The sequence below is a fragment of the Pirellulales bacterium genome, from assembly GCA_019694435.1.
Taxonomy (GTDB): Bacteria; Planctomycetota; Planctomycetia; order Pirellulales; family JAEUIK01; genus JAIBBZ01.
The window spans coordinates 288,358-519,043 of the sequence record JAIBBZ010000001.1; the positions used below are offsets into that span (position 1 = coordinate 288,358).

The following is a 230,686-nucleotide window of genomic DNA, read 5'->3' on the forward strand; positions in this document are numbered from 1 at the left end:
GCGCGCCGCACGCCGCCCACCGGCTCGATCACCTACACCAAGCACGTCGCTGCGATCTTCAATCGCCACTGCGTCGAGTGTCACCGCAACGAAGAGCTCGCGCCGTTTTCGCTGGCCTCGTATGCCGACCTGGAAGCCTGGACCCCGACCATCGGCGAAGTGCTGCGCGATGGACGCATGCCTCCCTGGTTTGCCGATCCGCAATACGGCGTGTGGGCCAACGATTGCAGCCTGAGCGCGGCCGATAAGCAGTTGGTGCTCGAATGGATCGACAACGGCGCGCCCGAGGGTGATCCGGCCGACCTGCCGCCGGCGCCCAAATTCACGACCGGCTGGCGGATCGGACACCCCGACGGCACCTACTCGATGAAGGCGCCGTACACGGTGCCGGCCGAGGGCGTGCTCGACTATCAGCATTTCACCGTCGACCCGCAATTCACCGAGGACAAGTGGATCGTGGCGGCCGAGGCGCGCCCGGGGAACCCGGCCGTCGTGCACCACATCGTGCTGTTCGTGGTCCCGCGCAGCGCGCCCGACCTCGAAGGCTCGAGCGACCTGTCCCAAATCGGCGGCGGCGGCGCCGGCGCTCAGCTGTTGGCCATCTACGCCCCCGGTATGCCGCCTTGGCAGTATCCGGCCGGCGGAGCGATGAAGGTTCCCAAGGACTCGAAGTTCGTGCTCCAGATGCACTACACGACCAACGGCACCGAGCAGACCGATTTGAGCTCGGTGGGTCTGAAATTCGCCGATCCCAAAGAGGTCAAACAGGTCGTGCGCAACGGCATGTCGATCAACTTCGGCTTCGAGATTCCGCCTGGCGCGGCGAACTACAAGGTCACCGCCACCTCGAAGTTCCGCAAGGACACGCTCGTGTTGCAGTTGTTCCCGCACATGCACTATCGCGGCAAGTCGTTCCGCATCGAGGCGTTTTATCCTGACGGCGCCCACGAGGTGCTCCTCGATGTGCCGAAGTACGACTTCAACTGGCAATTGCGCTACGACCTGGCCCAACCCAAGCTGATGCCCAAGGGCACGAAAATGGTCAGCACGGCCTACTACGACAACTCGGCCGACAACCCGCGCAATCCCGACCCGACCGAGACGGTGCGCTTCGGGCTGCAATCGTTCGAAGAGATGATGGTTGGCTACTACACGTTCATCCGCCCCGACGAACAGCCCCACGCCGAAGAAGAAGTGGCCGCCACGAGCCCCGCAGGCGGCGATTGATGCGGCGCGCACAACCAGCCTGGCTGCCATCGACACGTGTCTCCGGTAGCGCACCGCAAACACGACGGCGCGTTTGGTTCGCCGCCGCGCAATTGTTGGCGTTCGTCGTCAGCACGGCCGTAGCGGCCGACGGCGCCGATGACCCGTTTCCCTTGGCCGATGACCTGGCTGTCCTGGCGTCCGATGTCGACAGCCCCGCTTATCGCGAGCTCGTCACGCAGAAAATGCTCATCACCGACCTCGCGGCCGAATGGCAACGGGTCGAGACTTCGGACAGTGCCGAGCGCTTTGCGGCCGCGCACGGCGGGCGCGACGCCGTGCTGGCCGATCCGCACTTAAATGCCGCCTACGAGCGCCGTCAGGCGATCGAGGCCCGATTCCTCGACCTGATGCGCGAGGGCTACGCCCGCTACAAGACCAAGCCGCCGTTCGACCGCGGCGCCACGGCCGAGCCCGCCGGTTCGACACAACTCGCCGACGGCGCCGCGGGCCCTGCGCTTTCGATCGTGCCACCGGTGCCCGACTGCACGGCCCAATGGCCGCGCTTCCGCGGTCCCACGGGACAGGGCGAGACCAGCACGCCCCGGGTGCCGCAGCGCTGGAGCGAAAGCGAGTCGATTCGCTGGCGCGCTGCGCTCCCCGGCGTCGGCAACTCGTCGCCCGTCCTCTGGAACGACCACCTGTTCGTCACCACGGCCGCCGCCGACGGCACCCTGCGCCAGTTGCACGCCCTCGACCGTTCGACAGGCGCGATCCGCTGGTCGCAGACCGTGCCCGAGCAGACTCCCGAACAAAACGTCCGCGACAAGAACGGCCACGCCTCGTCGACGCCCGTCACCGACGGCCAGCGCGTGATCGCCCTGTTCGGCACCGCGGGGCTCGTGGCCTATGACTTCGCGGGCACGCTCCTCTGGCAGCATCCGCTGCCCGAGTTCCGCACCACGCACGGCTGCGCGGCGAGCCCCGTGCTGTACGGCGACACGGTCATCCTGATCCACGATCAGAACCAGGCCGAATCACTGTTCTTCGCCCTCGACAAGCGCGACGGCCGCCTGCTCTGGCAACACGCGCGACCCAAGGCGATGGGCTGGTGCACGCCGGTCGTGATCCGCGTCGGCGATCACGACGAGCTGGTTCACGCCAGCAACGGCAAGCTGCAGGGCTTCGACCCGGCCACGGGCGAGCAGCTCTGGTCGGTCGATGGCCCCACGGTCGAAGTCGTGCCGGCCTGCGTGATCGGCGACGACCTGCTGTTTTGCAGCTCGGGTCGCAACGGGCCCACGCTCGCCGTGCGCCCCGGCGGACGCGGCGACGTCACCAAGACGCATCTCGTCTGGCGGGCGGTGCGCGGCGGACCGCATGTCCCGTCGCCGCTGTATCACGCGGGCCGTCTCTACACGGTCAACGACACGGGCATCGTCACCTGCTTCGACGCCCGCACCGGCAAGCCCGTCTATCAAAAGCGCATTCGCGACACCTTCTCCGCGTCGCCGGTGCTGGTCGGCGAATTGATCTATCTCGCGGCCGAAAGCGGCAAGACCTACGTGCTGCCGGCCGGCGACCGCTTCGAAATCGTCGCCGAGAACGAACTCAGCGCGCCGCTGTTGGCCTCGCCGGCCGTCGTGGGCGACGCGCTCTACCTGCGCACGCCCGCCGAAGTGCTCTGCATCGCCCCCTGATCGCCGCCTGCGCGCCGCTTACACGCGCACGCGTTGCCAGCCTCCCTGCAAGAACCGCAGCGCGACCAGCGCGCCGCGGCAGAACAAGTCAGCCGCCATCGCATACCAGGCCCCGACCACGCCCCAATCGAGCCCGGTGGTCAGCCAATAGGTCAACGGGATCCGCACGCCGAGATAGCCGATCAGCGTGAACACCCAGGGCCACCGCGTGTCGCCCGCGCCGCGCAGGGCCCCGGTCAGGATCATCTGCACAGCCAAGGCCGGCATCGCCACGGCCACGATCCGCAGCAGCGGCACCGCAGTCGTGATCACCTGGCTTTCGGCATCACGCACGAAGATCCGCGCCAAAGCTGCCGGGAACAGCGAAAACATCACCGCCCCGGAGACCATCACTGCGCCCCCCGTCGCCAGCGACATCAACACGCCGCGCAGCGCGCCGCGCGGATCGCCCGCGCCCAGCCGCTGCCCGGCGAGCGTCGTGGCCGACACCTGAAACGCGTACCCGGGCAGGTAGGCCAGCGACTCGATGCGAATCGCCACGCCGTGCGCCGCCGCGGCCAGCACTCCCAGTCGATTGATGAGCGACACGAACCACAACTGGCACGCGATCACGCTCATCACATCCAGGCCACCCGGCAATCCGACGCGCAACAGCCTGCGGATCAAGCGCCGGTCAGGCCGCATTTCGTTCAGCCGCAGCCGCAGGCCGCTGCGCCCCCGGACCAGCAGTGCCGCCACGACCAGGCCGCCTACGCCGTGGCCCAGCGCCGTGCCCAGGGCCAGGGCGTCCCAACCCAGCGCCGGCAAAGGGCCCGCGCCGCGCACCAGGCTCCACCCGATCGCGACGTTGATCAGGTTGACGACCAGCATGATCCACAGGCCCGTGGCCGTGTCGCCGGCGCCGCGGAAACAGGCAATCCCGACCGATTCGAACATCATCGCCCCGAGCACCGGCAGCAAGAACCACACGTAGCGCCGCGCGAGGCGTCCCGGCTCGCCATCGAGCTGCATCCAAGCGGCCAGTTGTCCCTCGCCGAGCCACAGCGCCACGGTCAGCACGACCACCATCACGCCGCCCAAGAGCACGGCCTGGTTGGTGGTCTGCGACGCCAGCTCGCGCTCGCCGGCTCCCGTGAGCCGCGCCACCAGCGCGGTCGCTCCGATCGAAACCACGACGAACAAATTCTGCAGCAGCCACAGCATGTAGCTGGCCAGGTTCATCGCGGCCAGCTCCTGTTCGCCCAGGAATTGTCCGGCCAGCACCAGATCGCTGAACGCGACGAGCATGTAGAGAAACTGCTCGCCCAATACGGGCAGAGCCAGCCGCAGCATCGGCCGGAAAGACGATCCACCCTGATCGACCTGCGGCGTCAAGCAACACTCGCTGCGCAGCGGAAACGAGACCGGCACGCGCGAGAATGGCATGCCGCGCACATCTTAACAGCGCCGGCCGCGCCGGTCCTCTCTCTGCGCCGAAGCCTGACCGTGTTTACGCGAACAGCTCTTTGATCACCCGGCCGCCGTTGGCGATCTTCATCGGCCGCCCGTTCAGGCTCGTAAACGTCTTGCTCAACGGGATGCCCAGCGCCTGGCAGATCGAGGCCATCAGGTCCTGCGAGGTGTACGGGTCGCTGGTCACGCGCAGGCCATTCTCGTCGGTCGTGCCGACAGCGATGCCGGGCTTCAGGCCCGCGCCGCCGACGACGGTGCTCCAGGCCGAGGCGAAGTGATCGCGTCCGACGTCGGTGTTGATCCGCGGCGTCCGGCCGAACTCACCCATCCAGATCACGGCCGTGTCTTCGTACAATCCGCGCTCGACCAGGTCTTCGACCAGCGCGCTCATGCCCTGGTCCAATTGCGGCAGGCGATTCTCGAGCGTCGTGAAGATGTCGGCATGATTGTCCCAGCCGCCGAAATCGACCTCGACGAACGTCACGCCCGTCTCGATCAGCCGACGCGCCATCAAGCAGCCGCGGCCGAACGCGCTGTCGCCGTAGCGTTCGCGGACCTTCTCGGGCTCCTGTTCGCAGCGAAACGCCTGCATCTGCTGGCTGCTCATCAGCGAAACGGTTTTAGTGAGGATCTTCTGATGGTCCTCGGCCGCGCCGCCGCGTTTTTGCGAGACGAAGCTCGTCTCTAACTCGCTGAGCATCGCGAGCCGCTCGTGCAGCCGATCTTCCTCGACCCCGCCGCCGAGATTCTGCACCCGGCCGTTGGAATCGACGACGAACGGCGCGTAGGCCATGCCCAGAAAGCCCGGCCCCTCGCTCGGACCGCCGATCGAGATGAACGGCGGAATCTCGAGCTCTGGCACCTGGTCGGCCAGTTCGTGGCTCAGCACGGCGCCGTAGCTGGGGTGCAGCACGTTCGGGTTCGGCACGAAGCCGGTGTGCATGTAATACCGCCCGCGGTTGTGATCGGCCTCGCGGGTGCTCATTGAGCGCACGATCGACAGGTGCTTCATCTGCTTGGCCAAGAGCGGCAGGTGTTCGCAGATCTGCACGTCGCCGGTGGTCGCGATCGGCTTGAATGGACCGCCCGTCTGCGCGCCCGGCTTCATGTCGAACAGGTCGATCGTGCTCGGACCGCCGCCCATCCACAGCAAGATCGCCGCCTTATGGCGCTTCTTCAGGTCGGCCGCATGGGCCCGCAGCGACGCGGTGAGACTCGCGGCGGGCAGGGCCAGCGCCCCACTGGCGGCGAGATGACCCATGAAATGCCGACGCGACATACCGCGCGGCGTGACAAAGCGGTTACCGGCCGGAGTGAACTGGATCACGCGAGGGCTCCCAGATTGATCGCTTCCCGGGGTGAATCGCCCCGGCCGCAAAGTATGGCCTTAATGCACCAGGATAAACTCATTACTGTTCAACAGCACCCACCAAATATCTTCCATGGCCGCGGGCACATTCCCCTTACGGGCCGCCAACAGCTTGCTGGCCAGGGCCACTTCGTTCCCCTTCGGCCTGCGCGACAAGGCCGCCAGGTAGAGCTGTTCGACTTTCTTGTCGTCGTCCAGCTTGCCGGTGGCCGTCTCGTGCAGAAAAGTGCCGGGTTTGCAGGCCGTCGCGTCGCGCATCAGGGCGCCGTTCATCATCATCAAGGCCTGTGGAATCGTGCCGTTGAACGTGTTGGCCTCTTCGTTCTCATCGGTCCCGAATTCGACGGTGAATTGGGCCAACCACTGCTGCTTGACCCGTTGCCGCTCGTCAAAATTGCTGCCCGTGGCCTTGTCGGCCGCCGTCGCCACGAGCAGCGACTCGTAGAGCTGTTCGGCCGTCATCTGGCGGAGATAGAATCGCGAAAACAACGGCGTTTCGCCGCTGGTCGGGTCGTCCACGGCGTTGCCCTTGCCGCCCCGGCTCGACAGTCCATACGGCCGGCTCAGCACGACCCAGCGTGCCAAACGCTTGAGATCGTAGCCGTGCGCCTGGAACTGCACGGCGAGAAATTCGAGCAATTCCGGGTGCGAAGCCGGGTTGTGCGGACCCATGTCGTCAACCGGACGGGTAAACCCGTAGCCCAGATACTGGCTCCAGATGCGATTGACGATCGCCGGGGCCAGGTATTCCGATTCGATGACCAGCCGGCTCAACTCCTGCCGACGGTTGACGTCGGTGACATAGCCGCTGTGGCCGATCTCCGTACCATCGACAAACGTGGGAAACGCCGCGATCAACGTCGCTTCGCGCGTGTCATAGTAGATCGCCGCCTCTTTGACCGCGTCGTGCACCTGGCCATCGGCGCCGATACTGTCGCGGGGCGGACGGTCCTGGCCCGGAAAGTCCTCGTCGACCAACTGTACCGAGAGGATGTCATTTCCTTCCCGGGTGCGCAGCGGGCGCGTCTGCCGGAAAAAGGCATTCATGCCCCAGAACTGATTCTGCTTCCATTCGTTGAACGGATGGTTGTGGCACTGCGTGCATTGCACCTGCAGGCCCAGGAACAGCCGCGAGGTTTTCGCCGTGGCCTGCACGCCGTCGGCGTCGAGATTATCGAGCAGGAAATTGACGGCGCCGTTGAATCCTTCCTCGCCCGGCTTGTTCACGCCCGTGGCGGTGATCAACTCGCGGACCATCACGTCGTAAGGTTTGTTGGCCGCCAGCGAATCGCGCAAATACTTCTGCATTCCGTCGCGGCTGACGAGCGTCCGCGGTTCGGTCCCGCCGGTCCGCCCGATGAGCATTACCGTCCAAACCGAGGCCTGGTGGTATATGTAGTCGTCCGATTCAAGCAGGCGATCGACGAGCTTGGTCCGCCGCTCCTTGGCCTTGTCCGCGGCGAATTGTTGCAGCTCTTCGAGCGACGGAATCCGCCCGACCAGATCCAGATAGACCCGGCGGCACCACTCTGCGTCGGTGGCCATGTCCGACGGCGAAACTTCTGCGTCTTTCCAGGCCGTGGCGATCAGACGATCGATCGTGCCCACCACGTCCGCGTCGCTCTGCGCCGATCCGCTGGCCGGCGCGGGCTGCGTCGCATTCTGCGGGGCGCGCTCCTCGGCCAGCGCCGCGACACCGCCGCGTAAGGCGACGAGCAATGCCAACGTGGCGATCCGCATCCATTGATGGCTGCGCGATTCTTGCATCGTCACCCTCCTCGTCTGCGAACTGGTTGCCGTCCGCCGCGCCATACTAGGCTCACGGCCTGCCCTGTCAACGCACGCAAATCTGTCAACGCACGCGATTCTGCCAACGTCGGAGCACTCGTTACGCCTGCCGGCCGACGGGCTCCCTGCGCCGCCGACATGCGGTGTGGCGCTATCGATCCAACCGCATACCTATTCGGTGGGCAGGCCCCGCGTCATTCCCTCAGGTTGATCGATCGTCCGCGCCGCACCAACCCCTTGTGACAGAAGCCATCCAAGTGCCGCCGATCCAAGAAAGAAATTTTCTTCGCGCAACAAAAAAACCGGCCCGTCTGGCGTGTGGGGGGTGCCAAACGGGCCGGCTGAAGTGTTCAATTCTGCAACACATGTTTAAAAGTGCTACACAACTGACACACGGTTGAGTTGGGGGGCCTCCTCGGCCGAAGGCCCCTAACTCATTGCTCGACGCTGTGACAGGGGGCTCTGGGTCTCCGCAGTAAGCATCTGCCTCTCTCTGTTCGTAGCCCCGCTCTCTGTTCCCGCTAAGCTACGATACATCAGATACTTACTGCGAATCTTTCGCGTCGAGCCTGCTACCGTCTCCTCTCTCTGCTGCCAAAACACCCTGCCCCGGGTTCCTCTCTGCCGGCCCCGACATCGACTCTTCCCTGTTCCGCAGGTGTGGAGTCTTGGTTGCCGCAGCCGCACGCATAGTAGGCAAAGGCCGTGCCAAAATGAGACGCGGCGCCTAGCGCGAAACCCGCGCGCAAAAGCCAGATCGCCTAGGCGATTTTGCGAAACTGCAACTCGTGCAGCCGGGCATAGAGCGGTGAGCGATGCAGTAGCTCTTGATGGGTGCCCGTCACTTCGATGCGCCCGCCGTCCATCACGACGATCCGATCGGCCAACGCCAGCGTCGACAGGCGATGGGTAATGATCAGCGTCGTGCGACCCCGGGTGAATTGCTCGAGCACCTGGTGGATCAATTGCTCGCTTTCCAGGTCGATCTGGCTCGTCGCCTCGTCGAGAATCAACAGCGCCGGGTCGCGCAAAATGGCCCGGGCCAGCGCGATCCGCTGCCGCTGGCCGCCCGAGAGCATGCTGCCGTGGCTGCCGACCATGGTTTCGTAGCCGCGCTCGAGCTTGTCGACGATGAACCGATGGGCATGGGCCTGCTCGGCGGCCGCGATGATCTCCTCGCGGGTCGCCCGGGGGCTGCCGTAGCGGATGTTGTTGTAGACCGTGTCGTCGAAGAGCAGCGTCTCCTGGGTGACCAGGCCGATCTGGCGGCGCAAATCGCGTTGCCGCACGTCGCGCAAGTCGACGCCGTCGAGCCGCACCACGCCGCTTACCGGGTCGAAAAACCGCGGCACCAGGTTGACCAGCGTGCTCTTGCCGCAGCCGTTGGGTCCGACAATGGCCACCGTTTCGCCCGCGGCGATCTGCAAATGGATCTCGCTCAGCACCGGCACGCCCGGCTGGTAGGCAAAGCTGACTGCGTCGAACGTCAGATCGCGATTGTGTCGCGGCAGCGCCACCGGCGTCGACGAATCGCGCACAGACGGTTCGCGATCGAGCATGGCATAGATTCGATCGGCTGCCGCCGAGGCCCGGGTAATCCGTCCGAAGACCTCGGACAGCTTGCGGAACGGGTCGCTCACGCCGGCCAGCAGCGCGTAGAACACCAGCAGCGAGCTCAAACTGAGCGGCCGGCTGCTCATCCGGATGCCCATCAGATGCGTTTCCTGGTTCAGCACCAGATACGCCCCGGCCAACAGCGCCAGGCAGATCGTGGCGATGCCCATCACCTCGGTCAACGGCCGGGTCAGGGCGTCGTACCGAGCAATCTTCATCGACTTGAAGTAGTACTGTTTGCTGTTGGCGAAGAAACGCCGGCGCTCGTAGCGCTCCATCGTGAACGCCTTGACGACCTTGATGCCCTGGAACGTCTCCTCGAGCAGCCCGTAGAGCTGCGACATTTCCTCCATCGCCTTGCGGTTGGCCCGTTTGAGCATTTTGCCCAGCCGGTTGATCAACAGCGCGGCCACTGGCGCGATGACCAGCGACAACAACAGCAACCTCCAACAGATAAACGCAGCGCCGGCCAGACAGGCCAGCATTTTGAGCGGCTCGCGCACGGCCTTGCCCAGCAATTCGCGCATGCCGCCGGCCAGGCTTTCCATGTCGTAGGTAAAGCGGCTCATCAACTCGCTCGAGCCGTCGACGTGGAAACTGGCCAGGTCCATCCGCAGGCTGCGCCGGAAGAATTCCTTGCGCAGCGCATGAATCGCCGATTGCGTCATCCGCGACACGAGCACCGAATGAAGAATGAAGAAGGCGCTTTTGACCAGCGTCCCCACCAGCAAGAACAACGTGATTACCGCCAGCGTGGCGAACGGCGTCGAGGGCAGCCAGGCATCGATCGTCGGCTGCACCAGCTCGTACCAGTGCAAGCTCTCCTGGGCCGCGCGGCGCTCGTAATCGGAGTCGCGGCGCTCGCCGGTCAACCGTGCGCGCGTCGCGTCGTCGGTCGCCGCGGCGATCTCGCCGTCGAGCCGCGCGACGACCGCGGCCGCGGCCGCTTCTTCGCCTCGAACTTTGGCGATCTCCTCGTGCAGCCAATCCTGCAGCGAGCGTCCCTTGAAGGCCACTTCGACGAACGGGTAGACGGCTGCGATGTTGCCGCCCCAAAGCACACCGACCAGCAGTGCGCAAACCAGCGAGGCCACACAGACCCCGCGGTGCGTCAGCGCCAACCGCAAGGCGCGTCCAAAATTACCCATTCGAGAGTTCCGTTCTCGCTGCCTAATACCCGGGCCATGCACGGCCGCCGGCCCGAGCTGCCCAGACGCCTAAGTCGATGCGCCGCAGCCACCTTGCCGCGGGCGAAGCCTTGTACCAGAAACCCGATAGCCCGGCCAAGACCGAGCCGCGCCGCCTGCACCGCGCTGCTAGCACCACGCTGCTAGGCGGCTTGGGCCGCCTGGCGTTCGTCGATCGGCGGCCGCTCGAAGGGCAAGCGGCCCTGCGCGGCAGCCGCCGCGTCTTCCAGCGACATCCCCGCCGGCTCGTCGAGCACTCGCAAGTTGGTGGCCGGGGCCGCCTCGACCGCCATCGAGGCCCGCACGAGCAGCGCCAGCGCCGCCAGCCGGCAGACGCTCGACAAGGCAAACACCGAAAGGTAGGCCGACAGCGATGCACCCACCAGGCCCAGCAGCAGCGCTCCCACCAGCCCGCCGGTGATCGTCGCGACGGCGTGGGCCAGGTTGTACGTCGTCAGCACGCTGGTGCGTTCTTCCGCATGAATCGACTCGAAGAACAACAACAGCGCCGCCAGCTCATAGGCCGCCCAGACCACGCCGCCGGCGACCTGGATGAACAACAGCCACGGAAACGACTGCGACACCAGCCACAGGGCCGATAACGGCACGATGCCCACGCCGCCGATCCAGAGCAGCGTGCGCGCGCCATAGCGGTGCGCCACTTTTCCCAGTGCCGGCAGCGCCAGGGCCTTCGCCACGTAGGCCCCCGCCACGACCGTCACGTAGGTCAGGTAGGAGAACTGCAATTGCTTGAGCATCAGCGGCGTGAAGTACGCGCTGGAAATCTGTACCGAGGCCTGCACGGCCAGCAAATAAACCAGCACGCGACCGCTGCCGTAACGCACGCGCTGGCCCAACTCGGCCAGCGACACGTGACGGTGCCCGGCGTGCGGCGGCTCGGGCTCCGCCTGGGACCAGAGAAACTTGGCCGACAAGAACCGGCACGCCCCCGCCACCGAGAACAGCGCGGCGAATGCCACCAGCGGATCGCCCCAGCGACTCGCGGCCTGCAGCGACAGGCCGCCCAGGAGAAACCCCGCCAGCGTCCCGGCCTGGACCAAGCGCGTGCGCCGCGCGAAGAAATGCGCCCGCATGCGCACCGGCACCAGTGTACCCACCCAGGTATTCCAAGCGGGCCCCGCGGCGAGGCCCGTTCCCCAGTACACGGCGGCGACGCAGAACACGCCCAGCACGGACATATCATGGCGCCACGCGCCCCAGACCAGGGGCAAAAAGCTGATCGCTTGCGCGAGCACGCACAAGACAACCCAGCGGCGGTGCGACCGCAACAGCCGCACTGCATAGGGCGAGGCCAATTGCAGCAGCGCACCGGCCAGCATGGGCAACGTGGCGACCAATCCCGCGGCAATCTCGCCTAACCCCAGCGCCAGGACGAACGCCGGCAAGTAGGTCTCGCCGGTCCCGACCATCACGCTGAACGCCACGCCGTCGCCGACGATCGCGCGCAAGTCGCTGCGCAGCCGTGTCGAGTCCGCCTCACACGCTTCCGGTCGCGTCAGACGCAAACCGGTCCCTGCCCCACGGTGCGCGTCACGGCTGGAGCGTGTCGGCGCAAAAAGCCTCAGTCCCGTGCCCATCCTCCGTTACCGACTCCGCTGGCCTGAAAGCCTGTTGCGTCGCGAAAACACCTCGTCCGACGCAAAGGCGGCGGATCATAGCGATCGCCCTCGACGGCGACCAGACGGGTCCCTGATCGGTACGCGTGCCGCGCAGGCAGCGCCACGGCTAGCTACAATCGCTGCACTTCTGGCCCCGCTATCACGGACCCGCGGTGAGACGAGCGATGTACGCACGACGATGTTGCCCCGCCCTCGGGGGCCTGCTGCCGGTGATGGTCCTGGTTGTCGCCCAGGCGGCAGCGCCCCACGCTGCCTACTGCACCGAGCCCACGGTGCGCGAAATCGGAGATCGGCTCGAGCCGTTCGTCGACCGCTGGTTGATCGACCGGCTCGACGGGGTCGACCACCGGCTGCAACACCCGGTCGCCGCCAGCGTGGCACTGGCGTTCGACCGGCCCTGGGAAGGCGCCTTCAGCGGCTATGTGACCATCTTGCGCGACGGCGAGCGGCTCCGGGCGTATTACCGAGGGCTGCCCGCCTCGGGCCAGGATGGCTCGCCGCAGGAGGTGACCTGCGTCGCCGAATCGGCCGACGGCATCACCTGGACCAAGCCCGAGCTCGATCTGTTTCCGCGTCCCGAGGCGGCGCAGAACAACATCGTGCTGGCCAACGCCGCACCGGCCACGCACAACTTTGCGCCGTTCGTCGACGAGCGGCCCGAGGTTCCCGCCGCCGAGCGCTACAAGGCCCTCGGCGGTACCAGCCCCGACGGTCTCTGGGGATTCGTTTCGGCCGATGGTTTCCGCTGGCGCAGGTTGCAAGACACTCCCGTCTTTACCGACGAGGGCTGGGTCTTCGACTCGCAGAATGTTGCTTTCTGGTCGGCAACCGAAAACTGCTACGTGCTCTACTATCGCAAGAGCGTCGACGGCTTTCGCGCGATCGGTCGAGCCACCTCGCCCGACTTTCTCCACTGGTCTGCACCCGTGCAGATGTCGCAAGGCGATGCGCCGCGCGAGCACCTGTACACGAACCAGACCCACGCCTATTTTCGCGCACCGCACATCTATCTCGGCGTCGCCGCGCGGTTCTTTCCCGGCCGCCAGGTGATCACGCCCGAGGAAGCCGCGGCGATCCATGTCGATCCGAAATACTTCGGCGATATCTCCGACGCGGTGCTGCTCACCAGCCGCGGCGGCGACCGCTACGACCGCACGTTTCTCGAAGCGTTCGTCCGCCCGGGTCCGGGCCTGGAGAATTGGGTCTCGCGCACCAACTACCCGGCCCGGGGCATCGTGCCCAGCGGCGAGCGCGAACTGTCGCTGTACGTGCAAAAGAACTACGGCCAGCCCACCGCGCACCTGCTGCGCTATGTCCTGCGCACCGACGGCTTCGCCGCGCTGCACGGTTCGTACACCGGCGGCGAGGTGGTGACCCGGCCACTGCGGTTTGCCACGCCGGCGACCGGCCCGCGCCGCCTGGTGCTCAACGTCTCGACCTCGGCCGCCGGGTCGGTGCGCGTCGAGCTGCAAGACGCCGACGGCCAGCCCCTGGCCGGCTACGCGCTGGACGATTGCGTCGAACTGATCGGCGATGACCTCGAAAAAACCGTCGCCTGGAAGTCGGGCAGCGACCTGCAGGCCCTCGCCGGTCAACCCGTGCGGCTGCGCTTGCAGATCAAAGACGCCGACGTCTACGCCCTGCGCTTCCGCTAACCGGCCCCGCGCCGAACCGAGAGCACACCGCCGATGTCCCCACCACGCGCGGCCGGGTACAGCACCGACCTGGCCTTCATCCACGACGCCGGGTTCGGGTTCTTTGCCGAGAATGCCGCGCGCGAACTGCTCGCGCGATTGCGCCGCGCCGGGCACACCTCGGGACTCGTCGTCGATCTCGGCTGCGGGAGCGGCATCCTTGCCGCCGAGCTGACCCAGGCCGGCTACGACGTGCTCGGCTACGATATTTCGCCGCCGATGATCGAACTCGCGCGGCGCCGCGCACCCCGCGCTGAGTTTATCACCGGGTCCTTTCTCACCGCGCGGTTTCCGGCCTGCGTGGCGGTCACCTCGATCGGCGAGGTGTTCAGCTATCTGTTCGATCGCCGCAATCACCAGCGCCGCGTGGTGGCGCTGGCGCGCAAGATCCACCGGGCGCTCGTGCCCGGCGGATTGTTGCTGTTCGACGTCGTGACCAAGGGGCGCGTGCCGCCCGGCGGCGCGCGGAGCTTTCAGCTCACCGACGATTGGGCCTGCCTGTACGCCGCCGAGGTCGACGCGGCCGATCGCCACATCACCCGCCGGATCACCTCCTTCCGCCGCGACGGCGAAGTCTATCGCCGCACCGACGAGGTGCACGATGTGCGCGTGGCCGACGCCGCCGAGTTGCGCGCCGGTCTGATCGACGCCGGCTTTCAAGTCCGCACGCTGCGCGGTTACGACGCGTTCCGCTTTCCCCGCGGCATCACGGGCTTTCTGGGTCGCAAACCACAACGCAAGGCGCAGAGCGGCTGATCTGCGTCGTGCCGGGCTGCCCTGCGCTCAGGCCAGCAACGGTTCGACCACGCGCCCATGCACGTCGGTCAGCCGGAAGTCGCGGCCCTGGTAGCGATGGGTCAGCCGCAAGTGATCGATGCCCAGCAAGTGCAGGATCGTCGCGTTGAGATCGTGTACGTGCACCGGGTCCCGCGTGACGTGAAATCCTAGCTCGTCGGTCTCGCCCACCGTAATGCCGGGGCGCACGCCGCCGCCGGCCAGAAACATCGTGCCGGCTTTGGGCCAGTGGTCGCGGCCCGTGAAGCCCGGCTCGGCCGCGCCGGGGCGATCTTCGTTCATCGGCGTGCGGCCGAACTCGCCCCCCCAGACCAACAGCGTCTCGTCGAGCAGCCCGCGCTGTTTGAGATCGCGCACCAAGGCCGCGATGGGGCGGTCGATCTGTTTGCAGAGGAACGGCAACCCGGCCTCGAGCGATGCCCGGCGCGTATCGCCGTGCGAGTCCCAGATCGCGGCCATCGTCTCGCCCTCGTAGCAGATCTGGACGAATCGCACCCCGCGCTCGACCAGCCGCCGCGCCAGCAGGCAACAACGCGCGAAGTTCGTCTTGGACTTGTCGGTGCCATAGGCCGCGTGAACCCAGGCCGGCTCGTCGGCGATATCCATCAGTCCCGGCACGCTGGTCTGCAGGCGATAGGCCAGCTCGTACGAGGCCACGCTCGCGGCCACCTGTTCGCCGGCCTGCTCCGCACCGCGCAGCTGGTTCAGCTCGGCCAGCGTGCGGATCGTGTCGGCGCGCGCTTCGGCGCTCACTCCCGGCGGGTTCTTGACGCTCGGCACCGGGTCGCCCGAAACGCGAAACTCGACCCCCTGGTAGTTGGCCGGCAAGAAGCCGGCACCGAACATCGACTTGCCGCCCGAGTTGCGCATGCCCGGCACGAGCACGACGAACGTCGGCAGATCGTCGTTGGCGCTGCCCAGACCATAGTGAATCCATGAGCCCATGCTCGGCATGCCCATCATGCTGAAGCCGGTCGTGAGCTGAATCTGCGCCGGGCCGTGATTGAACTGGTCGGTCTGCATGCTCTTGATAAAGGTCAGCTCGTCGACCACGCCCGCCAGCTCGGGCAGGTGCTCGCACACCGGCGCCCCGCATTGACCGTATTGCGCAAAGCGATACGGCGTGCCCAGAAATTTCTTGGTGCCCGAGATAAACGCGAACCGCTCGTCCTGCATCAAGCTCGGCGGCACGTCCTGGCCGTGCCGGGCGTTCAGCTCGGGCTTGTGATCGAACAAGTCCAACTGCGAAGGCCCGCCCAGCATCTGCAAATAGATCACGCTTCGCGCCCGCGGCGGGTGGTGCGGCAAACCCGGCAAACCGCCGCTGGCGCGTACGAGCTCGGCCGCGCATCCGGCCGGGCCAGGCAACGCCGCCAGGGCCATGCCCCCCAACGACAGGCCGGTCGACTGGAAGAAGTGACGCCGGCTCAATTCGACCGGCGAGGCAATCTGCGGTCGCGCGTAACGGGCCATCGGGTCACTCGCGGGTCATTGTCTCGTCCAGGTTCAACAACACATTGGCCACCAGCGTCCACGCCGCCAGCTCGGCCGGGGTGATCTCGTCGGGCACCGGCACCGAGCTGCTCGCCAGCAACTTCTCGGCGGCCGCGCCATCGGCCGCGAACGCCGCGCGCCGCCGGGCCAGCAGGTCGACCAGGGCCGCGGCCTCGCCAGCCCGCGCCGGCCGCGCCACGCACAGCGTCATCGCGCGATCGATCCGCTCGCCATCCGTGCCCGGGGCGACGAGCACGCGCCGGGCCAGCCCCACGGCCGCGTCGACGAACACCCGATCGTTCAACAGCGCCAAGGCCTGCAGCGGCGACCGGGTCGCCTCGCGGCGCGGACAGGTCACGTCGCGCGTGGGTGCGTCGAACGTCACAAACGTGTCGTCGAGCGCCTGCCGCTTCCAGAACACGTACAACGAGCGGCGATAGGGATACACCGCGTCGGCCGCGGCGTTCATCTCGGCCGCCTGCACCGCCGGCCCTCCCAGGTCGTCGTGCAGCAAGCCGCCGATGGCCAGCGCGTTGTCGCGCACCAACTCGGCCGGCAGCCGCCACCGCGATGCTCGGGCCAACAGGCGATTCTCGGGATCGCTTTCTTGCTTGGCCGGCGCGCTCGACGCCGCCTGGCGATACGTCGCCGACGTGACGATCAGCCGGTGCAGTTGCTTCAACCGCCAGGGCGATTCGAGCAACTCGACCGCCAGCCAATCGAGCAGCTCGGGATGGCTCGGCGCGGCGCCCTGCGCGCCGAAATCCTCCGGCGTCGCCACCAGGCCCGTGCCGAAATACTGCGCCCAAATCCGGTTCGCCTGCACCCGCGCCGCGAGCGGGTTGTCGCGCGCGGTCAACCACCGGGCCAGGGCCAGCCGGTCGAAGGGTGCGGCCGAGTCGGCCTTGATCAAAAACTGCGGCGGGCCCGCGGCGACTTCGTCGCCCGGCGTCAACGGATTGCCGCGCAGCAGCACATGTGTCGTGCGCGGTTCGGGCTGATCGCGCATCACGAGCGTCTGGACCGACGCCACGGCGTCGCGCGCCCTCTTCAGCCGGGCCTGCTCGCTCTTGTCGTGGGCCGCCGCCAGCCGGGCCTCGAGCGCCGCGCGCCGCGCCGCGGCCGCCGGTGGATCGACGGCCAACCGGGGACTGACGTCGGTCATCTTGCCCGACTCGTCGCGCGTCGTCTCGATCGCACCCTGATTGAAGCACGCCGCGAGACGGTAAAAATCTTCTTGCCGGAACGGGTCGTACTTGTGGTGATGGCATTGCGCACAAGCTAAGGTCGAGCCCAGCCACACCGTGGCTGTGGTCGTCACGCGATCGAACACCGCGGCCAGGCGATATTCCTCGGGGTCGCTCCCCGCCTCGACGTTGATGCGCGTGTTGCGATGAAAGCCCGTGGCGATCAATTGCTCGGCGGAGGGGTTCGGCAGCAAATCGCCGGCCAGTTGTTCGAGCGTGAACTGATCGAACGGCAAGTCCGCATTCAACGCGTCGACGACCCAATCGCGATAGGGCCAGATCGTACGCGCAAAATCGTGCGCGTAGCCGTCCGAATCGGCATACCGCGCCAGGTCGAGCCAGAGTTGCGCCTGACGCACTCCGAACTGCGGCGACGCCAGCAGCCGTTCGACGACACGCTCATAAGCGTCGGCCGAGTCGTCGGACAAAAACGCCTGCAGCTCGTCGGAAGTCGGCGGCAGGCCCACCAGGTCCAGGCTCACGCGCCGCAGCAAGGTCGCCTTGCCCGCCTCGGGCTCGGGAGACATTCCGGCGGCCTCGATCTTCGCCAGTACAAAGCGGTCGATGGCTCCGCGCGGCCAGGCCGTCGCGTGCACCTCGGGCACCGGCGGACGTTCGATGCGACGATACGCCCAGTGCACTTCGTACGCCGCGCCCGCGTCGATCCAACGCCGCAGCAGGTCGATTTCCTCCGGCGCGAGCGCCTCGCCCGCCTCGAGCGGCGGCATCCGCTCGGCCGGCTCGCCGCTGGAGACCCGCGCGACGAGCAGGCTTTCGGCGCTGTTGGCCGGCACGACCGCTGTTCGCCCCGAGTCGCCTGCGCCGGTCGCCGTTTCGAACTCGTCGAGCCGCAGGCCGCCTTCCTGCGCCGCCGGACCGTGACATTTGAAACACCGCGCTGCCAGCAGCGGACGGACCTCGCGATCGTACGAGGGCGACCGCAAGGTCTCCCCGGCCAGGCACGAGGCGCCCTGCGCCGCGAGCAAGGCCAGGACCCAGCCCATGCGCCAATCATTCCACCACGCGGAACTCATCCGATTCACACCTGGCGATTGTGCCCCATGATCCGCCGTCTGGCTGCCGGCCCCCGTTTGAATCCGGCTGCACTCTCCGCGCCCGAGCAGTTATCATAACTGTTTTCGGGGGTCTCAACCGCGGGTGCCCCGAATCCGGGCGGCCCGCGTGTTCCGTGATGCAGCTATGGCAAATCCGCGTTTTTCGATCTGCATTCCGAACTTCAACTACGAGAAGTACCTCGGCCGCACCATTCAGAGCGTGCTCGATCAGACGTTCCAGGACTTCGAAATTCTGGTTTCGGACAACGCCAGCACCGACCGTTCCGTCGAGGTCGTCCGGAGTTTCGCCGAGCCGCGGATCAAGTTGCACGTCAACCAGCGCAACGTCGGTTTCGCGGGCAATCTCGACCGCGCTGCCCGGATGGCCACCGGCCGGTTCATGATCATGCTCTCGTCGGACGACCTGATGCGCCGCGACGCGCTGGAGGTTTACGCCCGCTTTTTCTCCACCCTGGGCGACCAGGCCGACGCGACCGTGATCAGCTCGAACCCCGAGGTGATCGACCCCGACGATCGCGTCACCGGCCGGGTCGGCATCGAACGGGCCATCTGGCAGGACAGCGATCGCGACGCCGAGCTCGAACACGTCTGTGGCGGCACCACGTTCAAGGTCGAGGCGCGCCCCCTGCTCAAGCGCTGCCTGCTGACGCTCAAGAATCCGCTGTTCTTCGCCTGCACCTGCTATCCCCGCGCACTCTACGAACGGGTCGAAGGCTACGGCGGCGGCCGGCTGATCAATCCGGACAAGTGGTTTAACTGGAAGCTGCTCAGCGCGGGCCGCGCGGCGGCGTTTCTCGATCGCCCGCTGTTCGCCTACCGTGTGCACCCCAGCAATCAGAACTCGCTGCAAACCGCCACGGCCGCGCTCAAGTACATGACCGATCAATACGTCTCGACGCTGGAGATCGACAACGCCTGGCTCAAAGAAGTCGGGCTCGAGCGCCCCGACGTCGAGCGGGCGTTCGTCGAATACGACGTCGCCCGGCATGGGCTGGCCACGCTGGCCCGGGGCGAGCGCGCCCGGGCGCGCCGGATGTTGACCTTCGGCCAGGCCGTCTATCCCTGGCATATGCGCGGCAACCGCCGGGCCAGGGCCCTGCGCGTGCTGCTCGCGCTGGGCCCCCTGGGCCAGGCGATCGCGGCCGGGGCCTATCGCCGCTACCGTGCCGGCGCAGGCGAAGAATCCAACGGTCAATAACCGGCGACGGTCTCATGGCCATGCGACCACCGATCGTCATCTTCTATCACCAGTTGGTCGAGCGTCCGCGCCGCGACCATTACTTCCTGACCAACGCGCTCACGCCCGAGCAGTTTCGCCGCAGCATGGAGCAATTGCGCGCCGGCTGGCACGTGTTGTCGATGGACGAGATGTGCCGGATCTGGCAGGGCGACCGGCGCTGGCCGCCGCGCAGCGTCGTGGTCACCTTCGACGACGGCTTCAAGAACAACCTCTGGGCCGCGCAGATTCTGCACGAGCTGGGCCTCAGCGCCACGTTCTTCGTGCTGGCCGGCGTGATCGAGACCGATTTCGTCCCCTGGTATCTCCGCTTTGCCCATGCCCTCTCCACCCGGCGGCGCGATGCCTGCGACGGCCGGCTGGGGGCGGTCGATTTCCGCAACCGGCTCGAGAGCCGTCGCTGGTCCCGGGCCGCGAAGAACACGCTGCTGTCGTTGCCGCCGGCCGAGCGCGACGCGGCGCTCGACGAATTGACCGCGGCGCTCGACTGCCCGCCCTGGGACCGCGCCGATCGCGACTTGCAGTATTTCACCGGGGCCGACCTGCGCGAAATGCGCCGCCTGGGCCAGACGATCGGCTGCCACAGTTGGTCCCACGACAACCTGGCCCGCTGCAATGCCGACGAACGCCAGCACGAAGTCGTGGCCTCGGGCGAGGCGCTGAGCCGGCATCTGGGCGAACCGGTCACCGTGTTCAGCTACCCCGACGGCCGCTACAACGATGCCGTGGTCGAGCTGGCCTCGCGGCATTATCAACTGGCCTTCGCGGCCAACCCGCACGTCTCGGCCGCCGACGCCTGGCGCTATCCGCGCCGCCACGCGGGCAGCGAGCTGGCGCCGATTCTCGCGCCCTGGTTCCCGTTGCGGCGGCGCGCGGTCGGTTGGATCAAGTGGACGCTCGGCGAGAGGTGACCTGTGAAACTCGCCGTGCTGGTCGAACCGCCCCCCTGGCCTGCGCGGACGCGGTACTACCTCAACCGCTTGCACGCCCAACAGCCGCTCGCCGCCATTCTGGTGGTCGCACGGCCTCGGCGCAGCCAGAGCCGCGCACAGTTCTTGCGCCGCAAATTCGGCAGTCTGGGCGCGCTGCCAGCGCTGGCCGCCGCCGCGTGGTTCCGCCGCTATTCGCGCCAGATCGATGCCCTGCAGGATCGGCACTTTGCCGAACGCGCCGGCTCCGAGTCGCCGGTCGTGCCGACGATCCACTTCGACGACCTCAACGGCCCGCAAACGCTGGCCTGGATCGAGCGCGAACGGCCCGACGTGATCGTGCCCATCGCTGGCGGGATCATCAAGCCGCAACTGCTCGCGGCTACTCGCTGGGTGCGCTGGCATCACGGCATCACGCCCGACATTCGCGGCGCGAGCGCCACCTATTGGGCCATCTATCACCATCGCCCGGCCTGGCTGGGCATCACCATTCAAGAACTCGTCGCCAAGATCGACGCCGGCCCCATCCTCGCCCAGCGCGTGCTGACGCCCACCGGCGATGACGACCTGGCCAGTGTCTACGTCAAACTCGACGAGCTGTGCATCGAGCTGCTCTGCGAAACTCTCGCCGGGCTCGCCGCCGGGACGCTGCAGCCACGCCCCTGCGATCCCAAGCAGGGCCAGTATCTCTCGTCGCCCACCCTGACGTCGCTCCTGGGATTCGAGCGCCGGCAACGGGCCTTCTTCCGCCAATTCGCCGCAATTTCGCCCAGGTGATCCGATGCGCCGGCGCAACCGATCCATCGCGCTCGTTACGATCTGCTTGTTCTGCATCGGGCTGCGGGCAGAGCGCGGCTTGGCGCAGCGTGCCGCGCCCGAAGCCTACGACCAACTGGCCCGGGCGGCGTACGAAAAGCTGCACCCGCCAGGCCTTTCGGTGGCCGTCGTGGTGGCCGGCGAACAGGTGTTTGCGTCGGGCTACGGCCTGGCCGACCTCGAGAACGACGTACCCTGCACTGCCCAGACCGTCTACCGCATCGCTTCGATCTCCAAGCCGATCGCGGCGATCGCCGTATTGCAGGTCGTCGAGCAGGGCCGTGCCGCGCTGGACGACTCGATCACGAATTTTGTCCCCGAATTTCCGGCCAAGCCCGAGGGCCCCGTAACGCTGCAGCGTTTGTTGACGCATACCTCGGGTATCCGCCATTACAAGCCGGGCGAGTTCGAGCAGACGCGACATTACGACACCCTGGCCGCGGCCATCGAGATCTTCAAAGACGATCCGTTGCTGTTTGCGCCCGGCACGCGCTTTTCATATACGACCTACGGCTACAACCTGCTCGCGGGCGTCATCGAGCACACCGCCCACCAGTCGTTCGGCGATTATCTTCACGAGCGCGTATTTGCGCCCGCCGGGATGACCAGCTCGCGCCTGGAGCTGCAAGGCGAGCTTGTACCCCGCCGGGCACGGCAATATGTCCGCGGGGCCGATCAGCGCTGGCAGAACGCGCCGTTTGTCGACCTCAGCATCAAATGGGCCGGCGGCGGCGTGATTTCGACCGTCGAGGACCTGTGCCGGCTGCACGTGGCGCTCGAGTCGGGCAAGCTGCTCAAGCCCGAGTCGATCGCGCTGATGCAAACGCCTGCGACCACGCTCGCCGGCCAGCCGCTGGAATACGGCCTGGGCTGGAACATCGCCACCGACAAACAGGGGCGCACCTGGGTCTCGCATTCGGGCGGCACGACCGGGGGTACTTCGTTCCTGCTGCGCTGTCCCGACCAGCGTTGCGCCGTGGCGGTGATCGCCAACGGAGGTAACGTCGAGGGGCTACCCGGGCTGGCCAGGCGCCTGGCATTGACGGCCCTCAGCGCGGGCGGCACTGCCCCCGCGGACGAACCTTGAATTGCCCCCGCCCCGGCGCGCGCAGACAATACACCAGCGTCCGCGACCGTTCCCGTCAGACACACGCGCCCCGTTCACTCGCCCCGGTTTACCCGATGCTCGATTACGCCGCCATCTTTCCGCAGGGTCTCGACTACCGCACGTTTCTCGAACGCCACGGCTCGGTCGAGCACCGCCGACGCTGGGAGCAGGCCTATCAGGCCCTGACTTTGCCGGCCGACGCGCAGCGCCTGCTGGCTGGCTTCAAGCGGCAGATGAACGTGCTCTGCCTGGCCGGGGCCTGGTGCGGGGATTGCATTTACCAGTGCCCGATCTTCGCCCGGATTGCCGAGGCCTGTCCGCGGATCGATTTGCGCTTCTTCGATCGCGACGCCCATCCTCATCTGGCGTCCGAATTGAAGATCTGCGGGGGCAACCGCGTGCCGGTGGTGGTGATGCTCAGTGAAGACCAGCAGGAAGTGGCCCGCTGCGGCGATCGCACGTTGTCGCGCTACCGGCAGCTCGCCGCGCAACTCGAGGGTGCCGCGTGCCCGACCGGACTCGCGCTGCCCGACGCGGCGCAACAGCAGCAGATCGTCGCCGACTGGCTGGCCGAGTTCGAAAGGGCGCAGCTCATCTTGCGCACCAGTCCGCGCCTGCGCGAGCGCCACGGCGACTGAACGGGCCCATGAGCGACGTCGAAACCGCGATCGACCAGGAATCCGCGCCCGGCGTGCCCCCCGTTGCCGCGTCGCCGCCGCGGGTCGTGCGCTGGCTGCCCTGGCTGATGGTCGCGCTGGCGTTGGCCTTCGTCGTTCCGCTGCGGATCAAGTTTCTCGACGTGCCACTCGACCGCGACGAGGGCGAGTTCGCCTATGGCGGCCAGTTGATCCTCGGCGGCGACCTGCCCTATCGCTCGCTCTACGCCATGAAGATGCCCGGCATCTACGTGGTCTATGCGGCCAGCGAGGCGCTCTTCGGCCAGACCTGCGCAGGCGTGCACCTGGGGCACCTGATCGTCAACGCGCTGACCATCCTGATGCTCTTCGCCCTGGCCGCCCGGCTGTTCGATCCCATGGTCGGGGCGACCGCGGCCACGGCCTTTGCCCTGTTCTCGCTCTCGCCGTCGGTGGACCCGCTGGCTGCACAATCCGAGAACTTCGTCGTACTGCCGGTGCTGGCGGGAATCTACGTGTTGCTCCTCGGCCTCCAGCACCCGCGCTGGTACGCCTTCTTCCTCGGCGGAGTGCTGATCGGCCTCGGCCCGGTGATCAAGCAGCACGGGTCGGTCTTTGCGTTGGGCGCCGGCGGATGGCTCGTGCTCGACCAATTGCTCCTGACCCGGCGTGCCTGGGGCTCCTGGCTGGCCCACTGCGGCTGGTTTGCCGTGGGGCTCGCGACGCCGATGGCGATCGTATTCGCCACGATGTACGCGCTGGGCAACTACGACGACTTCGTCTTTTGGACGCTCACCTATGCCCGCGAGTACGTCACCATGCTGCCGCGCGCGGCGATCGAGCGAAACGTACGCGCTTACGTCCCTTACCAGTGGAAGTTCGCGAGCATGGGCCTGCTCTGGCTGCTCGCCGGCGCGGGGCTGCTCGTCGCACCGCTGCTGCCCGACAGCCGTCGGCGGCTGGTGCTGCTGGTGCCTTGGACAATCGCGTCGCTGGTTGGTGTTTCGCTGGGTTTCTATTTTCGCACGCACTATTTCCTTCTGTTGATCCCCGTGGCGGCGGTGCTGATCGGCATCACCTTGCGGTTCGTCGCGCGGCTGCTGACGGACAACACGCACGTCGAATGGCAATTGACCGCGCAATTGGCGTTGGCGGCGTTTGTCTTTCCCGTGGGCCAATTGGGCTATTACTACTGGCCCCAGACCGACGCGCAGTTGAGCCGGCACACGTACTTTCGTAACCCGTTCGTCGAGTCACTGCCGATCGCCGCGAAGATTGCCCGTTACACCTCGCCGCAAGACAAGGTGGCGATCCTCGCGTCCGAGCCGCAGATCTTGTTCTACAGCCAGCGGCGCTCGGCAACGGGTCACATCTACATGTACCCGTTGATGGAGCCGCACCCGTACGCCCTGCAGATGCAAGAGCAGGTGATCGCCGATATCGAGAAAGCCCGGCCGAAGTTCGTCGTGTTCAGCAACCAGAACGTCACCTGGGTACCGGTGGCGGGCTCGCATCAACGCATTTTTCAGTGGTGGGGCGAGTATGCGGAGAACTACGAGATTTTCGGCACCGTCGACATGCAGTATCAGGTGCCGCTGATCCGCTGGGCCGACGAAGGGGCCGTGCTGCGCATGAACATGAATCGCGAGGGGCTGACCATCTATCGACGGCGGCCGAACGCGCCCTGAACGCGAGAGCTCGCGTTGGAGACTACGGCTGCGTCGCGTCGCTGCCGGAATGCGCGACTTGGGCCTGGCGTTGCGTGATGGCCGGCGCCGCGTACCGCGCCACCATCTCGAGCAACGCCTGCCGGTCGATCGGCTTCGTCAGATAGTCGTCGCAGCCGACGTCGAGGCAGCGCTGGCGATCGTGCGACATTGCATGCGCGGTCAGCGCGATGATCGGGCCCGCGTACCCCAGGCGGCGCAGCTCGGCCGTGGCCTGGTAGCCGTCCATGATGGGCATCTGCATATCCATCAGGACAATGTCGTACGCGGCATCCTCGTTCTCGGCCTGGTTTCCCCAACCCTCTTGGCTGGCCATGGCCAGTTCGACGCCTTGCTCACCGTTGCCGGCCAGCTTGACCTCGGCGCCAGCCTTCTTGAGCAGAAACGAGATCAAACGTTGATTGTCCGGACCGTCTTCGACCAGCAGCACGCGCACCGGCAATTCCACCGCCGGCAAGGGCAATTGGCTCACGATCGCCGGCGCGAGGGCCTGGTGCGGATCGACCAGGGCCACGCCCTGCAGCGAGCCGGTGCTGATCGACACCGTGAAGCAACTGCCGACATGGGCCGTGCTCGTGACCTCGATCGAGCCGCCCAGCAATTCGGCCAGCCGGCGGCTGATCGTCAGGCCCAACCCGGTCCCACCGAATCGCCGCGACGTGCTGGCGTCAGCCTGCGTGAACGGTTGGAACAACTGCCCGATCTTCTCGTCGCTGATGCCGATACCGGTATCGATGATGTCGACGCTCAACATCGGGAGCGGCCCGGCGGCGTCGTTCAGCCGGACGACCAGGCTGATACCGCCCACCTCGGTGAACTTCACCGCATTGCCCACCAGGTTGACGAGGATCTGCCGCCACCGCGTGGGATCGGTGACGATCCGCTCCGGAATGGGGCCTTCGTAGCGGATTCCCAGGCTCAGCCCCTTAGCGTCGGTGCGGACGCGCATCAACTTGATGACGTCGTCTAGCACTTCCTGCGGCGAGCAATTGAGCTCTTCGACCTGCATCCGTCCGGCTTCGATCTTGGACAGGTCGAGAATGTCGTTCAGCAGCACGAGCAAGTGTTCGCCGTTGCGGCGAATCGTACGGCAGGCCTCGAGATCTTCTTCCTGATCGAGGTTGCCCAACAACACGTCGGTGAAGCCCAGGATGGCCGTCATCGGCGTGCGCAGCTCGTGGCTCATGTTGGCCAGGAACTCGCTCTTGCTTTGGCTGGCCGCTTCGCACGTGGCCTTGGCCACTTCCAGTTCGACGTTCAAATATGCCAGGTTGGCAGCATGTTCGCGGAGCTCGCTTTCCAACCACTTGCGCTCGGCAATCTCGCCGGCCATGCTTTCGTTGAGCTGCATCAACTGCGGCAAGTACAAGATTTCCGGAAACAGCCGAATCATGGTCCAAGCCAACACGCCGGCCACGACGGCCGTCAACGGCTTGATCAATCCGGCCAGTTGATCCAGCGGCGGCCGAAGCACGAACACCGCCGACGCATGGAGCGCGGTGCAGCAAAGCGCAAACACGGCGAACCGCCAGAATGCCCCCGGAAAAGGGACGTCGCGGCGACGCAGCGCCCAGAACAGCACGACCGCAATCGACAGATAGCTGGCGGCGATGATCATGTCGGCGGTATGGTCGATCGAGCCTAACGCTCGCGACCAGGCTCTCGCCTCACCCGGCAGCCAGGAACCTTCCGCGCCGAACAATGCTGGGAGAAATCTGTACATCCGCCGCCCCTCTGCGCCCTAGTGAGGCATGACAAGCTGGTAACGCAGTCTAGGTCAGCGTCATTTACCACTCGCCACCTGCGTATTTGGTTTTCAGAAATCGCCGCCGCATGCTGGAGAACTCGTGTTTCGTATAGTTGTTTCAGCCGTTACGAGCGAAACATCCCTCCCCTGGGGCGCAGGAGCCGTCGGCCATGTGCGGAAGATTCACGCTGCGGCAACCTCCCCGGCAACTCGCGATCCATTTCGGCATCGATGAGCCGCCTGCCCTGCGGCCGCGCTACAACATCGCGCCCACGCAGGACGTTGCCATCGTGCGGCTCGCCCCCGACGGGCACCGCGAGCTCGTCGAATTGCGCTGGGGTCTGGTCCCCTCGTGGTCGCAAGATCCCACGATCGGCAGCCGCATGATCAATGCCCGCGGCGAGACGCTGGCCGAGAAGCCCTCGTTCCGGGCCGCCTTCAAGGAACGTCGCTGCTTGATCCCTGCCGACGGGTTCTACGAGTGGCTCAAGGTCGACAAGCAGAAGCAGCCGCAGTTCATCCACCTGCCCGACGACGAGCCATTCGCCTTTGCCGGCCTGTGGGAAGCGTGGCGCGGCAGCGATCCGCCGCTGGAGACTTGTACGATCGTCACCACGGAAGCGAATTCGCGCCTGCGCGGATTGCACGAGCGCATGCCGGTGATCCTGGACCCGGCCGACTACGCGGCCTGGCTCGATCCGCAGCTGCGCGATCCCCAGCGGCTGATGCCGCTGCTGGCCGCGCGACCCAACGCCCTGCTCGAGACGCGTCCTGTGAGCCGCCGGGTCAATGCGCCGACCTACGACGACGAAGGCTGCCTCGCCCCGGCGGAAGAGGCCTAAGTCGCGCCCCACACCGGCGTGCCGGCGGCTAGGCCTTCACGGCCAGCGCCGCGCGTACTTTTTCCAACTGCCCAGCCGAGCCGAGCATCTGGTTCTTGTGCCGGATGTAGTCGGCATACGCAGCCATGAACGGTTTGCCCGGCGTCCGCGGATCGAAATCGCCCGGCTTGTCGCGGAACGTCTCGCGATAGACCGCGCACCATACGAGGCGGCCATCGGTGTCGATGTTCACCTTCGTCACGCCGAGTTTTGCGGCGGGCAGATAATCCGACTCTCGCACGCCGCTGGTGTCGGGCAGCTTGCCGCCGGCCTGATTGATGCGATCGACCCACTCCTTGGGCACGCTCGACGAGCCGTGCATGACCAGCGGATAGCCCGGCAGCCGCTGCTTGATCGCTTCGATCCGGTTGAAGTGCAGACCTTGCGAGCCTTTGAATTTGTAGGCGCCGTGCGAGGTGCCGATCGCCACGGCCAGCGAATCGCAGCCGCTGCGCTCGACGAACTCGGCCGCCTGGTCCGGGTCGGTCAGGCAGGCGTTCGATTCGTCGACGGCAATGTCTTCTTCGACGCCGCCCAGCATGCCCAGCTCGGCCTCGACCGAGATGCCCTTGGCGTGGGCCCGATCGACCACGCGCCGCGTGATCTCGATGTTCTTGTCGAACGGGTCGTGCGAGGCGTCGATCATCACCGATGAATAGAACCCGCTATCGATGCAGTCGTAGCACGCCTCTTCGGTTCCGTGATCGAGGTGGACGGCGAAGATCGCTTCGGGAAAGACTTCTTCCGCCGCGCGAATCATCGCTTCGAGAAACCGCTTGTCGGTATAGGTTCGAGCCCCGCGCGAAATCTGGATGATGAACGGCGCGCTGCGGGCCGGGTCGAGCTTTTCCTCGTTCGAGTCCTTGATCCCCAGGTTGCCGCGGAACAGCCCAACCGTCTGCTCGAGATTGTTGATGTTGTATGCGCCGACGGCGTATTTTCCGTAAGCCAGTTCGAACAGTTCTTTAGTGGTCACGATCATGGCAGGTTTCCTTCCACCGCGCCGGCCTCGAAGGCCGCGGCTCGCTGGGGCATGGGGGGTGGTCTTCGCGGACCTAGGCAATCTAGCAAAAATTCCGGCCCCTGGTCAGGGGCGCCCGCGCAAGGGGTGCCAGCACCTCGGCTTACATTGTCGCGCCGGGGGGCCCTCGCTAGAATCCCGCCCTCGCCTTGCGCCGCTTGCGGCGCGCGCCTGTCACGGAAGACGACGCACATGAGCCACGCACGGTCTGCCCCGCGCCAGCGGTTGGGTGCCTTCGAGCAGCTACGCTACGCGCAGGAAATCATCCGCCTCGAGGCCCAGGCCCTCGAACAACTCACCCGCCGACTCGACATGGAGTTCTGCCGTGCCGTCGAGCTGTTGCTCGACTGCCGGGGGTCGGTGATCGTGACCGGCATCGGCAAGGCCGGATTGATCGGTGCGAAGATCGCCGCCACACTCGCGTCGACCGGCAGCCGCAGCCACTTTCTGCATCCCAGCGAGGCCGTCCACGGCGACCTGGGGCGCGTCCACAGCGACGATCTGGTCTTGGCCTTGTCCAACAGCGGCGAGAGCCAAGAGGTGCTGCAGTTGCTGCCCGCCCTGGGCCAGTTGAACGTTTGCCTGGTCGCCGTCACCGGCCGGCCCACCAGCACGCTGGCCCGGGCCGCGACGGTCGTGCTCAATTTGGGGCCGCTGCAAGAGGCCTGCCCCTGGGGCCTGGCCCCCAGCACGAGCACGACGGCCATGCTCGCCCTGGGCGATGCGCTGGCGCTGGTCACCAGCCGCGCTCGCGGCTTTGGACCGAACGACTTCGCGCGGTTTCATCCCGGCGGCAGCCTGGGACGCAAGCTGAGCAAGGTCGACGACTACATGCGGCCCGCGCGCGAGTGCCGCCTGGCCCGCGACACGACCAGCGTGCGCCAGGTGCTGGTCGAGACGAGCTGTACCGGCCGGCGCAGCGGCGCGATCCTCTGCGTCGACGAAGGCGGCCGGCTCAGCGGGCTGTTCACCGATAGCGATCTGGCCCGGCTGTTCGAGGCCCGGCGCGATAGCCTGCTCGACGGGCCGATCGGCGAGGTGATGACCGCCCGTCCGTGCACCGTACCGAGCGGCGCGGCGATGAACGACGCCGTCGAAATCCTCAAAGAGCGCAAGTTCAGCGAGCTGCCGGTCGTAGCACCGGGCGGCGAACCGCTCGGCCTGATCGACGTCACCGACGTCGTCGGGTTACTGCCCGATGCCCCCGGCTGACGATCGCCGGCCCAGCGAATCAGTCTGCGGTCGAGCACGGCCGCGCGAGGAACGCATGAATCTGGATCAACGCTGCCAGTCGATCGAGTTGCTGCTGGCCGACGTCGACGGCGTGCTGACCGATGGCGGCGTCGTGTTCGACAACCAGGGCATCGAGATCAAGCGGTTTCACATCCGCGACGGCCTCGGCATGCGGCTCTGGCAGCGCGCCGGCTACCGGATCGGCCTGATCACCGGCCGCAGTTCGCACATCGTCAAGATTCGCGCCGCCGAGCTGGGCATCGACCTGGTGCGCCAAGGCGCCGAGGACAAGCTGCCCGTCGTGCGCGAGGTGCTGCAATCGTTGGGCCTCGCTCCCGCGCAAGTGGCCTACATCGGCGACGACCTGCCCGATTTACCGGTCGTGCGCCACGTCGGTCTCGGCGTCGCCGTGGCCGATGCCTGCGACGAGCTGCGCGCCGCCGCCCACTATGTCACGACGTTGCGCGGCGGTGCCGGCGCCGTGCGCGAGCTCGTCGAACGGATCCTCAAAGCCCAGAAACGCTGGCCCGAGCTGATCCAGAAGTTCGACACCCCCTGAATTCCAGCCGACCGCCGCGCAGCGCGTTCCCCCGCAGTCACTGCCCCCCGGGCCCCATGCTGAACAAGCTGACCAGATCGCTGTTCACGCTGTTCCTGATGCTGATGGCGTTGGGCACCTATCGGCTGCTGGCCGTACCGTTGATCGAGCCGCCGGCCGAGCGCCGCGCCACCACGCATCACGTGTCCGATCCGAAGTGGCACGAGAAGGTGCGCGCCCGCCAGCGCAAAGGTCTAAGCGCCTTGTTCCCCGAGGGGGCCTGGCAGCTCGAAGCGCCGTTCGTGCTCGAAACCGACCGTGCCAAGCTGATCTTTCGCGAATACGAGAATCTGCCCGACGGGCGGATCAGCATCAACCCCTGCACGATGATCTTCGTGCCCAACGACGCCGAGCTGACCGACGACGAGCGCCGGCAGCGGGCCATGGTGCTCGAGGCCCCGCAAGGCGCCAAGCTGCGGTTCGACAAGCCGCTCGATTTGCGCAAGACGAGCTTCGGCCGGCTGATCGCCTCGGAGCTGGCTGGCCCGCTCACGCTGCGCAGCGCCGGTCGCGAACCTGGACCCGAGGACGATCTGTACATCGAAACCAGCGACTTGATGATCAACGAGGTCGACGGCACCACGCCGCAGCCGATCGTCTTTCGCCAGGGAGGCAACGCCGGCCAGGGTGTCGGCCTGCGGATCGAATTCGTCTCTACCGTACCTTCGGCCACCGCGCACAAGCAGTCGGTCAGCGGCATCAAGAGTCTGAGTATCCTCCGCGATATCACCCTCGAACTGCTCATCGACACCGGCAGCGCGCTGCCGGCCGATCGCGGATCCGCCCCCCAGCCGACCGGCGAGCGCCAGCTCGCGCCGCTGCGCATCCGCTGCGTGGGACCGCTCGAATACGACGCCCTGCGGTATGCCTTGTCGTTTCAGCAGCGCGTCGAAGTGACGCGCGTCAATCCGGTCGGCGCGCCCGACGAGCTGCGCTGCGACCTGCTGCTCTTGGAGTTGATGCTCAAGCCCAATCCCGACGGCAGCATTCCCGTCCCCTCCGGAGGGTTCAAGCTTCCGAAGTTGCAGCCCAAGCGCCTCGAGGCCCGCGGCGACGAGGTCGAGCTGCGGTCGCCCAATTCCGAAGTCGTCGCCTTCGGCCAGAAACTGGAATACGACTTCCTCACCGGCGCCGTCGGCGTCAGCTCGCAAAAGACCGCCTCGATCCAATACCAACGGCACGAGATTCACGCCCCGCAGATCTATTATTGGCCCGAACCCAATCGCCGGATCGGGTCGTTCGTGGCCAACCGCGCCGGCTGGCTGCGCGGCGTGCTGCCGGGCGAACAAGCCCAGCAGGTCGAGGCCCATTGGACCCAGGACCTGCGGCTCCGGCCCGATCAGCAGAACCCCGCCGCTTATGTCCTGTCGGTCCGGGGAGAAGCACATCTGGCGGCCGTCGGTCTCGGTTCGCTCGACGCGGGCGAGATTCATGCCTGGCTGCTCGAAGCGCCTCCCGAGTATTCCCCCGCCGCGCAAGTCGCGGCCACCATGCAAATTGCCGCGGCCACCGGGGCACCGCTGCCGACGCCGCCCGTTTCGCCGAACTCGCCCGCGCTGCGCCTGGTGCCCGACAAGCTGCGGGCCACGAACAACGTGCACGTCGAATCGCCCCGGCTGGTCACACATGCCAATCTCCTAGAGCTCTGGTTCGAAAACCTGCCCGTCACTGCGCCGGCGCTGCCCGAGGGTGGTCCCGCGCTGGGGCCGATTGCCGCGCTACCCACCGGCCCGGTGCAGGGCGCCGGCAACCCGCCGCAAGCCGCTTCCACGGCGCGCGATCAGGCCGCGACGAACCCTGCCACGGACGCTCCTGCGTCGCGCTTACAGGTCCGCGGCGATACCCTGAAAGCCAAGGTCCTGGTGCGCGGCACCCAGACTCAACTCTCCAATCTCGTATTGGCCGGCAATGTGCGCCTCGACGAGATCGACCGGCGCGACACGACTCAGCCTCCCGTGCTGATCGAAGCGAATCATCTGCATGTCGACCAGTCCGACCCGGCCCACGGTCATGTGACGATCACCGGCGAACCGGCCCACGTGAAAGCCCGTGGACTCGTGCTCGACGGCGCGCAGATTCATCTCGAGCAACAGAGCGATCATCTCTGGGTCGACGGCGCCGGCCACATGGTGCTGCCCGTCGATCGCGATCTGCAAGGCCAACCGGCCGCAGTCCAGCAGATGCTCGATCTGCTCTGGGCTGGGCGCATGGACTTCAACGGTCAAGAAGCGCAGTTCGAGCGCGACGTGATCGCGCAACTTTCCGGACAAACCCTGCGCACGGCCAACTTGCGCGTGCATCTCGACGCCCCGCTCGATTTCGAGAACCCCGGCAGCAGTCGGCCCAATCTCGACTGGCTCCAGTGCGCCGGCGGCGTCGAAATGGAGAACCGCACCTTCAACGGCAACCAACCCACGTCGATCGCCAAGCTCTCGCTGGTCGATTTGCACCTCGAGCAACGCACCGGCGAACTTCAAGGCGCCGGCCCCGGCGGCCTGTCCGTCGTGCGGCTCGGCGGTGACGACGCCGCGGCGCGGTTGCCCGGCGCCAATGGCTTGCCCATTCTCGGACCGCCGCCGGGCGCTCCTCCCGGCAGCGCGGGCCTGAGTTACCTCGGCGTGCGCTTCCAGGGCAAAATGACCGGCAACTTGCAGCGCCGCACCACGACCTTTCACGAACAGGTGCGCGTCGCCTACGGACCCGTCGCACGCTGGGACGAATCGCTCGATCCAGACAACCCCGGCCCGCTCCGCCCGCGCGACATTCTGCTCAACTGCCAGCAACTCACCGCCACGCAAGTAGATTCGCCGACCGGCGGTGAGCGCTCGTTCGAGCTCGAGGCCACGGGCAATCCGTTCGTCGAGGGGCAGCAGTTCACCGCCCGCGGCCAACGCCTGGCCTACGTCGAGGCCAAGGACATCCTCGTCCTGGCCGGCTCGGGACGGCAACTGGCCGAATTGAACGTGCAGCGCCAGCCCGGGGCTCCGCCTCAGCACCTGACGGCCGCACAAATCCGCTTTCAGCCGTCGACGAACAAGGTCGACATCGACGGGGCCAGTTTCCTCGACCTGAGCACCCCACCACGACCGCCGCGCTAATCCGGCCCGCGCGCTACACGTCGAAGCTCGGATCAAAATCCAGCCCGAACGTCTCAGCCACCGCGCGATTGGTCACGCGCCCCTGGTACAGATTGATGGCCCGGGCCAGCGGCTTCGAGCGCTGGGCCGCAGCCGTGATGCCCGCAGCGGCAATCCGCAGGGCCCACGGCAGCGTCACGTTGCACAAGGCATAGGTGCTCGTTCGTCCTACCGCGCCGGGCATGTTCGTCACGCAGTAGTGCACAACCTGGTCGACGACGTATGTCGGCTCGCTGTGCGTCGTCGGCCGGCTGGTTTCGACGCAGCCGCCCTGATCGATGGCCACGTCGATGATGACCGCGCCGGGCTTCATCAGCGCGAGATGCTCGCGTTCGACCAGCCGCGGCGCCTTCGCTCCCGGAATCAGCACCGCGCCGATCACCAGATCGGCCAACTGCAACTGTTCGCGGATCGTATGCCGATCGCTGAACAACGTATCGACGTTCGGCGGCATCGTGTCGTCGAGATATCGCAGCCGATCCATGTTGATATCGAGAATTCGTACCGCTGCGCCGAAGCCCGCGGCCACCTTGGCCGCGTTCGCGCCCACCACGCCGCCGCCGAGCACCACGATGTGGGCAGGCGCCACGCCCGGGACGCCGCCGAGCAAAATGCCGCGTCCCATCTGCGGACGCTCGAGGAATTTAGCCCCCTCCTGAATGCTCATGCGTCCCGCCACTTCGCTCATCGGCGTCAGCAGTGGCAACCGGCCGTTCTCGTCGCGCAAGGTCTCGTAGGCCACGGCCGTAGCGCCGGTGCGCAACACCTCCTCGGTCAATTGCCGGTCGGCGGCAAAATGAAAATAAGTGAACACCGTCTGCCCGCGACGCAACAGCGGCCATTCGGCCGCCAGCGGCTCTTTGACCTTCACGATCAGTTCGGCCCGGCCATAAATCTCGTCGGCCGTCGCCACGAGGACGGCGCCTTGCGCTTCGTAGGCCGCGTCGGACAAGCCGGAACCCAGCCCCGCGCCGCACTGGACGAGCACCTCGTGGCCCGCCCGGCACAGCTCTTCGACGCCGACCGGCAACATGCCGACGCGATATTCGTCCCGCTTGATTTCCTTCGGCACGCCGACGATCACGTCACCCACTCCTTGTGTAGACCTAGCGCACGGGACACCTAGGGCAACAACTGCTCAAATCGCCCGTAGGCTTCGTCCCAGGCTGCTGACTGGCGCGGCGAGTATTCTTCCGGAGCGAACGAGCGGCGTACGACGTCGCGGGCCTCGGCGATCGAGCCGACCGCGCCGGCGGCCATGGCCTGGACGAGCACGTTGCCCGTCGCCGTCGCCTCGACCGGCCCGGCCAGGACGCGCCGCCCGCACGCATCGGCCGTGGCCTGGCACAGCTCGCGATTCTGCACGCCGCCGCCGACGATGTGAATCACGGCAAGTTGCGCGCCACTCAGTTGGGTGGCCTGTTCGAGCACTCGGCGCGACTTGAGCGCAATGCTCTCCAACGCGCAGCGGATCATCGCGCCTGGCCCGTCGGGCACCGTTTGTCCCGTGCGCCGGCAATACTCGGCAATCGCCTGCGGCATATCGCGGGGAGCGAGAAAATCGGGCGCGTCGGGATCGACCAGCGACACGCGCGGCGGCGCGGCAGCGGCCATCTTGACCAGTGCGCCCCATTCGTAGCTCGTCCCGGCCTGGGCCCACGCGCGCCGACATTCCTGCACCAGCCACAGTCCCGTGATGTTTTTGAGCAGGCGATTTGTCCCGCCGACGCCGCCTTCGTTCGTGAAGTTCATGGCTGCGCACGCGTCGTTCACCACCGCGCGCGGCGTCTCCACCCCGGCCAAGGCCCAGGTGCCCGAGCTGATATAGGCCCACGTCGGTCGCTCGGCGGTCGGGTCGGCGGCGGGTACGGCCATCACGGCGCTGGCCGTGTCGTGCGTGCCCGGCAAAACCACCTCCACGTTCGGCAGGTCCGTGGCCGCGGCCACGTGCCCGGCAAGCTTGCCCAGCCGCGTACCGGGCTGAACCAACTCGCCGAGTAGCCGCTGGGGCAACTCGAAACGCTCGAACAGCTCGGTCGCCCAGCGCCCCGTGATCGGGTTGTAGAACTGCGTCGTCGTGGCGTTCGTCAACTCGTTGGCCTTGCGACCGGTGAGTAGCCAATGAAACATGTCGGGCATCAACAACAACGACTCGGCCACCTCCAGCAGCGGCGAGTTCTGCTCGGTCATCGCGATCAGTTGGAACAGCGTGTTGAACTGCATGAACTGCAAACCGGTCGCGGCGAAGATCTCGCTGCGCGGTACGCGTCGAAACGCCCGCTCCATCACCCCGTCGGTGCGGCGGTCGCGGTAGTGCACCGGATTGCCCAGGAGCACGTCGCCCCGGCCCAGCAGCGCGAAATCGACACCCCAGGTGTCGACGCCCACCGAGACGATTTGACCGCGGTACTGTGTGGCCGCCTGCCGCAGCCCCGCCTGGATCTCTTGCCATAGTCGGAGCACGTCCCAATGCAGCGTGCCGCCAACTTGGACGGGCCCATTCTCGAACCGGTGGACCTCTTCGAGGCGCAGTCGCTGACCGTCAAAAACACCTGCCAAGACGCGTCCGCTCGACGCCCCCAGATCAACGGCCAAATACACCTGATGAGCCATGTTGTTCACCCTGCCGTGCGGAGCAGTTCGCCAGGGAGTCAATCGTGATGGCTCGACAACCCATCGTCAAGCTATTGCTGGCCAATGACTTACGCTCGATCGACCGCGGTTTGGCCCGAATCGGTGCGGCGTCAAAACAGGTAATGGCTCAATCGGCGAGCCGCGACTGGACGATGAAACTGCTAGTCGACGCTATACTTGACCTAGATGACCAACTTAGTAATATTTCACGGCACGTCGCCTTTCTGGATTGGGAGGGGGCGCGAGCAGCCCCGAGCCTTATGCATCACGCGGCGAGACCTGCATCCATGACACGCGGCACTGCTGGCGAAGAGACCCAGTCCACGGCCTCGAGCATCGACGATCGCGCGGCCGCGATGGGGCTCAGCGTCGTCTATCCCGCGCAGGACGAACCGGCTGTATCCCCGACGGCTGCGTCCCCGACCGCTGGGCCGGCGTCCGCACCGACCGTTCGCGCGGCCACGCCGGAAGAGCTGGCCTTCTTCGCCGAGTCGAGCGCCCGGCTCGAAACCGCCCAGCCCGAAGAAATCATCGCCTGGGCCGTCGAGCACTACTTTCCGAAGCTCGGCATGGCCACGGCCTTCGGGCCCGAAGGCTGCGCGATCATCCACATGCTCGCGAAGATTCAGCCCAAGGTTTACGTGTTCAATCTCGACACGGGCTACCAGTTCCCAGAGACGCTCGAATTGCGCGACCGCATCGCCGAGCGCTATGGCATCGAGGTCGAGCTGCGTCGTCCCGCGACGACCGTCGCCGAATACGAAGCGATCAACGGCGGTCCGGTCTACCCGCACGAACCCGACCGCTGCTGCCAGGAGCGCAAGTTGAGCGTGCTGCGCACGGCGGCGACCGAATTGAACGCCTGGATGAGCGGCATCCGGCGCGATCAAAGCGCCGACCGCGCGCAGGCGAAGATCGTCGGCTGGGACAAGAAGTTCGGCCTGGTCAAAATCAGCCCCTTGGCCAACTGGACCAAGCAAGACGTCTGGAAGCTGATCACCGACGAGAACATTCCCTACAACCCGCTGCACGACCAAGGCTACACGAGCATTGGTTGCTGGCCCTGCACGCGGGCCGTGGCATTTGGCGAAGACGAGCGCGCCGGCCGTTGGAGCGGATTCAAGAAGACCGAATGCGGTCTGCACTCGGCCGACTGATCCGCGCCGCGCACCCCGGACCCATCGCCGATCGCCAGGCACGGCCGACCCGAGGCGGAACCCGACCGTGAGAATCTCCGCCAAGACCGAGTACGCCTGCATCGCCATGCTCGAGTTGGCGGCCGCCTATGGCACCGACCTGCCGGTGCAGATTCGCCGCATCGCCGATCGCCACGCGATCCCCTCGCGGTTCCTCGTGCAGATCCTGCTGCAGCTCAAGGGAGCCGGCTTCGTCACCAGCACGCGCGGCGCCGCCGGTGGCTATCAACTCGCCAAGCCGCCCGACGAAATCTCGCTCGCCGAGGTGATGCAGGTCATCGAAGGCACGGCCGACAGCGAGCCCACCAGCAGCGCTTCGCCCGAGTCGCGCGCCGCCCAGGTGCTGATGGACGTATGGCGCGAGGCGGCCGACGTGCAACAGCAGCTCTTGGCCGGCGTGACGTTCGCCGATCTGCTCGATCGCGCCCGCGCCAAGGGCGAAAACATGTACTACATCTAGCGCATTTCTAGCGCGGGCGCCTCGACAAGCGGCCGCCAGCAGCGCACCCTGGTAGGTGGTTGCTGTGTGCCGACTTCCCCTGCCTGCGGAGCCGCTTCGATGCGCCGATCGATCGCTGTCGTTTTCTCGCTGCTGATTTGCCTGGGCGCGCTGCCGTCCTTCGCCGCGGCCGAATCGCCCGCGCGCAAAGTGCTGTTCATCGGCATCGACGGTTGCCGGTTCGACGCGCTGCAAGCGGCCGACGCGCCGAATCTCGATCGACTGATCGCCGAGGGCGCGGTCGATCCCGACTGCCAGATTCTCGGCGAGCGCTATCAGAAGAACGACACGATCAGCGGTCCCGGCTGGTCGAGCATCCTATGCGGCGTCTGGGCCGACAAGCACGGCGTGCACGACAACAGCTTCAACGGCCGCAACTACGACGCCTTTCCACATTTCTTCACGCGGCTCAAAGAAGTCCGGCCCGAGGCCTTTACCGCCTCGGTGGCCACCTGGGTGCCGATCCAGGACTTCATCGTCCGCGATGCCAATATCGGGCTGAAGTTCACGCCGCCGGAGAACGACTATGTCATCGCCGACAAGGACGCCGCGGCCGCGGCTTGCAAGATCCTCACCGAAAACGATCCGACGGTGCTCTTCTACTACATCGGCCAGGTCGACGAGACCGGGCACAAGAAAGGCTTCCACCCGACGGTCAAGGAATACACCGACGCCATCCACCAGGCCGACATCCACGTCGGCGAGGTGCTGGCCGCCCTGCACGCGCGGCCGAAGTTCGCCGAAGAACAGTGGCTCATCCTGGTCACCAGCGACCATGGTGGCAAAGGGCTCGGCCACGGCGGCGGGCACAACGATCCGGAGATCCGCAACAGCTTTCTGATCATCCACGGCGCCGCGGCCAAGCCCGGCCGGATCGAGGGCGAAACCTACCTGGTCGACGCGCCCGTCACCGCGCTCGGCTATCTGGGCGTCGAAGCCAAACCCGAATGGCAGCTCGACGGCCGCGTCGTGGGGCTGAAATAAAGCAGGCGCTCATGGCAGGCACAGCAGACCGGGTGGGCGTCATCGCGGGGCTGTTCGAAACGCACATCGGCGTGACCGACCTGGCGCGCTCGACGGCCTTCTACTGCGAGCTGCTCGGACTGCAAGTCGGCCTGCGTGACGCGGCCCGCCGGGTCAATTTTCTCTGGGTCGGGCCACCCGGCGAGGCGATGCTCGGCCTGTGGGAACGCCCGGCCGTCGAGGTACATCGCCAGCACTTCGCGTTTCGCGCCGCGCTCGAAACGGTCCGGGACCGGGCCGTACCTTGGCTCCACGAGCGCGGACTTGCCTGTCGCAATTTTCTCCGCGACGGCACCGAGCGGCCCATGGTCTTTGGCTGGATGCCGGCGCTGTCGATCTACTTCGATGACCCCGACGGCCACGAGCTGGAATTGATCGCCATGCTGCCCGACCCGCCGCGCGACGACGTGGGCGTCGTGTCGTGGGACGACTGGCAACGCCTCAACGGGCGCGTCGCCGCGCAGCAATAGGCTCGTCGCTGTTGCTGGCGAATGTCGACAAGTGTCGACAAAAAAAGCCCCCGGCGAAGGGCCGGGGGCTCGATGTTTGTGGGCGCTGGCGATTCGCGGCCGGAAACTAAGCCAGGCCCTTCATCGCTTCGGCCAGAATGCGCGACGTGCTGGGCCGCATGATCCGCGGGTCGACTTCCTTCCCTTCGAGCAGCGTCTTGCGCACGTCCTTGCCCGAGATGAACACCGGCTTCTCGTCCTTGTGGCGCTCCATCAGGTCGACCCGGCCGGCCGAATCGTAGTAGGCCGCGAACCCGACCTTGAGCGGCTTGATCTGCAGGTCGCCGCCCAGCTTGTCGAAGATTTCCTGAGCGTCGAAGTCGCCCCAGATGGCCGTGCCGTCGTGGTACGGGGCGTCGGCGTGCTTGCGGCCGATGACGATGTCGGTGTAGCCGAAGTTCTGGCGATAGATCGCGTGCATCACCGCTTCCTTCGGGCCGCCGTAGAACATCTTGATGTCCAGGCCCAGCAGGATCACCCGGTCGGGCACTTCTTCGCCGCGCGGTCCCCAGAGAGCCCCGTCGCTGTCGCCTTCGCCGATCGCGCGCGATTCGATCAGCGCCTCGTAGGTGTGCATCCGCACGTCGGCGTGCACGTCGTCGCCCTTGGTCTCGCCGATCAACGGGTTCAACACCGCGCCGGCGTTGTGGCCCGCGCGGACCAACTCTTCCAGGCCATAGACCAGGGCATACTCATGCGCCCGGTGCAACGGGTTGCGGGTCTGGAACGCGACCACGCGGTTCCAACCCTTGGTGGCCAGCAAGGCCCGCACTTCGCGCGGCGACAACACGTACTTGCCGAACTTCGGGTGCTTCGGCTGCGGCAGCACGCGAATCTTGCCGCCGATCAGGTGCGAGAACTTTTCGTCGCCCTTGAGCACCATGTCGGCGCCGGGGTGATCGGTCCGCTCGGTCAGATAGACCTGCTTCAGATAGCGCAGCTTGTCCCAGGGGAAGACGTCCGAGATCTCGAGCGTGGCGACGATGTCGCCCTTCGAGTTCACCAGCGCCACCTTCTGGCCCGCCTTGAGCGACGCGGCCTGCTCCGAGGTGACCGGCAGCGAGAGCGGAATGGTCCAGGCGTATTTCTTGCCGTTGTGCTCGATCACCGCTTCGTCGAGCACCCGGTTATAGGTGGCCGAGTCCATCGGTCCGACCAACGGACTCAACGCGCCGTCGCCGAAGCGGTAGACGGTCGACAAATCGGCGTCCGAGACGGGCACCTTCGCGAGCTTCGCGGCCTCGGCCTTGAAGGCGTCGATCTCGCCGGCCGGGACGGTGCAATTCACAGGTTCGCTGAGCCCGCCATGGGGCTTGATCAAATCGGCCATCGCTCGCTGTACCCTCGCTACGGCAGGAGATTGCAAAAGAGCCCTAACCTTCCCCACGCAGGCCCTCGGGCCCGCGGTGGAAACCAGGGAGTATAGAAAAGCCCTGCCGGCAAGGTCAACCGGCGGCGAATTGGGGTAGTGGGCTTGTTTGAGATCTAGCCGCGCCACTCAATCGAACACGATGTTCCACGGCTTCGGGTCGTGGTAATAGAGCTGGTACGACCTTAAGTCGTCCAACAGCTTGAGAACGCGCGGCCAATTGTCTCCAAACAGCTCAACCCCTTGTGCCTCGTTGTCGCGCAAGGTCTCTGCGGAGTAATCGGGGCTACGAAAGAGGCTCGATTTGCCGAAGTCGATCACGTAGGGGGCGTGGTGCATGAAGTCCATCTCGACAACCATCAACGAATCATCAGACCCCCTCATGGCGGGGACGTAGAATTCCCCTATTTTTTCCACAACGCCCCATCGAGCCAGGTGCTCATACGCTCCCTTCTCTTGAAGGTAGACACGTTCGCGTTTACACGCTTTGATGGCCGTGTCGCGATGCGACTCGAAAACTACCCCATCTGTGCCTTCACCTAACTTCCGCCCCAGCCGGGGCGGAGTAACGTGTCTCGCACAATACAATCGAGCTCGCTCGGTCGGCGAAAGATCGTCACTCATGGCCACTTATCACGAAGACGGGGTTTCTGCCACGGTCCGATCGTTCTTGGTCATCGGTCGCCAGAAGTATCGCTTGGCCAAGACGAATGGGGTCACGCTCACCCTCGACGAAGACTGTGTTGCTGCACCCGGGACCATGGCAGAAATGCAGATCATCGTTGATGGAGACGTCCGGACAAAGCTCGTCCTGCTTCCGGACGGAATCGTCCCAGGCCATCGAAAGGCCGCGTATCAGACGGCTGCGCCATTCTAGGTCGAGGGCCCCTTCCAAGTGCGCGCAAGCGGCGCACTAAGGCCACCTAACCCTGCCGCCGGATCTCCAGAATCACGCTTTCTGAGTCGCTGCCCGGGAGCGGATACGCGGCCACGCGGCGCAGTTCCAGTCCCTGGAGCCGCCCCAGGTGTCGGGCCTCGCCGCGCTCGTCGACCCACGAGGGGCCCTTCACGACGAGCATCCGCCGGAAGTGCGGCCACGCCGGCGCGAACCAGCGCAAGATCTTCTCGAGCCGCGCCACCGCGCGAATCACCAGCGTGTCCTGCGGGCGCTCGGCCACCAGCTCCTGCCCGAAGCGGTTAAAGACCCGCACGGGCAGCTTGAGTTCGGCGACGATCGCCTCGACGGCCTTGGCCTTTTTGCCCACCGAGTCGCACAGTGTGACTTTCAGGTCGGGCCGCACGATCGCCAGGACGATGCCCGGCACGCCGCCGCCGGTGCCGACGTCGAGCACGCGCTCGCCGGGGGCCAGGTGCGCGGCCAATTGCAGGCTGTCGACCACGTCGCGGGCCACGAACTTCTCCCAGGTCGTGTGCCGCGTCAGGTTGAGCTGCTCGTTGGTTTTCCAAAGCAGCCGCGCATAGCGTTCCAGGAGCGCGACCTGCGCCGCGGGCAATTCGAGCCGGTGCCGCGCCAGGGCGGCCGCCAGCGTGTCGTCCGGCCAGCTCTCGGCGGGCCCCGCGTCGAGAGAGCCCGGGGCAGACGGCGTTTCGTGTTCTTGCTGCGACTCCTCCATGCCCCCCGTTGTAACAGTTCGCCTTGCCGCGCAGCAGGGACCCAGGCGACAAATTTGCCCTGTGCCGCGGCGCGGTTTAGCATGGCCGCGCGGGCAGCGGTCCGGTTCTCTGTCAGCCCTTTCACCCCAGGCGGTCCTGCGATGTTCGATGCACAAAGTCGCCGTGAATTCTTGCGCCGGGCGCTGGCCGCCGGCACTGCCACGCTGGGCGCTGCGCCGCTCCGTCGGGCGATCGCCGAAGACACGGCGCCGGCGGCGAAGCCCGGCAGCGATCAGTTGCGAATCGCGGTGATCGGCGTGGCCAATCGCGGCATGGACAACATCCGCGAAATCCAGCACGAAGCGATCGTCGCGCTGTGCGACGTCGACCAGCGGAACCTGGCCGCGGCCGCCACGATGTTTCCCAGCGCCAAGAAGTACATCGACTATCGCCGGCTGCTCGACGAAGGCGGCTTCGACGCCGTGCTGGTGGCGACGCCCGACCACTCGCACGCCATTCCCGTGGTCCGCGCGCTGGCGGCCGGTCACGACGTCTACTGCGAAAAACCGCTGGCGCACAGCGTCTGGGAAGTGCGGCAGATGCGCGAGTTGGCGGCCCGGCAAAAGGCCGTCACGCAGATGGGCACCCAGATCCACGCCGGCGACAACTATCGCCGGGCGGTCGAGATTGTGCAGGCCGGCATTCTGGGCGACGTCACGCGCGTGCACGTCTGGCACGGCGGCACCGTGCGCCCCGGGCAGCGCGTCGCACAGGGCAACCCGCCGCCGGAAGTGGATTACGACCTGTGGCTGGGGCCCGCGCCCGAACGCCCGTTCCACCCGTCCCACTTCCATTTCAACTGGCGCTACTGGTGGGACTTTGGCGGCGGGACGCTGGCCGACTTCGGCTGCCACTACATGGATCTGCCGTTCTGGGCCCTGGGCCTGCGCTCTCCGACCACCATCAGCTCGGTCGGCGAAAAGGACTACGCAGGCGACAACGACGTGCCGGGCAGCCAGCAGGTCGAATACCACTTCCCGGCTACCGACAAGCAGCCGGCCGTGCACCTGACCTGGTACCACGGCCAGCGCAAGCCCGAGGGAGCCGAGCAATACGGCCGCGGCTCGGCCGTGCTGTTCGAGGGGACCAAGGGACGGCTCTTGGCCGATTACTCGACCCACAAGCTGTTCATGGACGACGGCGGCGAGCCGATGGCGCCGGCCGAGTCGATCCCCAACTCGATCGGCCATCATGCCGAATGGCTCAAGGCCTGCCGCGAGCGCGGCACGACCACGTGCAACTTCGACTACTCCGGCGCCTTGGCCGAAGCGGTGCTGCTGGGCAACGTGGCCTATCGCGCCGCCCCCGGCGAGACGCTCGCCTGGGACGCCGAGCGGCTGGAATTCGCCGACTGCGCCAACGCGGCACAATTTGTCCGCCGCGAATATCGCAAGGGCTGGAGCCTGGGCGTGTAGAGTGCCCGCGGCTCGAAAGGGCTCGCCAGGCTCAGTCGCCGGGCGCTTCGTTCAAGGGTACTTCGATCCAGCGCTCGATCGCGGCACGGATCTGCGGCAGCGTGGCGGCATACGGGCTTACGGTGCCGGGACGCGTGGCCGCCAGGCGCTCGTGCATCAACGCCGCCCCGTAGATGGCCACCAACGGTAGCGATTCGTCGTCGAGCGCCAACGGCGCGGTCCGCCGTTCGTCGCGCAGCGTCGCAAGCAATCGTCGATGGTAATCGACGAGTTCCGCGGGGCTCGCGCCGCGATGCGTGCGAACGATCAATTCGCCGTCCTGCGGCGGAATCACTCGATTGGCCGTTTCGACAAACGTCGCATCGTCGAGCAGCGAGAACAAACTGGCCACTCGCAAGGGCGCCTTCCACGAGCGGTACCACGCCACCTCGCAGGCGATGTGACCGGCAGGATCGATCAACAATCGGGAAAAATGCTCCAGCTCGCGGCGCACCCGATAATCGCCGCAGACGCGCAACCCCTGCCGTGCGAAGGTGGCCGCTTGCTCGTCGAAGTGGCGCCGCACGGCGGGGGGCAGCTCATCGGCGGCGACCGGGCGATAGAGCGCCGGCTCGTTCAGGCCGCGAAAGATCCGAGCCACCCGAGGCAGCATCCACAGCCACGCGGCCGCACCCACCATGGCCGCTGCGAACGACAGTCCCAGAAAGAGTTCCGGCCTCACTCGAGTGCTCCGATCGTGACGCACCTGCTGCGCGGCGTCCGCCCGGAGGCCCGATTTGCGCAGCATCCCCACCGCTGGAAACTCTAGCTCATGCTGCCGGTGCCGCGATTGCGGGCTGCCGGCCGTTACTTCTTCAGCATGTAGACCAGCATCGCCACGGTCGCGGCGGCGGGTACTGCGAAGGCCAGTCCCAAGAGCATCGCGTTCTTCATCAAGAGAATCTGGCACGCGCCGAACACGGCCATGAAGGTGAAATTGAATGCGACGATCGACAGATTGCGGCGCTGTTTCTTCTGCTCTTCGCGTTCCTCGGGCGTCAATTGCGCCGACGCCTCGCCCTTGGCCGCCGCGGATTTCTCGGCAGCCGAAACGGCGGCCCCTTTGGCCATCTGCGCCGCGGCCGCTTCGCGCGGGAAATGCTGATTGATCACCGCGTTGATCGCCGCCGGCGTGCAGATCACGCTCCTTACCGGCATGCTCACCCGCAGCCGCAACTCCTCCTCGACGTCGGGCGGTAATGGATTCGGCGAGGCCATCAGCAACTGGCCGTCGTCGACCATGATTGGCGCGCACGAATGCTGCCGGGCCAGCACCGCCGGCACCTGCGGCACCAGGTCGACGCGCACGCCCACGTCGGCCACGTCGACGAACGGCAAGCCCAGCGATTCGGCATAGGCCTGCATCACCACGTCCTGCGTGGCCATCTTCTGCTGCACCAGCGCGTCGCGGACCTCGAGATTGAGGGCGTCGGCGTAATCGCGGGCCTTCTTCAACTGTTCCGCGTCGACGATCTTGCGCCCCAGCAGGATCTGCTCGAAGGTGAACCGCCGCTCCTTGCCCGGCTGGGCCCGGCCGATCGACGCGTCGTATTCGCCTTTGCGTTTGCGATCGGTCAGGCAGAGCATGGCCTTGGCCAGCTCGTTCAGCAGCTCTTGCGACTGCTTGGCATATTCGCCCGCCGCATACTTGCGCACGTGCGCGTTGAGCTTGCGGTAGTGGGCCCTCACCTTCGCCGGGTCGTCTTCGAACTGCGGCAGCCGCAGCACCTGGTAGTAATTCAGCGGCCGCGCGGTTTCGGCGATGCCGAGCCAGTCGCGGTAGACGTCGATTTGAGTGGCCATCGCTTCTCGGCGCAGCAGGTGCCGCGTTATTCGACCTTGTATTCCGCGGCCAGTTGTTTGTAGCTGTCGATCTGCTCGTCGGTCAGGCCGCCGCGGCGTTGAATCTCGATCGACGCCTCGCCGCCTCCGGCCACGTCGCGGGCCCGTACCCGCACCCGGCCCGCTCGATCGAAGGAATAGATCACTTCGATCGGCGAACCCTCGGGCAGATCGGCCGGGAGGCCGTAGATCTTGCAGTTGCCCAGCAGCGAACAAGCCGCCGGGTCGGGCGCATCGCCTTCGATCACCTGCACGTTGACCCGTTGCTGGTTGACGACGTTCGTGCGAAACGTCTGCCGGACTTCGACCGGCAGACGCGAGTTGCGCGGGATCATCACGTGGTTGACGATCTTGCCGGTCTTTGGATTGCGGGCGGCGATGCCCAGGCCGTGCGAATTGACGTCGTCCTGCCGCACGGCCGACAGGTACTTGCGCACCGACGCGGCAAACTCGCTCTTTTCGCCGCGCACCTGGGCATCGAGGATGGCCGCGTGGATGGCCGCACCCTGCGCCACCGAGGTGTGCGGCGACAGACCCGCATAGGGCTCGATGCCCATCGTCTCGGCCAGCCGCCGCTTGACGGCCGGCATCAGCGTCGAGCCGCCCACGAGCACGATCGCGTCGAGCTGCTCGGGCGTGAGCTTGGCCTGTTCGAGCACGTGGTCGGTCGTGTCGATCGTGCGCTGCAGCAGGTCGGCCGTCATGTCCTCGAACTGCTCGCGCGTCACGCTGACGCTCAACGCCTTGCCCCCGTGGCGGCAGGTGATCGCCGTCTGCGCCTGTTCGGTCAGCGCAATCTTGGCCAGATCGCAATCGTTGCGCAGCAGTTGGGCCGTCTTGGCGCTGTCGCGCGGGTCGACGCCGTGCCGGGCCTTGAACTCATTGGCTACGTGATCGAACAACCGATCGTTCCAATCGACGCCGCCCAATTGCACGTCGCCGTCGGTGGCCAACACTTGAAAATGCGTCGGCGTATACCGGACCACGGTGACGTCGAACGTCCCGCCCCCCAGGTCGTAGACCAGCACCAGCCGGGGTTTGAACTCGGTGTCTTTCGTCTTGCCCAGCTCGCCGCGGTGCCAGGCATAAGTCAGCGTGGCCGCGGTGGGCTCGTTGATGATGTCGACCACGTTCAGTCCGGCGATCTGCCCGGCGTCCTGCGTCGACTTGCGCCGCGAATCGTTGAAATAGGCCGGCACGGTGATCACCGCGTTGCCGATCGGGCCGATTCGCTGCTCGGCGTCCTGTCGCAGCTTCTTCAAGATCAACGCCGACATGAACTCGGGCGTAATCTCGTGACCGTCGACGGTCCGCTTGAACTCCTGCGTACCCATGAACCGCTTGACCCGTTCGACGACGTGCTCGGGATCGTCGATCGCGGCGCGCGTCCGCGGCGGGCCGACGATCACCGTGCCTGAGTCGCCCAACAGCAGCAGGCTGGGGGTTTCGACTTCTTCGTCGTCGTTGGCCAGCGGCACCGGATTGCCCTGCTGGTCGAGATGGGCAATACACGAAAACGTCGTGCCCAAATCGATGCCGACCGTATGTCCTTCGCGAAATTCCATGAATCGGGCCGCTGACGAATGGCGAGCGAGATCAACAACCGGCCACTTGCATCGTGCGCGGAAAGCAGGCTTCCGCCAAGCCTTCGGCCCGGAATACAGCGTTCGGCGGGTGCGCAGCGCGCACGCGCTTCCGAAGGTGCGGGCGATTCTGCGTGGCGCCCCGGGTGCCGTCAAGCAGCCGCCACGGTGGCTCCCGTTCCCCGGCGGCCGGAGACCTACTCTTGCAGCACTTCTTTGACGAGCTGCACGAAATGCGGCGTTTTCTGCGAGGTGGACAGCTCGGTGGCCTTCTTGTCGGCTTGCTTCCGCTGGCTGTACTCGAACAAGGCCACGCGCTTGAGCGACTGGTTGAAGACCCCCCAGAACGCCTTCAGCCGGACGACCGTTTCTTCCTTCTTGCGGCTCCGGCTTTTGGCGGCCTTCTTCGCCGGCTTGGCTTCCTTCACCTTGTCCTTCTTGGCCGTCGCTTCCGCGGCCTCGGACTCTGCGCGTAATTCCTTGCGATTAAGAACTTTACGAGCCATGGGCAGTCAAACCTGAGGGCGCAACCCTGCAAAAAAATCGGGGAACGAACCGACCCCGGAAAAGTGGCCATCGCCAGGCCCCAGCGCCTGCAAACCCCAGCCACATCGGAGCTTCCATCTTAACCAATCGGCAACCAAACCACCAGCGGGGTAACTCGCGGCGCTCCTAAATCGGCGTCGCGCCCGGTGGGGGTGTGCCGTGGCCGGCGCGGATGTAGGCGGCACGCCCCTGGGCGTGCTCGCTGGCCGTGGGCTCGGCCGGCGGCTCTGGCGTTGCGGCGGCCGACGCTTGCCGAGCCGACTGCCAATAACGCTCGAGCGCCTTACGGCACCAGCCGCAGCCTGTGCCCGCGCCAAAACACTCGCTCAACTGGCTGGCCCGTTGGGGCCGCTGGACGCGGATGAAGTTGAGCACCTTGCGCTTCGACACGTGGAAGCACAGACAAACTTCGTCGTCGAGTTCCACGCCGCGTCTCGCAACGGGAGGCAAAACCAGGGAAACCCCCGCGCCGGCGACGCGGTTGTTGGATCGCGATCCGTGGGCCCCAATCACGGGGCCCCCCGCTCACTGGGCTCCGGTCGCCAAGCGCAAGGCAATTCTACAGGCCTGCTCGAACTCGGGCACAAGCAACTGCTCGGCGACCGTGTGGACATTGGCCTGACCGCAGCCGAGCGTAACGGTCGGCACGCCCCGCTCGGTCATCCAATTGGCGTCGAGGCCGCCGTTGCTCGTGGCGCGCAGCGGCGCCTCGCCGACGGCCCGGACCGCCGCCTCGGCCGCCACGACGCAGGGCTCATCGTCGGCCAGGCGAAAGGCCTCGTAGTCGTGGCGCCGCTCGATCGTGGCCTGGCCACAGGCGCCGGCCACGTTGCGCACCGCGGCAGCCGCGTCACAAAACGCTTGTTCGATCGTCGTGGCGATCTCCAGCCGGAATTTCGGGTCGTGGCTGCGGGCCTCGGCGCGCACGACGACGTGGTCGGTGACGACGTTCGTGGCGCCGCCGCCTTCGATGAACCCGATGTTGCTCGTGCCGCGGCGCTTGCCGTGGCGCACGTCGCCATGCCATCCGCGGCGGTGCAGATCGGCGATCGCCAGGCCGGCAATCGCAATGGCGCTGACGCCATATTCCGGCGCGCCGCCGGCGTGACTGGCCAGGCCGCGAATCGAGATGGTCAATCGAAAGGCACCCGTCGCGCCGACCGTCAATTTTTCGCTCGAACCGCCGTCCCAATTGAAGGCCAATTGCGGCCGCCCCAGCAGACCCAGCGACGCATGTCGCACGCCCTGCAAGCCCAACTCCTCCTGTACCGGCCAGAAGAACGTCAGCGGCGGGTGCGGCAGCTTGCGCTCCAGGATTTCCAGCGCCGCGCACAGCACCACCGCCGCGCCGGCGCGATTGTCGGCGCCGATTCCGGTGCGGGGATCGCCCGACCGCACGATGCCTCCTTCGCGCAGCGGCTTCGAGCCGACGCACAGGGGTACCGTGTCGAGATGCGCCATCAACAAGCGGCGCGGCGCACGGAACGTGCCGGGCAGCTTGAAGACCAGGTTGCCGATCTCGCCGGGCAGCAACGTCTTGGTGTGCGCCTGGTCGGTGGTGATGCACGACGCGTCGGCGCCGGCCGATCGGAGCCGATCGACGACGTATTGGACGATCTGCCCCTCTTGCCGGCTCATGCCGGGAATGGCCATCATTTCGAGCGTCGTGCGCAGGGCCCGGGCCAGGTTCGGCTCGACGGCCTGCGCCGGGGCCCCCTGGTGCCGTGCCGTTGCGCGGTTCGATCGCGCTTGGGCCGTGCGACGCTTGACGACGTTACTCACGCGCGAATACTCCTGCGACGGCCCCGAACATTTGTTGCCCGCTCGGCGTAGCGCCCACCAACACGGACCCGCGGGCAGGCCCGTGATCCTTTTCCGGCAAACCCACTGATGCGAATCTTCCTCGCCGGAATCATGCAAGGCTCACACCGCGCGGCGGTCCTGCACGACCAGGATTATCGCACAAGACTCAAAGGGCTGCTCGCCGAACACCTGCCGGGGGCCGAAATCTACGACCCGCTGGCCGACCATGGCGATTCGCTCAGCTATGGCCCCGACCGGGGACGCGAGGTGTTTTTCCACCACAATCGGCTCTGCCGCGAGGTCGATCTGCTGCTGGCCTTTGTGCCCGAGGCCTCGATGGGGACGGCCATCGAAATGTACGAGGCCTACACCGCCGGCCGCACGGTGGTGGCCATTAGCGGGCTGTCGCACAACTGGGCCGTGAAGTTTCTCAGCCACCTGCGGTACGACGACCTGGCGCAGTTCGAGCAGGCCGTCTCGAGCGGCGAACTGGCCGCCTGGCTCGAGCTGCGTAGGGCCACGGAGTAACCCGGGGGCCGCCGCGAACGATCTCGCAGGGGCGCGCCCGTGCAACGCTTGCCCGTGCGATCCGCTATTGAATCGACTCGGCCACGGCCGCGGCCTGGTCGACCGATAGCGCCTCGGTGGGAGCGACGATCCAGAGAATGCCGGTCGCGCCGTCGTGCCCCGTGAAGGTGCCAAGCGTTTCCGTGAATTCCTTGTCCGAGTCGGCCTTCTTGCCCTTACGGAACGTAAAGGTCGTCGGCTCGCCGCGCACCATCAATTCGCGCGTCTCCGGCTCGCCGACGAACTGGATTTCGTCCGGACTTTTATGGCCCTGCTGCTCCATCTGCTGCTTCAAATCCTTGCGAATCGCCTCGGCATCGACCTGGGCCCCCGGCGGCGGCTTGATTTCGCCAAACGCCAGGAAGCCTTCGCTCGTCTTGTTCTCGAAAATGGCGCCGCGCGTCGAAAGCTGCATCCACTTCATGTCGAGATTGATCGAGAACAGCGGCTGAAAGCCCTCGGGCATTTGAATGCCGCCGACTTCGTCGGCCACTTGCTGAACGACCACCGGATCGGTGCTGAAGGCGTTCGCGAAGGTCACATAAGCGAAATAGCCGACGCCTCCGAGGCCGCCGCAGCAGAGCACGAGGAAGCCGAGGCAGCCGCATCCCAAAAACCACCAGCCGCTGCCCGATCGCGCAGGGGGTTCGGCCGAGAATTGCGCGCCGGGAGGAGGTGGGGGCATGGTCGACATCGACGTTCATTCCTTGGCTAGGCTCAGCGAAAACTCGCGACGGCTCGTGCGGCCCCGGGAACAAGTCGCCCGGATGGTTGTGCGGCATTGTCTGGCCGCGGGAAAACCCTGTCAATTCGATCGGCCGGCCTGCGAAAACCGCGGCGCCGTGCACGGCAGGCGTACTTTCCGCCATGGCCCTGCCACGCATCGCCGATAAGAATGGAACGATCCCACGGTCTTCTCAACTCGCATCGACGACCATGTCCGCACTGCTCGATCCGAATTCACACCTGCTCGAAAACTGGCTGGCCGATCACGGCGAGCCGGGATTTCGCGCGCGGCAGATTCGCCGCTGGTTATTCGAGCGCCGCGCCCAATCTTGGGAAGCAATGACCGATCTGCCCAAGCGGCTGCGCGAAATGCTGACCGCCGAGTTGCCGCTGTGGACCACGCAGATCGTCGCCCGGAGGGAAGCGGGCGACACCACGGAGAAACTGCTGCTGGAATTGCGCGACGGTCACCGCATCGAATGCGTGTTGATTCGCGAGCAGCCGCGCTGCACGATCTGCATCAGCACGCAGGTCGGCTGCGCGATGGGCTGCGCATTTTGCGCCAGCGGCCTCGAGGGCGTCGTGCGCAATCTCGAGGCCGGCGAGATCGTCGAGCAAATGTTGCGGCTGCAGCATTGCCTGGCGCCCGACGAACGGATCAACCACGTCGTCGTGATGGGCATGGGCGAGCCACTGGCCAATTTGCGCAACCTGCTTTCGGCCCTGGCCGTGGCGACCGATCCGGCCGGCCTGGGCATCAGTGCGCGGCGGATCACCATTTCGACCGTCGGCCTGCCGGCCGGCATCGAAGAGCTGGCGCGGCAAGACGTGCCCTATCGGCTGGCCGTGTCGTTGCATGCGCCCGACGACGAGCTGCGTAACCGGCTGGTCAAGGTGAATCGCTCGATCGGCATTCCGGCCATCCTGGCCGCCGCCGACAAATATTTTGCCCGCACCGGGCGGCGGCTGACGTTCGAATATGTGCTCCTGGCCGGCGTGAACGACTCGCCCGAGCAAGCCCGCCGGTTGGCGAAGCTGCTGGCCGGGCGCACGGCGCTGGTCAACGTGATCCCGTTCAACCCGGTCGAGGGCCTCGCGTTTGCCACCCCCTCGTCGGCGGCCTTGGCCGAGTTTCGCTCGACGCTGTCGTCGGCCGGCGTCGAGGTCCGGGTTCGCAAGCGCAAGGGCGACCAGATCGATGCCGCTTGCGGCCAGTTGCGCCGCTCTTACCTGGCACATGCCGGCGATGAGGCCGCCACGGTCAATTGACCTGCTGAGCCTGGTTCCCCGGCAGGCGGCGGTCGGCGGGGGGAAACTTTCAGTCCCCCGCGGGGTTCGATAGTCTGAAGGCAGCCCCGGCGCGCCTTCGACCCGGTTTGCCGCCGGCAGCAGACCGCTTGACCCACCGAGAACGTCCGCTTGGCCATCAGCGAGTCGTCGGCCCAGAGAATCGCGCTGCACGATCCCGACGTGCGGCTCATGCTCGCGGTGCGCGATGGCGACGCGGGCGCATTTGAAGAGCTGGTAAGCCGCTACCAGGCCCGGCTGGTCCGCGTGTTGGAGCACCTCGTCGGCAACCGCGACGGTGCCGAGGATCTGGCTCAGGACGTGTTCCTGCGGATCTATCGGGCCCGGGCGTCGTATGTCCCCGGCGCGAAGTTTTCGACCTGGATGTTCACGATCGCCAACAACGTGGCCCTGAACTCGCTACGTAGCCGCGCCCGGCGGCGCGAGGTGACGCTCGACGCCCGCGACAGCGGCCCGCTGGGGCCACGGCCCATGGACGAGCTGGCGACGGCCGCGAGCGGCTTGATGCCGGCGCGCCAGCTCGATCGCGCCGAGATTCGCGACATCGTGCGCCAGGCCATCGGCTCGCTCAACGAGCGCCAGCGGCTGGCCGTGCTGTTGGCCAAGTTCGAGGACATGAGCTACGAAGACATTGCCCAGGCGATGAACATGTCCGAGCCGGCCATCAAGTCGCTATTGGCCCGGGCCCGGGTCAATCTCAAGGAAGTGCTGGCCCCCTACCTGCAAGATGGGGCACGGCCGACATGAACGCACACGCCCAGGCCTCACCTGCTCCAGACGATCCGTTGGCCGAACGGCTGGTCGCCTATCTCGACGGCGAGCTGCCGCCTGGCGAGGCTCAGCAGCTTGAAGACCGGCTGGCCCACGATCGGGCGGCGCAGCGCGAACTGGCGCAGCTGGACCGCACCTGGCAGTTGCTCGACAGCCTGCCTCCGCCCGAAGTCGACGGGCGGTTTACCCGGACGACGCTGGAAATGGTCGCCGCGACCGCCCAAGTCGAACTGCGGCACACCCAGCGTTGGGCACCGCTGGCCCGTTATGGGCGCTGGGTGCTCGGCGTGCTGCTGCTGGCGGCGTGCGGTAGCCTCGGCTACGCCGGCGTCGCCATCTGGGTACCTTCGAACAACGCCGAGCTGCTCGCCCAACTGCCGATTCTCGAACGCCTGGAAATGTATCGCCAGGTCGTCGAATTGCCGTTTCTCCGCGCCGTGGCAGAGGTGCCGCCCGAGCGATTCGCGCCGGCCGACCACGAGCCGGGCACACCCGCGCCGGGCGACGCGGCGCCGCCTGCCGAGGCTCAAGCAGCAGAGGCCCAGCCCTCGACAGCCCCTGCGCAGCCGCCCTGGCACGAGCCGCTCGAGCAACGCCGCGCGCGGATCGCCCAGATGCCGGCCGAGTCCAAGCAGGAACTGCAGCGAAAGCGCGAATTGCTGTCGACGCTGCCCGAGCGCGAGCAGCTCGCGACCTTGCAGCGCGAACTCGAATCGGCGCCCGACGCAGCCGCGCTGCTCGCGGCTGGCGAGCGCTACTATGCCTGGACGCTCTCGCTCAGCCCGCTCGATCGCGCAAAACTGCGCTCGCTGCCGGCGGACGAACGTCTGCAACAAGTGGAACAACGCCTGACCGAAACCGAGCGGCACCGGCAGCACCTGGCGCGGCTGAATGCCGGCCGCAGCGAAAACGAGCTGGCCTTCCAGGACTGGCTGCGCGAAGACGTCATCCCTGCGCTGCTGGCCTCGGATCAGCTCGACAAACTCTTGGCCGACACGCCGCTGCGGCGCCGTGAGCGGCTCAAGCTGGCTCCGCCCGACGAACAGGCCCGGGTCTTGCGCGAGTATTTGGCATCGCTGATCGTGCGCGAGCGCGTTCAACAGCTCGTGCTCACCGAGGAATTGGTCGCCAAGCTCGAGGCCCGGCTGCGCCCGCCGCTGCGCATGACACTCGAGGAAGCCGCGACGCTCAAGCAGAAGCAGGCGCTGATCACCAGTTGGGTACGCGCGGCCATGAAGGCCCGGATGAAATCGCGCGACGGCGTCGGACCGCCTTCCGTCGAACTGCAGCGGTTCTACAGCAAAGAACTCTCCGCGGAAGAACGAGCCGAGCTCGACAAGCTGCCTCCCGAGCAATTCTGGGGTCGGCTACGCGAGCTGTATCGCGAAGACCGCATGTTGCGCGGCGAGCCGCCGCTGCCCCCGCCGGGACCACGTGCGCATGGCGCTTGGGGCCGTCCGCCGCGACCCGGAGGACCGGATCAAGCACGCTAGTTCGCTGCCGCCTGGCGCTGCTGGGTGGTCTGACGGATGTATTCGACCTCGGCGGGCCGGTACGGCGAACCGTCGCCGCGAAAAATGTCGTGGAACCATTCCTCCGGCTCGGCGCGGTAGGACTTTTGCCACGAATCCCAGGGGTAGATCGTCTGGCTCTTGCCGGCCACGAAGCCCCAGCAGTACGCGGCCACGTGCGCGTCGCGGAAGTTGCCGAGCTGCGGATCGAAGCGGCTGCCGTTGCCCCGCGCCATGTACTCGGTGCACAGCAGCGGCCGGCCAAACCGTCGCAGGCTTGCCAGCCGCTGGGCCGCGACCGGCGGCGGATCGTACGTGTGAAACGAGATCACGTCCGAGGCGCTCGTCATCGCCCGATCGATGGGGCTCATCCGCTCGTCGCTCGACCAGTCGCCACGCCACACGCCCGCTGTCAGCGGCGCCTGAGGATCGGCGCTGCGGGCCCAGGCGAACGTCTTTTCCAACAGCACCTGGGCGCGCTGGGCCTTGTCTTTGAGCTCGATCGCGCCATAGCTGTTGGCATTCGGGTTGTCGGGCTCATTGAACAAGTCCCAAACCTGCACGCGCGGATCCGATTTGTAGCGTGAGACAATGCCCAGCACGTAGGGCTTCAGGGCCTCGATCTGCGCGTCGTCGCGCAACACGTCGGCGCCGGGGCTTTGAACCCAGCCCGAGTTGTGAATGTGCGGCTTGGGCGCCCGTTGTGGCCCCAATTTCGGGTGCGGGTCCCAGACGCCGTCGAACAACACCAGCATCACGCCGATGTCATGCCGGTCTGCGATCTCCAGAAACTGATCGAGACGGCGCGCGAAACCCTCGGCGTCCTGTTCCCAGAGCAGGTGGTGCAGGAACACGCGCACCGAGTTGAAACCGAGCCCCTGGGCCCAGCCGAGTTCCTGGTCGATCACCTCGGGAACAAAAGAATCGGCCTGCCACATTTCGAGCTGATTAATGGCGGTCCGCGGGAGGTAATTGCAGCCGACCAGCCAGCCGGCGCGCTGCTGCCAGGCTTGGGCCTCGTCGGCCGACCAGCGATCCCGCGCCGTGGCGAAACCAATGCCCGCCAGCACCACGAGGCCGGACAACACACCGCACCGCAACAGCGCCATCGCACGAGAGCAGTTCATTTCTGGGATACTCCTGCCTGGGCAGCCGACGACGTATCGACGCATGCCACGGCCTCAGCCCGACAGGCGCCAGTCGTCGGCGATGGTCGTGCCGCGCGGGACGACGACGACCGAGTCACGAATGATGTATTCGGGGTGATCTTCGCTGTCGACGACGCCGCCGGGATTGGTTATGTGCACGCGACGGCCGATGCGACAGTTCTTGTCGATGATGGCGCCTTCGATCACGCTCCCTTCGCCGATTCCCACACACGGTCTTCCCTGCTGGCGATTCTCTTCCAGGGCGGCCGCCGTCTCGTAAAAGTCGGCGCCCATCACGATCGCCTTGCGCAGCGTCACCCCGGGGCCGATCACGCAGCGCACGCCGATCACCGAATCTTCGATCGTGGCGCTTTCGTGGATCTGGCAGCCGTCGGCGATCAGGCTGCGGCGAATCGTGGCCCCGTCGAACCGCGAGGCCGGCAGGAACCGCGCGCTCGAATAGATCGGCGCCGACGCCGAGCCGATATCAAACCGCGGCCGATGCGCGGTCAAATCAAGATTCGCTTGGAAGAACGAGCCGATCGTGCCGATGTCTTCCCAATAGCCGTCGAACACGTGGCACTGGACCCGCCGAGTGCGGATCGAAGCCGGGAAGACTTCTTTGCCGAAATCGCGGTAGTCGGTCTTGTTGAGGACGTCGAGCAGCACGTCGCGATTGAAAATGTAGATGCCCATGCTGGCCAGGCAATCGCGGCCGTGGCTGGGAATCCCCTGCCGGTCGATCCAGGCCGGATCGGTCAGCACCAGCTCGACTTCGGCTTGCGTCTTCGGCTTTTCCAGAAAGCCTCCCACGCGTCCCGTGTCGTCGACGCGCATGATGCCCAGCCCGCTCACCTGGTCGCGCGTCACAGGCAGCGCCGCGATCGTCACATCGGCCTTGGCTTGCACGTGCGTGGCCAGCATGTCGCGATAGTCCATGCGGTACAACTGATCGCCGGAGAGGATCAACACCTGCTCGATGTCGTGCTGTTCGATATAGCGCAGGTTCTGCCGCACGGCGTCGGCGGTGCCCTGGTACCAGTGCGTGTTGTCGAGCGTCTGCTGGGCCGCGAGAATCTCGACGAAACCGCCGTTGAAGTGATCGAAGTTGTAGGCCCGGCGAATGTGGCTGTGCAGGCTCACCGAGTTGAACTGGGTGAGGACGTAAATCCGGTTCAGGCCCGAGTTGATGCAATTCGAAATCGGGATGTCGATCAATCGGTACTTACCGGCCAACGGGACGGCAGGTTTCGAGCGCAGCTTGGTCAGCGGATACAGCCGCGTCCCCTGCCCGCCGCCGAGGACCAACGTGATGATGCGGTTCATGAAACTCTCGCAAGGCCAATGCCAGACACTGGTTCGGATGCTTCAGGCCTGGAGGATTGTAGCGGATGCAAATCGATTGCCCGAGAGCCGCGCCCTTTTCACCCGGCGCTGGGCCAGCCGCCCTGCAGACAGCGCCGCGTGCGGTGTCGCCGCACATCGCGAGGTTGCAACAGAGCCCTAAACCGGCAGGTGAAAGAACAGCAAGCCCAGCATCGCGTAGAGCAACAGCAGCAAGACGCCTTCGAACCAGTTGCTTTGACCGTCCCCGGCGATCTGATGCATCACCGTCGCGGCCATCACGACGGCCATGATCTCCGGCACCGTGAACACCAGGTCCAACGGCATGCCCATGCCATGGCTGACCAGCACCAGCACGGGCGCAATGAACAAGGCAATCTGAATCGACGAGCCGATGGCGATCGACAGGCTCAGGTCCATCCGGTTGCGCAGCGCCATCAGCACGGCCGTGCTGTGCTCGGCCGCATTGCCCACGATCGCCACGACAATCACGCCGACGAACAACTCGGTGAGCCCGATGGCGTGGCTGGCCTCGACCACCGAACCGATCATGAATTCGGCCAGCACGGCCACGAGCGCGGTTGCAACCAACAGCACGCCGATCGCACGGCGCACCGGCCACGGGGCATGCGGCGCCTCGTCGTCCCCGGGCTCCGCGGTCTCGACGTCCGCCGGGCCGGCATACAGGTGTCGGTGCGTCTTGAGCGCGAACACCAGGTTGAGCGCATAGGCGAACAGCAGCAACACCGACAGTTCGAGACTGATGTCGCCCACCTCACTCTTGCCCCGCGGCACGAGATAGGCAAACACGGCGGGAATCAGCAGCGCCGCCGTGGCCAGGTTCAACAGCGTCGCGCTCACCCGGCTGGCCGCGGCATTGAAGTGCTGCACGTTGTAACGGAGCCCCCCGGCCAGCAGCGCCGCCCCCAGCACCAGCAGCACGTTGCCGATGATCGAACCGGTCAGCGAGGCCTTAACCAGATAGTGCATGGCTGCTTGTTTTTCCGGCTCGCGATAGGCCTGAATCAGCGCCATTAAGGCGATGATCAGTTCGGCGGCGTTGCCAAACGTGGCGTTCAGCAGACCGCCGACCCCCTCGCCAAAGCGCTCGGCCAGATGCTCCGTGGCGCGGCCCATCCAGCCCGCCATCGGCACGATCGCCAGCGCCGAGCAGATGAACACGGCCGTCGGGCTGGCCCACGACGCGCCGCGCGCATGGGCCATCTCCAGCACGGCCGCCACCGGAAAAAACACCAGCAGCCAGTTCAACGACGGACGCAACAAGTGAGCGACCGGGCTCGACACGGGAAGCCACCTTCGGGAAAAACGGCCGAACAGCCGACAAGCTCCGCAGCCAAAGCTACGCCAAGCGCCCAAGAATTGTCGAGAGGAGTGCCGCGCGGGTGCGGGCAACCCGCCTTTACCTGCGCGGCAGGAACTCGCGAATCGCCCCGGCCAACGCCGCCAGCGCCGCCTCATCGTTCATCCGGTGGTTCTCGCCCACCACGCGCAAGGCGGTCGCCGGCAAACCGCTGGCGGCGATCAGTTCGCGGCTGTCTGCCAGGGGGATCAACTCGTCGTGCTCCGAGTGCAGCACCACCGAGCGCGGCCCGATTAGCGGATCGACGCCGCACCAACGCCACGCCGGCGCGATCAACACCAGCGGCGTGTGCAGCGACAGGATCTGCGGCTGAGGCCCGGCCGGCGCACGCTTGCCCTGAGCTGCAGCCGGGCCCAGGTCCAATTGCATGGCCACCGCCGCGCCGCGGCTGCTGCCCACCACGACGCTCGGTCGTTGCAGGTCGAATTCCTGCTGCGCGACCGCCACGGCGTCGGCGAAGCTCTCGTCGGGCAGCGCCGGGTTGAGCACCTCGAAGCCCTGGCTCGCCAGAAACTGGGGCTTGAAGCCCCCCGGGCGCGCCTCGAGACCGTGCAAGAACAAGATCGTCGCCATGGCTCGATCTCGCGGCTTTGCGGCGCAGCTGCGCTGCGATGCCGATGATTAGCTGGTCCTGTTCCGGCTATTTCACCGGCATGACGTCGACGTCGGTGTCGAACACGCGCACCTGCGCCCAGGTCTCGCGGTTCTCTTCGATGAACTTCAAATGGTCGGGCGCGGTCTGATAGGCGTCATGCGCGGCCCGATCGGCGAACACGATGTGGATCGCCACCGAGAAATTGCGATCGTTGACCGGCCGGCTCAGATCGCACGGCGTGCCGACGGCGAAATAGGTCACGCCGGGGTGTTTGACCAGGTATTTCTTGCACGCGGCCACGAGCTGGTCGCGGCCCTCGGGCGAATCGTTCTTGAGCGAAAAGAACACGTTGTGGCAAAGCATCATGGGAGTCTCTCGCGGTTCGGCGGCGATGATCGTCGAGCGCTGCACCGCGCCGAGGTTCCACATGCCCGCGGTCAGGACCAGCATTCCCAGCAAGGCCCCTAACACCCAGCCACTGCGGCGGCAGCACATCGATTGAATTCCTCTCGGTAAGTCAGCCGGCGATCCCCCGCGGACCGGCGGCCGCCGCATTGTGCGCGGCCGGCAATCCGTCTGCAACGGGCCGCAGCCCCTGCGGATCAGCGGCCCCACTCCAGATCGGCCTCGACGGCCGAGTGGTCCGAGAGGAATTTGGTCTTCTCATCCGGGAAGGGGTTCACGCGGACGGCCCGGGGGCGGAGCAGTTCGGCGGTCACTGGATTGGCCAGGAAGATGTAGTCGATGCGGTTGCCGATCTCGGTCGATTCCTGCTCGTTGGTGCCGCCCAGCTCGCGGCCGTGCAAGGTCGGCCAGAGGTCGACGAGGCGCAGCTTCGGCGCCGCGCCGCGCATATCGGTCAGTACCTGGTGATAGGCCGAAGTTGCATCGTCCTGGTCGGCCGGGTTGCCGTGCGTGTTGAAATCGCCCATCACGAGCATCGGATGCGCCGGGTCGTGATGCTCGGCAATGAACGCGGCCAACTCCTTGTATTGCGACGGACGCAGCTCGTCGGCGGCCGCCTCGAGGTGCGTGATAAAGACGTCGACGAACTCGTCGCGCCGCTCGGCCGAGCGCGCGATGCGCGCGTGCAGCACCCCCTTGGCGGCAAACCCGTCGGCCCGCAAGCCGTATTCCTTCGGCTGGCTCGATTTCGTGTAGTAGGTCGCATGCCAGGCGAGAATCGGCAGGCGCGTCGCGATGGCCAGACCGCCGTTGAACCGACCGTCGGCCGGCCGGGGATGCACGGCCTCGGCATAGGCGTCGCCCCAGGCCTGCTTCAATCCGGCCAGGAGCAAATTGCGCGGCGCGTCGTCGAACACCTCCTGCAGGCCGACAATGTCGTACACGGCCAGCTTCCGGCCCAACTCGGCCGCGCGGTACTTCGTGTTGCCGCGCTTGTTGGCGATCGAGGCCAGGCTGGGCAGAAACTGCACGTTGTAGCTGATCGCCCGCACCGGCTCGGCCGCGCGCGCGGGCCCCCACGTCAGGCACACCGCCGCTAGCAACAGGGCCATCCGCACCCTACTTGAACAGGCCATAAACCGTTTCCTCGCAATCAACTCCACACCATGAGCAACCTCGGGCACAGTCTAGTTCGCCGGGCGCCCGCCCGCTATCGAAGCAGGAGGAATCCGGTCGCGATTACGCCTACACGAAAACTCCCGACCGGGATACGATTGATGAGTCCCGCCTTGCTTGCCCCCGGGGTACTCGTCGGGGGTATTTTTTTTGCCCGCGGTCCACGTCGGGATCCCCTCCGGGGGCGACTGGCTCGTGGGGCCCGCCTTGTTTTTTCCCGCCGAACGCTATGCGCCGCGACGACATTCGCAATATCGCCATCATCGCCCACGTCGATCACGGCAAGACGACGCTGGTCGACTGCCTGCTGCGCCAAAGCGGCGAGTTTCGCGCGAGCCAACTGGTCGGCGAGCGGATTCTCGACTCGAACGATCTGGAGCGCGAGCGGGGCATCACGATCCTGGCCAAGAACATCTCCCTGCCCTATCGCGGCGTGAAGATCAACATCATCGACACGCCCGGCCACGCCGATTTCGGCGGCGAGGTCGAGCGCGTGCTCCGCATGGCCGACGGCGCCTTAGTGCTGGTCGACGCCGCCGAGGGGCCCATGCCGCAAACGCGGTTCGTGCTCACCAAGGCGCTCGAGTGCCAGCTGCAGCCGATCGTCGTCGTCAACAAAATCGACCGTCCCGACGCCCGGGCGCACGACGTGCTTAGCGAAGTGCTCGAATTGTTCATCGACCTGGGCGCCCACGACGACGTGCTCGACTTCCCGTACATCTATGCCAGCGCCCGCGACGGTTTCGCCTCGGTCGATCTCGAGACGCGCGGCGCATCGATGGCGCCGCTGTTGGACCTGGTGCTGGAGCGCATTCCCGGGCCGGACGTCGATCTCGAGGCCCCCTTGCAGATGCTGGTCACCACGCTCGACTGGTCCGACTATGTCGGCCGCATCGCGATCGGCCGCATCCAGTCGGGCCGGATCACGAAGAACCAGCCGGTCGCCCTGCTGCAAGGCGGCGGCCGCGAGACGAACGCGCGCGTGCAAACGGTCTACGTCTTCGACAAGCTCGGCCGCACCGAGGTCGACGAGGCCTCGGCCGGCGACCTGGTGGCCCTGGTGGGGCTCGACGATGTCGAAATCGGCGACACGGTCAGCGATTTCAACGAGCGGCGCCCCCTGGCCAGGCTCGAGGTCGACCAGCCGACGCTGGAGATGATCTTCGGCCCCAACACTTCGCCCCTGGCCGGGCGCGACGGCAAGTACGTCACCACGCGCCACATCCGCGACCGGTTGTACAAAGAGGTCGAACGCAACGTCGCCCTCCGCGTGCGTCCGCTCGAGGGCACCGAATCGTACGCCGTCTCGGGCCGCGGATTGCTGCACCTGTCGGTCCTGATCGAAACGATGCGCCGCGAGGGCTTTGAGCTGTCGGTCGGCAAGCCGCGGGTGATCATTCGCGAGAGTCACGGCGTTTCCGAGGAGCCCTTCGAAACGCTCGTGGTCGAAGTGCCGCCGGACCGCATGGGCCCGGTCATGGAACTGGTCGGCGCGCGGCGCGGCCAGGCCGTGGAAATGGCGGCCCGCGGCGATTACACGCACTTGAAATTCTCGATCCCGGCCCGGGGACTGATCGGCCTGCGCACAAGGCTGCTCAACGCCACGCAGGGGACGGCCATCATCCATCACCGCTTCGATCGCTACCGGCCGCTCGAAGGCGAGATTCCCGCGCGCCCCAACGGCGTGCTGGTCTCGATGGTCGACGGTAAGGCCGTGGCCTACGGGCTCGATAGCTTGCAGGAACGGGCCGAGCTGTTCGTCTCGCCCGGCGATGCCGTATACGAGGGTATGGTTGTCGGCGAAAACAGCCGCGAAGACGACATGTCGGTCAACCCCACGCGGGAAAAGAAGCTGACGAACATGCGGGCCACGGGCAGCGACCGCAACATTCTGCTCAAACCGCCGCGGCAACTGACGCTGGAGATGGCGCTCGAATACATCGCCGACGACGAGCTGGTCGAAGTCACGCCGAACTGTATCCGCCTGCGCAAAATGCTGCTGACGGAAAACGACCGCCGCCGTGCCGCCCGCCGCGGGGCATGACTCGATCGCCCGCCGGCGCAGCATGTCGGTGTGCGGCGCGAGGAAATCGCTTGCATCTGCCGTCGATTGAGGTGCCCCCGATGGCCGCCAGCCCGAGGTGTCAAAGCTGTGGGATGCCCCTGAAGGTCGATCCCGAGCGGGGTGGATCCGAGCACGACGGCAGCCGGAGCACGGAATATTGCAGCTATTGCTATCAGCACGGGAAGCTCCTGCAACCCGAGATGACGATCGACGAAATGCGCGCCTTGATTATCGAAAAACTTGGTGAAAAAGGTTATCCTCGTTTCATTGCCCGATTGTTTACGATCGGTCTGCATCGCCTGAAACGCTGGCAAACCACCCAGCGCTAATTCCATCGGGCAGAGTTCCGTCGAGCAACCGTACGCGAATCGTTTCACCAGCCAGCGGCGCGTCGTTCGGCGCCGCGTCCCAGGGGTCCAAACCATGTCGCACTTTGCCAACCATTTCTCGCGCTGGCATTTCCGGGTGTTGATCGCGCTGTGGCTGTTGTTCACGGGCCTGACGCTGTACATCGTCAGCGTCGGACTGGACAAGGCGGATCGCAGCCCTGGCAAGATCGTCGCGACCACGGCGGCGACCGTGCTCGGCCCGATGACCGGAGCCATCAGCCGCAACTGCCAAAGCTGCTGCCTGGAATTTTCGCTGGCGCTGCTGCCCTACTGTGGTGCGGCCCTGGCCATGGCCGCGCTGATCCAATTCGCCGGACGGTCCGAGGCTCTCTGGTTGCGCCTAGTGCGGCTCACCATCTGGACCATGGGCCTGGTCGTGTGGTTCGGCGGCGGCATCATTTCGTTTGGCCACGCGCTGAGCTGATCTGCCCGCTCAGCGCGATCGGCTGCTGATGCGCTGCGCATGCCGCTTCGTCGCAACTCGTCGTCACGATCCGTCGGGCGTCGTCGCCGCGAGCGTTTTGGCCACCCCGTTGGCCGTGGCCACCTCGGTCAAGAACGCCACGGCCTCTTCCGGCAGCACGGTGTTGATCGACATGCCGCTGCCCAACTCGAAGCCGGCGGGCGTGCTCAGCCTCGGCAGGATGCGAATGTGCCAGCTGAAATATTCTTCGTCTTCGTCGCCCCGCGGCGCCGAATCGATCGTCAGGTTGTAGGCCGGATTGTCGAGCGCCGTGTGCAGCTTGAGCAACGCCCGCTTCAAGAGCGCCGCCAGATTGTGCATGCGCGGGCCATCGACCGCCAGGAACGTGGCCTCGCGCCGCCGGGGCAGAATCCACGTTTCAAACGGCGTGTGCGACGCATAGGGTAAGAACGCCACGAAGTCGTCGTTCGTCACCAGCACGCGGCGCTCGGCGGCCAATTCCTGCTCGAGCATCACCTCGTACAGCGAACGGCCCATGCGGTCGAAATACTCGGTGGCCTCGAACATCTTCAACCGCAGCAGGCGCGGCACGACCGGCGTCGCGATCAATTGCCAGTGCGGATGAGCCAGCGACGTACCGGCTTGCACGCCGTGGTTCTTGAAGATGACGACTGTTTGAAAACGCCGATCGCGCATCAAGTCGCGATGACGGAATTGCAATGCCCCGAGCACCGCTTCGATCTGCTCGACCGGCTGCTGCGGAAAAGCCAGGTTGTGGTCCGGCGATTCGATCACCACCTCGTGCGCGCCGCAGCCCGGCATGTGGTGGAACAACTCGCCGTCGCGCTGCCGTTCGGGCTGATCCTCGATGCGCAGCGCCGGAAATTTGTTGGGCATCACCCGTACGCGCCAACGCCCGGGATAATTCGCGTCGCCGGGCAGCGTGTAGATCTCCGGCGGGGTCAGCGATTCGTTGCCCGGGCAGAATGGGCAGTTGGCCGGCTCGACGTGCGTGGCCGCTTTGCCCGGCTGATGATCGTGCGGGCGCAACGCTCGCGAGGGGGCATAGACCACCCAATCGGACGTCGTCGGATCAAATCGCAAGAGCGACATCGCAAATCCTCCAGCATCAGTGCATGCATGTCAGGGTTTTCCCACATGCGATTTGCGCGCTTTACACAACTTCCATGTTACGCGCGTACCCCATTCGTGTTATCAGCAAGCCATATGCCGTTTCAATTTGTGTGAGGCTCATCAACATCTGTTGCGAACTCTCGACGCGGCATGGTTTCTGCGGCACATTGAGAGTTGGAGCAAAGGCCAAAGCAGAGCACGCGGTGCCCGTAGGAGTCGGGAGTGCAGGTTTGGGGGCGCTGCGGCCGGGAGAATGAGCCATGACCAACGAAGAACTCACCTGCTTCGAGCAGAAGGTGCGCGAGGAACACTGTGCCTTGGTGACACAATGCCGAGCGATTCGTGCCGGCGTGGAGCGCGCGGCCGCCAGCCATTGGCAGGTGGAAGACACGCGGCAAATCGCCGCAGCTTTGGCCCAACTGAGGTCCGAAGTGCGCGAACACTTCGAAGCCGAGGAATCGGACGGTTGTATGGATGAAGCGCTCGCGCTGGCCCCGCACATGGCGGGCACGGCCCGATGCTTGATGCGCCAGCACGAGGCGCTGCTCGCTTCGCTCACTGAATTGACCGCCAAGGCGCAAAAGGTCAACGCCAAAGCGTGGCCGAAATTGGGCGAGGCCATCAAGTACTGGATCGGTGTGCTCTTGGCACATGAACAAGCCGAAGCGCGCATGCTGCAGGCCGCGTTCAATAGCGACTTCGATCTGGACCTTGATTGAGGTCACTGTTGCCAGGCGACACGCGGAGGGGCGCCTACGGCCGCCGCGCCCTCCGTGCGCGGCCGATTGCTCAAAGGCGCATCGTGCAGTCTAATGTGGTTCCTCCGCACGGGACCCACCTGAAATGACAGAGCCTGCCGACGGAAGTTCTTCCGCCACACGGCCGGTGCCCATCACGATCGCATACGGCGATGGCATCGGCCCGGAAATCATGACCGCCACGCTCGATGTGCTGCGCGCCGCGAAGGCTGCGCTGGCCTTCGAAACGATCGAAGTCGGTCTGGCCACCTACCAGCGCGGCGTGAGCTCGGGCATGGGGCCCGAGGCCTGGGATTCGCTCCGCCGCACGAAGCTGTTTCTCAAGGGGCCCATTACCACGCCCTTGGGCAGCGGCTACAAGAGCCTGAACGTCACGACGCGCACCGCGCTGAACTTGTTTGCCAACGTACGGCCCTGCATGTCGTATGCCCCGTACGTCCGCACGCACCATCCGCTGATGGACCTGGTGATCATCCGCGAGAACGAGGAGGACACCTACGCCGGGATCGAGCATCGCCAGACGACCGAAATGACCCAGTGCCTGAAGCTGATCTCGCAGCCGGGCTGCGAACGGATCGTCCGCTATGCGTTCGAATATGCCCGGCAGCATGGCCGGCGCAAGGTGAGCTGCTTCACCAAGAGCAACATCATGAAGCTCACCGACGGCCTGTTTCAAAGGACCTTCGAACAGCTGATTGCCGAGTATCCCGAGTTTGAGCACGAACACCTGATCATCGATATCGGCACGGCGCTCGTGGCCGATATGCCCGAGCGGTTCGACGTGATCGTGACTCCCAACCTGTACGGCGACATCCTGTCGGACGTTGCCGCGCAAGTGGCCGGCTCGGTGGGCATGTCGGGCTCGGCCAACGTGGGCGCCGATTTTGCCATGTTCGAGGCGATTCACGGTTCGGCCCCGATGATCGCCGGCAAGGACATTGCCAACCCCTCCGGCCTGCTGCATGGGGCCATCATGCTGCTGGTCCACGTCGGCCAGACCGAAACGGCCGCGCGCATTAAGAACGCCTGGCTGCGGACGATCGAAGACGGGCTGCACACGCCCGACATCTTCCGTCCGGAGACCAGCACGCGCCGCGTCGGCACGCAGGAATTCGCCGCGGCGGTGATCGAACGCTTGGGGCAAGAGCCGCTCAAGCTGCCGCCGGCCCGGAGTGTGCCTCGTCCGCCCGCGGCCTCCGCGCCGGCGGTACCGCGCGCCAAGCCGAAGAAGCAGCTCGTCGGCGTCGACGTGTTTCTCGATTGGGACGAAGCCGGCCGTGCTCCGCAGGTGCTCGGCGAGCGCGTCGGCGGTTTTGCCGGAAGCGAACTGCGGTTGAAGATGATCACCAACCGCGGCGTGCTGGTCTATCCCAGCGACCTGCGCGAGTCGTTCTGCACCGACCACTGGCGCTGCCGGTTCATGGCCCACGACGGCCGTTCGCCCGTCACGCCGCTGCAGATTCTCGCGCTGCTCGAGCGCCTGCACGCCGCCGGGTTCGACTTCGTCAAGACCGAGCATCTCTACGATTTCGACGGCCAGCCCGGCTATTCGCTCGGCCAGGGCGAATAGCGCGGAGCGCGCGCCGCAATATGGTTAACGCTCCGGCGAAACCGTCCGCCGCCCGATGCTGTGATAGGTAAAGCCCGCCTCTTGCAGTCGCGGGCCCTGGTAGAGGTTGCGGCCGTCGAAGATCACCGCGCCGCGCATTTCGGCTTTCAGCCGCGCGAAATCGACGTGCTGAAACTGCTTCCATTCGGTGCAAATGCACAAGGCGTCAGCCCCCGGCACCGCGTCGTACGGCGACTCGGCAAAGTCGAGCCGATTGCCGTAGAGGGCCCGCACGTTGGCCAGGGCCTCGGGATCGTGGACGTGCAATTTCGCGCCGGCCGCGAGCAGCCCGTCGATCAGCACCAATGCCGGCGCCTCGCGGATGTCGTCGGTTTGGGGCTTGAAGGCCAGGCCCCAGATGGCGATCTTGCGGCCCGCCAGCTGACCGCCGAAATGCGCCGCGACTTTGTCGAGCAGCACGCGTTTTTGATGCTGGTTCACCTGTTCGACGGCGCGCAGCACGCGCGGCTCGATGCCGTGCTGCGTGGCCATCGCCTGGAGCGCGCGCACGTCCTTCGGAAAGCAGCTGCCGCCGTAGCCCACGCCCGGGAACAAGAAGGCGAAGCCGATCCGCTGATCGTGACCGATGCCGCGGCGGACGTCGTTGACGTCGGCCCCCATCCGTTCGCACAGGTTGGCCATCTCGTTGATGAAGCTGATCTTCGTGGCCAGCATGGCGTTGGCCACGTACTTGGTCATTTCAGCACTCTCGGGCCGCATGTCCAAGAGCGGCTTTTCGGTCCGCAGAAACGGCGCGTAGAGCTCGCGCAGCCGGTCGGCCACCTCAGGGCGGCGCGCGCCGATCACGACGCGGTCGGGCTTCATGCAATCGTCGATCGCCGCGCCTTCCTTCAGGAATTCGGGATTGCTGGCCACGTCGCAATCGCGCCCCGTGAGCTCTCGCAGCCGCGAGTAGACGGCCGCGTTCGTGCCGACGGGGACCGTGCTCTTGATCACCACGATCGCCTCGGGCCGCAGGTGCGGAGCCATCGTGTCGACCACCGCCCAGAGATTGCGCAAGTCGGCCGAACCGTCGTCGGCCGACGGCGTGCCGACGGCCAAGAACAGCAGATCGGCCCCGCGCGTGGCGGCTGCCAGATCGGTGGTGAAGTGCAAACGTCCGAGCTTGGCATTGCGGCCGACCAGCTCGGCGAGTCCCGGCTCGTAGATCGGTACCTGGCCCTGGCGCAGCATCTCGACCTTGGCCTGGTCGATATCGACGCACGTCACGTCGTTGCCGGTTTCGGCAAAGCACGTACCGGTCACCAGCCCCACGTAGCCCGTCCCCACCATGGTGATCTGCATCAACCAGCTCTCCTTCCCCTCGATCGCCGACAGCTACTTTGCCAGCGCTGCCCGCGCGCGGCAGTCTTCCCACGTGTCGGCCACGGTTTGCTCGAGCGAGATCCGCGGAGTCCAACCCGTCGCGGCTTGCAGCCGGTCGATGTTGGCAACGGGATCGTATTTCGCACCCGGCCGCAGTTCCACGATCGGTCGCCGGCGGCCGGCAACTTGTTCGACTAGCGCCAGCACGTCGCCCGTCCGCACGGCACGTCCCGATCCCACATTATAGGTTTCGCCCGGCTGGCCCCGTTCGGCGAGCAGCCGGTAGGCGCGGACCACGTCGCGCACATCGCTCAAATCGATCCAGGTATCACGATTGATTACTTCGACAGCCGCGCCCGAGGGCGCGGCGAGCTGCCAGGCCCATTGCACGAGCATCATTTCGCGCCCCTGCCGCGGCCCGGTGTGCTGGAACGCGCGGATGATCACGGCCGTGAGCCCTTGGCCCTCGATCGCCGCGCGGACCTGGGCCTCGGCCGCGAGCTTGGTCTTGCCATATGCGTTGCGCGGTTCGGTCGGCCAGCTCTCGGTGAACGGACCGTCGGCGGCCGAGTCGCGCGGCCGGTAAACGTGGCTGGTGCTCACAAACAACAACCGCGGCCGCCCGGGCAGCGCGGCCGCCAGCTGCACGACCTGTTGCGTGCCGGCGACGTTCGTGACCCAGGCCGTTTCGGTCGGCTCGGCCTGACCGCACTGGGACGGCACGCTGATCGCCGCCAGATGATAGATCACCTGCGGCGCGAACTCGGCCAGCGCTTGCTGAGCCGCGGCCGTCAGCCCGTCGGCACGCGCCAGATCCCAGGCCAGTAGTCGCGCACGGCTCGTCACCCCGGCCAGAAACTCTGCCGGCCAATCGCCCGAGCGTGAACTACCCCACACTTCGTCGCCACAGGCGAGCAGATGTTCGGCCAGATGGCCTCCGGCAAACCCCGAGATGCCGGTGATAAATGCTCGCATGCGATTCATCGCCTGCCGTGCACGGCTGTGGTCGGGTCTTGACAGCGCCCCTCGCTAGCCGCCCATATGCCAGCCACGCATGTGCCAGCCGCCGCGGCTTGACGGCCTCAGAGCCGCGCCCCGGCCAATTCTTTGCGCACGCGCTCCAGGTCGGCCTCGACCATCATTTTCACGAGCTCTGGAAACGACACCTGCGGCGACCAGCCCAACTGCTCACGGGCCTTCGTGGCGTCACCGCACAACGTGTTCACCTCGGCCGGGCGCAACAGCGCCGGATCGATCTCGACGATCGTGCCCGGGTCCAGATCGACTTCGGCACAGGCCAGCTCGACCAGGTTGCGAACCGTGTGCTTCTGCCCGGTGGCGATCACGTAATCCTCGGGCCGTGCTTGCTGGAGCATCAACCACATGGCCTGCACGTAGTCGCCGGCATAACCCCAGTCGCGCTGCGCGTCGAGATTGCCGAGCTTCAGCTTATGCTGCACGCCGAGCTTGATCCGGGCCACGGCGTCGGTCACCTTGCGCGTGACGAACTCTTTGCCGCGCTGGGGCGACTCGTGGTTGAACAGGATGCCGGAACAGGCGAACAGGCCGTAGCTCTCGCGGTAGTTGACCGTGATCCAATGGCCGTAGACCTTGGCCACGCCGTAGGGGCTGCGCGGCCAGAACGGCGTCTTTTCGGTCTGCGGTTCTTCCTGCACCCGGCCGAACATCTCGCTGCTCGACGCCTGGTAGAACTTGATCTGCGGATTCACGTCGCGAATGGCCTCGAGCATCCGCGTGACGCCCAGCGCGGTCACTTCGCCGGTCAGCAGCGGCTGTTCCCAGCTCGTGGCCACGAAGCTTTGCGCGGCCAGGTTGTACACCTCGTCGGGCTGCGATTGCTCCAGAGCCCGGACCAGCGATTGCTGGTCGATCAGGTCCCCTTGGTGCAGGTGGATCTGTTCGCGAATCGGCGCGATGCGTTCGAAATTTTCGGTGCTTGAGCGTCGCACCATGCCGTGGACTTCGTAGTCCTTTTCAAGCAGGAACGACGCCAGGTATGAACCGTCCTGGCCGGTGATCCCGGTGATTAGCGCACGACGAGCCATGCGGACAGTTGCATCCTCTCAGGGTGCTGCGAATACAGCTCAGCTTTCGGCGACCGGACCGGACTCGCCCTCGTCCGGCGCGCCCCCAGCCGGCGCGCCTTCGTCGTCCGCTGGTCCGGCGTCGATCTCACCGGCATCCGCGTCGCGCTCTTCGGCCGGCACGCGCACGACCGCCGCGAGCGTGTCCCCCTCGTCGAGACTCATGATCCGCACGCCTTGCGTATTGCGGCCGATCACGCTCACGTCGCTGGCCTTGATGCGTTGGATCTTACCGCGGGCCGTGATCATCAACAATTCGTCGTCGTCGCTGACAGCGACGATGCCTACGACGGGCCCGTTGCGCGTGGTGGTCTTGATGTCGCGCAGGCCCTTGCCGCCGCGGCGCTGCGCGCGGTAGCGCTGCCCGCTCGACGCCTCGTCGGCGCCGTCTTCGGCATCGGTCGCCGGCTCGGCAACCGGTTCCGCCGTGGCGGTGTCGCCGGTTTCTTCCTCGGTTTCGCCGCCCGACCACGGCGAATTTGGACCGAACGGGGTGCGCTTGCCGTAGCCCAGGGTGCAGACCGTCAGCAGCGTCGTCTCGGGATCGGCCACGACCATGCCGACCAGCTGATCTCCGCCGGCCAGCGAGATGCCGCGCACGCCGCTAGTGTTGCGGCCCATCGGGCGGGCATCGGCCTCGTTGAAGCGGATGGCCATGCCCGCCGCGGTCGACAGCACGACCTCGTCGCCCGGCCGCGTGACGGCCACGTCGACCAGTTCGTCGTCCTCGCGCAGCTTGATGGCGATGATGCCGCCGCGCATCGGCCGGCCGTAATCCGCCAGCGGAGTCTTTTTCACCTGCCCGGCGCGCGTGGCCATGACCAGGTACGCGCCCGGCTCCTTGAAATCGCGGACCGCGATGCATTCGGTCACGCGCTCACCCTCGGTGAACTGCAGCAGGTTGACCAGGGCCCGACCGCGGCTGTCGCGCGCCAACTGGGGCAGGTCGTAGACCTTTTGCCAATAGACCTTGCCGCGGTTGGTAAAGAACAGCAGATAGTCGTGGGTGCTGGCCACGAACAGGTGCTGGATCGGATCTTCTTCCTCGGCCTTGGCACCCTTCATACCCTTGCCGCCGCGTCGCTGGGCGCGGTAGGTGCTCGACGGGGTGCGCTTGATGTAGCCGCGGTGACTGATCGTCACCACCATGTTCTCTTCGGTGATCAGGTCCTCGAGGTCGATCGACCCGATCTCCTCGCCGCTGATCTCGGTGCGCCGCGCGTCGCCGTACCGCCGGCGAATCTCGAGCAGCTCGTCGCGGATCACGGTCTTGATGTTGGCCTCGTTCGACAAGATCCGCTGGTATTCGGCGATCTCGTCGAGCAGCTTTTGATATTCGTTGGCCAGCTTCTCCTGCTCGAGATTGACCAACTGGCCCAGTGTCATCCGTAGAATCGCGTCGGCCTGCACGGCGGTGAGCGTATAGGTTTCGCGCTCGCCGCGCTCGGCAATGAACACGGCATAGCCGGCTTCGCCCAGCGCTCGCCGCATCAAGGCCCCCGGGCATTCGACGCCCATCAACCGCGCCTTGGCCTCGGCCTGGCTCGACGAGGTCCGGATCAGCCGGATGATCTCGTCGATATTCACATGCGCCAGCAACAGGCCTTCGACGGTGTGCTTGCGCTGCCGGGCCTTGGTGAGCAAGAACTGCGTGCGGCGGCGGATCACCACGACGCGATGCCGCAGGAACTCTTCCAAGAGCCCCTTGATGCTCAGCGTCCGCGGCTTGCCGTCGACCAAGGCCAGCAGAATCAGCGAGAACGTGTCTTGCAGCGGCGAGAATTCGTAGAGCTGGTTGAGCACGATCTCCGGGTCCGCCTCGCGCTTCAGCTCGAGCACCAACCGGACCGGCTCTTTCAGGTCGCTCTCGTTCCGCAGATTCGAGATGCCCTTGATCTTGTCTTCCTGGATCAGCTCGGCGATCCGCTCTTCGACGCGGTCGCGGGCCTGTTGGAACGGGATCTCGCTGACGATAATCCGGTGGCGGTTTTTGCCCCATTCTTCGATCCGCGCACGAGCCCGGAGCACGACCGAGCCGCGGCCCGTGTAATAGCCGCGGCGAATGCCGCTGCGGCCGCAGATGATGCCGCCGGTGGGAAAGTCGGGGCCGGGAATAATCTCCATCAACTCGTCGATCGACACTTCCGGCTGATCGATCACGCGCACCAGCGCATCGACCACCTCGGTCAGGTTATGCGGCGGAATCGACGTCGCCATGCCGACGGCGATACCGTTGGCCCCGTTGACCAGCAGGTTCGGAAACCGCGACGGCAGCACCGTCGGCTCGGTCGTCCGCTCGTCGTAGGTCGGGATATAGTCGACCGTGTCGAGCTTCAGGTCGTCGAGCATCAGCGCGGCGAACTGGCTCATCCGCGCTTCGGTATATCGCATGGCCGCCGGCGGCAGGCCCGCGATCGAGCCGAAGTTCCCCTGTTTGTCGACCAGCACGTAGCGCATGTTCCATTCCTGGGCCATGCGCACCAAGGTCGGGTAAATCACCGCCTCGCCGTGGGGGTGATAGTTGCCGCTCGTGTCGCCCGAGATTTTGGCGCACTTGATCCGCTTGGAGCCGGGCGTGAGACTCAAGTCGTTCATCGCGACCAGAATCCGTCGCTGCGACGGCTTCAGGCCATCGCGCACATCGGGCAGCGCGCGGCTGACGATCACGCTCATCGCGTACGTCAGGTAGCTGTTCTTGAGCTCGTCTTCGATCGACAGGTCTTCGATCCGCCCACCGGGCAACGGCTCGCTCGATGTCCCGTCCGGCGCACCCTCGTCCCCCGGGGTCAGCTCTTCATTCTCGTCGGCCAACGTACTACCTCAATTGAACACCGCGACTTGCCCGATTACCGCCTGATCAAATCGCCGCCGGCGCGAGGCGTTTGCCCGCGGGGACACGGTTGTCCGATCCCCGCAGACGATCCACCGGCCCGCGTGAAGATCGACCGGAAGGCCGCCTGGCGGAAAGAAGCATTGCCCTGCAACGAGCAACCCGCGCCTCCCTGCCGGGCAAGCGCCGGGCATGGCGCAGATCCCGGTTTTTGCCCTTCCACGATCGCCCGTCAATGTACCGTTTTTGGGCGAGATTCACAATCGCCGGCGCCGCGCGCAACCCCCTGCGGCGGCCGCACCTTGGCGGCGATTTTTGCGCCGCGGACGACGCTGGAGCAGACCCCTGGAAGGCGGCCTATTTCTTGCCCGCCCCTTCGATCTTCTTGATCGCTTCTTCGACCGCCGCGCGCACGGCCGGCCCTTCGTAGGTCAGCATCTCGCGCAAGGCCGGCAGCGCGGTTTGCGCCGCCGCGCCGAGGTTGCCCAGCGCCGTGGCCGCTTCGATGCGCGCCTGGTCGAGTTCATGCCGCAGCGCCTTGATCAACTGCGGCACCGCCTGCGCCACCAGCGTCTTGTCTTGCGGGGCGATTTGCAGGCACGCCCAAACGCTGACCAGCCGCAAGTCCGGGTCGTCGCTGTTCAAGTTGCCCTGGATATTGGCCAGCGCACTCTTGGCCACAGGACCCATCTTGCCCAGCACATAGGTCGCGCTGCGCTGCACGCGCGGCTGCTCGCTACGCAACGCTTTGACCAGCACGGGCACCGCCGCAGCGTCGCGGCAGCCCGCCGCGGCCAGGGCCAACAACGTCAACCGCTGCACCTCGGGATCGGTTTCCGCCTGGAACGCGTCGAGCAGCGCGCCGCAGGCCGGCTGGGCCGCTTCGCCCATCCGCGAAAGCAGAAAGGACGCTTCCGGACGTTGCTCGGCATTGGCCAGCTCGTGGGCGAGCGGCTCGACGGCCGCCGCGCCAAACCGCAGCAGCGCCTCGGCCGCCGTCTGCGCCACCGAGCTTTCCTTGTCGGCCAGCGCCTTGATCAGCAGCGGCACGACTTCATCCGCCGGCAATTTTTCGTCACCCAGGCCATGCGCCGCGGCCCGACGCACCATCGCATCGGGCGAAGAAATGCCTTCGCTCAAGGCCGCGAGCGATTGTTTGCGCAGCTCGGCGTTTTCCGGTTCGATTTGCGACAGGGCCCAGGTGGCGAGCATTTTTTGCATCGGATCGTCGGCCGATTGCAGCTCGGCCAGCGCGTCCTTGGCCGCCGGATCGCCCAGCCGTCCCAGGGCATAGGCCACGGCATAACGCACGCCGGCCTGCTCGTCCTTGGCCGTCGCGATGAGCGCCGACGCGGCGCCTTCGGCGTCGGGACCGATCGCGCCCAACGCCAGCGCCGCCTGCAACCGCATCTCCGGCTGTTCGTCGGACAACAGCGCCTCGATCGGCTTGGCCGCGTCTTTCGCCGCGGGGCCGATGTCGTTCAACACCAGCAATGCCCAGTAACGCGACTTCGGATTGGCGAGCGCATTGATCATCGGCGGCACGGCCGCCGCACCGAAGTCGGAGATCGTCACCAACGCCGCTACGACGGCGCCCGGGTCAGCGTCTTCGAGCACCTGCACGAATTTGGGCAGCGTCCGGTCAGGGCCGGGCGCTAATTGCCGCACCGAGGCCACCGCGGCCCGTCGGACGCGCGGGTCCTTGTCGGTGATCGCCTGCAGCAGGGCGTCGACTTCCGGCCCTTGCTTGTCGCCGATCGAACCCAGACACCGCGCCGCCGCGGCTCGGGCCAGCGGATCGGCGTCGCCCGAGAGCATTTTCATCACGGCGGCCACGCTTTCCTTGGCCCGCACGCCGAACGCCGCCAAGGTATGCGCGGCGCGAGCGCGCGTCACCGGGTCGCTATGGGCAAGCGACTTTTCGATCGCCGCACGAGCCGTGGCCGGCTTCGCCGCCAGCTTGCCCAGGGCGTCGAGGGCCGCCAGCCGTGCGGCCTGGTTGGCCGAGCCGAGCTGCTTGATCAGGTTCGCCGGATCTTGCGCGAACGCGACGGGGGCCAGTGGGGCCACGCCGGCCGCAAACAGGATCAAAACGGCAAGGCCACCGGCCATCATCCACAAGCGGAAAACCGATCGCATTGGGGATACCCAGAGAGGTCGTCGGAGATAACAATAGAAGCCCCCCGGACGCTCTGGCCGTTTCGATCGACCAGCTGTCCAGGAATCCTGAAGTATAGTCGGCCGCGTGGCTGCCCACGAGTAGCACGCGGCAAGTAACTCCGCTTTCATTCGGGCCCCGCGATGATGCCATCCTCTGCGTTCCCTGGCGCCTGCCGTTTGCTCGTCTTCCTGGTGTTCGTGGGTCTGGCACAGCCGGCCGCTGCCCAGTGGTACTTCCGCCAGGGCAATTTCTCCTCGACGGCCGGCGAAGGCTATGCCCGCGGGATGGGCGCGCTGGTCGCGGCGGCCGGGGCGGCCAACATGATGAATTCCGAAGCCGCGCAGAACTATGCCGACGCCCGCAGCGCCGAGCTCGACAACCGGCTCAAGGCGACGCAGACCTATTTCGAAATGCGCCGGGTCAATCAAGAAGCGCGCGATGCCGAGCGCGATCGCCGCAAGGTGCGTTCGGCGAGCGCCGAGACGGCCGAACACGAAGCTCCGCCCCGCGCTGCCCCGAGCCAGATCGACCCGCACACTGGCCAAATTCAATGGCCGGCCTTGCTCGCGGCGTCCGATTTCGACGAGCCGCGCACCCGCCTCGATCAATTGTTCAACCACCGCGCCACCTATGGGCAGCTCGACGGCGACTTGTACCTGTCGGCCCAGGACGCGCTGGCCTCGCTGCGCTCGATCTTGAAAAAGAACCTCCGCACCTACAAATCGTCGGATTACGTGCAGGCCACCAAGTTTCTCGACTTGCTGGCCCAGGAAGCACGACTGCCGAGTGCCTGAACCCTCGCCGCGCTGGCGGTGTCACGTCGGAAAGGCGGGCCGACTCGCTCTTGAAGCACCCGCCGTCGCGGAATCGCGCGCGTGATCCTGCTCATCGACAACTACGACTCGTTCACCTACAACCTCGTGCAGCGGTTGGGCGAGATCGATCCGCGAATCGATCTGCGCGTCGTCCGCAACGATCAATTGACCGTTGCCGACATCGAACGCGAGCGGCCCACGCATCTGATCGTTTCGCCCGGTCCCTGCACGCCGAGCGAGGCCGGCATTTCCTGTGCGGCCATCGAACGGCTGGCCGGCAAACTGCCCATTCTTGGTGTGTGCCTCGGGCACCAGGCCATCGGCCAGGCATTCGGGGCCGAAATCGTCCGTGCCAAGCAATTGATGCACGGCAAGACCGACCAGATTGAGCACGACGGCCGGGGTATCTTCGCCGGCATCGAAAGCCCGCTGGTCGCCACGCGCTATCACAGCCTGGTCATCCGGCCGGGTACGCTCCGCGACGACTTCGAGGAATGTGCCTGGGCCGCGGCGCCCGACGGCGGCCGCGAGATCATGGCCGTGCGCCATCGCCGCTTTCCCCTGCACGGCGTGCAGTTCCACCCGGAAAGCTTCCTCACCCCGCGCGGCATCGACATCCTGCGCAATTTCCTCGCGCTGCGGGCTGAATAGAGAAAACACGGTGCCCCGAGCGCTCCATGCTCTCCGTCGATGAAGCCCTGGCCCGCCTTGCCCAGCACGTCGTGCCGCGGGCCGCGGTCGAGCGGGCCTGCGGTGCTGCCCTCGGTCTGGTCCTGGCCGAGACGATCGCCAGCGACGTCGACTCGCCGCCGCACGACAAGGCACTGGTCGACGGTTACGCCGTGGTCGCGTCGGACCTGAGCAGTGGCCGCGCCGAGCTGCGCGTGTTGGAAGAAGTCACCGCCGGACAAGTGCCGACTTGCGCCGTTTGTCCCGGCGCGGCCACGCGCGTGATGACCGGCGCCCCGATGCCGCCGGGCGCCGATGCGATGGTCATGATCGAGCGCACGCAAACTCGACTGGCCGCCGACGGCACTTCGCTGGTCGACATCGTCGACGCGAAAGTCGCCCCGGGCCAGAACATCATGACGCGCGGCCGGTCGATGCGCGCCGGCGACGTCGTGCTCATGCCGGGCGCCGTGTTGCGGCCGATCGAATTGGGCCTGCTCGCCGAGGTCGGCCGCACGACCGTGCGCGTGGTGCCCGCGCCGAAGGTTGCCATCCTGTCGACCGGCGATGAGCTGGTCGAGCCGGGCCGGGTGCCGGCGGCGGGCCAGATTCGCAACAGCAACGGGCCGCTCTTGGCCGCCGCCGCGCGACGCGCCGGCGCCGATGTCCTCGAGCTGGGCATCGCGCGCGACACGCGCGACGATTTGCGCACGCGCATCGGGGCCGGCCTCGAAGCGGCCGACGTGCTGGTGCTCTCGGGCGGGGTCTCGGCCGGCGTGCTCGACCTGGTGCCCGCCGTGCTGGCCGAACTCGGCGTGGCCTGCGTGTTCCATAAGGTCAATCTCAAGCCCGGCAAGCCAGTCTGGTTCGGCACCCAGGCCCATTCCCGCGGCGCGCGGCTGGTGTTTGGTCTGCCGGGCAATCCCGTGAGTTCCTTGGTCTGCTACGAGCTGTTCGTCCGGCCGGCGCTGGCCCGGTTGGCAGGCGGCGTCTTGGCCGGCGCGCCCGTCGAGTCGCGCCCCCTGGCCGCCGCCTTCACGCACCGGGGCGAGCGGCCCACCTACCACCCGGGACGCTACGTCGAAGGGACGTCAGGCTCGGCCGTCGAGCCGCTGCGCTGGCAAGGCTCGGCCGATCTGCGCACGCTCGCCGCGGCCGACGCGCTGATTCATTTTCCATCGGGCGATTGCAGCTATCAGCCCGGCCAGATGGTGTCGGTGCAACGGCTGTGACGCGCCCCGTGTCGCGCCGCAAGCCACCTGGGCTTTGGAGCCGCCGGTCGGGTACGCTACGCAGCAGAGCATCGACTCTTTCGCGGTCGCACGGAGGTGACCCATGACGACGACTCTTTTGCCGCGCGCTGGCCGTCGCCAGCGCTCACTCGTGCATCAATCGACTCCGCATACGAGCGAAACTCGCGCCTCGGCGCGGTCGCTGCCGTGGTGGCGCTCGGGCGCCTGGCGATCAACGGCCGTGCTGGGCCTGACCGGCAGCGCGCTGGCGGCGTTGTCGCTGCCGCCGGCGGCGCTCGCGCCCCTCGCTTGGATCGCGCCGATCCCTTGGCTGTTGCTCGTCGCCCAAGCACAACTCACGGGCCGACGACCCTACGCGATGTTGTGGCTGTGCGGGTTCTTGTGGTGGTTCGCGGTGCTGCATTTCTTGCGGCTGCCGCACCCGGCCACCGTCGTCGGCTGGTTTGCCATGTCGGCCTACCTGGCGTTCTACCTGCCGGGCTTCGTCGCCCTCGCGCGTAGCGCCGTGCATCGCTGGCGCGTGCCGCTGGTGATCGCGGCGCCCGTTGTCTGGGTAGGTCTCGAACTGTTTCGCAGCCACTTTCTCACCGGCTTTTCGATGGCCCAATGGGGACACACGCAATGGCGCTGGATCGAACTGATCCAGATCGCCGACCTGGCGGGCGGCTATGCCGTGAGCGGATTGCTGATCTTCGTCGCCGCTTGTTTGACCGTGGCCGTCACGGCGTTGCCGCGCCGCGCAGGACTGGTGCCCTTGGCGATGGCCGCCGTCGCGGTGGGCACCACGTTGGGCTACGGCTACTGGCGCACAGCGAATGTCGCCACGCGCCCTGGCCCGACGGTGGCCATCATCCAAGGTTCGATCGACACCGAATTGAAATGGGACCCGAACCAGGCCGAGCGCGTCCATCGCGAGTATCTCGACTTGACCTACCGGGCCGTAGAGGAGCGCAGCAAGCTCGACGCGGTGATCTGGCCCGAGACGATGTATCGCGAGGCACTGCTCACCTATGCGCCCGACGCCGCGCCCGAACCCGGCGACGATTGGACGTTTGCCGAACTCGAAGAGGCGGCCGCCAGCCAGCAGCGCCGGCTGCGCAACATGGTCGCGAGCGTCGGCACGCCGATGTTGCTGGGCGTCGATACGCTCGATTTTGGCCCCGGCGTCACGCACTCGTACAACTCGGCCATCCTGGTCGAACCCGGCGGCGAGATCGCGGCACGATACGACAAGATGCACCCGGTCATCTTCAGCCACGAGTACATCCCGCTGAGCCGGACGTTTCCCAGCATCTACAAGCTGACGCCCTTCAAGCGCGGGCTGGAGCCGGGCCGTGAGCCGGTCGCCGTGCCGTTGGGCAACGCCACGGCAGCCGTGAGCATCTGCTACGAAAACGTGCTCCCGCATTTGATTGCCCGGCAGGTGCGCACGCTGCGCTCGCAGGGCCACGAGCCCGACTTGTTGGTCAACTTGACCAACGACGGCTGGTTCTGGGGTTCGAGCGAATTGGATCTGCACCTGATGTGCGCGGCGTTTCGAGCCTTGGAATGCCGCAAGCCGATGATCGTCGCGGCCAACACCGGCTTCTCGGCGCACATCGACGCATCGGGCCGGGTGGTCGCGCGCGGTCCACGCCGTGCGACGGGCACCATCGTGACCGAGGTCCCGCTCGACGGGCGCGCCAGCATCTATCTGGCCATCGGCGACTGGCCTGCAGGGCTGTGCCTGCTTGCTTGCGTGGGCCTGATGCTCGGCGGCTTACAAGCCCGGTATAGCGACCGGCAACGTGCTCGGGCGTTGCTCAATCAGCCCTGCTGATCAAGACGATTCTGCGGGTTGATCCTGTCGTCAGCACCCAAGAAACGGCTTGTGCGGCCGCGCATGTTTTCCAAGCCGCGCAGATTCTCGAGTTGGCGCTCTGGATAATTGACACAGCTTCTGCAGCCGACTTATACTAAACCGGTCGCTGCGCGGCTGTATCTTCCTATTGGGAAACAGTTTGGGGACTTTGCTGATGCCCCGGACCGGGATCTGCCCAGGCAGGTTCTCGATCGGCCGGTCGCGGGTTGCAGCGGTTCGCACCAGTCCAGCGTGGCAATGCCAAGCAACCACAGCGCCAAACGACGCATGGCGCGCAGTCAGCGATTATCCTGAAATAGGTCGCCCGGTGTAGAAGCTGGGCAGCTTGGAACAGACAGACAGGTCCACGTCCCGCGAGACTTCCTCTCCCGATCAAGAGGGTGGCCGCAGGGCGGTAAGGTGAGGCGCGATGAATCTTCTCGGCAAGGTCTTCGTCATTCTGATCCTGGTCATGAGCCTGATCTTCATGGCCTTCGCGGTTGGCGTATACGCCACCCATCAGAATTGGTACGTACAAGTCAAGAAGACCCAAAGCGAGCTGCAAGCGGCCAACACCGACAAGCAGCAGCTCACCCAGCAACTGGCCAACCTGACCGAGCAACTCGACAGCGAGCTGGCCGCACGCCGCGAGGCGGTCGCCAAGCTCGAGACCGAAAAGGAACAGATCCTCCAGCAGGTCCGCGGGCTGCAGCAGAAAGAGGACCAACTGGTCGAGGGCGAGCGCCGCGCCGTCGCCGCGATGGAAACCACGCAACAATCGCTGGCTGCCTTGCGCGGTGAGGTCGACGCGCTGCGGCAGTCGATCCGCCAGACGCAAACCGAAAAAGAAGAAAACTTTCAGCAAGTCGTCAAGCTGACCGACGAGTTGAACCAGGCCCAAACGGAGCTGTCACGCGTCAACGAGCGCAACCTGCAACTGACCGAGCAGACCGCGCGGATGAAGACCGTGCTCGAACTGCACGACCTCGACGAATTCGAGCCGACCGACGGCCAGCCGCCCAAGGTCGACGGCGTCGTCCTGGCCAGCAGCTCGGACGGCATGGTCGAAATCTCGCTCGGCTCGGACGACGGCATCCGCCGCGGCAATCAGCTCGAGGTGTACCGGCTCGGCCCGGACGTGAGCAAATACCTGGGACGCATCGAGGTGATCCGTACCGCGCCCGACAAGTCGGTCGCCAAGATCATCCCCGAGTTCCGCAAAGGCGTGATCGAAAAGGAAGACCGCGTTGCCACCCGACTCCGCTGAGAGCCGCATCGCGCCGGCCGCCAAGCCCCGCGTCAAGGCCAACATTTACGACGTGCTGTTGATCATCGCGTTTTTGGCGCTGTTGATCGGCTGCCTGATGTTGTACCTGGAGTGGTCCAACTACCCGTCGACGAAGTATAGCCAGCTCGACGCGCCGGCCACGTACGTCCTGGCCGCCACCCTGGGGCTATCGTCGCCGAACGCCTGACACGCGGCCGGGCAACGGGTCCGGTACGCTCGACAACCTGTGTTCCAACCCGGTCGGCAAGGATGCTCCCCGGAATCTTAGGACGATTCGCGCCCGACGTCGCGCTCGACTTGGGCACCGCCAACACCCTCTTGGGTGTACCCGGCGAAGGGATCGTCGTCGACGAGCCCTCGATCGTCGCCGTGGCCGAGACGGGCCAGGGTGTGCTTGCCCGCGGCAGCGCCGTGGGGCATCTCGCTCGTCAAATGTTCGGCCGCACGTCGACCGCCATTCAAGTCGTCCGGCCGCTGGCCGACGGCGCGATTCGCGACTATGCGTTGTGCGAATCGATGTTGCGCTGCCTGCTGGAAAAGGTGCGCCGCGGCGGCTGGTCGCTGCGCCCGCGCGTGCTGGTGGCCGTTCCCGGTTCGAGCACGCCCGTCGAAAAGCGCGCCGTCTACAGCAGCTTGCATCGCGCCGGCGCGCGCAGCGTGCTCCTGGTGCCCGAGGCCCTGGCCGCAGCGATCGGCGCCGGGCTGCCCGTGGCCGAACCGGTGGCCAGCCTGATCTGTGACATCGGTGGCGGGACGACCGAAGCGGCCGTGGTCAGTCTGGGCGACGTCGTGGCGAGCACCTCGATTCGCGTCGGCGGCGATCGCATGGACCAGGCCGTTGTCGATCATCTGCGGCGATCTTACAGCTTGCGGATCGGCCCCGCCGAGGCCGAACGGCTGCGCATCGAGATCGGCAGCGCCGCCCCTTTAATCGAAGAACTGGTCGACGAGGTTCGCGGAGTCGACGCCGTCAGTGGGTTGCCGCGCAAAGCCACGATCACCAGCGAAGAGGTCCGCCAAGCGCTCGCCGAGCCGCTCGCGCAAATCGTCGATTGCCTGCGCGCCACGCTCGACCAGACGCCGCCCGAGCTGGCCGCCGACCTGGTCGATCACGGGCTCACGCTGTGCGGCGGCGGGGCGCTGCTGCGCAACATCGATCGCTTCCTCGGCGACCAGATGGGCTTGCCCACGCGCGTCGTCGTCGAGCCGCTCACGACCGTGGTCCGCGGCGCGTTGGCCTGTCTCGAAGACCTGCCCGCCTGGCGCGGTGTGCTGGAGTCGAGCGATCATGCCGCGTGACGGGCTAGCGCGCGAGCGGCTCGTTGCGGTCGGCCTGGCGCTGGCCGCGACCGCGCTGGCGTGGCTTCCCGAGGCCTCGGTCGTACCGCTGCGCCAAGCGTGGCGCACCGCGATGCATCCCGGTTGGGTCGTCGCCGCCAACGTGCGCGAACAGACTGCGTCGCTGGCCAACCGGCTCGTCGAGCGCGGCCAAACGGCCGCACGGATCGCAGCACTCGAGGCCCAATCCTCCGCGCTCTTGCGGGAAAACCTCGAACTGCGGGCACGCATCGCCCGCGCCGCCCCAAGCGGCGCGGCCGACGATCCAGCCGCTGCATCGCTGCTGCTGCCGCGCGCGCTGCCGGCGCGCGTGCTCGGTCCCCTGGCGTGCGACTCGCTGCGACGGACGCTGCTTTGCGACGTCGGCAGCCGCGAGCTGCCGACCGCCGGCGGACTCTTGCTGACCACCGGCGCGACAAAGTGGCGCGCCACAGTCGATCAAGGAGCCTCCAGCGGTCTCTCCCCGGGCCATCTGGCCCTGGCCGGAACGGTCGTTTGGGGCCAGCTCTGCGAAGTCGGACCCGAAACGAGCGTTGCCCGTCACGTTTGCGACGCGGCCTACCGCGACGTCGTCTGGCTCGTGCCGCGCGGACGCGCGCCGGCCGCAGGCGTCGTCTCGGGCGTGTGGCAAGGCACCGGCGAGCCCGAGGCCCGAGTCGTTCAGGTCGACACCAGCGCGGCCGTCAGCGTGGGCGATGGCGTATATAGCGCCGCGCTACAAGGCGTCTGGCCCGAGCCACCGCGTTGCGGCGAAGTGACGCGCGTCGAGCGCGCGGCCGACGAACCGCATTGGCGAATCTGGGCACGGCCCGACGCGGCCTTGATCTCGACCACGGACCTCGCCGTGGTGACGTCCGCTGCGAATCCCGCGCGTCTGGCGGCCCAAGGCGGCGAACCGGGAGCGGTGCAACGATGATCGCCCTGCGTTGGCTCTTCCTGTTCGTCGGCATCTACCTGGCCGCGGTGCTCGAAGTGGCGCTGGACCGCGCCTGGTCGGTCGGCGACGTCGCGCCGAGCGTGTTTGTGCTGGTCGCCATTCTGGCCATGCAGCTCGGTCGCTTGCGCCCGGCCTGGCTCGTGGCGGGCCTGGTTGGCCTGGCGGCCGATTTGAACGCCGGGGGAATCCTTGGTGTGCGAACCGGGGGATTGATGCTCGTCGTGGCAGCGATGGAACTGCTGCCGCCCGGGCGTTGGCAGCGACATCCGATATGCCTCTGCGCGACGGTGGGCCTGGCCGCGCTGGCCGTCGACACCTGGGTCGCGCTGGCCGGCATCGTGGGACTGGCTCCGTCGCTCCCGGCGACCTGGTACGCGCCCCTGGTCAACGGTCTTTACACGGCCGGGCTCACCCTGCCTTGCACGCTGATCGCCTCGTGGATGGGCGCCGACCGGCAGCCCGCGCCGCACTTTGCCGTGCTGCGAAGTCCGCTATCCCGCTGAGTGCAAAGCCCCGTTCGCAGGCCTTATGTCCTTCCGCCTCGTACAGCACCGACTGCTCGCACCGCGCGCCGTCGCGCACGACGCGGCCGTCGATCCGCGCAAGCGATTGTGGGCACTCTACGGGCTGTTTCTGCTCGGGCTGTTGGCCCTCTTCGCGCGGCGCGCGCAGTTGGAGTGGAGTTACGGCGACCGCTACCGCACCGAGGCCGCACGGCCGCTGGAGCGCCGCATCGTCGTGCCGGCGCCGCGCGGCCGCATCCTCAGTCGCGAAGGTTTGGTGCTGGCCGAAGACGTACCGCGCCGGGCATTGGCCGTGCACTATCGCTACTTGCAACGCCCGCCGCATCCGGCCTGGCTCCGCTCGCAGGCGCGCCGCGCCTTGCCCGCCGCGCGGCGGCGTGACCCGGCCGAGATCGCCGCTGAAATGGCGCGCCAAACCGCAATGCTGGACGACCTGCATCAACGCCTGGCCGCGCTGGCCGGCGTGTCGCTCGCCCATTGGCAAGAATCGACCGGCGCCATCCAGGCGCGCGTCGAGCGCATCGCCGCGAGCGTACGCGAGCGCCGCCGCCGGCGCTGGCTCGAAACCGTCGAGCAACCCGAACAAAGCGACGCCTGGCCGGTCCGCGTTAGCCAGTGGCTCGGGGGCCAGCCGCGGCACCCCCTGGCCGATTGGGACACGCTGGTCGTCGCCGAAGAACTCGATGCGCACGTGGTCGTCCCCCAGGTTGGTATCGACGTCCTGGCCGAGATCGAGGCTCATCCCCAGCGCTGGCCCGGCGTCGAGATCGTCGAGCAACGGCGCCGCCGCTACCCGGCCGGCAGTACGGCGCCGCACGTCGTCGGCCTGGCCGGCGATTCTCAACGGACTGGTCTGGAACAAGCGTACGACGCCACCTTGCGCGGTCACGACGGCTTGCGACTCGAACGCACCGATTCGACCGGCCGCGTGCTCGAAGTCGTCGAGCTCGAATCGATGCAACCCGGCCAAGACGTCGTGCTCTCGCTCGATCTGACGTTGCAGCGCAACTGCGAGCGGCTGCTCGACGCGGCGCTCGCGCGCCGCGATCAGTTCGCCGCCGCACCTCCTCCTCCCTCGGGCGGCGCGGCCGTCGTGCTCGACGTGCGCAGCGGCGCCGTCCTGGCCCTGGCCACGGCGCCGCGCTTCGATCCGGCAATCTTTAACGAACCGCACGCGGGCCAGGCCCAGGCGCTGCTCGACGATCCGCGGGCGCCGCTCGTGAATCGGGCCACGCAGATGGCCATCCCGCCGGGTTCGGTCTTCAAGCTGGTCACCGCCGCGGCACTGCTCAGCGAACCCGAGTTCGACCCGCGGCGATTGTTCGACTGCCAGGGCTATCTCGAACGCCCCGACCGGCAGCGCTGCGCCATCTTCGTGCGCCGCGGCGTGGGGCATGGGCCGACCGATCTCACCGCCGCGCTCGGTCAAAGCTGCAACACCTATTTCTTCCATCATGCCCGCGGCCTCGATCCCGACAACCTGGCCGATTGGGCTCGGCGCTTCGGGCTCGCGAGCCCGACTGGAATCGACCTGCCCGACGAGGCCGCAGGCCAGGTGCCTCGTCCGGAGTTGGGGGCCCCGGGCCGCGCGACGGGCTGGTCTTCCGCCGACACCGCGGCGCTGGCCATCGGCCAAAGCACGCTGGCCGTCACGCCGCTGGCCGTGGCCCGGATGATGGCCGCGATCGCCAACGGCGGACGGCTCGTCGAACCGCACCTGGTGCGTGGGCAAGGGATCAGCTTTGCCGACACTTCCGCTAGCCGCGACGACGTGCGCGAAACCATCGAGGCGGACGCCACGAGCGAGTCGCACCAGATCGCCGAGCTCGATGCCCACGCGCTCGGCGCCTTGAACGAAGGTCTGCGGGCCGCGGTGAACGAGCCGTCGGGTACGGCCCACGCCACGTTGGCCGATGCCCCGGCCAGCATCGCCGGAAAGACGGGCACCGCCGAAGTCGGCGGCAGCCGCGACGATCATGCCTGGTTCGCCGGACTGGTCCCCGCCGAAAAGCCGCGCGTCGCAATCGTCGTCGTACTCGAACACGCCGGCGACGGCGGACAAGCCACCGGCCCCGTCGTCCGACGCATCGTCGAAACGCTCGTCGCCCGCGGCCTCGTACCGGCCCGAAATCGCGATCAACTTACCGCCCACCCGCCGGAGGCGCCGCGCCGCTAACGATCCGGCGGCGAATGGAGTAGATCGGTCGCCGGGAGCGCCATAGTAGCGATTCTTGTCGCAATCGATGACGTGGTGCGACCGACCCTAGTCAACAAGTCACGGCGAAAGAGCACGTGTCGCAGGAAAGCAAACCGCGACGGCGGGTCGAGAGAGTCGTGCTGACGCGAGTTCTGTTCCAGCGGTTGAAGCCGGCATCGGAATCGCTACGGAATGCGCTCGGACGTACTCAGAAATTCGCGTTGCTCAAGGGCGCTGCAAGAACTCCGTAAGCCTGGCCAATTCCCGCTGGTTCGCGCGTCGCGCATTGACTTTGTTTTCGTGTTTGGGATCCGTTTCCTGAACCTTGGGAATCGGCACCGTGGGCCAGTGTTCGCGGATCTCGTTCCGCTCGGCCTCGGTCAAATGCCAGGAAAGAGGCAGACCGGCGCTCAAGTGGAAGAGGAAATGCTCGCACTCCTGGCAATATTTCCGCTGCGTCCACTGATCGAGCACCAGGCTCATTTCCCAGGCGGTTCTTGCCACCTGGGAGTTGTCCTCGACATTAAACATGGTGACCAGCGGGCCTGTGAGGTTGTCCCAGATGCCCGTGGGTTGCGACAGCGAGCCTCCTGCAGTATCAGCAGGTGCCGACGCCCGGATTTCGATGATGGCAAGTCGCTTGGGCTTCGAAGGAGCGTTGCTTCTCAAGTAGTCGTCCAGCGCGGTTAGACAGCTCATCAGCCCGGAGTTGTCGTAATAGCCCCCATCCGCCGCGTGCGGGGCAAACCGCTGATATTTGTCGGGTACACCCGGTCGAGTCAGCGGCGAGATAAATGGAAAGCTCGCCGACAGCCGCACCGCCGTCAGGATGGGCATGTCGAATTGGAAGCCAGGAACATAGGTGAACAAATCGCGGCGGCCCGAGACACGCGGGTCGTTGACCGGCAACCGCGCCGGGGAGGCAAGCAGTCGCTGTCCCGTTTCGTGCAAGGTCGCGTTAAAGATCGGCAGCGGCAATTCGTTCTTCGACAAGGCCTCGCTCCAGGTGGCAAAGGTTACGTCCGGTGCGACGGCATTCTGCGACCACGCCCGTTCTTGAGCCCAGCCTCGATCGTACGGATTCAGCATGCTTCCCGTAGCGATGCGCACCAGGTCGGGGTAGCACATACCCCACACCGATGCCATGAGACTTGACTTACCGGCAACCTCCACGAGCCGGTCTCGGCCGGCGCAAGTTGTCATCCCGGCAAAACCATCTAGGTAGTAGAACGCGCCCAACGAACCTCCCGAGACGCTGCTCACGATGGCCACGTCCTGGTGGAAGCCGGGAACGCTTTCTAAACCCGACAACACCTGTGCTGTCCAGAGAGAGGCGCGAATGCCCCCGCCACTACAGGCAATAGCAGCGAGCGGCTTACCTGGACGCGACCGGCACCACTGGTCGAGCAGCTCCGTCGAGTCTTTGGGGAGCGCGATTTTCGTCCATGGCGTTACACGAAACTCATGGTTCGTCGGCCAGAGCCATTGCCATAACAGCAGCACCACGATGAGACCCGGTATCAAGGGGATCCGTTCGCGGTCCACGAGGAACGCCAAAGCGCCCATCAACCACACAAACAACATGACCACCGCCAGAAGAATTGCTAACGCCGGGATCCTGGCTGGGTCTCTCAGCCAGACACTCAGGAAATCGGCTGCAAACAAATCCGGCAAATTGGGCCAAGCGAGAAACCCCAAGAGGAAGTAAACGCCGAGCGCAACCCACAGATAGCGCAAGGCGCGATGATGGGCGCCTCGCAGCTCAGGGGGCAACCCCTCAAGGAAGTAATCCAATTGCCAGACGCGAGCAGGGGGTGGTGTGGCGACCACAGCCGACGTCCCCCTGGCCCGTCTGCGTACTGCCGCTAGAAATGCCGTGAGCCACCGGACGAACCAGGCCAGAGCAACCCCGGCAAAGATCGCGAGGACGTTGTAGTAAGCCGGACCGTCGGCATGGAACACAATGCGGATCGCTAAGGGCACCCCCAAGAGCAAGGCAAAGATTGCCATCCGATCCGCAACCAGAATCAGCACAGCTCCCGCTGTCGCTGCAGAGACCTGACCTGTCGGCGCGCTCTGCATCGCTTGCATAACGGAACCAGTGCTTCCTGGCTCGCGATAGAAGCCGAGTCCGCACCGATAAGGCACTGATTTCCACGTCAACCAGAAGACGTACATGATCGACCAAATCGTCAGGCATGTTACGAACGTGACGGTGATCGTGCCGATCCAGCCCATGACGAAGATATTGGACAGCATGGTGGGCACAAGCTTTGGTCCTACCCAGGGAAGTAAGACCAAGAACGCCCCGGCGAGCAACGGATAACGGACGAAGAACAGGTATTGAATCAAGTATGTTCGCCGCCGAAAGTAAACAACTGCAAACAGCGCGAACACCAATATCAAGCCCCAGAGTATGATCCACATGAATCAATTCCTCGTGAGTGCAAAGACCGGCGTCAGAACCATTACATTCGCCGAGCGAGGTCTTGACCTGCGCGGCTGATTGTAACGCGATGAATAACGGGAAGCGAATAATTCGCCGCGGATCGCTGCCGTTGCGCGTGTAAGAGTCCACTTTAGCAATGGACGGGCGCTGTTAAGATGCGCGGCGTCGAACCGCCGCTACGCGCTCTGCGCCGGCTTGAAGCGTTCGTCGGGTAGCAGCAGCGACGTCAGGCGGAGGCCGAACTTGTCGCCGACCTTGACGGCTTCGCCTTTGCCGATCGGCAAGCCGCCGACGCACAGCGTCAGCATCTCGTCGCACGACTTGTCGAAATGAATGATCGAGCCGGGGCCCAATTCGACGATGCGGCTGACGCTCTGTTTCTTTTCGGCCAACACGACCTGCAGCGGTACCTCGATGCGCAGCAGGCTCTTGCCGTACTTGGGCAGCTCCTCGAGCGTGCCGCCGGTGGCGCGCTGCACGCTGCGCGCGGCGACCATCCTCGGTGGCGGTGGCGGCGCCGCCGCAGGTTCCGGTGCCGCCGGCCGCGCGGGCCGTGACTCGGCAGCCGGGGCCACTGGTGCGGCGGGTGTCAGAATTGCCGCCTTGTTCGGCAGCGGCCAGACGAGCGCGATCGGCGCAGGCGCACCGTCGGAGATCAGTTCGAGCAGGACCAGGCCTGCGCCGTCCGCCGCGCCGCCGCGCACAAGCGATGCGGACAGCTCGGGCACCGCCGCGGCGAGAAAGTCGTCGGCCGCGCACGCGTCGGGCAGCAGCAGCATGCCCAGCTCTTGCGCCAGCGTGGTCAGCTTGCTCTTGCCGGTCGCATCCGGCTCGGCATACCAATCGGGCAGCACGCCCGACGACTTGGGCACCAGCACCACGGCCGCGGCCGAACCAACGCCGAGCACGATCGCCAGGCCGGGCCCTTGGCAGCATGCCGGTAAGCCGGCCAGGGCGAGGGTCGAAACCTCGCCGACTCCGAGCGTGAGCTGCCGATCGAACGTGCGCGAAAATGCCTCGCCGGCTTCGGCGGCCCCGGCCTGGCAGGCGGCCAGAATGTCCGGGCCAAGCTGGGCATTGAAGTCGGCCATGCGCTTCGACTCGCTAGCGGTGCTGCCGCGCCTTGCTTGCAGCGCAAACGATCTGCGCTGCGGCACTTCACGAATATCGGCGCGGCTGGCCGGCAAACTTTGCCCAGAGCGCGGCGACCGGTCGGACGGCTCGCAAAGCTGTCCCCCCCAACGTCCGGGGGTATACTTGCCTGACGGAAACACCACTCTTCGACCGTCGCCCGCGACGGCCTGCCCTCTTTGGCGACGCTTTCGCGCCGCTCGATTGCCGAACATGTCCACACTTGCCGAGCCCCGCTCGTCGAAGGCCACCTTCGAGCTGGCCCCCTACAAGTCGCTCGACAACGCCACGCTGCAGGCCCGCATCAACGCGGTGCGCCGCGAATTGGGCCCGCGGTTGCTGGTGCTGGGCCACCACTACCAGCAGGACGAGGTGATCGCGCTTTCCGACCTGCGCGGCGACAGCTATCAGCTCAGCCAGATGGCGGCCGCGAGCCGCGATTGCCGCGCGATCGCCTTTTGCGGCGTGCACTTCATGGCCGAAACGGCCGACATCCTGGCCAACACGCCGGCCAAGCTTGCCGAGCGCGACGGCCAGCGCGTGACCGTCGTGCTGCCCGACCTGGCGGCCGGCTGCTCGATGGCCGACATGGCGATGATCGAGCAGGTCGAGGCCTGCTGGGAAGACCTGGGCCAAACGGTCGACACCGAGCAGGTGATCCCGGTCACCTACATCAACTCGGCCGCGAGCCTGAAGGCGTTCTGCGGACGGCACGGCGGCATCGTCTGCACGTCGAGCAACGCGGCCGCGGCCGTGCGCTGGGCCTTCGAGCGCGGCCAGCGCGTGCTGTTCTTCCCCGACCAGCATCTCGGCCGCAACACGGCCAAAGCGATGGGCATTCCGCTCGCAGCGATGCGCGTCTGGGACCCGCACCAGGAACTGGGCGGCAACGACGAGGCCGCCATCGAACACAGTCGGGTGCTGCTCTGGAAGGGACATTGCAGCGTGCACCAGATGTTTCGCACCGAGCATGTCGACCAGTTCCGCGCCAAGTACCCCGGCATCCGCATCCTCGTGCATCCCGAGTGCACGATGGAGGTGGTCGACAAGAGCGACGTGTCGGGCTCGACGGGGGCCATCATTCGGGCGGTCGAAGCGGCGCCGCCCGGCACACGCTGGGCGATCGGCACCGAGCTGCATCTGGTCAATCGGCTCAAGCAGGAGCATCCCGAGCAGGAGATCCACTTTCTCTCGCCGGTGGTGTGCATGTGCGCGACGATGTACCGCATCGACCTGGCGCATCTCTGCTGGTCGCTCGACAACCTGGCCGCCGGCACGCCCGTCAACGTGATCCACGTCGACGACGACACGGCCCGGTGGGCCCTGGTGGCGCTGGAGCGGATGCTCGAGATTCGCTGAACTAGATCGAGAGTGCGATGGCACTCGATTGCCGTACCGTCTTGCGTCCACGAGGTCGCAATTGAAACCAAGCCCCGCCACCGAGCAACAAACTTGGGTTGATGCCGAGGCGAAGAAGTGGACCGTTCTTGACGTGTTCACGCGTGGGGTGTTCGGCTGCGCGCCCAGCATGTTCCGCGAGAATCCGCGTTGGGCAATCGGATGCTTGCTACAGTGGATTGCTCTGGCAATCGTCGTTACGACTAATCAATTGGCCGCGGCCATGCCTTTGGTGTTGAGTGTTGTAAGCGCCCTCCTCGGGGTTTTGGCCTTGTTCGGGGGGCTCATACTTGCGGCGGGCCGGGGCCCCGTCCTCTGGATCCCTGCGCTGCTGGGGATCGCCCTGCTCGTCATTATCTGCTGTATTGTGTATCCCTTACGATTCTTTTTCCCTGAAGAAGAATCGTCGATCGGCCGGCGCGAATCGTCCTCATGAACTCTCTCTTCGGCGGCATCGTTGAGCCACGTGCGCAAGCTGGTGGTTCGGCGCACCAGTTCGACGTTCGTGTTCAGAACTACCGAACCCCGCCATCTCGTCGCATTATCGACAGCAGCGCTGCTCCGCGCCGCAACTCTGCCTTCCCTGAACTGTTGCCTCGCAGCTAGACTTTCGGCGCCGCCGCGGGCGAGCATTTGCTCCGCCGTGTTGTTCGCCGCCCGCGGCACCCTACCGATTGGAGGCTCGCCATGGGCATGCTGCAGGAATTCAAAGAGTTTGCCATGAAGGGCAATGTGCTCGACATGGCGGTCGGCATCATCATCGGGGCCGCGTTCGGCAAGATCGTCAGCTCGCTGGTGAACGACGTGATCATGCCGCCGATCGGCTACCTGTTGGGCAAGGTCGATTTCTCGGCCCTGAGCGCCAAGCTTCCAGTCGAAGGCGCCGATGCCAAACCGGTCGAGATCAAGTACGGCTTGTTCATGAACAACGTGCTCGATTTCCTGATCGTGGCCTTCGTGATCTTCCTCGTCGTCAAGCAGATCAATCGCTTGAAGAAGCCGGCCGCAGCCCCGGCTGAGCCGCCGCAGGAAAAGCTGCTCCGCGAAATCCGCGATCTGCTGGCCCGGCGCTAGGCCGGGAACGCGACGCGATACGCCCAGCGCACCGTCCGCGGAAGCTCTGCGGCGTCGCTGGGCGCGCCGATCGCAATGCTCTCGTCGCGCGCGACGAACGCACCGCCAGCCGACTCGACCGACCGGAACAGCTCGGTGCCCGCGCCGCGGTAGCGGCTACCCAGCCAGGCCGGCGCTTCGAACACCCGGCACGCCAGGTCGAAATCGAGCGTCGCTTGGGCCCGATCGAACGCCACGCTCGCCGACCAGTGGCTGCGTCCGGCCATGCCGACGCCCAGCGCGAGTTCCACTCCGCCGGGCCGCGTTTCGCAGTGCAATTGCTGCAAGGGCGGGCTCGCCGGCCAGACCTCTTCGGCGGTGCCTTCGACGGAGCAGGCCAGCGTCCGCCAGTGATCACCCTGGCGCGCTTGAAGCTCATGGCCGTAGCGATCGCCGTGCCAGGTGAACACGACGCGCCACCGCTCGTCGCCCAGCACGACGGCCTCGGGGATCGGTTCGCCGCGGCTCACGCTTGCGAACCTTGTCCGACGCGCCAACGCAGATAGGCGTCGAGAAAGCCCTGGATGTTGCCGTCGAGCACGTTGTGGAAATTCGTCTCGCCGTACTCGCTGCGGGCATCCTTGATCCGCTGATCGGGATGCTGGAAATAGCTGCGGATCTGCGCGCCGAAGCCCGTCTTGGGCTTCTGGCTGTACTTGGCGGCTTCTTCGGCCTCGCGGCGCTCTTCCTCGAGCCGCGCCATGCGGGCCCGGAGCATCTTCCACGCCAAGGCGCGGTTTTGATGCTGGCTGCGCTCGTTCTGGCACTGCACGACGATCCCGGTGGGCATGTGCGTCAGGCGCACGGCGCTCGACGTCTTGTTGACGTGCTGCCCGCCGGCCCCTCCCGCGCGATACACGTCTTCGCGCACGTCCTCATCGGCAATTTCAATTTCGCTCGATTCGCTCACCTCGGGCGAGACGTCGATCGCCGCGAAGCTCGTCTGCCGCTTGCCTTCGGAGTTGAAGGGGCTGATCCTCACCAACCGGTGCACGCCCGCCTCGCCCTTCAAGTAGCCGTAGGCAAACGGCCCACGCACGGCGAGCGTGGCGCTGTTGATGCCGGCCTCGTCGTTGTCCTGCCGGTCGAGCACCTCGACCTGGTAGTCGTTCTTCTGGGCCCACATCGTATACATCCGCATCAGCATCTCGGCCCAATCGTTGGCGTCGGTGCCGCCGTCGCGGGCATTGATCGTCATCAAGGCGTTGCAGTTGTCGTGCGGACCGTTGAGCAGCGCTTTCAGCTCCAAGTCGTCCAGCGCGTTTTCGACGCGCGACAACTCGGTCACCAATTCGGCGGCGAACGCAGCGTCTTCGCCGGCCATTTCTTCCAGCGCCGTGATATCGTCGCTGGCGCGCATCAGGTCAGCCAGCGGCTTGACGACGCCGCCCAGCGCCTTCAGCTCGGCAACCGTCGCCTGGGCCTGTTCCTGCTTGTCCCAGAAGCCGGCCTCGCCCATGCGGGCCTCGAGTCGGGCCATTTGGGCCCGTTTGCCCGCGTAGTCAAAGAGAGTCTCGCAACTGAGTAATCCGGTCCCGAATCGACTCGGCCCGATCGCGCGGTTCTCGATCCATGCCAGCACGGCTCCTGCGGAAACGAGGGACTCTCTTGCGCGGGGTGCTCGGCCGGCGATTACCGGCGCGGGCCAACCCCTGCTGCCGCAAAATCATATCGCCACGAGGCCGGGGCGGACAGGCGACCCGCGGCCGCCCCCGGCCCGCCGAACGTCGACTCACCCTCGGCCGGCAAGACCCCTTCAAGTCGTTCTCTCGGCACAGCCGATACGCCTGATAGAACCGATCGCCTCGTCACGCCCGCGCAAGTTCGGCGGCCCGCAACGCCGGCAAGAACTCCTGCGAAAGGTGCGTGCCAGGGCCCTTGTCGACCCAGTTCCCGCCCGAGCCATCGCGCAGGCGCAGGCAGCCGTCTTGCCGCGCGCGTCGGGCAGCACTTTCTGGCGGCCTTTCGAGGCCGATGCGTCATGGCGCAAAGTTCTCTTGGCTCTTCCGGCAGCCTGGCCTGCGTTGCCCGTCCCCGCGCGGCCGCCCTCAGCATCGGCTTGGGCGTCACCGCCGGGTTCGTCACCGGCGACAATCTGACGATCTGTCTGTTGTTGGCCGCCGCGGCCGTGCTGCGGCTGCCGCTAGTCGGCTTTGCCGTGGCCTGGGCCCTGGGCCTGTGGGCCGGTTGGCTCCTCGTGCCGCTGTGTTTCGTCGCCGGCCAGGCCGTGCTCGATACCTTACACCTCGGCACCCTCTTGAGCACTGCGCTGGGGCCGGTGGCACTGGCCGTGCTCGGTTGGGACCGCTACACGATCGTCGGAGGTCTGCTGCTAGGGCCGCTGCTGGCCTTACCCTGTGCCTGGGCGCTGGCGTTCGCGCAGCGCCGCGTCGCGCAGCGTCCGTGCATTACCAGCGCTGCCGATGAGCAGGTGCTGCTGATCGGCCCGAGCGCCACCCAACGCCTGCTGGCCTGGCTGGCGGGCACCACGTTCCTGACCGCCAGCGCCTCGCGCGGCGCTGCGCAACGCAGCTACTGGCGCCCGCCGGCATGGGCCTGGACCACGGCTAGCGTCGCCGCGCTGACCTGGGCCGCGCTTGCGCTGCCGTCGCGACACTTCACGGCCGCCGTGCTCAACGAATTGTCCACCGCGGTCGGAGTGCCGCTGCGGGCCGACGCGGTCGAAGTCTCGGCGGCCGACGGCCGGATTCACATTCTTGGTTTGCGTGCGCTCGATCCTCAGGGGTCAGGACGCGAGATCCTGCGCGCCGAGGAAGTGACCGGCAAGATTTCCACGGCGCGGGACATCCTGGCCGGCCAGTTCGCGTTCGACCAGGTTTTGGTCCGCGACCTGCGTGCGATTCCCTCGAGCGTTGAGACGCCCCCACAGATTCTGCCCGAATTCGCCGCGGCACTCCACGAAGAACACGGCGCGTCTTCCGCTGGGCCCGTGGAACTTCTGCTCGAAGGCCAGCTCGTTCGCGGTGGCGCCGTCGCCCAACGCTTGCACTATGCCCACCAGGCGCTCGGCGTGCTCGCGTCGCTGCAAACGGCTCCCACGCACAGCGCCGAGCACTCGTCCGCAATTCATTCGCGCGCCGCCATGCGCGCGGCCCGCAGTAGCCTGGGGCGCGCCGCGCCGCATGTTTCGATTGAATATCTCCAGATTGACGAACTGCCCGTGTGCTGGAACCTCGGCCGCGACGCGGTACTGCGGCTGCGCGGATTCAACACGGCCACGACGGCCGACGCGCCGCCGGTCCAGATCGACCTGTCGGCGCCGGAACTGACCCTGACCGCCGCCGTGAGCCTGTCGCGCTCGCCAACCGCGCCGCACCACGTGCGCCTGCACCTCGACCCGCTGCCGGCTGCCGACGTGATCGCCGCCGCGACCCACGAGTCGCTGCACGTGGTCGGGGGTACCGTGCAGATCGACGGGCAGGGTGTCTTCCTCGACGACCGTCTGCAAATCGAACTCAGCGCCATCGGCGAAAACTTGCGCACCGAAGTAACCGGCTCGCACAACATCGCGGGCATAACCCCGGTCACCTGGAGCCAATGCCTCGCCGCGGTGCCGGCCGTTCATGCCCGCGCCACGCTGGTCGGCACCATGCGCCAGCCGCGGCTGCGGATCGATGCGCCGGCGATGGTCGATACGCTCGCCCGGGCATTGCGCGACGCCGGCAGTGCGGATTTAGCCGCCACGCTGATCGACGAACAGTCCGGCAATCCCGTTGGGGTGCCCGCGCCGCAAGAGGCGTATGCCCAAGCCCCGCCCGAGGCGCCGGCGACGATTGCCGCTGCTGAGCCGCATCTGACGGCGGTGCCTGGCACCGAAGACACCGCGGCATTACCCGCGCCCGACGCGCAGCAGCCGCCCGCAGCGGATTCGCAACTGGCCGATGCTCCGGTGGAGCCTGACTACGCTGCGCCGATACGGCCCGCGCCCGAACCGGCGACGGCCGACGCTCAGCATCCCGAAATCGCCGGTGCGACGGTGGAATCGGCCGCCCCATCGAGCGAAGCCGCGCCGCACGTCGCTCCCGCCGCAGTGTCAACCGCGACTCCGCCAGCGGTCGCCGCGGCGCCGGCACAGGCGCCGGTCGCCGACGAGTTCGCTGCAGACGATCCGGCAGACGGCGTTTACAACCCGCTGCGCGGACGGCGCGCCGGACAACTTCACCGCCAGGGGCTGGCCCGCGGGACGCGCAATCCGCAGTCGTGGGAGGCGCAACGCCAGGCCCAAGCGCCGGCGCAGGCACCCGAGCCGCCGGTACTCGACACGGCCGTCGCCGAGCGCGAACTCGCGCGGCCGCAACCGTCGCAGGCCGTCGCCACCGATCGCCGAACCGATTCGCCGGTGCCGGGCGGCCCCACCGCACCGGCCGCCGACGTCGCTACGACAGCTGGGCCCCGAACAACGCCACCGGTTGGCGCAGGGCCCGAGTCGCCCGTGCCATCCTCTCCCTACGTGGTGCACGAAACGACCGCCGCGCCGATCCCGGCGACGCCGTTCGCCAATCCAACCACGACTCCCGCCGCGCCGACCGGCCCGCAGCCGACGGTCGTGACGGCCACCGACCCGCAGGCTTCGAGGGGCCCCTTGGATTTCGAGGTCGGCTACGATGAGCAGAACGCGCCGCTGGCCGGCATGCCCGTCCCCGCCGAAACCGCGCCCGGCGGCAACCTGGTCGTCGGCCAACGGGCCATGGCCGTGACGACGACCGATCCGGAGGCAGCCCGCGGCGCTGCCGGCCCGGCGCCGGCCAAATCGAGCCTTTGGGCCCGGATGAAGTCGATGCTGCGGCGCAAGCCCGCCACCGAGGAAGGCACCAGCCTGGCCCCGCCAGAAGAACCGCGCGTCGCCGGCCGGCCGAAGCGTTCGCTGTTTGCGCCGCGCGGCGAAACGTCGGGCACGGTGCAGCAGTAATCTCGGCCGTTGCGGCCCCGGATCGCCGCGGGGCCGCGGTTGTCGCCGCCGGGTAGCCCGTCTAGATTGCGCTGGGGCGATACTGCTTTCTCCTGCGCATGGCGATTCTGGCATGTCCCGGGTGGTGCTGGCGATGTCCGGCGGCGTCGATTCGAGCGTCGCGGCCCATCTGCTCCTCGAGCAGGGCCACGAGGTGATCGGCGTCTTCATGCGCCATGGTCACACGATCGAAACGGCCTGCGCCGTGCCGCAACCCGTCGGATTGCCGGTGGTCTCCGCGCCCGGCCGCAAGCAAGGCTGCTGCAGCGCCAGCGACGCCGCCGACGCGCGGCGCGTGGCCGATCGCCTGGGCCTGCCGTTCTACGCGCTCAACTTCGAGCAGCACTTCGCGCGGATCATCGACTACTTCGTCGACGAATACACTCATGGCCGCACGCCCAATCCGTGCGTGGTCTGCAACAACTGGCTGAAGTTCGGCACCCTGGCCGAGTATGCCGACTCGCTCGATGCCGAGCACATCGCCACCGGGCACTACGCGCGGCTCGAAGCATGCGGCGACGCGGGGTCGCCGGCCTTGCGCCGTGGGCTCGATCCCGGCAAGGACCAGTCGTACGTCTTGTTCGGCATCGATCGACGGTTGCTCTCCCGACTGCGGTTTCCCGTGGGCGATTTCTCGAAGGACGCGATCCGCGCGCGCGCGGGCCAATTGGGATTGGCCGTGGCCGACAAGCCCGACAGCCAGGAGATTTGTTTCGTGGCCGGGGGGCAATACGCCGAGTTCGTTCGCCGCCATGCGCAGGGCGACGGCGGCGGCGAAATCGTCGACACCGCAGGCGCGGTCCTGGGCCGTCACGAAGGGGTCGAGCAGTTCACCATCGGCCAGCGGCGCGGATTGGGCGTGGCGCTGGGCGATCGCCGCTACGTTGTGCGGATCGAGGCCGATACGCGCCGCGTCGTGATCGGCGAACGCCACGAGCTGGCCCGCGATGCGCTCGAAGCCCAGCGCGCCAACTGGCTGATCGATCCGCCCGTCGAGCCCTTCGCTGCCGAGGTGAAAATCCGCTACCTGACGCCCCCGGCAACGGCCACGGTCGTCCCGCTGGCCGCCGATCGCTTCCGGGTCGAATTTCACGAGCCGCAATACGGCGTCGCACCGGGCCAGGCGGCCGTCTGCTATCGGGGCGACCGCGTCCTCGGCGGCGGCTGGATCGCCTGACGCCGCAAGTCGTTGTGCCAGTTAGACGTAGCGCATCGCGCCGGTGCGGCGGGGCAAAATCGTTCCGGTAGCCGGCAAGAACTTCGGCCGGTGCGGTAACTACGATTCTGGCATGGCGCGAAGCAACCCACCGCCTGAGCCGGCACGAGCGGCCAATCCCTCGGGGATCGACTGGGGGGCTGCGCTCACGGAGCACGGCCCGTGGTTGCGCAAGGTCATCCTGGCGCGCGTCGGCGAACAAGCAGCCGTCGACGAAGTGTTTCAGGAGGTGGCCCTCGCCGCCGTGTCGCAGCGGGCACCGCTGGCCGACGCCACGAAAGTGGCGCCTTGGCTCTACCGCTTGGCTGTGATTCAGTCGTTGCTGTATCGCCGCCGGCGCGGACGCCAACGCAAGCTGGTCGATCGGTTCGCGCAGACCGGGCTCGCCGAGAACTCGGATCGCACAGCCGATCCGCTCGACTGGCTGCTGGCCGACGAGCGCCGCGACACGATCCACGAGGCCCTGCGGCGGCTCGGCCCGCGCGACGCCGAAATCCTCGTGCTCAAGTACACCCAGGACTGGAGCTACCACCAGATTGCCGAGCGGTTGGGCATCAGCCACAGCGCGGTCGAAACGCGACTGCATCGGGCCCGCGCAAGGTTACGTTCCCAGCTTGCCGAGACGACGACAGCCGTTAGCACGTCCTAGCCATGAACGAATTCAATCTTCCCGCCGACGACACCCCCCTGCTTGAAGAACGCACGTTCGACCTGCTGGTCGACGGCGAACTGCCACCCGCCGACGAGCGCCGCTTGTTGGCCCAGCTCGATCACACGCCCGACGGCTGGCGCCGTTGTGCGCTGGCGTTCCTCGAGGCGCAGGCCTGGCGCAAACATCTGGGTCCGATCGTCGGCCAGCGCGACTTGATCGCCGGCGCCGCACCGGACGCCGAGCCGGTCAAGCTGAAACTGCCGTCGGTTGCCGGCCGCGCGATTCGCGCTTGGGGATCACGGCTCGCGCTGGCGGCAAGTTTTCTGCTCGCGTTTTCCTTGGGACTGGCATTGCGGCAGTTCGGCGTGGGACCCACGGGCGAAGCGCCCTCGGTGGCCACGGGCAGGCCACCGGCCGCCGGCCAGGTCGCGGTGGCCGCGCCCGCGCCGGAACAATCAGGCGGCGACTTGAAACGCCTGCGTCTGCGGCTGGCCGGCTCGCAGCAGCCGGCCGAGGTCCAATGGCCCATGTACGAACCGGCCGAGTTTGCCAACGGGGGCGGCGCCGCCGGCGAGTCGGTCGCATCCGAGAAGCTCGTCAAGGCGCTCGAAGAGCAGGGACACCAGGTGAACTATCGCCGCGATTGGGTACCCGTGCAACTCGAAGACGGTCGTCAGGGGTTGGTGCCGGTCGATCGGCTCGACATTCAGCCGATCGAGTGGAACACGTATCAGTAATCGTTCGCCATCCGCAATGCGTGGCACGCATCGCCACTCATCGAATTGAAAGGGAGACCACGATGATTTCCGAACTCTGGATTCGCCGCCTGGGCTGGGTGGCCACGGTCGGCTTGGTTCTGTTGTCTGGTGCCTGGGTCCAAGCCCAGCAGCCGCCACCGCCACCACCGCCGCCGCCGCACGATTTGCCCGAGGCCGGATCGCCCTTCTGGTTGGGTGTTACCTGCCGCCCGGCGGACGACGTGCTGCGCGATCAGTTGATGCTGGCCGAGGGGGAAGGCCTCGTCGTCGTGCACGTGGCGCCGGGCAGCCCAGCGGACAAGGTCGGTCTCAAGCGGCATGACGTGCTGCTGAAGGCCGCCGGCCAACCGCTACACGACCCGCGCGAGTTGGCCGCAGCCGTGCTCGACGCGGGCGAGAACGACGCCAGCGTTGCGCTCACCCTGCTCCGCGGCGGCAAGGAACAAACGCTCGAGGTCAAGCCGGCCAAACGTGAAATGCCCCCGCTGCCGACCGGGGGCTTGGATTTCGACGACCTGGTTCGACGGCTGCAAGAGCGGCTCGGCGCCGAGGGTTTGCGGATCGACCTGCCGCGACCGGGCGTCATCGTCCGCGACGTGTTTGGCACGATCGAATTGCCCGAGGACGTGACCATCACCGTCGAGAAGCATGCCAAGGACCCGGCCAAACTGACCGTCAAGCAAGGCGACAAGACCTGGGAAGTGACCGAAGACCATCTGGCCGAGCTGCCCGAGCAGTTGCGCGGCCACGCCGAACGAATGCTGGGCCATATGCCGCCGCTGCCGCCGGACGTGTTGCAGTGGTTCGCCGATCGGCCCGAGGCCCGCAGGGTGCATGAACTTGCCGACCGGGTGCGTCAACAGTCGCCCGATGAAGCGGTTCGCGCCGCCGAAGACTGGCTCCGGCATCACTCGGCCGCGCCGGAAGTCGAGCGGCTCATCGACGAGCGGCTCGAGAAGATCAACGAGCGGCTCGAGCAACTGCAGCAGGCGATCGACAAACTGCGGCAGGAGCAAGTCGCCGAACCGCAGGACAAGCCGGGAGCCTGATCGCCCGGCCTTCGCCGAGAAAAATTTGAACCCCTCGCGCGCAAGCGTAGGCCAAGCACATCCCCACCCGCTTCGGCCTCGCTTGCTCGCGTTTTTTTGCGCGGCCGCGAAATCTCGAGCCCTACAGCAAGCTCTCGAGCAGCAGCCGGAGTTTGCGCATTTCGGCGAAGTGGTCGACCTCCGGATTGACCGTGTCGAGAATATCGACGGTCAAGGCCCGGCTGTAGTGGTACTTGCCCAACTGGTTGACCAGCCGGCCATATTCGACATTGCCCTGCCCTACGCGCACCTGCAACTGGTCCTTCGACGTGTCGCGCAATTGCACGTGGTAGACGTGCTTGAGCACCTGTTCGTAGCCATTGGTGAACGGACCGCAGATGTAATGGCTCGGGTCGAGCGTGATGCCCAGGCCCTTGACGTTGTCGCACAGCACGACCGCCGTGTCGGGATCTTGCGTGATGCGGCCGACCTCCGTCTTGACGCTGACCAACACGCCCTCGAGCGAGGCAATCCGCACCAGCTCACGCAGCCGCTCGATCTCGGCGTTGAAGGGCGTGCCCAACTCGGCCGCCGGCACGGTGAGCGAAACCACCTTGGTCGCCTTGGCCAATTTGCAGCACGACGAGAACTGGGCGTAGTACTCGTCCCCCTCGGCGTCGATGTCGACGACGTAAGCCACCGGCGTCAGCCGATGCGTCTCGCGGCAGTTGAGAATCGCGTTCTCCAGGTCGGCATGGACCTGCGAGGGGCGCAATTGCCGCGACTTCTCCCGCAGCACGATTTCGACCCGGCTGTATTCCAGGTCGCCGATGCGCGCCAGCGCGTCTTGCAGCGGCAATTGCGAAAAACACTCCGTCGATGCGGCAACAAACACTCCGTTTACCTCCTGGGCAGTCAGGCCCGCGGCTTGGGCGTCGACAGCGACGCCGGACGTTCTCGGGCCGGCGACCTTCCTGGCGCTTGTCCAGTGCGTCGCCCTGGGTGCGGCGGCCTGCACGCCCTCCGTGAGCGAAGCCCTGGGCCGATCCGCGCAACATTCCATCGCGCCGCGTAGCTTACCGGCCGCACCGTCCGGCTGGCAACACCGAGCCGCAGAAAGCCCATGCCGCATCAGCAGTTACCGCCCGCGAATCCCTGACGCGAGCAGAATCTGCCGCACGCGCGGGACTTGCGGCGCGGGGACGCGGAATGCAAAGTGCTGCAGCGTACAATGGCGGCTTGTTGAAATCGCGGTCACCACGAACCTAGACGCGCCTGCACCGACACTCATGGAAACTTCCTCGACGCCCGAGCCTGTCTCGCCCCCCCCTGCCGCGACTCCCACGCACACGGCAACCGTGCTTCCGGTCGTGCAGAAGATCATCCTCGAACAGTCCCGGCGGGGCTGGTTCTGGTGGTGGCTGTTGATCATCGCGCTGGCCGTTTCGCTGTTTTACAACTTCGAGCTGCGCCAGCGCTACGAGCGCTATTTCAGCACCGCCGACGCGCCCAAGGAAAAATACCACTCGCTGAGCAAGACGGCCGAAGACAAGGTCGCCATTATCCGCATCGAGGGCACGATCCTCGACCAGGACTCGTTTGCCAAGGACCAGATCGACGAGGTCCGCCGAGACACCGACGTCAAGGCCGTCGTGCTCCGCGTCGACTCGCCCGGCGGCACCGTCACGGCCAGCGACTATCTCTATCACCACCTCGTCGAGCTGCTTGCCAAGCGCGACATCCCGTTGGTGGTGAGCATGGGCGGTCTGGCCGCCAGCGGCGGTTACTACGTCGCCATGGCCTGTGGCGATCGGCCCGACGTCGTCTATGCCGAGCCCACGACCTGGTGCGGCTCGATCGGCGTCGTGATCCCGCACTACAACGTGGCGGGCCTGATGGAGGAATGGAAGATCCAGGAAGACTCGATCAAATCGCACCCGCTCAAGACGCTCGGCTCGTTCACCAAGGCGATGAGCGAGGAAGAACGGACCATCCTGCAAAAGCTGGTCGACGAGGGCTTTCGGCGGTTCAAGGAAGTCGTCGCCGCCGGACGTCCCAAGCTGCGCGCCGACGCGGCCCTGCTCGACAAGGTCGCCACGGGTCAGGTGTTTGCCACGACCGAAGCCATCGACCTGGGCCTGGTCGACAAGCAAGGCTTTCTCGAAGACGCGATCAACCGCGCCATCGAGCTGGCCAGTCTCGATCGCAACGAGGTGCGCGTCGTCGAATACGAGCAGGACGAAGAATTGATCGACGCGCTGCTCTCGTCCGCGTCGGCGCCGCAACGGCGCAGCGAATGGGAACGGCTGGCCGAATTGGCCGTCCCCCGGGCCTATTATCTTTGGACTCAACTGCCCGGTGTGTCGTTCGACGCGCTCAAGCCGTAGACCGAGACCTCGCGCCCACGGAAGGGCAGGCTGCGATCGAACTGCATGCCGAGCTTTTCGGCTACGCGGATCGACGCGTGATTGGCCGGGCGAATCAGGCTGATCAGCCGCGGAGCGCCGAGCACTTCGAAACCCCATTGCACCGCCGCCCGGGCCGCCTCGGGCGCGAAGCCCTGGCCCCAGTGCTCGCGAGCCACGATCCAACCCGCCTCCAGGCCCGGCCACCCCTCGGGCCGGTGCAGCCCGATGCGCCCGATGAATCGCCCCGTGTCCTTCCGCTCGACGGCCCACAGGCCGAATCCGCGCAACTGCCAATGTCCCAAGACCATGGCCATCGAGCGCCAGGCGTCGTTACGGTCGGCCGTCGTGCCGTCGCCGATATAACGCATCGCCTCCTCATCGGCGAGGATACCGGCATAGCCGTCGAGGTCGGCCTCGACGAACTCGCGCATCACCAGCCGCGCCGTTTCGAGCCTGGGAATCATGATTCTATGTTCCTGCATATCGAGCACATCGGGATGCGATTAGGATACGCATCGCTAACGCTTCTCAACATCGGACTTTTCCATGCCCTTGCGTCGATCCAATAGCTATCGTCTCGGCACGTTGCCGGGCGCCTCGCGGCCACGCGCACTCGGACGCCTCGCGGTTGCGGCCGCATGCTTACTCGCAACCGCCGGTCCTACGTCGGCCGCCGAGACGTTGATGCGCCAAGTCACCTTCGAATTGACATTTGCCCAGCGCGATCTGGTCTGGCTGGGCGATCCTGGCTCGCCGACTGCGACCGTTTCGATCCGGCAGGGCAGCCGGCCGCTGGCGACCGACGTCTGCGTCGCCACCAGCACCATGAACAGCGACGCCGCCAACCGGCGCTATCTGCGCGAGGCTCGGATTGTCGAGCAAGGGGGAAACCGCACGGTCCATGCCTTCACGCGCGAGCGCGAACTGCCGGTCGGTACGCTCGACACCAACCAGCGGTTCACGCCGAACGAAAACTACATCCGGCGGCGCGACCTGCTGCCAAGTTGGCCCGAAGATCCGGCGCAGCTGCGGTTCGACCCGAACGAAGCCGCGATGTATTGCGAAGTCAAACCGGCGGGACCGGCAGTTCGCGAGGCTCTCGATTTTCTGCCGCTCGACCTGCGCGACTCGCAGGGCCAGCCGGCCGGCGGTACGTATTTCGTCCAGTTCTACCCAGGCGTGCAATACGGCACGGTGAAGCCGTCGACGGTCGTGCTGCGGCGAAACGGCGCCCCGCAGGATCAGTCTTTGGCCATGGCCAACGTGCCGGCGTCGTTCCGCCGCGAGCAGGTGCTGCTCGGTTCGTATGACAACCGCGCCGGCACGTACCTGCCGGAAAGCGCTTATCGACCCGGCGGCACCGCGCCCGAGGGCACCGAGCCGAGCGTCACGTTCACGCTCGCCGGGCAGTTCACCGACGCGATCGACGCGACGGGGCCGGCGCTGGTGCTCTCGGCTCCGGCACCCGCCGCCTCGACCGTTCCCGCCGTCGCGGCGCCGACCACGATCGCCATCGACGGCAATTTTGACGATTGGCGCAACATCGCCGGTGTCGACGATCCGCGCGGCGACCTGGTGCCGTATCTCGATTACGTGGCCGACGTCGACTTGCTCGAGTTCAAGGTGGCGCACGACGAGCGGCATCTGTATCTCTATGCCCGCGTGGCGGGCCAGGTCGGCCGCACGCATCCCGACGGCGGGCGAAGCTATTTCTACGCCTACCTCGACGTCGATCAGAACTCGGGCACCGGCTTTCTGCCCACGCGCGACGACGACTGCTACTTCGGCGTCGACATTGGCGACGATTGCGAGGTGCAGTTCGAGTTCGTGAACAACGCCTTTCGCAAGACGTTCTACGGCTTTTGCGGCCTGGGCGGCGACGACGAGGTGCTACGCCAGATCGTCAAGCTCGGCCCCAGCCAATACGGCCGGCTCGACGAGCAAGGCCGCGAACGCGAGCACTACAAGGCCGAGTACACCTATCGCGACGGCCGCACCGAAATCACCGAGGACCTGAAGCTCGGCACCAGCGACACGATCCGCCTGGCCGTCTCGCCCGATGGGCGTGAGGTGGAAATCGCCTCGGAGTGGAAAGGCTTTCTCAAGGACGCCGACGGCCGCCCAATCCTCGGCCCCGGCCAGACGATCGACCTGGCCGCCGGAATGGAAAGCGACAGCCAACACCTCCCCGGCAAAACCCGCTGGGGCGCCGACAGCACCCGGGCGATTCGCGCGCATTCACTCAAGTGAAGGGGTCATGGCGAAGGCCTTCAACGACCATTTCCTGTCAAGAACACGGTCGCTATGATCGGCACGCGATCGCGAACGCTGTTGCGAGCCTCGCCGCGACCGTCTTGTGCCTGATCCTGCTGCTTTGACGAAAGCCCCTCGCATGCTGCGTATCGGTATTGCCGGCATTGGTTTCATGGGCATGATCCACTACCTCTCCTACGCCAAGGTGCGGGGAGCCAAGGTCGTGGCGCTGGCGGAGCCGGATGCCAAGCGCCGCGCCGGCGATTGGCGCGGCATCCAGGGCAACTTCGGGCCCGCCGGAACGCAGATGGACCTCAAGGGCGTGCGCACCTATGCCACGTTCGAGGAGCTGGCGGCCGACCCGGACCTCGACGTGATCGACGTCTGCCTGCCGCCGGCGCTGCATCCGGCGGCCACGGTCGCCGCGTTTGGCGGCGGCAAGGCCGTGTTCTGCGAAAAGCCCATCGCGCTGTCGACCGCCGCAGCGCAAAAGATGGTCGCCGCCGGCGAACGGGCCCAGCGCCCGTTGATGATCGGCCACGTGCTGCCGTTCTTTCCGGAGTATGCGTTTGCCTACAAGGCGGTCACCAGCGGCAAGTACGGCCGGCTGCTGGGCGGCCATTTCAAGCGGGTCATTTCCGATCCGTTGTGGCTGCGCGATTTCTGGGACCCCAAGAAGGTCGGCGGCCCGGTGCTCGACCTGCACATCCACGACGCGCATTTCATCCGCCTGCTGTGCGGCATGCCGACGAGCGTCACGAGCAACGGGCGGATGCGCGGCGAGTGCGTCGAATTTCTCAGCTCGCAGTTTCAGTTTGCCGATCGCGACCTGGCCGTGACGGCCACCAGCGGCGTGATCAACCAGCAAGGCCGCGGCTTCACGCACGGCTTCGAGATCCATCTCCAGCGGGCCACGCTGCTGTTCGACCTGGCGATGTATGCCGGCGGCAACATCGCCACGCCGCTCACGGTGCTCACCAAGGACGGCAAGGTCTTGCGGCCCGAGCTGGGCGGCGGCGACCCGATGGACGGCTTTGCGGCCGAGCTGACCGAGGTCGTGCGCGCCCTGCGCAGCGGCAAACCGTCGCCGATTCTGAGCGGCGATCTGGCCCGCGATGCGCTGGTGATGTGCCAGAAGGAAAGCCAATCGGTGCGCACCGGCAAACCGGTGAAGATCGGCTGACGGCTGACCAGGCCGAGCGATCCCCCGGCGGCGCCGTGCCAGCAGCCTGCGGAGAAAAAATCGCACGACCCCGCGATCCATCTGCAGCGCATCGTCGTAGGAAACTCTACGGACGCTAACGCCACGCCAAGGTTGGCCCTGGCGATCGCGAGACGGCCACCGCCCTTGTGGCGGCGACTCTACTCACAACGCTCGTTGTGCCGTCCTTGCCGGTTCTGCCGGCCGGAGCGCGGAGAGGCCCCCCGGCCCCGTGCAATCGGCACGCAGTACCGCAAGCATCGCGGTCGGTCCATGCGGTTTTGTTGCTTCGCCGCGCGCAATCGGTGCGCGTGCTAGCATGTCGCACGGGTTGTGCGGATCATGCAGCAAACCGGCGGAAAATCGCGGGATTTCTGGCCCCAGGCTTTTTTGACGAGGGCGATAGCGTGTTCTATATTTTCGATGGCAGCTTCTCGACCCAGGGGTTGCTGCGCCCACTTTGGACGTGCCTGAACGTGTCCGCCGCGCGACCTGCCGACGCTCGCCCCGCCGAACGGTCGCCCGCACTGCCCGAGATTCCGCCTCCCCCGGCCGGACTCGAGCCAGGTGCCAGCGGTGGCGACGCGCCTCCCCGACGGAAAGACAGGACTATGCAACGCTGGGTCGAGAAGCACCTTCTCGCGTGCCTCGCTGCGGCCGTTTTCTGGACTACCCCTGCTGCGCCGGCACTGGCTCAACAGGCGGACCCCCCGCGCGTTCAAGCCGACGCGCTCGACGACGCGATGCTCGAGCAATTGCTCTCGCGTGGTCGGCAGTTCGAAGTCGAGCGCCGCTGGGGCGAGGCCCTGGCCCACTATGAAGAGGCCCTGCACGAGTGGCCCGACGCCCGCCCGCTGCGGCAGCGCTTCGAGCTGGCCAAGCTGCATTACGACCACGGCCGGCGCTACGCCGACACCAGCTTCCGCAATGCCACGCGGCAGATGGCCGGCGAAGAAGCGCTGCACCTCTACAACGAAGTGCTGCTGAAGATTCAGTCGCACTACGTGCAAGAGCCCAACTGGAAACGGCTGGTGCAATGGGGCACCAGTGCCCTGGAGGTCGCGCTGACCGAGCCGACGTTCCTCTCCAGCCAGGTGGCGCCCGGCATGACGGCCGCGCAAATCGACGACTTCCGCCGCCAGTTGCGCGACTGGGTCAACGCCCAGGCGGTGCCCGGGCGGCTCGAGGCCCGCGAGGCCGTGGCTTCGGCGGCCCGCATGGCCGAGCGTCAATTGGGCCTGCGTGAAAGCATCACCGTCCTCGAATACACCTGCGGCGCGACCAACTCGCTCGACGACTACTCGACCTTCCTCACGGCCGACCAGCTCGACGAGGTCTACTCGCAGATCGACGGCAACTTCGTCGGCCTCGGCATCGAGCTCAAATCGAACGGCGGCGTGCTGGTGATCGTCAACGTCATCACGGGCAGCCCGGCCGATCGCCAGGGCATCCTGGCTGGCGACGAGATCGTCGCGATCGAAGGCCGGAATACGTCCGAGCTATCGACCGACCAGGCGGCCGCGTTGCTGCAAGGCCAGGAAGGATCGCAGGTGCAGTTGACCGCCGTCACGCCGGGCGGCCGGCCGCGCACGGTGGCCATTCGCCGCGAACACGTCGATGTGCCCAGCATCGACGACGTGCACATCCTCGACCCGGACCAGGGCATCGGCTATCTCAAGCTCACCTGCTTCCAGAAGACAACGACTCGCGACCTGGACGACGCCCTGTGGAAGCTGCACCGCGAAGGCATGAAGAGCCTGGTGATGGACCTCCGCGGCAACCCCGGTGGGCTGCTCACCACGAGCGTCGAAGTGGCCGACAAGTTTGTCGAGCGCGGCACGATCGTCTCGACCCGCGGCCGCAACCCGCACGAGGATTTCACCTACTCGGCGCACCTCAACGGCACCTGGCAGATTCCGTTGGCCGTGCTGATCGACGGCGACAGCGCCAGCGCCAGCGAGATCTTCGCCGGCTGCATCCGCGATCATCAGCGGGGCCTGATCATCGGCGACCGCAGCTACGGCAAAGGCTCGGTCCAAGGGATCTTTCCGCTCTCGCCGGTCGCCAATCTGCCGGCCGCCGGGTTGCGTCTGACCACGGCGCGGTTCTACTCGCCACTGGGGCGCCCCTACAGCAAGGTGGGCGTCGAACCGGACCTGAAGGTTCAACTGACGGCGCGCCCGGTCGCTGGCGAAGTGCCCGGCTCGCAGGAAGACGCGGTCGTCGTCGCCGCGGTGAATGCCCTGCGTCGGCAACTGGCGCGGCGCAATCCGTAATCTGTTCGCGATGGCGGCGCGACGATGCCTGACGCCGCCACTCCGCAGCGCTGGACTCTCGACGGACCCTACCACGGCATGGCCGTGGCCCGCGAGCACCGCTGGGTGCTGGCCTGGCACCGCGACGGCCGTGTGCAGTTGCTGGACTCCGCCGGAGCGCCCCTTGCCGAGCGGACGCTGCCCGTCGCCATCGCTGCGGCCGATATCAGCGACGACGGCCGCATCGTGGCCATCGCTGCGGCGTCCGGCAAGTTGTATTGGTTCGACCGCTCGCTGACCCGCCGGCGCATGGACACGCTGCCTGCAGCGCCGCGCGTCGTCGCGCTCAACGTCGATGGCAGTCACTGTGCCGTCGCCTTGGCCAACGGCCCCATCCTCTTGTTGAACTGCTATGGCCAGTCGCAGGGCACCGCCCCCTCGGTGCGCTTGGTCGACCGGCTGCTGTTCGCCGACGAGGAGCCCGCCCTGTTGGCCCTCAGCGAACAGGGCCAGTTGTCCTGGTATGAACCCGACGGCGTTGTGCGATTTTCTTCGCACCTGGCCCTTCGGGCCTCGGATCTGGCAACCACCGCGGTGCCCAGCAGCCTGTGGGTCGCGGCGCCGGCGTTGGGGCTTTTGCGATTCGACCGGCGCGGCGAATCGCTGCCGCCAGGTCCCCCGGTCGCCGGACCGGCCGAGCTGGCCCTGTCAGCGTCAGGCGACCGGCTGCTCGTGGCATCGCTCGCGCCGGAACTCGTGTTGTTGACGCCCGGCGGCGAGGTGTTGCATCGCGAGCCGCTGCCGTCCTTGCCGGCCCGAGCCGATATGGACCCGCTGGCCCGGCGCGCCTGGTGCCTGCTGGAAAACGGCCAGCTTCAATCAGTGCCGCTGCTGTCGGGTAAAGGCTAGCTGCGAACCCCTCATTCGGGCGGCATTTGCTTGGCGACCTGTAAACAGTCGATTAGGATCAAGGGCTTGTTCAGCCGGCCGGGGCACAGCAATTAAGGGATTTCCTGCCTCACGCATTCACGGATGGCCGACGACTAAAGAGGGCGTTTTCGAGCTCAGCAGGACTTGGGCCGGCGTCGCACGTGTGCAAAACGCCCGTCGCAGACGGTCGAACGCAAGATGTTTCAGCGGTTCGCGGCTATCGTCACGCGGTACTGGTATGCCGTCATCCTCGGCTGGGTGGCGCTCGCCTGGGGGATCAACCATGTGGCCCCCGTCTGGGACCACATCACCCAGGACGGCGACCTGGTCTATCTACCGGGGCGAATGACGACCATTCGCGGCCTGGAGGTCCTGGCCCAGGCGTTTCCGAACACCAAGGCCAACAGCCAGATGGTGCTCGTCGTCGAGCGGCCAGGCATGGCGCTGGCGGCGGCCGATTTCGCCGTCACCGAAGACCTCTCGACGCTGTTCCGCGACCTGGTTGTCGATGGCGATGTCCCGCCTAGCGACGACCCGGCCTGGCGGCGGCAAGTAACTGCCGATTATGCGCAACTGCTGGGGACCGCCCCCGATGCGCTCTCGTCGACCCAGCGGGCGACCCTCGATGCGCTGATCGCGGCGTTTCGGCCGGCGGCACCGCTCCAGCCGCCGCTGGTCGAGGTTTGGGACCGGGGTGACGAGGTGGTCGGCGAAAAGCTGACCAGCGCCGCGTCGAAAAACGGCCAGGCCTCGCTGGTGCTGCTCCACCTGACCACCGAGTTCATGACGACCAGCAACATGCAATTGCTGGCCGCGGTGAATCACACGCTCGACATGGCGGCCGCCGCTCCGCGGCTGCCGTCGGGCCTGAAGTTGGGCATTTCCGGTTCGGCCGCCATCGGCGCCGACACGCTCACTTCGGCCCAGGAAAGCATCACCAATATCGAGCTGACCACGGTCGTGCTCGTGTTGGCCATCTTGATGTTCGTCTACCGCGCGCCGCTGCTGGTGCTCATCACGCTGGCCACGATGGTGGTCTCGGTCATGGTGGCGGTCGACTTCGTGGCCGCGCTCACGCAGGTTTCCTGGCTCGATTTCAAGATCTTCAAGACGACGAAGATCTTCGTCGTGGTGATCCTGTTCGGCGCCGGGACCGACTACTGCCTGTTCTTGATTGCCCGCTATCGCGAAGAGCTCAATCGCGGTCTCGACAAACACGCCGCAGTGACCACAGCGCTCGGCCAGGTGGGACATGCCGTGGTCGGCAGCGCACTGACGGTCGTCTTTGGGCTGGGCATGATGTACTTCGCCGATTTCGGCAAGTTCCGCTACAGCGGACCAGCCATTGCCATGTGCCTGTCGGTGTGCCTCGTGGCCTGCCTGACGTTGACGCCCGCGCTGCTGCGGGCCGCGGGCCCCTGGGTGTTCTGGCCGTGGGGTCTGAAGCGCTCGAGCAACGCCGTTTCCAGCGGCGACGAGACCGAAGATGAAGACGAAGGCAGCCGGTTCTGGCGCTGGGCCGCCGACAAGATGCTTGCCCGGCCCGGGCTGATCCTGACGGTGAGCGTCCTGCTCATGGCCCCGTTTGCCTGGATCGGGCGCGACGTGCCAATCAGCTACGACCTGCTGACGGACCTGGCGCCGCATCGGGCCAGCGTGCTGGGCACGCAGATGCTGCGGCGGCACTTCGACCCCGGCGACATCGGTCCGGCCACCGTCATCGCGCATCTGCCCGGCACCAACTTCGACACGCCGGCCGGCCGACGGATGATCACCGATCTGTCCAAGCAATTGGCCGCGATCCCCGGGGTCGCCAAGGTCCGCAGCCTGACCCAACCCACCGGCGATCCACCGCGGCGTTATGGCCTCAGCGGCGGTGGTTTGCGCCGGGCGACGATCAAGGTTCACCCGCGGACCCGCGCGGCCTATCTCACCCAGGTGCCCGAGCTCGCCGGCAGCGTGACCCGGTTCGACCTGGTGTTTCGTACCGACCCATTTGCCCGGGCGAGCGTCGCCCTGCTCAACACGGTCGACGAGCACCTCAAGGAGATCACCAAGACGAAATCTTCGCCCTGGCACAAGGCCGAGTTCGATTTCGTCGGCACGACGCCCGGCATCCGCGACCTCGAGGCCGTGGTCCACAGCGACACGCGGCTGATCCAGAAGCTGGTGGTGATCGCCGTGTTGGGCGTGCTGATCGTGCTGGTGCGGCAGCCGCTACTGTGCCTGTACCTGATCATCTCGGTGGTGTTCAGCTACCTGGTGACGATCGGCGCCACCGAGCTGGTTTTCGGCTGGATCTACGGCGAGACCTTTGCGGGCATGGATTGGAAAGCGCCCTTGTTCTTGTTCGTGATCCTGATCGCCGTGGGCGAGGACTACAACATCTTCCTGACCACGCGGATCGTCGAAGAACAGGCCCGGCATGGCCTGCACGAAGGCCTGCGCGAGGCGGTGGTCCGCACCGGCGGGATCATCACCAGTTGCGGCCTGATCATGGCCGGCAGCTTTCTCTCGATGCTCACCGGCACCTTGCGGGGCATGCTCGAGTTGGGCTTCGCCCTGTCGCTGGGGGTGATCCTCGACACGTTCGTCGTACGGCCGGTGCTGGTGCCGTGCTTCTTGGCGCTGGTCTACCGGCTGCGCGGCCACCTGCACGCTCCGCCGCAACCGGCGGGCGTCGAAACCAAGACGGCCCCCTCCAAGGGCGCGCCTGCACGCAACGGCGAGCATCGGCCGCACGCCCCGACCCGCAGCGAATTGCCCGTTTCCTAGCGTTTCGCTGGGATTTCTGCCCTGCGCGCGTCGCGCGCAACGCCCCGTCGCCGCGCCCGGTGTTGCTCACACCTTGAGCACGGTGCACCGCTGCGTCAATTCAATCTTGTTCGCGTTGTAATTGGTTTCCGTTTACACGCTTGCGCACGACCGCCCGGCCGGCGACCTGACGATCACCCCTCGGCTGGCATGTCGCTTGCTCCTTGGGTCGTGACATCTGCGCCGCCTGGGGGTCCATGGCGCTTGCGAATCGCTCGGCGCTTGGGTCCGATGATGCCACGCCGGTCTCCGGCGCGCAGCTCCTTCTGGTTTCAGCTCCTTCTGGTTCTCTTCCGCGAAAGGGAAAACTCTCGTGACTCCCCATGAAGTGTTAGCGCTGTGTCGTGACAAAAACATCAAGGCCGTCGATCTGCGGTTCATGGACTTCCCGGGCATCTGGCAGCACTTCACGATCCCGGTGTCGAAGCTCGACGAGGACGTGTTCGAAAACGGCCTCGGCTTCGACGGCTCGAGCATCCGCGGCTGGCAGGCGATCAACGAGAGCGACATGATCCTCGTGCCGGTGCCCGAGACGGCCGTGATCGACCCGTTCACCTTGCTGCCGACCCTATCGATGATCTGCAACATCCAGGACCCGATTACGCGCGAGGATTACACGCGCGACCCCCGCAACGTGGCCCGCAAGGCCGTCAACTATCTGAAGAGCACCGGCATCGCCGACACCTGCTTCATCGGGCCCGAGGCCGAGTTCTTCATCTTTGACGACGTGCGGTTCGATCAGCGCAGCAACGAGGGCTACTACCACCTCGACAGCATCGAGGCCGAGTGGAACCGCGGCCGCGACGAGAAACCGAACCTGGGCCTCAAGCTGCGTCACAAGGAAGGCTACTTCCCGGTGCCGCCGGCCGACCAGTTGATGGATATCCGCAACGAGATGATGCAGACGATGATCGACTGCGGTCTCGACGTCGAGGCGCAGCATCACGAGGTGGCCACCGCCGGCCAGTCGGAAATCGACCTGCGGTTTCTCGAGCTGGTGAAAATGGGCGACGCGATGTGCATGTACAAGTACATCATCAAGAACGTCGCCCGGAAGTACGGCAAGACGGTCACGTTCATGCCCAAGCCCCTGTACGGCGACAACGGCTCGGGCATGCATACCCACATCTCGCTCTGGAAGGGCGGGCAACCGCTGTTCGCCGGCAGCGGCTATGCAGGCCTGAGCGAAATGGCCATGCACGGCATCGGCGGTTTGCTCAAGCATGCCGCCAGCATCCTGGCCTTCAGCAACCCGACCACGAACAGCTACAAGCGACTCGTGCCGGGCTACGAAGCGCCGGTCAACCTGGCCTACTCGCAGCGCAACCGCTCGGCGAGTGTGCGGATTCCGATGTACAGCCCCAGCCCGAAGGCCAAGCGGCTGGAGTTCCGCTGTCCTGATCCGAGCTGCAACCCCTACCTGGCCTTCTCGGCGATGCTGATGGCCGTGATCGATGGGATCCAGAACAAGATCCACCCCGGCGATCCGCTCGACAAGGATATCTACGACCTGCCGCCGGAAGAGCTGGCCAAGGTGCCCAAGACGCCCGGCTCGCTCGACGAGGCGCTCAACGCCCTGGCGGCCGATCACGAGTTCTTGCTGCGGGGCGAGGTGTTTACGCCCGACGTGGTCGATACCTGGATCGGCTACAAGCGGGAAAAAGAAGTCGACGCGATGCGCCTGCGGCCGCATCCGTACGAGTTCTGCCTGTACTACGACATTTAAGGACTAATCTGCCGCGGCGCGTTCCACTTGGGGTGCAACGCGCCAGTCCTTCGTGCCAGCGAGCCACGGTTCCCCCGAGCCGTGGCTCGCTCTTTTTCGCGCGGGCGCAGCGGCGGTTCAAGATCCGGTCGATGCGGCGATCGATCGCCCGGCGTCGTAACGGTCGTGGAACCACGCGGCAAGCAGGCCTGCAAGATTTGCGATCACGAGTCCGGCCAAGACATGATACGTGGCCGCGGCATACTCCACCGAATAGAGGTGCCAGAATCTCTCACTGCTATACGAGAACCCCCTGATACTGAAACTGGTTTCGTGTCCGAACAGCCCCAGCAACGGCTCGCAAGAGAGGTCGACCAGGTACCTGGCGATTGATTCCTCCATTTCCGTCGACCAGCAGGCGCCGAGCATGAACCCCACGGCAAAGGCCCGATTTCGTCCACCGGTCCCAGCGGCCACCCCCATGGCAAGTAAAACGCTGACGAGATAAATCACCCACCAGACGCACGTCCACCCGGCATTGGCAAAGCCCAAGGAAACAAATGCCAGCGCCGCGAAGGCCATCGCCACCAGCAGCCTGCGCGGAGCGATTCGCCAAGACACTTGCAGCGGCGCGATTGCTGGATGAGTCGGTTTGAGCGTCACGGCGTCAGTTCATCGATCGCGATCTGTTCTTCAACGGCGATCGTGGCGCGCACCATCCCGATGCGTCTGTTCAAGCGGCCGCCGAAGCTTCGGCCGAACGCGCGGCGTGGTAACGGTCGTGGAACCACGCGGCAAGCAGGCCTGCGATGAAGCACACCAGCAGGCTGGCGATGCTTTGATAAACAGACGCCGCGTACTGTGCAGGGGTCAACGACCAGAATGCCGTGCTGCCAAAGGGCGGATCGGTGACTTCGCTGATGTCGTATCCCATCATCTGGAGCACGGGCTGACAAGCGAGTTCGATGGCGCTGGCAGCCATCGAGTCGTTCATCACGCTCGACCAGAAGGCGCCGAGAATGAACCCGATGGCAAAGGCCCGGCTTCGCCCGCCCGCGCCCGCGGCCGTCGACAAGGCCAACACGACGCAAGCGAAATGGATGGTTCCCCAGGCACAAGCCCACCATGCGTTGGCATACCTCAAAGCGGCAAACGCCAGCGCCGCGAGCACGGTGGCCAGCAGCAGCCCGCGGACCGTGAATCGCCAGACCGCTCGCGGCGGCGGGGTGATGGCATTTGCCGGTGCACTGCTCATGACGAGGCCGCCTCGCGCCCCGCGGTGCGTTGGCGGTGAATCTCCGCGGCCAGCCAACCGGCCGCGAGCGAACCGACGATGGACGCCGACGCATCGAAGATCTTGATGATGCAGTACGACGGATCCTGGTCCCAAACGGTTGCCTCGTAATCCCAGGTAGCGGCTTCGACCACCGGGTGGCGAAACGCCCGGCAGATCGCCGGGCCGAGCAGGTTGGTAAATCCGTAAAAGTCGCTGATGTTGATCGCCCAGTTGGCCAGAAAATAAGCCGCGGCGAACGACCGCCACAGTCCCCGCGCCGCCACCGCCACGGCGACGGCGACGAGCAGCGCCGCCTCGCGCAACAAGAGCATCGCGCTGGCCAGGGTGACCGACGCGCTGGCAAACCCCAAAAACGCCAACGCCGCCACGAACAACAGCGCGCGAATCACAAACCGCAGATCAGGTTGTCCGCCGGCCATACGGGTGCCCCCCGGGAAGATTTACTTTTTTTCCAGCACGATCCCCAGCTCGCGCATCAAGATCTTCATATCTTCCCAGACGTCCTTCTTGGCCGCCGGGTTGCGCAGCAGATACGCCGGATGATAGGTGCACCACACGCGCACGCCCCGATAATCGTGCCAGCGGTGGCGCAGCCGGCCGATCGATTCCTCGGTCTCCAGCAGCGTCTTGGCCGCTACCGAACCCAGGCAACAGATGAACTCGGGCCGGATCACCTCCAACTGCCGGTCGAGGTATCCGCGGCAGTTGGCCACCTCGTCGGGCAGCGGATTGCGGTTTTCCGGCGGCCGGCACTTGAGCACGTTGAGGATATAGACATCCTCGCGCCGCAGCGTGCAGGCCTCGATGATCTTGGTCAACAACTGGCCCGCGCGGCCGACGAACGGCTCGCCTTGGGCATCTTCGTCGGCACCCGGCGCCTCGCCGCAGAACACCAGCCGGGCCTTGGGGTTGCCCACTCCGAACACGGTTTGCGTGCGCGTCGAGGCCAGCTTTGAGCAGCGCGTGCACGCGGCCACCTCGCGGCGAATCACCTCCAGGCCCGCCACGCCGTCGGCCGCGCCCTGCTGGGAGGTCGCGCGGGCAGGTTCGCCTGCCTGCTTGGTCTGTACCGGGGGGGTCATGGGGAGCTGTTCCTCGATCGTGACTTCCTGTTCAACGGGCCCGGACGACTCCCCCGACCGCAACTGCTCGACGGTCCGCTCGACCGGCGTGGGCTTAGTTTCGGCTGGCGGGGGTGCGGACGTCGCGCCAGGCGACCAGCGCCCGCGCCCAAGCCACCGCACGCCTGCCCTTTCGAGCCGCTCGAGCCGGGCCAAGACTTGTTCAGTGCCCCACGGGGCTCTCGCGTCCTGGTGCGGCGAATTGCTCATCTCGGTGCAACCCCGGGGTTTACGGTCGACGCGGTCAATATATCGCCCCCTTCGCACCGCCGCACAGCCGCCGGCGCGGGGCGAACCATTCGCTCGGCGCGGCCGTCGGGTTAGGATTGCTGGAGGAAGTTTGTGCGCAAGACTTTCCTGCGGCCGGCGAACCTGGCCGTAGGCGCCCCATGCGGCCGCTCGCCGTCCTGCCAGGGCGGCGCCCCCCTGCCCTTCACCCCTTTGCCGCGAAAACGTTACGCCCGTGAGTGTCCCCAGCGTTGCAATTGTCGGACGGCCGAACGTCGGCAAGTCGAGCCTGTTCAATTGGCTCGCCGGCCGCCGGTTGGCGATCGTCGACAACCAGGCCGGCGTCACGCGCGACCGCGTCGCGCAATTGATCTGCGTCGGCGATCGTTATTTCGAGCTGGTCGACACCGGCGGGATGGGCCTCGAAGACCAGGACAATCTCACCGCGCATGTCGAGGAACAGATCCAGACGGCCATCGACTCGGCCGACCTGTTGTTGTTCGTGGTCGACACGCGCCAGGGCCTGACGCCGCTCGACCAGGAAGTGTCGAAACGCTTGCGCTACGTCAAGCAGCCGGTGCTCTGCGTGGCCAACAAGACCGACGGGCCCGAGCATGAATCCTCGGCCGACGAGTTCTATCGTCTGGGCCGCGGCAAACTGATCAAGGTGAGCGCGCTGGCCAACCGGGGCCGCAACGAGCTGCTCGACGAAATCCTCCGGCGACTCCCCCCGGAGCGCAACGAGCCACCGGCCGACCCGGTGATGAAGGTGGCCATCGTCGGCCGCCGCAACACGGGCAAGAGCACGTTCGTCAACACGCTGGCCAAGGCCGAGCGGATGATCGTCAGCGAGATTCCCGGCACGACGCGCGACAGCGTCGACGTCCGTTTCGAGCTCGACGGCAAGCCGTTCATGGCCATCGACACGCCGGGCCTGCGGCGCACCAAGAGCCTGGCCAGCGACATCGAGTTCTACAGCTCGCACCGTGCACAGCGCAGCATTCGCCGGGCCGACGTCGTGCTGTTGTTCTTCGATGCCGGCCAGCGGATCAGCAAGGTCGACAAGCAGCTCTGCGACTACATCGCCAAGCAATACAAGCCCTGCATCTTTGTCGTCAACAAATGGGACCTGCTGGCCGACACCATGCCCACGGAGAAATGGGCCAACTATCTGCGCGACACTTTCCGCACGATGTGGTACGCGCCGATCGCCTTCGTCACCGGCCAGACGGGCAAAAACGTCAAGGCGCTGATCAATCACGCCCAGATGCTGTTCAAGCAGTCGCTCGAGCGCGTCAGCACGGCCGATCTGAACAAGCTGGTCCACGCGGCGGTCGAGCATAACCAGCCGCCGATGGTCGCCAACCGCCGGCCGCGCATCTACTACGCCACGCAAGTCGCCGTGCAGCCGCCGACGGTCGTGTTGTTCACCAATTTCCCCAGCGGCTTCTCGCCGCCTTACCAGCGCTATTTGCTGGGCGTGTTTCGCGAGCACCTCCCGTTTGGCGAAGTGCCGATCAAGCTCTACCTGCGCAAACGCGCCGAGAGCAGCGGCGAACGCGACGAAGCACCCGAACCCGAAACCTACAACGAGCCCGACGAATCGAGCGAATCCGTGCTCGACTGAACGGCCGGCACCCATAGTTCGACCGACCCCTTAGCTCGGCCGCCAGGACCCTGGCGCCTAGACGCCCGCGACGGCCTGCTGGCTCAATTCGTGCACGGCGTCGATCAGGGCTCGCACGTGGTCGACCGGCGTCTGCGGCAGGACGCCGTGCCCCAGGTTGAAGATGTGTCCCGCCCGGCCGCCCACGCGCCGCAAGATCGCCTCGGCGCGGTCGCGGATATACGCGGGCTCGGCCAACAGCACCAACGGGTCGAGGTTGCCTTGGATCGCGCGGTCGTGGCCTACCAGCCGCCACGCTTCATCGATCTCGATCCGCCAATCGGCACCGATCACCGCGCCGCCAGCCTCGGCCAGCAGCGGCAGCAACGACGGATTCCCCGTAGCGAAATTGATCACCGGCACCCCCGGCGTGACGCCCTCGATCACGGCCCGGGTAAACGGCAACACGTAGCGTCGATAGTCGTCGGGCCCCAGGCAGCCGACCCAACTATCGAACAATTGCACGGCCTGGGCACCGGCGGCGATCTGCGCATTGAGATAGCGCGTCACGGCCCGGGCCAGCCGGCCGAGAATTGCCTGCCAGGCGCCTTCGTCGCCGTACATCAGCGTCTTGGTGTGCAGATAGTTGCGGCTCGATCCGCCTTCGATCGCATAGCTGGCCAAGGTAAACGGCGCGCCGGCGAACCCGATCACCGGCAAATGGGCGGGCAGGCCTGCGCGCGTCTGGCGAACCGTCTCCATGACGAACGACAGGCTGTCGACGCTTTCCAACTCGAGCACGCGATCGACGTCGGCCGCCGCGCGGACTGGGTTGTGAATCACAGGCCCCTCGCCGGCGGCGAATTCCAGGTCGAATCCGAGTGGCTCGAGGATCGGCAATAAGTCGGAAAAAATGATCGCCGCGTCGACACCCAGCCGTGCGACCGAATTGATCATCACTTCGGCCGACAGCGCGGGATCCTTGCACAGCTCGAGAAAGCTGACCCGCGAGCGGATCGCGCGGTATTCCGGCAGATAGCGCCCGGCCTGCCGCATCAGCCAGATCGGCGTATAGGGCACCGGCTCGAGCCGCGTCGCGCGCATGAACGGGCTGTCGTACCAGGCTGCCTGCGCAGGCGCAGTCGCCGTGGTCACGGCCTCGAGTCGCGCGGCCAGTTGCGCCTTGCGCGCCAGGATGCCGGCGCTGCGCTCGGCCGCCTCGCGCACCAGGTGGCCCATCTTCGGATGTTCGGGCTCCAAGTCGACCGGCAGCCCCAGCTCGCGCAGCGTCTCGCTCATGGTCGGGCCGATCGAGGCCACGACGGCGCGCGACAGGCCTGCGCGGACCTCAGGCTCGATCCGCAACCGCTCGGCCACGGCGAGCAGGTTGTGTACCTGGTTGCTGCTGGTGAACAACACCACCTGCCGCTCGCCCGCGGCCAGGGCTCGGGCATTCGCCTCGAGCGGGGCGACGTCCGCGGGCAGCTCCCAGCGATAAGTCACCAGGGGTTCGGCCCGGGCGCCGCGCGCCGCCAGGCCAACGAGCAAGTGCCGGTTCGAGACGCCATACTCCTGCACGGCCACGCGGCGGCCGTCGAGCGGCACTTCGCGATCGAGCACGTCCAGCAAATCGCGCCAGGTGTTCGGCTCGGGAATGCGATAGGTCGGTTCGACCCCCCATTGCTTGAGCACTGCCACAGGCTTGGGACCGCGCGCGACGGTCGTGACGCGGCGCAGCGCGTCCAGAAACTCGTCGCGCGACACCTGGCCCTCGATCTGCTGGCCGAGCATGTTGGTGCCCACGCCGGTCATGAAGATCACCAGGTCGAACTCGCCGGCGATCAACCGGCGAGCCAGGGCCACCGCCTCGGGATTCTCCGCCAGCGGCACCTCACGCATCGAGGGGCTGACATGCGGGACCCCCCCGAACTTCTCGATCAACCGGCCCAGTTCCTCGGCCCGGCGGCTTTCGAAAGCGGCCACTTGCAGGCCGGCAAAATCAGGCGCAACTTCGGTCATGGGGCAAGCGGCAAACAGCGAGGGCGCGGGCAGGAACGGTTCAGTCGGTTCATGCTAGCCCAGTCGTTTTCAGTCGTCGACCGCGCAGCTACGATCAACGGCAACACGCCCACACCCCCTTGAAGCAGCGCCGATGTCCGATCCGTTCTACGATCAATTTTCCCGCGACCTGGTGGCAGGCGGCGTCGATTCGGCCTTGGCCGCCCTGGCCGTCGGCCTGGCCGAAGCCGGGCGCGGCCCGGAGCTGTTCGAAGTGCGCCTGATGCAGGCCCGTGCGGCGCTAGGGTTGCCCTTGGCCTCGGGCACCACGCTCGACGAGCTGCCCGACGTCCCGCGTGCGCAGCTGGAAGAGCGCTATCTGGCCGCATGCCGCGAGGTAGGCCATTTGCTCCTGGCTCGCGGCGAGATTCCCATGGCCTGGCGCTATTTACGCGTCGTCGGCGACCGCGAGGCCACGGCCCAGGCGATGCGCACGGCAACGCCCGCCGACGACCAGATTGCGGCTTGGATCGAAATCGGGCTGGTCGAAGGAGTCGCGCCCGAACTGGGTTTTGAGCTGCTCCTGGCCCATTACGGCACCTGCCAGGCGATTACGACCTACGACGCCCAGGTCCACGGGCGGCCCCGCGCCCAGCAGCAGGCGATCGCCGGGGTGCTCGTGCGCCGGCTGCACGGCGACCTGGTCGACAACGTGCGATCCGATCTGGAACGCCGCGGCGTGGCCTGGTCGGGAACTTCGCTCACCGAGGCGCTGGCGCTCGATCCCGAGCTGCTGGCCGACAACAACTACCACATCGACACGTCGCACCTGGCGGCCGTGGTGCGATTTGCCCGGGTGCTCGACGATCCGGCGACGCTACGGTTGGCGCTCGATCTGGCCGAGTACGGTCGGGCATTGGCGCCGGCGTACCATTACCGCGGCGAGGTGCCGTTCGAGGACGTTTACACCGCCAGCCGGCTCTACTTTGCCGCCAGCCTGGGACAAGACGTCGACGAGGCCTTGAGCTACTTCCGCGCTCAGGTCGAAGCCGCCGCGAGCGATCACGCCCGCGCCGTGGCGGCAGAGGTTTACGTGGCGCTGTTGGCCCGTACGGGCCGCGCGCGCGAGGCGTTCGACGTGGCGATCGAGCGATTACCCTCGCCCTGGCACGGTAGCGCCTTGGTCGATTCCCTGGCCGAACTCGCCCAGCAGGCCGGTCGCGTCGACGATTGGGCAGCGATCTGCCGCGAGCGCGGCGACCTGCTCGGATATGCCGCGGCACAGGCCGCGAGCCGTGCGGCCAGGTGAGTCGAGGCCGCCGCGGGCCGCTGCACTCTATCGCGAAAGGGCGCAGCTCGCGTGGCCCGGTCGGCCACAAAAAAAGAACGGCCCGCCTGAAGTTGTAACCTCAGGCGGGCCGTGTTGCTTTCAGGCGAGTGCGAGACTCGTCTTAGTTGCGGAGCACCACGCTGCCGGTGCGAGCCTTGACCACGCGACGGGCGCCTTGGATCGAAGCCGAGGCATCCGGGGTCGGGGCAGGCGGCATCGGAGCCGACTCTTCAGCAGCCGGGGCGGGCTGACCAGCCGGAGCAGCACCGCTGCAGCCGCTGTTGCAAGCGCCGCAGGCCGGAGCACAGCAAGCCGGAGCCGAGCAGCAGGTCGTGCAAGCGCTCTCGCAGCACGACTTCTTGCAGCACTTCTTCTTGCAAGCGAAGATGTCCAAGAGGCAACCCTTGCGGCACTTCTTCTTGCAGCAGCTGTTGCAGCAGCTGTGGCAGCCGCTATCGCAGCAGCTGGCCGGAGCGCAGCAAGCCGGTTCGCAGGCCGGGGCACAGCAGGCCGGTTCGCAAGCCGCAGCACAGCAGGCCGGTTCGCAAGCCGGAGCACAGCAAGCCGGTTCGCAGGCCGGGGCACAGCAAGCGGGCTCGCACGCCGGAGCGCAGCAAGCGGGCTCACAGGCCGGGGCACAGCAGGCGGGCTCGCAGCACGACTTGCAGCAGCTCTTCTTGCAGCAGTGGCCGCAATCGAACATGCCCTTCAGGCCGCAGAACAGGTCGCAGCGCTTCTTGCAGCACTTCTTCGCACAGCACTTCTTCTCGCAGCAGCTGGCCGGAGCGCAGCACGCCGGCTCACAGGCCGGAGCACAGCAGGCCGGTTCGCAAGCCGGAGCACAGCAAGCCGGCTCGCACGCCGGAGCACAGCAAGCCGCCGCCGGAGCGCAGCAGCCCGGGTCCGCCGTGCAGCAGTTCGCTGGCGCACAGCACGAAGCTTCGGCCGCGCAGCAGCTGGGCTCGCAGCAGCTCGCCTCACAGCAGCTGCCGCAGCCCGAGTGGCAATTCAGGCCAAGCATGCGATCCAAGAGCTCGAAACCGAAGCTCTGGGTACACAGGCCAACGCTCACCACGAGCGCCCCAAAGAGCATTCGCATCTTCATTGAGGAACGTCTCCTTCTACGAAACATTGGGGTAGCGCGCATCCCAAAAAACGAACAAAATTCTCGCACCGGACAACGGTGCGCTTGGGGACGAACACTCCATCCTTGGTATGTCGAGCCACGGGCCCGCAGGGGGCGCACGACTCGGTCAAGCGCGGGGTTGGTAACCGTCAGGTGGGTCGAGCCGCTCGAAGCGACTCGGATCTGGCTGGTCGGCTGCACGACTTCGGCCGCCACGTCGTGTCCCTGACGCGCGGCCGTCGCCTGCACAGCCCTTCTATGGGTTGGATCCCCTGCCAGGCATGCGCTTGCGCAGCCTTCAGGGACACCTACCGTATCGGCGACCGTTTCCAGACCCCTTGAGAGCCGGAAGTAATTTTCAGCAAATGGTTTAACGCTCGCGTTACGCAGACCTTGCCGTGCGGCGAAAGTGGTCAAACCTTGCCGATTGGCCGAGCCGCTAGCAGCCGTTTTGGCCCCGGGAGGTCTCGCCAATTTGCCCGACCCGAACGCCGCGCCGACGGATCGTCCACGAGTAGTTCGCGCCCTAGGGCGCGGGTATGGTGGGGCAAAACCCGATCACTGCACGGGCGCGCCGAGCCACGGCTCGCCGGGAGATTCTTCGCGATGCGCACAGCCGGCAAATCTTCGTACGAAGTCGTCGACTTTGCGGGCATCGAACCCGTGCCCTGCCCCTGCGGCGCGAGCCGCCGAGCGCTGGAAAACGTGGCTGATTTTCCCGGCACCTTGCACCAGGTGGACGTCACCGAAGACGCGCAACTGCATTACCACCGCAACTTGACGGAGACCTATTACATCCTCGAGTGCGGCCCCGACGCGCGGCTCCAACTCGACGACGAATTCGTCGCGCTGCGGCCGGGCATGTGCGTCGTCATTCGGCCGGGCGTGCGCCACCGGGCCATCGGACGGATGAAGATCCTCAACATCGTCCATCCCAAGTTCGATCCCCGCGACGAGTGGTTCGATTGAGCAGCCAAGTTGCGGGTCTCGACCTGGACTGCACCTCGAACGGTGGCGCCCAGCCCCGGAGATGCGATCGGGGCCTCTCGGCCGCGTTGCGCGTACCTAGCGCCTCGGTGGAAGGATCGCGGCAAATCATGCTCGGCCCTCGAAGGCCTGGTGAAAATTAAGGGTGACTAGCTCCAATAGGGGGCGAAAAGGCGGGCAGAAACGTCGCAATTCTCGCCGAAACTTGCCTGGGCACAGGGGGGCGCTTATCTTGGCGGGTAAGCTCGGGCCGTGGCGTGAAGGCTGCGGCCTGGGCAATCTTGAGCGAGTGTCCTGGCTGAGTGTGCCGGGGCCCGTCAACGTACCCGCCTCCGGCGCCCACCCACGCAGAAATAGCTCCCTATGAATGCTCCCATCACCGCGCGGTCGGCAGGCCGCATGCTGTGGGGTTCGTGTTGTCTCGCGTTGCTGTTGACCCTGGTCCCCGGCCGGCTGTCGGCCGCGACCCCGGACCCGATGGATTGGCCCAGTTGGCGCGGGCCGGAGCAAAACGGCATCTCGCGTGAGACGGGCCTGATCGAGAGCTGGTCGCCCGAGGGCGAAAACCTGCTCTGGAAGCGGACCGACATCGGCACGATCAGCTCGCCCATCGTTCTGCGCGGCAAGATGTACACGCTCTGCCGCGACGAGCCCGGCACGCCGCGCGAGCGTGAAAAGGTGGTGTGCGTCGACGCCGCCAGCGGCAAGACGATCTGGGAAAACAAGTTCAACGTCTTCCTGTCGGACGTGCCCAAGGAGCGCGTCGCCTGGAGCGCGTGTGTCGGCGATCCGGAGACGGGTCACATCTATGCGATGGGCGTGTGCGGTTTCTTCCAGTGTCTGGACGGCGAAACGGGCAAGACGCTCTGGAGCCGGTCGCTGAGCGAAGAGCTCGGCTTGCTGTCGACCTATGGCGGCCGCACGAACACGCCGATCGTGTTCGAAGACCTGGTCATCATCAGCGCGGTGGTGATCGGCTGGGGCGACATGGCCCGCCCGACGCATCGCTTCATGGCCCTCGACAAGCAAACCGGCGAGGTGCGCTGGTTCAACGGCACCAAGCCGCTGCCCGAGGACACGACCTATAGCACCCCGGTGGTCGGCGTGGTCGGCGGTCAGGCCGTGATGATCTTCGGCTCGGGCGACGGCGGCCTCTGGGCCTTTCAGCCGCGCACGGGCAAACAGGTCTGGAGCTACCAGCTTTCGCGCCGCGGCGTCAACACGTCGCCGATCCTGATCGGCGAAACCGTTTATTGCGGGCACAGCGAAGAAAACCCCGAAGACAGCACGATGGGCTCGCTGGCGGCCGTCAACGCGCTGGGCACCGGCGACATCACCAAGACGGGCGAAATCTGGCGGATCAAGGAACTCGGAATCGGCAAGAGCTCGCCGCTGGCCGTCGACGATCGGTTGTACGTCGTCGACGACTCGGCCGGCTTGTTCGTGGTCGATGCCGCCAAAGGCAAGCTGATCGGCAAGAAGCAAAAACTCGGCACGATGATGCGGTCGAGTCTCGTCTGGGCCGACGGCCGGATCTACACCTGCGAAGCCAACGGCCGGTGGTGGATCTTCAAGCCGACCGAAAAGGGTCTCGAAGTCGTGCACAAAGTGCGGCTGCCGGCGGGCGAAGAAGTGCTCGGGTCGCCGGCCGTGTCGCATGGTCGCATTTATCTGCCTTCGACCGGTGCGATCTATTGCCTCGGCAAGAAAGACGCCAAGCCGCAAGCCACGCCGATCCCGGCGCCGGCGGCTGAAACTCCTGTCGCGGACGACAAGACGCCGGCCTTGGTCCAGGTCGTGCCGGCCGAAGTGCTGATGAAGCCGGGCGCCAAGCAGGCCTTCCAGGTGCGGCTGTTCAACGCCAAGGGCCAATTGCTGGACACGCCCGCCAAGGCGACGTTCAGCGTCGCCGCCGGCGGCGCGATCGACTCGAGCGGCAATTTCGTAGCCGACAGCGTCGCCTCGCACCATGCGACGATCGTGACCGCCAAGGTGGGCGATCTGCAGGGTCAGGCGCGCGTGCGTGTGGTCCCGCCGTTGCCCTGGAAGTTCGACTTCGCCGGCGGCGAGATTCCGGTCACCTGGGTGGGCGTGCGCTACCGGCACATCACGCTCGACGAGAATCTCTTCGACAAACTAACCAAGGAAGCCCCCTTGGCCGGCAAGCTCTACGTGCACGCCTTGACCGAGTTCATCAACGGCGGCAAACCGCAGGTGAAGTTCGATGAGGCGCTGCCGCGGCAGACCTGGTCGGTGCTGATGCGCTACCTGGGCCTGGCGGACCAGGTCGGCAAGAACGTCGACGCCGCCAAGGCCGCGCTCGAGGCCCCGCTGGGCGTCCTCAAGCGCGAGAACATCCTGGCCAGTTGGACCTGGGGGAACGATCCCGCGGGCGGACCACAGTTGGTCATTCAGCGCGGGCCGCGCAAGTACGAAGGCAACGTCGTGGCCACCAAGATCACCACGATTCCCAAGGGCATGCGCAGCCAGGGCTGGATGGGCCACGTCGACATGCACGACTACACCATCCAGGCCGACGTCCGCGGCGAAATCCGCGACAACAAGCTGCCCGACATGGGGCTCATCGCCCAACGCTACACGCTCGACCTGATGGGCGCGAGCCAGCAGTTGCAAATCCGTTCGTGGACGCCCGAGCTGGACCGGATGAGCAAGTCGGTTCCGTTCAAGTGGGAGCCGCACGTCTGGTACACGCTCAAGTTCCGGGCCAGCGTCGAGGACGGCGTCGCCGTGCTCCGCGGCAAGGTCTGGAAGCGCGGCGAGGCCGAGCCGAAGAACTGGACGGTCGAAGCCCGCGACGAGGTGGGCAACCTGACCGGCAGCCCCGGCCTGTTCGGCAACGCCACGAACGCCGAGATTTTCATCGACAACATCAGCGTCACGCCGAACGGCTGAACGGCGCACCGGTTGGGTGCCCGGCCGCGGCGTTGTGTTCCGCATCTGTCCATTTGATTAACCGCCTGCTCGCTAAAAGGTTCGCCATGAATACGACGTTTCGCCTGGTCCTGTTGAGCACGCTCGCGGCCGCCGCGGGCATTGCGCTCGGCGTCAGCCACGCGCTCGAGGCCGCGGCCCCGGCCAAGCCCTCGACGGCGATCAAGATGATCGAGCAACCCAAGCAGTCCTGGCCGGCCCCGGCGGGCATCGGCCCTGGCGATTGGGGTCAATGGGGCGGCTCGACCATCCGCAACAACACGCCCGAGGGCCAGAACATTCCCACTGAATGGGAACCCGGTGAGTTCGACGAAGACACCGGCGAGTGGAAGAAAGAAACCAGCAAGAACATCAAGTGGGTCGCCAAGCTCGGCTCGCAAAGCTACGGCAACCCGGTCGTCGCCAACGGCCAATGCTACGTCGGTTCGAACAACGGCGCCGGCTGGCTGAAGCGCTACCCGGCCGAAGTCGACTTGGGCTGCCTGCTGGCGTTCAAAGACGCGGACGGCAGCTTCCTCTGGCAACACTCGAGCGAGAAGCTGCCGACGGGGCGCGTGCACGACTGGCCGCTGCAAGGCATCTGCTGCGCGCCGCTGGTCGAGGGCGACCGCCTGTGGTTCGTCACCAGCCGCGGCGAAGTCGTCTGTCTCGACACGGCCGGTTTCTACGACGACGAGAACGATGGCCCCTTCAAGTCGGAGAAGGTGACTGCCAAGGACGAGGCCGATGCGGTCTGGTACTTCGACATGATGAAGGAATTGGGCGTCAGCCAGCACAACATGTGCAGTTGCTCGGTCACCTCGGCCGGCGACCTGCTGTTCGTCTGCACGTCGAACGGCGTCGACGAATCGCACGTCAACATTCCCGCGCCCGCCGCGCCGAGCTTCCTTTGCATGGACAAGCACACCGGCAAGGTGCTCTGGCAGGACAACTCGCCGGGCATCAACGTCCATCACGGTCAATGGTCGTCGCCGACGTATGCCGTGCTGGGCGGCGTGCCGCAGGTGTTGTTCCCCGGCGGCGACGGCTGGCTCTACAGCTTCCAGGGTGAGGCCACGCCGGACGGCAAGCCGAAGCTGCTCTGGAAGTTCGACAGCAATCCCAAGGAAGCCAAGCTGATTCTCGGCGGTCGTGGCACGCGGAACGACCTGATCGGCACGCCGGTCGTCTACAACGGCCTGGTCTATGTGGCCGTCGGTCAGGATCCGGAGCACGGCGAGGGCGAAGGTCACCTCTGGTGCATCGACCCCAACAAGCGCGGCGACGTGAGCCCCGAACTGGCGTTCAACGTCAAGGACCTGAAACACCCGATTCCTTACAATCGCATCCAGGCGGTCGTGAAGGAAAACGGCGAAGTGGCCCGCCCAAATCCCAATTCGGCCCTGATCTGGCACTATGCGAGCTTCGACCTCGACGCGGACGGCAAGACGGGCTTCGAAGAAAGCATGCATCGCACCTGCGGCACGGTGACCATCAAGGACGACATTCTCTACCTGGCCGACTTCAGCGGATTGTTCCACTGTCTCGACGCCAAGACCGGCAAGTTGAACTGGACCTATGACATGCTCGCGGCGAGCTGGGGGTCGGCCCTGGTCGTCGACGGCAAGGTCTACATCGGCGACGAGGATGGCGACGTGGCCGTGTTCAAGCACTCGGCCGACAAGGAAGCCGCCGAACCGATGACCGAGATCAACATGGGCAACGCCGTGTACAGCACGCCGGTCGTGGCCAACAACATCTTGTACATTGCCAACAAGACGCACCTGTTCGCCATCCAGAACACCGACGGCGCCGTGGCCGACGCGCCGTAAGCCGCGTGGACAACTCCACACAACGCGCCTGGGTCGAGGCGATCGGCCGCGCGGTCGATCGGCGCCGGCTCGTCGACACGGCCCTGGCGTTGTGTGACATCTACAGTCCGACGGGCCGCGCTGCCGGTGTGCTCGACTGCCTCGGCACGCTGTTGGCGTCCGAGGGTTTCACCGTCGAGCGCCCCCGAGGCGGCTACGATCCCGCGCCGGCCGTTGCCGTCCGCTGGCCCGGCGCCGCCTCCGGCCCGGTGCTGCAATTCGACGGCCACCTCGATACGGTCCATCTGCCGTTCGTCGCGCCGCGCGTCACCGCCGCGCGGCTCACCGGGTCGGGCAGCGCCGACATGAAGGCGGGCGTAGCAGCGGCGGTCGAGGCCCTGCGCGTGGTGCGCGAGCTGAACCTGGCTCAACAGGGATCGGTACTGCTCACCGCGCATGACTTGCACGAGGCCCCCTGGGGTGACGGCTCGCAGCTCGAAGGCTTGATCCGCGAGGGATACGTCGGGCACGCCGCGCTCATTCCCGAGTATCTGACCGACGTGCTGGCCGCGACCGGTCGCGGCCAGGCAGTGCTGCAGGTCCGCGTAAGCCGCAGCGGCGCGCCCGTCCACGAGGTCATGCGCCCGCGCGACGAGCCGCACGTGATCAGTGCGGGCGCCGAACTGGTGCGCCGCTTGGACCGTTGGAACGAAGAGCTCGCCGGTCATAGCGATCCGCACGCCGGCAGCGAGAGCGTGTTCGTCGGCCAGCTCCATGCCGGCGAGATTTACAACCAGTTTCCGCAGGAGCTCTGGCTCGAAGGCACGCGGCGCTGGCTGCCCGGCCGCGATCGCCGGGCGGTCGAGGCGGAGTATCGCCGCCTGCTCGACGAGACGTCTCAGGCCACGGGCGCGTCGATCGTCGGTGAGTTTCGCCTGGTGCGCGACGCGTTCCGGCTGCCCGAGGACGACCTCCTGGTGACGGCCTTCGACACGGCCCGCGCGCTGCGTGGCGAGTCGCGGCTGCCCCGCGGCGGCAAGCCGTTTGTCGACGACGGGAACACATTTTGGGCCGAGGCCGCGATCGCGGCGATCACGCACGGCCCGCACGGTGGCGGCGCGCACACGCTCGAAGAGTGGGTCTCGATCGACGACCTGGTGCGCGTGGCCGAGACCTATGCCCTGATCGCGGCGTTGTACACCGCACAAGGCGCCGGCGCCTGAGACCGGCGGCGGTTTGCCGCGTGCGGCGCGGGCTGTTATTCTTGCTCGACTTTGTCGATCATTGCGGGCAGCCCCTTCCTGTGCCCGCCGCTTGTTCTTTGGCCTGGAACGCGTTGCCCATGCCCAGTGCGCCTGCTCCGACTGCCGCCACGACGCCGGGCAAGCTATTGCTGGCGGTCCTCGTCGTCGTCGTGGCGACGGCGCTCGTCTACAGCGCCGTGCCGCAACTGAAGTTCACCTCCTGGGACGATCCGCAAAACGTCTTTGGCAACCCCTACCTGAGCCCGCTCAACGGTGAGAACTTCGCGCGGATCTGGAGCCAGGGATTCCTCGGCCTGTATGCGCCGGTGACGTACACGTTCTACGCGCTCCAGACACCGCTGGCCGAATCGCTGGCCGAGCAGCAGATTGGTGCCGCGCCGCTGCGGAACCCGCTGGTGTATCACGTGTCCGCGGTCGCGCTGCACATCCTCTCGACGGTGTTCGTGCTGCTGTTGCTTGAGCGGTTGTTTCACAATCCCTGGGGCGCGGCCTGCGGGGCGCTGTTGTTTGCCTTGCACCCGCTGCAGGTCGAAAGCGTCGCCTGGGTGAGCGAAACCAAGGGGCTCTTGGCCGGGTGCTTCGGCACCTTCGCACTCTGGCAGTACTTGTGCTTCAGCGACCACTTCGAACGCGGTCGGAGTCTGACCTGGTTGAACTACGCGCTGGCCACCGCGGCCATCCTGCTGGCGATGTTGTCCAAGCCGTCGGCAGCGGCGATCCCCCTGGTGGCCGCCGCGATCGACGTGGGCTGGCTGCGGCGTTCGCCCTTGCGCGTGGCCTTGGCACTGTTGCCCTGGCTGGCCCTGGCGCTATGGGTGGCCTGGGTCAATCACTCGCTGCAATCCGCGTCCATCGCCGAGCATCCGGTCCCGCTGTGGGCGCGACCCTTGTTGGCGCTGGACGCCTTGGCGTTCTACCTGTTCAAGTTGATCTTGCCGCTGGGGTTTTGCGCCGACTATTCGCACAGCCCGCAAGCGGTGCTCAAGGAATCTTTCTGGTGGGCAACCGGCGCGTTGCCGCTGGGCATCTTGTTTTGGCTCGCCTCGCTCAGCCAGCGGCGAGCCTGGCTCACGGCCGCGGCGGTGTTTGTCGTGGCGCTGCTGCCCACGCTCGGCCTGGTGAGCTTCGACTACCAGCGAATTTCGACGGTGGCCGATCGGTATGCCTACCTGGCGCTGCTGGGTCCCGCGCTGGCCCTGGCCTGGTTTCTCAGCCAGGGAGGCGCCGGTCCGTTGGTCCGGGCCGTGATCGTCTGTGGCCTGTTGGGCCTGGGCCTGCTCGGCTATCGGCAGTCGCTCGTCTGGTACAACGACAAGACGCTGTTTACGCACACGGCCGGAGTCAATCCGAAGAGTTTCGTGGCGCAGGCCAAGCTGGGGAACGGTTATTACAACCAGGGGCAATACGACCAGGCCGTCCAGCATTTTAGGAAGGCCGTCGAAATCGACCCGAGCGATGCGTCGGTCCATTTCAACCTGGCGCAGACGCTGCGCGAATTGAGCGAGTTCGCCGAGGCGATTCCGCACTATCGGCTCACGATCGAGGCCAAGCCGAAGTTCGCCAACGCTTATGCCTTGCTGGGCGATTGCTACCTGCGGCTGCAACGCTTTGACGAAGCCGATTTCGAATACGACCGCGCGCTGCGCATCGATCCCAACAATGCCCTGGCCCTGCAGGGCAAACGTGCCCTGGCCGACGTCCGTGCTGGCCTGCAGCAAGAACAGCGGCGCCGGCAATCCGCTCCGGCGAGTCCCTAGCCTTTCGACCCTTGGCGAGGTGCAGCGATGAAAAACGCGTGGAAATGGCTCGTTGGTGCGTTGGTCGTGCTCGTGGGCGCGGCACTGCTCGTGCCGGCGCTGCTGCCCAGTCGAGTACACGTAGAGCGATCGACCGTGATCAGCAAGCCTCCGGCCGAGGTGTTCGCCGTCGTCTCGGACTTGAACCGCTATGCCGAGTGGGATCCCTTCTCGCGGACCGATCCGACTTCCAAGAGCACGGTGACCGGCGCCGGCCAGGAGGCCGTCTATACGTGGCAAGGCGAACAGACGGGGCGCGGCCAGATGCAGATTGCCGGGCTCGATCCGCCTCGGCGGGTCGATTTTGCCCTTGAGACGTTCGAGCCGATGGCCGCGAAGTTTCAGGCCTCTTACTTGCTCGAACCGGCCGGCGCAGGAACGAAGATGAGCTGGACCTACGACGGCGAAATGGACTATTTCGGCCGCTACTTCGGCCTGATGATGGACGGCATGCTGGGACCGCTGTTCGAGCAGGGCCTGGACAACATCAAGACGCTGCTGGAGAAGCCGTAGCCTCGCTTGTCCGGCGCGCCTCTTCGAAATGGCGCCGGATCGATGCGACGAGCTGCTGGCGGTCGATGGGCTTGGTCGCATAGTCCGTACAGCCGGCGATCAAGCAGCGCTCACGATCGCCCGACATCGCGTGTGCCGTCAAGGCGATGATCGGTCGCGTATAGCCTTCGGCCCGCAGCCGCTCGGCCGTCTGATAGCCGTCCAGGACGGGCATCTGCATATCGAGCACCAGTGCGTCGAACGGCCGGCCCGCGGCGTGGGCCAGTCGGATTTCCTCGATCGCCATTTGACCGTTGATGGCCAACACCACCTCGGCGCCCGCCTTGCGCAGCACGTAGGCGATCAGTCGTTGATTGTCGGGCCCATCTTCGGCCAGCAGCAGCCGGATGCCGTTCAACACGCGCGCCTGGCCCGCGAGTTCGGCTGCACCGTCGGCCCCGGGGCCCTGCAGATGCTCCGCCGTCAACAGCGCGCCGTCGCTCGTCGGGCGAACATGCTGCGCGACACCCGCGCGCGGCGCGGCGATCACGGCGCGGAACTGTGATCCTCGACCCGGTGTACTGCCAACCAGGTCGACGCCGCCGCCCAACAGCTCGGCCAACTGCCGGCAGATCGACAAGCCCAGGCCGCTGCCACCGAACCGCCGACAGGTGGTGTTATCGGCTTGAGAAAACGGTTCGAAGACCCGGGTTGTTTGTTCGGGCGTCAGGCCGATGCCGGTATCGTGCACGTCGCAGATCAAGCGCGGTGCCGGGTCCGGCTGCCACGAGACGACGAGCCGCACGCCGCCCAACTCGGTGAACTTGATCGCGTTGCCAACCAGGTTGAACAGGATCTGGCGGAACCGCATGGCGTCGGTTTCGACCTGGTCGGGCAGCGATCCCTGGATTTCGCAGGTCAGCGACAGCCCCTTGGCGTCGGCCCGGACCTTCATCAGCGAGACGACGTCGAACAGCAGTTGCAGCGGCGCGACGGGTGCCACTTCGAGTTCGATCCGCTGGGCCTCGATTTTCGACAAGTCGAGAATGTCGTTGAGCACCTGGAGCAGGTGTTCGCCGTTGCGGCGGATCGTGGCGATCGCGGCCAGGCGATCGTGTTCGCTCTGATCGCCTTCCAACAGGTTTTCGGCAAAGCCGAGGATGGCCGTCAACGGGGTGCGCAGCTCGTGGCTCATGTTGGCCAGGAACTCGCTCTTGGCCCGATTGGCCGCGGCGGCCGCCACGGTTTGCGCTTGGAGATGGTGGTTGGTCTCGGCCAGCTCGCGGGCCTGCTCGGCCAAGCGCTCGCGCGCCGCCACGCGCTCGCGGATATCGCGCACCACGCCAGCGAAGGTCCGCCCTTGTGGCTCGCGGAATTCGCTCACCGAAATCTCGATGGGAAACTCGGTGCCGTCGCGATGCAGAGCCATCGTCTCACGGCCGATGCCGATCACCTTCGGCGGCCCGCCGGCCAGATAGGCCTGCATGGCGGCCTCGTGCACCGGTCGCAGATACTCGGGCATCAGCATCTGCACGTTCTGGCCGAGCAGTTCGCTGGTGGAGTAGCCGAACCACTTGCAGATGGCCCGATTGACCGAAATGATCTCCCCGGTGCTGTTGATCAGCACGATCCCGTCGACCGCCGCTTCGAGCACGGCGCGGAACCTGGCATCGGCATTTCGCTGGCCGCTCTCACGCTCCGGCTCGTTGGGAGATGTGGCGTCGTTCGCGTTCGCTGGCATCGTTTCGATCCCTGTTGCAAGTCATGTTGGTTGCCAGGCGCATCACGAGTCCCCCCTGCCGGAAAACCATGGCTTGAAACACTAAATCGTCACTGAGCGAAACGGGGTCTGTTCCTTTTTTTATTTGCAGTTTTGCGCGTTTTGGGCGAATTTGCGCGGAGACAATCTGGCAAATACCGCCGTGTTTTTGCCAACGCGACATGTAAAAATCGACTCCCCAGCGGATGTTCGGGGGGGCCATAAAACGCAAATCACACCTGCAGTTTTCGCGCGGCCACGAGCGTGTTTGCCAACAGCATCGTGACTGTCAGCGGGCCCACGCCGCCCGGCACCGGCGTGATCGCGCCGGCCACGGACCGCACCGCATCAAAATCGACGTCGCCGCATAGTTTGCCGTCGGCGCGGTTCATGCCCACGTCGATCACCGTGGCGCCGGGCCGGACCATGTTGGCCGTGACGAACCGCGCCTGACCGATCGCGACGATCAGAATGTCGGCCGTGCGTGTGACGGCCGGTAGGTCGCGCGTGCGGCTGTGGCAAATGGTGACCGTCGCGTCGTGCCCGCGCTGTACGAGCATCATGCCCATCGGTTTGCCGACGATGTCGCTGCGCCCCACGACGACGACGTGCTGGCCCGCGACTTCGATGCCGTTGCGGGTCAGCAACTGTTGAATGCCGTGCGGCGTGCACGGCAAATAGCGCGGGCGACCCTGCATCAACCGCCCGACGTTGTCCGGATGAAACGCATCGACATCCTTGAGCGGATCGATTGCGTCGAGCACGGCCGTCGCATCGATGCCTCGCGGGAGCGGCAACTGCACAAGGATGCCGTGCACTTGCGAGTCGGCGTTCAGCCGCGCGACCAGTTCGAGCAACTCGGCCTGCGTCGTGCTGCCCGGCAGTCGAAAGAGCTGGCTCGCCAGGTTGGACCGCTCGCAGGCCAGGCGCTTGTTGCGCACATAGACCTCGCTGGCCGGGTCGTCGCCCACCAGCACCGCCGCGAGGCACGGCTGCACGCCGGTGGCCTGCGTAAAATCCGCGGCATCGCGGGCAATTTCCGCCTGGATTTCCTGGGCCAAGGCCTTGCCGTCGAGAAGTCGCGCCGTCATGCCGTGCAGGCTCCGTGATGCCGTCTTTGCACCCCTACAACCAACCGGCTCCGGCCAGCAGGCTCAGCGCGCAACGCAGCGCCAGGTTCGAGTACACGCCCGCCATCAGGTCGTCCGCCATGATGCCCAAACCGTCGGGCAGGTGCTCGAGCCGACGCGTCGGCGGAGGCTTGCTGATGTCGAACAGCCGATGCAGCCCGAAACCTAAGGCGGCCACGACCCAGTTGTCCATGGGCACCAGGAAGAAGGTCACCGGCAGACTGGCGATCTCGTCGAAGACGATCGATCCGGGATCTTTTTCGCCCCCGAGGCGCCGCGCCGCGGCCGTGCACAGTGGAACTCCGGCCGCAAAAATGGCGGCGATCAGGAGCACTTGCACCCAAGGCGACGCCACCTGCTGGACGGCCCATGCCAGCACGACACCCCAGAGAGCACCCCAGGTGCCGGGCGCCGGCAGTCTCCCAACCCAGGCCCCGGTGGCCAAAAAGACGACCCACCCACCCCGCATGAACTCACCCAAGGGCGGCTTGTGCGATCTCGATTGGCCCATAGCGCCTGCAATCGTACCGGGCGCGGCAGGCTGCCGTCACCCATTGCGGGCGTGAGAATCGCCGCACCCGGGTCTCCCACCTCGAACCTGGCGTGGCCTCTGGGTAGTCCAGTTTGTATATTCCGGTCGCGCAAGCTATACTAAGATGACTAAGTTGATCATCTTGCTTACGTAACCCAAGCGCGGGCCGCAAGTCGCGCGTGACCGTGCCCTTTTGGACTCCGAAGACATGTCCGACGAAGAACCGTCCGGCTCGGCGCTGAGCCCTGTCGAGAAAACCAAGCAGGCCAGCAACTATCTGCGCGGCACGATCCGCGAGGAGTTGCAAGGCGAGACGTCGGCGTTCAACAAGGACAACGCCACACTGCTGAAGTTCCACGGCACTTATCAGCAAGACGATCGCGATGTCCGCAGCGAGAAGACGGCCGCGGCCGGCAAGAAGCGCGAAAAGGAATACAGCTTCATGGTCCGCGTCCGCATTCCAGGCGGACAGCTCACGGCCGACCAGTTCCTGGCGCAGCTCGACGTCGGCGACCAGTTGGGCAACGCGAACATCCGTCTGACCACGCGCCAGGCGATCCAGTTTCATGGAGTGGTCAAACAAAACCTCTGGCCGGTGATTCACCGGATCAACGAGATCGAGCTGTCAACCTTGGCGGCCTGCGGCGACGTCGTGCGCAACATCATGTGCTGCCCCGCGCCGATCAACGGCGACCCGGTGCACGGCCAGATGAAGGCGATGTGCGACCGGCTCGTCCAACACCTGGCCCCGCGCACGCCGGCTTACCACGAAATCTGGGTCGCTGAACCAGGCGCCGAGCCGCAATTGGTCAACGGCGCCGCGGCGCATGGCGCCGCCGGCGAGGAAATCGAGCCGATCTATGGCCGCACCTATTTGCCGCGCAAGTTCAAGATCGCCGTCGGCCTGCCGGGCGACAATTGCGTCGACATCTATTCGCAAGACCTGGGCTTCATGGCCATCTGCGAGGATTACAACGTCGTCGGCTACAACGTGCTGGTCGGCGGCGGCTTCGGCATGACCCCCAGCGCGAAGAAGACCTTCCCGGCCATCGCCAAGCGGCTCACCTATGTAAGACCCGACCAGGTGCTCGACGTGGCCGAGGCGATCATCAAGGTCCAGCGCGACCACGGCAATCGCAGCGACCGCAAGGTGGCCCGGCTCAAGTACCTGATTCACAACTGGGGCCTGGAACGGTTCAAGGAAGCGGTCGAGCAAGCTTTCGGCCAGAAGCTGCCGGAGCCGCACCCCGACGACGTACGCGGCTTCGACGATCACCTGGGCTGGCACGAACAGGGCGACGGCCGCTGGTTCTACGGGCTGAACGTGGAAAACGGCCGCGTGAAAGACGAAGGCAACTTCCGCCTGAAGACGGCGCTGCGGGTGCTCCTGCAAGAGCTGCAGCCCGGCGTCCGGTTGACCACTCATCAGAGCTTGTTGTTCACCGACCTGGCGGAAGATCAGCGCTCGGGGCTCGAGCAGATTCTGCGCGAGCATGGCGTCAAGCTCTCGCACGAGATCTCGCAGGTGCGCCGCTGGTCGATGGCCTGTGTCGCCTGGCCGACCTGCAGCCTGGCGATCACCGAGAGCGAACGGGCCCTACCCGGCGTGATCGATCGGCTCGAGACCGAAGTGGCCCGGCTGGGCCTGTCGAGCGAAGCGTTTACGGTTCGGATGACGGGCTGCCCCAACGGCTGCGCGCGGCCGTTCAACTCGGACGTTGGCCTGGTTGGCAAGGCGGTCGGCAAATACACCGTTTATCTGGGTGGCCGGCTGCTCGGCAACCGGCTGAACACCTTGTACAAGGACCTGGTACCGCTCGAGGAAATCGTGCCGACGCTGGTACCGGCCCTGGCCTTCTTCAAGCAGCAGCGGATCAACGGCGAGACATTCGGCGATTTCTGCGACCGTCAAGGCGTCGAAGCGATACGCGCCTTTGCCGAGCAGTTCGCAGCGGTGCAAGCCGGTTGATCGACGTCCACGCGATCCTCGTCGGATTCCCGGCGAGGCATGGGGACCAGGAGGCCCCACGGGCATGCGCCCCTTGCGACCTTGGATGACGTTCGTGCTGCGGTTCGCGGCGTGCTTCAACCTGCTGGCCGGGTTGAGCATGCTGCTGTTCTATCACGAGCAGCTCAAAATGATCGGCGTACACAAGACGCCGGCCATGGTGCTGCCGATTCAACTGGTCGGCGCGCTGGTTATGCTGTTTGGCGTCGGCTACTGGCTGGTCGCCGAACACCCGGCCGAAAACCGGCATCACCTGTTGCTGGGCTTTCTGAGCAAGTTGTCCGGTTCGCTGCTGGCCATTTACCACGTGGCGCTGGGCAACCTGCCGCCGGCGTTCCTGGGGGCCGTGTTCTTCGCCGACATCATCTACCTGCCCCTGTTCTGGGTGATCCTGCGGCGGCTCTACCCGGCCGCCTGATACCCGGTTTCCCCCCACCCGGCGAGGCCGCGGCGAGGGCTCCGGGGGCCAGCGTTTTTCGTCCAATCGGCAGCATCGGCGCGACCGGTCGGCAAGGTGCTTGCGCAACGCTTGCGCGGCTGATTCCAAGCCTGCCGCATGGTTGACTTTGCGTTCTTTGCCTAGCTAAGGTGATGGGCTGTAGTTGCGGTGCGGAGCGACCTGAGGGGGGGGCCCAAGGTCGGTCTTTCGACCGCCGTCGCGCACGTTGGTGCGCCCCCTTCCGACGGCGTCCCGAGGCGATTGGCCTGCGGCGGCGCAAGTCCGTCAAGCCGGGCAAGCAGGCGAGGTAGGCACTTTGAAGCAATACGTTCTCGGCATCTCGGCGTTTTACCACGACTCGGCTGCCGCGTTGGTCTGCGACGGCGAGATCATCGCGGCCGCGCAGGAAGAGCGCTTTTCGCGCGTCAAGCACGATCCTCGGTTTCCCCGCAACGCGGTCAACTACTGCCTGGGCGAAGCGTTCATCGACCCGTCGGAGATCGCCTCGGTGGCGTTCTACGACAGCTCGCTGTTGACCTTCGATCGGGTCGTCAAGAACACCGTCAGCGTCGCCCCTGGCGGACGCGATCAGTTTGCCGACGCTTGCCGGGCCTTTCTCGGCGCCAAGGCGCGGCTGATGGACGACCTTGAAGAGGTGCTCGGCCTGCGGCCCAAGCTGCTCGTGACGCACCATCACATGGCGCATGCCGCGAGCTGCTTTTATCCCTCGCCCTACGAAGAGGCGGCCATCCTGACGATCGACGGCGTCGGCGAATGGGCCACTTGCACGCTGGGCCACGGTCAGGGCAACCAGATCGAATTGCTCAAGGAAATTCGCTATCCGCATTCGCTCGGGCTGCTCTACAGCGCCTTCACCTATTACTGCGGCTTCAAGGTCAACTCGGGCGAGTACAAGCTGATGGGCCTCGCGCCGTATGGCCAGCCCAAGTATGCCGACAAGATTCGGCAGCACCTGGTCGACCTCCTCGACGACGGCTCGTTCCGTTTGAACACCAAGTATTTCGGCTATCTCGACTCGGGCGTGATGACCAATGCCCACTTCGATGAGCTGTTCGGCGGCCCGGCCCGAAAGCCGGAGACGCAAATCACCCGCCGCGAAATGGACCTGGCCGCTTCGGTCCAGCAGGTGACCGAGGAAGCGATGCTCAAGCTCGTCGCGCACGCTTGCCAGTTGACCGGCTCGAAAAACGTCTGCATGGCCGGCGGCGTGGCGCTCAACTGCGTGGCTAACGGCCGCGTGTGGCGCGAGTCGCAGCTCGACGGGCTGTTCGTGCAGCCGGCCGCCAGCGATGCCGGCGGCGCCTTGGGCGCCGCGCAACTGGTCTCGCACCAGTTGTACGGCGCACCGCGCAAGCTCGAAGGCCAGCGCGACTCGCTCAAGGGCAGCTATCTGGGCCCCGGCTTTGCGCCGCACGAGATCGAGGCCTTCCTCGATCGCCAGGATGCTCCCCATCACCGCATCGAAGATGCGCAAGAACGAGCCCAGATGATCGCCACGGCGCTGGCCGAAGGCAAGGTCGTGGGCCTGCTCAGCGGGCGGATGGAGTTTGGTCCCCGCGCACTGGGTTCGCGTTCGATCATCGGCGACCCGCGGCAGCGCGACATGCAGTCGAAGATGAACTTGAAGATCAAGTTCCGCGAGAGCTTCCGGCCGTTTGCGCCTGCCGTGCTGGCGGAAAAGTCGGCCGAGTATTTCGACCTCGAGGGGATCAGCCCCTACATGCTGCTCGTGGCCCCGGTACAGCCCAGCCGGCAGGTCGCGATGCAGCGCAGCGTGTCCGAGGGCGACGACATGCTGCCGATCTTGAATCAACCGCGCAGCGACGTTCCGGCCGTCACGCACGTCGACTACAGCGCACGCATCCAAACGGTCGCCGAGGACGGGCATCCCGAGTTCCGCCGCATCCTCGAAGCGTTCTACGGGCAGACGGGGTGCCCGGTGCTCGTCAATACGAGCTTCAACGTGCGGGGCGAACCGATCGTGTGCACACCGAACGACGCCTATCGCTGCTTCATGCGGACCGACATGGACTTGCTGGTGCTGGAAGATTGGTTGTTGTGGAAAGAAGAGCAGCCGGCCATGCAGGGCGACGAAGACTGGAGAAGCCAATATGAGCTCGACTGAAGTGGACCGTACGCGTGCTCTGGCCGGCGCCCTGTTCGACGAGGTCATCGTCCCCTTGGCCGCGCGGCGCAAGGCCGCGGGGCAGCAGGCCTATTTTCCCCTGGCTGGCGAGCCGGGAGCGAAGACCTATTACGAGCAGCCGCTGTTGGGCAAGATGCAGCCGGCCGATTTCGAGTTTCCTGGCGGCGGTACGCCCGAGGGCCTGCTCGAAGCCTTGGCGCGATATTGGCAGGGGCAGGGTGAGACCGACCTGGCGGCGATGGTACCGCGGCTTAAAGAGATCGCCACGGCCGTGGCCGATGCGGCGCACGCCGACGATGGCAGCGTGAGCATCCTGTGCTATACGATGTTCTGACCGTGCGGTAGGCAATCCCAGGGGTAGGCAATCCGCGGGGCAACATGCGGATTTCGGTGGGCTCGATTTCATGGAGAACTCACAGCAAGGATGTGTTCGAGGCCAGTGTGACCAGGGGCACCCAATGCCCGACCCCCGGCGCGCGAAACTACAGGGGACAGTTGGGCATGAGCACAGCGACATGCTTACGCGAGCAGATCGAGCAAGATCTCTGGGATTGGGTGCATAACTTCGTCAACGCCAAGAATGCGTTCTACGATTACAAGTTTCCGCCCTGCCCGTTCGCCAAGCAGGCGATCCAACAAAAGACCTTGGCCGTCGAAGTCTGGGAATCGGGCAACGTTCGCGAGTTTATTCGCAGTTGTGCCGACAAGGTGCGCCTGTCGCCGACCCTGACGACGCTGGTGATGGCGTTTCCGCCGCGGACGAAGTTTGCCTGGGGTTTGACCGACTATGTCGAGAGCCTCAACGCCGAGATGATCTGCGACGACGTGTTCCTCAACACGGGTGAAGCCAAGACCACGGTCAGCCGCTATCCTGGATCGCCGCCCAACGAGCCCTATTTCATCGTCATCGCCAACAGCCTCGAAGCGGTGCTGCAAGGCTGCGAAGCGCTGAAAAAGACCGACTACTACAAGGATTGGCCGGCCGAGCATTACGCCTTGGTCGTCGAACGCCGGCAGCGGATGTACGAAAAGTACGGCCGCAAGCCCGGCCACGACAAACCCAGGTGACGTCGGCGGTCAGCGAATCGACGCATGTGGAAATCGCTCTCCCGGTATCATCCCCGCATCGGCTACACGCTCATGCCGAGCGTGAAGTCGCGCGTGCCTTGGGAGACCGGTGGCTACCTGTTGCAGACCAACGCGGCCGGCTTTCGCTCGAACCGCGAGTTCGTCAAGGAGCGCACGCCCGGCAAGTTCCGCGCGATCTTGTTCGGCGACTCGATGACCGCCGGCGACGGTGTGGCCAACGCCGACCGCTATAGCGACCAGCTCGAAGCAATGGTCCCCCATCTCGAGGTCTACAACTACGGCCTCCCCGGCACGGGCACCGACCAGCACTACATCGCCTTTCAAGATTGTGCCGACGTCGAGTACGACCTGCTCGTGATCGGGCTGTACGTCGAGAACATCGGCCGGGTGGCCAACCGGTTTCGCACGTTCGCCGGCGAGCGCGGCGAAAAGGTGATCTACGCGAAGCCCTATTTCCTGCTGGAGAACGACGAGCTTACCCTGCACCACATCCCGGTGCCGAAGGCGGCCCTGACCAAGGAGTCGATGTCGCCGGAAGACCTGAAACACGTCAACTGGGGTGTGCCGCACGCCGGGCTGCGCGAGGTGGTCAAGAAACTCGGCCTCCGCGACCTGGCCCAGAAGATCACGCGCTTTCAGCCGCTGCCCGAGTATGCCTCGCCCGATCATCCCGACTGGAAGCTGCTGAGCAAGATTGTCTCGAACTGGGCCGGCGAGAGCCGGGCGCCGGTGCTGATCGTGCTGCTGCCGATGTGGCCGTTCACCGAAGAGTCGAGCGACCCGACGCCGTACCAGGCGCGGTACCGCGAGTTGGCCGCGCAGATCGGCTGCTACCTGCACGATCCGCTGCCGGACCTGTGGAAGTACACGCCCGAGGAGCGCCGGGCTTTTCGCTTCAAGGTCGATTCGCACTACACGCCGGCCGGCCACAAGGCGATCGCTGCATCGATCGCCCCAACGATCGAGCGCATCATGGCCGAACACCCGGCACCCCAGTCCTAGTCGTATAGCATCCGCGCCGTGCGTGTCGCCTTGTCGATCCCCGTTGCCAAAGCCATCCAGCCGCTATGACCGCAGCGCCGGCGCGACGCAAATGGCTGATCATCACACAGTACTACCCGCCCGAGGTAGGCGCGCCGCAAATCCGGCTGGCCTCGATGGCCAAGCAGCTCCAGCGGCGCGGGATCGACGTCGAGGTGCTCACCGGGCTGCCGAATTACCCGGTCGGCAAGATCTTTCCCGAATACGCCGGCGCCGCCGGACGCGACAAGCGGCGCGAAACGATCGGCGGCATCCCGGTTCGCCGGGTATGGATCTATGCCGCGTCGGGCCGGTCGATCTTCAAGCGGCTGGCCAACTATTTCAGCTTCACGTGGTCGGTGCTGTGGGCGGCGCTCTTCGGTCCGCGGCCTGACGTCATCTTCCTCGAATCGCAGCCGCTGTCAGTCGGTATCGTCGGCCTGGCGATGAAATGGTTTCGCGGCGTGCCGTACGTCTATAACGTGCCCGATCTGCAGGTCGACGTGGCCAAGCAACTCGGTTTCGTGCGCAGCGAGTGGTTTCTCAAGCTCGCCTTGGCGCTGGAGAACCTGTTCCTGCGCCAAAGCTGGAAGGTGTCGACCGTCACGCACCAGTTCATCGAGCATTTCGTCGGCCGGGGCATCGATCGCGGCAAAGTGACCTTCCTGCCCAACGGGGCCGATACCGAGTTTCTGCAGCCCCTGCCGCCCGACCCGGAACTGCTCGAGCGCTGGCAACTGCAAGGTAAGCAAGGCTTCTTCTACGTCGGTACGCAGGCCTACTACCATTCGCTCGACACGCTGATCGACGCGGCCACGCTGTTGCGCGACCGCACGGACTTGAGGTTTGTCATCCTGGGCGACGGTCCCGAGCATCCGCGGATCGTCAAGCTGGCCGAAGAGCGCGGCCTGCCAAACGTTGTCTTTGGCGACGCGCCCTACGAGCGCATGCCGCGGACCTATTCAGTGGCCTACGCCTCGGTGGCCACGGTGCGCGACATGCCCGTCGCCGGGCAAATGCGCCTAGCCAAAGTTGCAGCGTCGCTCGCCTGCGGCGTGCCGGTGATTCTCACGGCCCGCGGCGAGCATGCCGAGTTGATGGTCAAGAACGAGTTGGGCGTGGTCGTCGAGCCCGAGCAGCCGCAGCAACTGGCCGACGCGATCGCCGCGCTAGCCGACGATCCGGAACGCCGCAACCGGCTGAGCGCGTCGGGCCGGGATTTCGCCGTGCGCGAAACGAGCTGGTCGATGATCGTCGAGAATTGGCTGGCCGAAATCGGCGAGCCCACGCCGACGAAAGTCTAGCGGCCGCCGCGCTCGCAGCTACTTGAGCAGGGCCTGGGCCCGCTTCGACAGCTCGGCCACGACGCCGGAAAACTCCTTACGCGCCGCGGCCAGGCCCGCCACGGTCTTCGTACCGGGCCCGTTGACATAGTCGAGCACGATGCGTTCGGCGGCAACGAATTGCTGGCCGATCTCGACGATCGGGCCAGCGAGCGGGATCGGGATGCTCGTCACGCCGTTGCAATCGCCGTGCAACAAGTCGCCCTGCTCGACCACCAGCCCGCCGACGCGCACCGGCAGGCCCACGTGCAAGATGTGGCAGTAGGCGTGCGAACAATTGGTCGAGCCGGTGAACACCGGATACTTGATGGCCCGAACCTGGTCCAGGTCGCGCCCCGAGCCGGAAGTGATCAGGCCCACCGAGCCGAACGCCTTGTAGGTCGAGCACATCACCTCGCCAAACGTGGCGGCCACGCTCGGCTCGTCGAGATCCTGGAACACGACCACCGCGGGCCCGGGCAGCCAGCCGAATTGTTCGATTTGTTTTTCGAGGCTCGCGTAGGCGTCGCCCTTGCCCGGCGGATTGTCGCTGCGAAAGCAGGCCGTCGTGGCGAAGCCGACCATCGGCGGAAACTCGGGAAAGTTGCAGCGAATCCGCTGATCCATGTAGCCGCGATTCCGCGGCCGCGCGTCGAACAGCTCGATGATGTTGCAAATGGTCGGCGTATCAAATTGGGCCAGCCGGCCCAAGAGCGCGGGATCAAACGTCATGGCAGCCACCACCGTAAACAGGCCAAGGTCGAGGGGGAACGAGCGAGCCCGGGCGTAAGAATAGCGTGCGCCGCGGCGCCACGCCACGCGGTGAGCGCCCGCGACCTGGCTGCTTCAATAGATCCTGCTGCCAGGGTAATACCGCGCCATGATCTGCCGGCGCAGTCCGATGAGCCCAACCAGGATAAAGCCCTTGGCCAGGATCAGCAGCGGTCGCAGCCGATAGGCTTCGAGGAAATCGCTCAGGCCGAATGCCAGAAATGCGGTGGCGTAAATGGGTTCCCAAGCAGAGCGACGGTTCCGCGCAAAGCGCATTGCGACGAGTGCGCCAAAGATGCACCAGGCGACGCCCTCCAAGAGATTCATCCAATGATAGACGGATGAAAACAAATCCGGATTCGTCGCCCGGTACTGCCAAAAAGTCTGCGTGAACGATCTGGTCACTTCGCGGACCTCTCTAGGGCATGCGACAACTTCCTCGAGGAAGCAACTTGCGACTCCAAGTTTAGCCGCCACGCGTTGCTTTTCGCCGCCGCTGTGCGAGAATCCGCGGGCAAGAGCCGAGTTTTCCGCACCTCCTCCGGACCCGCCGCCATGCCTGCCCCGCTGCCGCTCACGAGCGTCAATCACATTGCCCGCAGCACGCGAGACCTCAGCAAGCTCGACGAGACGATCCGCTTTTATCGCGACGTCCTCGGCTTTCGCTCGATCAAGCGGCCCAACTTCAGCTTTCCCGGCGCTTGGCTCTACGGCTATGGGCTGCAGATCCACTTGATCATCGACGAGCAGGCCGGCAGTCTGCCAGAGGACATCTCGACCCGGGCCGACCACGTGGCGTTGCACACGGCCGACATCGAGGGCGTGGCCCGGGCGCTCGACGAGCGCGGCATCAAGTACGTGCGCAACTACGTGCCCGACCGCGACGTGACGCAGATCTTCTTCCACGACCCGAACGGCTACCACATCGAGATCGGCAACTACCCGGCGGGGGTGGAGTATCTCGACCCGGCCTGATCGGTTTACGAACGTTGCGCCGTGTGACGGGCCCGGGCCTCGGCTTGGCGCTTTTGGCCCTGCTTGAGGATTCCCGGCTGCACTAGCCCGATCAGGCTCGGAAACATGCTGGACAGCTTGGCCAGATAGCCGCGCGAGGCGGGCAGCACGATTTCCAATTGCCCGCGTCGCAAGGCGCGATCGAGCACCGCGCGGCCGACGTCCTCGGCCGTGAGCGGATGCGACGTCGAAAAGGTCATCGCCGCCTCGGGAAAATCGAGCTGCTTGTCGAGCATCGGCGTCTGCACGGCGTCGGGACAAATCACGCTGACTTTCACGCCCCGCGGGCGCAACTCTTGCGCCACGGCCAGCGTGAACCCGCGCACGGCCCATTTCGAAGCGCAATAGAAGGCGATTCCCGGGATCGGCGCCAAGGCGGCCATCGAGGCGATGTTGACGATGTGCCCGGCGCCTTGCCGCACCATCACGGCGGCGGCCGCCTGCGTGCCGTACATCACGCCCTTGGCGTTGACGTCGATGTGCCAATCGATGTCGGGCGGCGCGGTCTCGTGGACCAGCCCGGGCTGGATGATGCCGGCCACGTTGAGCAGCACGTCGAGGCGCCCCCAGCGCTCGACCACGCGATCGATGGCGGCGCGCCAGGCGCCGGGATCGCGGACGTCGAGCACCTGCGGCAGCACGCGATCGGCCGGCCAGCGTGCGGTCAGTTGCGCGAGCGGCTCGGCGGCGATGTCGCAAGCCAGCAGTCGATCGCCGCGCGCGACCAGCTCGCCGGCCAGATAGCGGCCGATCCCGCTCGCCGCGCCGGTCAGCATCACCACCTGGGATTCAGCCATCGTTCGCCGCCGCGCGCCGGGTGCCGTGGAAGAGCGAGCATCGCCGCGCGGACAGGTGCGCGGATCTGCAATGCGGCCGAGCGGCGATCATAACCGCAGGACGACTAGCGCCGCACCGGGGGCGGCGAAAACGCCGGCTGCCGCACGCCGACCCGGGGCGCGACGGCCCCCGGGCGCCGCGCCGTCTCGAGCGGGGCGCCGGGCAGCAGCGTGACCGGCGTGATCGCCACGTCGTCGATCCAGGCCGTGCCGATGCCGGTGAGTACAAATGTGATCGAGGCCGCGCCCGACGCGGCGGCGGCCCGATACAGCGTAAACGCCTGCCAGCCGTCGGTGACGTTCCAGCGTGCGGCCAAGGCTTCGCCGCCCAGGCTGTCGATCGCCATCAGGCCATCGACGCTGCCGGTGATCGGCCGGTCGACGCGGACCCAGCCGTCGATGCGCACCCACTGCCCCGCCTCGACCGGGACCGCGGCCGAAGTGATCCACACGGTCGGCGCCTCGACTTCAGCAACGACCGCTTGCGCCTGGCGCGGCTGGCAGTTCAAGCGCAGCGCCCAACGGCCCGCGTGGGGCGAATCGGGCGAGAGCCCCACGTCGACCGCCAGCTCGACGCGCGGGCTTTGAACATGGCGCCAGCCGGCGCGCACCAGGGCATCGAGATTTTCCATGTCGCCGGCCGCCAATCGATTGGCGCCCAGCGCGGCCGCCGACACCCCGGCCCAGAGCCGTGCGTGTTCGCCCAGCGTGTCGAAGCTGACGCCCAGCGGACTGGTGACGGGCAAGCCGGTCAATTCGATCGCCTGCTGCCATTGCGAATGCTGCAACAGCCGCAAGGGGCGCAGCGCGCGGTCGGCCGCCAGATAGGCCGCGCTCCACTCGCCCGCGTCGCGCTTGGCGCGGGCATCGGCCAGTTGTTCTTGCGCCGCGGTGATCCAGCCGCTTTGTACGGCGTTGCGCTGCGCGCCGGGATCGAGTCGCCGCAACACGGCCTGCGTGCGGGCAAATTTCGTTTCCGCCAGCTCCAGGCCCAATTCGGCGGCGCGCTGTTGCAGACCGGCCAGATTGCGATTCAGACCGCCCAAAAGCTGCGGATCCTGGTCGGGCGCAAACACGACCGCTCCGGCCAGACCGAACTCTTCGAGCACCACGCGCTTGCCCCCGTTGACGCGCAGCGCGTCGATCGGCGTCAACCCGGCAGGCGTCGCCTGGTAGGCCTTGTGAGCCTCGGGCACCCCGGGCACGACAAACGTCACATTGCGCCCGGCCGATTGACCAGGAACGAACTGCGCTCCGGTTCCCGACCAGGCGGGCATCAGCAATCGAGCACGATCGAGTTGAAGCATCGTCGCGCTGACCTGTGGCACATTGCCAACGACCTGCGCCACGGCCTGCCCACCGGCCAGCCAGGGTTCGAGCGTGGCCAGCTCGAGATTGAGCAACTCGAGGGCCGCGGCCCGAGCCAGCGTCGAGGCGTTGCCCGCGTCGAGCCGGTCGCGCGAGCGGAACAAGAATCCATGTGCGCCGGCTGCCGCCGCGGCCAACGCGACCAGCCGCAACTGTTCGGGCTCAGTCACCGGTTCGGGAACATCTCGTCCGGCGACCTGCTCGAGATGTCGCTCGAGCACGGCGTCGAACTGCGTCTGGATGGTGACCCAGGCCGGCGTGCCGGGCCGAGCCAGCGCCGGCCGGCTGCGCAACCACTGGCGATAGGCCGGCAGCTCCAGCGAGGTGCCCAGCGGTGCGCGATCGAGCAACAGCGCGTCGAGATGACGGCTGTACAACCGCAGATCGGCATCGACGCCGGCGACCACGGGGCGCGCGGCGTCGCGGTCGGCACGGCGCAGTTGTTCGATGCGCACGCGCATCGCATCGAACTGTTCGTGCGTCAGATGCTCGCCGACAAGCCAGGCCAACATGCGGCCATAGACGGCGTCGACCGGCTGTTCCGTGGGTGGCGGCGGACCGACGATCCACAGGCCCGCTGCACGCGCTTCGCTCAACACCTCGGGCGAAAGCGGGGCGAACGACCAGATGCCGTTGAAGCCGCGCTGGCGAACCCAGGCCAGGGGCTCGCCCCGATACTCGAGCAGCCGCGGCACAAACACCCGACCGCCGACGCGCAACTGCGCGCCCTGCAGCTCGACGCGGTCGTGCCGCGCGTTGTCAGCCTCGCTGCCGGGCAGATCGACGGAGGGCGGCTCGCGCGTGTCCGAGGCCACGGCAGTGGGCGATACGGCGCCGACGACTTCCAAATCGTCGATCAGGATGGTCGTCGTACCGGGACCGCCATAGACATTCAACACCAGCGCATCGACGAACGCTTCGGCCAAATCGACGCCGCTACCCCATTCGGCCCGCAAGGCCGGGGCCTGGCGCCCGAGCAACGCGACGAGGTTGCCGACCTGCAGCAACTGCCAATCGCCCGTGGCCGCGGCGCTGGTGCCGCGCAGATACGTAACCAGCGGACCGCCGCTGCGCGGATGTTTCGTGCGCGGCAAGACGACGCGCGCCATCAATTGCACGCCCGGGCGATCCGATCGCACGTACACACTCGCCTGCAGCTCTTCGATCAGCCGGGCCGCGGGCACCTCGTGGACGTAGTGGATGTAGCTCGCGTTCGAAGCCGAAACCTCGAGCAATTCGCAGCCTGCGGCGGCGTGCCCCTGGGTAGGCAGACGCCGATGCGCGACCACCTGATGCGCGCCGTCGGCCCCCACCGGGCGCCAAGCGGTTTCGAGCCCGGAGAAGTCGTCGCGGTAGGCCCCCTGGGCCAGCAGTCGCGACGCGGCCCAAGGGCCCACGAGCGCAGCAGCCAACACCAACGGAACGAGCAAACGAGGCTGCCAGTGGCTCCCATCCACGGTGCTTTGGCCCAGACGTGCGCGACGATGCCCAAACGCAACCTCCTGCTGCGCGGGGCAACTTCGACGTAAGGCGTGCTTGTAACAGGATTTGCGCATCGCGGCGAGAGCGGTTGTTGCCTGCCCGCCACAGAGCTGCTCCCGGCTGTGTTTCGGCGGCTTTCCACAACTCGTTTACTGAAAGGCGGTTACGCAATCGCGAGCCGATTGCTCGCCCCTTGGCACACCCTCTGCTAAACAAGAAATCACCACCCAAACGCCCTTCGAGGAGCCAGCAATGAGCAACGCACAGCGGATCATCAAGCAGCATGCTGACGAGCTTCCCCAGGACCTCGAAGAGCTGATCGTGGCGGTCGAACAACTGCCCGAGGAGCAGCGGATGTCGCTCAACCCGTTGTTGGCCCGGGTGATCGAGAGCACCAAGCGTCGCCGGCGCATCTTGAGCCTTGTGCAGGACGCCCTGTCGCAGTTGCGGCTCGACATGAAGTACCTGATGTTCGATCTCGAAGCCACCCGCCGCGAGCGCGACGATCTTCGCCAGCAGCTCGAAGGCAACTGAACCAGCGCGGTCTTCTCTTCTCGGCCGGCTCCTGCCTCCCAATTCTCCTGCCTCCACTCGGAACCCACCTACCTCGCGTGGCACGCCGAAGGTCCCCCTGCAGACCTTTGGCATCGATTCGCCCCGGTCCAATGCTCCACGGACCGGGGCGTTTTTTTTTTGCGCATGGGTGGTCGATCGGCTGAAATGCCGCGTCGGCGGCTGCCTGTTTGCGGCCCGTGGACCGCTGGAATACGATGCATTATGGCGCGGTGGTGGCCGGCGCCGCATTGTCCCCCTCTCTGGGGCCGGGTGCTTCGAGGGGCGCCCGCTTTGGGGTGTGTCGTCCAATGAGCGAACTTACGGCCGAACAGATCGCCCAGCGGACGATCGATCTCAATCTGCTGGACGATCGCCAACTTCAGGCCGTGTGGGGCGAATTCGGCCGCCGCAATATCGCCGGCGACGATTTTGTCCAGGCCCTGGTGCGGCGCGAGCTATTGACCAACTACCAGGTCGAGCGCCTGCTCAAGGGCGAACGCACCGGGTTCTTCTACGGCCCGTACAAAGTGCTCTACCGCGTGGCGACGGGCAGCTTTGCCCGGGTCTATCGGGCCGTCGACACCAAGAGCGGCCGGATCGTCGCGCTCAAGGTCTTGCGCAAGCGCTATTGCGACGAGCCGGCCCAAACCGATCAATTCGCCCGCGAGGGCGAGCTCGGCCGCACGCTGCGGCACCCAAACATTGTGCCGATCTACGAGGTGGTATCGTCGGGCACATCGCACTTCCTGGTGATGGAATTCGTCGAGGGGCGAAACCTGCGCGAGTTTGTGCGCGTGAGGCAGAAGCTCGACCCGGTCGAGGCCACGCACCTGATGATCGGCATTGCCGACGGGATGCGCTATGCCCACGACCGCGGCGTGTGTCACCGCGATCTGAAGATGACCAACGTGCTGATTTCCAGCCGGGGCGTGCCCCGGCTCGTCGATTTCGGACTCGCCTCCGAGGGGGACCCGACGCAGGACGATCCCGAGGACGAATCGTCGAACCCGCGGACGATCGACTACGCCGGACTCGAACGGGCCACGGGCGTGCGCAAGGACGACACGCGCAGCGACATCTATTTCATGGGCTGCATCTTCTACAACATGCTCACCGGCCAGCCGCCGCTGCAAGAGACCAAGGACCGCATTCAGCGGCTCAGCCGGACGCGCTATACCGACGTGGTACCGATCCAGAAGGTCGATCCCGCGCTGCCCAAGCCGGTCGTGCACATCGTCAACAAGGCGATGGAACTCGACGTGTCGAAGCGCTATCAATCGCCCGCCGAGATGTTCGTCGATCTGAACATCACGGCCCGACGGATGGCCTCGGGCCAGGACCTGAACGACGAGCCCGGCGGCGAAACCGACGAGGTCGAACAAGCCTTGGGCTCGCAGAAGGAGCGCGATCGCTGGACCGCGCGGCTGCTGCCCACCGAACAGCGCCGCGTGTTGATGATCGTCGAAGGCAGCACGCGGATGCAGGACGTGTTTCGCGACGGCCTGAAGCGCAGCGGCTACCGCGTGTTACTGACCAGCGACCCCTTGCGACCCGCCTCCCGCTTCGAAGACGATGAAAAAGCGGCCGATTGTGTGATCTACAGCTCGGGCAACCTGGGCCACGCGGCGGTCGACGCCTTCAACGACTTGGGCGAGCATGAAAAGACCCGACAGATCCCGGCCATCATGCTGTTGGGCCAATCGCAGACCGCTTGGCTGCCGCAGGTCAAAACCGACGAGCATCGCCCCGTGCTGGTGATGCCGCTGAAGCTGAAGGAATTTCGCGACACGCTCGCCCGCCTCGTACCGCCCTTGTAGTGCCGCTGCCAACCGGCACTCTTGCCACCGCGGCGGGCTGTGCCAGACTGCACGGCAGGGCCTTGATTCGTCCGGCGTAGAGTGTGCGACGGTCGTGCAGAGTGATGCCGTTACTCCTGAGCCGCAGTGCCGCTATTGGCTGCGGATGTTTGCCGGCGAGATTGACGAGCTGCTCGCGCGCATGCGGCTGGCTCGCAAGGAGCATCCGGCGCTCGTCGACCGGCTGGGCATCTGGGTCCATGCCCGTTGGGCGCCGCCGAATAATGCCTCGCGGCACACCGTCAGCGGAGTCGTCGCGGCTTTGAAGCGCATCGACGAACAAGGCGCGCACCCCTGGGCGCCCGGCGGGGCACTGATGCTGACCTCGTGGAACGACCGTCGGGCCTGGGAGGCGCGGCGCCGCTGGCTCGAGCCGCTCGAACCGTGGATCAAGCGCGCGGGGCGGCTGGTGCTCGACCTGGAGCGCTACCCGATCGTCGGCCAGGATCCGCGCAAACCGATCTCGTCCCACCGACGGCAGGATTTTCTCGAGATGGACGAGGCGCTCGAGCCCCTGGCCGAATGGCTCGCCGCCGTCCCCGACCTGGTTTGTTATCCCTGCGGCCATCGCGATCCTATGTACCTCGGCGTCGCGACGCTGTTGGGCGTCGACTCGATGGCCGACCAGTTGCCGTTCGGGCTCTGCCGCGAGATCAAGAGCCGCGAGTTTCAAACATCGCCCGACGTCAACCAGCGAACGGCCGATTGGAAGGCCTACTTCCGTGAGGCCCGGCAGTTCGCGCAGACACACCGCCGGCGTTACCTGCCGGGCATCATCAGCTCGATCCTCAAGCCGGGGCGCGAACGCGACCTGGCCTTGCTCGAGGAGTTGATCGGCGAGCCGGGCGAGCGGCTCGTGTTTGTCGACGATCGCGAGGACTTGCTCACCCGGCAGTGGCTCACCGAGCAGCCGCCGCCCCTGCGACGGCGCCGGCCCAAGTGAAATGTGCCTTGGTACCGGCGGCGCAGCCAGACGGCCGCCAGATCGTCCGGGGCGGCGACGAGCATGCTCGGTTTCCCGGAATTGCGGCTCGCGGCCACCGACCTCACGCGCGCACCGCCGACGGCCCGTCGCCACATCACGTTCGCGTGGCTCGCTTTGCGCCTACGGCCCGGACTCTGGCAAGCCTGCGCGGATCGGCCGGCTGTAGCGATTTTCTCGATTCTGCGGCCCTCCTTGGTCGATAGATTCCTGCGCAGGTAGCTCCGCGCAGGAGGGCCTGCTGGCAACCCTTGGGAAGGATGGGTCGGTGCGATGAAACGCGTGATGCTGGCGGGCTTTGCGGCCCTGGTGATCAGCTCGTCGAGCGGCTGCTGCCTGCTCGACGCCGTGTTCTGCTTGTTCCCCATGCATCATTGCGGCTTCGATCCCTGCTGCGGCGCGTGCGGATGGGGCTGCGAACGTGTGCCACCGGCCACCTGCGCGAGCAACCCGGCCTGTTGCGATCCGTGCAATTGCTGCGGCGAATATGCCGGGCCGCCGCACGACTACATGCATTTGCCGCACGGCGCGCCCTACTCGACCGAGCCCATGTGGGAAGACGGTGGCGTGATGCCGCAGGGCCAGCCCACGCCGGCCGAAGAGATTCCGCCGCCGCAGCCGCGCACCTCGCGCCGCGCCCTGCGGCCTCTGCCGCCGGTGCACGGTCAGCCACAGCGCACGCCGCGCCGCTGGTATTAAGCACGCCACGCATGGCCCGGCGCGTCTCCTCCGGATCACAGGCGCAAGCCTTCGGTCGCCGGAACAGACCACGGCCGATCGCCGTCCAAGTGGCAAACCGCCGCGGGGGGCGTAAACTCTGGGAACTTCGGTTTCCCGTGTTCAGCCCTCCCTTGGTGGCCTTGCCATGACCCGCACCGGCGCCCATGCCATCCTCGAGATGCTGGCTGATGCCGGCGTGCGCTATCTGTTCGGTAACCCGGGCACGACCGAGTTGCCGCTCATGGACGCGCTGGTCGATCATCCGCGGATCCAGTACGTGCTGGGCCTGCAGGAAATTCCCGTCATGGCGATGGCCGACGGCTACGCGCAGGCCTCTCGACAGGTGGGCGTCGTCAACCTGCACGTCAGCTGCGGCTTGGGCCACGCGATGGGCATGCTCTACAACGCCTTTCGCGAGGGCACGCCCCTGCTGGTCACCGCCGGCCAGCGCGATCGCCGGCTGGCACTCGAAGAACCGATCCTCTGGGGCGACATGGTCCGTGTCGCACGGCCGTGGACCAAGTGGTCACACGAAGTGATTCGCCTGGGCGACGTGCCGCACGCGATTCGCCGCGCCGTGCAGATCGCCCTGACGCCGCCGACCGGCCCAGTGTTTCTCTCGATCCCGGTCGACATCCAGGCCGAGCTGGCCGAAGGCCTCGACCTGACGCCACCGCGCGTGCCCGACCCCCGGGTCCGCCCGCCGGCCGCGGCCTTGCGCCGGGCGGCCGAAGTGCTGGCCGGCGCCGCGAATCCGGCGATCCTGGCCGGCAGTCGCGTGACCGAATGCGGCGCGGTCGCCGAGCTGGTGGCCGTGGCCGAACGGCTCGGTGCCCCGGTGATGCACGAGTCGGGCACCACGCACGGCCGGCTCAGCTTTCCGACCGATCATCCGCTGGCCGCGCCGGGCATGCCGCTGTGGTCGCCCGAGGTCCGCCAGCGACTTCAAGAATACGACGTGTTGTTGGTCGTCGGTATGGACCTGCTGCGCGAGTACGTCTACCACGAACCGGCGCGGGCCATTCCCGAGCACATCCGGCTGGTGCACATCGACCAGGATCCCTGGCAACTGGGCAAGAACTTTCCCGAAGAAGTCAGCGTGCTCGGCCATCTGCAGCCGGCGCTGGCCGAATTGAGCGACGCGCTCGACACGCACCTAACCGCCGCCAACCGCGAAGCGGCCCGTTCGCGCGGCGCCGCCTGGGCGCAGAAACATGCCGCGGCGCGGCAGGCACTCGTCGCGGAGATTGCCCGTCAACGTCCGATCCGTCCCTTGACGCCGCTGGCCCTGATGGGCGCGGTGGCCGAAGTGCTGCCGGCCAACGCCGCCGTGATCGAAGAAGCCGTGACGTCGACCGGCACAACGCTCGAGCGGCTCGGCGCGATTCGCGACCCGAGCGGCTACTTCGGTCATCGAGGCTGGGCGCTGGGTTGGGGCCTGGGGCTGTCGCTGGGCGTCAAGCTGGCCTGGCCCGAGCGCCCGGTGCTGGCCCTGTTGGGCGAAGGCGCCACGATGTACGGCGTGCAGGGACTGTGGTCGGCCGCACGGTACCGGCTGCCGGTGACGTTCGTCATTTGCAACAATGCGCAGTACCAGATCCTCAAGGTCGGCGCCCAGGGCATGAAACTGCCTCAGGCCTCGGCCGGCCGCTTCGTGGGTCTCGACTTGAACGAGCCGGAGGTCGACCTGGTGGGTCTGGCTCGATCGTTGGGCGTCGAAGCGCAGCGCGTGACCGAGCCCGACGAACTGTCGGCCCTGTTGCGCGAGTCGTTTGCCGGCGACCGGCCCCGGCTGTTCGATGTGCCGATCCAGCGTGGCACGCCGTCGCGCTTGAGTTACGGTTGAACGGCGGCGAATGAATTCGCGGCACAGCGCCATGAGTGAAAACTGGACCAGCGTCGTAGATCGCGCAATCGAGGCCGCCTTCGACCGGCTGGTCGCCGTGCGCCGGCACTTGCACGCGCATCCTGAGCCGAGCGGCTGCGAACGCGCGACGACCGCCTTTCTCGCCGAGCGCGTGAGCGAGCTGGGCTACGTGCCACGGCTCGCGCCCGACGGGCGCGGACTGATGATCGACAGCGCCGCTGGTGAGCTGCGCCGCGTCGCCCTGCGGGCGGATATCGACGCACTGCGAATCGACGAACAAAACGACGTTCCCTATCGCAGCCAATCGCCGGGGCTGATGCATGCCTGCGGGCACGACGCTCATGCGACGACGCTGCTGGGAGCCATCATGGGCCTGCATGCCGCGGGCAACCTGCTGCCGCCCGGCGCACATTGGCGGGCCATTTTTCAACCGGCCGAGGAAACGGGCCTGGGGGCCTTCGAAATGATCGACGCCGGCGCGCTCGAGGGCGTGCAGGCAATCGTTGCGCTGCACATGGACCCGAGCAAGCCGGTCGGCCAGGTGGGCCTGCGCGTGGGCCCGTTGACGGCCTCGTGCGACGATGTCGACATCACGATCGTCGGCCGCGGCGGACATGCTGCCCGCCCTCACGAGGCCTGCGACCCGGTGGCCGCCGGGGCCCTGTTGATTTCGGCACTCAACCAGCAACTGCCCCGCGCGGTCGACGCCCAAGAGCCGGTGGTGCTGACCTTCGGGCACGTCGAGGCCGGCCAGAATCGCAACGTGATCCCGGCCGAGATGCGCCTCCGCGGGACACTGCGCACGTTGCATCGCACGGCGCGAGCCCGGGCCAAGGAGCAAATCGCGCAGGTGGTCGCCGGCATCGCCGCCGCGACCGGCACCCAGATCGACTTGAAGATTCACGACGGGACGGCCGCCGTAGAAAACCATGCCGCGATCACAGCGCTGCTGCGCCGTGCGGCCGAAGACGTGGTGGGCGACGGCGTATACGACCTGCCGCGGCCGAGCATGGGGGCCGAGGATTTTGCCCACTATCTCGAACACGTGCCCGGCGCGATGCTGCGGCTGGGCTGCAGCCCGACGCCCGAGCCCGCGCCGCCGCTGCATCATCCGCGGTTCGACGTCGACGAACGGGCATTGGTGTTGGGCGCGAAGATCCTGGCCCGTGCCGCGGTCTGGGGCCCGCGCGAAGGAACCTGATCCATGTCGAACGTGCGCATTCGTTGTCGCGTGAACGGTCCGTTGGTCGTCGAGGGACCGGTGACGATCGTCGATCACCTGGGCCAGGAGTTCACCGCACCGGCCGACAAGCCGCTGGTCGCGTTGTGCCGCTGCGGTCAATCGCAGCGCAAACCTTTCTGCGACGGTTCGCATAAAACGGCCAGTTTCGTCGCCGAAGAAACGGCCAATCGACCGTTGGCCTGAGCCGGCGAACCAGGGCAAAACACGCCGGTTTTTTCGGATTTTCCGGCCGCTGGCGGGTGTGTTGGCGATCGATTAGAATCACCCGCCCGCGCGGCGCCGCAGCCGCGCAGCAGACGTCGGAATCGCACGCGCCCTGCTCGCGCCGGCACTCTCCAAGGAACCAGCCAACATGGACGACGCGTCCTCTGTGCATACACCCGGCGCAACCGATGCGGACCGCCTGGTCGAGACGACGAGCGATCTGTTTGTCGGCGAGTGGCAGCGGTTGGTCAGCACGACCAACTGGGAAAAAGGGCGCATCATTCAAGAGTGGCGCCAGGCGCTGATCGAGTCGGGCGCGTCGGTGCAGGTCTACTCGGACGAGGCCTGGGCCCGGCGCGTCGGCGGCGTAACGAGCCAGCACGTCGGCCGGCTGCGACGCGTGCACGAGCGGTTCGCTGCGACGCGGGCCCAGTACCCGGCGCTGTACTGGAGCCATTTCCAAGCCGCGCTCGACTGGCACGACGCCGAGCTGTGGCTCGAGGGGGCGCGGCTCGAAGGCTGGTCGGTGGCTGACATGCGGGCCCAGCGTTTCGACGCGCACGGCGCCGTGGCCGATCGTGAGCCGCTCGCCCCGGCCGAGGAAGCAGAAACCTACGGCGACGAGACGGCCGCAGATGCCTCCTCCGCCGCCGAGTCGGCGCCCGGGGATTCGTCGACCGCGACGTCGCACGCCGAAGAGGACTTCATGTCCGGGGGACACTCGACGGACGGCGAGACGACCGACAGCGACGACGAAGTGCCCTGGGAAACGGCCGCTGTCGCGCCGGCAGGAGATCACGAAGGGCCGACCGGGGTGCCCGTCACCGGATTCAGCAATCTGCCCGACGACCTGCTTGAGGCGTTCGAAGGCTGCAAGCTGGCGATCGTCCGGCACCGGCTCTCGGGCTGGAGCGAGGTCTCGCCCGAGCTGGTTCTGGGCGCGCTCGATTCGCTGGCCGATCTGGTTCGAGCACCGGTGTAGGCCAAACGCCACGGCCCGCCGGACGCAGTGCCAGCGCAATGAACCCGCCGCAAGGCACGCTGAGCGTATAGTGCCAGCGCAATGAGCCCGCCGTCAGGCACGCTGGGCGCAGAGCCCAGCGCAATTAGCCGGCCGTCAGGCACGCTGGGCGCAGAGCCCAGCGCAATTAGCCGGCCGTCAGGCACGCTGGGCGCAGAGCCCAGCGCATTAGCGCTGCCTGGCGTAGAGCTCGGCGTATTCGAGCGTCCAGAAGTCGATCAGGCTGTGAAACGAGGTGAGGTCGACCTCGTCGAGCCGCTGAAACTGTTGCCGGCTGAAGACTTCTTTGTTGCGAATGGTCCCCTTGGCCACGAGCTCGAGGACCCGCGCTTCGCTGAACGGGCGAATGGCCATTTCCAAGCGGCTGAAATAGTTGCCGCGTTTCCCGCCGTCGGCCGGGCCGAAATCGTCGCGCGTGATCTTGGCGCCCCACCCCAGATCACTCACCAGCGTGGCAAACTGGAAGCCGGGAAAGTGATGGGCCACCTGTCGCAGGCACGCTTCGATCTGCTCGGACAGCTCCAAGCGGAACTTGGTATGCAGCCCGCGGGCCTCTTCGAGCGACGCGGCGTTCTGCTGCGCGCGGCGCATTTCTTCTTCATTGGCGCGCGTGCCGCGCTGCACCGCTTTCTCGAGCCGTTGCTGAAAATCCATCGCCGTCGAGACACCGCAAGAAGACCAAGAACGCGACCGCCCGGCGGCAACATGCCTGCATGCCGGCGGATTCAATTCTACCGCGTGGAAGGCGATTGGCCACGCGCATCGAGGAACAGCTTCAACTCGCCGAAGCTGCGTAGCGGTTCGCGGCCTTCCTGCATCGCCGTCGAAAGCGGCTTGGGCGGCTGCCGCGATTGCTTCTGGTCTTGGCGGGCCGTACCGCGCCCGACCGCGCGCGTCATCCGGCGCCGCCCTCCGCGTAGCGGGCGATCGCCGCTTGCGGCTGCCGGGGCGTGCTCGCTCGTCGCCTGAGATTCGGCCGCTTGCGATTCGAGCACCTCGGTGGGCAAGGTGGCGGGCCGCGTCCGGCGCCGCGTCCGGCCCATGCGGCTGCTGCCCGCCGTGGCGCCGGTCGCTTCGCGCGCCGCGAGCTGCTCGCGAACCTGGGGCGAAAGCATCGTCAGCGAGACGCGCCGGCGGCTCTTGTCGATCCCCAGGACCCAGACCGTGACGACGTCGCCGACCGAAACGATTTCATGCGGGCTGGCCACATAGCGATCGGCCAGTTGGCTGAGGTGCACGAGGCCGCTGTAGTTCAACCCGATGTCGACGAACGCGCCGAAGTCGACGACGTTCAAGACCCGACCGGCCAGTTCCATGCCGATCGCCAGGTCTTCGAGCTTCAGGATGCCGCGCTTGAAGATCGGAGGCGGCAGGTCTTCGCGTGGATCGCGGCCGGGGCGCGAGAGTTGCGCGACCAGGTCCTGCAACGTCCATTCGCCGACGCCCAGCTCGGCGGCCAAAGCGGCCGGATCGGCGTCGGCCAGCCCCGAGGCCAGGGCCGCGACCCGTTCGCGATCGCGCAGGTCCTGCGGCGCAAACCCGAAGCGCGCCAGCAACCGCTCGGCGACGTCGTAGTTTTCCGGGTGAATCCAGGTCGCGTCCAACGGGTTCGTACCGTCGACGATCTTCAAGAAGCCGGCCGATTGAACGAAGGATGCCTCGCCGAGGCCGGGCACCGCCTTCAAGGCCTCGCGATCGGCAAACGGACCATGTTCGGCGCGGTGTTCGATCACCCGCCGCGCGGTGGCCTGGTTCAAGCCCGACACGTAGCGCAGCAACGCGGCGCTGGCCGTGTTCAGGTCGACGCCGACAAAGTTCACGCACGAGGCCACGACGTCGTCCAACGAGGTGCGCAAATGCTTCGACTTGACGTCGTGCTGGTACAGGCCGACGCCGATGCTGGAAGGCTCGATCTTGACCAGTTCGCTCAGCGGATCTTGCAGCCGTCGGCCGATCGATACGGCACTGCGCACGCTGGCTTCGAGCTGCGGAAGCTCTTCGCGCGCCGCAGGGCTGGCCGAATAGACGCTGGCACCTGCCTCGTTGACGATCACGTAATCGAAGCGCTCGGCCTCGGGCTGGGCCTCGATCAGCTCGGCGACCAATTGTTCGGTGGCCCGGCAGGCGGCCCCGTTGCCGATCGCGACGACGTCGAGCTCGTGGCGCCGCACCAGTTCGAGAATCGTCTGCGTGGCTTGGGCCCGGACGTCGGCGGCGCCGATCACATGCACGAGGCCGTGCTCGAGCAGCTGGCCGAATTCATCGAGCGCGACGAGCTTGCAACCGCTGCGAAACCCGGGATCGATCGCCAGCACGCGCCGACCGCGGACCGGAGGCTGCAACAGCAGATTGCGCAGGTTGCGGGCAAACACGCCGACCGCGTGCGTTTCGGCGCGTTCGGTCAGCTCGCGGCGGACTTCCCGTTCGAGACTCGGCCAGAGCAGCCGCCGCAGGGCATCGCGCCCGCAGGCCTGCAGGAACTCGGCATGCGGATGCCCGGCATGCACGACCGCGGCATCGACGGCCGCGAGCATGGCTTCCTGGTCGGCGTCGATCCGTACCCGTAGCACCTTGAAGCGCTCGCCGCGATTGATCGCCAGGACACGGTGCGGCGGCATTCGCCGCAGCTCTTGGCGGAAATCGAAAAAGTCGCGAAAACCCTCGGCCCGTTCGTTCGGCTCGTCAAGCTTCGCGGCGACCAGTTGACCGGTGCGGCACATCAACCATCGCAGGCGAGAACGCAGCTCGGCCAGCTCGGCGAACTGTTCGGCCAGGATGTGTCCGGCGCCGGCCAGGGCATCCTCGACCGTCGGCACACCGCGTTCGGCGTCGACCAAGCGCGCCGCCAATTCGGCCGGATCGCCGGTCCCGGGATCGGCCACAAGAATCGCCTCGGCCAGAGGCGCCAGCCCTCGTTCGCGCGCCTGCGTGGCCCAGGTCTGCTTCTTGGGCTTGAAGGGCAGGTACAAGTCTTCGAGGCGCTTGGTAGAAGTCTCCGCGCGGATGGCCTCGGCCAGCTCGCTCGTCAGCCGGCCTTGCGCCTCGATCGAGCGGAGTATCGTTCCCTTGCGCTCGTTCAACTGCCGCGCCTGGGCCACGGCAACCTGCAAGGCGTGCACCTGCTCTTCGTCCATGCCGCCCGTGGCATCGCGGCGGAACCGCGTGATGAACGGCACGGTGTTGCCGGCATCGAGCAGCTCGACCGCCGCGCGGACGCGCGCGACGGGCCAGCGCAAGCCTTTGGCAATCGCCTTCAAATCGAGCGGCGGTACGCCAGCGGGCGGCGCGCTGCTTTCGCTGGCAGCCGCCGCGGAGGGCGCTTCGAGACAGACAACGACCGCGGTCGCCTGTTCCGGGAGCGTCCTGCCACCGTCGGCCGCGCGTGTGGCCGCTTCGTGATCAGCCTGATCGGAGCGCAAGAAATTTCCCGTCAACGGGTTAAATGCCTTTGGGCAATCTAGGAATTGCCGCAAACAGTGTCAAGCAATCTCTGCGCGCAGCCGGCAGCGCGCAGAGCTGGCAGCAGACTCCTCGTGCTTTTTGTTTCAACTTCTCACGCGGGTCGGACCGATTACTCGTGACGCGCTCAGGGGTGTACCGCGCCAGGAAACGAGATGCCTGCGGAGCAGGCAGCGCGGTGGCGATCATGCCAGCGTTCGTTCGCCCATCACTCGTGCAATCGACGTAAGGACGCGTCCATGGCCCGTTGCCATCTGCGAATCTTTCAGAGCCCCGATACCGATTTCGCCACGCGCGACTCGCAAAACCGGGTCAATGTCCCGCTCGGCGAAGTCTTGCCGCTGTTGGTCGACGCGGTCCAGAGCAAGCGCACCTGGCTGCGCGACTTCGAGCACGACGAAGTGTCGATCTCGTCGGACCTTTACGAGCTGATTCTGGCCTATCAGCACTGCCGCCGGCCGGTCGCCTGAGCCTCGGCGGCCCTCCGGGCCCCGCTCCTGCCAGGCCCAGCCGAGGACGCCGTCGGCCGCTAAGCAGCCGCTCCGCGCAGCGCCGCCAGCGCCGTGGCGCGATCGGCGTAGAAGTCCCACATCGTGTCCAGCCGCGCCGTGCGCAACACGTCGCGGCAGAACGGCGATAGTCCACAAACCGCCAACCGCCCGTTGCGCTCGCGGGCACGCTTCCAGGTGCGGAACAGCAGCTCGATGAAGTTCGAGCCGAAATAGCTCGTCCGGCCAAAATCGAGCAGCAAAATGGGCTGCTCGCCCGCTAGGGCCGGACCCAACAGCAGCTCCTGAATCTCGCGGCTCCGGGCAACGTCGAGCGCATCGTAGCTGTCATCCAGCTCGACGATCGTTATCGGGGGCTCTTGCAAAATCTGGGCCATCTCGGCAGGCAAGTTTAAGCCGTACGGCAGGTGCCCGCAAGCACGACCGCGACAGCAAGTGTACGTGCGGGCAGGTGCCGACCAAGTGTCTGCGCGAGCTCGTCGCAAATTACGCACCTTCGCGTTGGCCAACACGTCGCATGCGCGACGACAAATATAATACAGCCCTACGGTGATAGATTTCAGGCGGCACCGGGGAACCTTCTCGTGAGCGATCTCGTTTCGAGCGATTCGAGCCCATCCGACCCATTGGGCTCGCTGCCTGAGATGCTCGAGGCCGTGCCTGACCGGGAGCAAATGCTGGCCCTGGTGGCCGAGATCAAGGAATCGGCCGACAAGCTGCTCCGCGACCGCACCAGCCGCGGCGACTTGAAGATTCTCAGCCGTGCGCTGCGCGAGCTGCGTTATGCCTTCAAGGTGTTCTCGCCCTATCGCGTGCGACGCAAGGTCACGGTGTTCGGTTCGGCGCGCACACTGCCCCACGAGCCGGCCTATCAGCAGGCGGTCGAATTCGGCCGGCGGATGGCAGCCGAAAAATGGCTCGTCGTCACCGGCGCCGCCAGCGGCATCATGGAGGCCGGGCACGTCGGCGCGGGCCGCGAGAACTCGATGGGCTTGAACATCATGCTTCCCTTCGAGCAGTCGGCCAATTCAATCATTGCCGGCGACGCGAAGCTGGTGCACATGAAATATTTCTTCACCCGCAAGCTCATGTTCGTCAAAGAATGCGACGCCGTCTGCATGCTGCCCGGCGGGTTTGGCACGCTCGACGAAGGGCTCGAAGTGCTGACCCTGTTACAGACGGGCAAACGCGACATGGTACCGACCGTGTTCCTCGACGCCGCCGGCGGCGACTTCTGGCACGATTGGGACGCGTTTGTGCGCAAACGCCTGCTCGGCGCCAAGCTGATCTCGGAGGAAGACCTGTCGCTCTACATCGTGACCGATCGGCTCGATACGGCCGTGGAGGAGATCCTCAATTTCTATCGCAATTACCACAGCATGCGCTACGTCAACCGCCTGTTGGTGCTGCGGCTGATGCAGCCGCCGTCGCCCGCGCTGATGGAAGCGGTCCAGACGCACTTCGCCGACCTGCTCACCGAGGGCGTGTTTCAGGTCTCGGGACCGTTGCCTGGCGAAGCCGAAGAAAAAGAACTCGCGCACCTGACGCGGCTGTCGTTCCGGTTCAACCGCCGCAATCTGGGCCGGCTGCGCCAGCTGATCGACTGTCTCAACCGCGGCTCGATTACCGAGCGCGAGATGCGGGCATAAAGTGCCGACCCGCGCTCAGCCAGGGGCCGCGTCGATCACCTGCCGCGCCGCGGTTTCGCCGCTGACGATGCAATGCGGCACGCCGACGCCGCGATAGGCACTGCCGGCCAGGGCCAGGCGCGGCAACGCCGCGGCGTGGGCCTCGATTTGCGCGACGCGCTCCAGATGACCGAGGTGATATTGCGGCATGGCCCGCCGCCATCGTTGCACCTCGAACAGCACCGGGTCGCCGGTAATGCCCAACAGGTCGCCGAGCTCGTCGGCCACGATGCGGCGCAACTCGTCGTCGGTCAGTTCGAGCTGCTGTGGCCGCGCCGCGCCGCCCAGGAACACGCGCAACAGTTCGTGGCCCGCCGGCGCGCGGTCCGGGTATTTCACGCTGCTGAAGCTACAAGCCAGGATCGGCCGCCGTTCGACCTCGGGCACGACGAACCCGAAGGCATCGAGCGGATGGGCAATCTGCTCGCGGCGATAGCCCACCAGCGCGATCGCGCTGTCGGCATAGGGGATCGTACCCAACAGCCGCGCCAGGAGCGCGTCGCTCGGTTCGAGCAGCCGCTGCGCCTGCCACGCCGGCACGGCCAAGATTACGCTGCGCGCCACGAGCGAACGCCGCGAACCGTCGGCCGCCGCAAGCTCCAGCTCCCAGGCCGTGCCCGAGTGTTGCAGGCGCTCGACGCGCGTCTCGCATTGCACGCAGCCCGATGGAAGCTGCGCTATGGCAGCGTCGGCCAGACTGCTCATCCCGCGGCGGGGCGTGACGAACAAGCTGTAGCGCGCCCCGCTGCCCTGCGCGGGCGGTTGGGCGCGCCGCTCGGCGCGGGCCGCACGGATCAAGCTGCCGTGGCGGGCCTCCATGTCGAGAAACCGCGGCAGCGTCGCCTGCAAACTGAGCTGTTCGGCGTCGGCCGTGTAGATCCCGCCGACCAACGGCTGGACCAGTCGCTCAAAGGTCTCGCGCCCGAGCCGGCGGCGCACAAACGACGCCAGGCTCTCGTCGTCCTGCGTCTTGCGCGCCGGAATCAAAAATTCACACGCCAGGCGCAGCTTGCCCGCCAGGCTCAAGATGGGCGTGCGCAAGATTGGCCCCAGCTTGGCCGGCGCCATCAGCAGGAAGCCCTCGGGCACTTCGTGGAGCCGGCCGGCATGGACGACATACGTGCTGCGATGTGCCTCGTTGGTGCGGACCAGCTCATCCGTCAGGCCCAACCGTCGACACAGCTCGACCCCGCCGGGCACGTTGGTGATGAAATTGTCCGCGCTGCGTTCCAGGCACCAGCCGTCGCGAAACTCGGTTTGCAACACGCCGCCTGCGCGCGCCGAGGCTTCGAGCACGACCACCTGGGCGTCGGGTTGCAGCGCGCGTGCCTCGAGCGCCGCCGCCAGGCCGGTGATGCCTGCGCCGATCACGGCGACGTCGACCGCGGGTTCCGCCATGCAGCACCTAAAGGATTCGCCGCGCGTAGGGAATGCGCAGAATGAACCAATGCGCGACGCCATAGCACAAGACGACGCTCAGCAGGCTGCCCACGGCATACTTGGTAAAGGCCGATGCGTTCCAACTGTCCATGGCGAACTGCAGGCCCACGACCATCGGCGGATGAAACACGTGCACCGCGTAGGCGCTCGCCGCCATGGCCACGGTCAGCGGCAGCCGCACTTGGAGATGCTCGCGGAACACGACGATCAGCCCGACGGCGGCGCTCGTGCACCACAGCGATTCCCACATCGACTTGCAAAAGTTGGGCAGCGTGAACCCGGCGTGGTGGGCCGTGAGGCTCAAGAAGTAGGGCTCGAACCAAGGCAGCACGGCGACAAACACGTTGAACGCCGCCAGCGCCACGGCCACGGCGAACCACACGTAGCCGGTGCGCGCCGGGAGCCGGTAGAGCCATTGATAGCGGTAGGCCGCCAGGCCGACGAAGAAGAACGGCAGCCACTGCGGCAGATGCGACATGTCGATCTGCAAAAAGCCCAAGACCGTCGTGACGTCGTTGTACGACCAGAAGATCCGCACCGCGAAGGTGATCAGGCCGATCAGGATGCCATACCCCAGGATCGCCAGATGCCCCGGCAGCGGTCCGTGCTCGGCCCGCGTCGTCCCCGGCGCAAACCACCAGCGCCACAGGCCGTAGCAGACCGAGTAGAACAGCAGGTGCTCGATGTACCACAAGTGGCCCAAGTTGCGGTCGGGCCAGCCGGGGCCGTTCCAGTTCGGCGGCCGCTCACCCCAACCCATCCAGGCCTGGGCATAGTAGTCCCAGAACGAGGCGTAGCCCCGATAGCCCCAATGCATGTGGAACGCGTAGTACTGCAGCAGCGGCAACATCACCATGCCGCCCAACAGCAGCGGAATGCCCAGGCGGATGAATTTCTCGACAGTGTACGAGCGCATTCCCCGGCGGTCGAACGACGTCGGCAACAAATAGCCGGAAAACGTCAGCAACACGGCCATCGTGAAGCTGGGGTTGAGCATCATCAGCCGCGACGTGGCTTTGCTCGTGGGCTGCGACTCGGGCAGCATGTAATACCACCAGCCGCGGCTGCCGTAGGGGTTTCCCATGTGATGCGTGAGCACCACGATGATGATGAACACCCGCAGGTTGTCGACGAACCACAGCCGCGGCGGCTGAGCCGGGGCCTCGGGCACAGGGGGCGAAGGTTCGAGCGTCGACGTCGTAGCCATGAATGCTGGGCGAAACGGTTCAGGCGAACAAACCGCTCGCCGGGGCAATTCTGGAAGCAGGATGGCACCTAGCGTAGTCGAGCCGCACCGCTGGGCACAGCTAACTCGCGCTGGCCGCGACCAGCGGATGGCGCCACCGTTGCACGAACCACGCCAGCAGGCCCGTCAGCATGCCCAGGCCGACCAGGCCCGCCACTGCGGCCAGCGCCACGCGGGCCGGCGACGGTCGGCTGTTGATCACCATCGCCGGTTTGCCGATGCCGGCCGCGAGATCCTGATCGGCCGGCGCGATGGCCATGCCCCCGATCATCATTTCTTCCCAAGTCTGATCGCCCCAGCGCACCGTCTGGCCGGGATCGGGATTGGCCAGGTTCTCGGCCGAGTTGTCGAACGTCGCCGTGCAAAAGACCTTCGTGCCGGCCGGTACGCGCTTGGGCTCGCGCATCTGGTAGTCGGTCTGCCAGTTGAAATCGAACCGCGGGATGTCGAGCAGAATTTCCCGCGCGCCGTCCGGATATTGCGCCTCGAAACGGAACGTCTTGCCGCGCAGATGCATGTGCGGGCTCAGGGCATAGAGCAGCGAATCCTCGTCGAACACGTAGCTCGCCTCGACCGGATAGTCGGCCTCCTGCGGCGGGATCGTGAACTGGGTGTTGGCCACCATCACGACCGACAACTGTTTCTTGACCTGGGCCGGATCGGCGAAGGTGAGCGCGATCGAGCTGCGGTCGGGCTGCGCGGTGCCGTTCGACGTGTAGTGCATCTCAAAGACGAACTGCGATCCGGCCGGCACGTATAGCGCTTGCCCCTTCCACGACACGTCTTCCACCGGGCGCTTGCCGGGCGCATAGCCGGCCACGACGTTGATTCGATCGTTCAGTTCGAGCTTCCAGGTCATCAGCCCCGGAGGCTTGAAATAGACCGTCACGTGATGCACGACGGCCGGGTTGCCCGGGCGGGCCTCGGCGGCCTGGATCCACTTGTCCTCGGTGAAGTGCGGATCGGCCACGAACCATTGGTATTCGACGGCGCCCTCGGCCGGAACGGTAAACGGCCGATCGCTCATGTAGACCACCTGGTCCGGATTGGGAATCTGCCAGCCCTCGACGAATTTGCGCGGCGGCGGCAGTTCGGCAGGGTCGCCCTCGGGCGCGCCCTGGTCGACCCAGGCGCGGACGAGCTCCAATTCCTCGTCCGACAACCGCGCCTCGCCGATCCAATCGCCATACTCGGGACTCGCGTGCCAGGGCGGCATCCGGCGCTGCTCGACCACCTCGCCGATCATCTCGCTCCAGCCGGCGACGTCGTCGTAAGTCAACAGCGGAAACGGCCCGATCTGCCCCGGCCGATGACACTCCTGGCAGCGTTGCTGGAACAGCCGGGAGATTTGCCGGGACCAGGTCACGGTCGGCGCCGCGCTCACCGGGCGCACCCGGCCGATCCGGCAGCCCGGCGCCTGGGTCACCGGGACCACGACTTCGCGCCCCGCGAGCAAGGCATCGAGCGCCGCGCGCAGCTCTTGGCTGGCCGCGTGGTCGCGCTGCGTGCCGACGCCGTAGCGGTCGTCGATCCGGCCCCGGTAGCGAATCTTGCGCTCGCGGTCGAGCACGAACACCTCGGGCGTGCGCTCGGCGGCAAACAGGTCGGCGACCGCGTTGCCGCCGTCGCGCAGAAAGGGAATCGTCAGGTCGTAGACCCGCGCGTAGTGCAGCATTTCCACCAGCGAATCCTGGCGATTCGAATCGACGGCCAGGAACGCGACCCGCCGCTTGCCATACTCGCCGGCCATCCGCGACAAGAGCGGCGCGTAGAGCCGGGCCATGGGGCATTCAGTGCCCAGGAAGACCACGACCACGACGTCATGGCCCGCCGTCAAGTCGCTCAGCTTGCGCTGCGCCCCGCGGGCATCGGGCAATTGAAAATCGTCGACCACCCGGCCGATGCCGGCGGATTGAGGGTCGGGCACCGCGGCCAGCGCCGGCCGCGCAGCGAGAAACAGCAGCGCCAGCGCAACAACGACCCGACATCGATCGATCGAACACAGACGAGCGAGCAAGCTTGATCCCGGCCGACCGAGACGGCCCCCCCGGGGCGTAGCGGTGCTTGAATGCAGGTTCAATCGAGTCTAACAGCCCCCCCGGGACCGGTCCAACGCAGCGGCGATTTGCCGCTTGGGGGTGCAATTATCGGTCCATCACCCCCTGGGGCAGGCGGATCAGCTCGCCGCCGTTGTCGTTGTAAAAGCTCAGTTCGGCGGCCCCGTCGGTACGAATCGCCAGGACGCTGCGCGATCGCTGCTGATTGACCAGCGCCAGCATGGGGCGGTTGTCTTTCTCCAGCTTGATCGCAAACCGCGCCAGTTCGTCTTTGCCCATCAGGGCCAGCATCGGCTGGAAGTCGTCGTTCAGGCCCAGCAGCATCCGGTCGCCGCCTTGCGGATCGTAGAAGACGAGCATTGGCTGGCCGTCGCGGCGGACAAACATCGACGCGCAATGTCGCCCCTCGGGATCGCGCAACACCAGTTGCTCGGTGTTGATCTCGCTGGTCTGCACGTTGCGCAGCCCGGCCACGACCATCGGCAGCGTGGTGATCGCCACGAGGCCCACGACCTGCGCCGCGTAGTTCCACCGCTCTAATTGCAGGAGCCGCAACTTGAGCAATTGATACTCCGGCGACACCGGCCCGGTGGGATGCGGCCAGCGGTTGCGCAGCGCGGCTTCGCGCCGTCGTGCCAAGCTCCAGGCGGCCACGATCACCCAGGGCACCATCAAGAACAGCTCGAGGATCAGGGCCTCGACGTTGTGCCAGGAGAAGAATTGATCGAAGAACTCGCCGACCGAGGCCACCGAGCCGCCGTGACGGATGCCCGCAAAAAGCGTCACCGGCGAGCGGACCTGCTCGGATGACAACGGCCAGAACCAGGGCGAACCCCCCTCCTCGTGGACCGGTCCGCAGAGCACGTCGATGAGCAGATGCGAGCCGTACAGCGCCGCCGCCGCGGCAAAGGCGCGGGGAAACGACCGCGCCGGCCGCGCGAGCGCCAGTCCCGCGACGAGGGCGAAGCCCGCCAGCGCCACGAACGAATGGCTGGCGTGGTGGTGATAGAAGTTGATCCGGCCGGCCAGCAGGCCGAACAGGATATCGAAATCGGGCGCATTGGCCGCGAAGACCGAGAAGGCCAGCCAAGCGGCGCGGTGCCTCAGCAACCGCGGCTGCATCACGCTCCCCACCGCCAACCCGGCCAGACTATGTGCCAAAGGAGAAGCCACGAATCACCTGCAGGTCGAGGAACGGATTAAAGAACCCTGCCTGCGCAGCGCACCCGAACGGGAAGCAACGCGCGCATGCGGAAATGAGGTTAGAACACGCGGCGCAGGTCGTCGATGGGCACTCAGGGGGGCGTCGAACTGCCCGCCGCCTCACGAAACGCACCCAGGTTGTTGGCAATCTGGGCCCGCAGGGTGGGCGGGACGTTGGGGAGCGCCAGGGCCTGCTCGGCCGTGCGGATCGCGTCGGCGGTCTGCCCTGCGGCGTGATAGGCGGCGGCCAGCACTGCCAGGAGTTGGGCCGAACCGTAGTGCGTCTGCTCGCACAGCGATTTGACCAAGGCCACGGCGGCCGCTGGGTCGCGCACCCGCGGGTCGCGGCTCGAGATCAGCAGGTTCGCCAGGTTGTTCGTGGCCGCCGGGTCGAAAGGAGTGATCGTCAGTGCCTCACGATAGGCCGCGGCCGCGTCGGCGTCTTGGCCCCCGGCAACCAGCGCCAGGCCCAGGTAGGTCCACGCCGCCGCATCGCGAGGCTCGAGCTCCAGCGCCCGCCGCAGCGCGGAGGCGGCCGCCTGCGCATCGCCGCGCTGCAGCCCGACGATCCCCTCGGCGAGCGCCAGATTGTGCTGCGCCGGCCGATCGCGCGGATCGAGCTGCAGCGCCCGGCGAAAATCGGCTGCCGCCGCTTCGGCTTGCCCCAGGGCCAAGAGCACCGCGCCGCGCCCGTTGAAGCCGTAGCCGATCGTTTGCACGCCGGCCAAGGCGGCGTTGTACTCGCCCAGCGCCTCGCCATAGCGCCCCAGTCGATACAAGGCCAGGCCCCGCGCCAGGCGCGGACGCGGCTGCCGCGGCGCCAGCGCGACGGCCCGATCGAGATGTGCGAGGCCCTCCTCGAGTTGGCCGCGGTCGACCAACGCCTCGCCGACCAGGTGTTGGGCCAGGTAATTGCGCTCGTCGATCTCGAGGGCATGCTGAAACAGCGAATAGGTGTCGTGCCAGTAGCCTGCTTGCCGAAACGTCAGCCCGGCCAGCAGCAGCACGACCAGCAGCGAGGCCACGCCCAGCGGCGCGCGGAAGCGCGACGCCGCCCAGGCGTGCGACTCACAAGCCAAGGCCAGGAACAGCCCCAGCTCGGGCCCATACAAGTAGCGATCGGCCAGGGCCTGATTGCCCACCTGTACCAGCCCGATGACCGGCACGAGCATGCCGAGAAACCACAGCCAGCCCAGCAGCAGTTGCGGCCTTGAGCGGCGCGCGCCGACGGCGACCACGGTCAGCCCGACGATCACAACCAACGACACACCCAGCGCCGCCGGGCGAAACGCGCTGCCCGGGTGCGGATAGAACACCGACAAGTGGACCGGCGCGATGAGTTTGCCCAGGTAGGCCGCGTAGCTGATCGCGGCGTTTTGCAGCCGGGCCGCCAGCGGTACGCTGTCGAGGCCCGCTTGCCGATGCCCCTGGGCCGCGAGCACGGCATAGCTGGCTGCCGCGCTGAGCGCCAACAGCGGCAATTTTTCGAGCAACAACCGGAACTGCGTCGCTCGATCGCCCGACCACCGGCCCAGCGGCCAGACGTCCAGCAGCAGCAACACGCACGGCAGCGTGACCAGCATCGGCTTGGCCATCAGCCCCAGCGCCAGGCACACGAAAACAACGCTGTAGCGGAGCCCGCTCGGCCGGCGGGCATAGGCGATCCACGCGCCGACGGTCGCCAGCAGGAAGAAATGGCTGACGACGTTCTTGCGCTCGGCCAGCCACGCCACGCTTTCGACGTTCACCGGATGCACGGCCACGAGCGCCGCCACGACGAGCCCCGCCGTGCGGCTGGAAAACAGCGTGCCAAAGACGAAGCACGCCAACACGACCGAGGCGACGTGCCACGCGAGGCTGACCGCGTGGTGCGATTCGGCCCGATCGCCGAACCACTGCCAATCGGCCGCGTGGGTCAGCGTAGTCACGGGATGCCAGTTGTAGGCGTGCACCTCGACCAGCGCGCGGCGCAGCGTGCTGCCAGACAGGCCGCCCTGGACCAGGTCGCTGCGCGTGATGTAGTCCTGGTCGTCGTAGTCGAGAAACTCGGCGCGCGTGACCGGCCAATAGGCCGCGACCGTCAATAGCACGAGCCCCGCGAGCACCGCCAGCCAGCGCCCTCGTAGCGGCCAGGCAATCGAATCCAAGGCAGCAGGCTGCGGGTTCATGGCCGACTCGCCGGTGAAGCTGCCGCGACTTCAAGCCCGCGACATCAGCCAATAAACGATGCGCGTGACGACATTGCGCGGCGTGAAGCGCACGGCAAAGACACCCAGCTTGTTCATCAGGCCCGGCACGACCACCGTGCGGCCGGCCAGGGTGCCGCGATAGCCGCAGCGGGCCACGTCGCGCGCGTCCATCAGGCCCAGCCGGAACAGCCGCAGGTTGTCCATGCCGGCCTGTTGCATGAAGTGCGTCCGGGTCGCGCCGGGACAGAGGCAAGTGACCGTCACGCCCGTCCCGCGCAGCTCGCAGGCCAGCGCCTCGGAAAAGCTGAGCACGTAGGCCTTGCTGGCGTAGTACGTGGTCAACAACGGGCCCGGCTGAAACGCGCCCGTCGAGGCGACGTTCATGATCCGCCCTCGGCGCCGGGCGACCATGTCGCGAGCATACAGCTTGGTCAACTCGGTCAGGGCCGTGATGTTCACCTGCAACAGCTCGGCCTCGCGCGGCCAGTCGATCTGGTCGAAGCGGCCGTAGTTCCCAAAACCGGCATTGTTCACGAGCACTTCGACCACGATCCCCGCGGCGGCAACCTGGTCGTACAGTTGCCGCGGGGCCTGCGGTCGGGTCAGATCGGCCGGCATGACCCACGCCTGCCGCCCCCGGGCGCGCAGCGATTGGGCCAGCTCGTCGAGCTCCTGCCGGTTGCGGGCCGTGAGCACGAGGTCATGGCCTTGCGCCGCAAACTCCTCGGCCAGCGCGCGGCCGATGCCGCGCGATGCGCCGGTGATCAAGACCGCGCCGGAAGATGAAGGGGCCACTTGCGCCACGGGTCGTGCTCAGCCTGCTGGATTCCTGCCACAGGCGGCGTAGTATAGCAGCCCGACGTACGTGCTCCCCGGTTGGAACATGCTGCCGCGAAAGGTCGATCCATGAAATCGCGAACGTGGTTATGCGCCGCGCTGCTGCTGGCCTTGCAGACCGCGGCCGGCGCCGCCGAACCGGTGCGGTCGACCGGCCCTTGGAACCTCGAGGCGCTCCAGCAACCGCCGCAGGCCACCTGGGGGCAAACGGTCGGCAGCGTGCAAGAGGTCTACTACGAAAACGAGCCCCGCGGCGGCCAGCCGACGCGCGTGTTTGCTTACTATGCCCGCCCGGCCGAGGGCGCGGGCCCCTTTCCCGCGATGGTGCTCGTGCACGGCGGCGGCGGCAAGGCGTTTGCCGAGTGGGCCGAGCTGTGGGCCCGGCGCGGCTATGCGGCCCTGGCCATGGACCTGGCCGGCCGAGGGCCCGACGGCATGCCCTTGGCCGACGGCGGGCCCGACCAGGATGGCGCCTCCAAGATTCGCAACTTCACCGCCGCCGAGCTGCGCGACCTGTGGAGCTATTACGCCGTCGCGGCGGTGATTCGCGGTCACTCGCTGCTGGCGTCGCGACCGGAGGTCGATCCGCGCCGCATCGGCATCACCGGCATCAGTTGGGGTGGCTATCTCACCTCGATCGTCGCGGGGCTCGACGATCGGCTCGCCGTGGCGGTGCCCGTCTATGGTTGCGGCTTCCTGCGCGACAACAGCGCCTGGGTCGACGAGTTCAAGGCGCTCGAGCCGGCCGCGGCCGAGCTTTGGGACGCCAACTACGATCCACGGCAATACCTCGGCGGCGTCGGCTGCCCGATTCTCTGGGTCAACGGCACCAACGATTTCGCCTACCCGCTCGACAGCTATCAGAAGTCGTATCGCCTGACGCCCGCCACGCGCCAGTTGTGCGTCCGCGTGCGCATGCCGCACAGCCATCCCGACGGTTGGGCGCCTGCCGAGATCGGGCTGTTTGTCGATAGCGTGCTCACGGGCGGCGCGCCGCTGCCGCGCGTGGGCGAGATGATCGTCCGCGAGGGGCGCGCCACAGCCGCGGTCGTGAGCACCGTGCCGCTCAAGCTGGCCGAGCTGCATTACACGACCGACGCGGGCCCCTGGCAGATGCGCAACTGGCAAAGCCAGCCCGCTGCGCTGCGCGACGGTCAGATCGAAGCCGAATTACCGCCGGCCCGCCCGCTGGTGTGCTACCTGAGCGTCACCGACGAGCGCGGGGCGCTGGTGAGCGCCGAACATGTGGTACTCGAGGCCCCCTAACCGCTTCCGGCGCCTTCGACAGTTCTCGGACCAAGCCAGACCGCGGCGTAGCTGAAAACAGCTCCAGAGGCGCGGCCGAGCAACGTGCCGGCCGGTTTTTCGCTTTGGCGCTTGGCCCGGCTACAATGGAAGCTTGGCCCGGGCCGGTCCTTGGGGCATGCTCGGGCTCCCGCCTGATCGATCCTGCCCTGCCCCTTCGCCCGGACGGTCGCCGAGGTTGCGTCACATGGCGAAAACGCTGCTGCCGCTGGCCCTCTTGCCGTTCGTGCTGTGGTCCTGCACGGGCACGGCCCTGGCGGACGACGCGCTCGATCTGTCGAAGCTGCCGCCGGCGGCGACCGTGGCGGTCGATTTTACCCGCGACATCCAGCCGCTGTTGGCGGCCCGGTGTTACGAATGCCATGGGCCCAACACGCGCGAGTCGGGCCTGCGGCTCGACGATCGCACCGCCGCACTCGACGGCGGCGATCAGGGGCGCGACATCCTGCCCGGCAAGAGTGCCGAGAGCCGCTTGATTCATCTCGTGTCGGGGCTCGTGGCCGACTCGATGATGCCGCCCGAGGGCGAACCGCTGACAGCGGTCGAAGTCGGCCTGCTGCGAGCCTGGATTGATGCGGGCGCGCCGTGGAACGCCGACGCCAACGCGGCGACCGACGAGCAGCCGAAGCATTGGGCCTATGTCGCGCCGGTGCGCCCGTCGCTGCCGGCGGTGCAAGACCTGAGCTGGCCGCGCGGCGAGCTCGACTACTTTGTGCTGGCGCGGATCGAGGCCGCCGGATTGAAGCCCTCGCCCCCGGCGCCGCGCGCGAGCTGGCTGCGCCGGGCGAGCCTCGACTTGATCGGCCTGCCGCCGACGCTCGAAGAGCTCGACACGTTTCTGGCCGACGAGTCGCCGCAGGCCTTCGAGCATGCGGTCGATCGGCTGCTCGCCTCGCCGCATTACGGCGAACGCTGGGCGCGCCACTGGCTCGACCTGGCCCGGTATGCCGACACCCAGGGCTACGAAAAGGACAATCGCCGGGTGATCTGGCCGTATCGCGATTGGGTGATCCGTGCGCTGAACCGCGACCTGCCGTTCGACGAGTTCACGATCGAGCAACTGGCCGGCGACTTGCTGCCCGAGGCGACGGTCGACCAGCGCGTCGCCACGGGGTTCCATCGCAACACGATGTGCAACACCGAAGGCGGCACCGACAACGAGGAATTTCGCAACGCGGCCGTGGTCGATCGGGTGAACACGACGTTCGCCGTCTGGCTCGGCACGACGTTCAACTGCTGCCAGTGCCATTCGCACAAGTACGACCCGTTCACGCAGCGCGAGTATTACCAGTTCTTCGCCTTCCTGAACAACACGGCCGACGCCGACACGGACGACGACGCCCCCAGGCTGCCGGTGCCGACGCCGGAAGAAGAACAAGCCCTGGCCGCGCATCAGGCCGCCGTGGCCCAACTCGAAGCGCAGCTTCAGGCCGTACCGGCCGAGCTGACCGGCGGCGACATGGCGCAACTTCCCGAGTCGATTCGCGCGATCGCCGCGGTGCCGGTCGACCAGCGCACGCCCGAGCAACGGGCCGAGCTGGCCAAGTTCAACACGGAGCGCGACCCCGCCTTGGCCCGCGCCGCCGAAGAGCTCGACAAGTTGCAAAAGAATCCGCCAGCCGTCACCTCGACGCCCGTCTATGAAGAGCTGGCCGAACCGCGCACGACGCGGATTCAATTGCGCGGCAATTTCCTCGACCCCAGCGACGAGGTGAGCGCCGGCGTGCCGGCCGTGTTGCATGCGCTCCCCGAGGATGCGCCGAAAAACCGCCTGACGATGGCTCACTGGCTCGTCGATCCGCGCAATCCCTTGGTCGCGCGGGTCCTCGTGAACCGGCTCTGGGAGCAGTATTTCGGCCGGGGCATCGTCGAAACGTGCGAGGATTTCGGCACGCAGGGCGACCGGCCCACGAATCCCGAGCTGCTCGACTGGCTGGCCACCGAGCTGGTGCGGTTGGATTGGAGTCTGAAGGCGATGCATCGCACGATCGTGCTTTCGGCCACGTATCGTCAATCGTCGCACGTCGCGCCCGAACTGGCGGCGCACGACCCGGACAACCGCCTGCTGGCCCGGGGTCCGCGGCTCCGGCTCGAGGCCGAAATGGTCCGCGATCAGGCGCTGGCGGCCAGCGGGCTGTTGAGCGCGAAGATGTATGGCCCCAGTGTGATGCCGCCGCAGCCAGACGGCGTGTGGCAGGTGGTCTACAGCGGCGACACCTGGAACACCAGCGCCGGCGAAGACCGCTATCGCCGCGGCATCTACACGTTCTGGCGCCGCACGTCGCCGCACCCGATGATGACCACCTTCGACGCCCCGAGCCGCGAGGTGTGCGTCGTGCGGCGGTCGCGCTCGAACACGCCGCTGCAAGCCCTGGTCACGCTCAACGATCCGGTGTTCGTCGAAGCGGCACAGGCCCTGGCGCGGCGCATGCTGCTGGAGTCCGGGGCTTCGCCGGCAGAGCGGATCGAACGCGGCTTCCGGTTGTGCGTCGCGCGGCGGCCCGAGGCCGACGAGACGGCACGGCTCGTGGCGCTGGTTGAGTCCGAACTGGCCGCCTATCGCCAGGACCCAGAGGCTGCCGCCCGTATGGCAACCGAACCGCTGGGGCCTGTGCCCACGGGTTTGGACACGGCCGAGCTGGCCGCGTGGACCGTCGTGGCCAATGTGCTGTTGAACCTGGATGAGACACTGACCAAGGGTTGATGCGCACAGGGCGCTACAGGAACTTCGGCCATGAACCCCATCGCGCGCGAGTCGCTGCTGAACATTACCCGCCGGCATTTCTTTCGCGATTGCCGGCTGGGCGTCGGCAAGGTCGCCCTGGCCTCGCTGCTCGGCGAGGAGCTGCTGACCCGGGCCACGGCCGCCACGCCGCAGGCGACGACGGGCACGCACCCACTCGCGCCGCGCGTGGGCCACTATGCGGCGAAGGCCAAGCGGGTCGTTTACCTGCACATGGCCGGTTCGCCATCGCAGTTGGACCTGTTCGATTACAAACCCAAGCTGATCGAGCTCAACGGCCAGCCCTGCCCCGACGAGCTCTTGAAGAACGAGCGGTTCGCCTTCATCAAGGGACATCCCAAGATGCTCGGCACGCCGCACACGTTCACGCGCCACGGCGCGTGCGGCACCGAGATCTCGAGCATGCTGCCGCATATCGCCTCAGTGGCCGACGACCTGGCCGTGGTCCGCTCGATGTACACCGACCAGTTCAACCACGCGCCGGCGCAACTGCTCCTGCACACCGGCAGCCCGCGCCCCGGGCGGCCCGGCATGGGCGCCTGGGCCACGTATGGGTTGGGGACCGAAAACAGCGACCTGCCGGGCTTCTCCGTGCTCGTCTCGGGCAAGACGCCCGACGGCGGCGCGTCGCTCTGGGGCAGCGGGTTCTTGCCGAGCGTTTACCAGGGCGTGCAACTGCGCTCGCAGGGCGATCCGGTGCTGTACGTGTCGAACCCGCGGGGCATGGACGCCGCCGGCCGGCGCCGCTCGCTCGACGCCTTGGCCGACCTGAACCGCCGGCAACTGGCCGCGATCGGCGACCCGGAAACGCTGACCCGCATCGAGCAGTTCGAGCTGGCCTATCGCATGCAGACCTCGGTACCGGAGCTGATGCGGATCGACGACGAGCCGGCCTGGGTCCACGAGCTGTACGGCACTGAGCCGGGCAAGATTTCTTTCAACAACAACTGCCTGCTCGCGCGCCGGCTGCTGGAGCGCGGCGTGCGGTTCGTGAACCTCTACCACTGGGGCTGGGACAGCCACGGCACGAGCAAGGACAACGACCTGATCGACGGGCTGCCCAACATTTGCGGCCAGACCGATCGCGGCAGCGCGGCCCTGGTCAAAGACCTCAAGCAGCGCGGCTTGCTCGACGATACGCTTGTCGTCTGGAGCGGCGAGTTCGGCCGCACGCCGATGAACGAAGAGCGCAACGGCTCGAAGCTCTTGGGCCGCGACCATCACCCGCACGCGTTCTCGCTCTGGCTGGCCGGCGGGGGCATCCGCCCGGGCATCACCTATGGCGCGACCGACGAGCTGGGATATCGCGCCGTCGAGAACCGCGTCGGCGTGCACGACTTGCAGGCCACGATCCTGCATCTGCTGGGCTTCGACCACAAGCGGCTGACCTTCAAGTTCCAGGGCCGCGAATATCGGCTGACCGATATCGCCGGCGAGCTGGTGCCGGGCCTGCTGGCCTGAGCGGCTCGGGCCGCGGAAAAACGCACCGGTCCGCGGATCTTGGCCACCACCCTCGGGCCAATCGCCGGGCGCGAAGCGCCGCCCGCGCGCGGGATCGATGCTTGACCGCATGCGCCGCGCGGCACCGTGCGTGTGCAACTTGCCGCGACGTGCCGTATCATCACGCGCTTGCCGGGGGCGCAATCTTTCCTCGTTGCTGCAGGCGGATCGATCGATGGGCATGCGTTTGCTGAAGGTGCTGGGCGCGTTGCTGTTGGTGCTCGTGCTCGTGATGGCGGGCACCGCCTACTGGGGCTATCGCCAGATCGCCGGCAGCCTGCCCGAGCTCGACGGCGAGCTGCCGGCCAAGGGGCTCGTGGCGCAGGCAACCATCGAGCGCGACGAGCTCGGGGTGCCGACCATCCAGGCCAAGAGCCGCCGCGACCTGGCCTATGCTCTCGGCTATACCCACGCGCAGGACCGCTTCTTCCAGATGGACCTGCTGCGGCGCAACTCGGCTGGCGAGCTGTCCGAGTTGGTCGGCAAGGCCGCGCTCGACCACGATCGGCAGACGCGCGTCCACCGGTTTCGTGCCCGGGGCAAGCGCGTGCTCGACGCCGGCAACGATCAGCAACGCGAGCTGGTGCTGGCCTACACCGATGGCGTCAACGCCGGCCTCGAGGCGCTCGGTCAACCGCCGTTCGAATACGTCATGTTGGGCGCCGCTCCGGCCCCGTGGCGGCCCGAGGATTCGTCGCTGGTGCTCTACTCGATGTACCTCGACCTGCAATGGGACGATTTCGACCACGAGTGCAAGATCGGCGTGATGCGCGAGGCCTACCCGCCGGCGATGTTCGACTTCCTGCTGGCGGCCGGCTCGGAATGGGACGCCCCGATCGATGGCGACGACTTCACGCTGCCGCCGACGCCGGGTCCCGAGGTCATCAACCTGCGTAACCCGCCCGGCGCGCAGCCCGCCGCGGCGCCGGTGGGCGAGGCGGCGCCCTCGATCGACCACCTGCAAGACACCTGCAGCCTGATGCGCGGGAGCAACTGCTGGGCCGTCGCCGGCAAGCACACCAAGCACGGCGGGGCGCTGTTGGCCGACGACATGCACCTGGGCATTCGCGTGCCCAACATCTGGTACCGCGCACAATTCCAGTGGACCGACGAGGCCGGCGATCACGCGATCACCGGCGTGACCTTGCCCGGCACGCCGGCCATGGTCGTCGGCTCGAACGGCCAGATCGCCTGGGGTTTTACCAACAGCGAGGGCGACTGGCTCGACGTGGTGCTGCTCGACACTCCGGCCGACAATCCCGACGCGTATCAAACGCCCGACGGGCCCCAACCGTTCGAAAAGCACGCGGAACAAATCCTGGTGAAAGACGCCCCGGCCGAAACGCTCGAAGTCCGCGAAACGATCTGGGGTCCCGTGATCAACCGTTCGCCGGCCGGGCAAGATCGCGTGGCGCGGTGGGTGGCGCACGACACCGAAGGTGTCAATCTCGGGTTGATCGCGCTGGAAAGCTGCACGGAACTGGAACGCGCCCTGGAGCTGGCCAACCTGGCCGGTTCGCCGGCGCAGAACTTCGTCGTGGCCGACAAGCAGGGCCGCATCGCGTGGACCATCCTCGGCCGCATTCCGCGCCGTCCCGATTTCGACGGCCGGCTGCCGGCCTCGTGGACCGACGGCCAACGCGCCTGGCAGGGCTATCTCGAACCGGGCGAGTATCCGCGCGTCGTCGATCCGCCGACGGGCCGCATCTGGACCGCCAATGCCCGCGTGGCCAATCCCGAGATGCTCAAGATCGTGCGCGACGGCGGCTACGACCTGGGCGCGCGGCAAAGCCAGATTCGCGACGACTTGCTGGCGCTCGAACAAGCGTCCGAGGCCGACATGCTCGCCATCCAGCTCGACGATCGCGCGGTGCTCCTGGAGCGCTGGCAGAAGCTGCTGCTCGACACGCTCGACGAAGCGGCTACGAAAGACCAACCCCAACGGACCGAGGCCCGCGCGCTGGTCGAACAGTGGGGAGCGCGCGCGGCGATCGACTCGGTGGGCTTTCGCATCGTGCGCAACTTCCGCCTCAAGACGGTCGACCTGGTCGGCCACATGCTGGCGGCCCCTTGCCGGCAGCAGGACCCGAGCTTTCGGATGCCGTCGGCGAATCGACTCGAGCCGCCCGTCTGGCGGCTGGTCACCGAGCGGCCCGAGCATTTGCTCGATGCGAAATACGCCGACTGGCAAGCCCTGCTCCTCGAATCGCTCGATGCTGTGCTGGCCGAGTTGACCGCCGACGGCCAGCCGTTGGCGCAGAACACCTGGGGCGAGGCCAACACCGCGCAGATCCGCCACCCGATCGCCGAAGCCGTGCCGCAACTGGCCGACTGGTTGAACATGCCGGCCGAGCCCCTGGCCGGCGACACGGTGAACATGCCGCGCATTCAGCGGCCCAGCAGCGGCGCCTCGGAGCGGCTGTGCGTGTCGCCGGGGCGCGAGGCCGAGGGCTATTTTCACATGCCCTGCGGCCAAAGTGGCCACCCGCTTTCGCCGCACTACCGCGACGGACATGCGGCCTGGACCGAGGGTCGCCAGACGCCGTTTTTGCCCGGTAAGGCCGTCCACCGGCTGGTGCTCTCGCCGGCCGGAGGGTGAGCCGGACGGCCCCGTCGCCCCCCGGCGACGCGCCCGCGGCTAGAATGCCAGCGGTAGATTCCTTCCTGGTGGGTCTGGCCCCGCGATGCGTTCCCTCCGCAGCAGCCGGCTGCGCTATCTCGAATATCGTCGCCGCTTGATCGAGCGGCGACGCGCCGGCGAGTTCAAGGTCTCGGCCCCGGCCCACAGCACGCGCGCGGCTTCGCATCCGCGCCATCGCTCGGCCCGCGAGCTGCTGCGCGAATTCTGGCGGTTGGCCGCCGGCAAGCGCGTGGCCATCGGTTTCGCGCTGGCCACGGTCACCGTGTCGACGCTCGTCAAGCTGGCCCCGCCCGCGGCGACCAAGGTGGTGGTCGACAACGTCCTGGGCACCGCACCGCTGCCGCCCGTCGTGGCGGCGTGGTGGCCGGAAGCGTGGGGCCGGCTGTGGCTGTTGGCCGCCATCGGCGCGATCGTGCTCGTGCTGTCGTTGCTCGACGTGGGACTGCACCTCTGGGGCCGCTGGTACGCGACCTTGGCCACGCGGCGGATGCAGCTCGATCTGCGGCGGCGCGTGTTTGCCCACGCCGTGCGGCTGCCGCTCGATCGCGTGCATGCCCTGCGCTCGGGTGGCGTCACCAGCGTGCTCCGCGAGGACGCCGGCGGCGTGGCCGAGCTGGTCTTCAGCATGATCTACAACCCCTGGCGCGCGATCGTCCAGTTGATCGGCAGCCTGGCGATTCTGACCGTCGTCGATTGGCGCCTGCTGCTCGGGTCGCTGGCGCTGATCCCAGCCGTGTATCTCACGCACCGCACCTGGATCGTGCGCATCCGTCCGCTCTACCGTGACATCCGCAAGCAGCGCGAAGACGTCGATGCCCACACGACCGAAGCCTTTGGCGGCATGCGCGTCGTTAGGGCCTTCGGCCGGCAGCGCGCCGAGACGGGCCGCTTTATGCGCGGCAATCACCTGATGACGCGCCAGGAGCTGACCGCCTGGTGGTGGGCTCGGTGCGTCGAACTCGTCTGGGAACTACTGCTGCCGACCGCCACGGCGGGACTGTTGCTCTACGGCGGCTGGCAGGTCATGCAAGGCGTGCTCTCGCTGGGCGATTTGACGATGTTCATGGCCTACCTGGCCATGCTCCTGGGGCCCCTGGCCGTGCTGGCGACGACGGCCACGCAGTTGCAGAACAATCTGGCCGGCCTGGAGCGCGTGCTCGACCTGCTCGAGGAGCCGCCGGAAATGCCGCCCTTGCCCGGCGCGGTCGCCGTGCGCCGCGACGAAGTCCGGGGACGGATCACGCTCTGCGACGTGTCGTTCCAGTACCCGCGCTCCGAGCGGCAGGTCTTGCGCGACGTGAACCTCGACATCGCGCCCGGCCAGACGATCGCGCTGGTGGGCCCCAGCGGCTCGGGCAAGACGACGCTCTGCAACCTGGTGGCGCGGTTCTACGATCCGACGACCGGATCGATCCAACTCGATGGCCGCGACCTGCGCGAGATCGACGTCGAGAGCTATCGCAACCTGCTGGGAATCGTCGAACAGGACGTGTTCCTGTTCGACGGCACCGTGGCCGAGAATATCGCCTATGCCCGCCGGCACACGCCGCGCGAGCTCGTCGAGCACGCGGCCCAGGTGGCCAACGCGCACGATTTCATCGAGGCCCTCGACCACGGCTACGACACCGTGATCGGCGAACGCGGCGTGCGGCTCTCGGGTGGTCAGCGGCAGCGGCTGGCGATTGCCCGCGCCGTGCTGGCCAATCCCCGAATCCTGATTCTCGACGAGGCCACGAGCAATCTCGACACCGAAAGCGAGCGGCTGATCCAGGACAGCCTGCGCTCGCTGATGCGCGGCCGCACGTGTCTGGTCATCGCGCACCGGTTGAGCACGATTACGCACGCCCATCGTATCGTGGTCATCGAAAACGGCGAGATCCTCGAAGTCGGCCGCCACGAAGAACTGATGGCCGGCGACGGGCGTTATCGACGCATGGTCGAACTGCAGATGGGCACCACGAGCGCCGTGTAGCGGTTCATGAGCCTGCGGGCTTCGGGCCCTGGCCCGGCTGCGCAGCTTGCGCCTCGGGCCAATGCGGCTGGGCCGGCAGAACGAACTCCCGCAGGGCGGCGTTGATCTCGGCCTCTCCCCAGAGCAAACGGGCGTCGCGCCGGGTACTGAATCGGCCCGCGCGGCCTTCGGCCAGGACTTGCAGCGGATGGCGCAGTCGCGACCGTCGGGCCACGGCCAAAGTCACGGCCAACTGCGTGCGTCGCTGCGGATAGAGCGGCGCACGGCGCACTTCCAGCGACCAGCGATCGAGCCGCAGACGATACCAATCCGGTTCATCAGGCTGCGCCGCCAAAAACTCTCGACACCCGGCCGGCAGCCGCGCGCGATCGTCTTCGTGGACCAGGACGGTGACGCGCTCGGCCCGAGTCGCATACAACCCCCAGGCCGGCCAGTTATCGCACCAGCCCCACCGATCACCCAGGGGCCAGAGGATCGCCCCCAAGGTCACCAGCTCGGCAGCGTAGCCCCGCAGACGCGCCCGCGCGGTGGCCGGTTGCAGCGCGTCGAGCGGTTCGGTCTCGATGGGTTTTCGCCCGGGCCAGTACAAGATCAGCCCCTGCGTGGCGAACGACAGATTCCAGAGCAACACTCCCGGCCGATGGTCGAGGCCCCACGGCGAGAGCGCCAGGATGGTCAGGCCGTGCATGGCGCAAGCACCCCCGATGGCCCAGGTGCGCAGCCGTGGAACACAAAGCCCCGCACCGACGAGCAATTCGAACCCGGGAAGGGCGAGTGCCGCTACCCGCTCGTAACCGGCCGGCGCCAAGTCGATCGTCAGGCCCAACAGCCCGGCGAGCGCCGCGACCAGTTGTGGCCCCAAGGTGGTCGCAAAGGTCGCATCGAGCTTGGCCAGCGCGGCGTAGACATAGATGCTCGCCACGAGCAGCCGCAATAATCGCACGGCGCGCTGCGGCGCCGCCGTGGCCAACACGACCGACCAAAGCCAGGCTTGATAGATCCAGGGTTGAAACCGCTGTTGATCGTCGAGGACCAGCGCCATCAAGCCGGTCGTGCCGACGACCAGCGCGATCGCCCTGGCGGGCCCGCGCGCGACCAGCGACGCAACCAGCCCCGCGAGTGCCACGCCGATCAGCAGCCAGGCGCCCGCCGATGGCCAAGGCACGATCGGCACCCGGGGAAACTCCGTCAGCGGCGTCCACAACGGCCAGGTTGCCGCAACCAGCGCCAAGGTCCCGGCGGCCGTGGCGCGCCGCGCAAGATCGGCCCGCGCAGCGGCATTCGACGCCGGTGCGGCAAAGCGGTCCGTCAATTTGTCCCAGGCGCGTCGCAACATCGGGGGCCTCCATTGTAGGCTTGTGGCTTCCCGTATGAGTTCCCCCCTTTTCACCAGGCCTGTGAACACGACTGCGACATCGCCGATGGCCGAACGTGCCGCCGACTACGAGGCCCGCGCTGCGCGTTGCGCGGCCGACGCCGACACGCTGCGCCGCCGGGGTGAGCGATTGACGGCGGCCCGGTTGGCGACCTTCCTGCTCGCCGCGGTCTTCGCGGTGGTCGCCTGGACTCAAGCTCCGCCGCTGCGCGGCATCGCGATCGTCGCGGCGGTGATGTGTGGCGCGGTGTTCTCTCGGCTGGTGACCCAGGACCGGCGCCTGCGGCGCGAGTGCCTGCAACTGCGCCGCTTGTCCGAACTGAACCAGCGCCAGGCGGCGCGCGTGCGGCGGCAATGGAATCGGTTGCCCCCCTTGCGCCTGCCCGAGCTGAAAGGCGACCTGGCCACGGCCGGCGATCTGGATCTGTTCGGACATGCATCGCTCGCTCAGCTCTTGAGCAACGTCGGTTCGCCGTCGGCCCGGGCCACGCTCGCCGCGTGGCTGCTCGCGCCGGCCGATGTGCCGGAGATCGTGCGCCGCCAGGTCGCCGTGTCCGAGCTTGCGCCGCAGCTCGATTGGCGCCAGGGACTCGAAGTCCGCGCGGTACCACTGGCCGATCACGATCCGGACAGCGACCCATTCATCGCCTGGGCCGAAGGCCCCTGCTGGTTGCACGCCCGGCCCATGCTCTGGACCTTGGTGCTGGCGACCCCCTTGCTCTCGCTGGTTGTGGGCCTGGCGGCCTACGCAGGCCTGATCGCGCCGGGCTGGTGGATGTTGCCCTTGGTCGTGGGTCTGACGGTGAGCTTCTTCGGCTGTGGCCGCGTGCACGCCGTGTTCAACCAGGTAGCGCAGCGCGAAGGGGCCGTCGCACATTACGCCGAGCTGTTCGCCTGGGCCGCGACCGCGTCGACCCGGTGCCCGAAGTTGGAGTCGCTCGGCCAAGCGCTCCGCGCCCAGGGCACGGCTGCCGACGCGGCGCTGGACCATTTGCACCGCGCGATGGAACTGGGCGAGCTGCGGTTTTCGCCCATGGTCTGGCTGCCGCTGCAGTTCTTCACTCTGTGGGACTTTCACGTACTGGCGCTGGTCGAGCGCTGGCAGCGGCGTCATGGCCATGCCGTGCGCGGCTGGTTCGCGGCGCTGGGCGAATTGGAAACGCTCGCTGCCTTGGCCGGTCTGCGGCACGACGAGCCGGCCTGGTGCTTTCCCGAGTTTACGGCCGACGCACCGCGCCTGGCGGGCCGCGCGCTGGCGCACCCCCTGCTCGCGGGCGAGCGCCGCGTGGCGAACGACGTCGAGCTCGGTCCGCCGGGCAGTTTTCTGCTCGTTACCGGCTCGAACATGTCGGGCAAGAGCACGCTGCTGCGCTCGATCGGTGCAAACGTCGTGCTGGCGCAATGCGGCGGCCCGGTGTGCGCGGCGGCGCTCGAATTGCCGCCGCTGGAGGTGGCCAGCAGCATGCGCGTGCAGGACTCGCTCGAAGACGGCGTGTCGTTCTTCCTGGCCGAGCTGAAACGGCTCAAGGAAATCGTCGATCGCGCCCAAGGTGCGGCCGGCTCGCCGCGCGTCCTGCTCTACCTGCTCGACGAGATTCTGCAAGGCACCAATTCGGCCGAACGGCAAACGGCCGTGCGCGAAGTCGTGGGCCACCTGCTGCGCTGCCGCGCGCTGGGCGCGGTGACCACGCACGATCTGCACCTGGCCGACGCCGAGCCGCTCCGCTCATGCAGCCGGCAGGTTCATTTCCGCGAACAGGTCGACCGCGATCAGCACGGCGCGGCGCGGATGACGTTCGATTACCAGTTGCGCCCCGGCGGCGCCACCACAACCAACGCTCTGCGGCTCTTGGAGTTGATCGGCCTGCGGGCAGTGCCGCAAATCGAGCCCAAGTCGCCGACGTAATGTCGCCCGGGAAGCTGCGATTGACGCCGCGTCTCCGGCGGTGGTATGGCTGCCGCACCTATTCTTGGAATCCGCGGAAGGAGCCGAATCATGACGGGGCGAGCTTGCTGGCAGCTAGCGTTTGCGGTGGCTCTGTTCTCAATCGCGGTGCCGGCCGCCGCGCAGCAACCTCCGCTGACGCGTGAACAGCACCTGCAGATCGCCGCGCAGCACTTGAGCGCGGCTGGCCTCGAGGAGCAGGCGGTCCGATTGCTCACTGGCCAGGTCGAGCAACTTGAGCCACCCGGCGAGCTGTTCCAATTCGACGTCGACATCGTCGACCTGAACCGCACCAAGATGCAGGCCCTGGGCGTCGGATTTGCCGATGCCGTCGAACCCGGTGAAGGTAGCATACTGGTTGAGAATGTCCCGGCCCAATTGCTGACGTCGCTTCGCGAGGCCAACGTGCTTCGCGTGCTTAAGGCGCCGCGGGTAGCGACGAGTTGCAACCGGACGGTGCACTACCATGTCGGTGGCAGCTACCCCGCGTTTGTGCAACTGCCCGTTGGGCCGGCGGTAACCGAAATGCGCCCGTACGGCACAATCCTCACCTTGACGCCACGGCAGGTTGGTGCCGATCGGCTGCGCATCGAGATCGCCGTGGAGCTCAGCGAACCGATGCGGGTGGAGAAAGTCGATCCCGCTGACTCGACGCCGCCAGCCCTGCGCATTCGCGCGTTTGAATTCTCGGCGGAAGTAAACGTCGGAGAGACGCTCTTGATTGGCGGCCCGTCGTCCGAGCGGATCGAAGTGCGGCGCGGACCGCTCGGCACGAATCAGCGCGCAACGAGTGAGATCCAGCTCTGCGCGCTGGTCACGGCCCGCCGCCCGGCCAGCGCGCCGGCGCAGCAGCCGGCTGAGGTCCCGGCGACGGCTACTCGTCCGTCACGCACCCCAGTGACGCGCTTTTGACGTTCTTGATGTACTTGTAGAGCGTGCCGCGCGTCGCCTTGTAGGGCGGCGCTTGCCAGGCCGCGCGGCGGCGGGCCAGTTCGTCTTCGGCCACATCCAGATCGATCCGCCGCGTGTGTGCGTCGATCGTGATGCGGTCACCGGTGCGCGCCAGGGCGATCGGTCCACCGGCTTGCGCCTCGGGCGTCACGTGGCCGACGATGAACCCGTGCGACCCGCCGGAGAACCGGCCGTCGGTCAGCAGGGCCACGTCCTTGCCCAGCCCGGCTCCCATGATGGCCGAGGTCGGCGTGAGCATCTCGGGCATGCCGGGCCCGCCCTTGGGGCCTTCGTAGCGAATCACCACGACGTCGCCTTTGACGATCTCCTTGCGCTCGAGCGCCGCGAGCATGTCTTCTTCCGAGTCGTAGACCTTGGCCGGGCCGCTGAACCGCAGCCCCTCTTTGCCGGTGATCTTGGCCACGGCCCCCTCGGGAGCGAGCGACCCGTACAGAATCTGGATGTGGCCCGTGCTCTTGATCGGCTTTTCGAGCGGCTGGATGACCTCTTGCCCCGGCTTGAGGCCCGGCAGGTCGGCCAGATTGTCGGCCAGCGTCTTACCGGTCACGGTCAGGCAGTCGCCTTGCAGCAGGCCTTTTTCGAGCAGGTACTTCATCACCGCCGGCGTACCGCCCACGGCGTGCAGGTCTTCCTGCACGAACCGGCCGCTCGGCTTCAGGTCGGCGATGAACGGCACGCGATCGCTGATCCGCTGGAAATCGTCGAGCGCAAGTTCGACGTCCACGCTGCGGGCCATCGCGATCAAGTGCAGCACCGCGTTGGTCGAGCCGCCCAGCGCCATCACGACGACCATCGCGTTTTCGAACGCCGCGCGGGTCATGATGTCGCGCGGCTTGATGTCGCGCTCCAGGCAGGTGCGAATCGCCGCGCCGGCGCGGAAGCATTCTTCGAGCTTGGCCGGGTCCTCGGCCGGAATCGAGCCGCTGTAGGGCAGCGACATGCCCATCGCCTCGATGGCCGAGGCCATCGTGTTGGCCGTGTACATACCGCCGCAGGCGCCCGCGCCGGGGCACGCATGCCGCACGACCTGGCGCCGCTGTTCCTCGTTGAGCGTGCCGGCCAGGTACTCGCCGTAGCTTTGAAACGCCGAGACGATATCGAGCTTCTGGTCGTTCGCGCAGCCGGCGCGGATCGTGCCGCCGTAGACCATGATGGCCGGACGGTTGAGCCGGCCCATGGCAATCAGGCAGCCGGGCATGTTCTTGTCGCAGCCGGGCAGCGCGACCAGGGCGTCGTACCATTGGCCGCCCATGACCGTTTCGATCGAGTCGGCAATCAGGTCGCGCGACTGGAGCGAATAGCTCATGCCCTCGGTCCCCATCGAGATGCCGTCGCTGACGCCGATGGTGTTGAACCGCATGCCAACCAGGCCCGCCGCGACGACGCCCTCTTTGACCTTGGCCGCCAGGTGGTTGAGATGCATGTTGCAGGTGTTGCCCTCGTACCAGACGCTGCAAATGCCTACTTGGGCCTTTTGCATGTCGGCCTCGGTCAATCCGGTGCCGTAGAGCATCGCCTGGCTCGCGCCTTGCGACTTGGGCTGCGTGACGCGGGAACTGTATTTGTTGAGCGGAGCGGTCATGGTCAATTCGTCTTACGTCGGCTGCGCGTGGTTCGAGACGGTTCCATCAATCAGTCGAGGAAAAAGTCGGGCATCAGCTCGTGGCCGGGCACGACGGCGTACTGTTCGAAATCCTTGACGCCGCGCTCGCGCAGCAGGTCTTCGTCGATGAAGAAGTTGCCCGTGCACTTGCGGCTGTCGCTGGTCAGGATGGCATAGGCGGCGTCGGCCATGATCTCCGGCTTGCGGCATTGGTTCATCGCCGCGTCGCCGCCGAGCATCTTCATCGCGGCCGTGGCGATCGCCGTGCGCGGCCAAATCGCGTTGACCGCGATGCCCGCGTCGGCCAACTCGGCCGACATCCCCAAGACGCACATGCTCATCCCGTACTTGGCCATCGTGTAGGCCACGTGGTTCTTGAACCAGCGCGGGTGCATGTTCAGCGGCGGCGAGTTGTTCAAGATGTGCGCGTTGGCGGCCTTCTTCAGATGCGGAATGCAGGCCTGCGAGCAAACGTAGGTGCCGCGGGTATTGATCTGATGCATCAGGTCATAGCGCTTCATCGGCGTTTCGAGCGTACCGGTGAGGCTGATGGCGCTGGCGTTGTTGACCAGGATATCGATCCCACCGAAACGGCCGACGGCCTGCTCGACCGCCGTGTAGACCTGATCCTCGTTACGAATGTCGACGACCAACGGAAACGCCTTGCCGCCGGCCGCCTCGACTTCGTTGGCCGCCGTGTAGATCGTGCCCGGCAGCTTCGGATGCGGCTCGGACGTCTTGGCGGCGATCACGATGTTGGCCCCGTCGCGGGCAGCCCGCAGGGCGATCGACAGCCCAATGCCGCGGCTGGCACCGGTAATGAACAAGGTCTTGCCTGCAAGCGTGGCCATGGAAACCTCGATATGACAGTACGGAATGACAGATTTGCGCGCCCCTTCGCACACCCCCTCCGCATCGGCGGAGGACGACGATTGTAGATCAGGCCAAGCCGTCTCGCCAATCGGCCGCTGCCGGCGCCGCGCCACGGGGCAGGCTGCCGCGTGAGAGCCTCGCCGGGTGAGTCCCGTTTGCATCCACCTGCGCGGCGGTTGATTCGACGCCGCAGACCGGCAACGGGCTCGCGCGAAAGCACAGCCGTGGAGGCGCCAACTGGCTGAGCGCGACCCGGAAGGCTCCGGGAATGTCCTGTTGGTTGCTGGTGAACGTCCGCGTTCCTAGCATGCAGGTGGGCTCGTGCGGCGGCATGAACGTGAAGACGAGGCGGCGGTCGTGTACCCAATGGGTAGATGTCTAATCAGGCGCCAGTCGCAAAGGAGTCGCTCGTGACGATTCGCGCATCGGTTCGCTGGGGCGCGTCAATCTCTGCTTTGGTGCTTGTCGCAATCGCTGGCCCGGCCCGCGCCACCGACTATAACGACGGCGGTACGCACACGGTATCGGGCTCGGACACGTATGTCGGGATCAGCAACGGAAGCACGGTAAACGTGGTGACCGGCGCGGCCATTACGGCGCCGGACGTTGACCCGTTCGCCCCCAACGCGATGAGCCTCACCGGACCCACGTCGGTCCTGAACGTCAGCGGGGGAACGATCGCCGGCGGCAGCGGCAGTTACGCGGGCGGCTCGGGGCTGGTCGCCGACGGCGGCCAGATCTCGATCTCCGGCGGCAACTTCATCGGCGGAGACTCGAGCGGCTTCTTCGCCTACCGCTACGGCGGATTCGGCGCCGATATCTACAGCTTCACATCGCTGCATGTGAGCGGTGGGAATTTCTCGGGCGGGATCGGCTGGCCGGGTGGCGACGGCATGCGCATCGGCCTGTACGGCGCCTCAAACACGGCCTACATCTCCGGCGGCAACTTCTATCCCGGCAACAGCCCCTACGGCTACGTCTTCGGCAACGGCCTGTCGATCTACAACACCCAGCACGCCGTGATCACCGGGGGCGGTTTCTACGGCGGTTGGAACCCGACCAACCGCTCCGGCTTTGGGCTCCACGCGGCCAACTCCTCCGTTGACGCCAATGGCGGATATGCCGGCGCGACCCTGCTCGAGGCCGGCGCCGTGCTACATGTGAACGGCGCCGCCATCGGCCCCTTGGCGATGTTCGACAACGCCATCGCGACCATCAAGAGCGGCTACGTCGACTGGCCCGACTTCCACGACTCCGCGGTGGTCAACATGAAAGGAGGCTACATGACCGGGGGCGGATTCATCGCCGACAACGCCGTGGTGAACGTGCGCGGCGGCCACTTCGGCCGACTCGATAGCCCCAGCGACCTCACGCAAAACGCGGTCTTGAACGTCTACGGCATGGGACTCTCTTTCGAGAACGACCTGCTCCAGGGAACCTTGCAAGACGGCACGCCCGTCGAGGCCTGGCTGCGGGTCTACGACAGCGCCACCATTCACCTCTTCGAAGTTCCCGAACCGTCCGGGTTCGTGCTGGCGCTGGCCGGCCTGCTCGGGCTCGCCTGGTTTCGTCGCCGCAACCTCACACCACCCGGCAGATCAGGCACTTGAGATATTGCGTCTGCAGACAGGTGACGCTGGTGGGATGGTCCGGCGCGGCACCGCGCGATTCGAGCACCTGGATCTCGCGGCCCGACTTCTGGGCCACGCCGGCCAGCAGGATCAAGAAGTCGTCGCGGCTGACGTGGCCCGAGCAACTGCAGGTGACCAGGATCCCGCCCGGCGGCACCAGGTCGAGCGCCCGGCGGTTGAGCCGGTGATAGGCCCGCAGCGCATCGTCGAGGCTCTCGCGCCCCTGGGCAAACTTGGGCGGATCGAGCACCACGAGATCGAATTTCTCGCCCGCCGCGGCCAGTTGGTCGATCGCCGCAAACACGTCGGACTGCTCGAACCGCACCTGGTTCAGCCCGTTCAACTCGGCGTTGGCCCGGGCCAGGGCAATGGCCTTGTCGCTGGTGTCGATCCCGAGCACCTCGCGGGCCCCGCCGAGCGCCGCGGCCGTCAGGCCAAAACCGCCCGAGTAGCAGAACAAGTCGAGCACGCGCGCGTCGCGGGCCAGGGCCGCCACCGCACGGCGGTTGTCGCGCTGATCGAGATAGAAGCCCGTCTTGTGACCGGTCACCAGGTCGACGCCGAAGCGCAGGCCGTTTTCGCTGATGAAGATCGGCCCGTCGGGCAGCGCGCCGCGCAGCAAACCGTCGCGCAATGACAAGCCCTCGCGGCGGGCCACGCCTTTTTCGCTGCGGAGCACGATCCCGCGCGGGCGGAGCAACTCGTCGAGCACTGCGACGAGCGATTCGCTGCGGCGCTCGAGCCCCAAGGAGTTGATCTGCACCGAGAGCCATTCGCCATAGCGGTCGACCACCAGGCCGCTGAGGCCGTCGGCCTCGCTGAACACCAGCCGGGCGGCACCGCTCGGGTCGTCGAGACCCAGCCGGTGGCGCAGGGCGACGGCCGCTTCGAGCTGGCGCCGCCAGAAGGCGTCGTCGAGCGCCTCGTCGGCCCGCCACGTGTACAGCCGGACGCGAATCTTGCTGCTGCTGTTGTACAGTCCCCGGGCCAGCCAATCGCCGCGGTCGGCAATCAGGTCGACCACGTCGCCGTCGGCCGGCTCGCCCTCGACGCGCGCGACGGCGGTGTCGAGGACCCAGGGATGGCGCCCGACGAAGGGCCCGGCCTTGCGCGGCTTCAACCAGACTTGTGCCGTGGCGGCGGCGAGTTGCTCGGTCGACGGTTCAGGCGATGACATGCGGAGACACTCGCGTAGCAGCGGCACGGCGGGGCGAAACCGCCATGATAGCAGAGCGCAACGGGCAGCCGAGCGTGCGAAACGCCGGAACTTAGCGCCGGGCGGCGGCGGTGGGCTGCGCGGCGGTCGCGGCGCGGCGGCCGAGCAGCACGATTTCGCCCTTGCGCAGGAAGCGCCGCTGCCGCGCCAGAATGGTCACGTCGGCCGGCAGCTCGCCGCGCAACGCCTCGAATTGATCGGCCCGGGTCAGGACGCACGCCGTGGGCGAGGCGGCCAAGAACTGCTGCACGTCGGCCGGGCGTTGCAGCTTGGCGACCGGCCGGCCCGCGTAGAAGACCAGGCTCGGTACGAAATACTCATAGGCCGCGACCTGCGCGTCGGGGCCCAGTGCGTCGCGCGCCGCGGCGATCAGCGGTTGCGCATTCTGTTGCCGGCTGATGCGCGGAGCGACCCAACCGAACGCCAGCGCGCATAGCACGACGGCCGTGGCGGCGAAGACGTGCATCGCACGCTCGAACTGGCCGCGGCCGTAGCAGACCAGACACAAGCTGCCGCCGACGAGCGGTACGAGCCCCACGAGCGCCACAACCACGTCGCCCGGCTGCAACACGGACATCGCGATCGCCAACCCCACGCACAACGCCACGCCGACCGCGGCGACCGTGACCAACGACGGATGCACTAGCCGCCGGCTGAACTGTTGCGGCGCGGCGATGAAACGATCGACGAATGCGCCGACCAACAGCGCCAGCGCCGGGTACGACGGCAGCACATAGTTGGGCAGCTTCGTCGCGGCCAGCGAGAAGAAACCAATCCACAGCCCGGCCCAGGCCACGACGAACAGGTACGCCGGGCGATCGGCCTCGGCCGCGCGCAAGCGCCGCGTCGCGCTCGCCAGGCTCGGCGTCAGGAACACCGACCAGGGAAAAAACCCGGCCAGGATCGCGACGACGTAATACACGATCGGGCCGCGATGGTTTTCGAGCGAGTTGAGAAAGCGTTCGGCATTGTGCTTGCCGAGAAACCCGACCAGCCAGTCGCCTTCGGTCGCCGTGCCGACGGCCACGTACCAGGGCAGCGCGACCACGGCCAGTGCGGCCAGGCAAATCAGCGGCCGCAGCGACAGCGCCGCGCGCACGACACGCGCGGGCGCCACCGTACGAGCGATTTCGACAGCCAGCCAACGAACCAGGGCCCACCAGCCCGGGCCACGCGGCAATGGCTCGGGCCTCGTCAGCAGCAGCAGGAACAACCCCAGGATGCCCACCGGCAGCACGATGCCCACCGGCCCCTTGGCCAGGACCGCCAGTGCCCACGCGGAGTAGACGGCGATCCACGCCGCGCGGCTGCGCGGAGTGAACTGCGCGAGCAAGTCCGCCGCGCCGCCGACGGCCGCAGCGCGCCAATCGCCCACCGCCCGGACGTAGAGCGTCATCCCCAAGGTCATGCAGCAGATCAGCGTGGCGTCGGGCGTGGCGGCCCGGGCCACGACGTCGAACATCAGGCAACTGGCCATGGCCAGGCCGGCCCAGAAGCCCGCGCGCTCGGAAAATAGCGTTCGACCCAAGTGGCCCACGAGCAGTACCGTGGCCAGGCTCAGCAAGGCCGACCAGAAGCGCGCGGCAAACTCGTTGACGCCCAGCCCGTGGTACGCCAGGAGCATGAGCCAATAGAGCAGCACGGGCTTGTCGGTGCGCAGCTCGCCGTTGAACATCGGCACGATCCAATCGCCGCGCGCCAGCATCTCCTGCCCGCAGGCGGCGTTCTTGGGCTCATCCTCATCAAATAAGGCACCGCCGCCCAGATTGGCGAAGAAGATCAGACCTGCGATCAAGGCCAGGCCGCCGAAGCGCCACCGCGCCGTGTGCATCCTTGCACCCCCTCGGAGGGAATCGTCGCTCGCGCCGCTTGCGCGCGGCGCCGGCGAGGAGTGTAGCGCCGCCGCACGCCGGCTCACAACGCCAGTTCCTTTCTCCACTTTGGGACGCGGACAGCATCGCTAGCAGTGTCTGAAAAACGGCCGGTTGATCTGGCCACAAGTCGGTAGCGAGCGATACAAGAGGCCACCAGCGTTGCGGGTGGTCGAGACGCCAGCAGGAGTGAGCGCCAGCATGGAAGCTGCGGTTCGCAAAGAAGCGCCCGGTGCCGCCGATCCGCGGCCCGTCTGGCGGTTGTTCGATTCGCGCTGGGGCTGGCTTTTTCCGCCGGCCCTGCTGCTGCTGGCGCTGGCCGCGATTCCGACGATCGACGCGCCGCTGGCGCGCTGGTTTTTGCAAGAAAAATGCCCCGACAACCTCCGGCACGTGTTCGAAGAGGCGGAACCGTTCGGCAACGCCGTCGGGGCGATCGTGTTGACGCTGATCATCTGGCGCGTCGACCGCCGGGTGTGGCTGGCCGATCTCGCGCTGCTGCTGGTGTCCTCGCTGGGCGCCGGCCTGGCGAGCAACGTGTTCAAGCTGTGTTTTGTCCGTGCCCGGCCACGGATCTTTTCGTTCGAGGGGACCGCCTGGCAATCGTTCCAGGGCTTGTTTCCGCCGCTAGGTCACAGCAGCGATTTGCAGAGCTTTCCTTCGGCTCACGTGGCCAGCGCGTTCGGCCTGGCCTTGGCCCTGGCGCTGCTCTATCCACGGCTCAAAGACGTGTTCCTGATCCTGGCGATCACCGTCGGCTTGCAGCGGATGGAATGCGGTGCCCATTTCGCCAGCGACACCCTGGCCGGCGCGGCGGTCGGCATCTTCGTCGCCCTGTGCACGACCAAATGGCATCTCCGCGTGTGGCGCATGAAGGGACGCGCCGGTCAACCGGCTTTCGCGGCTCCCGCCGCCGCGGCGAACTCGCATCTCCGCGGCCCGAAACTGCGGTCGCTGCTACGGCCCAACGCAACCGCCGGCGAGCAGGCAAGCGCGCGAACGCCGAGCTAGAATGGTGTTGGTGGGCACCGGCGCGGGGGACTCTCGCGCCGCGCCGCCCCGCAAGACACACCCTTCGGCGAAGTAGCGATGTACCGCACCTTGATCCTGGCCCTGCTCTGCATCGTCAGCAGCGGCAACGTGGCGTCGGCGCAATTGTTCGGGGCGCGCAGCCTGGGCAATACGTTGCGGCGCCAACCCTCGCCCGGCGCCATGGCCGACGGCACCGTCAACGGCAATGAGCGATTCATTCGCGGTGCGCGCCGTCGGGACGATTTTGTCGGCGCCGACGTGCTCGAAACACCGAACTTCATCGGCATTCAACAGGGACGCAGCCGCGGGCCCATTCGCTCGGCCATCGGCAATCTGCCCGACCGCAGCGATGCCAACGTCAACCGCCCACAGCCGTCCGATGCCGGTGGCCGCGCGCGGCCGTATCCGCCGCGGCTGCGCGTCGATTTTGAAGTGCCGCCCGTTGCGCCGGCGGCCGCCAGCCGGGCGCTCACTGCGCGGCTGGAGCAAAGCCTGGGTCCACGGGCGACGGGACCGTTGCAGGTGTCGCTGCAGGGGCGGGTTGCCACCCTGGAGGGTGAGGTCGCATCAGCGCACGATCGGGACGTGGCTGCGCTATGGGTCCTCCTTGCACCCGGAGTTGACCAGGTTCGTAACTTGCTCTCGGTAAGGCCTGCCGAACCTCTGCCGCCCGCTGGCGACGGTACTCGTCCCAACCCTGAGCCTGATACTGGTTCCAGCGTTCCCGAGGATCACTCGGCGCCGGAGTCGGGGGTATCGATCTAGCCGCCGGCGCGCTCGCCGGCGCAGCGACGGCAGTCGCCGTTGTCTGAGGCACCGCGGCGGGTTGCGCGAACGGCGCGACGAACGCACCACCTTGCACTGGAAGACTCGCGCCCCCCAGGCGGCTCAACCCCAAGGCGGGCGGCACCTGAATCGTGGTCGTTTGCAAGGTGGCCGGCATGGCGGCGGCCGGGTTCACCGGCGATTGTGCCGCCGCGAGCTGCACGGCTGGCTGGGGCGCCGACCCGGCGACTTGCGCCTCTTTGGGTGGCAACCCCGGCAGCACGTGCTCGCTCATCTCCGAGGTGATCGTCGAGCCTTCCTTCGACTCGAACTTGACCATCAGCGAGATGCGTTTTCGCTCGCCGCCGGCCGCGTCCCAGGGAAGCCAGAAGCTGTACGAGTGGCCCAGCGACGAGCGGCTGTAATGCTTGGGCAATTGTTCCGACGTGAACACGAAACGCCGGTCGGGTACATGATTCTTCTGCTGGCTGCCGTGCTCTTCGAAGGCATACACCGTCAGCTCGCCGTCGACGCAGACCGGCTTGTCGGCATCGGCCCCATAGAACAACAAGCGCCCGCCAAAGCCGCGCGTCGAAGGCTGGCCGGCCTGGGTGAGCACGGTGTCGGTCCAGACGGCCGTGAGCCTGGCCGGCTGCTTCGGTTTGGTCGTGTTCGAGTCGTCCCAGGGAATGGCCCGGCGCAAGTCGAACTGCGCGCAGCCGCAAAGCCAGGGCGCGAGCAGCAACGCGCCGAGCACGATCGGCCGGACCACGACGAATCGCGGTCCGCGCGCAGCAAGTCTCGACATCCGCGGCATTCCAAGCTGTGAGCTGGCGTTCATCGGAGATCAGCGACTAGGAGCAAGGTAGGCGGCGCGGCGCACGCCGGGAGCGGCCGGCGGCTGCGCGGTATGTGCATCGGGGGCCACGGCCGTGGCCGACCGCGGCTGCACGATCGGAATTCGTCCCCCGGGCGCGCCCGGTGCCACGGCCGACGTCGGTGGGACAACCGGCGCAGCGCTGCTCAACGGATCGCCCCGCGGCGCCTGCGCGGGCGGCGCGGTGCCCGGCGGGATCACCAAGGGTCCGTCGAAGCCATCGGCCGGAGTCGGTACGCCGGGGCTCGGCGGCACGACCTCGTAGGCCGGACCTTCGAGCGTGCCTTCGACGGGTTGGCCGTCGGGATAGATCACCGCGCTGCCCGAGTCGAACTCGGCTTGCGTGGCCCGCTGCATGTGGGCCTGGTCGCCGTGTACGGTTTGCACGTCGGCCAGGCACCAGTTGATGCGCGACTCTTCCGCCTGGCGCAGGGCCTCGGCCTCGGCCTCGTTGCGCACGACGTGCGGCGTAAGGATGATCAACAGCTCGTTGCGCCGGTTCAGATTGGCGTCGTAGCGGAACAACATCCCCAGCACCGGGATATCGCCCAACAGCGGCACCTTGCGATGGATCTGCGTCGTGGCCTTGACGATCAGGCCGCCCAGGATGATCGTCTGGCCGCTGGCGGCGCTGACCGTGGTTTGGGCCGTGGTGGTGTTGATCCGCGGCGAGCGAATCACTTCGCCGGTCGAGGAGATCGACACCGGAATGCCCTCGGCGTCCGGGCCCAGCTCCGATTTTTCGGCGTCGATCTCCATGACCACCAGGCCGTCGGGGCTGATCCGCGGCGTGACGCCCAGGATCAGGCCCACGTTTTCCAGCGCGATCGTGTTGACCTGGCTGAACTGGTTGATCGTCGTCCCGGTGATCCGCGGTACCCGCTGGCCCACCTGAATGAAGGCCGGCTGGTTGTCGAGCGTCATCACCTGGGGCCGGCTGAGCACGTCGAGGCGGCGGTTTTCCTTGAGCGCCCGAATCAGCATGCTCACGCTTTCGCTGCTGGCCGACAGCACCAAGCCGCCGTAGCCCAGCTCGTTGTTTTGCCGGCCGACGGAGAAATGCGTCAGCCCCTGTGCCGCGACCTTGTCGCTCCGGGTCAGGGCCTTGTCGCTGCCACTGTTGCCCAGCGCCTGGTTGTTGAAGTTGAAGCCGGGCGTGTTTGTGGCACCGACGATCTGCTGCGTCGTGGTCACGACGCCGGTCGCCGGGAAATTCTGCGTCGACGTAATCGTGGTCAGGTCGCCCAACAGGCTGCGGTCGAACAGCAGCGAGTCTTGCAGGCCCAGCTCAACGCCGAACTCGTCGGTCTTGTTGAGCTGAACCTCGGCGATCAGCACCTGAATCAACACCTGCGGTCGCTGGGCGTCGAGATCCTCGATGATCCGCAATACCTCGTCGTAATACCGCGGCGTGGCGCTCAGAATCAGCGTGTTGCTCACCGGCTCGGGCACCACGACCACTTCCGATTCGATCTGCTCAAAGGGGCTGAACGAGCCCGGCGCCGCGATCTGCAACTGGCGCTCGCTGCGCAAGAACTCGTTGATCGCGATGGCCACGTCGATGGCCGGCGCGTTCTTCAAGCGGTAAACCGTGCTGCGCCGGTTCTCGATCTGACCTTCGTCAAGCCGCAACAGAATCGCCTCGACGATCGTCAGGTCGCCCGCCGAGCCGGTGGCAATGATGCTGTTCGTGCGGCTGTCGACCGAGAATCGCAAAGGAGCCAGCGACGTCTCGCCTTCGGCCTGCGGCAGGTCGGGGCCCGGTACGGCCGTGGCCTGCGTGCCCAACAGCGATTGCAGCATGCGCACCAGCGACTCCGCGTCGCCGTTGACCACCTTGAAAACCTTGATCTGCGCCGTCGTGGCGGGCAGCGAGTCGAGCTGTTCGATCACAGCCGCCAGCAAATCGAGGCTTGCCGGCGGGGCCGACACGACCAAGGCATTCGTGCGCGGCTCGGCGGTGATTCGCACGTCGGACAGGATGCCCGAACGCAGCAGGCGCTCGCCGCGCGGATCGACCGTCAGGAACTCGAGCACCGTCGACTTGGCCCCCGGCGGACCCGCGGCGGCACCGGCGCCGCTGCCCGTGCCGCTCAGGGCGGCTTGCAACACCGGCGCCAGGTCGCTGGCCAGCGTGTTGCGCAACGGGAAAATCCGCAACTCGTTCACCGCGGCGCTTTCGCCGACGTCGAGCCGCGTGACGATCGCCTCGACCTCGGCCAGGTCGCGCGGCGCGGCGTGCACAATCAGCGTGTTGGTGCGGGCATCGGCCGTCACCAGCACGCTGCCGCCGACCCCGGTCCGATTGGCAAAGAACTGCTGAATCGTCTCGCGCACCGTCGTGGCGATGGCATGCTTCAGGGCGAAGATCCGCATCACGGCCTGCGGGTCGACCGGCTGATCGAGCTTGGCCACGATGTCGCGCACGACCTGCAACGCCTCGCCGCGGCCGATCAGCAAGATCGCATTGGGCTTGAGCAGCGCGGTCGCGCTGACCTGCCCTTGCCGGCTCGTGATCAGCGTGGGCAGCAATTGCGTCAACAGCTTGCCGACCTGTTCGCTGGGAGCGTGCTCGAGCACGACGACTTCGACCTGCGGCTGTTCCAAGGCGCTCAGCCGTTCGATCTCGTCGATGATCCGCAGAATCTCGTTCACCTCGCGCTGATCGCCGCGCAGAATGATCACGTCCAGATCGGGCAGTACCTCGACCTCGACGTCGCCCGAAAAATCGCGCGCCGCGTCGGCGGCCGGTTCGTGTGGCTGTTCCTCGTTGGGCACTTGCTGCAGCAGCATGTGCGCAAACCGGAAGGGTCCGCGCCCCACGGGGCGACCGTTCCAGGCGGCCGGCTGCACGGCGCCCTTGCCCGGGGCCGGCCAGGTGGCGCCGTCTCGCGCGCCGGGCGCATCGGCCTGGGCATCGCCGCGATAGGCATCGACCGCGCGGCGGACCTTACCCAGGTCGGCCTTGTCGAGCGGGTAGAGCCGCACCGATTCGCCCGGTTCCTCGGGCGGACTGTCGAGCACTTCGATCAGCCGCACCACCTGGCTCAACATCGGCTCGGGACCCACGACGGCGACCTGGTCGTGCGCCGCATTCAGCGCGATGCCGACCTGCACGCCGCCGCGCGTGGTGACCCAATAGCCAGGCAGGCCAATCAGCACGGCGTCTGCCGGCGCGAGCTTGCGCGCCAGCATCTGCTGCAGCCGCGTGTCGATCTGTGGCACGCTGGCATAGCGCAGTTGTACGAATCGCGGGGCGCCGCCGGCGACCGGCTGCGCGACGCGCGCCTCAGTGCGCGGCGCGGCGGCCATCGCAGCACGGCCCGAGCCTACCGCCGGCCGGTCGAGCTGCACCAAGAGCTGCCGCGTGATCTCGTGGACCTCCGGCGGACCGGAGACGAGCAGTTGATTGTGTTCGGCATCGACGACGAGTTGCGCGATGGCGCCCAGGCCGGGCAGCAGCGGCGCCAGCAACGGCTTGACGTCTTCCGCCCGCGCCGAACGCAGCGGATAGGACTGAAAGCCGACGGGGGCTTGCGCAGCCGCTGTCGCGGAGGCCAACCCCAGCGCAAAGCAGCACGCCCACCAGAAGTGGCGCGCCGGCAACCGATTTGACCGGACTCGAACCTGATCCACGGGCACTCGCCGAACTGCGGGTTCCCCCCCTGCAGCAGCGACGCAAGCAGCGCGCGCACCCTTTTAGGGCGCATGGACTGCGTGGCCCCTTTAATCGGCAAAGTCGGCGACCATCTCCAGTCATTCCCGGCGTGGTGGTGGTATTCCCCCCCAAAAAAGTGCGACACGCTTGCCGCCAGCCAGCAGACTGCAACCTAAATTTGGCGGAGTTCCGCCTTGCCAGCGTAACGAGCAAGCCCGGCGGTGATCGAGATTTGCACCCTGATTTGACTACGTCCTGGCTTAGCCCATGCGACTGCAAACCAAGATTCTGACCGTCACCGGACTGGGTGTCGCGGCCCTGTTTGTGCTGCTGTTCGCCGTGTCGGGCGTGATCCTTTGGTATGGCCTGCACCAGGTTGAATATCGGGGCATGCAGGACGACGCCCGGCGCGTTCGCGATCAGGTCGTCGAGACGTCCAACTGTCTGCGGGCCAAGGCCGGCGAATGGGGCATCTCGGACGAGACCTATCGCTTCGTCCTCGACGGCAATCTGGCTTTCGTCATCGCCAACTGCTCGGATGAGCAGCTCCGCACGCTGCGGGTCGATTACCTGGCCGTGCTCCGCAACGACGGCCAGGTGACCTTTCAAGGCTCGGTCGACCGCCACACGGGCGAAAGCCGCATCGTGCCGCACGACCTCGCCTCGCGAAATTGGAAAGCCGATCGACTGTTGATCCGCCCGGACGATAAGCAGCCGCGGGCAGGGGTGCTCATGCTCGACAAGGGCCCCCTGCTGGTCGCCTCGCATGCCGTGCTGCCCAGCACGGGCAACGGCGAGGTGCGCGGCACCGTGGTGATGGGCATCTGGCTCGACCAGTTACTGATCGAGCGGATTGCCGAGATCGAACGGGTCGGCTTTCGCGTGGTGCGCGTCGACCGGCGGGTGCCTGGTTCGCCGCTCGATCAGCTTTGCGGCCGACTCGACGAGGTCTCGGAGCCGCTCGTGCGGCTAGCCGATTCGCACAAGGCGCGGGTCGATTTCTTGCTGCGAGACCTGCAAGGGAGTCCCGCGCTCATCGGCGAGCTCGAGCTACCTCGCCCGATTGCTGCCCAGGCCCGGTCCAGCCTGCGTGCGCTGCTGATCTGCCTCGGCGCCGCCAGCCTGGTGTTTGGTGCACTACTCTGGCAGTCGCTCGACGGCCTGGTGCTGTCGCGATTGTTTCGACTGTCCCGCGAACTGAAAGAAGTTGGCGCGCAGCGGAATTCCATCCAGCCCATCGAAGTCGGTGGCAACGATGAACTGTCCGAACTGGCCCTGGCTGCCAACGAAATGCTCCTCGGCCTAGAACGTAGTGAGCGCGACCTGCGGGCGGCAACCGACGCCGCCTGCCAGGCCAACCGCGCGAAGCGCGATTTCCTGGCCAACATGAGCCATGAAATCCGCACGCCGATGACGGCCATCCTGGGATTTGTCGACCTGTTGCTCGACGACCCCGACGTCTACCTCCACGAAGGGCGGCGCCATGAAGTCGGCGCCACGATTCGCCGGAATGGCGAATACCTGTTGTCCTTGATCAACGACGTGCTCGATTTGTCGAAGATCGAGGCCGGCCAGATGATCGTCGAACGGATCGCCTGCCAGCCCGTGACCATTGCCCGAGACGTCGTGAGCACGATGGAAGTGCGCAGTAAGGAGCGGCAGATCAAATTGCGGCTCGCACTCGAAGGCCCGGTGCCCGAGACGATCCAGGCCGACCCGACGCGGCTACGGCAGATCCTCATCAACCTGGTCGGCAACGCGATCAAATTCACTCCCGCCGGCGAGGTGGCCGTCGTGTTGACCTGCGCCGATCGGGAAAGCGCGAACCCGCAACTGGTGATCCACGTCCGCGACACGGGCATCGGCATGAACCGCGAGCAGATCGCGAAGCTGTTCAAGCCGTTTACCCAGGCCGACACTTCGACGACGCGGCGCTACGGCGGTACGGGCCTGGGCCTGTCGATCAGCCGCAGCTATGCCCGCCTGATGGGCGGCGACATCTCGGTCACCAGTTGGCCCGGCGAAGGCAGCACGTTCACGGTGACGATCCCGACGGGGCCGCTCACCGGCGAGCCCTGGCTCGAGCAGCTACCGGCGATCGACCGCTCGCGAGCCCTTGCCGCCGCGCCGGCCAAACCCGGCCAACTCGATGGAGTAAGGCTGCTGCTGGCCGAAGATGGGCCCGACAACCAACGGCTGATTTCCCACGTCCTGCGCCGGGCCGGCGCCGATGTGACGATCGTCGACAACGGCCAGGCCGCCGTAGATGCGGCGTTGGCCGCCTGGCAATCCGGCCACTGCTTCGACCTGGTGCTGACCGACATGCAAATGCCGCTGCTCAGCGGCTACGAAGTCGCCGAGCAATTGCGCCAGCGGCAATTCCCGGCGCCGATCATCGCCTTGACGGCGCACGCGATGGCAGGCGATCGCGAAAAATGCCTCGAGGCCGGCTGCGACGACTACACAACCAAACCGATCGATCGCGCGCGGCTGATCGCCGTGATCACCCTCCAGCTCGAACGCAACGCCGGCCGCTCGGAACACGCCGAGCCCGCCGAGCTGTAATCGACGCGGTGCGCGTTCCCCAACGCGCCCGTGGGCCGTGGCCTGCCGAGGGCCAGTCGGCCCCCTCGAGGTCTAATCAGCACTGCCGACGTCGCGCAAGAACGCCTCTTGCATGATGTCCGTCTCGTGCTGGCTGTGCTCGTCGATGCGCTGCAGGAGTTGCCCCAGCGAATCGCAAACCTCGGCCAAGGGTTGCTGATCGCCCGGCTTCATGTTTTCCAGCCGGTGGACGATCTCGCGCAAAGTCACCCGGAACTCGTCGTGTTCCGCGCGCAGCTTGTCGATTTGCGTGGCAAATTGCGGTGCCGAGCTGAGGGCGATCCGCATATAGCCGTCTTGCTCCTCGATGGCCATCAGCCGCGACAGATGGCGCTCGAGCGACTGCGCGACAAACCCCAGGCTGGACAGCTTGCGCGTGCCGTGTGGACCCCGCGGCTCCCAATCGATGATGGCGCGCAAGGTACCGGTGATGCTGTTGAGCATCGAATACTCGATCATGGCCTGTCGAGCGATGTCCTGGCGATCCATGGCTGCTCTCCGTTCGTGAAGGGCCGATGTTTACCGAGCCTGGCCCGCGGCGAGCCGTGCGGAAGTGCGTCGCGTAAGCGCATTCTCACCCTCTCCCCCGCACGGGGTCAACCCGCCGCATTCCGTCGCAGGGCGGCGGCCGGCGGACGATGCAGACTCACGCCGGACGCAGCAGAAAATAGAGCCCCGCGTATGCCATCGTCGCGACCAGCCGGCCGGCGCGGGAATGCTCGTCGAGCCAGCGGTGGCAATCGGCCAAGGGAATCGCGTGGAGCGTGATTTGCTCGTGTGCATCGCCGCCACCGGCACCGAGCCGGCGCAGGCCTTCCGCGCGATAGTACGAGATGATCTCGTTGGTCAATCCGGATGAACTCGGCGCGTCGGCCAGGTGCGTCATGCGCTCGGCCGCGTAGCCCGTCTCTTCCAGCAGCTCGCGCCGCGCGGCAGCCTCGAGTGATTCGTGCGTCGTGTCGTCGCTGTCGCCGGCCAGACCCGCGGGCAGTTCGATTGAGGTGCAGCCAATCGCCGGGCGAAATTGTTCGACGAACAGCACCTCGCCGTCCGCGGTGCGCGGCACGATGACCACCACGCCACTGGTGCGCCGGCGCTCGACAAACTCCCAGCGCCCGGTGCGTACCAGTCGCAACCAGTTGCCCTCGCCCAGCGTTTCACGCGGTTCAGACATCGCCCTGCTCCCAGAAACTCGCCTGGCTCCAAGAAACTCACGTTCGGAGTACAAGATTTTTCACGCGGGGGGGTCCGAAGCGCGCCCTGCTAACTCAAAAAACCACAACTGCTTGCGCGATTGGTCTGGCCATTTTCCCGATATTTACCGCGTTTCGAGGCCCTCCAGCCGTTGCAATGAAGCCTCGAGCCAGTATCGTCGTTCTACATATGCCACCTCGCCCGAGGTTGTTTGCGGCATGCGGTTGGTATCCGGGCGAGCGTGAATGCCGCGAGTTCTTGAAACAACCTGCTGCTGCCGATTCCGAGTTGCCTTGAGCACGAGGAGTCGGTGCTGAGTCCCCGCTCGGCGCGATCTGGGTTCCCGCACGGTGCGACCTGGTTCGTTCGGGCGCCCTAGCGGCCGCGCACCCAAGCGCGCCCCGTGCCGAGCCTTAAACCAGCCAGGCGGAGAAGATCGACTATGGACCTGACGCTCCTCGTGTTGTTGTCGCTGGTGGCCAGTGGTAGTGCAACCCCGGCCACTCCCGTGGCCGCTGCCGCGCCCGCGCCGCCGGTGGCTACCTTGCCACCGATGCCGCAATTGATGTCGGCCGAGCGCGACGCGCTCTACCGTCGGCTGCTGCCCAAGGTTGACGACCCGCAATTGGCCGCGGTGCTGGCCGGCCCCGACCTGCTGCTCTACACCGACGCGGAAATTCCACCGGCGTACCAGTTTTGGGACGGGTTGATGCCGGGCGTGCACTCGGTGAATTACAACATCTCGGCCAACCACAGCGAACCGCACGGCAATGGCAACATCGAATTCCCATGGGGCCGTCCGGCCGGCACGCATCGCGCCGCCAGCGTGTCGTCGTTCCGCTTCGTGCATCTGCCGCGCGACGCCGAGGGCCGGCTGCTGCCGATCCTCTATTACCGCAAGGCGGGCGACGACGGCGCCATGGGCTATGGTTGGACGTTTCCGGTGGGGGCCATCGTCGGCGAAGTCCTGTTCATGCGCGGCCCCGACCACAACGACTACACGTTCGAGCTGCGCATCCGCCGCCGCGAACGGGGTGAGTGGTCGGTCAATGCCTACCGTCCGTTCCCGACGGCCGCCGATCTCGCGGCGCGGATCGGCGAGCTGCGACCTGACTGGCAATCGCGGCCGCAGCTAGCCAAGCTGTGCACCCACCTGACCGGCAACGTCGAACTGCCGGCCCAGCAATTGGCCGACGCCCATCCCAACGGCAGCGTGTTCTCGCAGTCGATGGGAGTCGATACGCTGCCGGCCATCGACGACGACGTGCTCGTGGCCCAACTGCTGACGACGACCGTGTTCCGTTCGGCGCTGGGCGCCACCTGGCGCGACTCGTCCAACGGCACCCGCTGCATCGCGCCGACCACGGACGCCGCGTTCCACGTCGTTCCGGCGCGCTACGACGCCGGCTTCATCGACGTCGACCGTGTCTCGTGCCTGCGCTGCCACGAAACGACCAACCAGAGCGTGCGCCGGTTCGATGCCGGGCGCGACTGGTACGGGCGGATCCGCGGATCGGACGGCATCTTTTCCTTCCACCCGTTCTCGCCCGGCGCGGTCAGCCACAATGGCAGCGGCACCGGGGCCTCGCTCCGCAGCGAATTCGTCAGCTCGGGGATGATCGCCCCGTATAGTGCCGCGAAGCACTCCAACGACATCTACAACGACGTCGAAGAGCTCGACGAGTAACGGCGCCGAGAGGTGCTGCCCAATGTCGAGCCCTCGGCTGGCACAGTGTGCTAGGCGGTCTGCGCCGCCGCGGCGATCGAGGCCAGCGCGCCGCTGGTGCGTTTGCGCTCCCGGGCCCGGACCAAACCGCCCAAGCGTAAGGCCCGGGCGATTTCGGCGGCGGTTTCCGTCGGCAGTTCGGCATGGAACTCGACCTGTCCGCCCTGCCGGGTCGCGACGAGCGCGCCTTGCCGCACCGCGAGCAACGTGGTGCGCTTGCTGGCGATTCGTCCGCCGTCGGTGACGATACCGAAAAGATTCACCGGGTCGGCCGCGCAGATGACCCACCAGCCGCCGGCGGCCATTTCATCGCGCGTCTTGCGCAGCAGCTCGACGGCGGCCGATTCGGCATATTGCTCGCCGGCCACCTGGCCCACGAAGCGTCCGCCGTGAACCTCGCCGCGCGCCTCCAGGCGTCGATAGACCATCGCCAGGTCGCGCCAGGCGGGCGCGAGATCTTCGCGTGCGAGCACGTCGCGAAACACCACGCCATAGCGCTTCAGGAGCAGCCGTGCCCAGCGTTCGATGCGATCGCCCGGGCTGACCTGCGCGAGCGGGCCCGGATACAACGACCACCGCCCGCCGCGCCAGGCGCCGGCCGCTGAGACGCGTCGTCGCCGGGCCCTCCGGCGCCGAGCGTCGGCTTCGCGATGCCGGTCGGGCGCCACGAGCGGACGAATCGTGGCGAACCCATCGGCCGTGGCCCATCCGGTCGCGGCCAATTCGCTGAGCGCCATTTCCAAGTGCGCCGGCAACATGCTCGTCGCGCGCAACAGGTCGTGAAAGAACATCGCTCCGCCGGCCGACAGCACTTCGAGCACCTGCTGTGCATAGCCGGAGAGCGGCCGGCGCACGCGATCGCGATCGAGGGCCACCAGCCAAGGCAGGTCTTCGCGCGGCGCCAGCGACAGCGGCACGGCGCGGTTGAGAGCCAGCGTGGTCCGCGCGACGCCGGCGCCGGGAGGCGGCGGCGACAAGCGTCCCCAGACCACCTCGCCGAATAGCGACACCTCGTCGAGCCAGTTGCTGTCGTAGGGCTCGATGCGCGCGGCCAGGACTTCTTCTTCCCAGGCCCCGGCCGGCAGTTCGCACCCGGCCAACCGGGCGACGACGTCGTTCACCGCGCGCCGACCGAACAACTGGTGGCCCGGGGCGACGTGCTGCCAGCGCGCCAAGAATTCGATGTAGACCTCCGGCGCCACCGGCCGCACTCGGCTGCGCGCTCCGGCCAAGGTCAGCCGATGAATCCGCGCCAGCAACCGGCGTTCGCACCATTCGACCGGCGGATCGGCACTCGCGTTGACCCCATTCGCTGTCGCGCGGCGCGCGGCGCGCGGCGTCATCTGCCCGCGCATCGCGATCCCTTCGCCCTCGAGCGACTCGAGCGCAGCTTCGACCGCCGTGGGGCGCAGCGCCAGCTCGTCGGCAATTTGCGCGGCTGTCGTCGGGCCGTGAATCGACAGGTACCCGCGCACCAATCCCAGATGCGCGGCCGTCGATTCGACCGGCTGCCGCAGTGCCTCGGGCAGCTCCAGCGGCGGATCGAGTGCGGCATCGGTATACACGGCCCGCGCCGACGTCAGCCGTTCGGCAGCGCACCACATGTTCTTGCCGGCGGGCAATTGCAGCCGCGTCGCGCGGCGCTCGGCCCGCAGCTCGTCGAGCCAGGGCCGCCAGGGGGTGCCCTGCTCCTCGGGCAGGATATCGGCCGACAACAACACGTCGTGCAGCTCGTCTGCCGAGCGCACCAGCGGCCAGGCTTCCTGGCTCACCTGAGCGATCGCCTCGGGATCGAGCCGCGCCAGGTCGCGCACGTCTTCCGGCAGCAGGCTGCGGCGCGTCGCCACGGCCCGGGCCCGGCGCTCCTCGAGCGGGGCGTCGTCGAGGAACGAATAGGGGTTCGCGTTGAGGATTTCATACGCGAACGGCGACGGCTCGCGTGTGTCGCGGGCCGTGAAGCGAATCGCGCTGCGCTCGACCGCCCCGAGCAGGTCTAACCAGCGCGGCAGGTCCATCGCCTCGTGCAGGCAATCGTAAACGGTCTGGTAGACCAACGGGTGATCGGGAATCTCGATATCGCCGACGATGTGCTCCAGGCAGGCCGTGCTCTGTGGAAAGACTCCGCTGAGCAGGTCGTCGGCCCGCATCCGCTGCAGTTGGGGCGGCACCTTTTTGCCACCCTGGTTGCGCAGCAGCACCAGCGCCCGGCTGACGTTCCACCGCCAGCGGACCTGAAACATCGGTGCCGCCAGCAGGGCCTGTTTGAGCAACGGTTCGGCGTTGGTCGTGTTGAGCATGCCGAACATGGCCGACAACGGGAAGCTGTGCTGCGGGCCCAGCGACAGCACGATGCCGTTGTCGTCGGCGCTGGCCTGCAGCTCGAAATTGAACGAGCGGCAGAACCGCTTGCGCATCGCCAGGCCCCAGGCGCGATTGATGCGCCCGCCGAACGGCGCGTGGATGACCATTTGCATCCCGCCCGATTCGTCGAAGAAGCGTTCGAAGACGACTTCTGCCTGCGTGGGCAGCACGCCGACGGCCGCCATCTGCGCCGCGGCATAGGTGGCCGTTTGCCTGGCGGCCCAATCGCCGGCGTTGCACTCGCGCTGCAACCAGGCTGCGGCCGCGGCGATGTGTTCATCGAGCGCCGGCTGTGGCTGGCCGTCTTCCGTCACGACGTGGCGCAGCACCTCGGCCAATTCGCGGCGCAGGTCGGACACCTCGCCCGACAGCTCAAACGTCCGCCCCGGTGCCTCACCCAGCCAGAACGGGATCGTGGCCGGCGCGCCTTCGGCGTCGTCGACCAGGACCTCGCCGCCGCGGACCGCGCGAATCCGCCACGAGGTGTTGCCCAGCAGGAACACGTCGCCCGCCAGGCTTTCGATGGCGAAGTCTTCGTTGACCGTACCAATGAACACCCGCTCGTCGGCGGTCAGCACGCGAAAATCGGCCGTGTCGGGGATCGCACCACCCGAGGTGATGGCCGCCAGCCGCGCGCCACGGCGGGCCCGCAGGCGCCCGTTCATCTGGTCGCGATGCAAATGCGCCCCGCTGCGGCGCCGCGCACCGATACCCTCACTCAGCAAGCCGACCATCTCGCCGAATTCGGAGCGCGACAGATTGCGATAGGGCCACGCCTGCCGGCAGACGTCGTACAACTCGTCCTCGCGCCATTCGTCGGCCGCCACCGCCGCCACGATCTGCTGCGCGAGAATATCGAGCGGCTGGCGCGGAATCTCGATCCGGTCGAGCGTCCCGCGCCGCACGGCGCGAATCAGCGCGAGCCCTTCGAGCAGATCATCGCGCGTCAACGGGAACAATCGTCCCTTGGGCACGGCCCGGAGCGAGTGGCCCGCGCGCCCGACGCGCTGGAGCCAGGTCGCAATCGATCGCGGAGAGCCGATCTGGCACACCAGGTCGATATAGCCGATGTCGATACCCAGCTCGAGCGAGGCCGTCGCCACGATGGCCCGCAGCTCGCCCGACTTCAACCGCTGTTCGGCCGACAGCCGAATTTCTCGGCTCAAGCTGCCGTGGTGGCTGGCGATGTGCTCGGGCCCCAGCAACTGGCCCAGCATGTGCGTCACGCGTTCGGCCATCCGCCGCGTGTTGACGAACACCAGCGTGCTGCGATGGGCGCGGATCAAATTGCACAGGCCTTCGTAGACTTCGCGCCACTGCTCGTTCGAGCAGACGGCCGACAATTCGCTCGGCGGTACCTCGAGCCCCAGGTCCAGGTCGCGCAGGTGACCGACGTCGATCACCTCGCAGCCGCGCGGCTGGCCCGCCAGATCGCAGCCCACCAGAAAATTGGCAATCTCGTCGAGCGGCTTCTGCGTGGCCGAAATGCCGATCCGCACGGGCGGCCGCTCGCACAACGCGCTCAGCCGTTCGAGGGACAACGCCAGGTGCGAGCCGCGCTTGTCCCGGGCCAGCGCGTGAATCTCGTCGACGATCACCGTGCTCACGCCGCGCAGCGTCTCACGGCTCTTGGCTGCCGTCAGCATCAGGTAGAACGACTCGGGCGTAGTCACCAGAATGTGCGGCGGCTTGCGCACGAGTTGTTGTCGCTGGCTGGCGGGGGTGTCGCCCGTCCGCACGGCGGCCCGCAGCTCGGGCAAGGCCCAACCCGTCGCGGCGGCTCGGGCACCGATCTCTTGCAGCGGCACCTCGAGGTTGCGACGGATGTCGTTGCTCAGCGCCTTGAGCGGCGAGACGTACAGCACCTGCGTCGTGTCGGGAAGCCGTCCCTCGAGGCCCTGACGCACGAGCCGATCGATGCAAAACAGAAACGCGGCCAGCGTCTTACCGCTGCCGGTGGGAGCCGCGATGAGCGTATTGCGGCCCGCCGCGATACTGGGCCAGCCGTGGCGCTGCGGCTCGGTGGGCTGGCCAAATCGCTCGGTGAACCAGTCGGCAACCAGCGGGTGAAAGACGTCGGGCTTCATCACGGCTGTATTGTATCAGCGGCCCTCAAGCGGCAAGTTTTTGCTGGCATGGCCCAGCCAGACGCGGGCGTTTCGCCGGGTACTCGCTGCCCGGTATGCTGGGGCCGTTTGGCGAGGGACGCTGGCGGCGCCTTGCCCAGACCCCCGGGGGAGCTGTGTGATGAATGCCGAACCGCTGAGCCGCGAGCAATGTTTACGGACGTTGAGCATCATCGTTGGCGCGCTGTCGGCCGGGTCGCTGTTGTTCATCATCATGTGCGTGGCTGTCTGGCTCGGGCAGCAGCAGCAGTTTTCGTCCGATCTCGATCTGTTCGGCATGATTATGCTCGGTTTCGGGGCGCTGGCCGTGGTGAATTCCTTGGTGGTGCCCCGCATCGTGCATGCCGCGGGATTGAAGGCGCTCGACAAGTCTGCCAGCGAACCCCAACTGCTACAGGTCTATCAATCGGTCACCATCGTCGGTGCCGCGTTGCTCGAGGGGGCTGCGCTCGCCAATGCCGTAGTCATTTTCATGTCCGGATCGCTGGTCAATCTCGCCGCGGCCGTGCTGTTGGTCTTATTGCTGCTGGTCCTGTTTCTGCCGACGTCCGGCCGGCTCGAGAGCTTTCTGGTCGACAGCCGCCGACAAATCGCTGATCGAAGGTCAATCGAGAGAATTCGATGAATCTGCGCAGGTTCTGGTCGGCCGCCTGGTGTGTCTACGGGGTGCTCGGCTACGCGCTCTCGGCCCCGGCGGCCGAGCCGTCGCTCTGGCCCTTTTTCCAGCCGGTCGTGCCCGCGCGGGACGTCCAAGTGATGATTCACCGGGGCCTCGCCCGCCAGGCTCCCGAGAACACGGCCCCCGCGATCGAGCTGGCCATCGCCGATGGCCTCGAATGGGTCGAGGTCGACGTGCGGCTCTCGCGCGACGGGCAGCACGTGCTGTTTCACGACGGCACGCTCGACGGCAAGACCAATGGTCAGGGGGCCCTGGCCGATCGGACCCTCGCCGAGCTCAAGCAGCTCGACGCGGGCGCCTGGTTCGCACCGCAATACTCGGGAACGCGGTTGTTGACGCTCGCCGAGTGTCTGCAGCTCGCACATCAACGGGTCAATCTCTATCTCGACTGCAAGACGGTCGACCCGGCGCGGCTGGTCGAGGAGATCGACGCCGCGGCGATGCCTGCGCAAGTGGTCGTCTACGGCGACGCGGCGCTCGCGGCGCAGGTGACCGAGCGCTCGCAAGGTCGCGTGGCCGTGATGGTCAAATGGCGGCCCGGCACGCCGCCGGCGCGGCTCGTCGAACGCGTTTCGCCGGCGATCGTCGAGATCGATGCCGACGACGTCACGGCCGACGTGGTCGCCGCGTTTCACGCGCTGAAGGTCTACGTGCAGGCCAAGGTGCTGGGCGCAGACGATCGGCCGGAAACCTGGGACCGCATGACGGTCGCCGGCGTCGATTTTCTACAGACCGATTTGCCCGAGCGGATCGTCGCCCGGCAGACCCTGGCCAGGTTGCCGCGACGCCCGGTGCAGATGACGTGTCACCGCGGGGCGTCCCGATATGCGCCGGAGAACACGCTGCCGGCGCTCGAGGAGGCGGCCGCCCTCGGCGCGGATTATGTTGAGATCGACGTGCACACCTCGGCCGATGGCCGCCTGTTCCTGATGCACGACGGGCGTTGCGACCGCACCACGAACGGTCACGGCGCCATTCGCGAACTGACCGGCGAAGCGATCCAGCAGCTCGACGCGGGCAGTTGGTTCGGCGCGCCATTTCGCGGCGTGCACGTGCCCGAACTCGACAAGTTCCTCGCGGCCGTGCCGCCAGGACTGCAGATCTATTTCGATGCGAAGGCCATCGCGCCCGAGCGGCTCGTCGAGGCCGTCCAGCGCCATGGCCTCGCCGAGCGCACGATCGTTTACCAGGGCCCCGGCTACCTCGACCGTGTGCGCCGCTTGGAGCCGCGGCTGCGGCTGCTGGCGCCCCTGGGCCGGGCCGCCGACCTACCCAAGCTCGCCGAGAAACTGCGGCCCACGGCCGTCGATGCCCGCTGGGAGGATGTCTCGGCCGAGTTGATCGCCACGGCCCATGGCCTGGGCGTGCAAGTCTTTGCCGATGCCAAAGACGACACGACAGTCGAACAGCTGCGCGAGGCGATTCGTTGGGGCATCGATCAGATTCAGACCGATCACCCGCTGCGATTGCTGCGGGCCATGGAGCTCGAAGCCGCGGCGGCCGACGCGCCGGTCACGCCCGCGCCGTAAGTGCGCGGCGCCGGCAGCACATCGCGGAGCAGTATTCACGCCGATCGCTGGCTACGTGCTCTCCATGCTCGGCACTTTCGCCACCTGCACCAGCCAGGGGCGCAGGGCCTCGATCGCCCGGCCGCGGTGGCTCAGCCGGTTCTTCGCCGCCGCGCCTAGTTCGGCAAACGTCAGGTGATACTCGGGCAACTCGAACAAGGGGTCATAGCCGAAGCCACTGCCGCCGCTTTCGGCCACGCCGATGCGTCCGCGGCAAATCCCCGTGGTCTCGGCCCGGATCGCGCCGCGCGCGTCGGCCAGGGCCAGCGCACATTCGAATCGCGCCATGCGGCGCGCAAGCGGTATCCCGTCGAGCGCAGCGAGCAACTTGGCGCGGTTGGCCCGCGCATCGGCCGCCGTGCCGGCGTAACGCGCCGTGTGCAGCCCGGGCTCACCCCGCAACGCGTCGACGAACAGGCCGGTGTCGTCGGCCAGCGTCCAGCAGCCCGTGGCCCGGGCATAGGCCACGGCCTTGATGCGGGCATTCTCGGCCAGCGACGCGCCGGACTCATCGGGCTCGCGCGCGGCGTCGAACCCGGCCAGCGAACGCAACTCGCAGGGCAATTCGCCGAGCAGCTCCGCAAACTCACGGAACTTACCGGCGTTGGTCGTGCCGAGCACGAGGATCAGCGGTGTGGTCGTCACAAAAGGGCCAACGGGTTGCGGCGCTCTTCGAGCGTCCCGCGGGTCACGCCGAGACGATTGCTGGCCTGCAATTGTTGCCAGACTTCGCGACCCGTTCGCCGGCCCGCCAGCAGCTCGCGGTAGAGTTCGATGATGTCGGCCAAACGCTGCGGCGTTTCGTCGTGCACCAGCTCGATCCGCAACTGGCGCACGCCGCGTTCGAGCAGGGCCGGCAAGATCTCGGCCGCGCTTTGCGGCACGGCATTGAACAGCGTGTTGCGGCAGCCGACGTCGGCCAAGAGCGGGTGTTCGCTGCCCACCCGATCGCGCAGCCGGACTTCGTGGCGATCGCAGGGGCGGCCGCAGTTCGTCGCGTTGGTGCCCGGCGAAAGCAAGGCACAAAACACGCAATGTTCCATGTGGAACATCGGCATGTGCTGATGGACGACCACCTCGAACCAGGCCCCCGGCGCCGCGGCAAGCAGGTCGAGCGCCTGGTCGCGGTTCAAATCGTACGACATCGTGACCCGGCTCGCGCCGCGCTCGATCAACGTGGCCGCCGTCAGTTCGTTGGCCACGTTCAGCGAGAAATCGGCAACACAAGCGATGCGCTCCGCGGCGAAATAGGCCAGGCCCGCCAGATTGCGGACCAAGAGAAAATCGGCCTCGTGCCGCGCGAGCACGCGGAAGATGCCTGCCTCGCCGGGTTTTTGGATCCGGGGCGTCGCCAGGCCGATCTGCGCCCCGACGGCTCGGGCCGCGGCCACGGCGTCGCGATACTGGCGAATGTCGGCGAAGTCGACCTCGACGTCGCGCTGGCCGGCGGCCAGCACGCCCTCGAGCTGCCGCAACGACCGACAAAGCACCTGCAGCGTGGGCGCGTCGCCGATGGCCGACACGCACGTGGCGGGCAGTTCGCTGCGCAATTGTTCCAGCACGCCGGGCGGCGCGATGCGCCGCGCAGGAGGATCGTCGAGCGAGCGGTCGAGCTGCTCGACCATCGCATGCCGGAGCTTACCCAACACCGACAGCGGCGCCATCGGCCGGCCGTCGATCCGGACCTCGAGCGAGCGCAGCTCGTAGGTCGTCTCGCCGAGCCGTCCCAGCTGCGCGCGCAACACCTCGGCGTCGAGCGGATGCTTGATCGCGTCAGCCAAGGGCGCTTCCGAAGTCACGTGGGCCTGCGCCCCGCTTGCGGCGCGGGCCGTGACGACGAGCACTCGCCCGACGCCCGCCTCGACCGTCACGTCGAGCGGCACGCGCCGTAGCGGTCGCGTACCGCTGAACGACTGCCGCAGCCGGCTGGTCAACTCGGGATCGTCGGTCTTCCACAACCGGGTGCCGGGCAGCAGACGCGCGAAATCGAGGCTGCCATACGCGAACCCCAGCTCGACGATGCCGCGATCGACCGGGTCCTGCTCGCGTTGGCCATCGCGAAAGACCTCATACACGCGGCCGCCCATTTCTTCGCCGGCGACGCGGTCGCCGTCGAACACCACGCCGTCGCCCGGTTTGACGTGCGTGCGCAGCTCAACGACCACCCGTCCGCGGCGCACATCTTGGACGGTGCCCAACAGCACACCGCGCTTGGCACTCGAAGTCGCAGGCACGAGCCGCTTGTGATCGCAACCTTCGAGCCAGCCCGGCGAAAAGCCTCGCGAAAACGACAGCTCCATCTCTTCGACTTCCGCGGGACTGAACTCCAGCGGCTGGCCCGCGGCGGCCAGATCGATGGCCCGGCGATAGTGCCGGGTGATGTTGGCCACATACTCGGGCGTCTTCAACCGGCCTTCGATCTTCAGCGACGAGACGCCCGCCGCCAGCAGCTCGGGCACCAGGGCATATGCCGCCAGGTCCTGGGGGCTCAACAGGTAGCGCTGCGCGCCCAGCTCGACGTCGCGACCGTCGCACACCAGCTCGTACGGCAAGCGGCAGGCCTGCGCGCATTGACCGCGGTTGGCGCTGCGCCCGCCGAGCGATTCGCTCGTCAGGCATTGGCCCGAGTAGGCCACGCACAGCGCGCCGTGGACGAACACCTCCAGGGGCAGCGCCGTCTGCCCACGAATCTGCTCGACCTCCGCAATCGACAGCTCGCGCGCCAACACGACTCGCTCGACGCCCAGCGCCTCGGCCATCGCGAGCGTCTCGGCGCTGGTCATAGTCATCTGCGTCGAAGCGTGCACGGCCATGTCGGGGCATACGGCCCGGACCAGGCGTACGGCGCCCAGGTCCTGCACGAGCACCGCATCGACGCCGGCGGCGGCCAGTTGGCGCACGGTCGCTTCAAAGCCGGCCAGCTCGCCGGTAAAGACCAGCGTGTTCAGGGTGACGTAGCCGCGCACGCCGCGGCGCCGCAGATAGCGCATCACCGCCGGCACGTCGGCCAAGGCGAAATTGGCCGCCCGGGCGCGGGCATTGAACCCCGTCTGCAGGCCGAAATAGACCGCATCGGCCCCATTTTCGACCGCCGCGCGCACGCAGTCCCAATCCCCCGCCGGGGCGAGCAATTCGGGCACCTGGGTCCTCGGCGGGTTCGACATGCGGGCCATCGAATCGCGCAAAACCTTTGCGCGTAGCACTTCACGCCGTCGTGGACGGCTCGATTCCGGCCCCACTTCCAGCCTACACGTCCAGGTTGCGAACTTCGAGGGCGTGCTTTTCGATGAACTCGCGGCGCGGCTCGACCTTGTCGCCCATCAGCACGCGGAACATGTCGTCGGCCGCGGCGGCGTCTTCCATGCGCACCTGGCACAACACGCGGTTGGCCGGGTCGAGCGTCGTCTCGCGCAATTCCTCGGCGTTCATTTCGCCCAACCCCTTGAACCGCGTGATCTGCAGCCCGCGCTCGCCCGATTCGCGCACCGCCGCCAATAGCCCGCGCAGGTCTTCCAAGCCCTTGCTCGAATCGCCGCGCCGCAGGGCATAGCGCGGCTCTTCAACGCCCGTCCGATCCTGCGGAATCAGCGCCTGCACGTCGAACTGCATCGCCCGCAATTCGGCCAGGTGCTTGTTGATCGTGCGCACTTCGTGCAGCTCGACCACGTGCAGTTTCGACGCGGCATCTTCGAGGTGGCCATTCGTGGCGGCCGGCGCGTCGCTCACCGACATCTGCTTGCCACTCTCCTGCTCGAGCCGGGCCACGAACTCGTCGAGCTGCTTGCGCGTCGTGAACCAGTGCTCGCGCGGGCCGTGATAGACGTGGAACACGGGCAGCTCGCCCGTCTGCGGGTCGAGACGCTGCGCATGCGACCGCAGGCTGATGCCCCGGCGCTCGAGCGCGACCAGCGCGTCTTCCATCGCCGCGAGCGTGCTGCACAGCCGCTCCATGTCGGCGCCGGCCAAATTGCGACCGTCGCCCGGCTCGAACACGGCGTCGGCCAGGCCCAGCTTGAGCAGTTGGGCTCGCATCTCCTCGTCGGTCTGCACGTACGACACGCGGTTCTTGTTGACCACGCGGAACAACGGCGGCTGCGCCACATAGACGTGGCCGCCCAGAATCAACTGGTACATCTGCCGGTAGAAGAACGTCAGCAACAGGGTGCGGATGTGCGAGCCGTCGACGTCGGCGTCGGTCATGATCACGACCTTGTTGTAGCGCCGCCGGGCCAGGTCGGCGTCTTCGCCGATGCCCGAGCCGATCGCCGCGATCATGCTGCGCACTTCCTCGTTCGACAGCACCTTGTCGTCGCGCGACTTGTAGGCGTTGATGATCTTGCCGCGCAGCGGCAGGATCGCCTGGAACTCGCGCAGCCGGCCGCCCTCGGCGCTGCCGCCGGCCGAATCACCCTCGACCAGGTACAGTTCGCAGCGTTCGACTTCGCGGCTCGTGCAATCGCGTAGCTTGCCCGGCAAGCCTCCGCCGGACAGCGCGCCTTTGCGGTCGCGAATCAACTGCCGGGCCTTGCGGGCCGCCTCGCGGGCCTCGGCCGAGATCATGGCTTTGTTCACGAGGATCTTGGCCACCTTCGGATTCTCTTCCAGGTAGCGGCTCAAGAAGTCGCCCAGGGCCGAATTGACGATCCCCTCGACCTCGCTGTTGCCCAGCTTGGTCTTGGTCTGGCCCTCGAACTGCGGGTGCGGCACACGCACGGCGATGACGGCCGTGAGCCCTTCCTTGAAATCGTCGCCCGAAGGAATCAGGTCCTTGAACAGGTTCTCTTTCTTGCCGTAGTTGTTCAGGCAGCGCGTCAGCGCGGTGCGAAAGCCCACGACGTGCGTGCCGCCTTCCATCGTGCGGATGTTGTTGACGTAGGAGTGCAGGTTTTCGGTGTACTCGGTGTTGTATTGCAGCGCGACTTCGATGCCGACGCCGTCGTATTCGGCCGCGACGTAGATCACGTCGGCATGGACCGGCTCGGCGGCGCGATTGAGAAACGTGATGAAGTCCAACAGCCCTCGCTCGTAGCAGAACGTCTCGCTGGTGCCCGAGCGCAGATCGCTGAACGTGATCTTCACGCCGCGATTCAGGAAGGCCAGCTCCTGCAGCCGATCGTGCAGCGTGTTCTCGTCGAACTTCGTGTTGGGAAAGATCAGCGGGTCCGGCTTGAAGGTGGTCTTCGTGCCGCGCTTGTCGGTGGCGCCGCCGCGGCGGACCTCGCCGGTCGGCACACCGCGCTGGTATTCCTGCTGGTAGAGCTGACCGGCGCGGCGGACTTCGACCTCGCACCATTCGCTGAGGAAATTCACCACGGTCACGCCGACGCCGTGCAGACCGCCCGACGTCTGGTAGGCCCCCTTCGAAAACTTGCCGCCGAACTTGAGCACCGTCATCACGCCTTGCAGCGTCGAAAAACCCAGGTCGGGGTGCACCTCGACCGGGATGCCGCGGCCGTCGTCTTCGACTGTCACCGATCCGTCGGGGTTGACCGTCACGGTGATCGTCTGGGCGTGGCCGGCCATCGCTTCGTCGATCGAGTTGTCGACGACTTCGTAGACCATGTGGTGCAGGCCGCGCTTGTACGTGTCGCCGATGTACATGCTCGGCCGTTCGCGGACGTGCTCCAGGTCGCTCAAATGCTCGAGCGATTCGGCGTTGTACTCCTGCTCGACCCGGCGGTATTCGAGCATCTCCGCTTCGCGCCGCTGCGGATCGGGAGGCGTAGGCTCGGACGGCGGGTTGGAATTCTGCTTGGCCATGACTTTCTTCAGACTCGACTGGATTTCGGCAGTGATCTTGCTTGCGAGGAGTTCGCTCCCCGCGTCGCGGCAGGACCGGCATCGCAAGCCAGCGCCAGTCCGTCTTGGGGTGGGAGGTTAGCGCACGGCACCCACCTTGAACCGCACGTCGACGATGCGTTCGTCGGGGAGTCGTCGGGCGAGTTCGTCGCGAATGCGTTGTTTCTGGAACACCAATTCCTGCACCAAGGTCGAATTCGCCACGATCACCTCGATCGTGCCGCGGCGGATGCCCAGCACGCGCGTCGCTTTCCCGAATCGCTCACCTACCGCCGCGGTCCAGGCCTGGCTGTAGGCCGTCATCGCCTGCACTCGGCCGTATCCGCGACGGGCGAACAACTCTCCCAGCACGTCGCCTAGCGCTTGCGGCGGTCGGTTCGACATTTGGGCTTCCTTTCCGCGTCGGCTCTTAGTTTCTCGACGTCGGTCTAGAGCGGCCCGACGCCTGGCCGCCGGCGGGGGGCAAACTTCATCCTCGCGACCGCCACGCTTCGGCCGGCATGCTCCCCAGTCAAACCGCTCAACGGTCGCGCGACAGGGGCATCAACAGGTAGCTGTAGCCATCGTCGACCTGGCACACAACCGCCGCTTCGGCGTCTTTCAAATCGCAAACGAACGACTTTTCCGGATCGAGGACCTTGAGAAAATCGCTGAAAAATTTGGGGTTCAACGTGATCGTGATTTCGGGGCCATCGTAGGCGATCGGCAACTCGACGCGCGACTGGCCCGTCTCGGCCGCCTGCGCGGTGAGCAGCAGCCGTCCGCCGCCGAAGGTGAAATCGACGCCGCTCGAATCGTCGGCCGCGACGATCGCCGCCTGGCGAATGGCCGCGTGCAACGGACCGACGATCAGGTCGATCTTCTGGCGATTGTTCCGATCAGGGAACACGTCGCGCCACTTGGGAAATCGGCCTTCGACCAGCCTCGAGAAAATCGTGACCCGCGGCGTCCGCACCAGAACGCCGTTGGGCTTCACCGCCAGATGGACTTCGGCGTCGCCGTCTTGCACCGAGCGCTCGACGAGCGACATGGCGCGTTGCGGGATGATTGGGGCCGTCTCGTCGCTGCCGTGACCGTTCACCGCCTGCGCCGGGCCGCGCATCGTCGCCAAGCGCCGCCCGTCGGTGCCGACGGCAATGATCTCGCCGGGCAGCATTTCGAGCAGCACGCCCCCCAACGCATAGCGGCTGCTTTCGTTGTCCGTGGCAAACACCGTTCGCCGCACCAGCTCGCGCAGCAGCCGCGCCGAGACCTCGTGATACTTGGTCTCGTTGAAGGCCATCACGGCCGGAAACTCTTCGGGATTCTCCGCCGGCAGGCGGAACTCGAAACGCTCGCCACGAACGAGCGTCCCGGTGCCGTCGGTCTCGAGCCGCAGGGTCTCGTCGTTGCTTTCCCGCAAGATCGAGCCGAACCGCCCGATGGGCAGGATCGCGCTGCCTTCGGCCGCGGCCTCGATGCCCTGCACGTCGACGCGAATGCCCACCTCCAGATCGGTAGCCAGCAATTCGGCCTTGCCGCCGCGAACGTCGAGCTTGACGTTTTGCAAGATCGGCTTGGGACTACGGCTCGGGACCACGGGACTGGCCAACTGAAATGCGGCCAGCAGTTTTTCTCGACTGCAGGTGATTTTCATCGCTTCACTCTTCCGCCTGATGCCGCTGAACCGTGGGCCATGCCGTAGGCGTCGACAGGGTTCGTTGCGGGTCTTGCCAAGGGTTTCGTCGTTGGTTGCTCTGTTGCTGCTGTAGTTCTGAATAAGAATGAGTAGTGGTAGTAATGGCCCGGCCGCGGGTGTCGACAACCGTGTGTCGGCCTGTGAAAAGTCGTTGAGGACCAGGCACTTAGCGCGCCAGATCGGGTGGGGATATCACGTTGGTGCAAAGTCCACCGGGTTGTCGATCGATGGGTCGCGGACAGCCGTGGTTGCGTGCGACACTCGATCATGCGAGGACCACGAACAGCGCCGGCGACAAGCGATCGACCACTTTTGCACGTCGCGTAAAAGAACAGGTTCGGTCGGCTCATGGACCTGTTCCCGTTGCCTGAAGGGCCGTGCGCAGCTCGCCGTAGGCTTCGCGGAGCACTGGGTCGGCCTCGACCGCGGCCGCGGCCTGGCGGCAGGCATGCATCACGGTCGTGTGATCGCGACGGCCGAAGTATTGGCCGATGGCCGCCATCGTGAAGGGTCCTTCCTCGCGTGCCAACAGCATGGCCAATTGCCGCGCGGCGCAGGTCGTGCGGCGCCGGCTCGGGCCGCGCAGATCGGCCAGCGTCAGGTGGAAACGCCGGGCGCACAGCCGCGCGATTTCCGGCAGTTTGACTTGCCGGCTCGCGCCTTGCGCCGCAAGCAGCTTGTCGATGGCCGTCACGTCGATCATGCCGCTGCTGGCAAAGTCGAGCGTCATCAGCACGCCGCGCAGTTCCATGCAGGTTGTCCAGGGACCGGCTGCCAACCGTTCGACCGCCGCCGCCGACAGCCGCAGCGCACGACGCTCGGCAAGCTCCCGTACCAGTTCTGCCTTGGCGGCCGGCCCGGGCAGCGCGATCGGCAGCACCAACCCGCCGCCCAGCCTGCTGCGCAGCCGCGGCGACAGCTCGCGCGAGTTCGCCGGCGATGCGGACGACGTGATGACGATGGCCCGGCGGCGGGCCGAAAGATAGTCGAGAATCTGGCAGAGCTGCTGTTGGGCTTCGACCTTACCTGCCAATTGTCCGAGGTCATCGAGCACCAACAGCGCCGCGGATTGCAAATCCTTGCGCCAGGCGGCGGTCGTATTGGTTTCGACCGCATCGGCGTACTGCCGCGCGAAATCGGCACCGCGAATCAAGACGGCACGCGGCGTGCCGGCTCGGCCAACCGGCCTGGCTTCGTCGCCCGTCGCGCCGAGACCGTGCTGCTGCGCAAACGCGGCGTACACGCCGAACGCAAGATGCGTCTTGCCCACGCCGCTGGGACCGTGCAGCACCAAGGCGCCGCTCCACCAGGGCTTGCCGCACACGGCGCGCAGGGCAATCAGCAGCCCGTGGTTTTCAGGACCGGCGACAAAATCGTCGAGCGGTTCGTCAGGCCCCGTGGCAGCGACCCCTGTCGCAACATTTGCAGGAGCAGCAGACGCCGACGGGGCGGCGCTGCGCGGCCACACGGCGCGGCGCCTGAACGGACCGGCCCAAGGGCCGGCCAGCGGCAGCGAAAACACGCCGGAGTTTGCGATGGCCAAGGGTCCGTCCATTCTCAGCTGACGAGGCCCTCTCACTTGACGAGCCCGTTTGGGCAGCCGCGGACACCGCGGCAAGCGGCTCCGCAGAGCCCTGCCAAGGGCCGTCCCACAGGCATCGTTCGAGGGTCTGAACCAGACCGCTGAATATACCGAATTTCAGCCGTTGAAGCGACCGCCAACGGGCGTTTTTGCCGCAGTTTTTTCGTTGCGCAACTGCCGGCAAACGTTCAAGATACGCGCGGCGGCTTCGACCATTTCTTCGCTCGTCGTTGCGCAGCCCAGACTGAACCGGAGCGACGAGTCGATTTCCCCCTCGGGACAGCCCATCGCCACCAGCGTCGGCGAGGGATCGCTCGACCCGCTGGCACACGCCGAACCGGTCGAGCAGGCAACTCCGACCAGATCGAGTTTGAGCAACAACTGTTGCCGGTCCAGGCCTGGAAACGACACGTTCGTCGTGTTCCCCACCCGCGCCGCCGCGAGGCCGTGAATCACCAGCTCCGGTTCCCCGGCCCGCAGTCGGGCCTCGAATTCCTCGCGCAAGCGCGTTTGTCGCGCAACCTCTACGGACAGGTTTTGCACCGCCGATTCGACCGCCCGATGGAAGCCCACGGCCAGAGCCACGTCTTCGGTGCCCGGTCGCAGGCCGAGCTGCTGCTGGCCACCGAACAACTGCGGTTCGAGCGGCACGCCGGCCCGCACGATCAGCACGCCGATGCCGCGCGGACCGGAAACCTTATGCGCCGTGGCGGTCATCGCGGCCACGCCCAAGGCGCGAAAATCGAGCGGCAGCTTGCCGACGGCCTGTACCGCATCGGTGTGCACGAGCGTTCCCAGCGATGCGAGCCGGTCGACAAGTGCTGCCACCGGCTGCACGACTCCCGTCTCGTTATTGACCAGCATCAAGCTGGCCAGACGCGGAACCGCGCCGGGCGGATCGGGCGCCGCGAGTTGCTCGATCGATTCGAGCTTGACGAGGCCGGTTCGCGCCGCGGGCAGCCGTTCGACTTGGTGACCGCGCCGTGCCAATTCGTCGGCCGCGCGCGAAACGCTGGGGTGCTCGATCGCCGATACGACCACGCGCGCCGGCGGCGCTCCGGCCAGGCCGAAAAGCGCCAGATTGTTCGCCTCGGTGCCGCCGCTGGTGAAAATCAAGCGGTCGGCGTCGCGGCCCGTGATCTGCGCGCCCAGAAGCTGGGCCAGACCCTCGCGGGCATCTTCTAGCGCAGCGCGCGCCCGGCGACCGGGGGCGTGCTGGCTTTCCGGGTTGACGTAGCCCTCGGCGTAGCAACGGGCCATCGCCTCGGCGACGTCGGCTGCCAAGGGCGTCGTGGCGTTGTAGTCGAGATAGATCGTCCGGGCGTTCATCACAACGGCGATTATAGACCCCCGGCCATGCCGGCGGCCTTTGGCGCTGACAGCAAGAGCGCAGCGGAATGCATTACGCAACCCTTTGCTGGGACAGGCCTTCTGTCCAGTTGTCGAGATGCGATCCGGCCCCGCACGACTGGCGTTGCTTCGTCGTTGTCGCCGGTCTTATCATCTCGCGGCTTGGCACCGTGCCCGACCGACGATCGGCGGGCAATCCCACGAGAATGCGCAGCGTCCCCATGAGCGGCATGCTCCGATTGCTGGTCATGCTTTTGTGCCTGGTGGCGTTGCCTGCCTTGGCCATCTGCGGGGCGCCCGTCTCGAAACTGTTCCGGCCGCTGGTGAATTGCGATTGGCAGAAAGAGGCCGAAACTTTCGTCAAGCGATTCAAGAAAGCCTGGAGCGATGCGTCGGTCGAAGAGCCGATTGAACTCGAGCCGCCTGCAGCCGTTGATCCGCCCTCGACTCTGAAACCCGAGACCATCGCGGCGGCGCCTCAACCGGCCACCGGTGAGCTGGCCCTGGCGTCGCACACCGCGGACGCCTTGCCCCCGCCACACGGCGGCCAGGCGCAGCGTGCACAGGGCAATTCGCCCGGCGCGATCCAGCCTCCGGTGAGTTTGTCGGCCGCCGACGCCGATCCGTTTCAGGCTTTGCAACGGCAATTGCGCGATTGGGGTGCGACGTACTACAAGCTGGAGACCTGGGGCGCCGGCGGCGAACTGTATCACTTCCATTGCCGGATGGCGATCGATCGCCAGGGTCTGGCCACGCGCCATTTCGAGTCGACGACGGCCGACCCCTTGGCGGCCATTCAACAAGTCGTTCGCGAGGTCGAAGCCTGGATCGCAGCCGGCCGGCAGTGATCCACGCTCGGCGCTGCGAAATCTTTGCCGCACGCACGGCGCGGCACTTGCGTCGGCGGTGGCGTGGCGTAGCTTGACGTTTCCCCCCTGACCCTCGCGATGCACGAACTCTGCGATTTCAAATGCCATCGTCAGGCTTTGCGAATCGTCCTCTTTCCGTGGCGCAAGCTTTGCACAGCGTCGCGTGGCGCTATGCGCAGCCGTTGGCTTTGCGGACCCAGCGTCCGGGTGGTTTCTGGCTCGCCGGGGCGGCGTCTGCGCCAGCGCCGGCAACCCGCCGCAAGGCGCCGGCGGCGGCTGCCTTGCGCGATGCCCGCATGATGCGCCTCGAAGCCGTCTTAATGCTTGCCCAGGAACCCGTTGCGGCGAGGAAATTGGCCCAATTGGCTAGCTTGGCGGACGCGACGGAAGCGCGTACATTAATCGGCCGGCTGAACGAGCTTTACGACCGCACCGCCACGGCGTTTTCGGTGGCCGAAATCGCCGGTGGATACCAGTTGCTGTCGCGAACGGCCTACGGACCGTGGCTGCGCCGTTTACACTCCGGCGGCGCCGAAACGCGGTTGTCGACACCGGCCCTGGAGACCTTGGCCGTGGTCGCCTACCGTCAGCCGGTGTTGAGGGCTGACGTCGAGGCGATTCGCGGAGTACAGTGTGGCGAAATTTTGCGGCAGCTCATGGAGCGTGATCTGGTCCGCATCTGCGGCAGGTCACCCGAGTTAGGTCGTCCCTTTTTATACGGAACCACCAAGCGATTCCTCCAAATCTTCGGCCTGCGACATCTGGATGAATTGCCCCGCGCCGAATTGTTTCGGGCGAAGCCCTCGCAGCGGCTCGCCGACGATGTACCCGAGCAAGATCCCACTGCTGAACATGAACTGAAAGAGGAGCCTGCTGTGACCGTCGTATTCGATCGCGAGATTGCCACCGAGGATGAACTGCGTGAAGACGCCGCGGGCGGTGCCGCGGACCGTCTTCCCGGCGCTCGTCGTCCCCAGCTCGTCGGCGCCAAGCGCGAAGAGGAAGAAGAGGAAGAGGAAGACGAGGAATGGGAAGATGAGGACGAAGGCGACGAGGAAGACGACGATTGGGATGAAGAAGAGGACGACGAAGAGGACGAAGAGGAAGACGAAGAAGACTTCGAAGACGCCGAATGGGAAGAAGTCGACGATGAAGGTGACGAAGAAGAAGGCGACGAAGAGGAAGATGAAGACTGGGACGACGACGAAGAGGACGACGACGAGGACTGGGATGACGAAGAGGAAGAAGACGACGCAGAGTAGTCTGCCGCTGCTCGCCGTGGCGTGAATCGCCTGTTCGCCCCCCGTGATCTGTTCGCGGGGGTTTCTTTGCGCCGAGCCAGCGTCGCTGGCTCCCCTCCGTGTAGTCACCGGCCGCGCTGCGCGGCCGTTCGCACGCGCTATTCCGACAGGTGCGAGTGGAATAGCCGCTTGAGCGCGTCGAGCAAGCTATAGCTGAACGGTTGCCGCGTCTCTTCGCGCAGCGATTCCAGCGGCGGGTGCAAGAGCTTGTTGATCAGCCGGTCGAACGATTGACTGATTTCGCCGCGCGCCCGGTCGTCGAGTTCGGGCAGCTTGTTGAACAACCGCCGTAGCTCTTCGTCCTTGGGGCGCTGCCAGCCTTCGCGAAGCCGCTGGATGATTGGCCCCGTCGCGCGGTGCCGCAGATCGGCCATGAACTGCGCGGTTTCCTCATCGACGATCGCCAGGGCGCGCGGCAGCGCCTGGTCGCGCGCGGCCTTGTTCTCTTGGCAGACGGCTTTGAGATCGTCGACCGTATAGACGTAAACGCCCAGGCAATCGCCGATCGCCGGCTCGAAATCGCGCGGTACGGCCAGGTCGAGCACGACCAACGGCCGCTGATAGCGCAGTGGTTCAAGCTGGCGGTAGTGCTCGAGCGTGACGATCGGCAGATTGGCGCCCGTCGTGCTGACCACCAGATCGGCCTCGACCAGCGCTTCCCCCAGCGATTCCCACGGCAGCGCCCAACCGTGCCATTGCTCGGCCAGGGCGTGCGCCCGGGCCAGGTTGCGATTGATCACGGTGATCTCGCGCGCGCCTTCGTCCTGCAGATATCGGAGCGTCTCTTCGGCCATCTCGCCGGCGCCGATCACCAGTACCCGCTTGTCGTGGAAGCGTTCGAAGATCTGCCGGGCAAAATCGGCCACCGCCACGCTGGGAATGCTCACGCGCTTCTGGCTGATCGACGTCTCGGCCGCGATCCGCCGCGCCACCTTCAAGGCCGCCTGAAACACGGCATGCGTCACGGGCCCTGCGCTTTGCTGATCGGTGGCCAGTTGATACGCCTGCTTGACCTGCGAGAGGATCTGCGGCTCGCCCAGCACCATGCTGTCGAGGCTCGCGGCGACCAGGAACAAGTGCCTGACGGCCTCTTCGCCCGTGCGCTCGAACAGCTCGTCGAAAACCTCGACCAGCTCGAGCCCGTGGTACTCGGCCAGAAACTCGGCCAACTGCTCGTGCGAGGGGCTTTGCTCGGGCACCTCGGCGGCCGTGTACAGCTCGACGCGGTTGCAGGTCGAAAGCAGCACCGCCTCGACCTCGGGAAACCGCTCGCGCAGCCGGGCCAAGGCGTCGGCCGCCTGGCGGGCATCGAACGCCAGACGCTCGCGCACCGCGATCGAAGAGTGGTGGTGGCTGCACCCGACCAGTTGGAGGTTCATGTCGTACCTCCGCGCGACAGAGTGCCGTGGTCGCCGGTTCGGGCCACGGGCTTGGCGTCGTGCGGCACGGCGCGATGTTCGGTGAAGAACAGCCCGACGGTCAACGAGAACACCAGGAACACGAAACTGCCGATCGTCAGGTAGGCGACTTTGCGCCCCTGCCGGGCCGGCTTGTAGAAGGCGATGAACCCGCTGGCCGCGACCAGCCAGGCGAGCGTGAATGCGTTGGCCACGACGATCGGATCGGTCCAGGCGATGGCGGTCAATTGCCGGTGCTGGTTGACCAGGTTCAAGATGGTGCCCGAGATCAAGCCGGTCGCCAGCAACAGGATCGAGAACAGCACTGCGCGGGCATTCACGTGCTCGAGCGATTCGAGGCTGGGGAGCTGAAAACCCAGCCGCGGCGGCAGCTTGTGTTTCAGGCGCCAGGCCTGGGCCAGGTACATCAGCCCCGTCGCAAAGCCCACGAGCACCGCCACGGTGCCCAGCAGCAAGAACACGCCGTGCACCGTACCCCAGAACAAACTCGCGCGGTCGGCGGGAAACGGCGCGCGATCGGCCCAGCAGGCGGCGACCGCGACCAGCGCCAGCACCAAAGGCAGCGTAAACACCCCCACCGCGGCACGCGGATATTGCCAACTGATCACCAGGTACACCACGGCAAGCACCCAGGCCGCCATCAGGTACCAATCGAAGCTGCTCGACAAGGGCGCCGTGCCGCCGGCCTGTGCCCGACCGATCAAGAACAGCGTATGCGCCACGACGCCGGCCAGGCCGAAGCCCAGCACCAGCGCGGTGCGAATCCCGCTGCGAAAGAACAGCCGGGTGATTTCCAGCGCCAGGGCCACGCCGTAACTGGCGGCGAAGCAAAAGATATGCACGCCCGAGAGCATGGCGAATCAACCCACGTCGCGGTCGAGGGAATCGGGTTCTTCGTCGTCGAGTCCGAACTCTTTGAGCTTTTTGTGGAGCGTGTTGCGATTGATGCCCAGCCGGGCGGCCGCCTTGATCCGCACGTCGCCGCAGGCCGCCATGACCTGGGCAATCAATTCGCGTTCGACCCGGGTGACAATCTTGCCGTACAGGTCGTCTTCGTCATCGTGGGCATCGCTCAGCCCTTGTCGCACCAGCGCCCCGGTCAGCGATTCGACGTCGGCCCCCTGGAAATTGTTCTGCGGCGAAGGTGCGGTGCTCGTGATCGCCTCGGGCAGCAGGTCGCAGGTCAGTTCGTCACCCGGCGCCATCACGACGGCCCGTTCGATGTAGTTCTGCAACTCGCGCACGTTGCCCGGCCAGCGATAGTCCTGCAGCGCTGCCAGCGCTTGCCGGTCGATGTGCACCACGTAGCGGTCGTTCTCCTCATTGTAGACGTTGAGGAAATGGCTCACCAACTCGGGAATGTCCTCGCGCCGCTCGCGCAGGGGGGGCAGCCGAATCGGCACGACGTTCAGCCGGTAGTACAAGTCCTCGCGAAACCGCTCGGCCGCCACCTCGGCCAGCAGATCGCGGTTGCTGGCGGCGATCACTCGGGTATCGACGCGGATCGTCGTCGTGTCGCCGACGCGCTCGAATTCCTTCTCCTGCAGCACGCGCAGCAGTTTGACCTGCAATTTGGGCGTGGTGCTGTTGATTTCGTCGAGAAACACCGTGCCGGTGTGCGCAGCCTCGAAGCGGCCGGTGCGATTGTCGATCGCCCCGGTAAACGACCCGCGAACGTGGCCGAACAATTCGCTCTCCAGCAGGCTCTCGCTCAGCGCGCCGCAGTTGACGCGGATGAACGGCCCCTGGCTGCGGGGGCTCAGCAGGTGCACGGCCCGGGCAATCAGCTCTTTGCCCGTGCCCGTCTCGCCGAGCAGCAGCACCGAGGCCTTCGATCGGGCGACCTGTCGCGTCAGCCGGTAGACCTCGCGCATCGCGGGCCCGGAACCGATGAGACCGGGAATCGGCGGGCCGGTTTGTGAGTTGTCGAAGGGGCGCATGGGGCGGTTCATCGGGGACCACGTTTGCCCGCGCGCTCGGCGCCGGTGGGGGCGCGCGGCCGCGAGGGCATCGGCATGCCGTGGTCGAGACAGCGTCGCTCCGCCCGAGCGCGCTCGACGGCGGCGGAAAGGTTGGCGTGTTGCGGCCGCCGCGCTCGATGCCTGACAAGCAGACCGCGCGGCGGACCGGAGGTTATTCGGGAGGGCTTCCTTCGGCTGCGGGGGGGTCTTCGTCGACTGCGGCTCGCGCCTCGATCGTGTCGAGGATCGAGGCCAACAGCGCCTGGGTCGCTGCGTCCAAGTGTTCGCTGGCGTTATAGCGGTCGTATTGCGCCTGGACTTCGCTCGGCGTGAGCAGCACGCCGTGTTCGGCCAGGCTCCAGCGCAGGGCCTCGGCCGCGGCGCTGCGCAGCTCGAGCGGCAGCGCCGTCAGGCTCGCGGCATCGGCCAGTGCCCGCTGCGCGGCCGGCGTAACCCAGCGACCCAACACGGCGGCGGCGTTTTCGGCCACGGCGGGCCGATACAGCGCCTCATGTGCTGCCTGCACGGCCGGCGCCAAAGCGATTGCCGTGCGCGGCGCGGCGCTCAGCCGCGCGAGCATCGCCAGCGCCGCCTGGCCGGCGGCGCGGCGCTCGTCGGTCGTCATCGCTCGGGCTCCCGGCAGAGCGGCCAACTGCGTAAGCTCGAATTCGAGTCCGGCCGCGTCTTGCGGACGCACAAACGCCGCCGTCAACGTGTGGCGATCGGCCAGGCGGCGGGCGTCTTCCAACCGTTCGGGCATCGCGACCAAGAGCACCGGCAGTTGTGCCGTGCGCCAGTCGCGGCGCAGCTCGGCCAGCACATCGTTGGCCGTGGGAAAACTGATAGAGACGTCGATCACCGCCAATTCGTAGTCGGCATTGGTCCGCGCGACGCGCAGCAGGTCGCGTACGTCGGACGTCACATCGGCATCGTAGCCGGCGCCCACGACCAGCGTCCGCAATTCCTCGGCGTGATTCAGATCGTTGTCGACCACCACGGCGCGACGCTCGCCCCAAGCCGTGACGAAGTGGGCCAAGGCATCGCTTACGTAGCTGCTGCCCGGGAACTTGGCCGTCGGCTGCAGCCGCTCGATCGTCTCGAGCGCCGCAAACCGCAGCCGCTCGTCGCCATGGCGCAAGGCCAGCACCAGGGGTGCCGGTTCGGGCAGCGACGTATAGAGCGCGTCTCGATCAGTCAGGTGCCGGGCCGCCTGGGCAGCAGTCGACCAAGCGCCCTGCTTCAGGCTCTCCAGCAGCGCGCTTTCGAGTCCCGTTTGATCGGTGTAGGGCCAGGCCTGCGCGTCGACTGCTTCGCCCGGCGGACGACGTGCGTCGGTGGCCAGCCGCGTGGCGATGCTCAACCGTCGTGCGCGGCCGTCGTCGGGAGCCAAATGTTCTGCGTCGCGTGCCAGCCGCGCGGCCCAAACCAGCGCCGCATCTGCCGGCGGCAGCATGCGGGCCTGCGGTTCGGCGAGTTTGAAGTCCCAAACCTCCACGGGCGCTGCATCGGCCGCATGCGGCGCGAACGACTCGGCATACAGTTGCTCGCTGCGCGCCAAAAGCAGTTCCACGGCCTCGCCCAGCGAAGGCGCCTGTCCCCGAATCGCCCGGATTGCGGCCGCCGCTGCCTCGCGTTCGGCGGCGACGCGCTGAAACGCGCCCGGCTGTGGCGCCGCGTCGGGCGCCAGGTCTTCGTCGGGAACATGCAGACTCGCCAAGAGCGGTACAACGCTTTGCGGATCACGCATCCTGCCCAGCGCCCCAATCGCGGCGAGGCGGACGTTCGGATCGGGCGATTCGAGGGCGCCCCACAGCGGGGGCAGCGCATCGGTGCCGATGGCCAGCAGCGCCCGGCGCAGCGGTGCCGCGCCCTCGCCTGTTGCCGGATCGACAATTGCCCAAAGCAACGGCTTCACGGCCGCCGAGCGTGCCTCGCGCAGCCGCGCGGTCAGAACCACGTGCTGAGACGGCGGCGCCGTGCGCAGTTGTTCGACGAGTTGGGCGATCGACTGCGGATCGCGCGCCGCGCCGGTCTGCGCAGCGAGAATCGCCTTGGCCAGCTCGGCGCCTTGAGGCGCGAGATCGCGATCTTGCGACAGTTTGACCAGCGCGGCAGTGCCCAAGCGGTTGCCCAAGGCGGCCAGTTGCTCGGGC

General features: G+C 66.6%; 180 protein-coding genes (2 of these 180 running past the window's edge). 98 read left to right on the forward strand and 82 right to left on the reverse strand.

Going from position 1 to position 230,686, the window contains the following annotated elements:
* Positions 1–1,227 carry the 3' portion of a redoxin domain-containing protein gene (locus K1X74_01135; protein MBX7164926.1) on the forward strand. It extends 615 nt beyond the left edge of the window, so the window shows 1,227 of its 1,842 coding nt (coding positions 616–1,842); its start codon lies beyond the left edge, outside the window; its stop codon occupies positions 1,225–1,227.
* Positions 1,227–2,906: a PQQ-binding-like beta-propeller repeat protein gene (locus K1X74_01140; GenBank protein ID MBX7164927.1), complete on the forward strand. Its 1,680-nt coding sequence runs from the start codon at positions 1,227–1,229 to the stop codon at positions 2,904–2,906. The genes K1X74_01135 and K1X74_01140 overlap by 1 nt, the downstream gene beginning before the upstream one ends.
* Positions 2,907–2,924: 18 nt before the next feature.
* On the opposite strand, the gene K1X74_01145 is transcribed toward K1X74_01140, so the two are convergent.
* The 5 genes from K1X74_01145 to K1X74_01165 form a co-directional block, all read right to left on the reverse strand.
* On the reverse strand, positions 2,925–4,331 hold the full coding sequence (locus K1X74_01145) for an MATE family efflux transporter (protein MBX7164928.1): 1,407 nt from the start codon (positions 4,329–4,331) through the stop codon (positions 2,925–2,927).
* A 64-nt stretch (positions 4,332–4,395) separates the two neighbouring features.
* Positions 4,396–5,637 (reverse strand): DUF1501 domain-containing protein, encoded by a 1,242-nt coding sequence (locus tag K1X74_01150; protein MBX7164929.1) that lies wholly within the window; start codon positions 5,635–5,637, stop codon positions 4,396–4,398.
* A 108-nt stretch (positions 5,638–5,745) separates the two neighbouring features.
* On the reverse strand, positions 5,746–7,494 hold the full coding sequence (locus tag K1X74_01155) for a DUF1549 and DUF1553 domain-containing protein (protein ID MBX7164930.1): 1,749 nt from the start codon (positions 7,492–7,494) through the stop codon (positions 5,746–5,748).
* A gap of 782 nt (positions 7,495–8,276) precedes the next feature.
* Complete coding sequence (locus K1X74_01160) at positions 8,277–10,277, reverse strand: ABC transporter ATP-binding protein/permease (protein MBX7164931.1); 2,001 nt, start codon at positions 10,275–10,277, stop codon at positions 8,277–8,279.
* Between the two features lie 182 nt (positions 10,278–10,459).
* Complete coding sequence (locus K1X74_01165; GenBank protein ID MBX7164932.1) at positions 10,460–11,842, reverse strand: MFS transporter; 1,383 nt, start codon at positions 11,840–11,842, stop codon at positions 10,460–10,462.
* A gap of 386 nt (positions 11,843–12,228) precedes the next feature.
* On the opposite strand from K1X74_01165, the gene K1X74_01170 reads away from it, so the two are divergent.
* Entirely contained in the window at positions 12,229–13,611 is a 1,383-nt protein-coding gene (locus K1X74_01170) for a hypothetical protein (protein MBX7164933.1), read from the forward strand.
* A gap of 33 nt (positions 13,612–13,644) precedes the next feature.
* On the forward strand, positions 13,645–14,406 hold the full coding sequence (locus K1X74_01175) for a class I SAM-dependent methyltransferase (GenBank protein ID MBX7164934.1): 762 nt from the start codon (positions 13,645–13,647) through the stop codon (positions 14,404–14,406).
* A gap of 27 nt (positions 14,407–14,433) precedes the next feature.
* Here the strand turns inward: K1X74_01175 and K1X74_01180 are convergent, their stop codons facing one another.
* A complete protein-coding gene (locus tag K1X74_01180) occupies positions 14,434–15,918 on the reverse strand; it encodes a DUF1501 domain-containing protein (GenBank protein ID MBX7164935.1) in 1,485 nt (494 codons plus the stop codon).
* Positions 15,919–15,922: 4 nt separating this feature from the next.
* Entirely contained in the window at positions 15,923–18,220 is a 2,298-nt protein-coding gene (locus K1X74_01185) for a PSD1 and planctomycete cytochrome C domain-containing protein (GenBank protein MBX7164936.1), read from the reverse strand.
* 166 nt (positions 18,221–18,386) lie between these two features.
* On the opposite strand from K1X74_01185, the gene K1X74_01190 reads away from it, so the two are divergent.
* From K1X74_01190 to K1X74_01215, 6 genes are all read left to right on the forward strand, one after another.
* On the forward strand, positions 18,387–19,460 hold the full coding sequence (locus K1X74_01190) for a glycosyltransferase (GenBank protein ID MBX7164937.1): 1,074 nt from the start codon (positions 18,387–18,389) through the stop codon (positions 19,458–19,460).
* Between the two features lie 14 nt (positions 19,461–19,474).
* Positions 19,475–20,410, forward strand: coding sequence for a polysaccharide deacetylase family protein (locus K1X74_01195; GenBank protein MBX7164938.1), 936 nt, complete (start codon positions 19,475–19,477; stop codon positions 20,408–20,410).
* A gap of 3 nt (positions 20,411–20,413) precedes the next feature.
* Positions 20,414–21,205, forward strand: coding sequence for a hypothetical protein (locus tag K1X74_01200; GenBank protein MBX7164939.1), 792 nt, complete (start codon positions 20,414–20,416; stop codon positions 21,203–21,205).
* A 4-nt stretch (positions 21,206–21,209) separates the two neighbouring features.
* Positions 21,210–22,331, forward strand: a complete 1,122-nt coding sequence (locus tag K1X74_01205; GenBank protein MBX7164940.1) for a beta-lactamase family protein — start codon at positions 21,210–21,212, stop codon at positions 22,329–22,331.
* 95 nt (positions 22,332–22,426) lie between these two features.
* Positions 22,427–22,990, forward strand: coding sequence for a thioredoxin family protein (locus K1X74_01210; protein MBX7164941.1), 564 nt, complete (start codon positions 22,427–22,429; stop codon positions 22,988–22,990).
* A gap of 8 nt (positions 22,991–22,998) precedes the next feature.
* Positions 22,999–24,675 carry a glycosyltransferase family 39 protein gene (locus tag K1X74_01215; GenBank protein ID MBX7164942.1) on the forward strand — a complete coding sequence of 559 codons (1,677 nt, stop codon included), beginning with the start codon at positions 22,999–23,001 and terminating at the stop codon, positions 24,673–24,675.
* 22 nt (positions 24,676–24,697) lie between these two features.
* Here K1X74_01215 and K1X74_01220 read toward each other — a convergent pair whose 3' ends face one another.
* Positions 24,698–26,437: a response regulator gene (locus K1X74_01220; protein ID MBX7164943.1), complete on the reverse strand. Its 1,740-nt coding sequence runs from the start codon at positions 26,435–26,437 to the stop codon at positions 24,698–24,700.
* A 194-nt stretch (positions 26,438–26,631) separates the two neighbouring features.
* Here K1X74_01220 and K1X74_01225 point away from each other — a divergent pair, with 194 nt between their 5' ends.
* Positions 26,632–27,303, forward strand: coding sequence for an SOS response-associated peptidase (locus K1X74_01225; GenBank protein ID MBX7164944.1), 672 nt, complete (start codon positions 26,632–26,634; stop codon positions 27,301–27,303).
* Between the two features lie 28 nt (positions 27,304–27,331).
* On the opposite strand, the gene K1X74_01230 is transcribed toward K1X74_01225, so the two are convergent.
* Positions 27,332–28,324 carry a class II fructose-bisphosphate aldolase gene (locus K1X74_01230; GenBank protein MBX7164945.1) on the reverse strand — a complete coding sequence of 331 codons (993 nt, stop codon included), beginning with the start codon at positions 28,322–28,324 and terminating at the stop codon, positions 27,332–27,334.
* A gap of 231 nt (positions 28,325–28,555) precedes the next feature.
* Between K1X74_01230 and K1X74_01235 the strand changes: the two genes are divergently transcribed.
* The 3 genes from K1X74_01235 to K1X74_01245 are packed head-to-tail and all read left to right on the forward strand — an operon-like array spanning position 28,556 to position 33,292.
* Entirely contained in the window at positions 28,556–29,575 is a 1,020-nt protein-coding gene (locus K1X74_01235; protein ID MBX7164946.1) for a KpsF/GutQ family sugar-phosphate isomerase, read from the forward strand.
* Positions 29,576–29,630: 55 nt separating this feature from the next.
* On the forward strand, positions 29,631–30,155 hold the full coding sequence (locus K1X74_01240; protein MBX7164947.1) for an HAD hydrolase family protein: 525 nt from the start codon (positions 29,631–29,633) through the stop codon (positions 30,153–30,155).
* Between the two features lie 56 nt (positions 30,156–30,211).
* Positions 30,212–33,292, forward strand: coding sequence for a hypothetical protein (locus K1X74_01245; protein MBX7164948.1), 3,081 nt, complete (start codon positions 30,212–30,214; stop codon positions 33,290–33,292).
* Between the two features lie 13 nt (positions 33,293–33,305).
* Here the strand turns inward: K1X74_01245 and ald are convergent, their stop codons facing one another.
* Positions 33,306–34,415 (reverse strand): alanine dehydrogenase, encoded by a 1,110-nt coding sequence (ald, locus tag K1X74_01250; GenBank protein ID MBX7164949.1) that lies wholly within the window; start codon positions 34,413–34,415, stop codon positions 33,306–33,308.
* Positions 34,416–34,453: 38 nt separating this feature from the next.
* Positions 34,454–35,944: a rhamnulokinase gene (locus K1X74_01255; protein ID MBX7164950.1), complete on the reverse strand. Its 1,491-nt coding sequence runs from the start codon at positions 35,942–35,944 to the stop codon at positions 34,454–34,456.
* A 308-nt stretch (positions 35,945–36,252) separates the two neighbouring features.
* Here K1X74_01255 and K1X74_01260 point away from each other — a divergent pair, with 308 nt between their 5' ends.
* The 4 genes from K1X74_01260 (at position 36,253) to K1X74_01275 (ending at position 39,153) form a co-directional block, all read left to right on the forward strand.
* Positions 36,253–37,122: a phosphoadenylyl-sulfate reductase gene (locus K1X74_01260; GenBank protein ID MBX7164951.1), complete on the forward strand. Its 870-nt coding sequence runs from the start codon at positions 36,253–36,255 to the stop codon at positions 37,120–37,122.
* Positions 37,123–37,189: 67 nt separating this feature from the next.
* Positions 37,190–37,621 (forward strand): Rrf2 family transcriptional regulator, encoded by a 432-nt coding sequence (locus tag K1X74_01265; GenBank protein ID MBX7164952.1) that lies wholly within the window; start codon positions 37,190–37,192, stop codon positions 37,619–37,621.
* Between the two features lie 99 nt (positions 37,622–37,720).
* Complete coding sequence (locus K1X74_01270) at positions 37,721–38,644, forward strand: alkaline phosphatase family protein (GenBank protein ID MBX7164953.1); 924 nt, start codon at positions 37,721–37,723, stop codon at positions 38,642–38,644.
* Between the two features lie 11 nt (positions 38,645–38,655).
* Entirely contained in the window at positions 38,656–39,153 is a 498-nt protein-coding gene (locus tag K1X74_01275; GenBank protein ID MBX7164954.1) for a VOC family protein, read from the forward strand.
* Positions 39,154–39,259: 106 nt separating this feature from the next.
* On the opposite strand, the gene K1X74_01280 is transcribed toward K1X74_01275, so the two are convergent.
* Both K1X74_01280 and K1X74_01285 read right to left on the reverse strand, forming a co-directional pair.
* Positions 39,260–40,522: a hypothetical protein gene (locus tag K1X74_01280; GenBank protein MBX7164955.1), complete on the reverse strand. Its 1,263-nt coding sequence runs from the start codon at positions 40,520–40,522 to the stop codon at positions 39,260–39,262.
* 168 nt (positions 40,523–40,690) lie between these two features.
* Positions 40,691–40,921, reverse strand: a complete 231-nt coding sequence (locus K1X74_01285; GenBank protein MBX7164956.1) for a hypothetical protein — start codon at positions 40,919–40,921, stop codon at positions 40,691–40,693.
* Positions 40,922–41,183: 262 nt separating this feature from the next.
* On the opposite strand from K1X74_01285, the gene K1X74_01290 reads away from it, so the two are divergent.
* Positions 41,184–41,438 (forward strand): hypothetical protein, encoded by a 255-nt coding sequence (locus K1X74_01290; GenBank protein ID MBX7164957.1) that lies wholly within the window; start codon positions 41,184–41,186, stop codon positions 41,436–41,438.
* 46 nt (positions 41,439–41,484) lie between these two features.
* On the opposite strand, the gene rsmG is transcribed toward K1X74_01290, so the two are convergent.
* A complete protein-coding gene (rsmG, locus tag K1X74_01295) occupies positions 41,485–42,195 on the reverse strand; it encodes a 16S rRNA (guanine(527)-N(7))-methyltransferase RsmG (protein MBX7164958.1) in 711 nt (236 codons plus the stop codon).
* A 141-nt stretch (positions 42,196–42,336) separates the two neighbouring features.
* Here rsmG and K1X74_01300 point away from each other — a divergent pair, with 141 nt between their 5' ends.
* Complete coding sequence (locus tag K1X74_01300; protein ID MBX7164959.1) at positions 42,337–43,650, forward strand: Gfo/Idh/MocA family oxidoreductase; 1,314 nt, start codon at positions 42,337–42,339, stop codon at positions 43,648–43,650.
* Between the two features lie 31 nt (positions 43,651–43,681).
* On the opposite strand, the gene K1X74_01305 is transcribed toward K1X74_01300, so the two are convergent.
* The 6 genes from K1X74_01305 to K1X74_01330 all read right to left on the reverse strand — a co-directional run bounded on the left by K1X74_01305 (position 43,682) and on the right by K1X74_01330 (position 49,316).
* A complete protein-coding gene (locus K1X74_01305) occupies positions 43,682–44,371 on the reverse strand; it encodes a hypothetical protein (protein MBX7164960.1) in 690 nt (229 codons plus the stop codon).
* A gap of 125 nt (positions 44,372–44,496) precedes the next feature.
* Entirely contained in the window at positions 44,497–45,492 is a 996-nt protein-coding gene (locus tag K1X74_01310; GenBank protein MBX7164961.1) for a hypothetical protein, read from the reverse strand.
* A gap of 26 nt (positions 45,493–45,518) precedes the next feature.
* Positions 45,519–47,096: an Hsp70 family protein gene (locus K1X74_01315; GenBank protein ID MBX7164962.1), complete on the reverse strand. Its 1,578-nt coding sequence runs from the start codon at positions 47,094–47,096 to the stop codon at positions 45,519–45,521.
* Between the two features lie 215 nt (positions 47,097–47,311).
* On the reverse strand, positions 47,312–47,620 hold the full coding sequence (locus K1X74_01320; GenBank protein MBX7164963.1) for a hypothetical protein: 309 nt from the start codon (positions 47,618–47,620) through the stop codon (positions 47,312–47,314).
* A gap of 166 nt (positions 47,621–47,786) precedes the next feature.
* Positions 47,787–48,086: a (2Fe-2S)-binding protein gene (locus K1X74_01325; GenBank protein ID MBX7164964.1), complete on the reverse strand. Its 300-nt coding sequence runs from the start codon at positions 48,084–48,086 to the stop codon at positions 47,787–47,789.
* A 99-nt stretch (positions 48,087–48,185) separates the two neighbouring features.
* Positions 48,186–49,316 carry a M20/M25/M40 family metallo-hydrolase gene (locus K1X74_01330; GenBank protein ID MBX7164965.1) on the reverse strand — a complete coding sequence of 377 codons (1,131 nt, stop codon included), beginning with the start codon at positions 49,314–49,316 and terminating at the stop codon, positions 48,186–48,188.
* 234 nt (positions 49,317–49,550) lie between these two features.
* On the opposite strand from K1X74_01330, the gene K1X74_01335 reads away from it, so the two are divergent.
* Positions 49,551–49,991 (forward strand): hypothetical protein, encoded by a 441-nt coding sequence (locus tag K1X74_01335; GenBank protein MBX7164966.1) that lies wholly within the window; start codon positions 49,551–49,553, stop codon positions 49,989–49,991.
* Between the two features lie 64 nt (positions 49,992–50,055).
* Here K1X74_01335 and K1X74_01340 read toward each other — a convergent pair whose 3' ends face one another.
* Positions 50,056–50,724 (reverse strand): hypothetical protein, encoded by a 669-nt coding sequence (locus K1X74_01340; protein MBX7164967.1) that lies wholly within the window; start codon positions 50,722–50,724, stop codon positions 50,056–50,058.
* A 173-nt stretch (positions 50,725–50,897) separates the two neighbouring features.
* Between K1X74_01340 and rlmN the strand changes: the two genes are divergently transcribed.
* The 3 genes from rlmN to K1X74_01355 all read left to right on the forward strand — a co-directional run bounded on the left by rlmN (position 50,898) and on the right by K1X74_01355 (position 54,328).
* A complete protein-coding gene (rlmN, locus tag K1X74_01345; protein MBX7164968.1) occupies positions 50,898–52,025 on the forward strand; it encodes a 23S rRNA (adenine(2503)-C(2))-methyltransferase RlmN in 1,128 nt (375 codons plus the stop codon).
* A gap of 210 nt (positions 52,026–52,235) precedes the next feature.
* A complete protein-coding gene (locus tag K1X74_01350) occupies positions 52,236–52,811 on the forward strand; it encodes a sigma-70 family RNA polymerase sigma factor (protein ID MBX7164969.1) in 576 nt (191 codons plus the stop codon).
* Positions 52,808–54,328 (forward strand): hypothetical protein, encoded by a 1,521-nt coding sequence (locus K1X74_01355; protein MBX7164970.1) that lies wholly within the window; start codon positions 52,808–52,810, stop codon positions 54,326–54,328. The genes K1X74_01350 and K1X74_01355 overlap by 4 nt, the downstream gene beginning before the upstream one ends.
* On the opposite strand, the gene K1X74_01360 is transcribed toward K1X74_01355, so the two are convergent.
* From K1X74_01360 to K1X74_01385, 6 genes are all read right to left on the reverse strand, one after another.
* Complete coding sequence (locus tag K1X74_01360) at positions 54,325–55,473, reverse strand: cellulase family glycosylhydrolase (protein MBX7164971.1); 1,149 nt, start codon at positions 55,471–55,473, stop codon at positions 54,325–54,327. The genes K1X74_01355 and K1X74_01360 overlap by 4 nt on opposite strands.
* Positions 55,474–55,527: 54 nt before the next feature.
* Positions 55,528–56,820: a glucose-1-phosphate adenylyltransferase gene (locus K1X74_01365; protein ID MBX7164972.1), complete on the reverse strand. Its 1,293-nt coding sequence runs from the start codon at positions 56,818–56,820 to the stop codon at positions 55,528–55,530.
* Between the two features lie 177 nt (positions 56,821–56,997).
* Positions 56,998–58,143, reverse strand: coding sequence for a calcium/proton exchanger (cax, locus tag K1X74_01370; protein MBX7164973.1), 1,146 nt, complete (start codon positions 58,141–58,143; stop codon positions 56,998–57,000).
* Between the two features lie 115 nt (positions 58,144–58,258).
* Positions 58,259–58,792 (reverse strand): hypothetical protein, encoded by a 534-nt coding sequence (locus K1X74_01375; GenBank protein MBX7164974.1) that lies wholly within the window; start codon positions 58,790–58,792, stop codon positions 58,259–58,261.
* Positions 58,793–58,859: 67 nt separating this feature from the next.
* Positions 58,860–59,177: a Dabb family protein gene (locus K1X74_01380; GenBank protein ID MBX7164975.1), complete on the reverse strand. Its 318-nt coding sequence runs from the start codon at positions 59,175–59,177 to the stop codon at positions 58,860–58,862.
* A 239-nt stretch (positions 59,178–59,416) separates the two neighbouring features.
* Positions 59,417–60,355: an endonuclease/exonuclease/phosphatase family protein gene (locus K1X74_01385; protein ID MBX7164976.1), complete on the reverse strand. Its 939-nt coding sequence runs from the start codon at positions 60,353–60,355 to the stop codon at positions 59,417–59,419.
* 269 nt (positions 60,356–60,624) lie between these two features.
* On the opposite strand from K1X74_01385, the gene typA reads away from it, so the two are divergent.
* The 3 genes from typA to K1X74_01400 all read left to right on the forward strand — a co-directional run bounded on the left by typA (position 60,625) and on the right by K1X74_01400 (position 63,273).
* Positions 60,625–62,439, forward strand: a complete 1,815-nt coding sequence (gene typA / locus K1X74_01390) for a translational GTPase TypA (protein ID MBX7164977.1) — start codon at positions 60,625–60,627, stop codon at positions 62,437–62,439.
* A 50-nt stretch (positions 62,440–62,489) separates the two neighbouring features.
* The gene (locus tag K1X74_01395) at positions 62,490–62,789 is read left to right on the forward strand and encodes a zinc ribbon domain-containing protein (protein ID MBX7164978.1); all 300 of its coding nucleotides are present in this window, start codon (positions 62,490–62,492) and stop codon (positions 62,787–62,789) included.
* Positions 62,790–62,883: 94 nt separating this feature from the next.
* Positions 62,884–63,273 carry a hypothetical protein gene (locus K1X74_01400; GenBank protein ID MBX7164979.1) on the forward strand — a complete coding sequence of 130 codons (390 nt, stop codon included), beginning with the start codon at positions 62,884–62,886 and terminating at the stop codon, positions 63,271–63,273.
* A 63-nt stretch (positions 63,274–63,336) separates the two neighbouring features.
* On the opposite strand, the gene galT is transcribed toward K1X74_01400, so the two are convergent.
* Positions 63,337–64,386 carry a galactose-1-phosphate uridylyltransferase gene (galT, locus tag K1X74_01405; protein MBX7164980.1) on the reverse strand — a complete coding sequence of 350 codons (1,050 nt, stop codon included), beginning with the start codon at positions 64,384–64,386 and terminating at the stop codon, positions 63,337–63,339.
* Positions 64,387–64,667: 281 nt separating this feature from the next.
* Between galT and K1X74_01410 the strand changes: the two genes are divergently transcribed.
* Entirely contained in the window at positions 64,668–65,126 is a 459-nt protein-coding gene (locus tag K1X74_01410) for a hypothetical protein (GenBank protein ID MBX7164981.1), read from the forward strand.
* Between the two features lie 124 nt (positions 65,127–65,250).
* Positions 65,251–66,735 (forward strand): NADP-dependent isocitrate dehydrogenase, encoded by a 1,485-nt coding sequence (locus K1X74_01415; protein ID MBX7164982.1) that lies wholly within the window; start codon positions 65,251–65,253, stop codon positions 66,733–66,735.
* A gap of 24 nt (positions 66,736–66,759) precedes the next feature.
* Here K1X74_01415 and K1X74_01420 read toward each other — a convergent pair whose 3' ends face one another.
* From K1X74_01420 to K1X74_01440, 5 genes are all read right to left on the reverse strand, one after another.
* A complete protein-coding gene (locus K1X74_01420) occupies positions 66,760–68,079 on the reverse strand; it encodes a UDP-glucose/GDP-mannose dehydrogenase family protein (protein ID MBX7164983.1) in 1,320 nt (439 codons plus the stop codon).
* 33 nt (positions 68,080–68,112) lie between these two features.
* Positions 68,113–69,075 carry an NAD(P)-dependent oxidoreductase gene (locus tag K1X74_01425; protein MBX7164984.1) on the reverse strand — a complete coding sequence of 321 codons (963 nt, stop codon included), beginning with the start codon at positions 69,073–69,075 and terminating at the stop codon, positions 68,113–68,115.
* 107 nt (positions 69,076–69,182) lie between these two features.
* Positions 69,183–70,166 (reverse strand): GDP-mannose 4,6-dehydratase, encoded by a 984-nt coding sequence (gmd, locus tag K1X74_01430; GenBank protein ID MBX7164985.1) that lies wholly within the window; start codon positions 70,164–70,166, stop codon positions 69,183–69,185.
* Between the two features lie 39 nt (positions 70,167–70,205).
* Complete coding sequence (gyrA, locus tag K1X74_01435) at positions 70,206–72,923, reverse strand: DNA gyrase subunit A (protein ID MBX7164986.1); 2,718 nt, start codon at positions 72,921–72,923, stop codon at positions 70,206–70,208.
* Between the two features lie 469 nt (positions 72,924–73,392).
* Positions 73,393–75,174 (reverse strand): HEAT repeat domain-containing protein, encoded by a 1,782-nt coding sequence (locus tag K1X74_01440; GenBank protein MBX7164987.1) that lies wholly within the window; start codon positions 75,172–75,174, stop codon positions 73,393–73,395.
* Between the two features lie 162 nt (positions 75,175–75,336).
* Between K1X74_01440 and K1X74_01445 the strand changes: the two genes are divergently transcribed.
* From K1X74_01445 to K1X74_01490, 10 genes are all read left to right on the forward strand, one after another.
* A complete protein-coding gene (locus tag K1X74_01445; GenBank protein MBX7164988.1) occupies positions 75,337–75,990 on the forward strand; it encodes a hypothetical protein in 654 nt (217 codons plus the stop codon).
* A gap of 81 nt (positions 75,991–76,071) precedes the next feature.
* Positions 76,072–76,662 carry an aminodeoxychorismate/anthranilate synthase component II gene (locus tag K1X74_01450; protein MBX7164989.1) on the forward strand — a complete coding sequence of 197 codons (591 nt, stop codon included), beginning with the start codon at positions 76,072–76,074 and terminating at the stop codon, positions 76,660–76,662.
* Between the two features lie 26 nt (positions 76,663–76,688).
* Entirely contained in the window at positions 76,689–77,912 is a 1,224-nt protein-coding gene (locus K1X74_01455) for a molybdopterin molybdotransferase MoeA (protein MBX7164990.1), read from the forward strand.
* Between the two features lie 103 nt (positions 77,913–78,015).
* Positions 78,016–79,752, forward strand: coding sequence for an apolipoprotein N-acyltransferase (gene lnt / locus K1X74_01460; GenBank protein ID MBX7164991.1), 1,737 nt, complete (start codon positions 78,016–78,018; stop codon positions 79,750–79,752).
* Between the two features lie 451 nt (positions 79,753–80,203).
* Positions 80,204–81,040, forward strand: a complete 837-nt coding sequence (locus K1X74_01465) for a hypothetical protein (protein ID MBX7164992.1) — start codon at positions 80,204–80,206, stop codon at positions 81,038–81,040.
* Complete coding sequence (locus K1X74_01470; protein ID MBX7164993.1) at positions 81,021–81,248, forward strand: hypothetical protein; 228 nt, start codon at positions 81,021–81,023, stop codon at positions 81,246–81,248. The genes K1X74_01465 and K1X74_01470 overlap by 20 nt, the downstream gene beginning before the upstream one ends.
* A 62-nt stretch (positions 81,249–81,310) precedes the next feature.
* A complete protein-coding gene (locus K1X74_01475; GenBank protein MBX7164994.1) occupies positions 81,311–82,360 on the forward strand; it encodes a rod shape-determining protein in 1,050 nt (349 codons plus the stop codon).
* On the forward strand, positions 82,350–83,315 hold the full coding sequence (locus K1X74_01480; GenBank protein MBX7164995.1) for a hypothetical protein: 966 nt from the start codon (positions 82,350–82,352) through the stop codon (positions 83,313–83,315). Before K1X74_01475 ends, K1X74_01480 begins: the two co-directional genes overlap by 11 nt.
* Positions 83,312–83,839: a hypothetical protein gene (locus tag K1X74_01485; protein MBX7164996.1), complete on the forward strand. Its 528-nt coding sequence runs from the start codon at positions 83,312–83,314 to the stop codon at positions 83,837–83,839. The genes K1X74_01480 and K1X74_01485 overlap by 4 nt, the downstream gene beginning before the upstream one ends.
* 25 nt (positions 83,840–83,864) lie before the next feature.
* Positions 83,865–86,036, forward strand: a complete 2,172-nt coding sequence (locus tag K1X74_01490) for a hypothetical protein (GenBank protein MBX7164997.1) — start codon at positions 83,865–83,867, stop codon at positions 86,034–86,036.
* A gap of 246 nt (positions 86,037–86,282) precedes the next feature.
* On the opposite strand, the gene K1X74_01495 is transcribed toward K1X74_01490, so the two are convergent.
* Entirely contained in the window at positions 86,283–88,484 is a 2,202-nt protein-coding gene (locus K1X74_01495) for a patatin-like phospholipase family protein (GenBank protein ID MBX7164998.1), read from the reverse strand.
* A gap of 198 nt (positions 88,485–88,682) precedes the next feature.
* Positions 88,683–89,597: a FliM/FliN family flagellar motor C-terminal domain-containing protein gene (locus tag K1X74_01500; GenBank protein ID MBX7164999.1), complete on the reverse strand. Its 915-nt coding sequence runs from the start codon at positions 89,595–89,597 to the stop codon at positions 88,683–88,685.
* A gap of 253 nt (positions 89,598–89,850) precedes the next feature.
* On the opposite strand from K1X74_01500, the gene nadA reads away from it, so the two are divergent.
* From nadA to mscL, 3 genes are all read left to right on the forward strand, one after another.
* Positions 89,851–90,996, forward strand: a complete 1,146-nt coding sequence (nadA, locus tag K1X74_01505) for a quinolinate synthase NadA (protein ID MBX7165000.1) — start codon at positions 89,851–89,853, stop codon at positions 90,994–90,996.
* 61 nt (positions 90,997–91,057) lie between these two features.
* Entirely contained in the window at positions 91,058–91,471 is a 414-nt protein-coding gene (locus tag K1X74_01510) for a hypothetical protein (GenBank protein ID MBX7165001.1), read from the forward strand.
* A 251-nt stretch (positions 91,472–91,722) separates the two neighbouring features.
* The gene (gene mscL / locus K1X74_01515; GenBank protein ID MBX7165002.1) at positions 91,723–92,109 is read left to right on the forward strand and encodes a large-conductance mechanosensitive channel protein MscL; all 387 of its coding nucleotides are present in this window, start codon (positions 91,723–91,725) and stop codon (positions 92,107–92,109) included.
* On the opposite strand, the gene K1X74_01520 is transcribed toward mscL, so the two are convergent.
* A complete protein-coding gene (locus K1X74_01520) occupies positions 92,106–92,618 on the reverse strand; it encodes a hypothetical protein (GenBank protein ID MBX7165003.1) in 513 nt (170 codons plus the stop codon). The genes mscL and K1X74_01520 overlap by 4 nt on opposite strands.
* On the reverse strand, positions 92,615–93,628 hold the full coding sequence (gene prfB, locus K1X74_01525) for a peptide chain release factor 2 (GenBank protein ID MBX7165004.1): 1,014 nt from the start codon (positions 93,626–93,628) through the stop codon (positions 92,615–92,617). The genes K1X74_01520 and prfB overlap by 4 nt, the downstream gene beginning before the upstream one ends.
* Before the next feature lie 501 nt (positions 93,629–94,129).
* Here prfB and K1X74_01530 point away from each other — a divergent pair.
* The 5 genes from K1X74_01530 to K1X74_01550 all read left to right on the forward strand — a co-directional run bounded on the left by K1X74_01530 (position 94,130) and on the right by K1X74_01550 (position 100,792).
* Positions 94,130–97,078, forward strand: coding sequence for a hypothetical protein (locus tag K1X74_01530; GenBank protein MBX7165005.1), 2,949 nt, complete (start codon positions 94,130–94,132; stop codon positions 97,076–97,078).
* Positions 97,079–97,190: 112 nt separating this feature from the next.
* Positions 97,191–98,294, forward strand: coding sequence for a tRNA 2-thiouridine(34) synthase MnmA (gene mnmA / locus K1X74_01535; protein ID MBX7165006.1), 1,104 nt, complete (start codon positions 97,191–97,193; stop codon positions 98,292–98,294).
* Positions 98,295–98,406: 112 nt separating this feature from the next.
* Positions 98,407–98,982 (forward strand): sigma-70 family RNA polymerase sigma factor, encoded by a 576-nt coding sequence (locus tag K1X74_01540; protein MBX7165007.1) that lies wholly within the window; start codon positions 98,407–98,409, stop codon positions 98,980–98,982.
* Positions 98,983–98,984: 2 nt separating this feature from the next.
* Positions 98,985–99,722, forward strand: coding sequence for a hypothetical protein (locus tag K1X74_01545; protein MBX7165008.1), 738 nt, complete (start codon positions 98,985–98,987; stop codon positions 99,720–99,722).
* A gap of 62 nt (positions 99,723–99,784) precedes the next feature.
* Entirely contained in the window at positions 99,785–100,792 is a 1,008-nt protein-coding gene (locus tag K1X74_01550) for a PDZ domain-containing protein (GenBank protein ID MBX7165009.1), read from the forward strand.
* Between the two features lie 121 nt (positions 100,793–100,913).
* Here K1X74_01550 and K1X74_01555 read toward each other — a convergent pair whose 3' ends face one another.
* A complete protein-coding gene (locus K1X74_01555) occupies positions 100,914–101,666 on the reverse strand; it encodes a TIM barrel protein (protein ID MBX7165010.1) in 753 nt (250 codons plus the stop codon).
* Between the two features lie 394 nt (positions 101,667–102,060).
* Between K1X74_01555 and sppA the strand changes: the two genes are divergently transcribed.
* Positions 102,061–103,158, forward strand: a complete 1,098-nt coding sequence (sppA, locus tag K1X74_01560; GenBank protein ID MBX7165011.1) for a signal peptide peptidase SppA — start codon at positions 102,061–102,063, stop codon at positions 103,156–103,158.
* Here the strand turns inward: sppA and K1X74_01565 are convergent.
* Complete coding sequence (locus K1X74_01565) at positions 103,119–103,643, reverse strand: GNAT family N-acetyltransferase (protein ID MBX7165012.1); 525 nt, start codon at positions 103,641–103,643, stop codon at positions 103,119–103,121. The two genes, sppA and K1X74_01565, sit on opposite strands and share 40 nt — an antisense overlap.
* Before the next feature lie 220 nt (positions 103,644–103,863).
* Between K1X74_01565 and K1X74_01570 the strand changes: the two genes are divergently transcribed.
* The 6 genes from K1X74_01570 (at position 103,864) to glnA (ending at position 114,358) form a co-directional block, all read left to right on the forward strand.
* Positions 103,864–105,429 carry a hypothetical protein gene (locus K1X74_01570; protein MBX7165013.1) on the forward strand — a complete coding sequence of 522 codons (1,566 nt, stop codon included), beginning with the start codon at positions 103,864–103,866 and terminating at the stop codon, positions 105,427–105,429.
* A gap of 142 nt (positions 105,430–105,571) precedes the next feature.
* A complete protein-coding gene (locus K1X74_01575; GenBank protein ID MBX7165014.1) occupies positions 105,572–106,615 on the forward strand; it encodes a Gfo/Idh/MocA family oxidoreductase in 1,044 nt (347 codons plus the stop codon).
* Positions 106,616–107,244: 629 nt separating this feature from the next.
* Positions 107,245–108,909, forward strand: coding sequence for a S41 family peptidase (locus K1X74_01580; GenBank protein MBX7165015.1), 1,665 nt, complete (start codon positions 107,245–107,247; stop codon positions 108,907–108,909).
* Positions 108,910–108,933: 24 nt separating this feature from the next.
* Entirely contained in the window at positions 108,934–109,797 is an 864-nt protein-coding gene (locus K1X74_01585; GenBank protein ID MBX7165016.1) for a hypothetical protein, read from the forward strand.
* A gap of 219 nt (positions 109,798–110,016) precedes the next feature.
* Positions 110,017–112,593: an MMPL family transporter gene (locus tag K1X74_01590; protein MBX7165017.1), complete on the forward strand. Its 2,577-nt coding sequence runs from the start codon at positions 110,017–110,019 to the stop codon at positions 112,591–112,593.
* Positions 112,594–112,945: 352 nt separating this feature from the next.
* Positions 112,946–114,358, forward strand: coding sequence for a type I glutamate--ammonia ligase (gene glnA, locus K1X74_01595; GenBank protein ID MBX7165018.1), 1,413 nt, complete (start codon positions 112,946–112,948; stop codon positions 114,356–114,358).
* Positions 114,359–114,475: 117 nt separating this feature from the next.
* Here the strand turns inward: glnA and K1X74_01600 are convergent, their stop codons facing one another.
* From K1X74_01600 to K1X74_01615, 4 genes are all read right to left on the reverse strand, one after another.
* Positions 114,476–114,925 (reverse strand): hypothetical protein, encoded by a 450-nt coding sequence (locus K1X74_01600; protein ID MBX7165019.1) that lies wholly within the window; start codon positions 114,923–114,925, stop codon positions 114,476–114,478.
* Between the two features lie 145 nt (positions 114,926–115,070).
* Positions 115,071–115,592: a hypothetical protein gene (locus tag K1X74_01605; GenBank protein MBX7165020.1), complete on the reverse strand. Its 522-nt coding sequence runs from the start codon at positions 115,590–115,592 to the stop codon at positions 115,071–115,073.
* A complete protein-coding gene (locus tag K1X74_01610) occupies positions 115,589–116,053 on the reverse strand; it encodes a hypothetical protein (GenBank protein MBX7165021.1) in 465 nt (154 codons plus the stop codon). The genes K1X74_01605 and K1X74_01610 overlap by 4 nt, the downstream gene beginning before the upstream one ends.
* Before the next feature lie 21 nt (positions 116,054–116,074).
* Entirely contained in the window at positions 116,075–116,965 is an 891-nt protein-coding gene (locus K1X74_01615; GenBank protein ID MBX7165022.1) for a uracil-DNA glycosylase, read from the reverse strand.
* A 253-nt stretch (positions 116,966–117,218) separates the two neighbouring features.
* Between K1X74_01615 and der the strand changes: the two genes are divergently transcribed.
* A complete protein-coding gene (gene der, locus K1X74_01620) occupies positions 117,219–118,610 on the forward strand; it encodes a ribosome biogenesis GTPase Der (GenBank protein ID MBX7165023.1) in 1,392 nt (463 codons plus the stop codon).
* A 57-nt stretch (positions 118,611–118,667) separates the two neighbouring features.
* Here the strand turns inward: der and hemE are convergent, their stop codons facing one another.
* Positions 118,668–120,608: a uroporphyrinogen decarboxylase gene (gene hemE / locus K1X74_01625; protein ID MBX7165024.1), complete on the reverse strand. Its 1,941-nt coding sequence runs from the start codon at positions 120,606–120,608 to the stop codon at positions 118,668–118,670.
* 133 nt (positions 120,609–120,741) lie between these two features.
* Between hemE and K1X74_01630 the strand changes: the two genes are divergently transcribed.
* Positions 120,742–121,896 carry a hypothetical protein gene (locus K1X74_01630; GenBank protein ID MBX7165025.1) on the forward strand — a complete coding sequence of 385 codons (1,155 nt, stop codon included), beginning with the start codon at positions 120,742–120,744 and terminating at the stop codon, positions 121,894–121,896.
* Between the two features lie 644 nt (positions 121,897–122,540).
* Here K1X74_01630 and K1X74_01635 read toward each other — a convergent pair.
* Positions 122,541–122,711, reverse strand: coding sequence for a hypothetical protein (locus tag K1X74_01635; GenBank protein MBX7165026.1), 171 nt, complete (start codon positions 122,709–122,711; stop codon positions 122,541–122,543).
* 938 nt (positions 122,712–123,649) lie between these two features.
* Here K1X74_01635 and K1X74_01640 point away from each other — a divergent pair.
* The 6 genes from K1X74_01640 (at position 123,650) to K1X74_01665 (ending at position 132,346) form a co-directional block, all read left to right on the forward strand.
* Positions 123,650–124,012, forward strand: coding sequence for a cupin domain-containing protein (locus K1X74_01640; protein ID MBX7165027.1), 363 nt, complete (start codon positions 123,650–123,652; stop codon positions 124,010–124,012).
* A gap of 381 nt (positions 124,013–124,393) precedes the next feature.
* Positions 124,394–126,943 (forward strand): PQQ-like beta-propeller repeat protein, encoded by a 2,550-nt coding sequence (locus K1X74_01645; protein MBX7165028.1) that lies wholly within the window; start codon positions 124,394–124,396, stop codon positions 126,941–126,943.
* An 86-nt stretch (positions 126,944–127,029) separates the two neighbouring features.
* Positions 127,030–128,793, forward strand: coding sequence for a PQQ-binding-like beta-propeller repeat protein (locus tag K1X74_01650; GenBank protein ID MBX7165029.1), 1,764 nt, complete (start codon positions 127,030–127,032; stop codon positions 128,791–128,793).
* A 5-nt stretch (positions 128,794–128,798) separates the two neighbouring features.
* The gene (locus K1X74_01655) at positions 128,799–129,995 is read left to right on the forward strand and encodes a M20/M25/M40 family metallo-hydrolase (protein ID MBX7165030.1); all 1,197 of its coding nucleotides are present in this window, start codon (positions 128,799–128,801) and stop codon (positions 129,993–129,995) included.
* Positions 129,996–130,114: 119 nt separating this feature from the next.
* A complete protein-coding gene (locus K1X74_01660; protein MBX7165031.1) occupies positions 130,115–131,794 on the forward strand; it encodes a tetratricopeptide repeat protein in 1,680 nt (559 codons plus the stop codon).
* A gap of 27 nt (positions 131,795–131,821) precedes the next feature.
* A complete protein-coding gene (locus K1X74_01665) occupies positions 131,822–132,346 on the forward strand; it encodes an SRPBCC family protein (GenBank protein MBX7165032.1) in 525 nt (174 codons plus the stop codon).
* On the opposite strand, the gene K1X74_01670 is transcribed toward K1X74_01665, so the two are convergent.
* The 4 genes from K1X74_01670 to K1X74_01685 are packed head-to-tail and all read right to left on the reverse strand — an operon-like array spanning position 132,321 to position 135,725.
* Positions 132,321–134,066 (reverse strand): PAS domain S-box protein, encoded by a 1,746-nt coding sequence (locus K1X74_01670; protein ID MBX7165033.1) that lies wholly within the window; start codon positions 134,064–134,066, stop codon positions 132,321–132,323. The two genes, K1X74_01665 and K1X74_01670, sit on opposite strands and share 26 nt — an antisense overlap.
* Entirely contained in the window at positions 134,017–134,268 is a 252-nt protein-coding gene (locus K1X74_01675; GenBank protein ID MBX7165034.1) for a hypothetical protein, read from the reverse strand. The genes K1X74_01670 and K1X74_01675 overlap by 50 nt, the downstream gene beginning before the upstream one ends.
* A 49-nt stretch (positions 134,269–134,317) precedes the next feature.
* Positions 134,318–135,175, reverse strand: a complete 858-nt coding sequence (gene folD, locus K1X74_01680; protein MBX7165035.1) for a bifunctional methylenetetrahydrofolate dehydrogenase/methenyltetrahydrofolate cyclohydrolase FolD — start codon at positions 135,173–135,175, stop codon at positions 134,318–134,320.
* Positions 135,176–135,209: 34 nt separating this feature from the next.
* Positions 135,210–135,725: a phosphatidylglycerophosphatase A gene (locus K1X74_01685; GenBank protein ID MBX7165036.1), complete on the reverse strand. Its 516-nt coding sequence runs from the start codon at positions 135,723–135,725 to the stop codon at positions 135,210–135,212.
* A gap of 229 nt (positions 135,726–135,954) precedes the next feature.
* On the opposite strand from K1X74_01685, the gene K1X74_01690 reads away from it, so the two are divergent.
* From K1X74_01690 to K1X74_01720, 7 genes are all read left to right on the forward strand, one after another.
* Positions 135,955–137,715, forward strand: a complete 1,761-nt coding sequence (locus K1X74_01690; protein ID MBX7165037.1) for an NADPH-dependent assimilatory sulfite reductase hemoprotein subunit — start codon at positions 135,955–135,957, stop codon at positions 137,713–137,715.
* A gap of 64 nt (positions 137,716–137,779) precedes the next feature.
* On the forward strand, positions 137,780–138,172 hold the full coding sequence (locus K1X74_01695; GenBank protein ID MBX7165038.1) for a hypothetical protein: 393 nt from the start codon (positions 137,780–137,782) through the stop codon (positions 138,170–138,172).
* Between the two features lie 337 nt (positions 138,173–138,509).
* The gene (locus K1X74_01700) at positions 138,510–140,339 is read left to right on the forward strand and encodes a carbamoyltransferase (GenBank protein MBX7165039.1); all 1,830 of its coding nucleotides are present in this window, start codon (positions 138,510–138,512) and stop codon (positions 140,337–140,339) included.
* Positions 140,326–140,694: a hypothetical protein gene (locus tag K1X74_01705; GenBank protein MBX7165040.1), complete on the forward strand. Its 369-nt coding sequence runs from the start codon at positions 140,326–140,328 to the stop codon at positions 140,692–140,694. The genes K1X74_01700 and K1X74_01705 overlap by 14 nt, the downstream gene beginning before the upstream one ends.
* 167 nt (positions 140,695–140,861) lie before the next feature.
* Entirely contained in the window at positions 140,862–141,428 is a 567-nt protein-coding gene (locus K1X74_01710) for a hypothetical protein (GenBank protein MBX7165041.1), read from the forward strand.
* A 24-nt stretch (positions 141,429–141,452) separates the two neighbouring features.
* On the forward strand, positions 141,453–142,451 hold the full coding sequence (locus K1X74_01715; GenBank protein ID MBX7165042.1) for an SGNH/GDSL hydrolase family protein: 999 nt from the start codon (positions 141,453–141,455) through the stop codon (positions 142,449–142,451).
* 65 nt (positions 142,452–142,516) lie between these two features.
* Positions 142,517–143,773 carry a glycosyltransferase family 4 protein gene (locus K1X74_01720; protein ID MBX7165043.1) on the forward strand — a complete coding sequence of 419 codons (1,257 nt, stop codon included), beginning with the start codon at positions 142,517–142,519 and terminating at the stop codon, positions 143,771–143,773.
* Positions 143,774–143,791: 18 nt separating this feature from the next.
* Here K1X74_01720 and K1X74_01725 read toward each other — a convergent pair whose 3' ends face one another.
* Together K1X74_01725 and K1X74_01730 are read right to left on the reverse strand one after the other, a co-directional pair.
* On the reverse strand, positions 143,792–144,523 hold the full coding sequence (locus tag K1X74_01725; protein ID MBX7165044.1) for an RraA family protein: 732 nt from the start codon (positions 144,521–144,523) through the stop codon (positions 143,792–143,794).
* A 114-nt stretch (positions 144,524–144,637) separates the two neighbouring features.
* Complete coding sequence (locus tag K1X74_01730; protein ID MBX7165045.1) at positions 144,638–144,967, reverse strand: hypothetical protein; 330 nt, start codon at positions 144,965–144,967, stop codon at positions 144,638–144,640.
* Positions 144,968–145,117: 150 nt separating this feature from the next.
* Between K1X74_01730 and K1X74_01735 the strand changes: the two genes are divergently transcribed.
* On the forward strand, positions 145,118–145,537 hold the full coding sequence (locus K1X74_01735) for a VOC family protein (GenBank protein MBX7165046.1): 420 nt from the start codon (positions 145,118–145,120) through the stop codon (positions 145,535–145,537).
* A 5-nt stretch (positions 145,538–145,542) separates the two neighbouring features.
* On the opposite strand, the gene K1X74_01740 is transcribed toward K1X74_01735, so the two are convergent.
* Both K1X74_01740 and K1X74_01745 read right to left on the reverse strand, forming a co-directional pair.
* Positions 145,543–146,373 (reverse strand): SDR family oxidoreductase, encoded by an 831-nt coding sequence (locus K1X74_01740; protein MBX7165047.1) that lies wholly within the window; start codon positions 146,371–146,373, stop codon positions 145,543–145,545.
* 104 nt (positions 146,374–146,477) lie between these two features.
* Positions 146,478–149,210 carry a hypothetical protein gene (locus tag K1X74_01745; GenBank protein MBX7165048.1) on the reverse strand — a complete coding sequence of 911 codons (2,733 nt, stop codon included), beginning with the start codon at positions 149,208–149,210 and terminating at the stop codon, positions 146,478–146,480.
* Positions 149,211–149,514: 304 nt separating this feature from the next.
* On the opposite strand from K1X74_01745, the gene K1X74_01750 reads away from it, so the two are divergent.
* The 8 genes from K1X74_01750 to K1X74_01785 all read left to right on the forward strand — a co-directional run bounded on the left by K1X74_01750 (position 149,515) and on the right by K1X74_01785 (position 157,671).
* Entirely contained in the window at positions 149,515–149,796 is a 282-nt protein-coding gene (locus tag K1X74_01750) for a transcriptional regulator (GenBank protein ID MBX7165049.1), read from the forward strand.
* A gap of 329 nt (positions 149,797–150,125) precedes the next feature.
* Positions 150,126–151,634 carry a protein kinase gene (locus tag K1X74_01755; protein MBX7165050.1) on the forward strand — a complete coding sequence of 503 codons (1,509 nt, stop codon included), beginning with the start codon at positions 150,126–150,128 and terminating at the stop codon, positions 151,632–151,634.
* 94 nt (positions 151,635–151,728) lie between these two features.
* On the forward strand, positions 151,729–152,616 hold the full coding sequence (locus K1X74_01760; GenBank protein ID MBX7165051.1) for a hypothetical protein: 888 nt from the start codon (positions 151,729–151,731) through the stop codon (positions 152,614–152,616).
* A 312-nt stretch (positions 152,617–152,928) separates the two neighbouring features.
* The gene (locus K1X74_01765) at positions 152,929–153,354 is read left to right on the forward strand and encodes a hypothetical protein (protein MBX7165052.1); all 426 of its coding nucleotides are present in this window, start codon (positions 152,929–152,931) and stop codon (positions 153,352–153,354) included.
* A gap of 166 nt (positions 153,355–153,520) precedes the next feature.
* The gene (locus tag K1X74_01770) at positions 153,521–155,221 is read left to right on the forward strand and encodes a hypothetical protein (protein MBX7165053.1); all 1,701 of its coding nucleotides are present in this window, start codon (positions 153,521–153,523) and stop codon (positions 155,219–155,221) included.
* Positions 155,222–155,252: 31 nt separating this feature from the next.
* Entirely contained in the window at positions 155,253–156,443 is a 1,191-nt protein-coding gene (locus K1X74_01775) for an amidohydrolase (protein MBX7165054.1), read from the forward strand.
* Between the two features lie 3 nt (positions 156,444–156,446).
* Positions 156,447–156,668 carry a CDGSH iron-sulfur domain-containing protein gene (locus K1X74_01780; GenBank protein MBX7165055.1) on the forward strand — a complete coding sequence of 74 codons (222 nt, stop codon included), beginning with the start codon at positions 156,447–156,449 and terminating at the stop codon, positions 156,666–156,668.
* Positions 156,669–156,837: 169 nt separating this feature from the next.
* Entirely contained in the window at positions 156,838–157,671 is an 834-nt protein-coding gene (locus K1X74_01785) for a hypothetical protein (protein MBX7165056.1), read from the forward strand.
* Between the two features lie 207 nt (positions 157,672–157,878).
* Here the strand turns inward: K1X74_01785 and K1X74_01790 are convergent, their stop codons facing one another.
* Both K1X74_01790 and K1X74_01795 read right to left on the reverse strand, forming a co-directional pair.
* Positions 157,879–158,364, reverse strand: coding sequence for a hypothetical protein (locus tag K1X74_01790; GenBank protein MBX7165057.1), 486 nt, complete (start codon positions 158,362–158,364; stop codon positions 157,879–157,881).
* A 77-nt stretch (positions 158,365–158,441) separates the two neighbouring features.
* Positions 158,442–160,967, reverse strand: coding sequence for an RNA-binding transcriptional accessory protein (locus K1X74_01795; protein MBX7165058.1), 2,526 nt, complete (start codon positions 160,965–160,967; stop codon positions 158,442–158,444).
* 441 nt (positions 160,968–161,408) lie between these two features.
* Between K1X74_01795 and K1X74_01800 the strand changes: the two genes are divergently transcribed.
* Positions 161,409–161,639, forward strand: coding sequence for a hypothetical protein (locus K1X74_01800; GenBank protein MBX7165059.1), 231 nt, complete (start codon positions 161,409–161,411; stop codon positions 161,637–161,639).
* Positions 161,640–161,698: 59 nt separating this feature from the next.
* Here the strand turns inward: K1X74_01800 and K1X74_01805 are convergent, their stop codons facing one another.
* Positions 161,699–162,055: an STAS domain-containing protein gene (locus K1X74_01805; protein MBX7165060.1), complete on the reverse strand. Its 357-nt coding sequence runs from the start codon at positions 162,053–162,055 to the stop codon at positions 161,699–161,701.
* A 267-nt stretch (positions 162,056–162,322) separates the two neighbouring features.
* Between K1X74_01805 and K1X74_01810 the strand changes: the two genes are divergently transcribed.
* Positions 162,323–163,327 (forward strand): LOG family protein, encoded by a 1,005-nt coding sequence (locus tag K1X74_01810; GenBank protein ID MBX7165061.1) that lies wholly within the window; start codon positions 162,323–162,325, stop codon positions 163,325–163,327.
* A gap of 15 nt (positions 163,328–163,342) precedes the next feature.
* Here the strand turns inward: K1X74_01810 and hemG are convergent, their stop codons facing one another.
* From hemG to K1X74_01840, 6 genes are all read right to left on the reverse strand, one after another.
* Positions 163,343–164,764, reverse strand: coding sequence for a protoporphyrinogen oxidase (gene hemG, locus K1X74_01815; GenBank protein ID MBX7165062.1), 1,422 nt, complete (start codon positions 164,762–164,764; stop codon positions 163,343–163,345).
* Positions 164,765–164,771: 7 nt separating this feature from the next.
* Positions 164,772–166,013 (reverse strand): acyltransferase, encoded by a 1,242-nt coding sequence (locus tag K1X74_01820; protein MBX7165063.1) that lies wholly within the window; start codon positions 166,011–166,013, stop codon positions 164,772–164,774.
* Positions 166,014–166,113: 100 nt separating this feature from the next.
* Entirely contained in the window at positions 166,114–168,069 is a 1,956-nt protein-coding gene (locus K1X74_01825) for a redoxin domain-containing protein (GenBank protein MBX7165064.1), read from the reverse strand.
* A 127-nt stretch (positions 168,070–168,196) separates the two neighbouring features.
* Positions 168,197–169,282, reverse strand: a complete 1,086-nt coding sequence (locus K1X74_01830; protein MBX7165065.1) for a metal-dependent hydrolase — start codon at positions 169,280–169,282, stop codon at positions 168,197–168,199.
* A 122-nt stretch (positions 169,283–169,404) separates the two neighbouring features.
* Positions 169,405–171,480, reverse strand: a complete 2,076-nt coding sequence (locus tag K1X74_01835; GenBank protein MBX7165066.1) for a tetratricopeptide repeat protein — start codon at positions 171,478–171,480, stop codon at positions 169,405–169,407.
* Positions 171,481–171,510: 30 nt separating this feature from the next.
* Positions 171,511–172,305: an SDR family oxidoreductase gene (locus tag K1X74_01840; protein MBX7165067.1), complete on the reverse strand. Its 795-nt coding sequence runs from the start codon at positions 172,303–172,305 to the stop codon at positions 171,511–171,513.
* Positions 172,306–172,407: 102 nt separating this feature from the next.
* Here K1X74_01840 and K1X74_01845 point away from each other — a divergent pair, with 102 nt between their 5' ends.
* From K1X74_01845 to K1X74_01865, 5 genes are all read left to right on the forward strand, one after another.
* Positions 172,408–173,604, forward strand: a complete 1,197-nt coding sequence (locus K1X74_01845) for an alpha/beta fold hydrolase (GenBank protein MBX7165068.1) — start codon at positions 172,408–172,410, stop codon at positions 173,602–173,604.
* A 226-nt stretch (positions 173,605–173,830) separates the two neighbouring features.
* Positions 173,831–176,347 carry a PSD1 and planctomycete cytochrome C domain-containing protein gene (locus K1X74_01850; GenBank protein ID MBX7165069.1) on the forward strand — a complete coding sequence of 839 codons (2,517 nt, stop codon included), beginning with the start codon at positions 173,831–173,833 and terminating at the stop codon, positions 176,345–176,347.
* A gap of 30 nt (positions 176,348–176,377) precedes the next feature.
* Positions 176,378–177,847, forward strand: coding sequence for a DUF1501 domain-containing protein (locus K1X74_01855; GenBank protein MBX7165070.1), 1,470 nt, complete (start codon positions 176,378–176,380; stop codon positions 177,845–177,847).
* A 220-nt stretch (positions 177,848–178,067) separates the two neighbouring features.
* The gene (locus tag K1X74_01860) at positions 178,068–180,485 is read left to right on the forward strand and encodes a penicillin acylase family protein (GenBank protein MBX7165071.1); all 2,418 of its coding nucleotides are present in this window, start codon (positions 178,068–178,070) and stop codon (positions 180,483–180,485) included.
* A gap of 85 nt (positions 180,486–180,570) precedes the next feature.
* Positions 180,571–182,499 (forward strand): ABC transporter ATP-binding protein/permease, encoded by a 1,929-nt coding sequence (locus K1X74_01865; protein MBX7165072.1) that lies wholly within the window; start codon positions 180,571–180,573, stop codon positions 182,497–182,499.
* A gap of 4 nt (positions 182,500–182,503) precedes the next feature.
* On the opposite strand, the gene K1X74_01870 is transcribed toward K1X74_01865, so the two are convergent.
* The gene (locus tag K1X74_01870) at positions 182,504–183,835 is read right to left on the reverse strand and encodes a hypothetical protein (GenBank protein ID MBX7165073.1); all 1,332 of its coding nucleotides are present in this window, start codon (positions 183,833–183,835) and stop codon (positions 182,504–182,506) included.
* An 85-nt stretch (positions 183,836–183,920) separates the two neighbouring features.
* Between K1X74_01870 and K1X74_01875 the strand changes: the two genes are divergently transcribed.
* Both K1X74_01875 and K1X74_01880 read left to right on the forward strand, forming a co-directional pair.
* On the forward strand, positions 183,921–185,780 hold the full coding sequence (locus K1X74_01875; protein MBX7165074.1) for a DNA mismatch repair protein: 1,860 nt from the start codon (positions 183,921–183,923) through the stop codon (positions 185,778–185,780).
* A gap of 90 nt (positions 185,781–185,870) precedes the next feature.
* Entirely contained in the window at positions 185,871–186,731 is an 861-nt protein-coding gene (locus tag K1X74_01880; protein MBX7165075.1) for a type II and III secretion system protein, read from the forward strand.
* Here the strand turns inward: K1X74_01880 and ilvD are convergent.
* Together ilvD and K1X74_01890 are read right to left on the reverse strand one after the other, a co-directional pair.
* Positions 186,694–188,373, reverse strand: a complete 1,680-nt coding sequence (gene ilvD, locus K1X74_01885) for a dihydroxy-acid dehydratase (GenBank protein MBX7165076.1) — start codon at positions 188,371–188,373, stop codon at positions 186,694–186,696. The genes K1X74_01880 and ilvD overlap by 38 nt on opposite strands.
* 50 nt (positions 188,374–188,423) lie before the next feature.
* A complete protein-coding gene (locus K1X74_01890) occupies positions 188,424–189,245 on the reverse strand; it encodes an NAD(P)-dependent oxidoreductase (protein MBX7165077.1) in 822 nt (273 codons plus the stop codon).
* Between the two features lie 594 nt (positions 189,246–189,839).
* Between K1X74_01890 and K1X74_01895 the strand changes: the two genes are divergently transcribed.
* Positions 189,840–190,877 (forward strand): hypothetical protein, encoded by a 1,038-nt coding sequence (locus tag K1X74_01895; GenBank protein MBX7165078.1) that lies wholly within the window; start codon positions 189,840–189,842, stop codon positions 190,875–190,877.
* Here K1X74_01895 and K1X74_01900 read toward each other — a convergent pair.
* Positions 190,849–192,075: a class I SAM-dependent rRNA methyltransferase gene (locus tag K1X74_01900; GenBank protein ID MBX7165079.1), complete on the reverse strand. Its 1,227-nt coding sequence runs from the start codon at positions 192,073–192,075 to the stop codon at positions 190,849–190,851. The two genes, K1X74_01895 and K1X74_01900, sit on opposite strands and share 29 nt — an antisense overlap.
* A gap of 91 nt (positions 192,076–192,166) precedes the next feature.
* A complete protein-coding gene (locus K1X74_01905; GenBank protein ID MBX7165080.1) occupies positions 192,167–193,945 on the reverse strand; it encodes a glycosyltransferase family 39 protein in 1,779 nt (592 codons plus the stop codon).
* A gap of 241 nt (positions 193,946–194,186) precedes the next feature.
* Here K1X74_01905 and K1X74_01910 point away from each other — a divergent pair, with 241 nt between their 5' ends.
* From K1X74_01910 to K1X74_01925, 4 genes are all read left to right on the forward strand, one after another.
* On the forward strand, positions 194,187–194,996 hold the full coding sequence (locus K1X74_01910) for a phosphatase PAP2 family protein (GenBank protein ID MBX7165081.1): 810 nt from the start codon (positions 194,187–194,189) through the stop codon (positions 194,994–194,996).
* Between the two features lie 78 nt (positions 194,997–195,074).
* Positions 195,075–195,782, forward strand: coding sequence for a BON domain-containing protein (locus tag K1X74_01915; GenBank protein MBX7165082.1), 708 nt, complete (start codon positions 195,075–195,077; stop codon positions 195,780–195,782).
* 152 nt (positions 195,783–195,934) lie between these two features.
* The gene (locus K1X74_01920) at positions 195,935–196,207 is read left to right on the forward strand and encodes a hypothetical protein (GenBank protein ID MBX7165083.1); all 273 of its coding nucleotides are present in this window, start codon (positions 195,935–195,937) and stop codon (positions 196,205–196,207) included.
* 186 nt (positions 196,208–196,393) lie between these two features.
* On the forward strand, positions 196,394–196,651 hold the full coding sequence (locus K1X74_01925) for a hypothetical protein (GenBank protein ID MBX7165084.1): 258 nt from the start codon (positions 196,394–196,396) through the stop codon (positions 196,649–196,651).
* Here the strand turns inward: K1X74_01925 and K1X74_01930 are convergent.
* Entirely contained in the window at positions 196,630–200,220 is a 3,591-nt protein-coding gene (locus K1X74_01930; protein MBX7165085.1) for a hypothetical protein, read from the reverse strand. The two genes, K1X74_01925 and K1X74_01930, sit on opposite strands and share 22 nt — an antisense overlap.
* Before the next feature lie 364 nt (positions 200,221–200,584).
* Here K1X74_01930 and K1X74_01935 point away from each other — a divergent pair, with 364 nt between their 5' ends.
* The gene (locus tag K1X74_01935) at positions 200,585–202,882 is read left to right on the forward strand and encodes a response regulator (protein ID MBX7165086.1); all 2,298 of its coding nucleotides are present in this window, start codon (positions 200,585–200,587) and stop codon (positions 202,880–202,882) included.
* Positions 202,883–202,954: 72 nt separating this feature from the next.
* On the opposite strand, the gene K1X74_01940 is transcribed toward K1X74_01935, so the two are convergent.
* Positions 202,955–203,410, reverse strand: coding sequence for a hemerythrin domain-containing protein (locus K1X74_01940; protein ID MBX7165087.1), 456 nt, complete (start codon positions 203,408–203,410; stop codon positions 202,955–202,957).
* Between the two features lie 157 nt (positions 203,411–203,567).
* Entirely contained in the window at positions 203,568–204,095 is a 528-nt protein-coding gene (locus tag K1X74_01945) for an NUDIX hydrolase (GenBank protein ID MBX7165088.1), read from the reverse strand.
* A 462-nt stretch (positions 204,096–204,557) separates the two neighbouring features.
* On the opposite strand from K1X74_01945, the gene K1X74_01950 reads away from it, so the two are divergent.
* A complete protein-coding gene (locus K1X74_01950; protein ID MBX7165089.1) occupies positions 204,558–205,802 on the forward strand; it encodes a hypothetical protein in 1,245 nt (414 codons plus the stop codon).
* Positions 205,803–205,852: 50 nt separating this feature from the next.
* On the opposite strand, the gene K1X74_01955 is transcribed toward K1X74_01950, so the two are convergent.
* The gene (locus tag K1X74_01955) at positions 205,853–210,289 is read right to left on the reverse strand and encodes a DEAD/DEAH box helicase (protein MBX7165090.1); all 4,437 of its coding nucleotides are present in this window, start codon (positions 210,287–210,289) and stop codon (positions 205,853–205,855) included.
* Positions 210,290–210,449: 160 nt separating this feature from the next.
* Here K1X74_01955 and K1X74_01960 point away from each other — a divergent pair, with 160 nt between their 5' ends.
* Together K1X74_01960 and K1X74_01965 are read left to right on the forward strand one after the other, a co-directional pair.
* Complete coding sequence (locus K1X74_01960) at positions 210,450–210,953, forward strand: hypothetical protein (protein ID MBX7165091.1); 504 nt, start codon at positions 210,450–210,452, stop codon at positions 210,951–210,953.
* Positions 210,950–212,536, forward strand: a complete 1,587-nt coding sequence (locus K1X74_01965; GenBank protein ID MBX7165092.1) for a glycerophosphodiester phosphodiesterase family protein — start codon at positions 210,950–210,952, stop codon at positions 212,534–212,536. The genes K1X74_01960 and K1X74_01965 overlap by 4 nt, the downstream gene beginning before the upstream one ends.
* 51 nt (positions 212,537–212,587) lie before the next feature.
* Here K1X74_01965 and rdgB read toward each other — a convergent pair whose 3' ends face one another.
* From rdgB to K1X74_02000, 7 genes are all read right to left on the reverse strand, one after another.
* Entirely contained in the window at positions 212,588–213,220 is a 633-nt protein-coding gene (gene rdgB / locus K1X74_01970) for an RdgB/HAM1 family non-canonical purine NTP pyrophosphatase (GenBank protein ID MBX7165093.1), read from the reverse strand.
* Complete coding sequence (locus K1X74_01975; GenBank protein MBX7165094.1) at positions 213,217–215,739, reverse strand: DUF3656 domain-containing protein; 2,523 nt, start codon at positions 215,737–215,739, stop codon at positions 213,217–213,219. The genes rdgB and K1X74_01975 overlap by 4 nt, the downstream gene beginning before the upstream one ends.
* A gap of 82 nt (positions 215,740–215,821) precedes the next feature.
* Positions 215,822–218,335, reverse strand: a complete 2,514-nt coding sequence (locus K1X74_01980; GenBank protein ID MBX7165095.1) for a DNA gyrase subunit B — start codon at positions 218,333–218,335, stop codon at positions 215,822–215,824.
* Between the two features lie 117 nt (positions 218,336–218,452).
* Complete coding sequence (locus tag K1X74_01985) at positions 218,453–218,758, reverse strand: DUF721 domain-containing protein (GenBank protein ID MBX7165096.1); 306 nt, start codon at positions 218,756–218,758, stop codon at positions 218,453–218,455.
* Positions 218,759–218,894: 136 nt separating this feature from the next.
* Positions 218,895–220,010 (reverse strand): DNA polymerase III subunit beta, encoded by a 1,116-nt coding sequence (gene dnaN, locus K1X74_01990; GenBank protein ID MBX7165097.1) that lies wholly within the window; start codon positions 220,008–220,010, stop codon positions 218,895–218,897.
* Positions 220,011–220,398: 388 nt separating this feature from the next.
* Positions 220,399–221,595, reverse strand: coding sequence for an AAA family ATPase (locus K1X74_01995; protein ID MBX7165098.1), 1,197 nt, complete (start codon positions 221,593–221,595; stop codon positions 220,399–220,401).
* A gap of 156 nt (positions 221,596–221,751) precedes the next feature.
* Complete coding sequence (locus K1X74_02000) at positions 221,752–222,963, reverse strand: cysteine desulfurase (GenBank protein MBX7165099.1); 1,212 nt, start codon at positions 222,961–222,963, stop codon at positions 221,752–221,754.
* Between the two features lie 242 nt (positions 222,964–223,205).
* Here K1X74_02000 and K1X74_02005 point away from each other — a divergent pair, with 242 nt between their 5' ends.
* The gene (locus K1X74_02005) at positions 223,206–223,832 is read left to right on the forward strand and encodes a hypothetical protein (protein ID MBX7165100.1); all 627 of its coding nucleotides are present in this window, start codon (positions 223,206–223,208) and stop codon (positions 223,830–223,832) included.
* A 317-nt stretch (positions 223,833–224,149) separates the two neighbouring features.
* A complete protein-coding gene (gene scpB, locus K1X74_02010; GenBank protein MBX7165101.1) occupies positions 224,150–225,115 on the forward strand; it encodes an SMC-Scp complex subunit ScpB in 966 nt (321 codons plus the stop codon).
* A gap of 137 nt (positions 225,116–225,252) precedes the next feature.
* Here scpB and hemA read toward each other — a convergent pair whose 3' ends face one another.
* The 4 genes from hemA to K1X74_02030 form a co-directional block, all read right to left on the reverse strand.
* Positions 225,253–226,533 carry a glutamyl-tRNA reductase gene (hemA, locus tag K1X74_02015; protein ID MBX7165102.1) on the reverse strand — a complete coding sequence of 427 codons (1,281 nt, stop codon included), beginning with the start codon at positions 226,531–226,533 and terminating at the stop codon, positions 225,253–225,255.
* Complete coding sequence (locus K1X74_02020) at positions 226,530–227,426, reverse strand: hypothetical protein (GenBank protein ID MBX7165103.1); 897 nt, start codon at positions 227,424–227,426, stop codon at positions 226,530–226,532. The genes hemA and K1X74_02020 overlap by 4 nt, the downstream gene beginning before the upstream one ends.
* Positions 227,427–227,432: 6 nt before the next feature.
* Positions 227,433–228,512, reverse strand: coding sequence for a sigma-54 dependent transcriptional regulator (locus tag K1X74_02025; GenBank protein MBX7165104.1), 1,080 nt, complete (start codon positions 228,510–228,512; stop codon positions 227,433–227,435).
* 193 nt (positions 228,513–228,705) lie between these two features.
* On the reverse strand, positions 228,706–230,686 hold the 3' portion of the coding sequence (locus tag K1X74_02030) for a HEAT repeat domain-containing protein (GenBank protein ID MBX7165105.1). 266 nt of this gene lie beyond the right edge of the window; only the last 1,981 of its 2,247 coding nucleotides appear in the window; its start codon lies beyond the right edge, outside the window; it ends in the stop codon at positions 228,706–228,708.

Excerpts from the sequence above, each read along its gene's own strand:
- K1X74_01800 (MBX7165059.1), top strand. The coding sequence starts at position 161,409 with ATGGCCCGTTGCCATCTGCGAATCTTTCAGAGCCCCGATACCGATTTC.
- K1X74_02005 (MBX7165100.1), top strand. The coding sequence starts at position 223,206 with ATGAGCGGCATGCTCCGATTGCTGGTCATGCTTTTGTGCCTGGTGGCG.
- K1X74_01485 (MBX7164996.1), top strand. The coding sequence starts at position 83,312 with ATGATCGCCCTGCGTTGGCTCTTCCTGTTCGTCGGCATCTACCTGGCC.
- K1X74_01770 (MBX7165053.1), top strand. The coding sequence starts at position 153,521 with ATGACCCGCACCGGCGCCCATGCCATCCTCGAGATGCTGGCTGATGCC.
- K1X74_01740 (MBX7165047.1), bottom strand. The coding sequence starts at position 146,373 with ATGGCTGAATCCCAGGTGGTGATGCTGACCGGCGCGGCGAGCGGGATC.
- K1X74_01275 (MBX7164954.1), top strand. The coding sequence starts at position 38,656 with ATGGCAGGCACAGCAGACCGGGTGGGCGTCATCGCGGGGCTGTTCGAA.
- typA (MBX7164977.1), top strand. The coding sequence starts at position 60,625 with ATGCGCCGCGACGACATTCGCAATATCGCCATCATCGCCCACGTCGAT.
- K1X74_01365 (MBX7164972.1), bottom strand. The coding sequence starts at position 56,820 with ATGAACCGCATCATCACGTTGGTCCTCGGCGGCGGGCAGGGGACGCGG.
- K1X74_01150 (MBX7164929.1), bottom strand. The coding sequence starts at position 5,637 with ATGTCGCGTCGGCATTTCATGGGTCATCTCGCCGCCAGTGGGGCGCTG.
- K1X74_01180 (MBX7164935.1), bottom strand. The coding sequence starts at position 15,918 with ATGGCCCGTTACGCGCGACCGCAGATTGCCTCGCCGGTCGAATTGAGC.
- K1X74_01630 (MBX7165025.1), top strand. The coding sequence starts at position 120,742 with ATGTCCGATCCGTTCTACGATCAATTTTCCCGCGACCTGGTGGCAGGC.
- K1X74_01820 (MBX7165063.1), bottom strand. The coding sequence starts at position 166,013 with ATGGCTACGACGTCGACGCTCGAACCTTCGCCCCCTGTGCCCGAGGCC.
- prfB (MBX7165004.1), bottom strand. The coding sequence starts at position 93,628 with ATGGCCCGACTCGAGGCCCGCATGGGCGAGGCCGGCTTCTGGGACAAG.
- K1X74_01810 (MBX7165061.1), top strand. The coding sequence starts at position 162,323 with ATGCTCGAGGCCGTGCCTGACCGGGAGCAAATGCTGGCCCTGGTGGCC.
- K1X74_01490 (MBX7164997.1), top strand. The coding sequence starts at position 83,865 with ATGTCCTTCCGCCTCGTACAGCACCGACTGCTCGCACCGCGCGCCGTC.
- K1X74_01645 (MBX7165028.1), top strand. The coding sequence starts at position 124,394 with ATGAATGCTCCCATCACCGCGCGGTCGGCAGGCCGCATGCTGTGGGGT.
- K1X74_01780 (MBX7165055.1), top strand. The coding sequence starts at position 156,447 with ATGTCGAACGTGCGCATTCGTTGTCGCGTGAACGGTCCGTTGGTCGTC.
- K1X74_01905 (MBX7165080.1), bottom strand. The coding sequence starts at position 193,945 with ATGCACACGGCGCGGTGGCGCTTCGGCGGCCTGGCCTTGATCGCAGGT.
- K1X74_01400 (MBX7164979.1), top strand. The coding sequence starts at position 62,884 with ATGTCGCACTTTGCCAACCATTTCTCGCGCTGGCATTTCCGGGTGTTG.
- K1X74_01790 (MBX7165057.1), bottom strand. The coding sequence starts at position 158,364 with ATGGATTTTCAGCAACGGCTCGAGAAAGCGGTGCAGCGCGGCACGCGC.
- K1X74_01585 (MBX7165016.1), top strand. The coding sequence starts at position 108,934 with ATGCCTGACGCCGCCACTCCGCAGCGCTGGACTCTCGACGGACCCTAC.
- K1X74_01425 (MBX7164984.1), bottom strand. The coding sequence starts at position 69,075 with ATGCGAGCATTTATCACCGGCATCTCGGGGTTTGCCGGAGGCCATCTG.
- mnmA (MBX7165006.1), top strand. The coding sequence starts at position 97,191 with ATGTCCCGGGTGGTGCTGGCGATGTCCGGCGGCGTCGATTCGAGCGTC.
- K1X74_01860 (MBX7165071.1), top strand. The coding sequence starts at position 178,068 with ATGCGTTTGCTGAAGGTGCTGGGCGCGTTGCTGTTGGTGCTCGTGCTC.
- K1X74_01785 (MBX7165056.1), top strand. The coding sequence starts at position 156,838 with ATGGACGACGCGTCCTCTGTGCATACACCCGGCGCAACCGATGCGGAC.
- K1X74_01140 (MBX7164927.1), top strand. The coding sequence starts at position 1,227 with ATGCGGCGCGCACAACCAGCCTGGCTGCCATCGACACGTGTCTCCGGT.
- K1X74_01720 (MBX7165043.1), top strand. The coding sequence starts at position 142,517 with ATGACCGCAGCGCCGGCGCGACGCAAATGGCTGATCATCACACAGTAC.
- K1X74_01285 (MBX7164956.1), bottom strand. The coding sequence starts at position 40,921 with ATGGTTGTCGAGATGGACTTCATGCACCACGCCCCCTACGTGATCGAC.
- K1X74_01690 (MBX7165037.1), top strand. The coding sequence starts at position 135,955 with ATGTCCGACGAAGAACCGTCCGGCTCGGCGCTGAGCCCTGTCGAGAAA.
- rsmG (MBX7164958.1), bottom strand. The coding sequence starts at position 42,195 with ATGGAGGAGTCGCAGCAAGAACACGAAACGCCGTCTGCCCCGGGCTCT.
- K1X74_01735 (MBX7165046.1), top strand. The coding sequence starts at position 145,118 with ATGCCTGCCCCGCTGCCGCTCACGAGCGTCAATCACATTGCCCGCAGC.
- K1X74_01280 (MBX7164955.1), bottom strand. The coding sequence starts at position 40,522 with ATGGCCGATTTGATCAAGCCCCATGGCGGGCTCAGCGAACCTGTGAAT.
- K1X74_01440 (MBX7164987.1), bottom strand. The coding sequence starts at position 75,174 with ATGCGATCGGTTTTCCGCTTGTGGATGATGGCCGGTGGCCTTGCCGTT.
- K1X74_01360 (MBX7164971.1), bottom strand. The coding sequence starts at position 55,473 with ATGAACTGCTCTCGTGCGATGGCGCTGTTGCGGTGCGGTGTGTTGTCC.
- K1X74_01220 (MBX7164943.1), bottom strand. The coding sequence starts at position 26,437 with ATGTACAGATTTCTCCCAGCATTGTTCGGCGCGGAAGGTTCCTGGCTG.
- K1X74_01385 (MBX7164976.1), bottom strand. The coding sequence starts at position 60,355 with ATGGCCTGTTCAAGTAGGGTGCGGATGGCCCTGTTGCTAGCGGCGGTG.
- galT (MBX7164980.1), bottom strand. The coding sequence starts at position 64,386 with ATGTCGCTCTTGCGATTTGATCCGACGACGTCCGATTGGGTGGTCTAT.
- K1X74_01765 (MBX7165052.1), top strand. The coding sequence starts at position 152,929 with ATGAAACGCGTGATGCTGGCGGGCTTTGCGGCCCTGGTGATCAGCTCG.
- K1X74_01230 (MBX7164945.1), bottom strand. The coding sequence starts at position 28,324 with ATGATCGTGACCACTAAAGAACTGTTCGAACTGGCTTACGGAAAATAC.
- K1X74_01195 (MBX7164938.1), top strand. The coding sequence starts at position 19,475 with ATGGCCATGCGACCACCGATCGTCATCTTCTATCACCAGTTGGTCGAG.
- K1X74_01965 (MBX7165092.1), top strand. The coding sequence starts at position 210,950 with ATGAATCTGCGCAGGTTCTGGTCGGCCGCCTGGTGTGTCTACGGGGTG.
- K1X74_01910 (MBX7165081.1), top strand. The coding sequence starts at position 194,187 with ATGGAAGCTGCGGTTCGCAAAGAAGCGCCCGGTGCCGCCGATCCGCGG.
- K1X74_01290 (MBX7164957.1), top strand. The coding sequence starts at position 41,184 with ATGGCCACTTATCACGAAGACGGGGTTTCTGCCACGGTCCGATCGTTC.
- K1X74_01350 (MBX7164969.1), top strand. The coding sequence starts at position 52,236 with ATGCTCGCGGTGCGCGATGGCGACGCGGGCGCATTTGAAGAGCTGGTA.
- K1X74_01850 (MBX7165069.1), top strand. The coding sequence starts at position 173,831 with ATGGCGAAAACGCTGCTGCCGCTGGCCCTCTTGCCGTTCGTGCTGTGG.
- K1X74_01955 (MBX7165090.1), bottom strand. The coding sequence starts at position 210,289 with ATGAAGCCCGACGTCTTTCACCCGCTGGTTGCCGACTGGTTCACCGAG.
- K1X74_01160 (MBX7164931.1), bottom strand. The coding sequence starts at position 10,277 with ATGGGTAATTTTGGACGCGCCTTGCGGTTGGCGCTGACGCACCGCGGG.
- K1X74_01870 (MBX7165073.1), bottom strand. The coding sequence starts at position 183,835 with ATGTTGCGACGCGCCTGGGACAAATTGACGGACCGCTTTGCCGCACCG.
- K1X74_01270 (MBX7164953.1), top strand. The coding sequence starts at position 37,721 with ATGCGCCGATCGATCGCTGTCGTTTTCTCGCTGCTGATTTGCCTGGGC.
- K1X74_01240 (MBX7164947.1), top strand. The coding sequence starts at position 29,631 with ATGAATCTGGATCAACGCTGCCAGTCGATCGAGTTGCTGCTGGCCGAC.
- gmd (MBX7164985.1), bottom strand. The coding sequence starts at position 70,166 with ATGGCTCGTCGTGCGCTAATCACCGGGATCACCGGCCAGGACGGTTCA.
- K1X74_01935 (MBX7165086.1), top strand. The coding sequence starts at position 200,585 with ATGCGACTGCAAACCAAGATTCTGACCGTCACCGGACTGGGTGTCGCG.
- K1X74_01715 (MBX7165042.1), top strand. The coding sequence starts at position 141,453 with ATGTGGAAATCGCTCTCCCGGTATCATCCCCGCATCGGCTACACGCTC.
- K1X74_01420 (MBX7164983.1), bottom strand. The coding sequence starts at position 68,079 with ATGCAGATCACCATGGTGGGGACGGGCTACGTGGGGCTGGTGACCGGT.
- K1X74_01245 (MBX7164948.1), top strand. The coding sequence starts at position 30,212 with ATGCTGAACAAGCTGACCAGATCGCTGTTCACGCTGTTCCTGATGCTG.
- K1X74_01205 (MBX7164940.1), top strand. The coding sequence starts at position 21,210 with ATGCGCCGGCGCAACCGATCCATCGCGCTCGTTACGATCTGCTTGTTC.
- K1X74_01190 (MBX7164937.1), top strand. The coding sequence starts at position 18,387 with ATGGCAAATCCGCGTTTTTCGATCTGCATTCCGAACTTCAACTACGAG.
- K1X74_01175 (MBX7164934.1), top strand. The coding sequence starts at position 13,645 with ATGTCCCCACCACGCGCGGCCGGGTACAGCACCGACCTGGCCTTCATC.
- K1X74_01865 (MBX7165072.1), top strand. The coding sequence starts at position 180,571 with ATGCGTTCCCTCCGCAGCAGCCGGCTGCGCTATCTCGAATATCGTCGC.
- K1X74_01975 (MBX7165094.1), bottom strand. The coding sequence starts at position 215,739 with ATGTCGAACCCGCCGAGGACCCAGGTGCCCGAATTGCTCGCCCCGGCG.
- K1X74_01950 (MBX7165089.1), top strand. The coding sequence starts at position 204,558 with ATGGACCTGACGCTCCTCGTGTTGTTGTCGCTGGTGGCCAGTGGTAGT.
- K1X74_01570 (MBX7165013.1), top strand. The coding sequence starts at position 103,864 with ATGCGCCAAGTCACCTTCGAATTGACATTTGCCCAGCGCGATCTGGTC.
- K1X74_01605 (MBX7165020.1), bottom strand. The coding sequence starts at position 115,592 with ATGAGCAGTGCACCGGCAAATGCCATCACCCCGCCGCCGCGAGCGGTC.
- K1X74_01940 (MBX7165087.1), bottom strand. The coding sequence starts at position 203,410 with ATGGATCGCCAGGACATCGCTCGACAGGCCATGATCGAGTATTCGATG.
- K1X74_01675 (MBX7165034.1), bottom strand. The coding sequence starts at position 134,268 with ATGTCGCGTTGGCAAAAACACGGCGGTATTTGCCAGATTGTCTCCGCG.
- mscL (MBX7165002.1), top strand. The coding sequence starts at position 91,723 with ATGGGCATGCTGCAGGAATTCAAAGAGTTTGCCATGAAGGGCAATGTG.
- K1X74_01495 (MBX7164998.1), bottom strand. The coding sequence starts at position 88,484 with ATGTGGATCATACTCTGGGGCTTGATATTGGTGTTCGCGCTGTTTGCA.
- K1X74_02000 (MBX7165099.1), bottom strand. The coding sequence starts at position 222,963 with ATGAACGCCCGGACGATCTATCTCGACTACAACGCCACGACGCCCTTG.
- K1X74_02020 (MBX7165103.1), bottom strand. The coding sequence starts at position 227,426 with ATGCTCTCGGGCGTGCATATCTTTTGCTTCGCCGCCAGTTACGGCGTG.
- K1X74_01255 (MBX7164950.1), bottom strand. The coding sequence starts at position 35,944 with ATGGCTCATCAGGTGTATTTGGCCGTTGATCTGGGGGCGTCGAGCGGA.
- K1X74_01540 (MBX7165007.1), top strand. The coding sequence starts at position 98,407 with ATGGCGCGAAGCAACCCACCGCCTGAGCCGGCACGAGCGGCCAATCCC.
- K1X74_01660 (MBX7165031.1), top strand. The coding sequence starts at position 130,115 with ATGCCCAGTGCGCCTGCTCCGACTGCCGCCACGACGCCGGGCAAGCTA.
- K1X74_01845 (MBX7165068.1), top strand. The coding sequence starts at position 172,408 with ATGAAATCGCGAACGTGGTTATGCGCCGCGCTGCTGCTGGCCTTGCAG.
- K1X74_01185 (MBX7164936.1), bottom strand. The coding sequence starts at position 18,220 with ATGAGTTCCGCGTGGTGGAATGATTGGCGCATGGGCTGGGTCCTGGCC.
- K1X74_01610 (MBX7165021.1), bottom strand. The coding sequence starts at position 116,053 with ATGGCCGGCGGACAACCTGATCTGCGGTTTGTGATTCGCGCGCTGTTG.
- folD (MBX7165035.1), bottom strand. The coding sequence starts at position 135,175 with ATGACGGCGCGACTTCTCGACGGCAAGGCCTTGGCCCAGGAAATCCAG.
- K1X74_01340 (MBX7164967.1), bottom strand. The coding sequence starts at position 50,724 with ATGTCGACCATGCCCCCACCTCCTCCCGGCGCGCAATTCTCGGCCGAA.
- K1X74_01455 (MBX7164990.1), top strand. The coding sequence starts at position 76,689 with ATGCTCTCCGTCGATGAAGCCCTGGCCCGCCTTGCCCAGCACGTCGTG.
- K1X74_01330 (MBX7164965.1), bottom strand. The coding sequence starts at position 49,316 with ATGATGGCCATTCCCGGCATGAGCCGGCAAGAGGGGCAGATCGTCCAA.
- K1X74_01685 (MBX7165036.1), bottom strand. The coding sequence starts at position 135,725 with ATGGGCCAATCGAGATCGCACAAGCCGCCCTTGGGTGAGTTCATGCGG.
- K1X74_01565 (MBX7165012.1), bottom strand. The coding sequence starts at position 103,643 with ATGATTCCCAGGCTCGAAACGGCGCGGCTGGTGATGCGCGAGTTCGTC.
- hemG (MBX7165062.1), bottom strand. The coding sequence starts at position 164,764 with ATGGCGGAACCCGCGGTCGACGTCGCCGTGATCGGCGCAGGCATCACC.
- K1X74_01315 (MBX7164962.1), bottom strand. The coding sequence starts at position 47,096 with ATGGAATTTCGCGAAGGACATACGGTCGGCATCGATTTGGGCACGACG.
- K1X74_01890 (MBX7165077.1), bottom strand. The coding sequence starts at position 189,245 with ATGGCCACGCTTGCAGGCAAGACCTTGTTCATTACCGGTGCCAGCCGC.
- rlmN (MBX7164968.1), top strand. The coding sequence starts at position 50,898 with ATGGCCCTGCCACGCATCGCCGATAAGAATGGAACGATCCCACGGTCT.
- K1X74_01725 (MBX7165044.1), bottom strand. The coding sequence starts at position 144,523 with ATGACGTTTGATCCCGCGCTCTTGGGCCGGCTGGCCCAATTTGATACG.
- K1X74_01670 (MBX7165033.1), bottom strand. The coding sequence starts at position 134,066 with ATGCCAGCGAACGCGAACGACGCCACATCTCCCAACGAGCCGGAGCGT.
- dnaN (MBX7165097.1), bottom strand. The coding sequence starts at position 220,010 with ATGAAAATCACCTGCAGTCGAGAAAAACTGCTGGCCGCATTTCAGTTG.
- K1X74_01640 (MBX7165027.1), top strand. The coding sequence starts at position 123,650 with ATGCGCACAGCCGGCAAATCTTCGTACGAAGTCGTCGACTTTGCGGGC.
- K1X74_01410 (MBX7164981.1), top strand. The coding sequence starts at position 64,668 with ATGACCAACGAAGAACTCACCTGCTTCGAGCAGAAGGTGCGCGAGGAA.
- K1X74_01945 (MBX7165088.1), bottom strand. The coding sequence starts at position 204,095 with ATGTCTGAACCGCGTGAAACGCTGGGCGAGGGCAACTGGTTGCGACTG.
- K1X74_01580 (MBX7165015.1), top strand. The coding sequence starts at position 107,245 with ATGCAACGCTGGGTCGAGAAGCACCTTCTCGCGTGCCTCGCTGCGGCC.
- K1X74_01900 (MBX7165079.1), bottom strand. The coding sequence starts at position 192,075 with ATGTCATCGCCTGAACCGTCGACCGAGCAACTCGCCGCCGCCACGGCA.
- K1X74_01835 (MBX7165066.1), bottom strand. The coding sequence starts at position 171,480 with ATGAACCCGCAGCCTGCTGCCTTGGATTCGATTGCCTGGCCGCTACGA.
- K1X74_01855 (MBX7165070.1), top strand. The coding sequence starts at position 176,378 with ATGAACCCCATCGCGCGCGAGTCGCTGCTGAACATTACCCGCCGGCAT.
- K1X74_01380 (MBX7164975.1), bottom strand. The coding sequence starts at position 59,177 with ATGCTTTGCCACAACGTGTTCTTTTCGCTCAAGAACGATTCGCCCGAG.
- K1X74_01710 (MBX7165041.1), top strand. The coding sequence starts at position 140,862 with ATGAGCACAGCGACATGCTTACGCGAGCAGATCGAGCAAGATCTCTGG.
- sppA (MBX7165011.1), top strand. The coding sequence starts at position 102,061 with ATGGAAACTTCCTCGACGCCCGAGCCTGTCTCGCCCCCCCCTGCCGCG.
- K1X74_01210 (MBX7164941.1), top strand. The coding sequence starts at position 22,427 with ATGCTCGATTACGCCGCCATCTTTCCGCAGGGTCTCGACTACCGCACG.
- hemE (MBX7165024.1), bottom strand. The coding sequence starts at position 120,608 with ATGACCGAAGTTGCGCCTGATTTTGCCGGCCTGCAAGTGGCCGCTTTC.
- K1X74_01225 (MBX7164944.1), top strand. The coding sequence starts at position 26,632 with ATGTGCGGAAGATTCACGCTGCGGCAACCTCCCCGGCAACTCGCGATC.
- K1X74_01665 (MBX7165032.1), top strand. The coding sequence starts at position 131,822 with ATGAAAAACGCGTGGAAATGGCTCGTTGGTGCGTTGGTCGTGCTCGTG.
- K1X74_01805 (MBX7165060.1), bottom strand. The coding sequence starts at position 162,055 with ATGGCCCAGATTTTGCAAGAGCCCCCGATAACGATCGTCGAGCTGGAT.
- K1X74_01530 (MBX7165005.1), top strand. The coding sequence starts at position 94,130 with ATGGCGCAAAGTTCTCTTGGCTCTTCCGGCAGCCTGGCCTGCGTTGCC.
- K1X74_01705 (MBX7165040.1), top strand. The coding sequence starts at position 140,326 with ATGAGCTCGACTGAAGTGGACCGTACGCGTGCTCTGGCCGGCGCCCTG.
- K1X74_01650 (MBX7165029.1), top strand. The coding sequence starts at position 127,030 with ATGAATACGACGTTTCGCCTGGTCCTGTTGAGCACGCTCGCGGCCGCC.
- K1X74_01415 (MBX7164982.1), top strand. The coding sequence starts at position 65,251 with ATGACAGAGCCTGCCGACGGAAGTTCTTCCGCCACACGGCCGGTGCCC.
- K1X74_01155 (MBX7164930.1), bottom strand. The coding sequence starts at position 7,494 with ATGCAAGAATCGCGCAGCCATCAATGGATGCGGATCGCCACGTTGGCA.
- K1X74_01915 (MBX7165082.1), top strand. The coding sequence starts at position 195,075 with ATGTACCGCACCTTGATCCTGGCCCTGCTCTGCATCGTCAGCAGCGGC.
- K1X74_01480 (MBX7164995.1), top strand. The coding sequence starts at position 82,350 with ATGCCGCGTGACGGGCTAGCGCGCGAGCGGCTCGTTGCGGTCGGCCTG.
- K1X74_01875 (MBX7165074.1), top strand. The coding sequence starts at position 183,921 with ATGGCCGAACGTGCCGCCGACTACGAGGCCCGCGCTGCGCGTTGCGCG.
- nadA (MBX7165000.1), top strand. The coding sequence starts at position 89,851 with ATGTCCACACTTGCCGAGCCCCGCTCGTCGAAGGCCACCTTCGAGCTG.
- K1X74_01750 (MBX7165049.1), top strand. The coding sequence starts at position 149,515 with ATGAGCAACGCACAGCGGATCATCAAGCAGCATGCTGACGAGCTTCCC.
- K1X74_01260 (MBX7164951.1), top strand. The coding sequence starts at position 36,253 with ATGACACGCGGCACTGCTGGCGAAGAGACCCAGTCCACGGCCTCGAGC.
- K1X74_01465 (MBX7164992.1), top strand. The coding sequence starts at position 80,204 with ATGAATCTTCTCGGCAAGGTCTTCGTCATTCTGATCCTGGTCATGAGC.
- K1X74_01575 (MBX7165014.1), top strand. The coding sequence starts at position 105,572 with ATGCTGCGTATCGGTATTGCCGGCATTGGTTTCATGGGCATGATCCAC.
- K1X74_01310 (MBX7164961.1), bottom strand. The coding sequence starts at position 45,492 with ATGGCCACTCAAATCGACGTCTACCGCGACTGGCTCGGCATCGCCGAA.
- K1X74_01215 (MBX7164942.1), top strand. The coding sequence starts at position 22,999 with ATGAGCGACGTCGAAACCGCGATCGACCAGGAATCCGCGCCCGGCGTG.
- K1X74_01960 (MBX7165091.1), top strand. The coding sequence starts at position 210,450 with ATGAATGCCGAACCGCTGAGCCGCGAGCAATGTTTACGGACGTTGAGC.
- K1X74_01695 (MBX7165038.1), top strand. The coding sequence starts at position 137,780 with ATGCGCCCCTTGCGACCTTGGATGACGTTCGTGCTGCGGTTCGCGGCG.
- K1X74_01615 (MBX7165022.1), bottom strand. The coding sequence starts at position 116,965 with ATGAGCAATTCGCCGCACCAGGACGCGAGAGCCCCGTGGGGCACTGAA.
- K1X74_01475 (MBX7164994.1), top strand. The coding sequence starts at position 81,311 with ATGCTCCCCGGAATCTTAGGACGATTCGCGCCCGACGTCGCGCTCGAC.
- K1X74_01300 (MBX7164959.1), top strand. The coding sequence starts at position 42,337 with ATGTTCGATGCACAAAGTCGCCGTGAATTCTTGCGCCGGGCGCTGGCC.
- K1X74_01500 (MBX7164999.1), bottom strand. The coding sequence starts at position 89,597 with ATGGCCGACTTCAATGCCCAGCTTGGCCCGGACATTCTGGCCGCCTGC.
- K1X74_01445 (MBX7164988.1), top strand. The coding sequence starts at position 75,337 with ATGATGCCATCCTCTGCGTTCCCTGGCGCCTGCCGTTTGCTCGTCTTC.
- scpB (MBX7165101.1), top strand. The coding sequence starts at position 224,150 with ATGATGCGCCTCGAAGCCGTCTTAATGCTTGCCCAGGAACCCGTTGCG.
- lnt (MBX7164991.1), top strand. The coding sequence starts at position 78,016 with ATGACGACGACTCTTTTGCCGCGCGCTGGCCGTCGCCAGCGCTCACTC.
- ilvD (MBX7165076.1), bottom strand. The coding sequence starts at position 188,373 with ATGACCGCTCCGCTCAACAAATACAGTTCCCGCGTCACGCAGCCCAAG.
- K1X74_01880 (MBX7165075.1), top strand. The coding sequence starts at position 185,871 with ATGACGGGGCGAGCTTGCTGGCAGCTAGCGTTTGCGGTGGCTCTGTTC.
- K1X74_01755 (MBX7165050.1), top strand. The coding sequence starts at position 150,126 with ATGAGCGAACTTACGGCCGAACAGATCGCCCAGCGGACGATCGATCTC.
- K1X74_01335 (MBX7164966.1), top strand. The coding sequence starts at position 49,551 with ATGCGAATCTTCCTCGCCGGAATCATGCAAGGCTCACACCGCGCGGCG.
- K1X74_01980 (MBX7165095.1), bottom strand. The coding sequence starts at position 218,335 with ATGGCCAAGCAGAATTCCAACCCGCCGTCCGAGCCTACGCCTCCCGAT.
- K1X74_02025 (MBX7165104.1), bottom strand. The coding sequence starts at position 228,512 with ATGCGCCCCTTCGACAACTCACAAACCGGCCCGCCGATTCCCGGTCTC.
- K1X74_01235 (MBX7164946.1), top strand. The coding sequence starts at position 28,556 with ATGAGCCACGCACGGTCTGCCCCGCGCCAGCGGTTGGGTGCCTTCGAG.
- hemA (MBX7165102.1), bottom strand. The coding sequence starts at position 226,533 with ATGAACCTCCAACTGGTCGGGTGCAGCCACCACCACTCTTCGATCGCG.
- K1X74_01775 (MBX7165054.1), top strand. The coding sequence starts at position 155,253 with ATGAGTGAAAACTGGACCAGCGTCGTAGATCGCGCAATCGAGGCCGCC.
- K1X74_01550 (MBX7165009.1), top strand. The coding sequence starts at position 99,785 with ATGATTTCCGAACTCTGGATTCGCCGCCTGGGCTGGGTGGCCACGGTC.
- K1X74_01320 (MBX7164963.1), bottom strand. The coding sequence starts at position 47,620 with ATGGCTCGTAAAGTTCTTAATCGCAAGGAATTACGCGCAGAGTCCGAG.
- K1X74_01985 (MBX7165096.1), bottom strand. The coding sequence starts at position 218,758 with ATGTCGAACCGACCGCCGCAAGCGCTAGGCGACGTGCTGGGAGAGTTG.
- K1X74_01545 (MBX7165008.1), top strand. The coding sequence starts at position 98,985 with ATGAACGAATTCAATCTTCCCGCCGACGACACCCCCCTGCTTGAAGAA.
- K1X74_01355 (MBX7164970.1), top strand. The coding sequence starts at position 52,808 with ATGAACGCACACGCCCAGGCCTCACCTGCTCCAGACGATCCGTTGGCC.
- K1X74_01375 (MBX7164974.1), bottom strand. The coding sequence starts at position 58,792 with ATGGCGACGATCTTGTTCTTGCACGGTCTCGAGGCGCGCCCGGGGGGC.
- K1X74_01145 (MBX7164928.1), bottom strand. The coding sequence starts at position 4,331 with ATGCCATTCTCGCGCGTGCCGGTCTCGTTTCCGCTGCGCAGCGAGTGT.
- K1X74_01590 (MBX7165017.1), top strand. The coding sequence starts at position 110,017 with ATGTTTCAGCGGTTCGCGGCTATCGTCACGCGGTACTGGTATGCCGTC.